Raw genomic sequence first — 222,981 nt, 5'->3', positions numbered from 1 at the left:
GTGAGGTCATGGGTCCGGCGGGCAGGGAAGTGCAGATGTTGCCGCCCACTGTGGACATGTTCCACACCTTGAAGGACGCGACGAAGGAGTCGCAGCACGGCTGGAACAGGTCCAGGCCCGGCCAGGCCCGGCCTGCGGTTTCGGCTGATCCGGGAAGGCTGTACAGCCGGGCGACCGTGCAGGTGGCGGCGAGGTCGATGCCGTCGGCGGTGACGGTGACCGGTTCCCAGCCTGCCTGCCCGAGGTCGAGGAGGCGCCGCAGCGGCCGCGGCCCGAAGGCGAGGCTGCCGTAGGAGAAGAGGACCGTTCCGCCGGCGAGCCAGGCGTCGCCGTCGCGCCATTGTGCGGGGTCGGTGGTGGGGACCACCGCCTCGATGGTGTTCATGTCCATGCGATCTCCTGGGGAGTGTGGTGTGTGGGCACCGGCCGGGTAGTTATTGGTATTGGCGGGTGCGGTTGATGGATGGGACCGGACATGTCGCGAAGCGGGATGCACTTGGAAGCACCGTTCCGGGCGGCGACCAGTTCCGCGGTGATGGACACCGCTACTTCGGCGGGGGTGACGGCGCCGAGGTCCAGACCGATGGGTGAATGCAGTTGGGCGATCCGTTCCGGGCGGACGCCGGCGGCGAGGAGTTCGTCCACCCGCTGCAGGTGGCTCCGCCGGGACCCCATGGCGCCGACGTAGGCAAGGTCCAGGGCCAGGGCCGCTTCGAGGAGCGGGATGTCGAACTTGGGGTCATGGGTGAGGACGGCCGCGACGGTGCGGCTGTCCAGGCGCCCGGCGGCGGCCTCCGCGGCGAGGTAGCGGTGCGGCCAGTCCCGGACCACCTGGTCCGCGGCGGCGAACCGCGGCTGGTTCGCGAAAGCCGGGCGGGCATCGACGAGCGTCACGTGGTAGCCGAGCAACTTGGCGGCGGGCACCAGGGCGGCACCGAAGTCGTTGGCGCCAAATACGAGCATGCGTGGCGGGGCGAGGCGGGATTCCACCAGGACCGCCGGGCCGGCTTCCAGGCCCGCGTCCGCCTGGTCCGGAGGGCAGGTTCCAAGCCCGACCAGGCCCGCTCCCCCGCGGCGCACCAGCGCCTGGACCTGCCGGAGCGGCTCACCGGACAGGAAACTTCCCAGCTCCGCCGCTCCCGCTGCTGCGTTCGCCGGATCGGACAGCACGACGGCGGCAGGCACCGGGGTGCCCAGCGTCCGGACCAGCGCCACGGGTTCGTCCGGCGTGAGGCCGGCGAGCTGCAGCAGGGCGGTGCGGAGGGAATGGGCCGGGCGTCCGGGGACTTCGGCGTGGACCGGCTCAATGTGGATGTCCAGCTGTCCGCCGCAGGTGAGGCCGGCGGCGAACGCGTCCGCGGAACTGAAGCCGAAGGACTTCCGGCGCGTGCCGCCGTCGTCCATGGCTTCCTGGGCGAGCGCTACGACGGCGCCCTCAACGCAGCCGCCGGAGAGGCTGCCCAGCACCTCGCCGGTTGCGGCGACGAGCATGGACGTTCCGACGGGGCGGGGCACCGAGCCCGAGGCAGCCACGATGGTGGCAACCGCGAACTGCCGGCCTGCGAGCCGCTGTGCCCAGGCACCGGCCGAGGGGATCAGGTCAAGCATGGCGGCACTCCTTCTTCCGCGCGGCGGTGGTGTCCATTGTCGTTCCTGTCAGGTGGTTCGGAAAGCATGTGGTTCGGAAAGCATGTTGGGTGGTGCGTTGCCGGCCCGGACACCCGTGTCCCTTTTAAGGAGCGCGGATGCCCGGGGCCGGTATGCGGGACTACCCGCCGAGCAGCAGGTTGATGGGCCCGCGGGCGAAGTACACCAGGAACCCGGCGCTGACCGCCCACATCAGCGGGTGGATCTTCTTTGCCTTGCCTGAGGCAGCGCCAATGATGGCCCAGCTGACGAAGCCCACCCCGATGCCGTTGGCGATCGAATAGCTCAGCGGCATCGTCACGATGGTGAGGAAGGCCGGCAGCGCCACGGTGAACTTGGTGAACTTGATTTCGCGGATCTGCGCCATCATCATTGCGCCCACCACCACCAGGGCGGCAGCGGCGACTTCCAACGGAACCACGCTGGTCAGCGGCGTGAGGAACATCGAGCCGAGGAAGAGCACACCGGTGACCACGGAGGCCAGGCCGGTGCGGGCGCCTTCGCCGATCCCGGCCGCGGAGTCGATGTACACGGTGTTGGAGGAACCGGAGGTGGCACCGCCGGCGACGGCGCCGAAACCTTCCACGATGAAGGCCGACTTGAGCCGCGGGAATGTCCCGTCCTTGTGCGCGACGCCGGCGCTCTTGGCCAGGCCGGTCATGGTGCCCATGGCGTCGAAGAAGTTGGTGAACACCAGCGTGAAGACCAGCATGGTGGCAGCGAGTCCGCCGATCCGGGCGAACGAGCCGAAGAGGTCGAACTGGCCCACGAGCCCCAGGTCCGGCGCCGAAACCAGTTGGCCGGACAGGACCGGGGTGTTCAGGTGCCAGCCGCCGGGGTTGGTGGCGCTGGCGGGGCCGATCTTGAAGACGGCTTCGACGATGGCGGCCAGCACGGTGGTGCCGACGATGCCGATGAGGAGGCCGCCCTGGACCTTGCGCGCCACCAGGATGCCCATGCTGAGCAGGCCGATGACGAACACCAGCGTGGGCAGCGAAGTGATGGAGCCGCCGTCGCCCAGCTGGACGGGAGGCCCGCCGGCCGTGGGGCGGACGAAGCCGGAGTCCACGAAACCGATGAAGGCGATGAACAGGCCGATGCCCACGGTGATGGCGGCCTTAAGTTCCTTGGGGACGGCGCGGAAGATCGCGGTGCGGGCACCGGTGACGCCGAAGAGGACGATCAGGATGCCGTTGATCACCACCAGGCCCATGGCCTCGGCCCAGGTGACCTCCTGGATGACCGAGACCGCCAGGAAGGAGTTGATGCCCAGGCCTGCGGCCAGGCCGAACGGAAGGTTGGCGATGAGGCCGAAGAGGATGGTCATGACGCCGGCGGTGAGGCCGGTGACGGCGCCCACCTGGGCGGCGGTGAGCCAGCCTCCGGCGACGTCGGTGGGGGCGTTGTCCGCGCTGAATCCGCCCAGGATCAGGGGGTTCAGGATGACGATGTATGCCATGGTGAAGAAGGTGACCAGGCCGCCGCGGAATTCACGGGCCAGCGTTGAGCCGCGCCGGCTGATGTGGAAGAAGCGGTCAAGGAGGTTCTCCGGCGCCGGCGCGATGCTTCCTTGCCGTCCCCGCCCGGTTGCCGTCTGCGTGTCGCGTGCCGCTGCGGGCTCTGCGCTGTTGTTCCCGTTGGGGAAGAGCGCAGCCTGCTTTTCAGCGGAATTGTCCAGGATTGTCATGTCAGCCACCGGGCCCTAGTAGTCGATCCTGGTTTCGAGCGTGTTCCAGGTGTTAAAGGGCTCCAGTGGTGCCGGGGCCTGGGGGTCGCCCAGCTCCAGCTTGGAGACCGGCATCAGGGAGTCCCTGTCCTGGTTGTCGAAGTATTCGTAGAAGACGGCGTCGTCGAACCCAACGGACGCGGCGTCGTGCCGGTCGGCGGCGTAGACAACGCGTTCCACGCGGGCCCAGAGGGCGGAGGCCAGGCACATGGGGCATGGCTCGCAGCTGGTGTAGAGGACCGCGCCGCTGAGGTCGAAGGTGCCGAGCTCGCGGCAGGCGGTGCGGATCGCGGTGACTTCCGCGTGGGCGGTGGGATCGTTGTCCGCGGTAACGCGGTTGACGCCGTCGAACGTTTTGCCGTCCGCGGTGACGATCATGGCGCCGAAGGGCCCGCCGCTGTTGAGGACGTTGGCCGTTGCCAGCCGGATGGATCTGGCCAGGAACTGCTCGGCCGTGACGGTGGTACTCATGATGCGACTTCCTTTTGCCGGGAAGCCTGTTTGCCGTTGTGCAGGACCAGTAAAACCAGGTGCGAACGGTTACCAGGCTTCAGCATGTGCTGTGAAGGTTAAGTTGCGCCTGGTAGATAGCTTCCCGGAGTCCGGGTGCCCGCCTTTGGCAGAATCGAGATTAGCACCGGATTGTGGTCCGCGCCATAGTTTTCTGGAAACTTAATTTCGCGATGTGAAATCCGTGTTTCGTGGTGCTAACTCCTGCGGTCACATTCGGCGGCGTTGACCGCAGCCCGCCGGTTCCCTACGCTGAACGCACCCGCACCGCCCGCCTCACGCAGGCTGGCGCCGGGCACCTGGATCAGCAGACAGGGCCTCACTGAGCTGGATTTACCCCCCTTACTTGGCTCAGACAAGGACACCTCCCATGACGCACACCGCTCCCGCCGCTTCCCGACTGTGGATCAGGAATCCGCTGGCCGCCTTTACCGCGAATGGCCTTGATGCTTCGGGCGGGATTGTGGTCAGCAAGGGCGTGATCACCGAGGTCCTCGCCGCCGGACAGCAGCCCTCCGGGCCCTGCACCGAAACGTTCGACGCCGGCAGCCACGTCCTGCTGCCCGGACTGATCAACACGCACCACCACTTCTACCAAACCCTGACGCGCGCCTGGGGGCCGGTGGCCAACGTCCCGCTGTTCCCTTGGCTGCAGAACCTGTACCCCGTATGGGCCCGGCTCACCCCGAAGGACCTTGAACTCGCCACTACCGTGGCGCTGGCCGAACTGCTGCTCTCCGGCTGCACCACTGCCGCCGACCACCACTACCTCTTCCCCGCCGGCCTCGAGGACGCCATCGACATCGAGGTGGAGGCCGTGCGCCGGCTGGGCATGCGCGCCACCCTCACGCGCGGGTCCATGACGCTGGGAACGGACGACGGCGGCCTGCCGCCGCAGTCAACCGTTCAGGCACCGGAAGCGGTGCTGGCGGACAGCGAACGGCTGATCGGGCAGTACCACGAGCGCGGCGATGATGCCGTGATCCAGATTGGACTGGCCCCCTGCTCGCCGTTCTCCGTGACCAAGGAGATCATGGCCGAAAGCGCAGGCCTCGCAGAACGGCTGGACGTGCGGCTCCACACCCACCTGGCCGAAACCCTGGACGAGGAGGAGTTCTGCCGGGAAATGTTCGGGCTGCGGACTGTCGACTACCTCGACAGCGTGGGCTGGCTGACGGACCGCACCTGGCTGGGGCACGGCATCCACTTCAGCGACGAAGAGATCACCCGCCTCGGCGCGGCGCGGACCGCCGTCGCGCATTGCCCCACCTCCAACATGCGGCTGGCCTCGGGCACCGCGCGGGTGCTGGAACTGGAGGACGCGGGAGTCCCGGTGGGGCTGGGAGTGGACGGTTCGGCGTCGAACGATGCCTCCAACATGATCCTCGAAGCCCGGCAGGCCCTGTACCTGCAGCGGCTGCGGTACGGCGCGGATGTGCCGGTGGAGCGGGCGCTCGGCTGGGCCACCCGCGGCTCGGCAGCGGTCCTGGGGCGCTCGGGGCTGGGCCAGCTGGCGCCTGGCATGCAGGCGGACCTTGCACTGTTCAAACTCGACGATCTGCGCTTCTCCGGCAGCCACGACCCCATCGCCGCCCTGCTCCTCTGTGCAGCGGACCGGGCAGACCGGGTGATGGTGGGCGGACAGTGGCGCGTGGTGGACGGGCAGATTCCGGGACTGGACATCGCGGGGCTGATCGCTGAGCACTCGGCGGCGGCAAAGAGGCTGGTCAACGGCTGACAGGCAGCAGGCCCGCTGCTAGCGTGGCGGCATGACTCCGTCAAAGACGCCGGCCGAGATCCTGGACCTCGATGGTGAGGAGGTCCGGATCTCGAGCCCGGACAAAGTGGTGTTCCCGGAACCCGGGCTGACCAAGCTTGACCTGGTGCGCTACTACGTTGCCGTGGCGGACGGCGCCCTGCGCGGTGCGGGCGGCCGGCCGATGGTGCTCAAGCGTTTCCCGAAGGGCATTAATGAGGAACCGTTCTTCCAGAAGCGCGTTCCGGAGAACCACCCTCCGTACATCGACACCACCACCCTGCACTATGCCTCAGGCACATCAGCCGAGGAAGCCGTCATCCGGAACGCCGCCGGGCTGGCATGGGTGGTAAACCTCGGCTGCCTGGACCTGAATCCCCATCCCGTGCGGGCCGAGGACCTGGAGCACCCGGACGAGCTGCGGGTGGACCTGGACCCGATGCCGGGCGTGGACTGGGCGCAGATCGTGGATGTCGCCTACGTGGCTCAGGAGGTCCTGGATGACGTGAACCTGGTGGGTTGGCCGAAAACCAGCGGGTCCCGCGGCCTGCACATCCTGGTGCGGATTGCGCCGCACTGGTCCTACAAGGAAGTCCGCCTGGCCGCGGAGACCCTGGCCCGGGAGGTGGAGAACCGGGCTCCGGGCCTGGCCACCGCGCGCTGGTGGAAGGAGGAACGCGGCGAGAGCGTGTTCGTCGACTTTAACCAGAACGCGAAAGACCGCACCGTCGCTTCTGCCTACTCAGTGCGCGCCCTCCCGGATGCGCGGGTTTCCACGCCGCTGTCGTGGGACGAGGTCCGCACCGTCCGGCCTGAACGGTTCACGGTCCCCACGGTGCTGGAGCGGTTCGCCGGGATCGGCGACCCACATGCGGGCATTGATGAAGCGGCGGGTTCCCTGGACGGGCTGCTGGCCCTGGCGAAGGAACTGGGCCCGGCCGAGAAGGCACCACGCGGCGCGAACGGCACCGGACGCCGTCAGCCGGTGATGCCGCTGATTGAAGTGGCACGCACCAGGACCAAGCCGGAGGCACTCGCCGCGCTGGAGGAATGGAAGTCGGGGCACGCCGCCGTCGTGAAATCCCTGCAGCCCGCGGATGTCCTGGTGGACGGGATGCGCGGGTCCAGTTCGCTGTGGTACCGCGTCCGGGTCAACCTGCAGCACGTTCCCGAGGCGGAGCGTCCCGCCCAGGAAGAGCTGGTCGCGGATTACGACCCCTGGGCCGGCAAGGAGTGGCCGGGCCGCCCGGGAGCTTAGCGCCGCTGGCGGCCGAAGCCGGGAAGGGCCGAGATCCAGCGGGAGAACCTGCCCGGTTCGTGCCCGCGGTCCTCAGGAACATAGAAATCCGGGTCCGTTCCGCCGCCGAGGGGGAGGTAGAACTCCTGGACGGCCGGAGCCGCCGTGTTCGCCGGTGCAACCTGCTGTGTGTCCTGCTGGTACATCTGATCCTCCTCGAATATCTCGATAAGTTCCGTCTTGCGGAAATCAATTTTTGCTATACGAAAAGACTAGGATTGCTTTGGCGTGGCGTCAATAGGGGTTCACGGGACTGGAGGTCCCCGTGGTCACAAACTGATTTTTGAAGTTGTGATGTACACCACCGGCTTGCGGGGGTACGCTGGAAGGCAACTCGTGGCGCAGGTCACGTAACCTGGGAGCAGCAGGCAGGGTCGTAATGAGCTGGCATCAATGGATGCCGGCTCTTTTTTGTTGGGTCGGCTCCACCGGAAACGCGCTCGAAATGCGCGCTTAATTTCAGTGATGGAACCTTGGTTCCACTTACCGGAGATTGGGAAAAGACCATGAGCAGCAAGATCATCCTCGGCGAAAACCAGTACGGCAAGGCCGAAGTCCGCGTCGTCAAGATCACCCGGGACACCAACCGCCACGAGATCGAGGACCTGAACGTCACCTCGCAGCTGCGCGGCGACTTCACCGCGGCCCACCTCGAGGGCGACAACGCCCATGTGGTGGCCACGGACACCCAGAAGAACACCATTTACGCCTTCGCCCGCGACGGCATCGGCTCCCCCGAAGCATTCCTGCTGCGCCTGGGCGAGCACTTCACCTCCAGCTTCGACTGGGTCACCGGCGGCCGCTGGGAAGCCGAGTCCTACGCCTGGAACCGGATCCAGGCCCACGGCAGCGAACACGACCACTCGTTCGTCCGCAACGGCCAGGAAGTCCGCACCGCCGTCCTGGTCCGCGACGGCGCCGACACCCACCTCATTTCGGGGCTGAAGGACCTGACCGTCCTGAAGTCCACGCAGTCCGGGTTCGTGGGCTACCCTCGCGACCGCTACACCACGCTGCCGGAAACCACGGACCGGATCCTCGCCACGGACGTTTCCGCCCGCTGGCGCTTCAAGTCCGGCACCGACTTCAGCGCGCTGGACTTCAACAAGAGCTACGACGACGTCAAGGGGCTCCTGCTCGAAGGCTTCACCGAAAAGTACTCCCACGCCCTGCAGCAGACCCTGTTCGACATGGGCACCAAGGTCCTGGAGGCGCACAGCGAGATCGACGAGATCAAGTTCTCCATGCCCAACAAGCACCACTTCCTGGTGGACCTCACGCCGTTCGGCCTGGACAACCCGAACGAGGTCTTCTACGCCGCTGACCGCCCCTACGGCCTGATCGAGGCCACCGTCCAGCGCGACGACGCCACCGCGGCGCCCGCAGCCTGGTCCGGTATCGCCGGCTTCTGCTAGACCCCGCCTTGGTTTCGACGGGCTCAACCGCCGGTGGTTGAGCCCGTCGAAACCATCCAGGATCTCGAGCTCTACCCGTTAGCCAGACCCAGTTAGCCAGACGATGACGTCTGCCATGAACCCAGAAAGTCTGCCATGAACACCAAGAAGAAACTCGCCGCGGCGGCCGCCGGAAAAGGCGCCCAGCAGGCCCGCCCGGAGGACCAGCGGCTCTCCATCGGAAGCACGTTCGCTTACGGCTTCCAGCACGTCCTCACCATGTACGGCGGAATCATCGCACCGCCCCTGATCATCGGCGCGGCGGCGGGCATGAGCTCGCAGGACATCGGCCTGCTGATCGCGGCGTGCCTGTTCGTCGGCGGCCTGGCCACCATCCTGCAAACCGTCGGCATCCCCTTCTTCGGTTCACAGCTTCCGCTGGTCCAGGGCGTCTCCTTCGCAGGTGTGTCCACCATGGTCGCGATCGTCCACGGGGGCGGCGGAATCCAGGCGGTGTTCGGCTCGGTCATCGCCGCCTCCCTGATAGGCCTGCTGATCACCCCGCTGTTTTCGAAGATCATCCGGTTCTTCCCGCCCGTTGTCACCGGTACTGTCATCACCACCATCGGCCTGACACTCATGCCCGTCGCAGCCAACTGGGCGATGGGCGGCAACAGCAAGGCCGAAAACTACGGCAGCATGGCCAACATCGGCCTCGCCGCCGCCACCATGGCCATCGTCCTGCTCCTGAGCAAGGTGGGCAGCGCCGCCATTTCCCGGCTCTCGATCCTGCTGGCCATGGTCCTGGGTACCGTCATCGCCTTCGTCTTCGGCATGGCCGACTTTTCCAAAGTGGGCCAGGGCGAGATCGTCGCCTTCCCCACGCCGTTCGCCTTTGGTCCACCCACGTTCGAGATCGCGGCCATCATTTCCATGCTGATCGTCATCCTGGTCACGCTGACCGAAACCTCCGCGGATATCATCGCCGTCGGCGAGATCGTGGGAACCAAGGTGGACTCGAAGCGCATCGGCGACGGCCTCCGTGCCGACATGCTCTCCAGCGCCATCTCCCCCCTGTTCAACTCCTTCACCCAAAGCGCCTTCGCCCAGAACGTCGGCCTGGTCGCCATCACGGGCGTGAAGAGCCGCTTCGTGGTCAGCGCCGGCGGCCTGATCCTGGTGATCCTCGGCCTGCTGCCCGTCCTGGGCCGCGTGGTCGCAGCGGTGCCGACGCCCGTCCTGGGCGGCGCCGGCGTCGTCCTCTTTGGAACGGTGGCCGCCAGCGGCATCCGCACCCTGTCCAAGGTGGAGTACAAGAACAACATGAACCTGATCATCGTGGCGGCGTCCATCGGGTTCGGCATGATTCCCATCGCCGCCCCGGCGTTCTACGACCAGTTCCCGTCCTGGTTCGGCACCATCTTCCACTCCGGCATCAGCTCTGCCGCTGTAATGGCCATCCTGCTGAACCTGCTGTTCAACCACCTCCGCGCCGGCAATTCGGACAACCAGTCCGTCTTCGTCGCCGGCACCGAGCGAGTGGTCCAGGAGCAGGACATCAAGTGCCTGATGGACGGCGACCGCTTCGAGGGCGGCAAGCTCATCGACTGCGACGGCAAGGAAGTTCGGGTCGAGTCCTCCGCCAAGGCGTCCGAGCACTAAAGCCAAACCACGGCGGCCCGCACCTTTTCGCGAAAGGTGCGGGCCGCCGTCGTTCCTGACCCCAGACCGGAGGGGGTTAGGCGCGGTTCAGCTCTGCGGAGATGGCCTGGGCGGCCTCACGCAGGACCGGCACCGCCTTGTCGGCAAAGTGCTCGTCCACCCGGGACACCGGGCCGGAAACGGAGATTGCGGTCGGCGTCGGAGCGTTGGGCACGGCCATGGCGAAGCAGCGGACGCCGAGTTCCTGCTCCTCCTCGTCAATGGAGTAGCCACGCTCGCGGATGAGCTTGAGGTCGGCCAGGAGCTCCTCCACGTCGCCGATGCTCTTGGGGGTGGGCGTGGGCATTCCCGCACGGGACACGATGCCGCGGACGGTATCGTCGTCGAGCTGGGCCAGGATGGCCTTTCCGACGCCGGTAGCGTGCGTATGGGCGCGGCGGCCCACCTCGGTGAACATGCGCATGGAGTGCAGGGACGGCACCTGCGCCACGTAGATCACCATGTCCGAGTCCAGCACGGCCATGTTGGAGGTCTCCCCCAGCCGGTCCACCAGGGTCTTCAACTGCGGCCGCGCCAGGGCGCCGAGCTGCTTGTTGGCCCCCTCGCCCAGCCGGATCAGCCGGGGACCGAGGGCATACCTGCGGTTGGGCAACTGGCGGATGTAGCCCAGTGCCACCAGGGTGCGCAGGAGCCGGTGGATTGTCGGGAGCGGAAGGTCCGTTGACGAAGACAGCTCACTGAGGGTGACATCGCCGCCCGCGTCAGTGATCAGCTCCAAGAGTTCGAAGACGCGTTCAACGGACTGCACGCCTCCAGCGGCTTTTTCAGCCATGTACCAGTCTCCTGTGACTCGGATTCCGACAAGTCTTATCCGCATCGTGAAAAGAATTGCCCTTGTGCTCTCAAGATACCGCACCGAACCTTCCGGCGCGACGGACGGCCAAGGGCTTGTGTTTCCACAAAGTAGATAATAATATCCATAATACGAAAACATTCGGATTTGAGCAGCAGCACCGACCCGGCCTACCAGGAGGACATTCAATGGCGAACCCCAGCCCCGGAAACTCGATCACCCTGCGCGTTGAAGCACCGTCCAGCTTCAGCGCCACCAGCGAGCTGGCAGCAGCCGTCGGCGCAGCCGGCGCCGCCATCACCGCCCTGGACGTGAGCGAATCGCACCACGAGACCCTCGTGGTCGACGTCACCTGCAACACCACCGACGACGCGCACGCCGCGCGCGTCAAGGACGCCCTGAACGCCCTCGAGGGCGTCACCGTCCAGCACGTCTCCGACCGCACCTTCCTCATGCACCTGGGCGGCAAGCTCGAGGTCGTCCCCAAGGTGGCCCTGCGCAACCGCGACGACCTCTCCCGCGCCTACACGCCCGGCGTCGCACGCGTCTGCCTGGCCATCGCCGAGGACCCGGCCGCAGCGCGCAACCTGACCGTCAAGCGGAACACCATCGCCGTCCTCACCGACGGTTCGGCCGTCCTGGGCCTGGGCAACATCGGCCCCGCCGCCGCCCTTCCCGTCATGGAAGGCAAGGCCGCCCTCTTCAAGCAGTTCGCCAACGTGGACGCCTGGCCGGTCTGCCTGGACACCCAGGACACCGAAGAGATCATCCGGATCGCCAAGGCCATGGCCCCCGTTTACGGCGGCATCAACCTGGAGGACATCGCCGCACCGCGCTGCTTCGAGATCGAAAACCGGCTCCGCGAAGAGCTGGACATCCCGGTCTTCCACGATGACCAGCACGGCACCGCCATCGTCACCCTGGCTGCCTTGGTCAACGCCCTGCGCGTGGTGGACAAGAAGCTGTCCGAGGTCCGGATCGTCGTCTCGGGCGTCGGCGCCGCCGGCTCGGCAATAATCCAGCTCCTCAAGGCCCAGGGCGCGCAGCACATCATCGCTGCCGGACGCTCCGGGGCAATCCACGCGGGTGAAAAGTACGACGACGAGCACCGCACCTGGATTGCCGCGAACACCAACCAGGACGGTTTCTCCGGCAGCCTGCATGACGCCCTCAAGGGAGCCGACGTGTTCATCGGCGTCAGTGCCCCGCACGTGATCGGCGAGGAGCAGGTCGCCTCGATGGCGGAGGACGCCATTGTGTTCGCCATGGCCAACCCCACGCCGGAAATCGATCCCGTTGTCGCATCCAGGCACGCCGCCGTCGTGGCCACCGGCCGCAGCGACTTCCCCAACCAGATCAACAACGTGCTGGCATTCCCCGGTTTCTTCCGCGGCCTGCTGGACGCCGGAGCATCCGACATCACGCCGGAGATGCTGGTGGCCGCCGCCGAGGCGATCGCCAACCGGGTGGCTGACGACGAGCTAAATGCCAGCTACATTATCCCCAGCGTCTTCGATCCCCATGTGGCCTCCGACGTGGCTGCAGCGGTGGCCGCGGCCGCGCGCAATGCCGACGTGGCAACCGCTGCCGAAGGTACCGGGGTTCCCGTCGCCGCCCTGGCCAACGCCTGACCGCACGACTTCCAGCCAAAGGAAAGGACCAGAAATGGCCATCACCGTCACAGATCCCCGGCCGATCAACCGCGCCGAGGAGATCCTCACCCCCAAGGCGCTGGCGTTCGTGGAGGAGCTTCACAACCGCTTTGCCGGTACCCGCAACGAACTCCTGAAGGCCCGCATCGAAAAGCGGCAGCGCGTCGCCGAAACCGGCAAGCTGGACTTCCTGCCTGAGACCAGGGACGTACGCGAGGGCGACTGGAAGGTTGCCCCCGCACCTGCTGCCCTGCAGGACCGCCGCGTTGAAATGACCGGCCCGGCTTCCCCGGCGAAGATGGCCATCAACGCCCTCAACTCGGGCGCCAAGGTGTGGCTCGCCGACCTCGAGGATGCCAGCACCCCCACCTGGGCCAACGTCATCGACGCCCTCCTCAACCTGCGCGACGCCGCCCAGGGCACCCTCAGCTACACCTCCGACGAAGGCAAGGAGTACCGCCTCCGCACCGACGCGCCGCTCGCCGTCGTGGTGGCCCGCCCCCGCGGGTGGCACATGCAGGAGAAGCACCTGCTGATCAACGGCGAACCGGCCGTGGGTGCGCTGGTGGACTTCGGCCTGCACTTCTTCCACATCGCCAAACAGCTCGTCCTCAACGGCCAGGGCCCGTACTACTACCTGCCCAAGATGGAGAGCCACCTCGAGGCGCGGCTGTGGAACGACATCTTTGTCTTCGCCCAGGACTACCTCGGCCTGCACCAGGGCACCATCCGCGCCACTGTCCTGATCGAGACCATCCCGGCCGCGTTCGAGATGGACGAAATCCTGTACGAGCTCCGTGACCACGCCTCCGGCCTGAACGCCGGCCGCTGGGACTACCTGTTCAGCATCATCAAGTACTTCCGCGACGCCGGCGAGGAATTTGTCCTGCCGGACCGCGCCTCCGTGGTGATGACCGCCCCCTTTATGCGCGCCTACACCGAACTGCTGGTGAAGACCTGCCACAAGCGCGGCGCCTTTGCCATGGGCGGCATGGCCGCCGTTATCCCGAACCGCCGCCACCCCGAGGTCACCGCGGCCGCCTTCGAGAAGGTCCGGGCGGACAAGACCCGCGAGGCCAACGACGGCTTTGACGGTTCCTGGGTCGCGCACCCGGACCTCGTACCCACCTGCCGCGAGGTGTTCGATGCCGTGCTCGGCGACAAGCCGAACCAGGTGGACAAACAGCGCCCGGAAGTTTCCGTCACGGCAGAGCAGCTCCTCGATGTCACCTCCGCTGAAGGCCAGGTCACGGAAGCCGGCCTGCGCCTGAACCTGTATGTGGCCATCGCCTACACGGCCGTCTGGCTCTCCGGAAACGGTGCCGTGGCCATCCACAACCTGATGGAGGATGCCGCCACCGCTGAGATCTCCCGGTCCCAGGTGTGGCAGCAGATCCGCAACAAGTCCATCCTGGCCGACACCGGCAACACCGTGACCAAGGAACTGGTGGAGCGGATCCTCGGCGAGGAATCCGAGCGGCTCCGCACCGAGTTCGGCGACGAAGCGTTCCGCCGCTATTACCAGCCCGCCAGCGAACTGATTGCCGACATCTGCCTCTCGGACGACTACACGGACTTCCTCACCACCCCTGCATACGAACTGGTGGGCTGAGGAATGGCCGCAGCACCCAGGCCCTCGCTCTCCGCGGGGGACCTCGCGCAGATCGATGGGCAGCTGGCCGCCACGGACCGGCTGCTGGAGCAGAACTACCCCGGCGACGACGGCTCCCGCCAGCCCGTGCACACGGTGTACGTGCCCGCGGACCGCTTCACGGCGTCGTTCGCTGCCGGCTGGGGCGCCGAAGCGGTGGCGACGGCGGACGCGCACGGCGGGTTCGAACGGCTGGGCGCACTGCTTGGCCAGGACGCCGGCCTCGCCGGGGCCGTCGCCTCGCGCGTCGCCTCGAAGCTCTCGACCGAACCGATCGAGGACCTGCGCCTCGACTTCGAGGACGGCTTCGGGGACAGGGGCGACGACGCCGAGGACGCCGCCGCGGTTGCTGCCGCATCCGCGGTGGCACAGGCGGTCGCGGCCGGGTCCGCTCCCCCGTTCATCGGGATCCGGTTCAAGTGCTTCGAAGCCGCAACACGTGCCCGCGGCCTGCGGACCCTGGACCTGTTCGTCTCCGGCCTCGCCGCGGCGGGTGAACTGCCGGACGGCCTGGTCCTGACCCTGCCCAAGGTCACCACGGTGGCGCAGGTGCAGGCCATGGAGTACGCAGTCTCCCGGCTCGAGGAAGTCCACTCCCTGCCCGCCGGCCGGCTCCGCTTCGAGGTGCAGGTGGAAACCCCGCAGCTGATCCTCGGCCCGGACGGCACGTCGCCGGTGGCCCAGCTGCCGCACGCCGTGCCCGGCAGGATCAGTGGATTGCACTACGGCACGTACGACTACTCGGCGTCGCTGCAGATCTCCGCTGAATACCAGTCCATGGAGCACCCGGTGGCTGACTTCGCCAAGGAAGTCATGCAGCTGGCCGTGGCCGGGACCGGCATCCGGCTCTCCGACGGGTCCACCAACATCATTCCGGTGGGCGACAACGTGGAGAACGCCTGGCAGCTGCACGGCCGGCTGGTCCGGCGGTCACTGGAGCGCGGCTACTACCAGGGCTGGGACCTGCACCCGGCCCAGCTGCCCAGCCGGTTCGCCGCCACCTACGCCTTCTACCGTGAGGGCCTGCCAGCCGCAGCCGCCCGCCTGCGCAACTATGTGGAACGCACCGAGGGCGGTGTCATGGACGAGCCCGCCACCGCCCGGGCCCTGGCCGCGTTCGTGCTCCGGGGTGTCCAGTGCGGCGCCGTGGGAGCCGAGGAAGTCCAGGCGCTTGCCGGCGTCGGAATTCCGCAGCTCACCGCGCTGGCCCACCCGCGGCTCGCCACCACTTCCAACTCCTAAGCAAAGGATCTTCCATGGGCAAGTACTACTACCCGCAGGGCGGGCTGCCGCCGCAGACCCACCTCACCACCGAGCGCGCCATTGTCACCGAGGCGTACACGGTCATCCCCAAGGGCGTGCTGACGGACATCGTCACCTCCAACCTGCCGGGCTTCGCCAACACCCGCTCGTGGATCATCGCCCGTCCCATCTCGGGCTTCGCCACCACGTTCTCGCAGCTGATCGTGGAGATCGGTCCGGGCGGCGGGGCACCCCGCGCCGAATTCGAGGAAGGTGTGGAAGGCGTCGTCTTCGTCACCAAGGGCACCGTCAACCTCACCCTGGACGGCGAGCTGCACAAGCTGGAGGAGGGCGGCTACGCCTACCTCGCCGCCGGCGCGCAGTGGGGGCTGGAGAACGTCTCCGACGACATCGTCTCCTTCCACTGGATCCGCAAGGCGTACGAACGCCTCGAAGGGTACGAGGCCAAGTCCTTCGTCACCAACGAAAAGGACGTGGAGCCGACGTCGATGCCGGACACCAACGACGTCTGGAAGACCACCCGGTTCACGGACTCAAGCGACCTGGCCCACGACATGCAGGTAAACATCGTGACGTTCCAACCCGGCGGCGTCATCCCGTTCCCGGAAACCCACGTCATGGAGCACGGCCTGTACGTCCTGGAGGGCAAGGCCATGTACCTGCTGAACAACGACTGGGTGGAGGTGGAGGCTGGTGACTTTATGTGGCTGCGCGCCTTCTGCCCGCAGGCCTGCTATGCCGGTGGCCCGGGCGAGTTCCGGTACCTGCTCTACAAGGACATGAACCGGCAGGTGCGCCTCACCTAAAGCGCCCACCCCACCCAACCAGATAGCGCCAGCTGTCGTTTTGGATCCTCGAAACGACAGTTGGCGCTACCTTGTTGGGGGGAGAATTTGTTCTATGGGTACATGGCGGTACCGCGGCGGAATGCGGGTCGCGGCCGCCCTGGCCGCGGTCCTGCTCGCGTCCGGCTGCATCGGGAACCCCGATCCGCCGGACCAGGACAAGCCCGCGGCGTTCGCCCAGCTCGAGGCCTTCAGCGCCCGGATGCTTGAGGAAGGTGCGCCCGCGGTCCTGATCGAGGTCAAGTATGGCGGCCGGACCTGGACGCACGCGGCAGGCGTCCGCAGCCTTGACAGCAAAGAGCCCGCCGCCGTGTCGGACCCCATCCATGCGGGGACCATCACCGAGTCCCTGGCGGCGGTTTCGGTCCTTAAGCTCGTGGAGGAAGGCCGGATCAGCCTGGACGGGCAGGTCACTTCATACCTGCCCGATGTCGCAAGGATATTGCACCCGCCCGGCCCGGTGACGGTCCGCCAGCTTTTGTCCCATGAATCCGGGGTACCCGATTTCACGCTTCCGCTGCTTGCCTCCGGGCCGTGGGAGCAGGCCACCGGCCAACGGCTGGACCTGGAACGGCAGCTTGCCCTGGCGGGGTCGGTGCCGTGGCGCGGGCGGCTGGCGCAGGTGTTCGACTACTCGCGCACCGACTACTCGGTGCTTGCCCTGCTGGTGGAGCGGCTGCGCGGCAGGCCTTTCCGGGAGGTCCTTGCCTCGGATGTCACCCGCCCGTTGGGCCTGGCGGCAACAAGGCTCGACGGCGGCACCCCGCCCCGGTCCATGCTCCACGGGTACGTGACGGTCAACGGCGAGCGCATGGACGTTACGCAGCGGCCCTGGCTTGCGGACAATGCGTCCGCGGGGGCGGTGTCGACGGTCCAGGAAATCAACACCTTCTACGCGGCCCTGCTGCAGGGGAAGCTCCTGGCGCCGGAGACGGTCCAACAGATGCAGGCCGGCTACCAGCTCTTCTACGGATACGCCCTCCGCCGGTGGAACAACACCTGCAACAACCGCTTCTACTACGGGCTCCCGGGGGACACGGACGGTTACGGGACGGTGGCGGCTACCAGCGAGGACGGCCGGAAGCAGCTGGCGATGACAGTCGCCTACCCGCCCGCGCCACCCACGCTGGAAGCCAACCCGCTGATACTTGAGATTCAGGACGCCGCCCTGGCCGCCCTGAACAGCCTGTGCTGACCAGGCCGGCGGGCACTTGCTCAGGTGCCGGGGTTGAGGACCACCTTGATGCAGCCGTCTTCCTTCTTCTGGAACTTCTCGTAAAGGGCGGGCGCCCCTTCCAGGCCTGAACGGTGGGTGACCAGGTCCATCACACCCAGCGGATCGGCGTCGTCCTCCACCAGCGGCAGGAGGTCGTCGGTCCAGCGCCGCACATTGCACTGGCCCATCCGCACCTGGATCTGCTTGTCGAACAGGGTGAGCATCGGCATCGGGCTGGCCTGGCCGCCATACACGCCGCTCAGGGACAGCGTCCCGCCGCGGCGCACGGCGTCGATGGCCGTGTGGAGGGCGGCCAGGCGGTCCACGCCCGCGGTTTCCATGGCCTTTTGCGCCAGCTTGTCCGGCAGGAGTCCGAGCGCCTGGTGGGCGAAACCGGCCACCGGCGAACCATGGGCTTCCATACCGACGGCGTCCACCACCGCGTCAGGTCCGCGGCCGGCGGTCCGCTCCCGAAGTTCGTCGCCGATCGCCTTGGTGTAGTCGAGCGTTTCGACGCCATGCCGCTCCGCCATCGCCCGGCGTTCGGGAACCGGGTCCACGCCGATGACAGTGAAGCCGCGCTGCACGCCGATACGGGCGGTGAACTGGCCTACGGGCCCCAGTCCGAAGACGGCGAGGGTGCCGCCGGGCTGGACGTCGGCGTACTCCACGGCCTGCCAGGCGGTGGGCAGGATGTCGGAGAGGAAGAGGTAGCGCTCGTCGGGCAGTTCGGTTCCGACTTTGACGGGGCCGTAGTCGGCATGGGGTACGCGCAGGTATTCGGCCTGTCCTCCCGGGACGGAGCCGTACAGCTCGGAGTAGCCAAAGAGGGCAGCCCCGGAGCCCTTTTCCTTGACCTGCGTGGTTTCGCACTGGGACTGCAGGCCCATACTGCACATGTAGCAGTGGCCGCACGAGATGTTGAACGGCACCACCACACGGTCGCCGGGCCGGAGGTTGGTGACGGCGCTGCCCACTTCTTCGACGATGCCCATTGGCTCATGGCCGATCACGTCACCCTTGTGCATGTAGGGACCGAGGACCTCGTACAGGTGCAGGTCGGAACCGCAGATCGCCGTCGAGGTGATGCGCACGATGGCATCGGTGGGCTCCTGGATCACGGGGTCCGGCACTTCCTCCACGCTTACGGAGCGCTTTCCTTGCCAGGTCAGTGCTTTCACGGTTTCCCTTTCTCTCGGATGCTCCTGAGGGCGGAATGCCCGTCCCTTGACGCTACCGAATCCGCGGCCAAAAAGTAAGCATGCTGATCAAATACTTGTGGTCCGGCCCGGGGGCTTCTAGCGTAGGAGGGGCCAGTGGCGCGTCACGCGCACTGCACTATGCCGACGGAACACCACGCCGAGCGAAAGAGGAGCAACATGTCGCTGTACCAGCCTGAACCGGTCGAGATTTCCACCCGCATGCGGCCCGGCGAATGGACGGAAGCCAGCCTTGAGGAACTCGTCAACAGTTACCGCACGAGGATTGTCGAAATGGGCGCCAGCGCGGCGGACATCGTCACGGACGTGGAGCGGAACGACGACGGCTCCGTGAAGGTCGCGGTGTCCTGGGCCAAGCCCGCAGATGCAGGGGATGAGGACACTGTTGCCGGCGGGCAAACGCTCTGACAGCGGGTTCGGGACCTACCCGGCCGGCTGAAGCAGCTTGCCGACGGCGCTTGAGGCCAGGTTTTGCAGGAGGTCCCGCGGGCCCTCGTAAACCTCCACGGCCCCCGCGTCGCGGAGCTCGGCGGCGCTGACGCCGCCGCACGTCACACCCACGGCAGGGATGCCCAGCGCCGCCGCGGCCATCATGTCCCACACGGCGTCGCCGACGAAAACGGCGTCTCCCGCATCAACGCCAATGGCTTCAAGGGCGGCCACCAGGATGTCCGGCGCCGGCTTGCTCTCCTCCGCGTCATTGGCGCTGGTGGCTCCGTCAATGGAGACTTCGGAATCCAGGATGGACTTCATGACCTGGAGATCCTTCTTTCGGGCGGAGGACGCGAGCGCGACGGCGAGTCCGGCGTCATGGCACGCCGCGAGCAGTTCGCGGGCGCCGTCGAACGCGCGCAGCCCGGGCCAGTGGGAGGCATACAGCGCGCCGTGGCTCGCCATGACCTCCTTGTCTTCGGCCTTGTCCCGGCCGGGGGGCAGGAGGCTGTCCACCAGCCTGTCCCCGCCCATGCCCACAAAGTGGTGGATGGAGGCCATCGGGATGTCGTAGCCGAACTGCCGGAAGGCTCCCCACCAGGAAATGGTGTGGATGTAGGACGAATCGATCAGCGTTCCGTCAACATCAAAGAGCACCCCCCGGCGGCGCCCGCCAGGGGGTGGTGCGGAGCGGGATGCCTCGGCCATCAGCCGACCGCTGCCCGCTTGGATTCCGGGGCCCGCTGCCGCCGGACGGCTTCCTCCTTGGGTGTGCTGACCGGCCGCACGCGGTCCCTGATGACCGTCCCGGCGCCGTCGCGGCTTTTATCCCGGATCAGGCCCGTGCCGGCGATTTCCCGCGCCATCGCCACGCCGGCCACCGCAGCCCTTTTGGTGGGGAAAGTGACCGAGATAGCCATCAGGTTCCCGGCGCCATCCATCATCCGGACCCTGTAGCCGCCGTCGGGCGCGTCCACGAGCTCAAAATACCCGGCCATACAAATCACTCCTCCGTCAGTCACGGCGCTGTGCTCTTTTGGAGCACCCCATGAGGTGTTAGTAAGTATACTTATCTATTCTGCGATGGAGAAGTTCAGTCCCTTTTCCGCGCCGCCTCAGCGCAGATCCGCCGCTTCCGGCGGAATGGGGGTGTCACTTCGCCGAACCGTATCCTGATGCAGCTCCAAAGCGCTAGTCACAAGCGCGAAATGGCTGAAGGCCTGCGGAGTGTTGCCCAGCTGGCGGCCGGCCTTGACCGCCCATTCCTCGCTCAGCAGGCCCACGTCGTTGCGCAGGTCCAGCAGCCGTTCGAACAGCTGGCGGGACTCTTCGTGCCGTCCCGCGCCCAGGAGGGCCTCCACCAGCCAGAAGGAGCAGGCAAGGAAGACGCCCTCGTCGCCCGGCAGCCCGTCGTCGCTCTCCGCCGGCCGGTAGCGCAGCACAAATCCGTCCTCGGTCAGCTCGCGCTGGACGGCCTCGATGGTTCCGATCACCCGGGGGTCGTCCGGCGGCAGGAAGCCCACACGCGGAATCAGCAGCAGGCTGGCGTCCAGTTCCGGCCTGCCGTAGGACTGAACGAAAGTGTTCCGTGCGGCGTCGAAGCCGTTGTCCATAACATCCCGGTGGATGGTGTCCCGCAGGATTTCCCAGCGCTCAACCGGCCCGGGCAGCCCCGATTCGCGGACTCCCTTCACCATTCGGTCCGCCGCCACCCAGGCCATGACCTTGGAATGGGTGAAGTGCCGGCGCGGCCCGCGCATTTCCCACAGGCCGTTGTCCGGCTGGTCCCAGATGGTCTCAAGGTGTTCCATCAGGGCGCACTGGACGTCCCAGGCCTCGTCCGTGTGCTTGAGCAGCGAGTTCCGGGTCAGGGCAAGGCAGTCAAGGACCTCGCCCCAGACGTCCAGCTGCAGCTGTTCCGCGGCGCCGTTGCCTATCCGGACGGGCGACGAGTTCTCGTACCCCTTCAGCCACGGCAGTTCCATTTCGGGCAGGCGCCGTTCGCCGTGGATCCCGTACATGATTTGCAGGTCCGCGGGGTCGCCGGCCACCGCCCGGAGCAGCCAGTCCCGCCAGGCTGCGGCCTCGGCCGTGTACCCGGCGGCCAGGAGGGCCTGCAGCGTCATCGTGGCATCCCGCAGCCAGCAATACCTGTAATCCCAGTTGCGCGGCCCGCCCAGCTGCTCGGGCAGCGATGTGGTGACGGCGGCCACGATGCCGCCCGTGGGCGCGTACGTGAGGGCTTTCAGGGTCACCAGGGAGCGCACCACCGCTTCCTGGTACTTGCCCTTGACTGTGCATTGCGAGGCCCAGCCGCGCCAGAAGGCATAGGTGGAATCGAGGACCTTCTCCGCGTCCACCGTGTGGGGCCTGCCCACATGGCTGGGGGCCCAGGTCAGGACGAACGGCACCCGCTCGCCGGCACTGATGGTGAAGTCGCTGACCGTGTGCATGTTCTCCCCGCGCAAGGGGGCGGGGGTGACGAAGTAGACGGCATCCGGGCCGGCAATGGCGTGCAGCCCGTGTTTGTCGTGCCGCACCCATGGAATGATGTGGCCGTAGTCGAACCTCATGGTCAGTTCGCCGTGCATCCGCACTGTGCCCCTGACACCCTCGACAATGCGCACGATGTCCGCCACGGCGTCGCGGGGCGGCATGAAGTCGATGACCCGTACCGTCCCGTCCGCGGTTTCCCATTCGGTCTCAAGGATCAGGCTGCCGTCACGGTAGCGGCGCCGGGTGCAGGCCCCGGCACCCTCTGGCGCCAGGAGCCAGCGTCCGGCGTCGGGGGTGTCAAGCAGCGCGCTGAAGCACGCGGGTGAATCGAAGCGGGGCAGGCAGAGCCAATCGATGGAGCCTTCGTTGCTGACCAGGGCCCCGGTTTGCAGGTCCCCCACCACCGCGTAATCCTCAATGCGCGCCATGACCTAACCCTGCCACAGCGGCCGGACAGTGGTGGGCACAATTCGGTGTAGCCTGCAGGAATGGCGGTCCATATCGGCACTTCGGGGTGGAGCTACGACCACTGGGAAAACGTCCTCTACCCGCCAAAGCTGCCCGTGAAGGACAGGCTGCAGCACTACGTTGCGCGGTTCGACACGGTGGAGCTCAACGCCAGCTTCTACCGCTGGCCGCGGGACACCACGTTTGCCGGCTGGAACCGGCGCCTGCCCGCCGGTTTCACCATGTCCGTGAAGGCTCCCCGCGGCCTCACCCACGCACGGAAGCTGTACTCTCCGGAGGTGTGGCTGGAACGGATCACCCGCTGCTGGCACGAGCTGGGTGACAAGCGGGCAGTCCTCCTGGTCCAGCTGCCGCCCCAGATGGAGCGGGATGATGCCCGGCTGGACTATTTCCTTGCGTCGGTGCCGCCCTGGATCCGGGTCGCGGTGGAATTCCGGCACCCCACCTGGGAGGACCCCGAGGTGTTCGCGTTGCTGGAGCGGCACCAGGCGGCGTACTGCATCATGAGCGGCGCCAACCTTCCGTGCATCCTGCGCACCACCGCACCGTTCGCTTACGTGCGGCTGCACGGGCCGGACCACCAGCACCTTTACGCCGGCTCCTACTCCGATGCGGACCTGCACTGGTGGGCCGACAGGATCCGCGGGTGGGCAGGCGGGGGCCTGGACGTGTACGCGTATTTCAATAACGACGGCGGCGGCAACGCAGTGCGGAACGCCGGGACCCTGCAGGCGATCCTGGGGATGTAGGGCACCGGGACTGCGTCACCTTCCAGCGCGGGGCGCCGCCGCCTCCGCGCCGGGCCCCGCGCTGTGGCAGAGTGGACCCATGGACAGTGCTCCGCAGAACGCGCCCTGGAACGCAGCAGGCTCTCCCGCAGGAGACCGGGACAACACGACCGGCCTGGCCGGGAACCAGGTGTTCCGGCTTGCCCACAGGCTTTCCGATGCCTTCAACGACGTGCGCATCAGGCTGGCCAAGCGGTGGAAATTCGTGCCGCAGACCATCGCCTACCAGGGCTACGGATCCACCAACCAGGTCCGGGTGCTGGGCCGGGTGCTGATGACCCAGAAGCCGCTGCCGGGCAGCAAGGCCGAGGCGGAAGCGAAGAACGGCACCCAGAACGTCCGCGGGTGGCGCGCGTTCACCGGCGTCCCGCTGCAGTTCGTCGATGTCACGATCACCATCGGCGACGTCGTGACCCATGTCCGGGCAGACCGGGGCGGGCTGATCGATACCGAGGTGGACGTCCGGCTGTCCCCCGGCTGGCACACCGCCGTGCTGCAGGCGGAAGGCACCGACCCCGTCGAAGCGCTCATCCAGGTGATTGCCCCGGACGTGAAGTTCGGCATCGTGTCCGATATCGATGACACCGTCATGGTCACTGCACTTCCCCGCCCGTTCCTGGCACTCTGGAACACCTTCGTCCTGAGCGAGCGCGCCCGCATGGCTACCCCCGGGATGGCGGTGCTGTTGGACCGGCTGACCATCGAATACCCCGATGCGCCGGTCATCTACCTCTCCACCGGCCCCTGGAACGCGGCACCGACCCTCGCCCGCTTCCTGGGACGCAACATGTACCCGAAGGGTGCGCTGCTGCTCACCGACTGGGGCCTCACCCAGGACCGCTGGTTCCGCAGCGGCCAGGACCACAAGCACCGCAACCTGGAGCGGCTCAGCCAGGAGTTCCCCGATATGCGGTGGCTCCTGATCGGCGACAACGGCCAGCATGACGAGGCCATCTATTCCGCGTTCGCCGCCGAAAATCCGGACAAGGTTGCGGCGATCGCCATCCGCCAGCTGTCCATCAGCGAATCCGTGTTCGCCGGCGGCCACTCGGAAGACGGCGACCACACCACCTCCAAGGTGCCATGGATCTACTCCCCCGACGGAGCCGGGATGGCCAAGCAGCTGTCCATGCTGGGCATGCTCTGAACGGGCGGCGCTTCAGGCCACCTGCAGCCTGAACTCCCGGATGGTAATGCCGGAAAACGTCGCCGGCCCGCCGTCCGTATAGAACGATATGCCGGTGTCGCCGTCGGCGAAGTGCACCTGCTGGGACAGCACCGTGTGGCCGGCGTTGACGAACACCTCAACGCTCTGCATGTCCACGAAGATCCGAAGGTGCACCGATCTCGCGGCGGCGTCGATGGGTGCCGCTGCACGCGTATAGGGAACCAGCGAATACCCGGCCAGGTCAGACGGGGCACGGTCGACGTACAGGTCGGCACCGTACTTGCCGATATTTGTGTGCCGGCTGCCGTCCGGGGAGCGGCCCACCGAAACTCCTACGTTGGCGGCGGAGTTCCAGGAAATGTCGAGCTCGAGTTCGTAGGCCCTGCCGTTCCACGGCAGGACTGCGGTGCCGTCCACTGTCCGGTCCGGAAACACCGTAGTGGCGGTGGCGTATCCGGCGAGCGCGGCGACCGGACTGCTGAGCAGGCTGTACCACCCTTCCGGCTGGCGCTGGAGCCGCAGCTCGCGCACCACCGAGTTCTGTCCGTTGTACCCGTCGGTGGCATCCGTGGGGACGTCCCGCGCGGCATACTTCCAGTTGTTCATCCAGCCGATCGCGTAGCGCCTGGTGTCCGGCGCCTCCGCCGCAGGCCAGGACACCGCGCCATACCAGTCCCAGCCCCAGTCCAGCCACTGCGGGTTGTCAACGTCGTCAGCCAGGAACTGCTCCCCGTCCCACGTCCCCGTCCAGTAGGCGTAGGTCATGGGCAGTCCGATGCTGTACGCATCCATGCTGGCACCCAGCACCCAGTGCCAGGTGCCGTCGTCGGCCTTCATCTGGAACAGGTCGGGGCACTCTATCCCGCCGAGGGCGTGGTTGGGGAAGTCGAAGTTCCGCTTAAGCTGCCAGTCACGCAGGTTGCCGGATGTATAGAACGCGGCATAGCGGGCACGGCCGATAACGCACACCCACTCGCCGCGGGCGGCATCCCAGTGGATTTTCGGGTCGCGGAACCATTCCGCGTTGTCGATTTCCGCCTGGGTCGTGGCGTTCCGGCCGTCGGTATTGACGATCACCGGTTCGGGCAGCGCCGTGAAGGTGTAGCCGCCGTCGGTTGACCAATACAGGTATTGCTCCTGGTACTTTCGGATGCCGTCTGTGGGTTGGGTGGCAAGCACAATGATGGCACCGGCGCCAAAGCCGGCCGTGTTGGCGGTGTCCACCACCGCGGAGCCGGACCAGACCGGAAAGTCCGGTTGCAGCGGCAGCGCGTCCCCATGGTGGGTGAAGTGCACGCCGTCGGCGGTGGTGGCGTGGTCCCACCCGCCCTGGCCGTTGTTTTGCGTGGAGTGCAGGTAGTACAGGTGGTAGGCGCCGTTGACAAAGACCGGCCGCTGGGGGTCGCACAGCCAGCCGGAGGGCGGTGTCATGTGGAACCTGGCCCGCTGGGAGGCCAGGGCAGTGGCGGGAACGGCCAGGGCGCCGCCGGCAACCAGGGCGAGCGCCCCTGCTCCGGTACCCTGCAGGATCCGGCGGCGGGAGATGGCATGAGTCATCGTTGACTTCCTCTCGGGGGAGTGCGCTGATCAAGCGCTTTAGCAGGAGAACTTACCTCCGGGCGTTTTCCCCGGTCAAGGGGTTCAGGAAAGTAATCGGCGTCACAATCCTGCAAACAGGGCACCGGAAAAATTCTTTTGCTAAAACGCTTGATCAACACACCTCCCAGGCGCTACCTTCATGGTGATCAAACGCTTTAGCAGAAATGGACATCACCGCCGATGAGCTATCCAGTCTTTTTCCAGCCCAACGATGCGTGGGTCGGGGACCTTATCCCGTTCCAGAAGGACGGCGAATTCCGGCTCTTCTACCTTCACGAAGTCCGGGCCGACCCCAAGCCCGGGACGTCCTGGAACCTCGTCACAACCAAGGACCTCATCCAGTTCCAGGACCACGGAGTGGCCCTCCCGCACGGGACCGCGGATGAACCGGACTTCAACTGCTACACCGGCAGCGTCGTGACGGACGAATCCGGCATCCACCACCTCTTTTACACCGGCCAGAACCCGGCCAACACGGGCAGCGACGGCCTTCCGCTGCAGCTGGTGATGCATGCCACCAGCACGGACGGCATGGCCACCTGGGTCAAGCACCCGGAGCTCACGTTCGGCGCGCCGGTGGGGTACGAATCCGCGGATTGGCGGGACCCCTTCGTCTTCCGGGATGAGGCCGCAGGCGTCTGGCGGATGCTTCTGGCGGCCCGGCATTCGGACGGGCCGGAGCGCCGCCGCGGCGTCATCGCCCAGTGCACCTCCACGGACCTGATGGCCTGGGACTATGCGGACCCGTTCTGGGATCCCCGCCGCTACATCACCCACGAATGCCCGGACGTCTTCGAGTGGGGCGGCTGGTGGTACATGGTCTACTCGGAGTTCTCCGAAACCTTCACCACCAGGTACCGCATGGCGAAAAGCCCTGCCGGCCCATGGACCGTCCCGCCGCGGGACAGCATCGACGGACGCGCCTTCTACGCCTCCAAGACGGCAGAACGCGACGGCCGCCGCTTCTTCTTCGGCTGGATTGCCAGCAAGGAGGGAAATTCCGACGACGGCGCCTGGCAGTGGGCGGGCACCATGGCGGTTTTGGAGGCGCGGCAGAATCCCGACGGGACGTTGGCGTTTGGCTTCGCCGACGAACTGGTGGACAGCTTCTGGGACGGCGTGCCGCTGGAACTGCACAGGCAACCGGTTCAGGGCCAGCTGCCGCTCCGGCTGGAGGCCCCCGACGGGTACACCGCCGTGGTCACGGATCACGACCTGCCCACGCAGTTCTATGCCAGGGCAGTGCTGGACATCCAGGCGGACACCACGGAATGCGGCCTGCTGCTGCGCTCCGGCCGGGACGGCGACCGTTCCTACGTCCTCCGCCTTGAACCGAAGCGCGGACGCCTGGTTTTCGACCGCTGGCCGCGCGCGGCCACCGGCGACGCCCAGTGGCACGTCTCGGGCGACGTGCCCTACGCGATCGAGCTCGAACGCCCCTGCGCGCTCCCGCCCGGTGCGCACACCTTGGAAGTAGTGGTGGACGGCGACCTGTGCGTCGCCGTCGTCGACCGGCAGGTTGCCCTCAGCACCAGGATCTATGACTTCCCCACCGGGGCACTTGGTGTGTTCGCCGGCGAAGGCTCCATCACCGTCACCGCACTCGACATACGCAAGCGCACCGACAACTGAATACCCCCGTTCCCGCATCAGACCTGTTCCAGTCAAAGGAGATTGACCAATGAAGAACCTGCTCCGCACCGCAGCCGCAGCGGCCGTTGCCGCCCTTGCGCTGACCGCCTGTGGCGGCGGCAGCTCCTCCGGCCCCGCCAACGTCAGCCCCACCGGCGAGATCAAGCCGCGTGAAATATCGTGGCTGCTGTCCCGCCCGGCGGACGGCGCCGTCATCAACATCATGAAGAAGCTCGCCGACGACTACGCCAAGGACCACCCCGGCTTCGAACTGAACCTGATCACTACCCCTGACCGGCCGTCCTACATCCAGAAACTGGAGACCCTCGCCGCGGCCAACAAGCTGCCCGAACTGTTCGACACCGACGCGACGCCGTTCGCGCATCAGCTGGCCAAGCAGGGAAAGATGGTGGACGCCGGGAAGCTCCTGGAATCGTTGGGCGTGTACGACAACTACCGCCCGGGCGCCCTGGACTACCAGCGTTTTGATGACGGATCGCTGTACATGATCCCGTTCCAGTTCGAGCTGGAGTTCATCTGGTACAACAAGGCGCTGCTGGAAAAGGCCGGAGTCAGTGTGCCGAAATCACTCGATGACATCCCCGCCATGTGCACGGCCCTGCGCCAGGCCGGAATCACACCCATCGCCATCGACGGGCAGGACCAGTGGCCGCTGGAGCGCTACGTCGCGTACCAGCCGTTCCGCGAAGCCGGACCGGACTTCGTGCAGAAACTGAAGAAGGGCGAAGCGAAGTTCAGCGACGCGGCCGGCCAGAAGACCGTCACCTGGATGGCCGAACTGGGGAAGGCCAAGTGCTTCCAGGACGGCTTCTCGGCGCAGGGCTATTCGGACGCGCAAAACCAGTTCACCTCCGGCCAGGCCGCCATGTACAACATCGGCACCTGGGAGCTGCCCAGCCTGGCCACGGACAAACTCAACCCGGCCGTCCGGGACGATATCGACTTCTTTACCCTGCCCACCACCGCCGGGTCCGTGACAGCGGCAAACGAGTTTGTGTCCCCCTCAGGCATCGGCATGGCCGTGAACGCCAAGACGTACGACCCCCTGGTGAGCGACTTCCTGAAATTCGCACTGGAGAAGTACCCCGCCGAGTACGCCGCAACGGGCGCGCTCTCCCCCACCACCGACGTCGAAACCACCGTCCCGGCCAACGCCACCCCGCTGTACCGCAAGGCCCTGGACCAGGCCAAGGACCTTGGCAGCAGGCAGGCCATGCCGTGGGACACGCAGCTGGACCCAACCACCAATGGCAGGCTGCAGCAGGAGCTGGTCCTGCTGGTGCAGGGCGAGGTCACGCCTCAGCAGTTCACCGAAACCATGGACAGCACCATCGCCCAAAACGCCCCGAAGTTCTTCAAGTAGGCACTGCTCCTACACATAACCACTGCGGCGGGGGACCCGACCGGTCCCCCGCCCGAAAGGCCCAGCCATGCAATCCAACAGGATGCTCCCCAACAGGTCACGGACCTCGGTCCTGGTCTTCCTGCTCCCGCCCCTGCTGCTCTACGGTGCAGCCGTGCTCTTCCCCATCCTTCAGTCGCTGTTCCTGAGCTTCTTCAGCTGGAACGGCATCACGGACATGGAGTTCGTGGGGCTGGAGAACTACGTCCGGATGCTCAGCGGCGACGATATCTTCTGGCGGGCGTTCGGCAACGCGCTCATCTACCTGGCCATCTGCCTGGTCCTGCAGCTCGGCGGGGCCCTGGTGGTTGCCAGCCTCCTGACCTCGCTGCGCCGCGGCCGCGAACTCATCAAGACCCTCTACCTGCTGCCCGCCGTCATCTCCACCGTGGCCATCGCGTTCCTCTTCGTCCGGATCTACTCCCTGGAACCGGTCGGCCTGCTCAACCAGCTGTTCCACTGGATCGGCCTCGGCAGCCTGGAGCGGCCCTGGCTCTCGGACGTCAACACGGTCCTGGCCGCCGTCTCCGCCCCCGAAGGCTGGCGCTTCACCGGACTCTACATGCTGATCATTTACGCGGCACTGCTCGCGGTGCCCAAGGAGCTTGAAGAAGCTGCCGTCCTGGACGGGGCTTCCCGGTGGACGCTCTTCACCAAAATCCGCTTCCCCTACATCCGCCCCGTATGGATCACCACCACCATCATGGCCACCACCTACGGGCTGCGCGGCTTCGACATCCCCTACCTGATGACCAACGGCGGCCCGGGACAGTCCTCCGAACTGCTCACCACGTACATGTACAAGACGGCATTCACCAGCACGGACTTCGGCTACGCCAGCACCATCTCGGTGTTCATCGTGATCGAATGCCTGGTTGCCGTCGGCCTCATCCTGTTCCTGCTCAAGCGGAAGGCAGACTCATGATCACCCAGGCAGCCCCGCCCACGCCGCCCGCCGCCGTCGTACCTCCACGGCAGGCGGAAAAACGCCGCAGGCGCCGGCCGGACCTGTTCCGCACCCTGTCCCGCGTGCTGATCATGCTCATCGTGATCGTCCAGGTCTACCCGCTCGCGTGGCTGTTCCTGACCAGCCTCCGCAGCGAACACGACTTCGCCACCGGAGACCCCTTCGCCCTGCCAACCTCGCTCACCTGGGAAAACTACGCCCGGGCGTTCGAAACCGGAGACCTGGGCCGGAACATCCTGAACAGCTTCGTGGTGACCATGGGCGCCAACGTCCTCATCGTCCTGCTGGGCATGATGGCCGCCTATGCCATCCAGGTGCTGGGCTTCCGGTTCAGCAGGCTGGTCCGCGGGCTGTTCCTGATCGGCATCATCGTCCCGGTCCAGATCGCCCTGGTGCCCCTGTTCATCGACTACTCGGCGGTGAACCTGCTCGACACCTACCAGTCGATGATCATCCCGCTGGCCGGCTTCTCCCTGCCGATGTCCATCTACCTCTTCTCCTCGTTCTACGAATACATCCCCAAGGAAACCTACGAGGCGGCGTCCCTGGACGGTGCCGGCCCCTACCGCATCTTCGGGCTGATCACCATGCCGCTGTCCCTGAACACCGTGGTCACGGTGGTGCTGGTCAACAGCATCTTCATCTGGAACGACTTCATCTTCGCCAACACGTTCGTCCTGTCCGAGGACCTGAAGACCATTCCCTTGGGCCTGCAGAACTATATCGGCGCCATGGGCAAGGTTGACTGGACGGCAACCTTCGCCGCCGTGTGCGTCACCATCACCCCGCTGCTGCTGGTGTTCCTGGTGCTGAACAAGGCCATGATCCAGGGCCTGGAGAGCGGGGCGACGAAGGGATGACGGCCCAGGCGGATGGTTATACTCCTGAAGGAGGGCAGATGAGTTCAATGGAGAAAAGTGCGGGCGGGCGTGCCCGGCGGCCGGCTGAGCGCGCCAACCCCGTCACCCTCCGCGACGTCGCCGAGGCAGCCGGGGTTTCCACCGCCACCGTGTCGCTGGTGGTCAACAAGAAGAAGGACGCCAGGATCGGCGAGGAAACCCGCCGCCGCGTCAACGACGCCATCCGGGCGCTCGGGTACCGCCCCAATGCGATGGCCAAGACCCTGGTCAGCGGGACCTCCCGGTTCATCGGACTGGTGGCGGACGGGGTGGCCACCACCCCCTTCGCGGGCCAGATCATCCACGGCGCCCAGGACGAGGCATGGAAGCACGGCTACGCGCTCCTGATCGCCAACACCGAGGGCAACCGGGAACTCGAACAGGATGCCATCGGCATGATGCTGGAATACAAGGTCCGCGGCATCCTCTACTCCACCTGGTTCCACCGGCAGACGCAGGTCCCGGCCTCCCTGCGGGAAGCGGACTTTGTCCTGGTCAACTGCTTCTCCGACGAGCCGGACACCCGCGCTGTTGTTCCGGATGAGGTCCAGGGCGGCCGGTCCGCCACAGAGATCCTGCTGCGGCACGGCCACACCCGCATCGCCTTCATCAACGCCACCATCCCGGCGCCGGCCAAGGACGGCCGGCTCCTGGGATACCGGGAAGCGCTGGAGGCTGCCGGGATTCCCTTCGACCCGGAACTTGTCCTGGAGGCCTATCCGGACCAGGAAGGGGGATACGGCGCCACCGCGGAACTCCTCAAACGGCACACCACGGCCGTCTACTGCTACAACGACCGCATGGCGATGGGCCTCTACGACGGCCTGCGCGAGCATGGGCTTTCCATCCCGGACGACATCGCGGTGGTGGGGTTCGACAACCAGGAGGTTATCGCCGCGCACCTGCGCCCTCCGCTGTCGACGGTGTCCCTGCCGCACTACGAACTGGGCGCGGCGGGGGTTCGGATGCTGCTGGGGCTGGACGCCGCCCCGGACGGGGCGGCCACGAAGATCCACTGCCCCAGCGTCGAACGCGCCTCGGTCCGGGCGACGGCCCGTGCGTGGCCTGAGTACACCTAGCCCCGGACTTCCTGCCCTTCGGCACCCAGCGGGGCCACGCCGTCGTCGGCCGTTTCCGTGTCAAAGTCCTCGGAGACGGCCTGCGCGATGGTCGCCTCCGCCGCCAGGGCCAGGTCCCGCTCCTCGATGAGCTCCTGCAGCCAGAAGTAGGACGCCTTCGGTGTCCGTTCGAGCGTTTCGAAGTCCACGTGCAGAAGCCCGAAGGGCTGGTGGTACCCGGCGGACCACTCGAAATTGTCCAGCAGGGACCACACGTAGTAGCCGCGCAGGTCCACGGACTCGGCCTCGCCGCCCGGCGCCGTAGCCCGCAGTGCCGTTTCCAGGTGGTCCGACAGGTACTTCAGCCGGCGCTCATCCGGGATGAACCTGGTATTGGTGGACTTGTCCCGGACGATGATGTCCTCAAAGCTGGCTCCGCCCTCGGTGAGGATTACCGGGGGAAGGTTCGGGTACCGCTCCGCCATCTCCTTCAGTGCCACGGCCATGTACTCGGGCTTGACCGGCCAGCCGTAGGAGGTGATGTCCGCTTCCGGCCATGTCTCAACGTGGAACGGGGTCCCGCCGCTTCCGGCGGCACTGAGGTCGCTGCCCATGGCTTCGGCCATGCTGGCCGGCACGGCGCCCCCGCCCGGTCCGGCGGCCACCTTGGTGGGCATGTAGTAGTTGAGCCCGTAGAAGTCCAGCGGCTGGGAGATGATCTCCATGTCCTCCTCGGGGTGATCGAAGGAGCTGAAGAACTTGGCGGCCCGGATCAGGTCCGGATACTTTCCGGTGAGGACCGGGTCCGCGTAGAGCCGGTTCTGTCCCAGGTCCATCAACCCGGCGCTGATCCGGTCCAGCGGGTTGGCGGAGTTCGGCACCATTGGCGAGTAGACGTTGGTCATGCCGATTTCGCCGGGCACCCGTGCCGCCCGCAGGGCCTGCACGGCCAGGCCGTGGCCCAGGAGCTGGTGGTGGACCGTGGGGAAGGCCCCCAGGGCAAGCTCCTTGCCGGGCGAGTGGAGCCCGAACGCGTAGCCGTTGGCGCTGACGGTGGCCGGTTCGTTGATGGTGACCCACCGGGCCACCCGGTCACCGAATGCCTCGGCCAGGACCGCGGCGTACTCCCCCAGCCGGTACGCGGTATCGCGGTTCATCCAGCCGTCAGCCCTGTCCAGCTCCAGCGGGGTGTCCCAGTGGTAAATGGTGGCCATGGGCGAGATCCCGCTCGCCAGCAGTTCGTCGAGGAGCCGGTCGTAGAAGGCCAGGCCTGCCCTGTTGGCGGGGCCGCGGCCGGTGGGCTGGATCCGGGGCCAGGCAAACGAAAACCGGTAGGAGTCCACGCCCAGCTGCTTCATCAGGGCAACGTCCTGGGGCATGCGGTGGTAGTGGTCGCAGGCCGTGACGGGACTGTGGTTGTCCACGATGGCCCCGGGCCTGGCCGCGAACTCATCCCAGCCGGCGCGCCCGCGCCCGTCCTCATCAAGTGCGCCTTCAATCTGGAAGGCTGCGGTGGCCACACCCAGCGTGAACCCCGGCGGGATAAGTGCTGCGAGTTCCTTCGCGGTGATGTGCATGGGCGCGCCTTCTTGTCACGGTGGTCAGTACGTCTCAGGATGGCATACCGTAAGCCTGCTGACGAGCAGGACCGCTGCGGCGCTATTGCGAGCCGAACAGGAACTCCTTGGCGTGTGCCACCGCCTTCCGGAAAGCATCGTTGCGCAGGGTAACCAGATGTTCCGATTCGCCGTCGCCTGGTTCCAGGTACCCCGTGTAGCCGGGCCGGAGGACCCAAATGTCACCCGCCGGCGGAAGGTAGAACACGCCGAAGGACCTCTGCTGCTTCTCATCCGCCGTCCACACGGGCACCACGGCAAGGGCAGCGCCGGTGGCGGGGTTGATCCACTGCGCCCGCGGCAGCGGCTCCTCATGGGCTTCCGGGTCCAGGAAGGGTGCCGTCCCGGCGCCCCACCGCTGCTCGAAACGCTCGTGGAATGCCGGAATCAGGTGTGAATCGTAGCGCCGCCATTCGCTCATGCGGTTTTCCGCCTCCTCGCGGTCAGTCGTGCCGGTTCCTGGCCCACGGCCCGCTCTCCCAGCGCACGGGGGTGACCCGGATGGTGTCTCCGGACGGCGTCCCGCGCGGGCGCACCTTCCGGACCGGTATCACAATGGGAGCGGCCGCGGCCTGCTGTTTGTCGTAGTCCGCGCGGCGCTGCGGGTCGCGCAGGACCTGGTAGGCCTGCATGATGCGCAGCAACTCCCCTTCAGGAGCGGCGCCGCCGTCCACATCGGGGTGGTGGCTGCGCATCAGGGACCGGTACGCGCGGGAAATTTCCTGCCGGCTGGCGTCCGGCCGGACGTGCAGGGTGCCGTAGTAGTCAGGTGTCTCTGCCATGGTGGCCTCCGCCCCTTCCGACGGCGGCGGCGGCCCGCCGCGGGCACGTGCCGCCGCCGTCGCAGGGAACACTCCGGGGGCTAGGTTGAGATTTCCTGCCGCTTGCCCTGCTGGGTTTCGATCTCGATCTTGCGCGGCTTGGCCTGCTCCGCCACGGGAATCCGCAGCGTCAGGACACCCTGGTCGTAGCTGGCCTTGATGTTGTCCGTGTCCAGGGTGTCGCCCAGGATCAGCTGGCGGCTGAAGACGCCGCGCGGCCGCTCGGAGGCCAAGAGTTCGACGTTCGGCTGCGTGGGGTCCTGGCGCTCGGCCCGGACCGTCAGGACGTTGCGTTCAACATTCAGGTCCAGGGAGTCGACCTTGACGCCCGGAAGGTCGAAAGCCACTACGAACTCGCCGTCTTCCTGCCAGGCGTCCATCGGCATGGCTGCCGGGCGGGCGGCAGTTCCAAAGACCTGCTGCGTGAGCCGGTCCAGCTCACGGAACGGGTCCGTACGCATCAACATCATTTCCCACTCCTTAGCTTTCCAGGTGTTGGATCTGTGCTATCCATCCGCCGATCTATGGTGGTGAATATAGATTTTTTATAGCACCCGTGGGAAACTGAGGCAATACCGGCATCCCGGGATTTTTAGGCATCGAGGACTGTGGAGGCGACATGGCGGAACCAGGACCGGGGCGGGCACCCCGCCCCGCCGGCGGACGGGCGCTCTATGCCATCTCCGTGGCGGCCAAGCTGGCCGGCACCGGGCAGCAGAACATCCGGCTGTACGAAACCAAGGGACTGCTCACCCCCTCCCGGACGGCAGGCGGCACCCGGCAGTACAGCGACGACGACATTGCCGTGCTGCTGCGGATCGGTGAACTCCTCGAGCAGGGACTCAACCTCGCCGGCGTCGCCAAGGTGCTGGAGCTGGAGGCAGCGAACGTAAAACTCCACCGGGCCCTGAAGCGGGCACGGTCCCGGCCCCCGGGGTAGACGGAAGGCTACTCCCGCGGCGCCTCTGCCTTGGACAGCTCGCCCGTGATCCGTTCCCCCGGAATACGGGCGGTCCGCCAGGTATCCACGGCGATGACCCCGCCCAGGATGACCAGCGAGAGGGATACGGAAGCCAGCGCGTCACTGAGCCAGTGGTATCCCAGATACAGGCGGCTCACGGCCGCCAGCAGGATCCCCACCCCGGCCGCGACGAAGCCCCAGACGGCGGCGCGCGTATCCTTGCGCCGCGAGTAGATCAGGAAGGCACCCACCAGGAGGAAGTCGCAGGCGCCAAGGACGTGTCCGGAGGGGAACGAGAAGGTGTGGTCAATGCCGAACAGCATCTGGTCCACGGGCGGCCGCGAGCGCCGGACGATCTGCAGGATGATCTGCGAGATGATGACCCCGCTGATCATTGCGGAGGCCAGCAGGATGGGGCGCCAGGCATGCTTTGCCGCGAGGCTCCATGCCACAACCACCACCAGGACAATGATCGGAAGCGCGATGGGGCCGAACACCACGGCCAGGAAGATCATGATGGCGGTGAGGGTTCCGGACCTCAAACCGAGGAGCCAGTCACGGACCGGACCGTCGGCGGCCGAGAGCCCGTCGGCCTGCACCACGCTGACCAGCGTGGCGATGAACAAGGCCACCCCGGCCACCGCCAGGATCACCGCGTAGCGGTAAAGCGCGCGCCTGTCTGCGGGCTCCAGGTAGCGTTCCTCCACAACGAACTTGTCGTGGAAATACCGCCATTTGCCGGCGTGCTTGCCCTGTTTGCCCGTTCCAGACCCTGACGATCCGTGCTGTCCCACTGCCATGCCTGTCCTTCGGTCCGCGAGTTGCCTAGGGTGAAGATTATCCCGCTTTGCGATGTTTGGGGCCGCGGCCGGACGAATCTTCCCGACCGAGGCCCCGGCGGAGCGGGGCTCGTCGTACCCCGGCAGTAGCCTGACTGTATGGGCGTGATGAACGAGCTGATTGATGCAGCCGGCGTAGAGACCCTCGCCAGGATCCTGGCGGAGACGGCACCGGGGGTCGCATGGGAGTGGACAGCCGGGAGCGCTCCCTTGCTCGACGGGCTTAGTCTGCGCGCGCGCACGGACCTCCTGGCCACCGCCCTCGCAGCCGACGTCCGCGCCAGCCCCTCTTCCGGTTATCCGACGGCGGCGGCCGCCTTCCGTGCGGCCCTGGACATTCCGGAATTCACGGGGTGGGTCCTCTGGCCGGTGTCCGAGGCGGCGGTGACGCTTGCCCTGGAATCGGGAACGGTTGCGGACTTCGACGATTGCCTGGGCCTGCTGGCCGCGCTGACGCCCCGGCTCACCGGCGAGTTCGCGGTCCGCCGCCTGCTCGGGCGGGATCCGGACCGGGCACTGCGCACGGTCCTGGACTGGTCGGCCAGCCCGGATGAACATGTGCGGCGGCTCGCCAGTGAGGGCACCCGCCCGTACTTGCCCTGGGCAGTCCGGGTGCCGGCGCTCACGCAACAGCCCCACGCCACCGTCCCCATCCTTGAAGCCCTCTACCGGGATCCGTCCGAATACGTGCGCCGTTCGGTGGCGAACCACCTCAACGATCTTGCCCGGCATGCCCCCGGCACGGTGGTTGACACCGCGCGCCGCTGGCTCGCCGAACCCGACGCCAACACCGGCCGGGTGGTCCGGCACGGCCTGCGCACCCTGATCAAAAAGGGGGACCCGGAGGCCCTGGCGCTGCTCGGTTTCACCCCGGCACAGGTGGCCGTCAGCGGACCGCACCTTGACCGCGACGTCCTTACGCTCCCGGGCGAACTGGCCTTTACTTTCGAAGTGTCCAATACAGGGACGGAGGATGTCCGCCTGGCGGTGGACTACCTGGTCCATTACCGCAAGGCGGACGGCCGCCAGTCCGCCAAGGTCTTCAAGATCTCAACCCTGGCCCTTGCCCCTGGCGAAAGCAGGAGACTGTCCAAACGCCACGCCTTCCGGCAGATGACCACCCGGGTGCACTATCCGGGCGTCCATGCCCTCGAACTGCAGATCAACGGCGCCGCCCACGGCCGGAAGGAGTTCCTGCTCGAATTGCCATAGCCAGGGCTGGCGCAGGCCGCCCTAGAAGGAGCCGGTGGTGAACTGCCAGGTGCGGGTGGCCAGCTGGTTGCCCGCAAGGTCCCGTACCGCGGTCCCGCCACCGGTCACGGTGACGGTGTACTTGGTCTTCGCGGCCAGGGCCTGCTGCGGGTCGAGGATCCACTGGTTGGTGGTGCCGTTCCGGAACACGGAGGCCGGGACCACGGCGCCCGTGGCGGAGTTCCTGACCGTGAACGTTGCCCCGTTGACGCCCTGGACCGCCTCGCTGAACGTGACGCTGATGTTGTTGCTGCGCCGCACCAGGGACGCGTTGCTGCCGGGGGTGGTGCCGGTAACCACGGGGGCAGGGCCGGTCAGGAAGGACCAGCTGGTGGAAGCCAGCGGGGTGCCTGCGGTATCGCGGATGGCTGAGGTTCCGCCCGTGAGCGTTGCCGTGTAGGTGGTGTCGGCGGCCAGGCTGGCGGACGGGTCGAGCGTGGCGGTCCGGGTGGTCGCGTTGTAAGTGACGGTTGCGGGGACAGTGCCGCCTGCCGCGTTCTTGAGGACGAAGGTGGCGGACGTAACGCCCTGGACGGCAGCGCTGAACGTTGCGGTCACGTTGGTTCCGACCGGCACGGATGTGGCGTTTGCTCCCGGGGACACGGCCGTAACAGTGGGGGCAGGTGCCGGAGCGGGTGCAGGGGCTGAAGCCGCGGCGGCGGAGTAGAGCAGCCGGTTGGGGGTGCCGCCGGTAGCGCCGGTGATGGCTCCTGTGGTGGCGGCGCCCACAAGGGAGCCTGCCACCTGGGCAGGGGTGAGGGCGGGGTTTTGGGACAGCAGCACCGCGGCGGCACCGGCCGCGTGCGGCGCGGCCATCGACGTACCGGACATGGACGCCGTTGCCGTTGGGGAAGTGTAGTACGTGGAGGTGATGCCGACTCCGGGCGCGTAGAGGTCCACGCAGGAGCCGTAATTGGAAAAGGACGCCTGCCGGTCGGCCGAATCGCTGGCAGCAACCGTGACGGCGCCAGGCACCCGGGCGGGGGAACTGCCGCATGCATCAACGGCGGAATTGCCGGCGGCAACCACCGCGGAGACGCCGTCGTTCATCACGGCCTGGATGGCCGTGTCCACGGCCGAACTGGCGGGACCGCCCAGGCTGAGGTTGGCAACCGCGGGCACCCCCGCGGGATGGTGGGCCGCGATCCAGTCCAGCCCGGCCACAACGTCGGAGTTGTAGCCGGAACCTTTGCAGTCGAGCACGCGGACGGGCACGACGGTGGCTGCCTTGGCAACGCCGTAGGTGGCTCCCGCGACGGTTCCGGCGACGTGCGTGCCATGGCCGTTGCAGTCGCTGGAGCCCAGGCCGTCCGCCACGGCGGTCCAGCCCGCGGCCACCCTGCCGCCGAAGTCGGTGTGGGAGGCCAGGACACCGGTGTCCACAACGTAGGCGGTCACGCCGGCGCCGGCGGCGGTCCAGGAATAGGAGCCGGACAGCGGCAGGGCGCGCTGGTCCACCCGGTCCAGGCCCCACGGTGCGGGCTGCTGGGTGGCGGAAAGAGTGACGGGGGCGTCAGCCTCGACGGACACCACGCGCCCGGACCGGGCGAGCGCGTCTGCCTGGGCGGGACTTGCGGTGATCACGGCTCCGCGGAGGGCATGCTTGAACGAACGGCCGACGCCGAGTCCCTGCCCGCGCAGGTTGGCCGCCTCCGCGTCGACGTCGGCGCCGGCGGCGAACTGGACGATGTAGCGGCCGGCTGCTTCCGGCTCCGCCTTAGGGGCTGCCGCGGCGGGCACGGCGGTGGAAAGGGCGACGGCGGAGACCAATGCTGCGGCGGCGGGCAGCGCAAAAAGTGGGGAGCGAATTTTGGGGTCCTTGGGATCGCAGTTGGCGGTGCGGGGCGGGGAGAACCACCGCTGATACCAAAAGAATAGGAGCCCGGAACGCTGCGCCGGCCGGTCTTTGCAGGATCCTGCGCCAACCCTTGGGGATTCCTGCGAAGTGCGCTTTTTAGGGGTTTTCGGGCCGGTGCCGCGCCAGCTGTGTTGGGGTTCAAAGCCCAGCAGGCGCCGCGCCTTGTCGATGGACAGCATGGTCTCGTGCTCGCCCAGTTCCTTGGTCACCTTGACCGCCGGAAACACTTCCGCTGCCAGGCTGGCGCTGGAGCGCCCCATGACGGTGTCCGCGTTGGCGATGATGAACGCCTCGAATCCCGGCCGGCCGTTTTCCAGTGCCCTGGCCACGGCCTGTGCCCCGTCCCTGCCGTCGATGTAGCCCCAGAGGTTCCACTTCCGCAGCGTCGCATCGGCGTCGAAGGAGGGGAACCGGGCGTAGTCCTCCTCGTCCATGACGTTGGAGAACCGCAGCCCCACGATGCTCAATTCCGGATCCCAGCGCGTCAGTTCCGCGGCCATCTGCTCCTCCAGGTGCTTGACCAGGGAGTAGGTGCTTTCCGGCCGGGCGGGATATTCCTCGTCAACGGGAATGTAGGGCGGGTCGACGTCGAACGGCAGGCCCAGCACCGTCTCGCTGGAGGCGTAGACCACCTTCTTGATGCCCGCGCGGCGGGCGGCCTGGAAGACGTTGTAGGTGGAAAGCATGTTGTTTTCAAAGGTCGCCGCGTCCGGAAGGATGCCCGGGGCGGGAATGGCACCCAGGTGCACCACGGCGTCGAAACCGCTGTGCCTGTCATCCACCCCCAGCAGTGCGTCAACCACCTGGCCATAGTCGCGCAGGTCCACCACAAGGAGTCCCGGGCTGCGGGCGCCGGCCCGGTCCAGGTTCAGGACCTGGTGACCGTCGGCAGTGAGCCGCCGGACCACGTGCCGCCCGAGTTTTCCGCTTCCGCCGGTGACTGCAATTCGCATCAGGATGTCCTTCCGTAGGGGAACGCCGGTCAGGCGCGGGGTGCGGCCAGGAATTTCTCGACGGCGGCGATCGCCGCGGCGGTGATCTCCCGCGGGTCTCCGCTGCCGTTCACGGAGAGCAGGATCCCGCGGCCGGCGTACACCGAGACTACTTCATGCGTCTCACGGTGATAGAGGTCCAGGCGGCGCCGGAACACGTCCGCGGTGTCATCTGTCCTCCCCTGCTCCCCGGCGCGGCGGCGCATCCGCTGTTCCAGTTCCGCGTCGGGTGCCCGGAGTTCGATGACGGCGTCCAGGACGTGGCCCTGGGCGGCGAGCATGTTGTCCAGTTCGACCACCTGCGGCGCGGTGCGGGGATAGCCGTCGAGCAGGAAGCCCCGCCTCACGTCCGGATCGAGGAGCCGGTCTTTCACCATCGCGTTGGTGAGGTGATCCGGAACGAAGTCGCCGCCGTCGAGGTACCGTGCCGCCTGGCTGCCGAGTTCCGTCTCCTGGCTGACGTTGCGCCGGAAGATGTCTCCGGTGGACACCGCCGGGACGCCGAAGTGGCTGGCCAGGTGTTCGGCCTGCGTCCCCTTGCCTGAACCCGGCGGACCGATGATGAGCAGTCTGGTCATGTCCTGTGTCCCTCCGGCGGGCGGCCGCTGGTTTTCCCGGCCTGCCATCGCAGCGCCGGTGCCTGCTTCATTCTGCCGCCGGAGCCCTGCAGGGCGCCAGAGGGCAGGGCTCCGGCGCGCGCCAATATGACGTTCTGCCCTCCATGGGCGTGTATATACTCGTGGTTATCGGTTTAGCAGCAGGCCGTTGGAAAGTTCGTCGATCCAGCGACCGTCACCGGTTCCCCGCCCCCTTGGCGGGACGGTTGTGTTGCCGGCTCGTTTTGACCTGAGCGAATGGCACCAGAAAATCGTGGCCAGCGAGTCAACAGCAAAAACCGATACATCCATTACCGAGCACCTGCATGAACTCGTGCTCAACAGCGCCGACGTTGAGGATTTCCTCAACGAACTGGCGCAGGTGTCTGCACGCAACCTTTCCGAGCCCGGCGACGAAATGCTGTGCGCCATCACCCTGCTCCGGCAGCGCAAAGCAGCTACGGTAGCCAGCAGCAGCCCGGAGGCAGAGGCCCTGGGCCGCCTTGAGCACCAGTACGCCGAGACCCCCAGCCTTGCCGCATCCACGGACCAGGAAACCGTCCACGTTCCGGATATCGAAGCGGACGGCCGCTGGCCCGAGTACTCCGCTGCCCTGGCCGCCCACGGAGTCCGCTCGGTGTTGGCGCTGCCCTTTGAACTGGAAGGCGAAACGAAGGCCGCTTTGCTGCTGTACTCATGCAAACCCAACCGGTTCGACGGCCGGATCCTCGAATTCGCCGAGGATTTCGTCAGCCAGACCTCGCTGGCGCTGCGCCTGGCCGTCCGGTTCGCCCACTACAGCGAAACGGCCGCGAACCTGCGCGCGACACTGGAGTCACGGACCGTCATCGACATGGCGGTAGGCATCATCATGGCGCAGAACAGGTGCAGCCAGCAGGACGCCTTCGAGATCCTGAAAACAGCATCAAGCACCCGCAATTCCAAGCTCCATGACGTGGCGTCCGCCGTCGTTAATTCCCTGGGCCAGGGACCCGCCCGCACACATTACGACGGGTAGGAAACTCTCCGGCAAAACAGCCCGGGCACAGGTAGAATGGGGCCAACTTTTGGCCGGGGGGCATTTAGATGGATAAGAAGCGTGTCTGCCTTGTGGTGGAAGACGACAGCGACATCCGCGGACTCATCACCGTGGTCCTGGCGCGGGCGGGGTTCGAGGTGAAGGCTGTCTCCACCGGTGCCGACGGCATCGCCGCCGCGGGCGACCCTGACATCGCGCTGGTCACTTTGGATCTGGGCCTGCCGGACATGGACGGGCACGACGTGGCCCGCGCCATCCGCGCCCGGAGCAAAGCGCCCCTGCTGTTCCTGACGGCCAGGTCCGAGGAGGACGACCTCCTGGCCGGGATGGCGTCAGGCGCCGCAGCCTACCTCACCAAGCCCTTCCATCCGAAGGAACTCCGCGAGGTGGCGATGCAACTGTCCCCCGCCGGTGTTTCACAGGCTCCTCACATATCCGGCAAATCCTTCTGCTAATTTGCCTGCCTAGAAATGAGGCATGACTCCTCAGCAGCAGAAACACCGTAAGCCCGGACGCGTCAGGCGCGCCGTCATTGCGGGGGCGGTCGCCCTCACCCTCTCCGCCGGCGGCGCCACCGCCTGGGCGCTGGACAGGTTCGTTGTCCAGCACGTGGAGATTTCCGACGTCTCCGCCTACCAGGCCAGCCAGTCCGGGACCGGCCAGGCGGCTACGACGGCGGACACCACGTCCGCCGGGTCAGTCACCACGGCCACGTCCTACACGTCCGACACTTCCAGCATCAACATCTCCACGATGACCACCGGCAGCGGCGACAGCACCGTCACCTACTACGTCGCCGACGTCGTCCTCGAGGACGCGACAACCCTCCAGTCCGCCTTCGCCAACGACAGCTTCGGGGAGAACATCACCGAAACCACCTCCGCCATCGCAGAGGCGAACAACGCCCTCTTCGCCATCAATGGCGACTACTACGGGTTCCGCGACACCGGCATCGTGATCCGCAATGGCGTGGTGTTCCGCGACGAAGGCGCCCGCCAAGGCCTGGCCTTCTACCGCGACGGCACGGTCAAGGTCTATAACGAAACCACCACCACCGCGGAGCAACTGGTCGCCGACGGCGTTTGGAACACCCTGTCCTTCGGCCCGTCCCTGCTGGACAACGGTGGGATCGCGGACGGCATCGAGGACGTCGAGGTGGACACCAACTTCGGCAACCACTCCATCCAGGGCGAACAGCCCCGCACCGCCGTAGGGGTCATCGACGAAAACCACCTGGTGTTCGTCGTGGTGGACGGCCGCAGCCCCGGCTACAGCGCCGGTGTCACCATGACCGGCCTGGCCGAAATCATGCAGGGCCTGGGCGCGACCACCGCCTACAACATCGACGGCGGCGGTTCCTCCACCATGTACTTCAACGGGGACCTGGTGAACAACCCGCTTGGCCAGAACAAGGAGCGCGGCACCTCCGACATCCTCTACATCGCCGGGTAGGGCCGGTCATGGTCATCCTGATCCCGGCCTATGAGCCGGACCGGCAGCTCCCCGCCCTCCTCCGGTGCATCCGTGCCGCCGAGCCGTTCGCCGCCGTCGTGGTGGTTGATGACGGCAGCGGCCCCGCCTACAAGGACATGTTCGACGACGCCAGGGCGCTCGGGTGCCACGTCATCAGTTACGCCCGCAACCAGGGGAAGGGGTTCGCCCTCAAAGCCGGATTCGGCTTCATCGCGGACAACATGCCGGGGCACGACGTGGTGTGCGCGGACAGCGACGGCCAGCACCGGATGGAAGACATCCTCCGGGTCGCGGACACCGTCCAGGAGAACAACCACGAACCGCGGGGCTCCGCCACCATGGTGCTGGGCAGCCGCAGCTTCACGGGCACCGTTCCGATGCGGAGCCGGTTCGGCAACGCAGCAACCAAAACGCTCTTCACCCTTGCCACCGGCGAGCGCATCCCGGACACCCAGACCGGCCTCCGCGGCTACCCCGCCGCCATGCTGCCGTGGCTGCGTTCGGTCCGCGGCGATCGCTACGAATACGAGCTGAACGTCCTGCTCGAGGCCAGGCACGCGGGCTACTCCATCCAGTCCGTGGAGATCGCCACCGTCTACCTGGACCACAACTCCGGCTCGCACTTCCGCCCGCTGGCGGATTCGGTCCGGATCTACGCCCCGCTGGTGAAGTTCCTGGCATCGTCCTTCACGGCGTTCCTCGTGGACACCATGGTGTTCCTGCTGCTCACGGTCATCATCGACTCGCTGCTCCTGGCCGTGCTGGGCGCCCGGGCCGTGAGCTCGGCCGTCAACTTCCTGGTCAACCGACATCTGGTCTTCAAACACGGGAAGCAGAGGCCCGCAAAAGCCACGGGGGTGCGCTACTTCAGCCTCGTGGCGGTGCTGCTGGGCGCCAACTTCGGGCTCATCCGGGCGCTGGAAGCTGTGTCAGTTCCCGCGCTTCCGGCCAAAATCCTGGCCGAGATCACCCTGCTCGCCGTCAGCTTCGCGGTGCAGCAGCGCTATCTTTTCACCGCGCACAAGGCCCGGAACAGGGCGGAATCAACTCCGCGCGAAGCGTGCGCCGGCACTCATATATCCGGCTAGGTCCTGTCACAGCACCCGCACAGCTTGGGCCCGGAAAGTAAACACCAGTCCACCGAAAACACCCCGGAGATACCCCATGAATTCACTAATCTTTATCCTCGCCGACCTCGCCGCCATCAGCGTCCTCACCTTCGCCCTGTACCTGCGCCGGCACCGCCGCCGCGACCTGGTGGTCTCCTACCTCGGTATGAACGTGGGCGTCCTGGCAGTGGCAACGGCGCTGTCCGGCTCGGCCGCAGGGCTCGGACTGGGCCTGGGCCTCTTCGGTGTCCTGTCCATCATCCGGCTCCGGTCCACCGAGCTGGCACAGCACGAGGTGGCCTACTACTTCTCCGCCCTGGCTCTTGGCCTGATCGCCGGCCTCGGCATCGAGCCCCTCTGGCTGACCGGTTCGCTGATGGCACTGATCCTGCTGGTGATGTTCGTCGGCGACCACCCCCGCGTCCTGCCGGCGCACCGCCACCAGACCGTGGTCCTGGACCGCGCCATCGCCGAAGACGGCGAACTCTACGCCCGGCTCGAGGAAGTCCTGCACGGCAAGGTCCACTCGGCCACCATTTCCGAACTCGACCTGGTCAACGACAAGACCATCGTCGACGTCCGCTACGCCTACTCCCCCGCAGCCTTCCCCGCGGCACCGGCAGCACCGGCAGCCCAGGAAGCGCCGGCCAGCCTTTCTGCCATCACGACGGCGGCACCCGCCTCCGCCTTCAACGTTCCGGCAGGTGCGGCATGAGCGTCACGGCAAGTGCTGCCGTCGGAATCCTCCACCTGCTGCCCCCCGTGGGACTCGACGAACTCAACGCCGAAGCCGCGCTGCAAACCCGCGTTGACCGCAAATACGTGGTCCCCACCGCACTGGCCCGCCAACTGCTGGCCACGTTCAGTGCCGGCATGCGGGTCCTGGAGATGGACGGATCCCGGAGTTTCGCCTATGACTCCGTCTACTTCGACACTGCCAACCTGGACAGCTACCTGCTGGCCGCCCATGGCCGCCGCCGCCGGTACAAGATCCGCACCCGGACCTACGTGGACAGCGCGGTGAGCTTCCTGGAGGTCAAGACCGAGGGCGCCCGTGAGGCAACCGTCAAGGAACGGATTCCCTACCGCATCGAGGACCGTGCCCGGCTCACCGCCGAGGGCCTGGACTACGTCCGGGAAACCCTTACCGCCGCGGTGGGCTCGGTGCCGGCCGGCCCGCTCGAACCCGTCATCGAAACCCGGTACCACCGCACCACCCTTTACCTGCCGGAATCCGGCAGCCGGGCCACCATCGACACGGACGTGACCTGGCAGCGCCCGTCGCACCGCCCCTGGGTCCTGGACGACGCCGTCATCCTCGAAACCAAGTCAGGCTCCACGGCAGGGCCCCTTGACCGGCACCTCTGGGCGCACGGCGTCCGGCCCTCCCGGATCTCCAAATTCGCCACCGGCATGGCTGCCCTTAGCCCCGACCTCCCCGCCAACCGTTGGACCCGCACTCTGCGCCGCAGCCTCGCCCTGCTGCCCGCCGCCTAACAAACTCCCACCAAAGGACACTCCTCATGAAAAACCTCCGCACCTGCCTCTCCGTCGCCGCGATGGCCGCCGCCTTCGGCCTGGCCGGCTGCTCCGTCGCCGGCACCGCCTCCACCGGTGTTTCCGCCATCAGCGGCACCGGCACCACGTCCACCACTGCAACCGGCACCGCCCAGGCCGTCTCCCTCGACACCCTCGCGACGGATACGCACTACGACGCCGACGACCTCACCTGGGACGCCGCCAGTGAAGTAGCCGTGACCCTGGCGGACGGCGCCAGCACGGTGGCCTCCGGCTCGTCGTCGGACGCCGTAACGGTGGACGGCAACACGGTCACCGTCAGCGCCGCCGGCACCTACCGGCTCAGCGGCTCGCTGTCCGACGGGCAGGTGGTGGTGGCGGCCGGCGAGGAGGACCTGGTCCGGATCATCCTCGACGGCGCCTCCGTGACCAGTTCCACGGGCTCGCCGTTCGTGGTCCAGAGCGCTGACGAGGCCATCGTGTACCTCGAGGACGGCACCAGCAACACCCTCACGGATGCCGCCACCTACACAGACCAGGGCACGGATGCCCCCAACGCCGCCCTTTACTCCATGGCCGACCTCACCATCGCCGGCAGCGGATCGCTGTCCGTTGACGGCAAGTACAACGATGGCATCAGCTCCAAGGACGGCCTCGTCCTGGCCGCCGGCACCGTCACCGTGGACGCCGCGGACGACGGCGTCGTGGGCAAGGACTACGCGGTGCTGCTGGACGGCGCCTACCAGGTCAGCGCCGCAGGCGACGGCTTCAAGTCCGACAACGACACCGATGAGGGCCGCGGCTGGGTGCTCATCAACGGGGGCACCCTCAACGTGTCCGCGGGTGATGACGGCATCAAGGCCTACAACACCCTCACCATCGCCGCCGGCACCACCACCGTGGAGGAATCCGAGGAAGGACTCGAGGCCCAGCACATCGTCATGCAGGGCGGCACCGCCACGGTGACGGCGAACGACGACGGCGTAAACGCCTCCGGCGGCAGCAGCACCACCGCGTCCGGCAGCGGAGCCGGTGGCATGGGCGGCGGCAGCATGGAGGTGGGCGACTACACCGTGGAGGTCAGCGGCGGCCTGCTGACCATCAACGCCCAGGGCGACGGTCTGGACTCCAACGGCAACGCCGGCATTTCCGGCGGCACCGTGGTGGTGAACGGGCCCACAAACAACGGCAACGGGGCCTTGGACGTCAACGGAGAACTGGCCGTGACGGGCGGTACCGTGGCCGCCGCCGGCAGCGCGGGCATGGTGGTCACGCCGGGTGAATCGTCCACCCAGTCCGGCGTCCAGGTGACGCTCGGTTCCAGCGTTCCGGCAGGGACGGTCATCCAGGTGGCAGATTCCTCCGGCAACGTCGTCGCGGCGTTCGTGACCACCAAGGGTACCGCCTCCCTGGTGTTCTCCTCCGCGGTGATCACCGCCGGAGAGGAGTACAAGGTCTACACCGGCGGCACCGCCACCGTAAGCGCTGGTATCGGCGAAGGGTCTCTGGACGGCGCCACCGAGGTGGGCACCGTTACTGCCGGCGAGTACACGGCCGAGCAGGGCCCGGGCGGCGGTGGCGGCGGCCCCCGCTGGTAAACCCTCTCTCACTTCCTGCAGGAAAACCCCAAAGCGCCCGCTCACTTCCGGCGGCGGCGGACCTCCGTCGCCGCCGGAAGTGTTTGCGTCCTACTTCCGCAGGAAGCCGAGCAGCGCCTCGTTGACCTCCGCCGCGTGCGTCCAAAGAAGTCCGTGGGGGGCACCGTCGATCTCGACGTATTCGGCTGACGGCAGGGCCTTGGCGAACAGCCGGCCGGACGAATCGATGGGGACGATGTTGTCCGCGGTGCCGTGCAGGATCAAAGCGGGTACGTCGATCTTGGGGATGTCCGCCCGGAAGTCGGTGAGCCAGGTGGGCTGGGCGTCCACGGAAGCCGTGGCCCCGGAACTGACGGCCGTGTTCCAGCTGTGGGTGACGAACTCCTGGCTGAGCCGCGAAGTGCCCAGGAACGTGTCCGTGTTGTAGAAGTTCTTGAAGAACTCCGTGAAGAACGCGTACCGGTCCGCCGTGACCGCTTCGGTCAGCCCGTCGAAGACCTCCTGGGGGACGCCGTCCGGGTTGTCGTCCGTCTTGAGCAGGAATGGTTCCAGCGAGGCCAGGAACGCGGCGCGGGACACGCGGGCTGAGCCGTACGTGGACAGGTACCGGGCAATTTCGCCCGTTCCCATCGAGAAGCCCACCAGTGCCACGTCATTCAGGTCCAGTGTGGTCAGCACGGTGTTGAGGTCGGCCGCGAAGGTGTCGTAGTCGTAGCCTTCGGTGGTCTTGCTTGACTTGCCGAAGCCCCGGCGGTCGTAGGTGATCACCCGGTAGCCGGCGTCCAGGAGTGCCACCGCCTGCTTTTCCCAGGATGCACCGTCCAGGGGGTAGCCGTGGATCAGAACGACCGGCTGGCCTGAGCCGTGGTCCTCGTAGTAGAGCTCGATGTTCGTGCTGTTTTCAGTTCCTACGGTAATGAAAGCCATGTGCGGGCGGATTCCTTTCGAGACTGATGGAGCGGGCGGGCGGATGCCCCGGCCGCGCACTCCCTACTCTAGGGCTGCGGTCACATTTGGGTGCGCCGGTAGCGACGACGGCGGCAGTCACCATAGTGCGCCCGCCGGTCCAACTGTGACACTATATGCGCATGAATGCAGATAACAGGACTTGCTCGCTGGGGACTGACAGCCAGTACGTCGAGCTGGCGGTGGAGGTGTTCTCGATGCTTGCCGATGCCACCCGCGTGCGCATCATCCTGGCCCTCCGCGACGGCGAAATGGCCGTCGGCGCCCTGGCTGGGGCGGTGGGCAAATCCCCGGCCGCGGTTTCCCAGCACCTGGCGAAGATGCGGTTGGCCAGGATGGTCTCCACCCGCCAGGACGGTACCCGGGTCCTGTACAGGCTGGAGAACGAACATGCCCGGCAGCTGGTGGCGGACGCCATCTTCCAGGCCGAGCACGCCTTGGGCGGCCAGCCCGCGCACCACCGCAGGGACGGGGAGAAGCAGTGAGCAGCCACCAGCGACTTGACCAGCACCACCACGGGCACGCGGAGGACCACGGGCACCATCATCACGGAGACCACGGCCACGACCATGGGCATCATCACCACGGCGGCCTCAAAGGCTGGCTGATGGAACTCTTCGTGCCGCACACCCACGACGCCGCCGACTCCATCGATGACGCCATGGAAGCCAGTACCGAGGGCATCCGCGCGCTGAAGATCAGCCTCTTCGTCCTGCTGGCCACCACGGTGCTCCAGTTTGCGGTGGTGCTGTTCAGCGGCTCCGTTGCTTTGCTGGCCGATACCATCCACAACTTTTCCGATGCCCTCACGGCAGTGCCCCTGTGGGTCGCGTTCATCCTCGGCCGCAAGGCCGCCACCCGCCGGTACACGTACGGGTTTGGCCGGGCAGAAGACCTGGCCGGCCTGTTCATCGTGGCCGTCGTGGCGCTTTCCGCGATCGTGGCGGGCTGGCAGTCGGTAGACCGGCTGATCCACCCGCAGCCCCTGCACAACCTCGGCTGGGTGATGGCGGCCGGACTGATCGGGTTCGCCGGGAACGAGGCAGTGGCCATCTACCGCATCCGGGTGGGACGGAAGATCGGCTCCGCAGCCCTGGTGGCAGACGGCGTGCACGCCCGGACGGACGGGTTTACCTCGCTGGCTGTCGTGCTGGGCGCGGCGGGCGTGATGCTCGGGTTCCCGCTGGCGGACCCGATCGTGGGGCTCCTGATTTCCGCGGCCATCATGGTGCTGCTGTGGGGCACCATCCGCAGCATCGGCCGCCGCCTGATGGACGGCATCGAACCCGGCCTCGCTGCCCGCGCACACGCAGCATTAGAGGGAACGGACGGCGTCCTTGCTGTTGAGCGGCTGCAGCTGCGCTGGCATGGCCACCGGCTGCAGGGCACCGCGACGGTGCTGGTGGAAGACGGCGCGCTTTCCGCAGTGGACGGCATCCTCCGGCAGGCGGAGCACCGGCTGCGGCACACCCTGCCGAAGCTGGACGACATGGTCCTGTCGCCCAGCCCGCGGCAGTAACCCGGATCAGGCTCTGGCAGCCTTGCCCGGCAGTGCCAGCTTGAAGACTTTGGCCCAGGAGGATCCCACCTGCTTGATGAGCGGGCCGGTGGTGTACTTCAGGCCGTAGCGCTGGCAGATCTCGCGGACCCGCGGAGCCACTTCCGCGTAGCGGTTGGACGGCAGGTCCGGGAAGAGGTGGTGTTCAATCTGGTGCGAGAGGTTGCCGGTCATGATGTGCATGAACTTCGAGCCGGAAATGTTGGCGGAGCCGATCATCTGCCGGACGTACCAGTCGCCACGGGTTTCACCGTCCACCATGTCCTCGGTGAAGGTGTCAGTGCCTTCCGGGAAGTGGCCGCAGAAGATGACGGCATGTGCCCAGACGTTGCGGATGGCGTTCGCGGCGAGGGTTCCGTAGAGGGCCTGCTTTCCGGAGCCGGTGAGCATGGCCAGGGCGGGGGTGGCGGCGTAGTCCTTGGTGAACTGGGTGACCACCTTTTTTCCCAGCGCCTTGAGGTCCTTGAGGAGGGCCTCCTTGGACTTCCTGCCCTCTTTGTAGTCCACGAGTTCGAGGTCGTAGATGGCGATGCCCCACTCGAACACCGGCGCGAGGATCGCGTTGTAAAGCGGGTTGCCCAGCGCCTTCGGCGTCCACGGCTGGTCCTCGTCCATGCGCAGGAGGTTGTATCCGACGTCGTTGTCCTTGCCCACCACGTTGGTCCAGCGGTGGTGCAGGTCGTTGTGGGTGTGCTGCCAGGAACGGGAGGGGGTGACGAAGTCCCATTCCCAGGTGGTGGAGTGGATGTCCGGATCCCGCATCCAGTCCCACTGGCCGTGCAGGATGTTGTGGCCGAGCTCCATGTTTTCCAGGATCTTGGCCAGGCTCAGGAGCGTGGTGCCGGTGACCCAGGCGGCCTTGTTCCTGCCAACCAGCAGGGCGGCCCTGCCGGAGATCTCCAGGCCGCGCTGGATCTTGATCATCCGCCGGATGTAGGCGGCGTCTTCCGCTCCGCGCTTGGCCAGGATCTCGTCACGGATCGCATCCAGTTCCCGGCCGAGCTCCGCCACTTGTTCGTCGCTCAGGTGGGCTGCCGCGGGCGGGCGGACAGCCGGGCTGCCCGACTCGGCAAGCTTGCCCGGACGCATCCGGGATCCGCCGGCAGCAGTGCCGGTGGCCGCGGGAGTGGCTTTGCTGGGTGTGGCTACAGACATACCGTGAAGCTCCTCAGAGTTCTAGGTTGACGGGTCCGGCGGCTGCCGAAACGCACGTTTGGATCAGTTGGCCGGGTTCGCCGTGGACTTCCCCGGTGCGGAGGTCGCGGACCTGGCCGGCGCGGAGCGGGGTGAGGCAACTGTGGCAGATCCCCATCCGGCAGCCGCTGGGCATCAGCACCCCTGCATCCTCGCCGACGTCCAGCAGGGGGGTGTCGCCATCGGCGTCCACCTCACGGTCGGACGTCTCGAAGGTGACCAGGCCGCCGTCGTGCCCGACGCCGCCGGCGAAGGTCGTATTGAACCGTTCGATCATCAGGTTGCCGGCACTGCCGGCGACCGCAACCTCGGAGCCGGGTGCCGCCGTCGTCAGCGCCGCGCGTTTCCACAGCGCCTCGGCATCGTCCAGGAAGCTGTCCGGCCCGCACGCGTAGGCCGCGCGCTCCCTCCAGTCGGGGCAGATCTCGTCCAGCTGGGCCGTGTTGGTGAGGTCCATCCGGCCTTGCTCGCCAGTGAACCAGTGGGCGAGGCGGAAGTTGGGGAACTGGTCGGCGAGCTCGGCGAGTTCCTCACGGAACAGGCTGTCACCGGGGGTGCGGGCCGAGTGGACAAGCACGACGTCGGCATCCGGGCGACGCGGAACAAGCGTGCGGATCATGGACATCACCGGGGTGATGCCGCTGCCCGCCGTCACCATCAGCAGGGGCCGCGGGTGCTCCGGGAGCACGAAGTCGCCCTGCGGAGGTGCCAGGAAAAGGACGTCGCCGGGGCGGGTGGTCCGCACCAGCGTGCCGGAGACGGCGCCGACGTCGGTGACCGTAATGGCCGGGTCCTTGCCCGCGGGGGCGCTCAGCGAGTAGGAACGCCAGTGCCGCACGCCGTTGAGTTCGACGCCGATGCGCGCCCACTGGCCGGCGAGATGGGAATGCCAGCCGCGGCCTGGGCGGAAGAAAATGGTGGCTGACTGCGCTGTTTCCTGGACCACGCGCGTCACGACACCACGCAACTGCCGGGCCGAGTACACGGGGTTGAACAGTGCGAGGATGTCTTCCGGCGCCAAGGGAGTGGTGAGCACAGAGGCCGCTTGGGCCAGCTGTCGTAGCCGGATCATGCGTTCAAGCCTAGGGCGGCGCGAGCCATATTTCTCTCTCTCCGTCATATGACCGTCCCGCAGTCACTACAAGGTGGCGCTAAGCCCCCAAGCCGCACTTTAAGAGTAACGGCTGCCGTGGACGGATCGTTCCCCCGCATTACAGTAAGCATGCTTATTGTAATGCGGTACCGGGTTGCGGAGCACGGAAATGACGGGGGCCGGCGGAGAAATTACGGCACGTCAGGCCAGGGCGGGCCTCCAGCCCAGGGCCGGGGCGATGTGGCGGGCCACGTTGCCCAGGAGCTTGGCGTTGAAGTCCACGCCAAGCTGGTTGGGAACGGTCAGCAGGAGGGTGTCTGCGGCCTGGACAGCTGCGTCCGCTGCCAGCTCCCCGGCCAGCCGGTCCGGTTCACCCACGTAGCTCTTGCCGAACCTCGCGGTGAGCCCGTCAATGACTCCCACCTGGTCCCGGCTGTCACGCAGGGCACTGCCGGCGAAGTAGCGCCGGTCCTCGTCGTCCACGATGGGAAGGACGCTGCGGCTGACCGAAATCCGGGGAGTCCGGGCGTGCCCGGCAGCGGACCAGGCGTCGCGGAACAGCTGGATCTGTTCGGCCTGCAGTTCGTGGAACGGGACGCCGGTGTCCTCGGTCAGCAGGGTGGAACTCATCAGGTTCATGCCGACTTCCGCGGCCCAGACGGCGGTCTTGCGGGTGCCGGCGCCCCACCAGATGCGGTCGGCAAGGCCGGGCGACTGTGGCTGGACGGGAAGCAGGCCGGTGGTCCCGGCGTACCGGGGATCAGCCTCGGCGACGCCCGCGCCGCTGATGGCTTTCCGGAACAGGGCCGTATGCCGGCGGGCCATGGCAGCGTCGTCCTCCCCCGGCCCGGGCACGTAGCCGAATGCCGAGGCGCCCTGGCGGGCGGGTTCGGGTGAACCGCGGCTGATGCCGAGCTGCAGCCTGCCTCCGCTGATCAGGTCCGCTGCTGCTGCCTCCTCCGCCATGTACAGCGGGTTTTCGTAACGCATGTCGATGACGCCGGTGCCGAGCTCAATCCGGCTGGTGCGGGCAGCGATGGCGGACAGCAGCGGGAAGGGGGACGCCTGCTGGCGCGCAAAGTGGTGGACACGGAAGAACGCCCCGTCCACGCCCAGCTCCTCGGCGGCGACGGCAAGTTCGATGCCCTGGAGCAGCGCCTCGCCGGCGGTCCTTGTGCGCGAGCCCTGGCCGGGACCCCAGTGGCCGAATGAGAGAAATCCGATGCGCTCCATACCTGCCCCAACCCGGAGGGCGCCTGCAGCATTCCCGGCTGGCATGATTGCTGCGTGGACACTCCCGGCGAAACACTGACCATCGGCAAGACCGTCCTGCTGTTTGCCCTGGCGGCCGCAGCGGAAATCGGCGGGGCATGGCTCGTGTGGCAGTCCGTGCGTGAGGGCAAGGACTGGTGGTGGGCCGGGCTGGGGGTCATCGCCCTGGGCGCATACGGGTTCGTGGCGACCCTCCAACCGGACGCGCATTTCGGCCGTATCCTCGCAGCGTACGGCGGCGTGTTCGTGGCCGGGTCCCTGGTGTGGGGCATGGTCTTCGACGGCTTCCGGCCGGACCGCTGGGACGTGGCCGGCTCGCTCATTTGCCTGCTGGGCGTTGCGGTGATTATGTTCGCGCCACGCAGCGGCGGCTAAACGGCGGCGGCTGACGAGCCTAGACTGGCTGCGTGCCCAACAGAGAACAAGCGCCCAAGGAACCCGTGCCGCCGTCGCGCGGGAGGATCGCCGAACGGCTGCTGCCCGGCGGGGAAGAACCGGACCCCCGGTTCACGCTGGCCAATGAACGGACCTTCCTGGCGTGGATCCGCACCTCGCTGGCCCTGCTGGCCGGCGGCATCGCTATCGAGGCGTTCACCTCCGACCTGTTCCTGGAACCGGTCCGCAAGGGCCTGGCCGTGGTCCTGTTGCTGCTCGGCATGCTGCTCAGTGCCGGGGCCGCCGTGCGGTGGCTCCGTGTGGAACGCAGCATGCGGCACGGGGCGCCGCTCCCGCTGCCGCTGATTGTGCCCCTGCTGGCCGGGGCAGGCGCCCTCGCCGCCGCCGTCGTGCTCGTCTTTATCCTCTGGCGCTGACGCATGGCCAGAAGCCGCCGCCCTGCTCCCGCCCACGGCGATCCCGGCCTGCAACCTGAGCGGACCAGCCTGGCGTGGGGCCGTACCATGATGGCACTGGTGACGGTGAGCGCCATCTTCCTCCGCTGGCTGCCGGTCCACGGGCTGCCCATCCTGCTGCTTTTCGGCGTGTCCGCGGCGGCGGCGCTCACCATCTACCTCACCCAGCGCCGGCGCTACGGCACCAGGGCCCGGGGCATCCATGAGGAGCAAGTCGACGCCGACGTCGGCGCCGTGCTCTGGACCGCCTTTGCCGGCGTGGCGCTGGGCGGTCTGGGGGTCGGCGTCGTCCTGGCCGGGTAGCCGTCAGAACCGGCTAGTCGTCAGAACCGGCTAGTCGTCAGAACCGCTGGTCGTCAAAACCGCTAGTCGTCAGAACATGGGCAGGAGGAAACCGGCCAGCAGCGCCACTGTTCCCACGGCGGTCAGGCACCGGCCCAGCACCGCGGCAGTCCTGCCCGCCGCCTCCGGCTCAGCCGTCCGCCACTGGGTGGGACGCTTGGGGTGGTAGTAGATGGGGAGGGTATCGCCCACGGCCATGTCCTTGATGTCGTGGGGGGACATTGGAGCGTTGTGGACCTGATTTTTCCGGTCGAACCAGCGGAATCCCATGCCCGTCGTGTCCGAATACACCACGGCCTCGGCCACCGCCCACGGGTGCACGAAGCGGCGGAGGTAGCCCGTGTAGAACAGCAGGCCCAGCCCGACGGGCAGGCACATCCAGGTCAGCATTTCCAGGATTGGACCTGCCATTTCGAGCGCAGTGGGCATGCTTCAGATGGTACCGCGCGGGGGGTGGTGGCATCGTTACCGACTCCGTAGGCTGGGGGCACCGGACAGGCGGCACTGCAGTTAGGGGAAGTCATGAACGACCAGGATATTTTGGCACGCATCCAGGCCCTGGTGGAGGAAGAACATTCCCTCCGTGAGGGCTCGGCGGACGGCCAGGCTCCGGACCAGGCGCGCCTGAAGCAGGTGGAGGAAAGTTTGGACCAGTGCTGGGACCTGCTCCGCCAGCGCAGGGCCAAGTCCGAATCCGGGGAGGACCCCAACGAGGCCGAAGCCCGGCCCGTCAGCGAGGTGGAGGGCTACAAGCAATAACTGCCCCGCTATGTAACGCGCCTGTGGTCCTTCCGTAATGCAGGTGGAGCCGCAAGCGCTCTTTGTTCCACAGGCATGATGGGTAGTAACAGATTGGAGTTTGCCCATGCGCCTTGCAGTAGCCCAAATCATCAGCAGCGCCGACCCCGCAGCGAACCTTGGACTGATCAGGGACTACGCCGCGCAGGCCAAGGAGGCCGGCGCCGAACTGGTGGTGTTCCCGGAAGCGGCAATGCGGGCCTTCGGCCACTCCCTTAAAGGTGTGGCCGAGCCGCTGGACGGGCCCTGGGCGGAAGAGGTGCGGGGCATTGCCCGTGAACTGGGCCTGGTTATCGTGGCCGGGATGTTCACGCCGGGGAAGGATGGCCGGGTCCGCAACACGCTCCTGGTGACCGGGCCGGGCCTGGACACGTCCTATGACAAGGTGCACCTGTTCGACGCCTTTGGTTTCACCGAGTCGAAGACCGTGGATCCGGGAGGGCAGCCCGTCACTTTCGAGGTTAACGGCACGGTCTTCGGACTGGCCACGTGCTACGACGTCCGCTTCCCGGCATTGTTCACAGCCAACGCCCGCGCCGGAGCGCAGGTGAATATTGTGTGCGCGTCCTGGGGCGCAGGCGAAGGCAAGGCTGAACAGTGGGACCTGCTCGTCCGTGCCCGGGCGCTGGACAGCACGACCTTCGTGGTGGCCTGCGGCCAGGGCGACCCGGAAACCACCGGCGCGGGCCCCGCCGGTGCCGCGCCCACCGGCATCGGCCACAGTGCCGTCATCTCCCCCCTGGGATCCGCACTGGTGGCGCTGGACGGCAAGCCCGGCCTCGCCGTCGTCGACATCGACCCTGCGGTTGTGGAGGATGTCCGGGCCAAACTGCCCGTACTGGCCAATGCGCGGGAGTTCTAGGCCCCACCCGGGCAATACCGGCGACGGCGGGCGGCACTTTCGTGCCGGCCGCCGTCGCATTTTTTCAGGCCTTCGGGCGTGAGGCGGCGTTCACAGGCAGGAAACCTCTGCGGAAAGTGCGTCCGACGGCGGATCCTCACCTTCCCCGCCGCGGACTTGCCTGCGGACAAGCGGAATTATCGTCGGCCTGCCGGGCAGGGAAATCGGCGGTGAAGGGCCCCGTTAACACGCCCGAAACACAGCTGACACGTGAACTTCACGCCGTCGCGGATTGTGTAACCTCGCGGCAACTTTCAGGCGCGGAAACCGAAACACGGGCAACCAAAGATAGTCTGCGGGGGAATTGCCGGGGCGGTCGTCGCCCCCATGGAAGCTCACATGCGAAGGGACCCGCCAGTGGAGATCACTGCCCAACACGTCTGGCTGATGATTTCAGCCGCGATGGTACTGCTGATGACGCCCGGACTAGGCCTCTTCTACGGCGGCATGACGCGGGCCAAGGCAGCCCTCAACATGATCATGATGAGCTTCATATCGGCCGGAGCCGTCGGCGTCGTCTGGGTCCTGTGGGGTTATTCCATGACCACGGGTGAGGGCTTCCTGGGCATTTTCGGCAATCCCTTCACCAGCTTTGGGCTGCAGGACCTGATGGGCTCCCCCGACCTCATCAAGGCGGGCTACAGTGCCACCTTCGCCATCATCACCGTGGCACTGATCAGCGGCGCCATCGCAGACCGCGCCAAGTTTGGCGCCTGGGCAGTGTTTGTCCCCGTCTGGGTCACCGTGGTCTACTGCCCGCTCGCCTACATGATCTGGGGCGGCGGACTGCTGAGCGCAGGCGGGGCACTGACTTCCGTCTTCGGCCAGGTCATCGACTTCGCCGGCGGCGCGGTGGTGGAAATCAGCTCCGGAACAGCCGCACTGGTCCTGGCCCTTATCGTCGGCCAGCGGCACGGCTTCGCCAAGGACCCCAACCACCGGCCGCACAACGTTCCCTTCATCATGCTCGGCGCGGCGATCCTTTGGTTCGGCTGGTTCGGTTTCAACGGCGGCGCCGCCACTACCGCGGAGCAGGCGGGCCTCATCTGGATCAACACCCTGGCCGCCCCCGCGGCCGCCATGCTGAGCTGGCTGGTCACCGAGAAGATCCGCCATGGCCACCCCACCTCCCTCGGCGCGGCGTCGGGCGTTGTGGCAGGCCTCGTGGCGATCACCCCTTCGTGCGCCAACATCAGCCCGGTGGCCGCAATCGGCCTGGGCCTGGTGGCAGGCGCTGCCTGCGCCGTCTTCGTTGACCTCAAGTACCGGTTTGGACTGGATGATTCCCTCGACGTGGTGGGCGTCCACCTGGGTGCCGGCCTGATCGGCACCCTGTCCCTCGGATTCATCGCCCTTCCTGTCGACGGCCAGGGCGGCGGACTGTTCTACGGCGGCGGCGCGCAGCAGCTCATCGCCCAGACCGCGGCCGTGGTTGTCACCCTGCTGCTCTCCGGGCTGGGCACGCTGGTTATTGGCCGTGCGATCAACAAGACCATCGGGTTCAGGGTCAGCCACGAGGCCGAGACCGCCGGTGTTGACCTGTCCGAGCATGCCGAAAGCGCCTACGCCTTCAGCGAGCTGGGTTCCGCCTTCAACCCTCTGCGTACCGCGGCTGCCCACATGACGGCTGCAGCGCACGCTCCCGCGCCCGCCCACGTTCCCGCCGTGCCCGGTCCTGCCGCCGTGCCCGGTCCTGCCGCTGCCGGGGTGGCCGCGTCCGCCCAGGGCTCGCCGGAGCCGCACGCCAAGGAAGATTCCTTCGCCTAGCCGCCCCGGCTCCGGCGCCCGCCGTCAGTCAGCAAGGATCTTGTACAGCGCCCGGCGGGTCTCATCCAGCTTTTCGATGGCCGCTGCGCGCTGTTCCTCCGTCACGCCGCTTCGGAACTGGTGGATGACGCCCATCAGCTTCCCGATGCTCTGGTGGAAGTCCCGGTCCGAGCTGTCGGGATTGACGTTCCAGGCGTTCTCCATCTCCTCCGCGTGCTCGGCGACGTATGCCCTGCCTGCTTCAGTGAGTGCAAACTCGGTGCCGCGGCCTTCGCTCAGCGCGGCAATCAGGTCCTCGTCCACCAACTGCTGGAGGGTGGGGTAGATCGAACCGGGACTGGGGCGCCACGCACCTTCGGTCCTTTCGGCGATCGTCTTGATCAACCCGTAACCATTCGACGGCGCCTCCGCCAGTAGGGAGAGGATGGCCGCCCGCACATCGCCGCGGTTGGCCCGCCGGGATCCCCGTCCGGGTCCAGGGCCGAACCCGGGGCCGAACCCGGGACCAAACCCCGGTCCAAAGCCGGGGCCAAACCCGGGACCGCGGTGTCCGTGGGGGCCGCGGCGGCCGCGCCCGCGTTCGAACCTGCCCCTGGCAAACTCCGGGCCAGGGAATCTTTCATCATGAATGCCTTTCATGGTGGCATCCTCCTTATATTTGTTCTCTTACGCTGAACTCCTCAGCGATAGTTAACGATATGTCGTTAACTATCGCTGGTCAAGGGAAGAACGTGACCAAATCCTGACCCTGCAGGCTCTGGAGGACCTCCGGGGCGCGTCGTATTCTTTTCACACCTCCAAGCTGCCGAGGGCTGAAATATGGCGAAGAAAAGGAAGCGCAGGCGCGGCTTCGGCGCCAGCGCAGGACGGCTTTTGGGTTTCCTGGCCGCAAGCATCACGTGCGGCATCCTGGCCGCCGGCCTCGTGGTTCCGGCCGTGGCTGCAGCGGGTATGGGAGTCAAAAACTCCATTGGCTTCTTCGAGGGCCTGCCCGAAGAACTGACGGTCCAGCCGCCGTCGCAATCCACGAAAGTCCTGACGTCGGACGGGCAGCCCATCGCCACGTTCTACGCCGAGAACCGCGTGCGGATTCCCCTTGACCAGATGTCGCCCTACATCAAGGATGCGGTCATCTCGATCGAGGACAGCAGGTTCTACCAGCACGCCGGCGTCGACCCGCAGGGCATCGTCCGCGCGCTGGTCTCCAACCTGACCAGAGGCGAGCAGCAGGGCGCCTCGACCATCACCCAGCAGTACGTCACCAACGTCATCAACGAGGCCCGGCTCTCGCAGGACCGTCCGGACGAAGTGATCCTCAGCGGACAGAAGGACATCGGCGACAAGCTGCGCGAGATGAAACTGGCCCTTGAACTCGAAAAGAAGTTCAGCAAGGACGAAATCCTTGAGGGCTACCTGAACATCGTGTTCTTCAACAGCGACGCCTACGGTGTGGAAGCCGCCGCGAAGTATTTCTTCAGCACCACGGCCAAAGACCTCACGCTGCCGCAGGCGGCACTGCTGGCGGGCCTCGTGAACAGCCCCACGTTCTACAACCCGGCGATCAACCCGGACAATTCCATCACCCGCCGCAACCAGGTGCTGGGCGAGATGCTCCGCCTGAAGAAGATCACGCAGGCCGAGCATGACCAGGCTGTGGCGACCCCGATCGAGCTGAAGATCAACCCGGAACGGCAAGGCTGCGCGAACGCCACCATGGCGCCCTACTTCTGCGACTACATCTCCCACCTCATCCTGAACAACCCCGCCTACGGTCCGAACCAGGTGGAACGTGAACGGCGGCTGTACCGCGGCGGGCTCACCATCGTCACCACCCTGGACAGCAGGCTGCAGGCCGCCGCGCAGGAGCAGGTGAACGGCACAGCCGGCCCGAATCCTGATAAGTGGGGAGCTTCACTGGTGACGGTGCAGCCCGGAACCGGCAAGATCCTGGCGATGGCCCAGAACACGGTGTTCCTCCCGGAGCCCGGCAAGTTCGATACCCAGCTGAATTTCAATGTTGACGCGAAGGACCCCCAGGGGAACAGCCTGAACGGCGCCGGCGGGTTCCAGACCGGGTCCACCATGAAACCGTTCACCTTTGCCGAGTGGCTGAACGAGGGCAAGCCGCTGACCGCCGAGGTGGATGCTTCGCGGCGGGTCTACCCGCTGGGCTTCCCGTGGCGTTCCAGCTGCGGGAAGGTCCTGGGCGCCTACAGCACCGCCCAGAACAACCCTGAACTTGGCGCGGCGGACGACCTGCAGAACGCGGAGGAGGGCTTCTACCGGAAGATGCCCATCAACTACGGCCTCTACAACTCGATCAACACGGCGACGTTCGCTTCCGCCACGCAACTGGATTTCTGCGGCATCCAAAAGATGGTCGACGCCGTGGGGCTGCACAGCGGGCATGACGGCTCGCCGATCAACATGCACCAGCTGGGCAACCTGCTGGGCGCCACCAACGTGGCTCCGCTCCACATGGCCAACGCATTCGCGACCTTCGCCAACGACGGCCGATACTGCAGCCCGATTGCCATCGTGGAGGTTACTGATCCCAACGGTGGAAAGCTTCCGGCGCAGCCTGTCGAGTGCCGCGATGCTGTGAAGCCGGACGTGGCGCGGGGCGTTAACAACGTCCTGCAGGATGTCCTGGTGCGCGGCTCGGGTTTCTGGATCAATCCCAAGGTCCACGACAAATGGCCGACCGCGGCAAAGACGGGTACGTCCAACAACAACGGCGCCACCTGGATTGTCGGCTACACCAGCGGGCTGGCTACGGCGTCCTTCTTTGGGGATGCCCTGGAGAGCCAGAAACGGGCCGGCCAAAACGTCACCATCAACGGGACCTTCTACCCCCGCCTGGACGGATACATGATTGCCGGTCCGCAGTGGGCAAACTACATGGTGAAAGTGGCGCCGCTGTACCCGACCGCCCCGTTCCCCGGGCCTCCCCCGTCGATGATCGGTCCGAGCCCGACTCCGAAGCCATAGCTGCCGTTGAGCTGGGCCCGCGGAAAAGTCAGGGTACCGCGCACAGACGCCGCGACTACCCGGGCGAGGGTCCTGCCCGGCCCAACACCTGGACAGAGGGCTTTACCTGCCGCCTCCTGCCACCTGGCTTTGTCGTTGCCGGCGCTGAGCCTCCCAGCGGCAGCGCATAAATGGGAGCTCGGGACTTTGGTGTTCCTGGCATGAGTGTCCCCGGGAGGGGTGGTGCGGTGGATTGGTAGGTGTGGCCGGTTGGGGTTTGGAGCTGCACGGTGTGCCGGGCTCCAGGTACTGTGACGGGTTTGGCTGACCAGCCGGGGGTTTCCTTGGCGTGGTTGCAGGCTTCGCAGAGGCCCTGGCCATTACCTGCGGTGGTGGGCCCGCCGCTAAACCACGAGATGATGTGGTCGTCATGCCGGATGGGCGCGTCGCAGTACGGGGTCCGGCAGACATCGTCCCGCACCTGGAGGAAGCGGCGCAGCCCGGGCGGGAAGAACCTGGCCTTCGAATCCATCGCCACCAAATCACCGGTCACGGGTGCTGTGTAAAGCCGGCGGACCCAGGTGCTGAGTCCTTCGCCGCCTGCCCGCCCGTTCACCGGCGAAAGCCCGTTCACTTCCGGAAGGCGGCCCATGGCGGCCCGTCGGGCCCATTCGGCGGGGACGGTTCCGTAGCCGGTGAGCCTGGCGGGTTCGCTGTCGCGCTGGAGCAGGGTGCGGTCGGTCATGACGAGTTGGATCTCGATGCTGCTGACCCCGCCCGCAACACCGGTGGTGCGTTCGACGAGGGTGTCGGCCATGATCTGACCCTTGGACCGCTCGTCCCCGCTGGAGCGCAACGAGTCGGCTTCCTGGGTGAGGGCGGCGTAGGCTGCCACACCCTGGGCGACGGGAAGCAAAGCGGTCAGGTAGGCCATCGTGTCCGGCGCAGGACGTATCGTCACGGTCCGCTCGGTCACAGCATGGCTCGCCCGCTTCGCCACCGACCGCGGGTCGCGCCGGTACGCGGCCGCCTTGACCGCGGAAATGATGGTCCGGTCGCCGGCGCCGTCGAAGGTTCCGGTGTCAGCGGCGAGTTCCTCATCTACCGCCGCCCGGTCTTCCACCGACAAGCACGCCGTCTCCCTCACCAGAAGAGTCGTCCGCCACTCGTTCAACCGCCCGGTCCGGAACGCCGCGAACGTGTGCGGCATCCCGGTCAACGCCCTGGCCAGGCCCAGCAGCCTGCCGCCGCGCGCCGGGGATTCCCGCCGCGCCAACGCCACCTGCGCACCCACTCCGGCTCCCTGTTCCTCTGCCGGGACACCGGCAGCAGCCTGCTCCCGCCGCTGCTGCACATCAAAAGCCACACTGATCTCCGCCTGCCGCGCGGCCACAAATGACTTCAGATCCTCCAGCTGCCGGAGCTGGTCAATCATCCCCGCACCATCAGCCGCCATCCGCACCGTGGCAAGAACCCTCAACGCATCCGCAACAGACGGACCGCCGGAACGAGGCACCTCACGGTGCCCCAGCCCCACTGCCGCCGCCTCAAACGCCTCCATAAACAAAGTCTTCCAGCACCCACCGACATTCCTGAGGACCCAAAACCCCTATGTGGAAAACCCCGGCGAAGAGTGGATCCGGAGGGCAGCCTTAACGGACGCACGGACAGAGCATCCCGCATCCGCCAATTTCCCGTGCACAATAAACGGCGTGGAGAACCTTGAAACCGAGCGGCTGATACTCCGGCGCTGGGAGCCGGCCGATGCCGGTTTTGTGCTGGACCTGTACTCCCGCTGGGAGGTCCAGCGCTATATCGGAAACCCGCCCCGGGTCATGACCGAACTCCACGAGGCCGAGGAACGCATCAGCACGTGGCGGAGCATGCACCACCCCGTCCATGCGATCTGGGCTGTGCAGTTGAAGCCCAGGCCCGCGGACCACAAAAACCTGGCCGGAAACCTGCTGCTGAAAGACATACCGGCCTCGGGCGGCCCGCTGCCACTTCAACCCTCCGGCGACACCGAAATCGGCTGGCATTTCCACCCCGACTTCTGGGGCCACGGCTACGCGACGGAGGCCGCGGCAGCAGTCCTCGCCTACGCGTTCAGGAAGGGCCTGCAGAAAGTGGTGGCCGTGACAGCGCCGGCCAACACCGCTTCGCAACAGGTGTGCACCAGGATCGGGCTGGTCCACAAAGGGCAAACCGGGCGCTACTACAACACCCTCTGCGAACTCTTTGAGCTGGAAAAGGGAAGCCAAGGCGGGACGACGACGGCAGGCAGCGGGCGCCGTCGTGCGCTGCCAGGGAAAGGGGCGGCTTAGCCCGGCCCCTTCCAAAGCCGCTGCCACCACGAGCGGGGCGGCTTAGGTTCCACCGGCTCCTCGACCGCGGCCCGGGAGGCGCGGCGCTGCCGCCAGCGCTCCACTTCGGCGTCGACGTCGCGGGTTTTGGTAATGACCGGCGGACCGCCCTGCAGCTGCCGGCGGGCGTCAATGACCCGCCGGTTGAAGTCCTGCAGCAGGTCGCGGACCTGTTGCTCGGTGTACTGCGCGTCGATGGTTTCGTCCAGTTGCGCGTCCTCGGTGCGGAGCAGGATGGCGGGCGGTCCCAATCCGTGGATGTTTTCCCGCTGGAGCAGGCCCTTGACCCACCAGTCGGGATCATACGATTCGCCCAGGCCGGGGATCGGTTTGCCGGCGTACTTGAGGTTGTCGAACTTGCCCTGGGCCATGGCGTCCCGCACCAGGTAGTCGGCCCGGGCGGCGTCGCTCACCTTGCGGCGCTTTTCCCGCTCCTGCGCCTCCAGGGCGTCCAGGGCAGCTTCCTCCTCGGCGCTGATGCCGGCGCCCCGGTAGGACCGGAGTTCCGCGGCACGTTCCAGCCGTTTCCGGAATTCCCCGCTTCCACCACCCATCGCTGCCACCGCCTTACCTGGGATTACCGCCCTCCTCAAGTTTAAGCTGGCAGGTAGTGCCCATCGAAGAGGGGATCGCCATGGAAGCCACCGGACCGGCGGAACGCACCGAAACCTTCAGCTGGACCGATCCTCGCGTCGGCCTGGAGCACCTGCCCCGGATGTCCGGGCTGGAATACCTCTCCGGCATGCGGGACGGCAGCATCCCGCGCCCGCCCATGGCCGCGCTGATGAACCTTCGTCTGGTGGACGTGCAGCACGGAAGCGTGAAGTTCGAATGCCTGCCCGCCGAGGCGCACTACAACCCGCTGGGTGTGGTGCACGGCGGCCTGGCCTGCACGCTGCTGGACACCGTGGTGGGGTGCGCCGCCCACAGCACGCTCGCACCCGGATTCGGCTACACCTCCATCGACCTCTCGGTGAGCTACCTCCGCCCCATCACGCTCCGGCACAAGCTCCTGCGCGCCGAGGGAACGGTGGTGAAGTCCGGCCAGCGGGTCATCTTCTCCGAGGGGCGGGTCTCCGGCCCCGACGGTGAGCTGCTGGCCACCGCCACCAGTTCCCTGCTGGTTTTCGCTGCCGGGGTGCCCCCGCAGGGCCCGCCTCCCGGGGCCGCAACTAAGGAATAGCGTACGACGGCGGGACGCCCCGCCGTCGTACGCTTCCGTCAGGCGTTGGCGTGCTCGGCGAGGATGCCGTCAATCTGTCCGACGGCCTCCTTGAGGCCCTCTTCCATGCCCATCTGGATCATCTGCTCCAACTGTTCTTCCGACTCGAAGGCGGACAGCATGGTCATGCGGGTGCGCTCCCCCACCTGCTCCAGCGTCACCGTGGCGTGGCTGACGCCGTGTTCAGCGGTGGGGTTGCCGTCACTGTCCGCGAATCCGTCGTTGAATTCCAGCTGCCGCGGAGCATCGATGGCGGTGAACTCCCACCAGCCATGGAACTTTTCCCCCTCCGGGCTTGTCATGTAGTAGTTCGCCTTGCCGCCCGGCACGAAGTCATGCTGGTGGAAAGTGGCGGGATAGGTGGGCGGGCCCCACCAGCGCTCCAGCTGCCGCGGATCCTCGAAGAGCTGCCAGACGCGTTCGACGCCGGCGTCGAATTCTGCGACGAGGGTGAGGGTCAAGGCCTCGGGGTTCTTATCCGTACTGATGACTGTCATGGCAATGCCTTCCTAACCTTCAGCGAGAATGTCGGCCATCCGGGCGGCGCGCTGCCGCCAGATTTGTTCGTATTCGTCGAGCAGCCGCCGGGCTTTCTGCAGGCCTTCATGGTTGCCCCGCACGATCTGCTCCCTTCCGCGTTTCTCCTTGGTTACCAGGGAGGCACGCTCCAACACCGCAACATGCTTCTGGACTGCGGCGAAACTCATGGCGTAGAGCGCCGCGAGGCCGGAGACCGAGTATTCACCGACCGTCACGCGCCGGACGATGTCCCGGCGGGTGGTATCGGCGAACGCCTGGAAAAGGCGGTCAAGTTCGGTTTCGCGGAGCTGATCTACAACCATTTGGTTGTACGATATGCCTGCCGGGCTGCACTGTCAATGGGTCAGCGTGCCGGTTCTGCCGGGTTCAGCCCCTGGGCCGGTAGGTTGATGCACATGAGCATCTTCCTTGCCGGCGCGGGGCCGGATCCCGAGGCCTTTCCCGGCGTGTTCGACCGCTTTGCCCATGAGGTGTCCCGGGCGGCCCGCGCCGGGCAGGCACGCATCGCCGTCGTTGTCCACGACCGGGGCGGCAACCCTGCAGGCCGCCTGCCCGGGTATGTGGAGCCCCTGCGGGCGCGGCTTCCGTTCGAGGCGGTGGAGGTGCTGCTGGGCCCGGGCCAGGCCGTGGACCCGGATAAGTTCGACGGCGTCCATGGGGTGGTTGTGGGCGGCGGACTGACGCCGGCCTACTACGATGGCCTCGTCGGCGCAGCGGAGCGGATCTTCCGTCACGTTGCGGATGGCGCGGCCTACCTGGGATTCTCGGCCGGGGCGATGGTGGCGCCGGGACGGGCCCTGGTCGGCGGCTACCGGGTGGACGGCGTCGAGGTGTGCGGCGAAGAGTGTTCCGAGGACCTGGACGCCCTGGACATCCGGGACGGCCTGGGCCTGGCCCCCTTCACCGTGGACGTGCACGCGGCGCAGGCCGGAACCCTGGGCAGGGCGATCGGCGCCGTCACCGCCGGCCTGGCTGCCAGGGCTGTTGCCATCGACGAGAACACGGCCGTCATCCTCCCCGCCATCGGCTCGGAGGACTACGAGGTCATCGGAAGCGGCAACTGCTGGGACATCAGGCGGAACAGCGGCAGCGTTCCGGGCCAGCCGGAAACGGCTCCGCCAGGAGGGGCGGCCGTCGTCTCTGTCCGGAGGCCACGTCCCTAGCCGTCGAAGTGTGTCTGGATCCGGTCCCCGGACAGCTGCTCGATCAGTTCGCTGGCGACGTCGCGCAGCTTGCGGTTGCGGTTGCTGGAGACTTTGGTGAGGATCTCCATCGCCTCGGCCTGGGTGCAGCGATTCTGCGCCATAATGACACCGCAGGCCAGGTTGATGGCCGTCCGGCTCTCCAAGGCCGCCTCCAGGTCATCGGCCCGGTTTTGCGCGCTGTTGATCCGTACGGACAGGTGCAGGGTGTTGTGGGCCACGGCCGTGAACCCCACAGCTTTCTCATATACGTCCGGGGTGAAAGCACCCGGCTTGGTGGCGAAGAAGTTGAGCGCGGCACGCGCGTCCCCGCTGATCTCCAGCGGCAGGCCCAGCGAGCTGTGCACACCCATCTCCTCCAGTGCGCGGTTGTACCGCGGCCAGCGCTGGTCGCTGACGGCGTCGTCTATCATGACCGCTTTCATCTCGCGCATGGCCCTGATGCAGGGTCCGTCGCCGAGGGCCTGCTCTACACGGTCCAGGTCCAGCGCACGCTGGCTGCTGCCGGCAACGGTCGCAGGCCGGCGACGCAGCCTGAGGGTGACGGCGCACTCGATGGTGTCATTTGCAGCCGCGGAAACCGCCGCCGCGGCCATGCCCGACAGGCCGGAGAGGAATTCCACCGCATTTTCTGCGCCAACAAGGATTTCCTGGAGCTGTTGCACGGACTCGTGATCGGCAGAACTCGACATGGCCCCATTTTACTGTCCGGGCGCAACCCGCCCCGGGGCGTAGAATTCAACATGTCTGCGCGGGACAGCACAGCAGCGGCAGCAGCACAGGGAGTCGTTTCACTCCTCGCCGTGCCGCTGGACTTGGCCGGCAGCGCGCGCGCCGTCCTGAACCTGTACTCCGGGCGCAGCAACGGCTTTTCCAGTGAGGACATCGTGTTCGCCGAGGCCTTCGGAGCCCAGGCCGCCAGCTCCGTGCGCCTGGCACTTCGTATTACCGAACTCAGCGAAGCCCGGCATGACCTGGCGGCCGCTGTGGTTACGCGCGTCTCCGGCGGCAGGAGATCAGCGGCGAGGCGGTGGGACTGGTCGAGGGCCGTGCGCCGTGGGCATGGGAACACCGTTGACCCCGGAACCCGCCTTGCCAAGGCTCCAATAGCCACGGAATTCCGATGTTCTCGAGTCAAAGCCCAGGCCGGCCAGGCAGCGGCGCAGTTTCCTTACCATTCCGGCCTCGGCGCCCACCCAGGCGTATCCGGGCTCCGCGGCGGACCGGCCGGCTGACGCAACGATCTCCCGTTCGAGCAGGAGGCCGCGTGCCACCGTTCCGCGGTCCAGCCAGGTGACGTGGACGCCGTCGGGCGCAGCAAGGGGGAAGGTGTCCGCGGCGTCGGGTACTTCCAGGAAGGCGTGCCCGGTGATGGACGGCGGAAGGGATTCGAGGATCGCACCCACGGCCGGGACGGCCGTCTCGTCCCCGGCCAGGAGGACATGGGTGGAGCTCCCCGGGTTCCAGTTGATGCCGGCTTCCGGCAGCCGGGTGGCGGCCGTGATTGCCGTGGCATCAGGTCCCACCAGCCAGGCCGGCCGCCCCGGGGCGGCATTCCGGGCCCATGCGGAGCCTGGACCGGGCCGGCTCTCCAGGCAGTCGTGCAGGACGAAATCAATGTCCAGTTCAGCGCCTCCGGACAGTTTCCGGAGCGAGCGGACCGTATAGCTGCGGATATGCCCGCGGCCGGGCTGGTCCTGCTTCAGCCAGTCCTGGTACCACCCGGCATCCAGGACGCCGCGCGCCGTGCCGGGAAGGATGGGCGGGCAGCCGGGGTTCGGCAGGAGCATTTTGATCCGGAGGTCCAGCGTGGGGCCAGGGACCCCGAACTCCTCGAGTGCGGGACCGGTTAACGTGATGCGGCGGAAGTGCGGGCTCAGGTCCCGCACTTCCGCCACCACTGCCTCGAACACCCGGACCGGGTGCCGGGAAACCGCCGATGAAGCAGCCATCAGGGGCATTACGGCAGCTGCGGATCCACACCGTAGTGCTTGGCCAGATCGGTGATCACGGCATGGGCACCCTGGATGCTGACCGAGGCGAGGAAGGTGGAGTCGTCAACGTTGATGACCTCGCCCTGGAGCCGCTGCCACAGCGGGTTGGACTGGAAGGTTTCCTGCTGGGCCCGGGCCTTGTCGCCTTCGGCTCCGGCGGGCGTGAAGGCACTGACCATCACCAGCCCGGCGTCGCCCTGCAGGATCTGCTCGGCGGACAGCGGCACGAAGATTTCCTTTTCGCTGTCCGGCTGGTCCTTGGGCCGCGGGATGTTCATGTCCGCCATGATCTCGCCAATAAAGGAGTTGGAGGAGTACAGACGGGCAGTATCGCCGCCGGTGAAGCGGATGAGGGAGTAGGTGGCGTCCGGCTTCTTTGCCAGGATTTCCGCACCCACCTTGGCGGCACGGTCCTCGTAGGCCTTGACCAGCTCTTCAGCCTTGGCCTTCTTGCCGAGGGCTTCCCCGAGGAAAACGACGTTTTCCTTCCAAGTTGGTCCCGTGCTTACCGAGAAGATGGTGGGCGCGATCTTGGACAGCTGCGAGTAGAGCGCCTCGTGGCGGACCTTGGCCGAGACGATCAGGTCCGGCTGGAGTTCCAGGATCTTTTCGAGGTTGGGCTCGGCCAGTGTCCCGACGTTGACGGAATCCTTGGTGGCTTCGGCAACGTCACCCAGGTAAGGGGCGAAGGGTGCTTTAGGGTCCTGCCGGTACTGGACGTAGCCAACCAGGTCGGCCTCAAGCAGCAGGGCTGCGTCAATGTAGCTGGGGTCCAGGGCAACAACGCGCTTGGGGGCCGAGTCAATCGTGGTCGAACCCATGGTGTGTTCCATGGTCAGCGGGAAGCCGGCGCTTTCGGCCGGAGCGGAGGTGGCGCTGCTGGTGCTGGCGGCAGGTGCGCCACAGGCGGCGGTGGCCAGAAGCACCAGGCCGGCGGCGGCAGCGGTGAGCTGCCGGGTGATGCGAATTTTCACGGGGATGCCTTCGGAAAAGATTGCGGGGATGCGACGCATTAGGTAAGGCTTACCTGCGTCTGCCGTAGACTGTAGCAGGATTTGGGGGATTAGCTCACAAACCAGTGACGTAATAGAAGGTCCCATGTGAAAACGCTCTTCGCCGCATCTGAAGCGGACGCCTCCCGCAGGACGCCGCCGGCCGCAACGGGTGTCACTCCGCAGCGGAAGGCACCGCGAAACCGGAAGGCATGGCTTGCCGTTTCTGCCCTGGCCCTGGCGGCGGCCTGCATCCTCAGCATCTGCATCGGCGGCCAGCCGTCCTCCCTGCAGGAGGTCTGGCATGCGGTCTTCACCCCCACGGGCAACGTCATGGACGTCACCATCAACGAGCTGCGCTGGCCCCGCACAGTGCTGGGAGTCTGCGCCGGCATCTGCCTGGGGCTTGCCGGCACCCTGGTCCAGGGACACACCCGCAATCCGGTGGCGGATCCCGGGCTACTTGGCATCAATCAGGGCGCAGCGCTGGCGATTGTGGCTGCCACGGCCCTGGCCGGCGACCTTCCCGCACTGACGCAGGCCCTGCTGGCTTTTGCCGGAGCGCTGGCAGCCAGCGTCCTGGTGTTCATGATCGGTTCCGCAGCCCGGTACGGGTCCACACCGGTGACCCTGGTACTGGCCGGGGCTGCCGTCACCGCCCTCTGCTCCGGCCTGGTGGCCGGCATCGTCCTGCTCAACGACCAGGCCCTGGATACGCTGCGGTTCTGGCAGGTGGGGTCGCTGGCCGGGCGGACCGGGGTCCTTCAACTGGTCTGGCCGTTCATCATTGCCGGCGTGGTCCTGGCCCTGCTCAACATCCGTGCCCTCAACGCCCTGGCGCTGGGCTCCGACACGGCCGTGTCCCTGGGCATCCCGGTCCTGCGGGCACGTGCCATGGGGATCACCGCCGTCACGCTCCTGGCAGGAACGGCGGTAACACTGGCGGGGCCCATCGCATTCGCAGGCCTGCTGGTTCCCCATATCGCCCGCGCCATCACAGGCCCGGACTACCGCTGGCTGGTGCCGTTGTCGCTCTTCACAGGTGCAACCGTGGTGCTGCTCGCGGACACCGCGGGCCGCCTGGTTGCCCGGCCCGGGGAACTTTCGGTCGCCGTTGTCCTGGCCGTGGCGGGGGCGCCTTTCTTCATCTACCTGGCCCGGCGCCGGAGGCTGGCAACGCTGTGACCACACTCAAGAACGCTCCGCGCCCGGCGACCACGTCCCCCGGTACAGGAATCAAAGCTTTCCGGGCCGGCCCCGTCTCCGTCCGTTTCAACTCCCGGGTACTGATGGTGGCGGCCCTGCTGGCCCTGGCCACAGTGGCAGCCATGGCCCTGCACGTGGCCTTCGGCGGCACGCCGCTGGCCTACCCGGACGTGGTGCGGGCCCTGCTCGGGGACGAATCGAACCCCCGGACGCACCTTGCCGTCACCGAGTTCCGGGCACCGCGCATGGTGGCCGCCGTCGTCGTCGGCGCTTGCCTTGCCGCCGCGGGCGCCATCACCCAGACCGTGGCCCGGAACCCGCTCGCCAGCCCCGACCTGCTGGGGGTAACGGCCGGCGCATCACTGGGCGCAGTGAGCGTACTGGTAGTGGCCGGCGGCGGCCACGCCGGACTCAGCGGGCTCGCCGCCACGGTTGGCATGCCTGCAGCCGCGTTCGCCGCGGGCATCGTCAGCGGAGTTGCTGTTTACCTGCTGTCCTACCGGCGCGGACTGGACAGCTACCGGCTGGTGCTGGCGGGCCTCGGCATCTCCGGCCTTGCCGCAAGCCTCACCACCTGGATCCTGACCCTGGGCGATGTGACCAGCGCCGCCCAGGCGCTGACCTGGATGATGGGCTCACTGAACGGCAAGGAGTGGGAAACCGTCCAGCCCCTGGCGGTCAGCGGCACCGTCCTGCTCCTGGCCGCAATGCTGGGCGGCAGGTGGCTGCTGCTGACCAGCCTGGGCGAGGACACCGCCGTCGGACTGGGCACGCGGATCGGTGTGGTGCGCCTGGTTGTCCTTTCGATCGCGGTCCTGCTCGCATCCGTGGCCACCGTGGCGGCGGGTCCGGTGGCCTTTGTTGCCCTGGCCAGCCCGCGGATCGCCCGGGCCCTGGCGGGAACGGTCATTCCATCCGTCGGTGTTTCCGCCCTGGTGGGAGCGATTTTCGTCCTGTTGGCGGATACCTTGTCCGCAAATGCCCTGGCCGCTCCCCTGCCGGTCGGTGTGGCCACGGCCGTCGTGGGGGCACCCTTCCTGATCCACCTGATCCTCAAATACCAGCGGAGGCTGAGTTGAACACGTCCATCCGGCAGCATGACGGCCTCCGCGCCCAGGACCTCAGCCTTGGCTACGAGGGCGCCGACATCATCAGGGGCCTTTCGCTCGCTATCCCCAACGCCCGGGTGACCTCCATCATCGGCCCCAACGGCTGCGGCAAGTCCACCCTCCTCAGGGGGCTGGGGCGGCTGCTCGCCCCGCGGGCCGGCGAAGTCTTCCTCGACGGAACCCCGCTGCGGCAGCATTCCACCCGGCACGTTGCCACCCGGATCAGCGTGCTGCCGCAAACACCCACCGCACCTTCGGGACTTACGGTGGCGGACCTCGTGTCCCGGGGCCGGCACCCCCGGCAAAAGTGGTACCAGCAGTTCTCTGCCGCCGATGAATCAGCGGTTGAGTCCGCATTGGCCGCCACCGACATCCTGGACCTGGCGGATACACCCCTGGATGACCTCTCCGGCGGACAGCGGCAGCGGGCGTGGATTTCGATGACCCTGGCACAGGAAACCGGGATCCTGCTGCTGGACGAGCCGACCACGTACCTGGACCTGGCACACCAGGTGGACGTGCTTGAACTCATCCGCCGGCTGAACCGGGAGCACCAACGGACCGTGGTGATGGTGCTGCACGACATTTCGCTCGCGGCGCGCTACTCGGACCACATCATCGCAATGAAGGACGGCGCGATCGCCGCCCAGGGCAGCCCGGCGGACGTCATCACCCCGGAACGCCTGCTGGATGTGTTCGGCCTGGACGCCCACGTCGTAGCGGAGCCCACGGAGGGCAGGCCGCACGTCATTCCGCTGGGAACGGTGTCGGCCCCCGCCCACGCCTGACCGGCAGCAACCAGGTAGCAGTAGATGTCGTTTTGGCCCCCCAAAACGACATCTACTGCTACCCAGTTGGGAGGGGACGTGATGAGATTCACTTGCAATAAAGGGCATTTTGGTTGAGAGGCCTCTTTCAGTTTGGGCACCATGGAAGGGCAGGGCTGAAGCACTTCGGCCCTTTCCATCCTGGTGACGCAATGAGGCCCACCGGCGTGCCCTTCCGGGCGGCCGACGCCTCAGGGCGCGAGCAGGCCGTTTTGCCGGCTTCAGCCGGACCGATGCAAGGAAGTACGAAACAATGACGTTTGACGCTGCCGAATCCGTGACCCACAAGATCTGGGACCGTTCGTCCGTGCACCACACCCTGGACGCCCTGGTGGAGGATCTCTCCGTCCGCCACAACACCGGCAATATCGCCGTCACCTCCAGCGGACCCAACACCTTCACCCTCAGCGTTAACCCGTCCTAGGTCCCGTCGCCCTGGTGCGATTGATCACACCAGGGCTTATGTGATTGCCAAATTACCCTCCGCCCGGCAACATGGGAGGAAGGGAATGCGCTTTCCCAATTGCTCTTGCCCTCGCCGAGGAGGGCACGGCCTGGACGACCGGGCCGCCAGACCGCAAGAAATGGAAGTTGAATAATGACGTTCGATGCCACTCATTCCGTAACCCTGAAGATCTGGGACAAGGCTGCCGTCCACCACACGCTGGACGCGGCCATCAGCGATCTTTCCGCCCGGCACAACACCACCACCTGCCGTGTCGCGGTGACCGCCAGCGGCCCCAACACCTTCACGCTCAGCCTTCGCGGCGAGGAAAACTCCCTGGCCAGCGCCTAGCTGTCCGGCACGCCGAAGAAGCGGACGACGGCGGGACCTCCCGCCGTCGTCCGCTGTCCTTTAATGCTGCGGCCCTTTTCCACACCCCGTACTTTGCCGTGGTGTCCTGTGAGGGCTGACGGCATACTGGACGGGTGAGAGGTCGCAATTGGCGGTACTCCGGGCAGCCGCGCGGACCGCAGGACGTGTGGACCGAATGGACGGCCGCTGACGAGGCCGGGGAAACGGCGCGGGCGGTGGAGCTGGCCGCCGAAATGCTGAGGGTGGCGCCCAACTCCTTCTACGCCTGGTTCCACGCAGGACTGCTCTCGAAGGCGCTGCACCAGTGGACTGACAGCCTGGAACGCAATGCCCGCGCCGTTGAACTGTTCACGGCCGTGGAGGCCGCGGATTTCGAAGGCGTCAATCCGGCCGCGTGGAATATGGGCATCGCCGCAACAGCCCTGGGCGACTGGAGCACCGCCCGGCGGGCGTGGGCAACCTACGGCATCGAAGGCCTGGGGACGGGTTTCGAGCCGATCGACACGGACTTCGGCCCGGCACCCATCCGGCTCAATCCGGACCAGCCGAGCATCCCGCACCAGGTACTGCCGTCCCTCGGAACCACAGAAGTGATCTGGTGCTGGCGGCGGAGCCCGGCCCACGCCGTCATTGCCAACGTTCCGCTCCCGGAGTCGGGCCACCGCTTCAGGGACGTTGTCCTGCACGACGGCGAACCCAGAGGGTTCCGGCGCGTTGGCCAGCGGGAACTGGCGGTGTTTGACCAGCTTGGCCGGCTGGAGGATTCGGGCTTTCCCACCTGGGAGGCGCAGGTCGCCGGCGCCACCGCGGAGGAACTCGAAGAACTCACCGACCTCCTGGAAGGCAAGGGCCTGGGCGCCGACGACTGGTCGGGCATGCGCCTGCTCTGCGCGGAATGCTCGCGAGGTACACCGGATAAGGGGCACCACCATGACCCGGCACCCACCGGGGTGGCCTTGCTGGGACTGGCCGGCTCCGAAGCCGTTCTCACGGGAATCCTGGACGCCTGGCTCGACCGCCGGCCAGCGGTGGAGCTGGAACTGACGCTGCTCTGGTGACCGGCGGGTCCTCGTCCCGGGTCCTGGCGGCAAGTAGACTTTTTGGCATCCATCGCAAAGCGCCACCAAAGCATAGGGACGTGATGAGGCAGCAATCCCCGGCGCAAGCCGAACTCCATGGGGCGGAGACCGGAAAGCCCGCCCGCATCCCACTGGCGGTAATCCCGGCAGCCCTCGTCTCGGCGTCGGGCTTCCTGCTGTTCGCCCGGGAGGACCGGCTGTCCGGCTTCCTGCTCCTGGCCGCGGCCCTGGTCCTCGCGGGAATCGTCAGCCGCCGGCTCCTGGTGGACCTGGCCCTGATCGGGGTGGGACTGACGGCCATGAGCCTGGTACCCATCACCACGGACATCAGCACTGAGCACATGGCTGTGATGGGAACGGCCATGATCCTGGCGGTAGGCATCCCCTACACGGTTTCCCGGTTCATCACCAGGGACCATGCCATCCGCTTTCCCATCAGGACGGGCCAGCGGTGGACACGCGCGGAAAAGTGGTACCTGCCGGCGGTCCTGGTGATCGGCTACGCGCTGATGCCGGTGTACATGATCCGCACCGGCGTCTACAACAACTGGCCCGCCGTCAGCGACGTGGACGGCATCGCCCGTCTCTTCCTGGGCACCAACGTGCTCGGCATCTGGGATGAACTGTTTTTCATCTGCACCACCTTCGCCCTGCTCCGCCGGCACCTTCCGGACTGGCAGGCCAACCTGCTGCAGGCGGTGCTGTTCACCTCGTTCCTGTGGGAGCTCGGCTTCCACGCGTGGGCGCCGTTCTTCATCTTCCCGTTCGCCCTGCTCCAGGCGCGGCTGTTCACGGTGACCAGGTCCCTGTCCTACATCGTCAGCGTCCACCTCCTGTTCGACTTCGTCCTGTTCCTTGTGCTCATCCACGCGCACAACCGGGAGTGGATCGACATCTTCCTGTACTGACACACTTCCTGTGATGGCACACTTCCTGTACTGGCCCGCCTCACACCCTCACACGCGTTAGGTAAACTGCACCCAACAGTAGTTTTGCCATCAGAGGGATGCAGCATGAATCGCAAGGCCACCGCACTGGACGTCGCCAAGCTTGCCGGGGTTTCGCGCAGCGCCGTTTCCCTGGTGCTCAACGGGCGCGGTGACGGCAACGTCGCGCTGGAAAGCCAGCAGCGCATCCGGGAGGCGGCCGCAGCGCTCAACTACAGTCCCAACAAAATTGCGCTGAGCCTGCGGAACCAGCAGTCGCGGGTCATCGGCATCGTCTCGGACCAGGTGGTCACCAGCCCGTTCGACGGAAACATCATCGCCGGCGCTGACGCGGTTGCCAGGGAACACGGGTTCGTCACGGTTGTGATGGACACCGAACTCGATGAGTCCCGGGACGAAGGAGCCGTGGAGACCCTCCTGGACCGCCAGGTGGACGGGCTGATGTACGTCACCGTGGGCCTGCGTCCGCTGCACGTCCCCGCAAACATGGAGCGGGTTCCCTCCATCCTGGCCAACTGTTTTGATGACCGCCCCGAGGCGGGGGTGCCCGCGGTCATCCCCGATGAGGTCCGGGGCGGGCGTGAAGCCGCCGAACACGTGATGTCCCTCGGCCACCGGGACATCGCCTTCCTCGCCGGCGACTCCCTCACACCGGCGGCCCCGCGCCGCATCGAAGGCTACCGCGACGCTTTCGTCCGGGCCGGCATGCCGGTCAATGAAGCACGCATCCTGCAGGTGGGCTGGGACATCGACGCCGGGTTCCACGGCACCATGAAGCTCCTTGAAGGAGTGGAAGCATCACAACGGCCTACGGCAATCCTGTGCGCCAACGACCGCCTGGCCATCGGCGTCGTGCTGGCCTGCTACCGGCTGGGACTCAGCGTTCCGCAGGATGTGTCCGTGATGGGTTACGACGACGAGTTCCGCATCGCGAAGGCCATGGTGCCGGCGCTGAGCACCATGGCCCTCCCGCTGCGCGAGATGGGTGCCGCCGCCATGACCTCGCTGCTGCGGGACGTGGTTGAGCAGCGGACAGGCCAGGCAGGCGCCGCCCAGGATGCCGCGACGGATGCTGCACAGGAGGCCGGTCCGGACCGGGCCGGCAGCAGCACCATGGAAACCATGGTGCCCTGCCGTCTGGTACTGCGGGATTCCACCGGCCCGGTACCGGCCGGGCGCTGACGTCGTTACCGCGGCCGGCCCAGCTCCCACACCTCGGCCGTGGCACCGGCGGGAACGGTCAACTGCCACCGCTCCCCCGGCGCCGGGTAGGCACGGAGGGTGCTGGCGACGGATCCCGTCCGGTACACCTCCACCACGGAAGCATCCACAAAGATCCGCAATTCTTCCCCTGCCCGCAGTGGTCCGGTGAAGACGGTCTGCTGCCCGCCGTCACCCACCAGCAGGAGTTCGACGCCGGTGTCCCCGGCGCCCGCGGCAGCTGCACCGGGGGCGCCGGTAACCAAAGCGCCGGTGACCAGGGCCTCGGCGAACGGCGGCAGTTCCACGCTGCCTTCCCCGCTCCGGGCCACCAGGTCCCCGCGGTACGCGTCAATCTCGGGGGCAGGCCTCACCGCGAGTTCCCCGCCAACGACAGAGAGCTCGCGGGGGAAGGTAAGGACACCGGCCCAGCCCGCGGCATCGATCTCATCCTGGCTGCGGCCCCGCCGGCCGTCACGCCCGGGTCCTTCGTTGGCCCATCCCCAGAGCAGCGCCCGGTCTTCGAGTGCCACGATCTGGGGTGCGTAGAAGTCCCGGCCGAGGTCCGATTTTCCCCCGCTGCGCGGCACAAACACCGGCAGTCCGCTGGCCGTGTCCTCCGTGAGCGAGCCCACCAGATGGCCTACGCCGTTGGCGTGTTCATGCGCGTCGCCGGAGAGCCACAGCGAGAACATCGCCACCCATGTATCCGCGCCGGAGCTGTCCGGAACCCGTACCAGCTGCGGGCACTCCCAGATCTCCGCCGGTGTGAACCGCCCGGCCACGGGATTCTCGGAGGTGAGCCAAACGCCCTGGTATGTCCACTCGGACAGGTCCTCGACCGTGTACAGCAGGAGCGCGGCATGCCCGTTGGCCAGCCCCGCCCCCTGCATGGCGTAGCGCTTGCCGTTGAAGTGGAAGATGAAGGGGTCCCGGACGGCCGTGACGTCACCGCCGGGCATCCTGGCCGCAACATGGCCCGTCTGGTCCCAGTGCACCAGGTCCTCTGAACCGCGTGCGATGACCACCTCGGAGTGGCCCCCGTCGCCACGGACGCCTGAATACGCCGCGGTGGGGACGCCGCCGTCGTCCGTGACCACGCCGGTCCAGCAGCCGTACTCATCAGGGCCGCCCGGCTGCGGGCGGAGCGCCACGGGGTGTTCCTCCCAGCGGACCAGGTCCGCCGAACTCACGTGGCCCCAGGTGATCCGGTGGTGCCGGGCGGAGTCCGGATTGTACTGGAAGAAGACATGGTAGCGGCCGTTGATGCAGCTGACACCGTTGGGATCGTTGATCCAGCCCTGTGCGGGGCGGGGATGGAACCGCGGGAAGGCGGCATCGGGATGGGCGGCGGCGACATCGTCGAAGGAGATGGCGGCGAGGTCCGGGGTGGGCATGTGGCGCCTTTCGGGTGTGACGGGTGAAGGGTTATTTGCCGGTGCCGGCGGTGAGGCCGGCCTGGAGTGCGCGCTGGCCGAACATAAAGACCACCAGCGCCGGGATCATGGACAGGACCACTCCGGCCAGGACCACCGAAATGCTGCCGGTGCCCAGGTTGCCCTGGAGCGAGACGAGTCCCAGCGGCAGGGTGAAGTTCTGTTCGGAGATGGTCAGGATGAGCGGCCGGAAGAACTCGTTCCAGTGGAAGTTGAACGCGAGGATTCCCACGATCGCCATGCCTGGCATGGCCAGCGGCGCGTAAACCGACCGGAAGGTCCGCCATGGTGAGGCGCCGTCGATGGAGGCGGCTTCCGCGAGCTCGGTGGGAAGACCCAGGAAGTACTGCCGCATCAGGAAGGTGCCGAACGCCGTCGGGATGGCCGGCAGGATCAGCGCGAGCAGGGTATCGGACAGGCCCATCCCGCGGATCAGCATAAATACCGGAACGATCGTGACCTGCACGGGGACCATCATGGTGGCCAGGACGATGGAGAACAATGCGCCGCGGCCGCGGAATTTCAGGTGCGCGAAGGCGTACCCGGCCAGGGCTGCTGAAACCATCTGGCCCACCGCGATCAGGCCCGTGACCAGGGCGGAGTTCAGCACCAGCAGGAAGATGTCCAGCTGCTGGAACACCTGCCCGTAGGAGGTGAAGTCCGGGTTCCAGGGGATAAACGACGGCGGCAGCTTGAAGGATTCCGACGGCGATCGCAGCGACGTGGAAAGCGTCCACAGCACTGGCCCTAGCGTCAGGGTTGCGGCGATGAGCAGCAGGACGATCCGGATGACGGCGTTCCAGCTGAACCTGCGGCGGTTGGTGCGCACTTCCGGAAGGCCCTCTGAGAGCCGGGGCGCGGGCCCGGATGCCAGGCCGTGCTCTGTTGTGGTGGTCATGGCTGGCCTTACTGGTAGAAGACGAATCGTTTGCTGAGCCGGAACTGCGCGGCCGTGATGCCCATGATGATCAGGGTGAGGAGGACGCCGATCGCGGACGCCTGCCCGAATTCGAGCCGCTGGAAGGCAGATTCGAAAATCACCATGACGGCGGTACGGGTGGAGTCGCCGGGGCCGCCGCGGGTGAGGACATACGGCTGGTCGAAGACCTGGAGCGCGCTGATGATGGCCATCACGGATGCCACCAGGGTGGTGGGGCTGAGCAGGGGCAGGGTGACATGGACGTGTTTGCGCCAGCCGGTGGCACCGTCCAGCGATGCGGCCTCATACGTTTCCACGGGGATGGAGGCGAGCCCGCCAATGAACAGCAGGAACGAGAAACCGAAGTTCTGCCAGACATAGACGAGGATCACGACGGCGGCGGACCCGCCGGGGGTGGTCAGCCACGGGACCGCGGGGATGCCCACCAGGGACAGCAGCCAGTTGACCACGCCGAACTGTTCGTTGAAGAGGTAGCGCATGAAGATGGACACCGAGGCCGCCGAGAGGATCAGCGGGAAGAAGAAGGCGGAGCGGAAGAATACGCGCAGCCAGGCCGGCATCTTCTCCTGGACCATGACGGCCAGGGCCAAAGCCAGGCCCAGCTGCAGGGCCACGGCCACCACCACGAACACGATCGTGTTCAGGAAGGAGACCCGGACGGTGGGGTCCTGGGCCACCTCGGCGAAGTTGTCGAAGCCCACGAAAGTGGGGGCCGAAATGATGTCCCAGCGGAAGAAGGCCAGGACCACGGAGGCCACGATGGGGATCAGCGTGAACAGGCCCATGCCCAGGACAGTGGGCGCCAGGAATACCCAGGCGAGCCAGCGCTGGCTGTGGCGGCTGGCGGCGCCGCCCTGCCGGGCCCGGGCATGATCCCGCCTGTCTGGCCGGGTTGCCTGCCGGGGCTTTTCCCGCGGCGGGATGGTGGTGCTCATGGCTGCCTCCTCAAGGCAATTTCAAGGTCGCGCTGCATCGATGCAAGGGCCCGCTTGAGCTGCTGTTCGTCACCGCTGACGGCGAGTGAGACGTTTTTCATCAGGGCTGTTTCGACCGCCGCCTGCTGCGGCGGTGCCGGGATGGGGCCGGTGGTGGGGAACCTGTCCAGGGTGTCGTAGAAGACCTTCCAGTGCGCAGGTCCCTTGCCGGCGTACAGCGACTCGTTCACCATGGACCGGCGCGCGGGTGTGGTGGCGGGGTTCGGAAAGATCAGTTCCATGGCCTCGCGGCTGGAGCTGAACTTGATCCACTCCCACGCGGCGTCCTTGTCCTTGGCGGTCTTCATCATGGCGTAGCCGGCGGTGCCGAACTGGTGCCGCTGGGTCTTCCAGCGGGGGAAGAACTGGACGTCGAAGCCGTTCTCCCCCATGCCGGCCTCGTGCAGGCCCTGCACCCAGTACCCGCCGGCGGGTGTGGTGCCGATCCGGTTGGAGGCGAACAGGCCCACCAGGGAGTTGCCGCCGCCTTCCTCCGGCCGGACGCCGAGGCCGTCCCTGACCAGGCCGCGGAGGTAATCGAAGGACTCGAAGACGCGGTCGTCATTGGCGTTGGGTTCCAGCCACTGGTATCCGCCGGAGCGAAGGCTGCGCGACGGGTCGCTGGCGTAGAAGCCGTCCCAAAGCCAGTCGCCGCCGCTGGACCTGGTCTCCTTGAGGAAGCTGGTGTCGTTGGCATACAGCCAGGGCACCACGCCGCCGAAGAGCCGGTTGGTCCAGTAGTACGGCGTGAAGTCGGACGGGCGGGCCTTCTTCATTGCGGCCAGGCCGGCCCGGAAGTCCAGGTGCGTCCAGTCGTCCGCCGGCCGGCCCAGCCCCGCCTCTGCGAATGCGGCGGTGTTGTAGTACATATTGGCTGCGTTCCAGTCCATGGGGAGCTGGTAGAGGCTGCCCTTGTACATGAACGCTTCCACCAGGCTGGGGTGGACGTCGCTGAAGAATTCAGCCATGTCCGCGGCGTCCCGGCGGATGTACTCGTCCAGCGGGTGGGCGAGCTTCTCGGCGAACAGTTGGGCGCCTTCCGTGGCCACGTAGACCACGTCCGGCGGGGTGCCGGCGGCAACCATGGTGAGGATCTTGGTGAAGAAGTCCTTCCAGTCCACGGCCTGGATGGCCTGGACCTTCACCTTGATCTCCGGGTGGATGCGGCTAAAGGCGTCGATGGCACGCTGGCGGGCGGCGGCGTCCGCGGCGGTGCCCAGGATGGCGATGCTGAGGCTGTTGTCCCCGCGGCCGGGGATGTCCGTCCCGGAGAGCCGCGGCCACGACGCCACGGATGCTCCGATGATTCCAGCGCCCAGGGCACCCAGGGCTGTGCGGCGGGTGATTTGCCGCAGGTGCCCGTCGATGGGTCCGGTCATGTCTAATTCCTTCCTAACACGTGTTAGGTACTCTAGACCCCGCACCTAACACGTGTCAAGCGTCACATTTGGGGATGGGTTCCCGCCCGCGTACGCTTACTTAGGCTCACCTAAGAAGAAGGACCCCCATTGCCCAGCGCACTTCCCCGCCGGAACCCGGCGTGACCACCGGAATCTTCCGCGACCCCTGGGGCGTCCCGCACCTCCGGGCCGGGTCGCCCAATGAGCTTGCGAGGCTTCAGGGATTCAACACGGCGGCTGACCGGTCCTGGCAGATCGAGGTGGAGCGCTGGCGCTCCGAAGGCCGCACCGCGGAACACCTGGGCGCCGACGGGCTGCTATGGGACAGGTTTGCCCGCCAGGCCCGGATCGACGACACCGCCCGCCGCTGCTTCGATAACCTGGACGAGGAAACGCAGCGCTGGGTCACCTCCTACGTGGACGGCGTCAACCAGGCACTCGCCGATGGCCGCCGCGATGCGCAGGAGTTCCGCGACACGGTCACCGCGCCCGCCGGATGGCAGCCGTGGACGCCGCTGGGCGTGTTCCTGGTCCACCACATCCTTTTCAGCACCTTCCCAAACAAGCTCTGGCGCGACCACGTGGCCCACACGCTGGGACCGGACGCTGTGTCCCTGTTCAGCATTGAAGCCCCGGTATGGTCGGGCAGCAACGCCTGGGCTGTGTCCGGCGGGCTGGCCGCCGGCGGCGCGCCGCTGATTGCCGGCGACCCGCACCGCCTGCTGGAGCTGCCCGGCGTCTACCAGCAGGTGCGGCTTGCGTGCCCGGAGTTCGATGTGGTCGGGCTCGCCTTCCCGGGCGTCCCCGGCCTGCCGCACTTCGGCCATGCCGGCGATGCCGCGTGGGCCGTCACCAACGCGATGGCGGACTACCAGGACCTCTATCGTGAGCAGCTGCGGCGCGACGGCGGGGAGCTCCGGGCCCTCGGCCCGGACGGCTGGGAAGCCGTCCTTGCGGACCATGATGAGGAGATCCTGGTCCGCGGGGCATCCCCGGAGCGCGTTGCCGTCATCGAAACCGCACGTGGACCGGTCATCACCACGGGGTACGACGGCGGCACGCTGAGTCTGCGGACACCGTCACGGTCGAGCGGGCGGCTGGGTTTCGAGGCCCTCCTGCCGCTGCTGCGCAGCCGCACGGCAGCCGACGTGCAGGCCGCGTTCGCCGCCTGGGTGGAACCCGTCAACTGTGTGCTGGCCGCCGATTCAGCCGGGGACGTCCGCCAGCTCGTGGCCGGTGCAGTACCGGAACGGAACCATGAAAACCGGGTCCGTCCGGCGCCGGCTGATTCACCTGCCCATCAATGGACGGGCGGCTGGGTGCGGCTGCCGGCGTCCTCCGTGCAAAGTATGGCCGTGAATGCCAACGACCGCGCGTCCGGTGGGGACGACCTGACCGGCCTGGAATTTGCGCCGGCCCACCGGGCGCGCCGGATCCGGCAGCTGCTGGAGGAAGCGGGAAGCGGCCTGGACGCACACACCATGCAGCGCATCCATATGGACAGCAGGCTCGGACCGTGGCCGGCCCTGCGCGCAGTCCTGGAACGCTGCGGACACCCGGACCGTCCCCTGTCGGCGGCGGCCCTGGAGCTCCGTGGCAGCCTGCTCGGCTGGGACGGCGAGATGGCGGCGGGCAGCATGGAAGCGGGGTCTTTCGCCGCATGGCGCTCCGCTTTCGTCCGGTCCCTGGCCTCCGCTCCCCTGCTGGCCCCGCTGGCGCGGCCCTCCGGCCACTCCCCGCTGTTCAGTCCCTGGCTGAACCCTGTATCCAGGGTCGGGTTCGCGCTGGACACCATCGTGGCCCGGGGCGGCGAAGCAGGCCTGGATGTGGCAGCCGCCGCCGCGGAGGCGCTCGAGGTGGCGGCAGCATCGCCGTCGTCCGCTGCCTGGGGTCGACGGCACACCGTCCTGCCCCTGCACGCCCTTGCCGACTATCCGGCCTCGGGCGTGGCGGCTCCGGCAGTCCCGCCAACCGCGCTGTCCGGTGATACGAACTGCGTGCTGTCAACCGAAAGCCTGCCGGGTGTCACGGACGCGTCGTTCAGGGGGCCGGTGGCCCGGTACGTGTGGGATCTCTCCGACCGGACGCAAAGCCGCTGGATCGTGCCGTTTGGCGCGTCCGGCAACCCCTCCGACAAAAACTTCCTCAGCCAGCTGCCGTTGTGGGCCGCCGGCGAACTCATCCCCGTCGTGACCGACTGGGACCAGCTGACCAAGGAGAACCCATGACCACCGCAATTTCGACTCCCCGGGACGCCGTCTACGAGGAGGAGCTGGCGGGCATCGGCCGGCTGCGGCTGCTGCGCCTCCTGCCGGCGGAGGACGCGGGACTGATCCACGGCTGGGTGAAGGAGGAACGCGCGCGGTTCTGGGGCATGAACGGCTGGAGCCGGGAACAGGTCCGCGAGGTGTACGAATTCCTGGACAGCCTGGACACCCACCACGGGTACCTGATGACGGTGGCCGGGGAGCCCGCCGGCATCTTCCAGACGTACGAGCCCCTGCAGGATCCCGTGGGCGAGGCCTATCCTGCCCGGGAGGAAGACGCCGGCATGCACCTGCTCCTGGCCCCGGCCGCGAACCCGGTGCCCAACTTCACTCCCACCCTGCTGGCTGCCCTGGTCCGGTTCCTGCTGGCAGACCCCGCCAAGGACCGTGTGGTGGCCGAGCCGGATGCACGCAACAGCAAGGCCATCAACCGGTTCCTCGGCTTCGGATTCGAGGCCGGGCCGAAGGTCCAGCTGGCCGACAAGGAAGCACAGCTGGTCTTCCTCAGCCGCGAAAAGTTCGAACCGGCCGCCGGATAGGGCTGAGCCTGTAGCGGCGGCCTACTCCTCGCCGGTGTCCTGCGCTTCCAGGTACTTCGCCATGGCCTCGCAGGCCTGGTTCCATCGCGTGTTCAGGGCGTGCCGGCTCAATGGTGAGAACATGCCGTCCAGCACCTTTTCCACTGCGTCGTATGCGGCGTCCCGGGCTCTTTCCTGCGCCGCCGGGGTGTAGTAGTTCATGCCCGTAATTCGTTGAGCCTCCGCATGTGGATGGCCTTGCTTCCCCAGCCGGCCGGCCGAAGCGAGGTGATCATGCTCAAAGCACGACGGCGGGCAGGCACCTTCCGGAGCCTGCCCGCCGTCGCGCGGTTGCCTGGTTAGAGGGTGGCGGTGTCGATTACGAAGCGGTAGCGGACATCCGAGGCAAGGACACGTTCGTAGGCATCGTTGATTTTCTCGGCCGGAATGACCTCGATTTCGGCACCAATGCCGTGCCCGGCGCAGAAGTCCAGCATCTCCTGGGTTTCAGGGATGCCGCCGATCATGGAGCCGGCGAAGGACCGGCGGCCGCCGATCAGGGCGAAGGCGTTGACGGGCAGCGGCTCGGCGGGGGCGCCGACGTTGACCAGGGCGCCGTCGACGGTGAGCAGCTGCAGGTAGGAGCTGATGTCGATCGAGGCGCTGACCGTGTTGATGATCAGGTCGAAGTGGCCGGCCAGCTGTTCGAAGGTGCCGGGGTCGCTCGTGGCGTAGTAGCCGGTTGCGCCCAGGCGCAGCCCGTCTTCCTGCTTCTTCAGCGACTGGGACAGCACGGTGACCTCGGCGCCCATGGCGGCGGCTTGCTTGACGGCCATGTGGCCGAGCCCGCCGAGGCCGACGACGGCAACCTTCTTGCCGGGGCCGGCGCCCCAGCGGCGCAGCGGCGAGTAGGTGGTGATGCCGGCGCAGAGCAGCGGAGCGGCGACGTCCAGTTCGAGGCCGTCGGGGATGCTGACCACAAAGTGCTCGGTGACCACAACGTGCGTGGAGTAGCCGCCCTGGGTGATAGTCCCGTCGCGGTCCACCGCGCCGTAGGTGCCCACCATGCCCTTGAGGCAGTACTGCTCGTCGCCCTTGAGGCAGTTGGCGCACTCGCGGCAGGAGTTGACCATGCAGCCGACTCCGACGCGGTCGCCCACCTTGTGCCTGGTCACCTCGGAACCGACTTCGGTGACGATGCCGGCGATCTCGTGGCCGGGCACCAGCGGGTACTGCTGCGGTCCCCAGTCGCCGCGGACGGTGTGGATGTCGGAGTGGCAGATGCCCGCGTACTTGATCTCGATCAGGACGTCGTGCGGGCCCACTTCGCGGCGTTCGATGGTGGTGGAGATAAGGTCCTCGGTTGCGGACGGGGATGCATAAGCCTTGACGGTGGTCATGGTTCTCCTGTGGATCTCTTGTGGGGTCAGTAAAAATGCTACCGGGAGGTAAACCAGGTTAAACCGGCATCCATGCCCCCAGCGGTGGCCCTGTTGTAACTGGTTCTGGCAGTCCTACCCTTGGCTCTTGCGATCCGTCGTAACGTGTCCTTTATGGATAACCGAGCCGAGGTACGGCAGTTCCTCTCAACCCGCCGCGGACGCATCACCCCCGAACAGGCCGGGCTGGAGCCGTACGGGGGAAGGCGCCGGGTGCCGGGGCTACGGCGCGAAGAAGTGGCCCGGCTGGCGGGCGTGAGCGTGGACTACTACACACGGCTGGAACGCGGGAACCTGGCCGGCGTCTCGGACAGCGTCCTGGACGCCATCGCGCGGGCTTTGGAACTGGACCGTGCAGAACACGACCATCTTTACGACCTTGCCCGGGCGGCCAACCCGTCCGGCCGGAAGCGCACCGCTGCCCCCATCCCGACGCGTGTGCGGCCCGAGCTCCAGTACCTCCTGGACACGATCACGGGCGCGCCCGCGTTCATCGGGAACAACCGGATGGACATCGTCGCCGCAAACACCCTGGGCTACGCCCTGTATTCGGACATGTACCGCAGCCCGGTCCGCCCGGCCAACCACTCCCGCTTTATCTTCCTGGATCCCCGGGCGCATAACTTCTACACGGAGTGGGACCGGGCGGCGAACACGAACGTGGCCATCCTGCGCCGCGAAGCGGGCCGGAACCCCCACGACAAGGGCATCGCCGAACTGATCGGGGAGCTGTCCATGCGCAGTGATGACTTCCGCACCCTCTGGGCCGCCCACAACGTGCGCCGGCACTATGCCGGCACGAAGATCTTCAGGCACCCCGTGGTGGGGCTCCTTGAACTGAACTACCAGGTCCTCGGCCTGGAAGAGGACCCCGGGCATTCCCTCACCGTCTATCCCCCGACGCCCGGCAGTCCTACGGAGGAATCGCTGAAGCTGCTTGCCTCGTGGGCGGCCACCGAGAACATTGTGGAGCTGGCCCTGGCCGGCGTGCGGAGCTGAACCGGGCTGTAGGCGTATCAGCCCCTGGCTATGTCACTGCCGGCCTAGGGGGACTTCGAGGATCCGGTCGTCACCCGCTCGCGGATTTCCGCGGCCGTCGGTGTTGTTGGTCAGGAACCACAGACGCCCGTCCGGGGAGACTGTGACGTCCCGGATCCGGCCGTACTCTCGGCTGTAGTGCTCCGTCGAGGTCGAGGGGTCGGCTACGGGCACGGAGCGGAGGACTTGACCGCGGAGGTTGGCGACAAACAGAGTGCCGCCGGCGTGGGCCATCCCGCTGGGACTGGCCGCGGAGGGCTGCCATTGCTGCACCGGGTCCACAAACCCTTCCCGCCCGGCGATCCCTTCCACCGGGGGCCAGCCGTAATTGGCCCCCGCTTCGATGATGTTGAGCTCATCCCAGGTGTTCTGCCCGAATTCGGTGGCGAACATCGTCCCGTCGTCCGCCCAGGCCAGGCCCTGCGGATTGCGGTGGCCATAGCTGTACACGAAGGACCCCGGGAAAGGATTGTCCGCGGGCACACCGCCGTCGGGGGTCATGCGGAGGATCTTCCCGGCCAGGGATTCCCGGTCCTGCGCGCTGTCCCGCCGGCTGGCGTCCCCGGCGGTGATGTAGAGCATGCCGTCGGGACCAAAGGCGATCCTGCCGCCGTCGTGGATGCTGGCCGACGGGATGCGCTCAAGGAGCGTGGCGGGCTGCCCCAGGGACAGGGACCCGGGCGCTCCGCTGACTTCGAACCGCTGGACCCGGTTGCCCTCCGACGCCGTGGAGTAGACGTAGAGGTCACCATCGGCTCCGACGGCAAGGCCGAGCAACCCCGATTCTCCCCTCGCGGCCACACCCCCAACTGTTCCGATGGGCCGAGCGGAGCCGTCCGCCGCGAGTTCCAGGATCCGCCCGCTGTTCCGTTCGCTGACCAGCGGCGTGCCGTTCCGGAAAACCACCGACCATGGGGCGTCCAGGTCCGCGGCGACCTGTCGGGGTGTGCCGGCGATAGTGGCGGGAGCCGGCTGCACAGGTGCGGTCGAAGGCCCTGTCGTTGTCACTCCAGACGGGATTGGGGCGGACGTACCCGGTGCACGGGACGGCGTCGGGGAGGGGTCCGGGCCCGCCGTGCAGCCCGCGAGCAGGACGGACACGCCAAGCACAACTGCCACGAGACCTGGTTTACGCATGTACTTCCCCCTCCGCCGTTGTGCCTGCCAACATTTTCCCGCAGTTCCAGTCACATTAACTCCCGTTGCGGTTCGTGGCGCCGGGTTGCCTGGTTTGACCCCCTGATGCGGCAATATTGAGCGCCGTTTCGTCGCGTTGAGCCTCCGTTTCGTGGTGCTGGCCAAGCCCTTGAAGGGCGTGCTTAGGTAGTTCCCACGGTCCCGGCCAGGCCGCGTCAACCACCCCACCAGCACCGACAGCAGACAGGAGGACCTGATGCCGAACCCATCCAGCCACACGCAAGGCAGCACCATGCGGGGTCCGCACTGTGGCGGCTTCCCAATGTCCCCGCCCCGCCGAATGGCAGCAACACGGCGCTAGCTTCGGCAGCAGCTCCGCAGGTTTCCCAGCCGTGGGTCCCGGCGCGTCGGGCCACATTCGCCCGACGCCGGCACTCACCCTTTTCTTCACTTTTCAGCTTCCCGGGCCATCGGCCCAGCTTTGCCCTGCCCGGATTCCCCAACTTTCCCTTCGAAAGGCCAGCATGTCCTTCGCAGCATCCTCCCCCTCCCGGCAGCCTTCAGGCCGGACTTTCTCGCGGCGCAACGCCCTCGGCGCACTCCTGGCGATACCCGCCGTCGGACTCCTGACGGCATGCGGCGGCACTGCCACCGCGGGCAACCCGCAGGCCAGCCAGGCGTCATTCGCGCCATTGGGAACAGCCCTTCCCGCCGGCACCACCATCACGGTCGGCGACCCCACCGTCCGGGTGGCACTGCAACTGTCCGGACTGATCAAGGAACTCGACGGCATCAACGTGGAGTTCGCCAATATCTCCGGCGGCCCGCAAACCACCGAGGCTTTCCGCGCCAACGCCCTGGACGTCGGATCCGTCGCGGACATCCCGCCCATCCACGCCACCTGGACCGGCCTGGACGTCCGCATCATCGCCAGCGCCTACCGGCAGGACGCGGTCAACCATCCGATTTACGAGCTCGGCATCGCACCGGGGGCCGGCATCTCAAAGCTCGAGGAGCTGCGCGGCAAGAAGATCGCGTACAGCCCCGGCCAGGCGCAGGGCGCCCTGGTGCTGCGGATCCTGGAGAAGGCAGGGCTCAAGCAGGAGGATGTCAAGCTCATCGAACTGCCCAGCACCGGCGACGCCTACTCCTCGGCACTGTCCAGCAAGCAGGTGGACGCCGCGCCGCTGGGCGGCGTGCAGATCAAGCGCTACCTCGCCAAGTACAAGGCCGACGGCGGCACCACCCTCCGGCACGGCCTGCGCGATGACCCGGGGCACCTTTACTCCCCCACCAGCGTCCTCGCCGACCCCGCCAAGGCCGCCGCCCTGGCCAAGTACGTCGAGGTCTGGGGCAAGGCCCAGCGCTGGATCGAGGACCATCCCGGGGAATGGCTCGAGGGCTACTACGTCAAGGACCAGGGCCTCTCCCGGGAGGACGGCCAGTACCTGATTGACGCCGCCGGCAAGCGGGACATTCCCACCTCCTGGACCGAGGCCATCGAACGGCACCAGCAGACGATCGACCTGCTGTCCCGCGAACAGAAGAAGCCGCAACTGACAGCGGCCAACCTGTACGACAAGCGGTTCGAGGCGATCGCCGGCACGTCCTTCGCCGCGGCCGCCAACGGAGGCACCGCATGAGCGCCGTGCTGGAGCGTCCCGCCGTCGAACCCCACCTGGACCCTGGACTCGCGGGACGCGAGGACATCCGGCCAACAGGCAGGAGGCTTGGGCCCGGACGACGACGGCAGCTCGCCTGTCTGCTCGGCCCCGGTGCGCTGCTGGCCCTCTGGACCATCACGTCCGCGACAGGGCTCCTTGACCCGCGGATCTTGTCCGAGCCTTGGACCGTGGTGGCCACCGCCGGAGAACTGATCGCCGACGGCCGGCTGCAGGAAAACCTGGCTATTTCCGCCCAGCGCGCCGGCCTCGGACTGTTCTTCGGCATCGTCGTGGGCGCCGTCCTGGCCCTCCTGTCCGGGTTGAGCCGGATCGGGGAGGCGCTGATTGACGGGCCGGTCCAGATCAAGCGCGCCATCCCCGGCCTCGCCCTGATCCCGCTGCTGATCCTGTGGTTCGGGATTGACGAGACCATGAAGGTCCTCACCATCACCCTGGGCGTGTTCGTCCCGATCTACCTGCAGACCCACGCCGGGCTGCGCGGCATCGACCTGCGCTACGTCGAGCTCGCGCAGACTGTCGGCCTGACCCGCGCCGGGTTCATCCGCATGGTGGTCCTCCCCGGCGCCCTGCCGGGGTTCTTCCTGGGCCTCCGCTTCGCCGTCACCGGCGCCTGGGTGTCGCTCGTGGTGGTGGAGCAGATCAATGCCACCAGCGGCATCGGCTACATGATGGAGCTCGCGCGCACCTACGGCCAAACCAACATCATCGTCCTCGGCCTGGCTGTCTACGGCGTCCTTGGCCTCCTTTCCGACGGCATTGTCCGCTTCATCGAACGAAAGGCCCTCTCATGGCAGCGCACCCTGGCGGGCTGACCGCCGTCGCCCACCGTCCGCTCACCGCGTCTTCTCCGGACGCCGTCTCGGTCCGGGACCTGATCCGCAGCTTCGGGCCCAAAGGCGTCCTGAACGGGGTGGACCTGGACATCGCGCCCGGCGAGTTCGTGGCGCTGCTGGGCCCCAGCGGCTGCGGCAAGTCCACGCTGCTGCGCGCCCTCGCCGGGCTCGACCACGACGTCCGCGGCAGCGGCGTGATCAACGTTCCGGAGCGGGTGTCCGTGGTGTTCCAGGACTCCCGGCTCCTGCCGTGGGACACGGTGCTGGGCAACGTCACCCTAGGCCTTCGGGAGCGCGACGCCGAGACCCGGGCGCGCAAGGCCCTCGCCGAGGTGGGGCTCGCCGGCCGCGAAAAAGCGTGGCCGCACCAGCTGTCCGGCGGCGAACAGCAGCGCGTGGCGCTGGCCCGGTCCCTGGTCCGTGAGCCGCAGCTGCTGCTGGCCGACGAGCCGTTCGGAGCCCTCGATGCCCTGACCCGGATCAAAATGCACGGACTGCTCCAGGACCTCGTGGCCGCGCACCGGCCCGCCGTCCTGCTGGTCACGCACGACGTGGACGAGGCCATCGCCCTGGCGGACCGGATCGTGGTCCTGGACCACGGCCGCATCTCGACCATCCGTACGGTTGCCCCGGACATCGGGTCCTCCGCCGATGCCACAGGCCACGAGGCCCTCCGCCGCGACCTGCTCACCGACCTCGGTGTCGGCGCCGGTAGCTGACCCCCTTGCCGGTGGTTGAGCCTGTCGAAACCCCGGTTGCTAAGCCCATCGAAATTCCACATACCTGACTTAAGGACAACCCATGTCTTCTGAAAATCAGCCCCGGCGCCAGCTCCACCTCAACGCGTTCCTGATGAGCACCGGCCACCACGAAGCCTCGTGGCGGCTGCCCGAAAGCGATCCACAGGCCAGCACCGACGTCGAGCACTACAAGAAACTGGCCCGCACCGCCGAGCGCGGCAAGCTCGACTCGATCTTCTTCGCCGACTCCCCCGTCCTGTTCGGCGAGGTGGGCCGCCGGCCGGCCGGCAAGCTGGAGCCCACCATCCTGTTGACGGCCATAGCCGGCGCCACCGAACACATCGGGCTGATCGCCACGGCGTCCACCACGTACAACGAGCCGTTCAACCTGGCCCGCCGCTTCGCCTCGGTGGACTGGGCCAGCGGCGGCCGCGCCGGCTGGAACGTCGTGACCACGGCAGGCCCGGATGCTGCCCGGAACTTCGGCGTTGACGATCAGCCCGCCCACGCCGTGCGGTACGAGCGTGCCGGTGAGTTCATCGAGGTGGCCCGGAAACTGTGGGACAGCTGGCAGGACGACGCCGTGCTCGCTGACAAGGAAGAGGGCGTCTGGGGCGACGCGGACAAGATCCGGACCGTGGACCACGAGGGCAAGCACTTCAGGGTCCGCGGCCCGCTCAACGTGCCCCGTTCACAGCAGGGCCACCCGCTGATTGTCCAGGCCGGCTCCTCCGAGGACGGAAAGGACCTCGCTGCCAAGTACGCCGACGCCGTGTTCACCGCCCACCAGACCCTCGTTGACGCACAGGAGTTCTACCGCGACCTCAAAGCCCGCACCGCCACCGCCGGACGGGACCCGGAAACCATCAAGATTTTGCCGGGCATCGTCCCCGTCATCGGCAGCACCGTCGGGGAAGCCCGGGAACTGGAGCGTGAACTGGACCGGCTGATCAAGCCCGAGTACGCCCGGATCCAGCTGGCCAAGACCCTGCGCGTCGACCCGGAGGACCTGCCGCTGGACCGCCAACTGCCGGACAACCTGCCCAGCGAGGACGAGATCGAGGGAGCCAAAAGCCGCTACACACTGATTGTTCAGCTCGCCCGGCGCGAGCATCTCACGGTGCGCCAGCTCATCGGCCGGCTGGGCGGCGGCCGCGGGCACCGAACATTCACGGGCACGCCTGTGCAGGTGGCGGACACCATCCAGGAATGGTTCGACGGCGGCGCGGCGGACGGCTTCAACATCATGCCGCCGGTGCTCCCGTCCGGGCTGGAGACCTTCGTGGACCAGGTGGTGCCCATCCTGCAGGAACGCGGGCTGTTCCGCACCGGGTACACCGGCCGGACGCTGCGTGAACACTACGGACTTGCCCGCCCGAAGAACCAGTACGCCGGGGCAGAGGCTCCGGAGCTGGCGTCCATCGGTGCCGCCTTCTGACTCCTTAGGTGGGAGAAGCGGACGACGGCGGGACCCACCCGCCGTCGTCCGCTTTCTGTTTAAGAAACCGGCGCTTCCGGACGCCGGCCCGAATCTTCCCTAGACTGGCAAGTGGACCGTCAGCACCCCAAGCGAAGGAGCCCCCATGAGTGGAGTAGTAGTTGTAGGCGTGGATGCCAGCGCATCTGCACGGAAAGCTGCGGAAGTGGCACTTGGCCTGGCAGAGTCGCTGGGAGCGTCACTGCACGTGGTGACGGCCTTCGAGTCGGAGAACGCCGAAACATTCGGTGTGGGGTCGGACAGGGTGACGGTCTACAGCGGAGACAGCGCCGAGCATGTGGCCCAGTCCCTGGCGGCGTCGAAGCCGGGCGTGCAGGTCACGCACTTCGCCGCGCGCGGCAAGCCCGCCGATTCCCTGATCAAGGAAGCCATCCGCCTGGATGCCCGGCTGATCGTGGTGGGCAACCGCCGGATGCGCGGCATCGGCCGGCTGCTGGGCAGCGTGGCCAACAGCGTGGCGCACAACGCCCCCTGCGACGTCTACATCGCCAACACCTACGACGACTAAGCCCCTCCCCGCCGCCATATACTCCAATCATGTCGATCATGAACTTTGACCGGACCATCCGCGGCCAGCAGACCGCTCCCAACCGTCGCGGGGGCGGGCTGTGAGCGGCGGCCTGGTTGCCCTCCTGGACGACGTCGCCGCCCTGGCCCGCATCGCGGCCGCCTCGGTGGACGACGTCGCCGCCGGCGCCGCGAAGGCGAGCGCCAAGGCCGCGGGCGTGGTGATTGACGACGCCGCAGTGACGCCGCAGTACGTGTCCGGCGCGGACCCGTCCCGCGAACTGCCCATGATCAAGAAGATCTTCTGGGGTTCGCTGCGGAACAAGCTCCTGATTATCCTCCCGGCGCTGCTGCTCATCAGCGCGTTCGCCCCCTGGACCATCCCGTTCATCCTTATGCTCGGCGGCACGTACCTCTGCTACGAGGGCGCCGAAAAGGTCTGGCACAAACTCCGCGGGCACCACACCGCGGAGGAAGATACTCCCGCCGTGGAACGGGGCCCCCAGGCGGAGTCCAAGGTGGTCAAGGGCGCCATCACCACCGACTTCATCCTGTCCTGCGAGATCATGGTCATCTCGATGAACGAGGTGGCCACCGAAAACATCTGGGTCCGCGCCCTCATCCTCGTGGTGGTGGCAATCCTGATCACAGTGGCCGTGTACGGCGCCGTGGGCCTGATCGTCAAGATGGACGACATCGGCGTGCACCTTGCCGCCAAGGACTCCGCCCGCTCCAAGCGCCTGGGCGGGCTGCTCGTCCGCGGCATGCCGGCCGTCCTTGGCGCGATCACCCTCATCGGAACCATCGCGATGTTGTGGGTGGGCGGGCACATCATGCTGCAGGGCGCCTACGACCTCGGCTGGCATGGACCGTACGACCTCGTCCATGCGCTCGAGCATCCCTTCGTGGACATCGCCGTCGTGGGCGGCTTCCTGGCCTGGCTGGTGAACACCCTCTGCTCCGCCGTCGTCGGAATCATCTGGGGCCTCATCGTCATGGCGGTCATCGGACCGGTCATGAAGGTCCTGCCGTTCGGCAAGAAGAAGGGCGGCCACGAAGAGGGCGACGCCCGAGCCGCAGCCGCCGGGCACAAGCCGACCGAAAACCACTGACGCAGGAAAGGAAAGCGGACGACGCCGGGACCTCCCGCCGTCGTCCGCTTCCTTTTTGCCCGGTCAGGGCAGCGCGCTACGCACGGCTCCCTGACGCTGGTCCGGCCCTTTCTGGATTTCCTTGCGGATCTCCTTGTCCAGCTCGGCCAGGCAGTAGTCCTTGAACCAGTGCCGGATGTTCCGCGGCAGTCTGGGGTAGGCGACGGCCAGGACTCGGAAGGTGCGGTCGAAGCGGCGCTGCCGGCGCGGATTCCACGGCAGCCCGAAGTCCTGCCGCAGCTGCTCCGGCAGGAGCCCTGCGGTGAGGAAGCGTGCGGGCGGGATGATGGCGCGGTACCAGAGTGCGGTGTGCTTGGGGTAGAGCAGGCCGTGGGCCACGCGAACGCCGGCGGCCTCCGCGCGCAGGGTGGTGTAGCGCCCGTCCCAGTAGCGTTTGAAGGCTGCGCGGTCCTCGGGCCACATGCCCGGCCGGAGCTGCAGGACGGTGCCGATCCGGGCGTAATCCTGGTACATCGCATCGGCGGACTCGTCGTCCAGCGGCCCGTAGATCTTTTCGATGATGGTGACGGCAGTGTCGTACAGCGTTGCCACAACCCACAGCTGCAGCCCGGGGTCGAAGGCGTTGTAACCGGGCGAGGCTTCGGTGTCCTGCCGGCGGACGGGAACGTGGGCGCGGTTCACCTTGCGCCGGACGGCGTTGAGCTGTTCGTCGTTGCCGTAGACCACCGCGTACACGTACGTCAGCGTGCCTTTGAGCCTGTTAACCGGGCGGCCCACGAACGTGCTGTGCTCGTCCACGCCCCGGCCCACGGCGGGGTCGGCGAGCTGCAGCAGGAGGGCCCGCCCCGCGCCGGCGAGGAGGATGCCTTCCGCGCCGTAGTCGGCCATTCCGCGGATCATCTCAACAGGGTACCGGAGCAGGGTTAAACGGACGACGGCGGGAGCCTCCCGCCGTCGTCCGTTTCCGCTGGCCAGGCCTACTTCAGGACGCCTTCGCGCACCTTCGCGGGCTCGAACCGGGCGCCGGCGCCCGGGAACGCGGGCACCTGGATCCGGCCGTGGGTGTGGACCTCGTCCACGGTGGCCTTGGTGTGCCGGGCGATCTCTTCCATCGTGGTCACCCACATCCCGTCTAGGCCCTTTACCCGCTCGATCAGCTGCTCCAGGGCCACCGCCTTGGAGGGGCGGCCGGAGATGAACGGGTGGTTGGTCAGGACGAAGCAGCTGCCTTGGGAGTGGTGAGCCTGCGCTTCGAGCGTCCACATTTCCAGCACCTTGGCCGGGGATTCGATGACGCCGCTGCCGGTCACGCCCGGGTAGAAGGCGTACTGCTCCCAGTCGTCCAGGGTCCAGTCCACCGGGATTTCCACGATGTCACGCGGGTCGTCGGCGGCGACGGCGAAGCGGTAGGGGGCGTCGCCGTCGAGCAGGCTCGAATCGTAGAGGAAGCCGCGGTCGGCCAGGAGGCCGGGTGAGTGCCAGTTCAGCTCCCACCAGGGTGCCCGGTACCCGACGGGCCGGACCCCGGCGACCTTGGCCAGGGCTTCCAGGCCGCGGTCGAGGTAGCTTGCCTCCGTGACGGCGTCGATGCCCTGCATCGGCTCGTGCAGGTAGCCGTGGTGCGCCACCTCGTGCCCGCCGTCCACGATCTGCCGCACAATGTCCGGGTACGATTCGGCCGTAAAGCCCGGGATGAAGAACGTGGCCCGGATGTCCTGGCGTTCCAGGATTTTCAGGAGCCGGGGCACTGCGACCTTGGGTCCGTAGGACTGGTGGGTCATCAGCGACATCCGCCGCGTGCTGGTGGGGTCGTGGGCGATGGTGCAGGATTCGGCGTCGACGTCGAAGGTGAAGGACGCGGCGGCCCTGCAGCCTTCGGGCCAGGTGATGGGGTGCAGGAGGTCCGCGATGGCGGGCTGGTTCACGATGGGATCCTTTCGGCGGGCGCAGGCTGCGCCCGCCTGGAGAGGGTTGGCGGTCAGGTCAGAGGACCGGGATGACGGCGGTGCTGCCGGGCTTTTCGGCTGCGGGCTCAGCCTCGGCGTTCTTTCCCGTGACGTACTTGGTGTGGGCCCGGGGGCCGAGGATGGCGTACACGCCGGCGCTGGTCAGGCCGCCTGCCAGCCAGGACAGGTCCCAGCCGCCCAAGGCCACGGCGATGGGGCCCTGCATGACGGGGATCAGGCCGTACATGAACAGCCAGGTGGCGAAGATGCCGGCCAGGAGGGAGGTGACGCCCGCCCAGTTGACACCGGGGAGCCGGGAGGTGCCGACGCCGTCGAACAAACGCTGCGGGTCACCGGGCCAGCGCTTCTCCAGCCAGAAGTAGTGCACCAGCATGACCCCGCCCCAGGCGGCCACCCAGGCCACCAGGCCGATCAGCCAGGCGTCGAGGACGGCGGCGAAGTCTTCCTGGAAGATGAAGAAGACGACGGCGGCGAGCGAGAAGACGCCGACGAACAGGTTGAGCTTGCGGCGGTTGATGGTGATGTCCAGCGCCTGGGTGGCGACGGAAAAGGTGTAGATGTTCAGGATGTTGGTGGCGATGGGGCCGTGCAGGACCATGAGCAGCACCGGCAGGGCGAGGACGCCGAAGTTCTGGACGATGAGCTTGCCGGGGTCCACTTCACCGCTGTTCGTGGCGAGGCTGGCGCCGAGGATGCCGAGCCACACCACCGGGATGAACTGGCCCAGGACCGAGGCCAGGTAGACCTTCTTCTTGGGGACCGAGGTGCTGACGAAGCGGGAATAGTCGGCCGCGTACGTGAACCAGGTGATGCCCCAGCCGATGCCGATGGCCGTCATCACGGCGCTCATGGCGGCGATCCGCTCCGAACCTTCCAGGATGGCTCCGGCGGGACCGGCGTAGCCCCAGTCGATCTCCATGCCGAACCAGGCGACGGCGGACATGACGGCCAGGATGATGATGGTGGGCGGTACGGTCCACTTTTCGAATGCGGCGATGGCCTTGTAGCCGAACCAGGCGATGGCTACCTGCGCGGCCATGATGCCGGTGGCGACGCCGATCTTCCAACCGTAGTTGTGCGCTTCCGGGTCCACCCAGCCGAGGGTTCCGAAGAGCGCCATCACCAGGTCCAGGATGATCCAGGTGTTGACGGCGCACCAGCCGATGACCAGCAGCGCCTGGATGGCGGCGGGGAGGTAGTTGCCGCGCCGGCCGAACGCTGCCCGGGCCAGGACCATGCCGGTGGCGCCGGTTTTCTGGCCGAGGAGGACGAAGCAGCCGAAGAGCAGCATGCCGATCAGGTTGCCCAGGACCAGGACTGTAACGGTGTCCGCGAAGCCCAGGCCCAGGTGGATGCCGAGTGCCCCGAGCACCCAGTTGATGGGCGCCAGGTTGGCACCTGCCCAGATCCAGAACTGGCCGGACACCTTGCGGGTGCGGGCGGATTCTGGGATGGGCTGGAGCCAGGCTTCGTGGTCGTCCGCACTTGCAGGGGCGCTGTTGTGGTTCGCATCAGCGGCGCGCCGTTGCGCTGCTGGAGAAAGCTTGTCTTGCATGGGGGCCTCCGTGAGGTGGATTTGTACTCAAAAGGCTATGTGGCCCCCATCACAAGGAACAAGATACTATCCGTCTAACAGATTGCGCTACGACCGTACGGAATGTCATGTCAGTGTTCCTCGGCGAAATACTCGCCCACCCCGCCCTTGCCGCGGCCGATCCCATTGTCCATCCCTTGGGTGTGGACACGGATTCGCAGCCGGTGCGCTGGGTCCACTCCAGTGAAGTGCTGGACATCGCTCCCCTGCTCCGTGGCGGTGAGCTGCTGCTCTGCGGCGGCATCACGCTGGCCTCCGCCACCCCCGAGAAGCGGGAGGAGTATGTCCGCGCCCTGGCGCAGCGCGGCATTGCGGCGCTGGCCATCGAGACCGGGGGTGTCCTGCCGGAGATCCCGGCCGACCTGCTCGCCAAGGCCGAGAAGTACGGCCTGCCGGTGGTGGAGCTCCGGCGGGTGGTGCCGTTCGTCGGGGTCATGCAGGCCATCAACTCCATTCTGGTCAGCGAGTCGGTGGGCCACCTGCAGCAGGCGGACAACGCCACGCGGGCCATGGCCGCCGAACTGGCGCACGGCGCCTCGCTGGACAAGATCCTTGGGGTGCTCGCCGGCATCACCGGCGCCGCGGTCGCGCTCACCTCCCCCTGGGGAGTTGCCCTGGGGAGCGCGGCGCCGGACGGCAGCGCGGTTGCGGACGGCCTCTCTTCAACCGGCACGGACGGCGACGGCGGCTCCGGACCGGGCGAAGCGGCGGGCACTGCCGGGGCTGCCGGCGCAACGGTCATCAGCGTGGACATCCCAGTCCGCGGCGTCCTGATGGCACGGCTGGAAGTGCACCTGAAGGAGGGCGCAGACGCGGGGCTGGCGCACGTGGCCGGGGAACGCGCCGTCGACATCCTTGGCCTGGCGCTGCTGCAGCACACGCCCCCGGGCCTGCATGCCCTGGCCGGGGCGGAACTGATGCGCGCGGTGCTCACCGCGGCACCGGCGTGGCGGCTTGAGCAGCTCGCGCCGGGTGCCGGCATCCCTGCCGACTCCCCCGCCGTGGTGGCGGCAATCCACGCCGCGTCGCCGCAAAAGCTGCGCGGCGCCGTCGAAACGTTCCTGAACTCCCGCCGCATTCCCAGCGCCGCCTACCTGGACAACGCGGAGCTGGTCGTGATGATCGGGCTGCCCGCCGCCGGAACCGTCAGTGAGCGGCGGAAGCTCCTGGAGTCCCTGCGCGGGCTGGAAGGCGACGACGACGCCACCATCGCCGTCGGGCCGCTGGCCGCCGGGGTGGCGGACTCCGTGTGGTCCCTGGCGCAGGCGCGCCGCGCCCTCGACGTGCGCCAGATCCGGCGTCGCAACGCATCCGCACGGCGCAGGCATCCCGACCATGGCCTGGTGGTCCTTGATGCGGAGGACACCGCGGTGGAGAGCCTCGCGCTGTCTGGTATTGACGCCTCCGTGCGGGAGGCGTTTGTAAACCATCAACTGCGTGCGGTGCTGGAGCATGACGAGCAGCGGCAGTCCCAGCTGCTGGAAACCCTGACGGTGTGGCTGGATTCCGGGTGCAACACGGCCCAGTCGGCACGGGAACTCCATCTGGAGCGGCAGTCGATGCACCACAGGCTGCAGCGGATTTTCGACCTCTGCGGCGGCGACCCGCGGGGCACCGGCCGGCTGGCCGCCCTGCACCTCGCAGTGCGGATGGCCGGCCTGCCCTAGGGGGCCGTACTACTCCACCGTGACCATCACCGACTGCCAGCCGGAAGCTCCATCGGGCACGGGATCGGCGCGCTGCTCCGTCTGGACCTGCCCCGTGCCGTCGGTAGCCCGGACCTTGATGTAGTGCGGTCCGGGGGTGGCGTCCCATTCGTAGGACCATTGCCGCCAGGTGATGGTGGAAGCCTCGGTGGAAAGGGTGGCTTCATTCCACTCACCGTTGTCGATCTGGATCTCCACTTTGGTGATGCCGCGTGTCTGGGCCCATGCCGTTCCGCCCACGGCGACCTTCCCGGCGGGTACTTTCGCGAACGACCTGGGCACCTCCACCCGTGCCATGGTTTTGATGGGACCACGCTCGGACCAGCCGCGGTCGGTCCAATACGCCTTTTTGTCGGCAAAGCGGGTGACTTCCAGGTCCACCACCCATTTGGTGGCGGAGACGAACCCGTAGAGCCCGGGAACCAGCATCCGGACCGGGTAGCCGTGCTCCAGTGGGAGCGGCTCCCCGTTCATGCCGATGGCAAGCATGGCGTCGCGGCCGTCCTGCAGGACTTCAAGCGGGGTGGAGGCGCTGAAGCCGTCGATCGAGGTGGACAGGACCATGTCCGCGCCGTCTTTCGGTTTGGCACGGGCGAGGACGTCCCGGATGGGGAGGCCCAGCCATTTGGCGTTCCCGGCAAGGTTGCCGCCTACCGGGTTGGAAACGCACGTCAGCGTGACATGCGACTCAATCAGGTCGGCGTCGAGCAGGTCCTGGAACGTAAGTACCACTTCCTGCTCCACCAGCCCGTGGACCCGAAGTTCCCAGTCGTCGGCGTTGATTTCCGGGACGCTCAAGGCCGTATCGATCCGGTAGAACTCGTTGTTGGGCGTCAGCCACGGGGTAACTCCGGGCACGACGGACTGGACGCCTGCGGGCACTGCGGCCGCAGGCTTTGCCGGTGACGGAAGGCGGAGGGCCTGGCGTGCCTGCGCCACATCGTTGCGCGCCACACTCAGCAGCCGCCCGCCGCTGGCGGCGATACCGGCGGCCACCGCGGTGATGCCGGCGGCAGTAAAGAATTCACGGCGCCCAGTCGCCGCCGGCTGCGCCTTCATCCCCCACAGCGGTTTCATCAGCCGGTGCAGGACCGCAAGCCCGGCGATGGTTCCTGCGGCGGAAGGGATGGCGTCCACGCCGCTTACGCCGGAACGGGTGACGACGCAGGCAACGATCACGGCGCCCATGAACAGGACGCCCAGGACGCCCAGCACCCACTTCCGGTAGGCGACCACGCCAAGGACGCAGGCAAGGATCGCGATGGTGAGGCCCATGCCAACGAACAGGGCAGCCTTGTCGTTGGTGCCGAAGGTGGCGATGGCGAAGTCCTTCAGCCATGGGGGCGTGAAGTCGATGAAGGTGGACCCCAGGGCGAACAACGGAGTTGCCCTGGGGGTGAAGAACGCTCCAATCAGCTCTGCAACGGCAAGAACGACGGCGGCTGAGACCACGCCGGCCAATGCGGCCAAGGGGCGGGGCCCTGCAGTCCGGTTTCCGAGCTTTGTCATGGTGATCCTTAAAAAGCCCGGGCCTGGGCTCGGTACTGTACCGTGCCCAGACCCTGGATTGCCTTGGTCCGGTTATCGGCTACTTGGGCATGAGGACGGAGTCGACCAGGTAGACGGTTGCGTTCTTGGTCTTGACCCCGCCGCAGATCACGTTGGCGTCGTCGACCTTGAGGTTGTCGCCGCTGCCGGTGACAGTGACGGATCCGCCCTGCACGGTGGCGTGGGTGCCGGCGATCTGGTCCGGAGTGATCTGACCGGGTACCACGTGGTAGGTCAGGATCTTGCTGAGCAGGGCATCGTCGGTCTTGAGGGTTTCGATCGTTGCCGGGTCGATCTTTTTGAAGGCGTCGTCCACGGGTGCGAAGACGGTGAATTCACTGCCGTTGAGGGTATCGACGAGGTTGACCTTGGGGTTGAGCTGGCCGGACACGGCGGCGGTAAGCGTGGTCAGGATGGGGTTGTTCGACGCTGCGACAGCTACGGGATCCAGGGCCATACCTTCAACTGAGCCCGCGCCGGTGGGGACCTGTTCGGCGTAGCCGGCACAGCCGGGGCCAACAAGGTTTGCGGCCGGGTCCATGGTGTCGGCTGACGGGCTGGCTGACGGCGACGCCATGCTGGAGCTGGGAGCTGATGCCATCGGCTCCGAAGATGCGGTGGATCCGGAGGTGCTGCCCGACCCGCCGCAGGCAGTCAGGCTGAGCAGGGCGGCCGCTGCAACGCCTGCCACGGTGAAGGTTGTGCGCTTGGTGGTCTGCATTTGGGTTCTCCTTGAGTAGTTGGGCATCCTGCGCAGGTTCTTCGAGACCTGGCCGCGTCCGGCGTCTCAATGGCTATTCGGCTGCAGCCGGATAGTGGATGGGTTGGAACCTGGGAATTTTCGTGGGCCCAAGTGTGCAGGCAGTCAGTGGCCGGCAATATGGACCCCCGGGCCGGGCAGCTGTCCATAGGTCCTTGGACCTCTTCCGGCCCTCCCCTGCGTGCAGGGTACTTACTTGGCGGGGCGTCCGCCGAGGCGAATGGTGACCTGCGCGGCGGCCGCCAGGCACGCCTCGCCCAGGACCTTCAGTTGTTCGCGGGACACGCGGAAGCGCGGGGCGGAGATGAGCACGACGGCGGCAACGTCGCCGCGGTGGTCCAGAACGGGGGCGGCGACGCCCACCTCGTCCAGTGACGATTCGCCGTAGTTTTCGGCCCACCCGCGGCAGGCCACGTCCCGCAGCCTGGCTTCGTACGCTTCCAGGCCGGCCTGGTCCAGGCCGGGGTAGCTGATGGATCCGCTGCGCAGCAGTTCCCGGGCGCGCTCAGCGGGCTGGGCAGCCAGGAAGACCTGCACCGAGGCGCTGACGGCGTCGCGGTAGCGGGCGCCCAGGGGTGTGGTGTGTTTGATCTGCTGGGGGCTGGCGATCTGCTCGACGCAGATGGCCTCGTTGGTGCGCCACAGCATGAGGGCGCTGGTTTCGCCGGTCTGTTCGGTGAGCTGGCGCAGGACGGGGTAGGCAACTCGGCGTTCGTCCATTTCAGCCAGCAGCGGCCCGGCGACGGCGATCAGGCCAAGGCCCAGGCGGAAACGGCGCGTTTCCGGGTCGCGTTCCACCAGGTCTTCCTGCTCGAGCGTGGCCAGGATGCGGGACACACTGCTCTTGTGCATACCCACCCGGCCGGCGATCTCCGTGACTCCCAGCAGGGGTTCCTCCGCGGTGAAGGTGCGCAGGACGGCAATCGCGTTGACGACGACGGACGCGCCTTTCGCGTCCGGCGCACCGTTCGCTCCGGTGCCGTTCGCGCCGGTGCCGTTGGCGGCGTCGTTCACGGCTGCGCCGGTGGTGTCTTTTGCTGCTGGTGGAGTCATGGTAGCCATCATCTTTCCTTATCTTCGGCACAGACGCCGAAAGCGGCGCCACGCGAAACGCGGCGCCGCTTCCTGCCCGGGTGGCGCCTATGCGCCGATGATGTTGTGTTCCGGGCCGAACGGGAACTTGGTGATGTTCTCCACCGAGTCCTCGCCGATGACCAGGATGTCGTGCTCACGGTAGCCGCCGGCGCCGGGCTGGCCGTCGGCGACGGTGATCATCGGTTCCATGGAGACCACCATGCCCGGTTCCAGGACAGTGTCGATGTCCTCGCGGAGCTCCAGTCCGGCTTCGCGGCCGTAGTAGTGGCTGAGGACGCCGAAGGAGTGCCCGTAACCGAAGGTGCGGTTGGCCAGCAGTCCGTGGCTGATGTAGATCTCGTTCAGTTCGGCGGCGATGTCCTTGCAGACGGCGCCGGGCTTGATGAGTTCCAGGCCGCGCTTGTGGACCTCGACGTTGATGTTCCACAGTTCCAGGGAGCGCTCGTCCGGCTGGCCCAGGAAGAGGGTGCGTTCCAGGGCGGTGTAGTAGCCGGAGGTCATGGGGAAGCAGTTGAGCGAGAGGATGTCGCCCTGCTGCAGTTTGCGGGTGGTGGCCCAGTTGTGGGCGCCGTCGGTGTTGATGCCGGACTGGAACCAGACCCAGGTGTCGCGGACTTCGCGGTGCGGGAAGGTCCGGGCGATCTCGTGCACCATGGCTTCGGTGCCGGCCAGGGCCACTTCGTATTCGGTGATGCCCTCGCGGATCGCGGCGCGGATGGCCTCGCCGCCGAGGTCACCGATGCGGGCGCCGTGCTTGATGACTTCGATCTCTTCGGCGGACTTGATCATACGCTGGCGCATGGCGTCCTGGGAGACGTCCAGGAGCTGGGCGCCGGGGAAGGCGGCGGCGATCTTTTCGCGGGTCAGGCCGGGCAGGAAGTCGTCCTCGACGCCGAGCCGGGATGCCTTCACGCCGCGCTGGCGCAGTGCCTCCTGCAGGCCGAAGTAGAAGTTGTCGCGGCGCCAGTCGGTGTAGACGATGTTCTCGCCGTAGGAGGTGCGCCACGGCATTCCGGCGTCGATGTTGGCGGTGACGGTGACCGAGTCGTCGGCGGTGACGACCAGTGCGTAGTTGCGGCCAAAGGTTGTGTAGAGGAAGTCGGAGTAGTACTTGATGCCGTGGTAGCTGGTCAGGATGACCGCGTCCAGGTCCTTTGCGGCCATGATCTGCCGCAGGCCGCCAAGGCGGCGCTCGAACTCGGCGTCGGAGAACGTCAGCTTCTCCTTCTGCCCGTTGTGCAGGACTTTCAGCCGCTCGAGTTCGGCGACGGAGGAGGCGGTTTCGATGGTGCTGGTCATTGGGTAATGCCTTTCGGTTAGTGCGGTTCTTGAGGAAGGAAGTCGAGGCTATTCATGGCGCAGGGGTGCCTTGCCGGTCTCCCTGGAGAGGGACACGGCCACGAGGGAAACCAGGGCGGCAAGCGCGAGGTACCAGGCCGGCGCCAAGTCGTTGGCTGTGATTCCGATGAGCAGGGTGGCCACAAATGGTGCGGTGCCGCCAAACAGAGCGTTGGAGAGGTTGAAGCTCACGGCGAAGCCGCTGTAGCGGACCCTTGTGGGGAACATTTCCGCAAGGAAGCTGGGCAGCGTGCCGTCATTGAGGGCCAGCATGGCGCCCAGAAGGATCTGGACCAGGACGATGACCAGGAAGTTCCCGGTGCCCAGGAGTGCGAACGCGGGCACGGTCAGCAGGATGAAGGTCACGGATGCGGCGATCAGCACCTTCTTCCGGCCGTACCGGTCCGAGAGCATGCCGGTCAGGAAGATGAAGCCGATATAGGTGGCCAAGGCGACAGTTGTGGCCAGGAAGGACTCTGTTTCGCCCAGGCCAAGCTCAGAGGAGAGGTACGTGGGCATGTAGCTGAGGATCACGTAGAAGCCGACGGCGTTGAGCAGCACGGCCCCCACGGCCTGGAGCAGTTGCCGCCAGTGGTTCCGGAAGAGGCTGGAGACCGGTGCCTTGTCCGCGTGGTCCTCCGCTTCCAGTTCGCGGAACACCGGGGTGTCTTCGAGCTTTGTGCGGATGTACCTGCCGATCAGGCCCATGGGCGCAGCCAGAAGGAACGGCAGGCGCCAGCCCCAGCTGTGCAGCGCGTCTGCACTGAGCAGGCCTGTCAGCAGGGCGGCCATCAGGGAGCCGAGGAGCAGGCCGGCGGCGGTGCTCGCCGGGACGACGGCGGCGTACAGGCCCCGCCGGTTGGCGGGTGCATACTCCACCAGGAACGCGGATGCTCCCGCGTACTCTCCTGAGGCGGAGAAGCCCTGCACCACCCTGATCATCAGGAGCAGGATGGGGGCCCAGATGCCGATGGTGTCGTAGCCCGGGATGAGGGCGATGCAGAACGTCGCTGCGGACATGATGAGGATTGAAAGCGAGAGTGCCGTCCGCCGCCCCACCTTGTCACCGATGTGCCCCCAGATGAATCCGCCGAGCGGGCGCACCAGGAACGAAATGGCAAAGAGGGCAAACGTGAGCAGGAGGCCGGTCTGCGGGTCGGACTCCGGAAAGAAGACGGTGGCAATCGTGACGGCCAGGTAGCCGTAGACGGCGTAATCGAACCATTCCACGAAGTTGCCGATGAAGCTCGCCGCGATCACCCTGCGGCGCGTGTCCCTGTCGGCACCATTGCCGGCGGGGACTGGAGTGTGGCCGCTCATCGTCGTGCGGCCGGCGTGGGTCTTGTCATGGGTGCCATGCTTTTCCACGCCCGGGCCTCCCACAAGGGCGGGAGAAGGTGTTTCGTGATTCATGTAATCCACCAATGTCGGTGAGTTGCTTTTATAGCAACTCCGTTGCACTCAACAGTACGAGTGATGCGCAGCACAGTCAACGGTTATTTTTCCCATGGATGAGAACAAGCGAAGAAGTACGCCGGACGGTTCCGCCGTTGCGCGGCGCTACGAACGGAAGGTCAAGCGCTAGCTGCTGTTGCACCAATCGATCGAGTGTTGCGCCTTTAGCTTTCGTTGGCGCACCCCGCCACTACAGAAACAAAGAAGGACGACGGCGGGTGCGTCCCGCCGTCGTCCTTCTACGTGGCCAGCCCTATCAGCCAGCCCTATTGGTCAGCTGTCAGCTGTGATGTCCTGCTGAGGATCCCCGTCGTCCGGATGGACCTTGTGCCGGGCTTCCTCCAGGTGTTGTTCCAGTTTTTCCTCCGCGTCGCGGCGGCGCTGTCCGACCGTGCGCATCTGCCCGGTTGTCAACGCTGTGTGCGCATGCAGATGCGAGCCTGGCTCATGCGGGCCGCCGCCCGTGTTCTCCTGCATAGTCACATCGTCCCACCTCCCGAAGGTGCGGGGAAGGCGCTTTCGCGTCCCGTGATCTAGGTTGAGGCATCCCTTTCGATTTCCTCCGCGAGTTCGTCCACGTCTTCCGGACGCATGTCGATGCCCTCTTCCTCAAGGCGCTCCTCGAGGACGTGGCTGACGTCGTCCTGGACGTGGCCGAGGTGGATCTCGTGGCGGATCTCGTCGGCGATGCTTTCCGGCGTCTCGGTGTGCTCTGCCCCCGGGGCGCTGTCGGCGCCGGGAAGGCCTGTGGCATCTGCTGAGTCAGTCATGCCTTCTGGTTACCCCCGGCCTGGGACCTGTAAACAGGGTGCGGGCCACCTGGACCATTGGTATTGCCCGTCATGGGCCATGCGCCCAACACGGCCAGCGCACTGGTCCAGGTTGTTACCTGCCGTTTCAGGCCCGCACCATAACTAACTGTAGGCGCGCAGCGCCTCCAGCCAACCAAAAGGGCTACAGCGATGATGGGCGGGTTTTTCTCCCCAGCCTGTAACCCGCCCAGAAGGCCAGGACGAGCAAACCGATGATTGCGATGCCAAGGCCAATCTGCGCTCCCACGCTAAGGAACGCCAGGCCGGGACCGTTGAAGGGCTGGTTGCTGAGCGGCGCGTAGGCGAACCAGCCGATGTAGTTGTTCCTGTTGAGCCATGCAATGAAGAACCCTGCAAGCGTCACCGCAACGCCCAATAGGGGCACGACGGCGGCAGGGACTGTGCGGCGCCCGGACGGCAGGCTTTCCTCAGGTGTGTTGTTCTCCCCCATGCACGCGAGTCTAGCCCTGTATAGGAGAGAACCCTTTTCCGGCGCCATCGGCCCGGTCTAGGCTGGGCGGATGTTGACCATCGGCACCATCGTCCTCGGCGTTAACGACGTCGCCCGCGCCACCGGCTTCTGGCATGCAGCCTTGGGGTATGTCCCGCGGGAACCCGGCGACGACACGTGGGTGACCCTCGTGCCGGCGTCGGGATCCGGAGCGCAACTGTCCCTCATGCTGAGCGGGACGCCGACCCAGGAACACCCGCGCATCCACCTGGACCTGTACGCCGATGACCAGGCCGCGGAGGTGGAGCGCCTGGTCTCGCTCGGCGCGAAACACGTCGACTGGGACTTGTACCCGGAGGATCCCGACTTCATCGTCCTCGAGGATCCGGACGGGAACAGGTTCTGCGTCATCGACAGGAGCGCGCCGCATACCTGGTGAACGCCGCGGACAAAGTCCCGTACCGGCACCAGGGGATTTCGGACGGCGACACGGTGCGGATCGGGCGGATGGTCCTCAAAGCCGTGGCCACTCCGGGGCACACCCACCACCACCTGTCCTACATCATTACCGACGGCGACCGCCAGGCCGTGTTCTCGGGTGGCAGCCTGCTTTACGGCTCGGTGGGCCGCACGGACCTTGTCAGCGATGACGACACGCTGCCGCTCACCCACCACCAGTACGCGTCCGTGCGGCGGCTGGTGAACGAAGCGCACCAGGACGCGGGCCTCTACCCCACCCACGGCTTCGGCTCGTTCTGCTCCTCCGGACCGGCCAGCCGGACTGGGTCCTCCACCATCGGTGAGCAGCTGACCGGAAACCATGCGCTGACCGACCCCGACGAGGACCATTTCGTCCAGGAACTGATCCACAACCTCACGGCCCGCCCCTCCTACTACGCGCACATGGCACCGATCAACATGGCCGGACCGACGCCGCCCCACCTGGACCTCCCCGGGTCCTTGGACGGGGATGAGCTCGCGTCGCGGCTGCAGCGGGGTGAGTGGGTGGTGGACCTGCGGAACCGTGTCGCTTTTGCCGGCAGCCACCTTCGCGGCAGCGTCAGCTTCGAGTATGGCGACGGTTCACACTTCACCGCTTACCTGGGCTGGGTCCTGCCATGGGACGAACAGCTGACGCTTGTGGGGGAACGCCAGGACATCGAGAACGCCATCCGGGACTTGTCCCGGATCGGCATCGACAACCCGGGCGCTGCGGTCGGCTCCGGCCCCGGGGACCTGGCACCCCGGGCACCGGTCGCCTCGTATCCCAGTGTTGGCTGGGAGGACGTGCTGCACAAACCATCCGAGGACCCCGTCCTCGATGTCCGCCGTCGGGACGAATTCGACACATCCCACATCCGGGAGGCGGTGAACATCCCCATTCACGAACTGCTGGGGCGGATGGACGAGGTCCCCGCCGGACGGCTGTGGGTGCACTGCGCTTCCGGGTACCGTTCAGCCGTGGCGGCAAGCCTCCTGCAGCGCGCCGGCCGCGATGTCGTCCACATCGACGCGACCTTCAGGGAGCTGGAAAGGTCGGGCCTGGCGATGGCCTGAAGCGCAAAGGCGAGCGGACGACGGCGGGAGGTCCCGCCGTCGTCCGCGTTCTGTTGCGTGCCTGCATCATGGTGCTAAGTGTGCTTACCATGTGGGTTCGACCTGTCCAATCGACGGCCGGAGAACTCCGGGGGAAGAGGTAACCATGGCGACGATTTTGGAAGTGCAGCCGCAGGGGGCAGGTGAAGCATGGGTTCCGTAGTGATTTTTGCCCCGTCACCTGTCCTGACCGTCACCGTTGAGGACGTAAACGGCAGCGCGGACATCCATCTGCACGCCGGCGGCCAGGGCGTCTGGCAGGCCCGCATGCTGAAGGTGCTCGGCGCCGATGTGACCATGTGTGCCGTGTTCTCGGGTGAGACCGGCGGGGTCCTGAAGCACCTGATCGCCGATGAAGGCGTCACTGTGCTGCCGGTTTCTGGTGAAGGCAGCAGCGGGGCCTACGTGCATGACCGGCGCAGCGGCGAACGCGATGTGGTGGCGGAATCGGCCGGCCACCGGCTCACCCGCCACGAACTCGATGAGCTTTACGGGCTGACGCTGCAGGCCGGAATGAAGGCGGGCACCGTGATCCTCAGCGGCACCGGCCGGCAGGACTCAGTGCCGCCGGACATGTACCGCAGGCTCACCTCCGACCTCCGCACCGCCGGATGCACGGTCATCGCGGACCTCGTCGGCGAGCGGCTGAACGGGATACTGCAGGGCGGGCCGTCGGTGGTGAAGATGTCCGACTCTGAGGTGGTGGACAGCGGCCGGGCCGAGGCTGCGGAGACGGACCAGCTCATTGAGGCAATGCACATCCTCAACAAGGAGGGCGCGTCGGCGGTCATCATCACGCGGGCGCATGAGCCGTCCCTGTTCCTCAGCGACGGCGAACTCAGCGAGATCCACGTGCCGCAGTTCGAAACGGTGGAAACCAGCGGCGCGGGCGACTCGCTTACCGCCGGGGTCGCCGCGGTTCTGGCCGACGGCGGCACCCTCCACGAGGCCGTCGTCCTGGGTACGGCGGCTGGCGCGCACAACGTGACCCGCCACGGGCTCGGCTCGGGTGAGGCATCGGTCATCCACGAGGTGGCCAAGCTGGTCCGCGTTGTTCAGGTGGAGGATGCCGGCGAGGCTGATGCGGCGCGGCAGGTAAGCCCGGAGGAACTTGCAAGGGAGGTTAGGACGGCATGAGCACACGGATCCTCATCACCAACGACGACGGCATCGGCTCGCCCGGCCTGCACGCCTTGGCAGCCGCCGCAGTGCGTGCCGGCCATGAGGTTGTGGTCGCCGCGCCGGCCAGCGAGGCCAGCGGCAGCAGTTCCTCCATCACCGCCATGGAGGAGGACGGCCGCATATCCGTGGAGGAGCGCGGGCTGGAGGGCCTGGACGGTGTGAAAGCGTTCGCAGTCCAGGGCGCCCCCGCGTTTATCTCGATGATTGCCACCCACGGTGCGTTCGGTCCCGCCCCGGACATCGTCCTCTCGGGGGTGAACCGTGGAGCGAACGTGGGCCGGGCCATCCTGCATTCCGGAACGGTGGGAGCGGCGCTGACGGCAGGGGTGAACGACGGCCGCGGCCTGGCCGTCTCCTTGGACACCGGCCTCAATCCGGAGGATCTCCACTGGGACACCGCCGCGCAGCTGGCAACCGACCTGCTGCCGTTCCTGCTGGAACAGGACGCGGGCTGCGTGTTGAACCTGAACGTCCCGAACAGCGCCGGACCTGGGCTGCCCGAGCTCCGCACGGCCACGCTGACCCGCTTCGGCATCGTCCAGACAACCCTGGCCGAAAGGGGCGAGCAGCATGTACGGCTGGCCATCGCGGACAGCACCGAGACGCCCGATCCGGGCAGCGACGCCGCGCTGCTGGCCGCGGGGTTCGCCACGGTGACAGCCATCCAGCCCGTCACCGGGACCGCGTTGCCCGCACTGGACGGCGTCTCCCCCGCCGCGGCAGGGGCGCCGGGCGGAAGGGCCTAAAAACCGCACGGACGACGGCGGGACGTCCCGCCGTCGTCCGTTTCCTGTAGTGCCGCCTGGCTGCCGCTTGGTGGCGCTAGACAGGACGGGTTACAGCGTGGCGGCTTCTTCCTCCGCGATCCTGATCAGGCGGAGCTCGTCTTCCACGGCGCGGGCCGGCCAATAGTCCTTGGCCAGCTCGTCGGCCCAGACCCGGTCCGCGTCCGGGAATTGCTTGCCGAACAGCCCCGCCGCCTGCAGAAGGGCGATCAGGGCAAGGATCCGTGCGTTCGGCATCCTGCCGGCGGGCTTCACCGTGTCCGCCGTTCCGCTGTCCTGCACTGGAGCCTGGGCGCCCTCGGACGCAGTGTTTTCCGGGACTGTGCCTTCGGGGACTGTGCCTTCGGGGACGGTGCTTTCGGGGACGGCGGTTTCGGGGACCTTGGCGTCGTCCGGCGCGTCGGTGAGGACGGCGTGGATCTTCTTAAGCAGCGCCTCCTCGGGGGCGTGGTCCTTCTCCGGGTACCGCACTGCCCGGAACCGCCCCAGGCGCTTTTCGCCGACGTGTTCCAGGATGCCCAGTGCCACCATCCCCTCGTAGATGCGGAGCACCTCGGGCCGGCCCTCCAGTGCCGACACCCACCACTGCGGGGTGTGCGGCCGGGACTTGCCGCGGATGAGGTCGAGCTCGCGCTGGAGGTCGGTCTGCGGGGTGGCGCCGGTGGTTTTGACGTGCTTGCCCTGCAGTCCGATGGCGCCGAGCAGGTCGAGTTCGGCGAGGACGGCTCCTGCCACGGTGGTCCGGAGCGCGAAAACGGGCACTTCTGGCTTGCCGTCCTTGTCGTTTGTGGCCAGCAGCAGGAAGGCCTGCGGAAGGCTCAGGTCCACGGTTTTCGGTACGTCCGCGTTCATAGCAATATGGTGCGCCCGTCCCGTGCCGGCCACAAGGTGGACCGTCGACGGCGGCCGCCTCCCGCCGTCGTGCGTTCTCTTTGTGTGCTGGCCGCATGCCTCACCGGGGGTGGCGCTGACCGGCGGCCGGGGCCACACTTAGCCATGGACTGTTCCTCGCTACCGGCAACCCGCGGCATTGTGGCAGTGGTAGGCGCGACCGGAAGGCAGGGCTCGGCCGTGGTCCGGCACCTGCTCCGGGACGGGTGGGAGGTACGTGCCCTGACGAGGAAGCCTGGCGGCTCGGCAGCCCTGAACCTTCGGGACCTGGGCGCGGAGATCCACCGCGTCGACACCGGGGACGCAGCCAGTCTCCGGCCCGCGTTCCGCGGAGTTCACGGCGTGTTCAACGTGCAGAATCCTATGACCAGCAGTCTCGACGCCGAGGTGCGGCAGGGCAGGAACGTGGCCGAGGCCGCTGCAGAAGCTGGCGTGGGACATGTCGTTTATGGCGCGGCCGGCGTCGGTGACTACCGGACGGGGGTCGGTTCGTGGGATTCGAAGCTCGTTGTGGCGGAGCGCTTCCGCCAACTGGGCGTGCCGCTGACCGTGCTGCGGCCCATGGCCTTTATGGAGCTGATGACGGACAAGGGCTATTACCCGCAGTTTTCCACCTGGCATCTGATGCCTAAGCTCATGGGACCGTCGCGGCCGGTAGGCTGGTTAAGCGTGGACGACCTGGGTGCGATTGCCGCGCGAGCCTTTGTGCAGCAGGATCGGTGGCGGGGCAAGGTGCTCAACCTGGCCTCCGACGTGCAGTCCATCGACCAGTGCCGCGCGCTTGTAAAGGAGCGGACCGGCCGCATGCCGCGGGGCTTCCCGATGCCGGTCCGGTTGTTCGAGCGATTTGTGGGGAGTGACCTCACAACCATGTGGCGCTGGCTGCACGATAACGAGTTCGACATGTCCACGGCGACCACGCGCGAAATCCTTCCGGAGGCTGTCTCCGTCAGGCAGTGGCTGGCCGGGACAGTAGCCCGGCCCAAGCGCTAACGGACGCTGGCGGCCGCCTCCCGCCGTCGTCCTCTTGCGTGTCGCAACGGGAAGGGCCGGTGCGCTCCCGCCCGGCTGGCACACTGGCTCAATGAACCAAGCGCTCCCGCCCTCGCGGCGGCCCGGGATCCGTGCCGCGATGTTCGTTGACTTCGACAATGTTTTCACGGGACTGCAGGCCCTGGATCCCCAGGCCGCTAGGCGCTTCGCCGAAGACCCGAAGCACTGGGCGGACGCTTTGTCGGCAGGCGGGTCCGGGGAGGCGGCGCGCCGCTTCCTGATCCGCAACTGCTACCTCAACCCGATGGTGTATTCGAAGTACCGGACATACTGGACACGGGCCGGTTTCCGGGTGATCGACTGCCCGTCGCTGACGCAGCAGGGAAAGAGCAGCACGGACATCAACCTGGTGCTCGATTCGATGGACGCGCTGTCCGGAAGCGTGGGCATCGAGGAGTTCTTCATCGCCTCGGCCGATGCGGACTTCACGTCCCTGATCCAGCGGTTCCGGGCCGCGGACAGAATGACCACGGTGATCGCCGCCGGCGCGGTGGCCTTCGCCTACCGGGAAATGGCGGACCACGTCGTCGAGTCCCACGACTTCGTTGCCATCCTCAACGGGACCACCGCTGAACCCGTCCACGCGGTGGCGTCAGCGAAGCAGCCCCCGGCTGCCGCCGCCACGAAGGCGAAGGCCAAGACCAGTCCCCCCGCGGTCCGCGAAGTGCTGGACTTCGTCCGCAGCGCACCCGGGCCCGTTGTCGGTGCGATGGTGGCCCACCGTGCGCTCGCGGCGGATCCCTCCCTCAAAACAGACTGGGGCGGCTTCGGCAAGTTCGGCACGTGGGTCTCCCAGATCGGCAGGGACGTGGAGTATTCACCGGCGCAGGGCGGCTGGGTGTGGGACGCACGGCGGTTCTCCAGCGAGGACCTTCCCGCGCCCGCGGAGAAGCAGCCCGGGGTGGAGGAACGGGTCACCCGGGTGACGGACGTGCCGGCGCTGTCGGCCGGACAGTTCAACCAGATCTTTAGGGCCATGGCGGTGCGGCTGCGGGAACATCCGGCGAACCGCACTGAGCTGTCCCGGCAGATTCGGGATGATTGCGTCAGCGCCGGTGAGCCGGTGTCCCGCAATGCCGTCAGTTTTGTCCTGCAGGGCCTGGATTACGTCAATCACCAGCTCACCGACAAGGCGACGCCGGTGGGGCTGGCATCGGCCTGGACCGGTTATGTGGAGGAATTGTGCAGGGTGGCGCTGCTGGAGTTCGACGCCGATGAGCAGCTGGCGGTGCGGCGCTGGGCCAGCGGCGGGATGCTGGCCAAGTAGCAGCACAGGAAGGACGACGGCGGCGGCCCGGGACGTTGGGCCCTACGCCGGGCGGCCCGGATTTGGCACAGTTGTGTGGGTATAGTCCTGCCATTGTGAGGAGGCCAGCGATGACCAATATCTACATCCCCTATGGAACCACCGAAGGCCAGACGGCGAAGATCGCCGAGTTCATTGCGGACGTGGTCCGGGCGCATGGCCATGACGCGAAGGCGGTGGACATCAAGGATGCCGGGGAGGCCATCCCCGACGGATACGACGCCGTCCTGGTGGGCGCGTCCGTCCATATGGGCAAGCACGAGGGCTATGTCCGGGACTTTGTCCAAAAGAACAGGCCCACGCTGGAACGGCTTCCGTCGGCGCTGTTTTCCGTCAGCATGGCCGCCCACGACGATCCGGAAACCGCCGAAGGCTTCGTGGAGAAGTTCGAGGAGGAAGCGGGCTGGCGGCCGTCGCAGGTAGGGCTGTTCAGCGGTGCTCTGCTGTACACGCAGTACGGGTTCATCAAACGGCTGGTCATGAAGAAGATCGCCAGCGACAAAGGCTCCACGGACACGGACACGTCCCGCGACTACGTGTACACGGAGTGGGACGGCGTGAAGCGGTTTGCCGAGGATTTCCTGGCGCGGCTTTAGCAGCCGCGCGCCAAGGTGAGCGTACGACGGCGGGAGGTCGCCACCGTCGTCCGGGCACAAAATGTCGTACCCCCGTTAGACGATATTCCTATGGTAAGCAGCGCTGGAACGGGGACGGGGATGGAGGCTATTTGTGCCACCGTTGCTGCTCTTGCCGCCCTGGAAGCCGAGGACGCCGCCCTCACATCCGCGGCTGCTTCCGGGACGTCTGGTGCAGTGGCTGGGGACGGCGTGGATGTACTTCAGCGGGCGTATGAGATCCGGCTTGAACGCCTGGGCGTGACAAAGAAGTTGCAGGCCCAGCTTTCGGCGCTTCAGGCCCGGGACGCGTCCGGGGCCTTGGACCTGCAGCACGCGATGACACCGCCGGATGCGCCCCTGCACGAGCGGACCTACACCGAGATGTCGACCATCGAGGAGATCGCCGGGATCCTGACCATCAGTTCCGGGGCGGCGTCCGCGTTCGTGAATCAGTCCCGGCAGGTCTGTGCGCTGCCGCGGGTGGTGGATGCCCTGTCGGCCGGGGCCCTGTCCTGGCAGCAGGCCCGGATCTTCGCCGACGAAACCGAGGCCCTGGACCACCCCGCTGCGGCCGCTTTGGTGGAGCATTTCCTCGACCCCGAGGCACCCAACCCCGCCCGCGGCTGCCCCGCCACGGAGCTGGTGCCCGCCCGGCTGCGGGCGAAAGTTCGGGGCTGGCGGGAACGCCACCACCCCGAATCCATAGAAAAACGCCACCGCAAGTCCGCGGCGGACCGGCGGGTTGAATGCACCCCGGACCGGGACGGGATGGCCTGGATCTCCGCCTACCTGCCAGCAGACCAGGCACTGGCCATCAACAACGGCCTAACCGCAACCGCCAGGACGCTGCAGGGACCCAACGAAAACCGCACCCTCACCCAGCTCAAAACCGACATCTTCGCTGCAAGACTCCTCACCAACCGGACAGCCACCGCCCCCGACCCCGGCGGCACGGGCCAGGATGCCGGCAGCACCCCGACCCATGAACTGGACGATGTGATCGGGCTGGCCACACTCGGAGGCCCACATGACAGTGACCGTCCGGGCCTGGCTGAACCGGTCTTGAGTGGAACCTCCACGGACCCTGGCAGAAACCAAGATCTGGGCAAGGTCCCCACGCCCCGCGCCGAGGTCCTCGTGACCGTCCCGTTCTTCGCGCTCCTTGGCCTCACGGACGAACCAGCCGAACTCGACGGCTACGGACCCATCCCCGCCTCCATGGCCCGGCAACTCCTCGCCGGCGGGGCCGAATCCTTCCGCCGCGTCCTGCTCGACCCAAGGGACGGAACACCCCTGGAGATCGGCCGCACCAGCTACCGGCTCGCCAAAGCCATGAAAAAGGCGCTGCAGCTGCGGGACGGCAAATGCGTCTTTCCCGGCTGCAACAACAACACCCTCGACAACGACACCGACCACCTCACAGCCTGGCAGCACGGCGGAACCACCGGCATCAGCAACCTCGCACAACTCTGCCCAAGGCACCACCGGTTGAAACACAACAGTGGCTGGACACCGACAGCAGCGACCAGGGACGAACCACCCGGCTGGACCTCACCCACCGGCCGCCACTACCAAGCCGAACAACCCGACCGCGAACCACCACAATGGCCACCGGGGGTCCTCCCGCCGGGAGTCAGCCTGAGGAAAACCAGTCCGTCAAAGAGCAGCCAACCGGATCCCAGCCCGCTCGAAAAGGTGCTTCTCCAGCTGTTGTCGGGATAACCGGGACGCCAGCAGTCTCCCCGGACCGCGGTAATCCTTTGCACGGCCAAAAGCTGCTGCTCCGCGCCGCCACATCAGCCGACCCCGCTGCCGCGCTCCCCGCGCAACCCGGTAGATTTGGGGGCGATGATTTCGATTGACCGGGACGACCCCGCACGCGCCGATGTTCACCAGCTCCTGCGCGAGCACCTGGCGGACATGTTCGCCACCTCGCCGGCCGAAAGCGTCCATGCGCTGGACCACTCCGCGCTGTCCGCCCCGTCCATCACCTTCTGGACGGCCCGCGAAAACGGAGACCTGCTGGGATGCGGTGCACTGAAGCTTCTGGACTCCGCCTCGGGCCCGGCTACTGACGGCGAGATCAAGTCCATGCGCACCACGGCAGCGGCCCGGGGACGCGGTGTGGCAACTCTGCTGCTCGGGCACATCCTCGACGACGCCCGGACCCGAAACCTCGAGCGCGTCTACCTGGAGACAGGCACCGAGGACTACTTCGCTCCTGCCCGGCGCCTGTACGCCCGGAACGGCTTCACCGAATGCGCACCGTTCGCCGACTACGTCCTGGACCCCAACAGCGTCTTTATGGAGCTGCGGCTGTAGCGGCTGTCCCAACCACCGCGCGAAGGAAGCGGACGACGGCGGGTGCGCACCCGCCGTCGTCCGCTTCCTGTCCAGTTGGCGCGCTTCAGCCGAACCGGCTCTGCGATCAGGCCGGTTCGCCCCATTCCTAGACTTCGCCGCGCCAGCCGCCGGTTTCGGTGCCGCGCGATTCGATGAAGGCCTTGAACTTCCGCATGTCGGCCTTGACCTGCATCTCGTCGATTTTCAGTGCCGCACCGGCCTTTTCGGTGACACCTTCCGGCGACCACTCGAAGTGGACCCTGACCTTTGTGTGGTTGGCGTCCACGGGGGTGAACCGAATGATGCCGGCGTGCGACTTGCCGTCGGTGGCACGCCACGCGATCCGGTCGTCAGGCTCCTGGTCGACGATTTCGGTGTCGAACTCCCGCTTGACGCCGCCCACGTTGGTCACCCAGTGGTTGGTGGTGTCGGTCAGTTGGGTTATCGATTCCACTCCGGACATGAACTGCGGAAAGGATTCGAACTGGGTCCACTGGTTGTACGCGGTCCGCACCGGCACATCGACTTCGACGGTCTCTTCAACGTGTTCCATCTGCTTCCTCCTTATGGCGGGCGGCAGCAACAGCGGACCGGCAGCAATGGCCATTCTGCCGGTGAGGCAGCCGCCACCCCTGCACGATAAATCCGGCGGCTGCCGGTGTCCAGACCCTTGGAAATACGGAAGCGGACGACGGCGGGTGGGCGCCCGCCGTCGTCCGTTTGCCTTGCTACCTGAGCCCGGCCTCCGATTCTTCGAGAAGAGCAAACTCTTCCTCGGGCGCGCCAGCCACAAGATGATGACGGCTGTAAAGCATGAAGTAAAGCAGGCCGATGACAAAGATTCCGGCCGTGATTGCTGCAGCTTGAACGTCGACGAAGAAGGTGGCCACAACGGCGAGGACCGCGAGGATCAGGCCCACGCTCGTCGTCAATATCCCGCCCGGCGTCCGGTAAGGGCGGTGCAGGTCAGGTTCCCGCTTGCGGAGCACTATGTGGGAGAGGTTGAGCAACACGTATGACATCGCTGCCCCAAAGACGGCTATGTTGATGAGTTTGTCTCCGTCGGCGACGGCTGCGGCCAGGACGAAGCCGATGGCGCCAGGAACGATCAGCGCCCATGTGGGTGTTTTTCGGGAGTTTGTACGGCTCAGCCACGTGGGAAGGTAGCCTGCGCGGGACAACGCAAACAATTGGCGGGAATAGGCATAGACGATGGAGAAGAAGCTGGCCACAAGTCCGGCAAGCCCCGCGTAATTGACGAAAGCAGCCAGCTCGTCATTGCCTACAGCGCGCAGAGCGTCGGGAAGCGGGCTGGTGGAAGTGCTCATGAGCGCACTCCCGGCGCCCCCGGGAGCCAAAATCAGGACGGACAGCCCGCTCAGCGTAAGCACAGCCATCGCGACGATAATGGCCCTCGGCATGTCGCGCTGCGGGTTGTCAGCCTCCTCAGCCGCGAGCGGCACCCCCTCCACAGCCAGGAAGAACCAAATCGCAAAGACCAGCGCCGCAATGATGCCGCCGAAGCCGTTGGGCAGGAATACGCTCGCACCGGCAGCATCGCCAGCCGGAATATCGAACAGGTTGGCCGCGTCGAAGTGCGGCAGCATCCCCACGGCGAACGCGACCAACGCCACCACTGCGACAGCTGTGATCGCGAACATCGCTTTCAGGGCTTCGCCTGTGCCCACCAAGTGGATGCCGATGAATATAACGAAACAGGCCAGGTATACCGGCCAACCGTTCGTGATCCCGAAAAGCCCGAGGCTCTCCACGTAGCCCCCAATGAACACGGCAATGGCAGCAGGCGCCATCGAATACTCAATGAGTATCGCGAGTCCGGTGGCAAAACCGCCCAATTTGCCCAGCGCGCGGCGGGCGAACCCATAGCCGGCACCGGCAACGGGAAGCGCTGACGACATCTCGGCAAGGCCGAAGACCATACAGCCGTACATGATGCCCATCAGGATGAAGGCGACCAGCAGGCCGCCCCAGCCGCCCGCTTCAAGGCCGAAGTTCCAGCCCGAGAAGTCGCCTGAAATGACGTAAGAGATGCCCAGGCCGGCAAGCAGCAGCCAGCCGGCTGCTCCCCGGCGGAGGCTTCGCTGTTCAAAATAGGTCCTGTCGACGGCGCGTTGTTCCGCTGCCACGGAGATTTTAGTCATGGGATTCTCCAGAAAAGGTGGGAATGAGGTCTGAGCGTGCAAGAAATGCAGTGCGGTGGCCCGGGTGCCCCGCGCGGCGGAACTGCTTAATCGAAAAGCCAGGTCGGTGAAGTGAGATAGCGTTCGGCGACGGCTACCGTGCCGGGAATCTGGGCGGCCCAGAGTTCTGGGGGCAGGGCGTCGGCGCGATGGGTGGTGGTCCAGCCGAGCATGGTCAGCCTGCGGATCATGCTCAAGGCTGCGGCGTGAACCAGGTCTGTGGCTGAAAGGGGGCGGACGGTACGGTAGCCGGCCACCCAGCTCTTCGCCAGGTCCGGCGCGTAGGGCTCGTGCTCTATGAAGGACAGCGCCGAGGCAAAGTCGTAGAGGAGCCAGGAAAAGCCACAATCGTCGAAGTCGATAACGGTAAGTGCGCCGTCGTCGATCATGATGTTGGAGGGCCGCAGGTCTGCGTGGACCAGCCCCCAGCTGTCGCCGGATACCGGCAGGCTGTCCAGTGCTGTGACCGCCTCGTACTCCGCGCGTGCCAGTATTGCGGCCTGTTCCTGGGTGAGGTTCGCGCCCCGCCAGTCACCCCACCTGCTCGTTTCGCCGAGCATGTCACTCAACTGCCAGGAAAAGCGGGTGAAATCGGCAGGCAGTGGCCAGCGCTTCACCTGCTGGTGGAGCCGCGCCGTCGTGGCACCAATTTCCGCATAATAAGGCCGGGGGTCGGCAAAGTCCTCGAGGATTACTCCGGCCACAAAAGCGAACGCGACGCAGTGCCATTCGGAACCGCCCGCGTCCGTGAAGGTATTCAGGAGGTTCCCTCCGGCGGTGGGTACGACGTCGGGCACCCGCACTTCCGCCTCTTCCGCCAGGCGCCGCACCCAGGTCAGCTCACCCGCGATCTGCCGGGCATCACCAACGTGGCCCGGACGGTGAACGCGCAGGACCGAGACGGGGACGCCGTCCACTGAGACACGGAAAGTGGCGTTTTCCGAAACGGCGATCAGCGTGATGGCGGTTCGGGCGGGGTCGAGGCCCCAGGCGGAAGTTACTGCTTCGGCAATCCAGTCGGGCGCCGGTTCCCCGCGGCGAAGGTTGTTGAAAACGGCAAGCGGGGAAGTATCTGTCATGGTGTTCATGGATGCTCCTCGGAGGGCGAGGAGGGTTGGGCTCCGGTAGCGAGTATGGCACGGGCTTTCGGCTGGAACCGCCTCCGGCAGAAGGAATTTACGGGCTCGAAACAAACCCAGGACTCGGAAACAAACCGTTCAAATTACGCCCGCCATTCGTAACGCCGGATTCACTTCCGGACGTCTTCCGCCGCTTGCAGCCGGACACACTTGAAGTACTGAATTTGAACCGAGGGTTGGGCCCGCCGGACCAAGTCGAAATATCCAGAACAGCAAGGAACCCACCATGGCCATCCGTTCCACCATCATGGACACCAACAGCTTCCGCGCAGAGCACGCCGGGGAGCTGGATCCCCAAACGCGCCGCCTCACGGAGCGCCGGGACAACGTGCTGGGCGCCTCCTACCGGCTTTTCTACCGGAATCCTGTACACCTGGTCCGGGGCGAAGGGCAGTACCTATGGGATGCCGCCGGCCGGAAGTACCTTGACGCCTACAACAACGTGGCAAGCCTGGGGCACTGCCACCCCGCCGTCACCGCCGCCGTGACCGTCCAGATGCAGCAGCTGAACACGCACACCAGGTACCTGCACGAGAACATCCTGAACTATACGGACGACCTCCTCTCCACAATGCCGGCCGAGTTAAACAAGGCCATGTACATGTGCACCGGTTCAGAAGCGAACGACCTCGCCCTTCGGGTGGCCAAGGCGTACAGCGGCGGCGAAGGGATCATTGCCACCACGGAGGCGTATCACGGCACGTCCGAGCTGACTTCGGGAGTATCGCCGGCTCTGGGTACCGGACAGCCATTGGCACCCACCACACGGCTTGTGCCTGCACCCGACGCCTTCCGTTTGGGTGCAGAGGCGGGTCCCGGCGGCGCGGACCTTGGTTCGTGGTTCGCCAACCGGATTCGTGCCGCCATCGCTGACATGGAGGCGAACGGCATCCGCTTTGCCGGCTTCATTGCCGACTCGATCTTTTCCTCTGACGGCGTCCTGCCCGGCCCGGCCGGCTACCTTCGCGAGGCAGCCGAGGTCATCCATCGTGCCGGTGGCATCATCATCGCGGACGAGGTGCAACCGGGCTTTGGCCGCACCGGCGAGGCGTTCTGGGGCTTCCAGCGCCACGGCATCGTGCCCGACGTCGTCACCCTCGGCAAGCCGATGGGCAACGGGATTCCAGTGTCCGGGCTGGTGGCCAAGGCCGATGTCCTGGCCGCGTTCAGCGACACCATTCCCTACTTCAACACCTTCGGTGGCAACCCCGTCTCCATGGCCGCCGCACAGGCTGTGCTGTCCACCATCCGTGCAGAAGGACTGCAGGAGCACAGCCGTGTTGTTGGTGCGTCATTGCTGGACACCCTGTCTGGCCTTGCTGACACCCACGAAAGCGTGGGCGACGTGCGCGGCGCGGGCCTGTTCATTGGTTTCGAACTCGTGAAGGACCGCGGCACCCGTGAGCCGGACCGGGACCTTGCGCTTGCTGTACTGGAGCAACTGCGGGAACGGGGTGTGCTGACGTCAGTGGCAGGACCGCACGGGAACGTCCTGAAGCTGCGTCCGCCGCTGGCCTTCCAGCACAGCGACATTGACTGGCTGGTGGCTGCCCTGGACGATTCACTGACCGTGCTGGGCGCATAGTCCGTAGATTGGAACCATGGCAACAGGAACGGGCGACGAACCGCAGGCACTGACCCCGGCGGGCGCCGCCCACGCCGCCCTCGCCCGTTACGCCAGCACCGAGAGGTTCAACCCCGGCGAATTGATGGGAAGCGAAAGGGCCCTCGCGGAACGCCTGGGCGTGGGCCGGAGCGTGCTGAGGCAGGCGATCGAGCGGATGGAAGCAGAGGGCACAGTCCGCCGGGTGCTTGGCCGTTCAGGGGGCGTGTTCTTCAATGACGGGCGGATCCAGCGGCACCTGAACACCGTTGAGGGTGTCCCGCAGATGGTGCTGCACCAGGGGCGCACCATCTCCACACAGGTCCTGCGCACGGAGATGGGCCTGCCCCAGCCGGATGAGCGGAGGAACCTTCGCCTCAATGGCGGGGACGCTGTACTGCGCATCCAGAGGCTGCGCCTCGTGGACGACGTGTCGTGGTCCCTGGACCTGTCCGTGCTCCCCGCCGCCCGGTTCCCCGGCCTGCTCAACCACCCGCTGACGGGTTCGCTGTACCACCTCCTGACCGCCGAGTACGGACTTGAACTCGACCGTGCCGACGAAACGGTGGAGGCCGTCCCCGCCACCGACGATCAAGCGGAGGTCCTGCAGGTCCCTGCCGGCTCGGCACTTCTGGAAATCCGCAGGCTGTCATGGGATGTGCAGGGCGCGCCCGTGGAGTACGCGCACGACTTCTTCCGCGCGGACCGTACCCGTGTGCACATGCAGAAGTACGGGACCAACTGGAAGAGAACCGTGCGGCTGGGACGCGGGTGAAGCGGCTGCCTGGCTCCTGCGAAAGGAAAGCGGACGACGGCGGGTGGGCACCCGCCGTCGTCCAATTGCCTTGGTGCCTCCAAGCCGAAGGGGAACCTTTCCCCGCTCCGCACGTCCGTGCCCTCGGCGCTGTTGCCGGCTACGGTGAACCGCACGTAGTTGGTGGCGTTGGCCGAGCCGTCAACGGTTACGCGCTGCAGGGTGTCCGCGGCGGGCTGGCCGTAGATGTTCAGCCAGGGTGAGCCCTCGGCGAGGGGCTGGTTCTCGGCGAAGACGTGGCTGTCGCCGTTGATGAGGTAGACCGGGGCGTCGAAGTTGTTGGTTTCCTCGACGATGGCCTGCACGATTTCGCTGAAGCCGGACATGATGGCCGGGTTGGCGGTGGCGGCGGCGAGCAGCGAGGGGTCGAACATGTCGGCCTGGGTCATCAGGACCACGGCACGGTCGTTGCGGCGTTCGGCGTCGTCGAAGGTCTCGCGGATCTGAGCCAGGACGGCGTCCGTGCGGTGCTCCACCTCGGCCAGCTGCTCCGGCGTGGCGGCAGTTTCGCCCAAGCCCGTCCAGGGCTGGAGGGAGTTGTTGCTGCCCTGGATGTTCAACACGGAGAAGGCGATCCGGTTCTGGGTGAAGCGGACGTTCTCGGGGAGGCCGAGGTCCTCCTGCGTCTTGACGGGCATCGTGGCGCCGAGGGTCTTGCCGGGCTCGTTGAAGAAGACCTCGCGCAGCTTGTCCAGGCGTTCCAGCGGGTTGTAGGCGCCGTTGTTGGTGCGGTGGCAGTCCACCCATTCGTTGTCGCCCGGGGTGAAAACCAACGGGTGGGTGAAGGTGTCGAAGTCGGCGCGGATGTCCGCGAAGTACTCGTCGGAGCAGACCGAGGAACCGTTCTTGATATCGCCCACGTGTGCTACAAACTTCAGCGCACTGTCGGCGTTGATGTCCTGGATGCGGGAGGGGAATTTGGCGATCTCGGCCTGGCCGTAGGGGATGTCGCCCATGACGCCGAAGGTGAAGGCGTCGCCGGTGTTCTCTGCGGCGGCGGCAGGCTGGGCGGCGAGGAGGCCGAGCGCCAGGGTGAGCGCCGCCGTCGTCGCTTTTATGGTCTTTGAAGCCATGGGGATGCTCCTGTTTCTGCTGGGGTGTCAGGCGGTGCGGGCGGTGAGGAACCGCTGCAGGCCGGCGAGGTCGTCGGTGTTGATGTGGTCCACACCGGCGTCGGCGAGTTCGGTCCAGATCGCGTCGCGGGCGGCGCCCGGCTGGTCCGGGGTGGCCCAGAAGCGGACACGGTAGCCGTTGGCATGGGCGGTGGCGACGTAGGCGTGGAGCTTGGCGCGCTCAATCTCGGGCATGGGGCCGACGCCCCGCCAGGTGAAGAGTTTGGTCCAGTTGTCGCTGACCAGCGGCATGAGGGCGGCGGGCTTGCCGGTGGTGAGGTCTGCTGAGCGGCCATCGTAGAAGCTGAAGCGCTTGTCCTGGGCCTGCATGGTGGCGAGCGGGCGGTTGCCGCTGATGACCGCTGTGACCGGGCCGGTCTTGACGGTGCCGTTGGTGTAGCGGCTCATGATGTCACGGTGCTCGGCGAGTTCCTGTTCGATGGCGGCGTAGGTGGCCTCGCCTTCGCTCTTAATGTCGATCAGGAGCTGCAGGCTGCCGTCCCAGTGCGGGTAGACGCCGTGGCCCTGCTGGCTGCGGACCAGGTCCTGCAGCGGATCGAGATAGAGGCTTTCGAGGGTGACGCCGGGCTTCACGTCCTCCAGGTCGTGGGCCACGAGCAGTTCGCCGTCCACCAGCCACACGTCGGCCTCGACACTGGTGAAGCCGTGCTCGAGTGCGTCGAACAGCGGGCGCTCGTGCTCGTAGTCGTTGTGCGCGTGCGCCTGGGCCAGCGGCTGGCCGACGACGACGGGAGCGGGCTTGGTTGCCTCGGCCTGGGCGGGTGCCACCGCGGTTCCCGCCACGGAGGCGAGGAGGGCGACGGCGGCGAGGGTGCTTTTCACGAACAAGGAAGTACTCCTGGTACATCGGGGGTTTTTCGCACCGGCTGGGGTGTGCCGGGCGGAAGGGTGCGTGAAAAGACTGCCGGGCGCGGGGAAACAGGTGGGGGCCTACCGGTTGCTCCCGGGTTAAGCGGAAGCGACCGGGCCATTTTCTCCGGGTGCGGGCAGTCCCTGAATTTTCCTGACTCTCCTTTCTGCGCTGCCTCCGGAAACACCCGCTACATGGGAAGCAGCGAAGCCGGGTGCTGTTCGCACCCGGCTTCGCTCCTCAAGGCCCAGCTAACGTGCAGCGACCCTGGCTGCCTCCTCGACGTCCTTGGGTGCCGTGAGATCCATCGCGTGCAGCGGCACTACTTTGGATTTGGTGATGTAGCGGTGTCCCAGCCATAGACCGATGAAGACCGGCAACCCGATGTAGGAGGAAAGCACCTCCGCTGACCGCCCCGCAAGCACGGCCTCGTAATTCTGTCCCGCGATGACCAGGATGAGCAGGGCGAAGGCCAGCAGCGGGCCAATGGGGAACAGCGATGCTTTGTAGGGCAGGTCGCTGACCTTGTTTCCCTGTGCCAGGAAGCCGCGCCTGAACCGGTAATGGGAGACCGCAATTCCCGCCCATACAATGAAGCCGCACAGGCCCGACATGTTCAGCAGCCAGGAGTAGGCTGCACCCTGCCCGACGACCGCGGAGAGGAAGCCGAAGAGGCCTACGGCCGCCGTCGCGAGCAGCGCCGGGACCGGCACGCCACGCCCGTTGGTGCGGCCGAAGATCTTCGGCGCCATGCCGTCGTGGGCCATGGCGTAAAGCATTCGGGTGGAGGCGTACAGCCCGGAGTTGCCCGCGGACAGGATGGCGGTCAGGATCACTGCGTTCATCAAAGCCGCCGCGAAGGCGATTCCAGCGCGGGAGAAAACCAGGGTGAATGGCGACGAGGCAATTTCGGACTCGCCGGAGGCCAGCAGGCTCGGATCGGTGAATGGGATGAGGCAACCGATGATGAAGATGGCGCCAATGTAGAAAAGCATGATGCGCCAGAAAACAGTGCGGATAGCCTTCGGCACCTCGCGGCGGGGGTTCTTGGCTTCGCCGGCCGCGACTCCTACGAGTTCGGTGCCCTGGAAGGAGAACCCGGCAACCATGAAGACCGAGATGATTGAGACCCACCCTCCGTGGAACACGTCATCGCGGTTTTCCCAGTTGCTCAGTCCCGGAGAGTTGTCCCCGAGAATGCCGAATATCATCAGCACGCCGGCGATCAGGAAGAGCACCACTGCACTGACCTTGATCAGGGAGAGCCAGAACTCGGACTCGCCAAAGGACTTGGCGGAGAGGGCGTTGAGGCCGGTCAGCACCAGCAGGAAGATCCCGGCCCATACCCATCCCGGGACCCCCGGGAACCAGAAGTCCATGATGATTCCAGCCGCCACCAGCTCTGCCGCTACCGTAATGGCCCAGTTGAACCAATAGTTCCAGCCGATCGCGAAGCCGAATGACGGCGAAACGAATCGGGTGGCAAAGGACTGGAACGAACCGGCAACCGGGATTTTGGCCGACATCTCGCCCAATGACTGCATCAACAGGAATACCATCAGCCCGACCAACGCGTAACCGACCAGCGCACCGCCGGGGCCCGCCTGGGAAATGGTGCTGCCGGAGGCCACGAACAGACCGGTGCCGATCGCCCCGCCGATGGCGATCATCTGCAGATGCCGGGTATTCAGCCCCCGCTTCAGTTCGTTTCCGGATTCGGCGGAACTGCGATCTGTGGCTAACGCCAGGGACGGCCCAGTTGCGCCGGGCTCAATGTCCTCAAGGGTTTCGTTCGGCGCTGTCATGCAGCACCACCGCCGCAAATGGTCGCGGGCCGGGTCGGGTTCCCGGCGTCAAGAGCAGCTCGACCGGTGCAGGCTTCGGCGGCTGCCCTGTCGAGCAGACGCACCAGCGCATCCTCGCGCGGTGCTGCCTGCGTAGTGGTGGACCCCGACCCAAGAATCAGTGCTGACCCGGTGCAGAGACCGGTGACAGGGGTGTCGGTTGCAATAGCCCGATCACTTAATTGCGTGCGGGAGCCATGTCCCATGGTGCCTCCGAAAAGGTAGCTGCGGTGAATGTGGGCCTTCCAAGCGCCCAGGCCGGGAAGGACGGTGATCAAGCTAACACAGGGAAAGAAGGCCCCCTCTGGCTCGTCGAATGTTGCATGCCCAACGGGCCGAGTCCTTATGCATGGGCACTGGCTACCCCTTTTAGGACAAGAATTGCTGATGTGACTGCATCCGTTGCCCAAGCGGTTCTTTTGATCTGCTACAGCAACTCGACGGCCTTGTTGTCATTGGCGGCATTGCCTGGCAGGCAAATCACCCCCAGACCGACGCTCGGCTTACCCATGTGACAGGGAATAAGGTGAGCAGCAACAGGATTCCTTTTGCTCCAGGCATTATTGCTCCACTTGTTCTTACGCCCTGCTAGCTTCTTCTGAAGTCGCACGAGCCGAAGGAACGAGCATGTTTGTAATCGCACAGCCTGAAGAGGCAACCACCATCGAATCAATCGCCTGGGTCATCGGGAAGAGCCCTGTAACGGTCAAGGGCGGGGCGCGCGCATGAGCCAGGAACTTTCGGGTCGTACAGTCGTCGTCGCCGGGTCCACAAGCGCCGCAGGCGTCGCTGTAGTCCATGCCCTCTCGCTGGCAGGGGCACGCGTCGCCGCCGTAGATATCCTTGAGGATCGTGTGCAGGAGCTCGCGGCCGCGTGCAACAACGTCACCGGCTATGCCTGCAACCTCGCCGACCGGCAAGCCGTTGAGGACCTGGCGGCCAGTGTCCGGAACGATCTGGGGACCGCGGACGGCCTTATCCATCTTGTAGGAGGGTGGCGGGGCGGTACTGGAATCACGGGACAGACGGATGAGGACTGGGACTTCCTGCATACCAGCGTCCTCACCACGCTGCGGAACACCAGCCGCGCTTTTTACGACGACGTCGCAGCCTCCCCTGTGGGGCGCCTGGCCGTCGTTTCCGCACAGTCCGCGTCGTCACCGACAGCGGGCGGCGCCGCCTATGCCGCCGTCAAGTCCGCTGCCGAGGCCTGGACTCTTGCCGTAGCGGACGGATTCCGGCACCTGCAGGGAGGACATGAAAGCCCGCATACCGCACAGCACTCGGCCGCGCTGGTTTTCGTCGTCAAGGCCTTGGTTGATGACCGGATGCGTGCAGCACAGCCGGAACGGAAATTTCCGGGCTATACCGACGTCAATGTCCTTGCCGACGCCGTACGGCAGATCTTCGGCCGGGAAGCCGGACAGATCAACGGGCAGCGCTTGCCCCTCCCGGCCGGCAACCTCGCGGGGGCACCGGCCTGAGCGTACGCCGGCCCTGCGCTCCGGCGTCGTAACGCAGGACGCCCGTGAACCTAAACCTCCGCCGCGGGTGCCGCGAACTGGGCCTCATACAGCCGCGCGTACGCCCCACCAGCGGCCAGCAGTGAAGCGTGCGTCCCCTGCTCCACGATCCGCCCTGCCTCCATCACCAGGATGAGGTCGGCGTCGCGGATCGTGGACAGGCGGTGCGCAATCACAAAGGAAGTCCGGTCGCTCCTCAAAGCACTCATCGCCTTCTGCACCAGCACCTCCGTCCTGGTATCCACTGAGGACGTCGCCTCGTCCAGGATCAGCACCGAAGGCCGCGCCAGGAACGCCCGCGCGATCGTCAGCAGCTGCTTCTCCCCCGCGGACACGTTGGACCCCTCATCGTCCAGCACCGTGTCGTACCCGTCGGGCAAGGACCGCACAAACCGGTCAACGTACGTCGCCTGGGCCGCCTCCAGAATTTCGTCCTCAGAAGCAGAAGGCCGCCCGTAGGCGATGTTGTCCCGGATCGTCCCGCCGAACAGCCACGTATCCTGCAGCACCATCCCCATCCGCGAGCGCAGCTCGCGCCGCGGCACCGTGGTGACGTCCACGCCGTCGAGCGTTATCCGCCCCGACTCGATCTCATAGAACCGCATCATCAGGTTCACCAGCGTGGTCTTGCCCGCTCCGGTGGGCCCCACTATGGCCACCGTCTGCCCCGGCTCCGCCACCAAGGACAAAGAAGAAATCAGCGGCTTGTCCGGCGAATACGAGAACGACACATCCTCGAACACGAGCCGCCCCCGCCCGAACACCGGCCCGGCAGAAGCAGGAGGTTCAACAGACTCCTCGGACGTATCCAGCAGCTCGAACACCCGCTCCGCAGAGGCCACCCCGGACTGCAGCACGTTCGCCATCGACCCCAGCTGCGCCAGCGGCATGGTGAACTGCCGCGAGTACTGGATAAACGCCTGGACATCGCCCAGCTGCATCGCCCCCGACGCCACCTGCAGCCCGCCCACCACGGCGATCCCCACGTACACCAGGTTCCCGATGAACGTCATCGCCGGCATGATCAGCCCGGAAATGAACTGCGCCCCGAAACTGGCCGAGTACAGCTCCGCGTTCTTTTCCCGGAACCGCTCCCCCACCTCCTGCTGCCGGCCGAACACCTTCACCAGCGCATGCCCGGTGTAGGTCTCCTCGATCTGCCCGTTCAGCTCCCCCGTGTGCTTCCACTGCGCCACAAACAGCTTCTGCGAACGTTTGGCGATCAGCGCCGTCAGCACCAGCGTCAGCGGAATGGTCACCAGCGCGATCAGCGCCAGCGTGGGCGACAGGACCACCATCATCACCAGCACACCCACCACCGTGAGCACCGACGTCACCGCCTGGGAGATGGTCTGCTGCAGGCTCTGCGAGATGTTGTCCACGTCGTTGGTGACCCGGCTCAGCAGCTCACCGCGCTGGATCGAGTCGAAGTACCGCAGCGGCAGCCGGTGGATCTTCGCCTCGATCTCCTCGCGCAACCCGAACACCGTCCGCTGCACCACCCCGTTCAGCACATACGCCTGCACCCACATAAACGCCGACGCCAGCACATACAGCACCAGCACCCACGTCAGCACGTTCCCCAGCGCCACGAAGTCGATCCCCCGCCCCGGCACCAGGTCCATTGCACTGAGCATGTCAGCCCGCTGCCCCTCCCCCGACGCCCGCAGCTGCGCGATCACCTGCTCCTTGGTCACCCCGGCGGGCAGCTCCCGGGACACCACCCCGGCGAAAATCAGGTTGGTGCCCTCACCCAGCAGCCGCGGCCCGATTACGGAAAGCGCCACCCCGGCCACTGCAGTTACGAACACCAGCAGCAGCCACGCCCGCTCCGGCCGCAGCGTCCCGATCAGGCGCCTGGCCGACGGCCAGAAGTTCATCGCCTTTTCCGCGGGCACGTTCATTCCGGCGAACGGCCCGCCACGCCCCGGTCCGCCTGCCGGCCGCGGAATGCGTACGACGGCGGGACTTGCGGTTGGGGATGCGGGTGCGGCTTTGGTGCCGGGTGCGGGAGTGGCTTCCGGGCTCATACCGTCTCCTCCGCCGCCAGTTGGGACGAGACGATCTCGCGGTACGTCTCCGACGTCTCCAGCAGCTCACTGTGCGTTCCGCGCCCCACGATCCTGCCGTCGTCGAGCACCAAAATTTGGTCCGCATCCACGATGCTGGACACCCGCTGGGCGATGACCACCAGTGTGGCACCGGCAGTGCTGCGCTTTAGCGCCTGCCGCAGCCGGGCGTCCGTGCCGGTGTCCAGGGAGGAGAACGAGTCGTCGAAGATGTACAGCTCGGGCCGTTTCACCAGGGCCCGGGCTATGGCCAGCCGCTGCCGCTGCCCGCCGGAAACGTTAGTGCCGCCTTGGCTGATGGGCGCGTCCAGGCCGCCTTCCATCTCCGCCACGAAATCCCGGGCCTGGGCGATCCGCAGCGCGTCCCACAGCTCGTCCTCGGTGGCGTCCGGCTTACCGTAGAGCAGGTTGCTCCGCACCGTGCCGCTGAACAGGTAGGGCCGCTGCGGCACCAGGCCGATGTGCCCCCAGAGCAGGTCCGGGTGCAGCTCGCGGACGTCCACGCCATTCATCCGCACGGACCCGGAGGTGGCGTCGAAGAGCCGTGGCATCAGGTTCACCAGGGTGGTCTTGCCGGAGCCGGTACTGCCGATGATCGCCGTCGTCTGCCCCGCCCTGGCCGTGAAACTGATGTTGGACAGGACCGGTTTGTCGGCACCCGGGTACGCGAAACCGACGTCGCGCATCTCCAACCCGCCGCGGCGTCGGCCGTCCTGCGTCGCCGTCGTAACTACCGGATGAAGCGGCGGCCGGACGCTCGACTCCGTCCGCAGCACCTCCGCAATCCGGTCCCCGGAGACGGCGGCGCGCGGGATCATTACGGCCATGAACGTGGCCATCATGACGGACATCAGGATCTGCAGCAGGTAGCTCAGGAACGCGATCAGGGTGCCCACCTGCATGGACCCGTCCTCGATCCGGAACGCCCCGAACCAGATCACGGCCACGGACGAGACGTTCAGCACCAGCATGACCAGCGGAAACGCGAGGGCCATCAGCCGGCCGGCGCGCAGGGCGGTGTCCGTGACGTCCTCGTTGGCATGGGCAAACCGCCTGCTCTCGATGTCCTCACGGACGAACGCGCGGACCACCCGGATACCGGTGAGCTGCTCGCGCAGGACCCGGTTCACAGTGTCGATCCGCTTCTGCATCTTCTGGAACAGCGGCACCATCCGGACGGTGAGCAGGCCGACGAGGACCAGCAGCACCGGGACGGCGACGGCGATCAGCCAGGACAGCTGGGCGTCCTGCCGGACCGCCATGATCACCCCGCCGATGCTGAGCATGGGCGCGGTGACCAGCATGGTGGCGGACATCAGTACCAGCTGCTGGACCTGCTGGACGTCGTTGGTGGAGCGGGTGATCAGGCTGGGCGCGCCGAACCTGGTGACCTCCTGCTCGGAGAACTCCCCCACCCTGGTGAAGATCGCGCCGCGCAGGTCCCGGCCCACACCCATCGCCGCTTTCGCCGCGAAGTACACGGCAACCACCGCGCAGACGATCTGCAGCAGGGTGATCCCCAGCATCACGCCGCCCACACTGAGGATGTAGCCGATGTCCCCGGTGGCCACGCCATGGTCGATGATGTCCGCGTTCAAAGTGGGCAGGTACAGGGAGGCCATGGACTGGGCCAGCTGGAAAACCACGACGGCGGCGAGCAGTGTCCGGTGTGGCCGGACGTATTCAACAAGCAGTTTCCAGAGCATGGCGGCTCCCCTACCTGACGCAGTGTCCACAAAACTGTGGTGCGGAGGTCAGTTTACGTCCGCAGGCTGCGATTCAAGCGTGGGAGGGGAACCGAAATCTGCGGGTTCTCCGACAGCGTACTCGGGCGCTCCAGGTGGGACGCCCCGGCCTGATTGGCCCCAGGGCATGAATCGGCCGGAGTGCGCAAAGCGCACCCCGGCCGACCCCCCAAGCTAGGCCTTGTAGCCGGCAGGCGGTGTGAGTACCCCGCGCTCGATGAGTTTCTCGATATTGGCCGCCCGGGTCGAATCTTCCCGGGCCAGCCAGTCCTCGCTGGGCGGTGCGTCCAGGTACTGGTTCTTCGGGTAGATCGGGTTGTCGTAGATAACCCGGTACTGCTCTGTACGAAGATCCTTGAACTGGTTGTACAGGCCGTTCGACACGCGGGCCCGGCGGAGCGCCTCGATGTCGATCGTGGTGCAGACGAACGAGTCACCCGACGTCCAGCCCTGCTGCTTGGTCAGGACCTGGCCCCGCGGACCGACGATCATGGACTGACCGCCAAACAGGTCCTGCATGCTGCCGTCCTCACGGACTTCAGGTCCGAGGTTGGGAGCGACAACGTACGCCGAGTTGAACATGGCGTGCGCCCGGTTCTGCAGTTCCCACATGCCGTTCTGCACGGCCGGCTCGATCAGGGTGCCGCGGATAATGATCTCGGCGCCGTTCATCGCGAGCCCGCGCGCCACCTCGGGGTAGACACCCTCGTGGCAGATGGCGTACCCGATGTTGCCGATCTCGGTCTTCGCCACAGGGAAGATGGCGTCCATTGCGTTGCCATCGCCCTTCTTTTCAATCCACTCGTCCCACACGTCGTGCGGGTTCATGTTGCCTAGCATGCCGCCCTCGTAGGCATCACTGGTGGCCTTGTAGCGCTTGTAGATGATGTCACCCTGCGGATCGATGATGAAGGCGACGTTGAAGTGGCGGTCAGGGAAGTCGTCATCCTTCACCATGTACAGCTCGGCGGCGATGTAGGTGTTGAGTTCCACGGCCTTCTTTGCCAGCTCGTCCGTCTCCGGTCCGGGGATCGTCACGGCAAAGTGGCGCTCCCGTTCGCGGTTACCAGGCGTGTTGGCGATCATGCCCTGGATTGCCATTTCGGGAAGGACAACCAGCTTGACTGGAGAACCCTCCCAGCGACCGACCATCACGGCGGTGTCGATGAATTCATTGATGCGCTTGACGTTGGCGACGCCGTCGCCGGGATTCTTCACATTGATTGTCCGCGGCGAAACCGCAACGACGACAAATGGATCGACCATTGTTTTTTCTCTTTTCTCTTCTTTGAGTACCTGAGTTAGCGCTAACTCACGGTATTCGGATTTTGCGGAAAATTGCAAGACCCGGGATGGTTGATTTTGAAAATCGGGGCAGGAGGCCCCTGGCCCCGCGGCTTGGGTTCAGCCGCGGGTACACGGGTGCGGGCAGGCGCGGGTGCGGTCAGCGCCTGCTGCGCGGCGGTGCTGTGGTGTCGCGGAGGATGAGGAGCGGTTCCAGCAGGGGGATGTCCCCCTCCGCCTCCTCTTTGATCATCGCGAGGATGCGGCCCACAGCAATATGGCCGATGGCCTCGAAATCGAGCTTCACGGTCGTCAACGCCGGCCGGAAGAATGGTGCTTCCTTGACGTCGTCGAATCCCACCACACTGACGTCGTCCGGCACGTTGCGTCCGGCGTCGTCCATGGCTTTGATCACTCCGAGCGCGAAAGGATCGTTGGCGGCAAAAACCGCCGTGACGTCCTTCCTTGCGGCAAGTTCACATCCCACGCGGTATCCCTCCGCGGCAGACCAGTCCGTTGTTGCGAGGGGCGCCGGAACGACGCGTCCAGCCGCCCCCAGTTCCTCCGCCCAGCCCTGCACCCGGGACGACGTTGCCATCCATCCGGGCGGGCCCTGAACGTGCCACACCGTTTCGTGCCCGAGGTCCAGCAAGTGGCGGACCACCATCCGGGCCCCCCGCACTTCGTCAACGGACACGCTTGTCGGGCTCGGATGCGATACTTGCTGGAAGGTCACCACGGGGACGCCGATGTCGAGGTCCTCGAGCACCGTGATCGCATCCAGGAGGGGCGCGAGCACGATCACGCCGTCAACCGTGTCCGAATTGATGGATTCGAACGCCGCCCGGATATCCCGACGTTCGAGACTGGCCAGCGTGACTAAACGCGTGGCATAGCCGTGTTGCCGGGCTTCCTCGGAAATACCGTACAGGGCCACCGTTGGGCCCAGGACCGAGAGTTCGAAGCTGACAACACCGATGGTCATGGTCCGGTTGCTGGCGAGCGCGGCGGCTGCGGGATTCCGGCGGTACCGGAGTTGCGCAATCGCGTGCTCGACGCGCTGGCGGATGTCAGGATCAACATTGGTGGCTCCCCTGACAACCCGTGACACGGTCTGCTGGGAGACCCCGGCGAGCCGGGCAACGTCGGACATCCGGGGAGCCTTTGACCTGGAGGCCAACCGCTCCCCGCGCCCGTTGGTGACTCGGGCTTCTGAGGGCGCGGGATTCGTGGACATCACTCCATTATCCCCGGCTACCCTCAACGAGGTCCGGAACGCACCGCTGCCCGGCGCGCCAGCTGTCACGGACGCCGGTACCGCAGGACTTCGGGATGCTGGTCGTACGGCCATTCGGCCCCCTCCACCATATACTTGCGGGTGGTGTAGCTGCCGTCCATGGTTGAGGCAAGCGAAGGAGGCCCGTCGAAGCCGATGACCCCCCAACCGACGCGGTTCTCGTTGCCGCCGTATACCGGGTCACCGTAGAAACCCTGGCGGGTGTTGAGCACCAGCAGCGGGAAGAACTCCAGGAAGTCCTCGTTGACCGGCTGGTTTCCCGCCGGCGCACCCCCCAGGCCGGCCTCGGAGTGCTCCAGTGAGAAAGCATGCGGCTTGGCCGCACCCGAGAGTGTCTCAAGCACCGCGTCCTGGTCCTCTTCCGTAAGTTGGAGGAATTCGACGTCGGCACGCTCTTTCGCGAGCCGATCCAGCTCCAGGACGCCCTCGCGGTAAAACTCCCGGCGCTGGTTGATGCGCTCCTGCCATGCTGCTTCCTCGCGGCCCTCCATCCGGAGGAACCCGTTGCCGTCCGCCGCCGGGAAGATAAACTGCGTTCCCGCAAGCATCCGGTCAATGAAGCGGACCACCTTGGCCTCACGCGCACCCGGGTGGTGGTCGGTGGGGATAATCCGTGCGGACGCCGCTTCAATCGTGTTCCACTCGTGCTCGGTGAAGAAGACCGGCCCGTCGACGTCCCGCGGTGAGATGGGCACGGTCGCCCATTCAGCCTGTCCCATGTGACATGTGTCCTTTCGTGTCCTGTGTGAAGTGTGAATCAGTTTTCGGACCAGCCATGGCGGTCCACCTGGAGGATGCGGTCAGAACACCGCCAGGCATTCGCCATGATCGTCAGTGCCGGGTTGATACCGGTCGCCGTCGGGAAGAAACTGGCGTCGAAAACGTACAGGTTCGGTACCTCGTGGGAGCGGCACCAGCGGTCAACGACGGAGGTCGCCGGATCGTTGCCCATACGGGCGGTTCCCAGTTCGTGCGAGGTGTTGCCCGTGATCCGTTCCATGTTGACCGGAATCACCTTCTTCGCCCCTGCGGCTTCCAGGATTTCCCCGTTCTTGGCGACCTGCCAGCGTTCCTGGGCGAAGTCATTTGAGTGGGGCGTATGGGTGATCCGGGCTACCGGCAGGCCCCAGGCGTCCTTGACGTTCGGATCAAGGTCCACCCTGTTGTCCTCCACCGGCAGGTCGTGCAGGAGGACACCGATTTTCATGCTGTGGTTGAAGAACTCGCGGTCGGCGTCCTTTGCCGCCTGGCCCCAGGTAGGCCGGCCCGGGAAGCTCCAGTTCACCGGGTGGCCGATCATAGACGGGAAAATCAGTGACCCCAGGATGTGGCCCCGGCTCTCGTCCGTCTCGTAGAAGTCGAACGAACACAGGCTCATGTAGTGGCCGGCCCACCCGTAGAGCGGATCGCTGACCTCACGGTCGAACAGGCCCACCGAGAACGAGTACTGATGGAAGGTCGCGTTCTTGCCCACCATACCGCTGCCGTTGCCGAGGCCGTCCGGGAAGAGCCCTGACTTTGACATGAGCAGCAGGCGGGGGGTTTCGATGCCGCCCCCACAGACAATCACGGCTTTCGCATGCTGGACGAACTCGTCGCCGTCCTCGTCCTGGTAGCGGACACCGGTGGCGCGTCCGTCCTTGCCGACGAGTATCTCGCTGACGTAGGAGTCGGAGCGAAGGTCGTAGCGTCCGGTCGCAATCGCGTCCGGGATGAAGCTGATCAGCGTGGATGATTTGCCACTTCCCGGGTCCGGGTACTGCTGCCAGAAACCGTTCTCACTGAACGGCTGACGCCCCCGGTAGGGTTCGGTCACCATGCCCTGCGGCATCGGGAATGTGCCATGGCCCAGCTTGGACATCGCGGTGGCAAAGGTCCGGCCGATTTGGCTCAGAGGCGACGGCTTGGTGGGGTAGCCGCGGCTGCGCCACGCTTCCCACTTGTTCGCCCCGGCGAGACCCGACGTGCCGAACTCCCACTCGACGCGTGTGTAGTACGGCTCCAGTTCGTCATAGGAGATGGGCCAGTCCACCAGGCTTGCGCCCGGAACATCGCCGTGCAGGCTGCGCAGCTTGAAATCGCTCTCGGCCATTCGCGGAACCATGCCACCCCAGTGGGTGGTGCCTCCGCCGACGACCTGAGGCGTTGCGGAGAAGTTGGTGATTTCGGCCTCGACTTTGTCATTTGGGCGGTAGGTCCGCGGCTTGATCTTCGGATCCTGCCAGATGAAATTCCGGTTGAGGAACTTGAGCTCGTCTCCCGAGGCGTGCTCGGGCTTCAGCCACGGCCCACGCTCGAGGCCCACCACCTTCAGGCCGGCCTCCGACAGCACCTTCGCCGCGGTTGCCCCGCCCGCGCCTGCGCCGACGATGACGACATCAACCGGCTCAGGCTGCTTCTTCCTGGTCATTGCTTGTTTCCTTTCGTAAATTCGCTGCTTCGCGCCCTGGCGGTCAGACCGTCACGGCTTCAATGCCGTTGCGGCCCTCGCGGGCAAGGGGCAGGAGCTGGTCCCAGAGTTCCTCGGGGATGTCATGGTTGAGCAGCCGGAGGGTTTCCTCGACCCGGCTGGGCTGGGACATTCCGACGATCGTGGACGCAACACGGTCATCCCGTACCGAGAACTGCAGGGCAGCTGCGGCGAGCGGGACGCCGTGCTGCCCGCACAGTTCTTCCATGCGCAGGACCCTGTCGATCGTCGCCTGGTCCACCGGGGCGTAGCAGTACCGCGGGACGGCCTTGGGTCCTTTGACGAGCATCCCGCCGCCGAACGGGGCGGCGTTGACGAAGGCGACTCCGCGGCGGGCCGCGTCCTCCAGGAGCGGCTCTGCGGTCTGTTCAACGAGGGTGTAGCGGTTGTGGCTGATGACGGCATCGAATGCGTCCGTCGCAAGGTACTGCAGCTCCAGATCGATTGGGCCCCCCGCGACGCCCAGGTACTGGATAACACCCTGATCCCGGAGTTCGGTGAGGGCTTCCAGCGGGCCTCCCTTGGCTACCCCCTCCTCGAAAGAGATCTTCTCGGGGTCGTGCAGGTAGACGAGCTGGAGTTTATCGAGCCCGAGTCGCTCAAGGCTCTCCTCTACTGACCGGCGGACGCGGTCCCCCGAGAAGTCGGTGCTGCCGGGAAGCGGATCGACCTTGGTGGCGACGACGTATCCCTCGGGGATGCCGCCGCGCTCGGCGATGGCCCGGCCGATCCGTTCTTCACTTGCACCGCCGCCGTATTCATTCGACGTGTCGATGAACGTGAAGGGTCCGTCAAAGACGCGGTGGATGGTGGCGACGGCGGTATCTTCATCGACCTCGTAACCGTACTGGGCGGGAAAGCTGCCGAGCGCACTGGTACCGACACAGATCTCAGAGACGGCCAGGCCGGTGCGGCCGAAGGGGCGAATGGACATGATTCCTGCTTTCTGAAGCTGAAGGGTTGACGATGGGTAGACGGTTAAGCGGTCTGGGTGCGCCGGAAATGTTTCGAGAAGAACGCGGAGATCCTCTGGACACCGCCTGCGCTGGAGAGGAAGACGGCCAGGATGATCACGCCGCCCTTGATGACCAGCTGCGGCTCCGAGGAGATCCCAACGAGGTTCATGATGTTGATGATGGTGGTCAGGATGAACACGCCGATCACCGCGTTCAGGGGATCGCCCTTGCCGCCCATGAGGGAGGCGCCGCCCACCACAACGGCTGCGATGGCGTCGAGTTCGTAACCTACGCCGATGAGGGAGCTTCCCTGCCTCAACTGTGCTGCGGCGACAAGGCCTGCCAGGCCGGCGAGCACGCCGGAGATTGTGTACGTGATGATCAGGTTCCGTGCCACCGGCAGGCCCGAGAGCCGTGAGGCTTCAGGGTTGCCGCCGATTGCATAGAGCGAGCGGCCGAAGGTGGTGTATTTGGCCACGAGCGCGGCAACCAGGGCAACGATGATGAAGATCAGGACCGGGTTGCGGATGCCGAGGAAGCTGCCGCGGGAGAAAGCCTCAATGATCCACTGGTCCTTGATTTCGATCAGGCTTGTTGACTGGATGATGTAGCTGAAGCCCTTTACGGCGCTCATCATGGCGAGCGTCGCAATGAACGGGGGAATGTTCAACCAGACGATGAGGACGCCGTTGATCAGTCCGGCGGCAGCGCAGCAGGCAAGCACGAACACGACTGACGCACCGGCGGGCATTCCGGACTGCAAGGTCAGTGCCGTGATTACCGTGGACATAGCCAGGATCGACCCCACGGAGAGGTCGATGCCGCCCGTCAGGATGACGAAGTATTGGCCGATGGCCAGCACGACGACGATCGAGGCGGCTGTGATCACATTTTCAGCGTTGCGGAACGTGAGGAAGTCGTCGGAGACGTAATAGCCCACAGCGATGATCGCAAGGAGCACAAGGATGAGGTAGCTCTTCGGCAGGGCGCGGAGGGCGCTGCCCCGCAGGCGGGAGCCGATGCTGGCGGATGGGGAGGTGGAGGGGGCGCCGCTTGTTTGGGGCAGGGGCGACAGGGTCCGGGACATGGTTGTTCTCCTGAATAGAAACTGGTCGAGGGGGCCGTCAGGCGAAGCGCTCAAGGATGGCGTTGCCTGAGGGATCGATGTCGTCATGGTCGAGTTCGGCGACGACTTGGCCGCGCGCCATTACGAGGACGCGGTCGCACATCATCGCCTCCGTGATCTCAGAGCTCGCCACCACCACCGTTCCTCCGGCCTGGGCGAACTCACGGATGAGCTCGTACATGTCTTCCTTCGCCCCGACATCCACGCCGCGGGTGGGTTCGTCGCACACGAGGATTCGTGACTGGCGGACAAGCCAGCGGGCCAGGATGGCCTTTTGCTGGGTTCCGCCGCTCAGCGTCTTGAGTGGCTGGTGCACCCCGGATACCTTCATGCCAAGCCGGGCCACCATGTCCGTAGCCACGCCGCGCTCCCGGCGGGACTGGATCACGCTCAGCCGGCTGAATTGCGGCAGGCTGGCCAGCGTGATGTTGCCGGCGACGCCCATGTCCGGGATAAAGCCCGCTGCCTTGCGGTCCTGCGGCAGCAGCCCGATCCCGCGACGGATCGCGTCGCGGGGGGCACGGAAGTCCACTGCTTTCCCATCGACGCGGATCTCCCCGGAAGTCCGCTTCCGCGCACCTGCGATGAGGCCGGCCAGTTCTGACTGGCCGCTGCCGATGAGTCCCGAGATGCCGAGGACCTCGCCTTCACGCAGCTCGAACGATACTTTGTCCACGTACCCCTGCTCGGAGAGGTCGCGGGCGGAAAGGATGACCCGCTCCCGGGGTCCGGCGCCCAGGCTGGGCGAGCGTTCCCCGCGGAGGGCTGCATCAGCAATGGACCCTTCGAGGCTCTTCCCGACCATTGCCGTGACGACGTCGGCAGGCTTGGAGTTTGCTGTCTTCAGATCCGCGGCGTTCACGCCGTCGCGCAGCACTGTCACTGCGTCGCAGAGCGAGAAGAGCTCGTCCATGCGGTGTGAAATGTACAGCAGTGTCACGCCCTGGTCGGACAGCGAGCGGAGAACGGTGAACAGCCGCTCGACATCGGGCAGGGGCAACGTGGAGGTGGGTTCGTCCAGGAGCAGGACCCGGGCGTCCTTGTGCAAGGCCTTGGCCAACTCGACCGCCTGTTGCTCTGCGGTGGAGTAACTTGCTACGGGGCGGCGCACATCGAGGTCGAAGCCCACCCGGTCGAGTGCGGTCCGGGCTTCGGACTGCATACGCTGCCAGTCGACAGAGGCCCCCGCCCGTTTGGGCAGTTGGCCGAGGAAAATATTCTCAGCAACCGAGAGGGACGGCACGAGCGAGAGTTCCTGGTAGATGGTGTGGATCCCGGCGCGCTGGGCGTCCATGGGGTCACGGAAGCGCTGAAGCTCGCCGCCGAGGCGGATGTTTCCGCCGTCCGGGGATTCCGCTCCGGAGAGGATTTTCACGAGCGTCGACTTGCCTGCGCCGTTCTGCCCGGCAAGTGCATGGATGGATCCGCGGGCGACGCTGAAGCTTACGCCCTTCAGCGCCTGCACGCCGGGATAGGACTTGGTGACGCCATCGAGCCGCAGCTCCGAAGCGCCGTCGTGGATGTCTCGTGCCGTCTCCGCCGCTGCGGTGGAAGGCGAGACCGGATTATGGGCGAGCATCATGCTCCTTATATAGGGCTCTGGGTGGATCGGCCGGCCACAGGGCGGCGCCGGTCAGGGAGCTCAGTCTTTTGCACGGACGTAGGTGTCCGTGGGGACGTAGTATTCCGGCGCCTCGGCGGGCGTGATCACCGTCGTGTCGATGTAGTTGGTCTTGTCCGGGCACTGCGACTGGTCGCCATTGAAGGCAGCCAGTGCCATCTGCACTGCGGCCTCGCCCTGGTCCCACGGCTGGTTGGAAGCATCAGCCTGCAACGGGCCCTTCGGGTCTTCGACCATTTCCTTGATTGCTCCCATGCCGCCGTCGTAGCTGGCCATGAGGATCCCGTCACCCCAGAGACCGGCCTGCTGCAGGCCCTGGACAATGCCGCCGTGCATGACGTCGCTCATGCTGTAGATGACCTTGAGGTCCCGGTTTGCGGTGGCAACGTCCCGGATCGGGGCGAGCGCTTTGTCGGGCTTCCATTCCCCGTACTTCGTATCGAGCTTTACGGTGGTGACTCCCGGGTGCTTGTCCATGACGCGGTTCCAGCCCGTCATAAAACCGTTGAACCGGAGGTCGCTCAGCACGTCTCCCGGAAAGCCGCCGATACCCACGAGCTTGATTTCGCCCTTGTCGCCGTACTTCTCGAGGGCTTTCTGAGCTGCGGCTTCGCCGGCGAGAGAGCCGGTGTGCTCCTGATCCTCAGCCACGTAGCAGAACATGTCCGGGACCAGGGACTTGTCCAGGCTTGAGTTGACGGTGACGACCGGTATACCGGCATCCTTCAGGGCTTGAACCGAGGGTCCGACGCCAAGTGGGTCGTTGGGGTTCATGATCACCACGTCCACGCCCTTTGTGATGAGGGTCTGAACGTCAGCGTTCTGCCGGACGGTATCACCATTTGCATCAAGCAACTCGAGGCGCGCCCCGATCTTGCCCGCTTCAGCCTGGCCGCCCTCGACAAGGGTCTTCCACCAGTCACTGCCGCTGATGCCGCGCTGGCTCCAGCCGATGACCAGCCCCTTACCGCTTGCCTTCTCCTCCGCGTTGTCCGCACTGGCGCTGCCCTTGCAGCCAGCCAGCCCAAACATGGCGACCGTCAGCACAGAAGCGCACAGAGCTGCCTTGCCGAGTTTTTTGTTCCGACGAATTCCAGTTGCAGTTCTCCGCATGAACAACACTCCCTTGTGTTCGTGATCACCCCACCTTTGGGGCTGTGAGCTAACTTACACGCTGAGTTAGCGCACTATCAAGAGGTTTAGAAAAATCTGTTGAAGATGTGGCTCTTGGTAGTTTTGAGGCGAAAATGCCCGAAAGCTGGCGCTTTTTAACCGGCGTACGTCAGAAGCAGCCTTGATAAGGCTGCTGATTTATCGCTAACTTGGATGGCCTGTTTCCCCTCCAGGGAGAAGATATTGCGCAAGAGCCCAACGGCCGGAGGGCGCCTTCGTAGGAAGTCCGGGGACCACGACGCACTCCGCTCGGCGACGTCGACGAACGCGGCACTCCTGCGGCGGGAAGACCTCGGACGGATCGCGGAAGGGGCCTGTGCGGACTTGGTGATACTGGACGGCAATCCCTTCGACGAGCCGTCAGTGCTTTGGGATGAGAGCCGGACGCGGACGGTTATCAAGGCGGGGCGCATTGTCTCTGGAGAGCCGGCAGGTCAGGCGGCGTTGGAGGAATCCCTTAGCGGCTCCCGCGCGTAAAAGCATTTCACCACGCAGGGCAGGAGCGCTTGGCGGCTCTCCTACCCTGGGTGGTCAGAACATGCTTCGTGTATCCGGTTCGATGGCCCACGCGAGGCGGTGCAGCATGCTGGCCAGGGCGGCCCCGGCGGACGTCCCACTTGGACAGCTGCGGCTTGCGCGGCTTGACCCTCCGGGGGGCGTGCGGCAGTGCACTTGTTGCAGTGTCGTCTTTTCCGGCCAGGAAGAGCGCTACGAAGCTTGATCCGTCCATGAAGAAGTGTCCCGAAGTTAGAAGGCGTCCACGCCAGCGTGGGACGCAGAAATGCGAAAAAGTGGAGAAGCGGCAGAGGTGCCAGGGTCCGCTTCTGATTATCGGGCACTCCGCAAACCCCGGGAAATCGGGCGAACCATTGTTACGTTCATCGAGCCGCGGAGCTATGGCGCCGCCGCCGGTATCCACACCAGCCCAGTTTTAGGGCACCTGCGACGCCGGGAACCCCCGGTTCTAAGGGGTTCCCGCCGTATAAGTGGGCCCGTGTGGGCAGTCGTCAGCCGGCGTAGGGGTCGGCGATGCCGATGTATTGGGTGGTGGTGTATTCGGCGATGCCTTCACTGCCGCCTTCGCGTCCGAGGCCGGACTGTTTGACGCCACCGAAGGGTGCTGCGGCGTTGGAGATGACGCCGGCGTTGAACCCGACCATGCCGAACTCGATCTGCTCGGCCACCCGCAGGAGCCGGTTGAAATCCTTGCTGTAGAGGTAGGACGCGAGCCCGTACTCCGAAGCGTTGGCCAGTTTGATGGCTTGGTCTTCGGTGCTGAAGGTGGTGACGGGGGCGACGGGTCCGAAGATTTCCTGTCCCAGGATCGCCGCGTCATTGGGGACGTCGGCGAGGACGGTGGGCTGGTAGAAGTACCCCGGCCCGTCCACCGGCGCACCGCCGGTGACGGCCACCGCCCCGGCGTCCACGGCGGCGGCCACGAGAGCGTGCACATCGTCCCGGGCACCGCCGTCAATGAGGGGCCCGACCTTAGTCGCAGGATCGGTGCCCCGGCCGGTGGTGAGGGCGCCCATCGCGGCAGCGAACTTCCGGGTGAACTCCCGCGCGACGGATTCATGGACGAGGAACCGGTTGGCCGCGGTGCAGGCCTCGCCCATGTTCCGCATCTTGGCCGCCATCGCCCCCTCAACCGCGGCGTCAACGTCGGCGTCCTCGAACACGATGAACGGTGCGTTCCCGCCCAGCTCCATCGAGGTGCGCAGGACGTTCTGCGCGGCATCGGCCATCAGGCGTTTCCCCACCGGGGTGGACCCGGTGAACGAGACCTTCCGCAACCGGGAATCCTTCAGCAACGGCCCGGACACACCCGACGCCGAAGCGGAGGAGACAACGTTCAGGACCCCGGCGGGCAGGCCCGCATCCATCATGGTCTGCGCAAAGTACTGAGCCGTCAGCGGGGTCAGCTTCGCGGGCTTCAGCACCATGGTGCAGCCGGCCGCGACGGCGGGGGCGACCTTGCGGGTGGCCATCGCGAGCGGGAAATTCCAGGGCGTGATCAGCAGGCACGGCCCAACCGGCTTGTGCTGGACCAGGATCTTGTTCTGCCCCTCAGGAGAAGTCAGGTAGCGGCCGTAGTCGCGGACGGTCTCCTCCGAGAACCAGCGCAGGAACTCCGCCCCGTAGGTGACCTCACCCCTGGCCTCGGCCAGCGGCTTGCCCATCTCCAGAGTCATCAACAGGGCAAAATCTTCGGCCCGCTCGGTGACCAGGTCAAAAGCCCGGCGAAGGATCTCCGCCCGCACCCGCGGTGCAGTCCGTGCCCAGGACGCCTGGGCGGCGTCAGCCGCATCCAGCGCGGCGAGCGCGTCCTCGCTCGTGGCCGAGGCGAGGGTGGCGAGGACCTGCCCGGAGGCGGGATCGTGCACATCGAACGTGCCGCCGTCGGACGCGTCCACCCACTCGCCATTGATCAGCAGGCCGGTGGGGACGGAGGCGATAAGCGCGGCTTCGCGCTCAGATGTAATGTCAGGGGACATCTCAGAAATCGTCATGGTGCTCCTAAAGAGTCTGTGGGCCCGTGGTTGAGCGCGTCGAAAAGCGGTTTCGACAAGCTCAACCATCCGGGTTGGGGGTTAGTAGGCTTTGACGCGCTGTTCGACGACGAGGTGGATGAGGGCGAACACCTTGTCCTCGTCGATGGCCCGGAGTGCCGCGTCGATCGCGGCCGGAACGTCAGCGTCGCGTTCGACTTTGATACCGAAGCCGCCGAAGGCCTGGGCCATCAGCGCGAACTCCGGGTTCTTCAACTGCGTCCCGGAGACCCGCTGCGGGTAGTGGCGTTCCTGGTGCGTGCGGATGGTGCCGTACTCCTGGTTGTCCATCACGATCACCAAGGGCGTGGCACCGTACTGCGCGGCGGTTGCCAGTTCCTGGCCGTTCATAAGGAATTCGCCATCACCGGCGATGGTCACTACGCGCCGGCCGGGGTACTCCAAAGAAGCGGCGACGGCGGAGGGGACGGAGTAGCCCATGGATCCGTTGCGGGCGCTGATCATGGACGCGTAGCGCTGCGTGGGGAAATAGCGGTGGGCCCAGTTGGTGTGCTCGCCCGCGCCGAGGGTGACCATCGCGTCCTCGGGCAGGGTGGGCACGAGGTTGGCCATCAGGGTATCCATGCGTGCAGGGCCGTCCGACGGCGACGCGGCCGGGAGTGCGGCGAAGGCAACCTGTTCGCCGCGCATCCGAGCCGTCCAGGCCTTCCATTCTTCCTTGACGGGAAGCTCAATCTTGGCCAGGTCGCGGACGAAAACGTCGGGCTTGGCCACGATCTGGTAGGAGACGGGGCCGGACCGGCCCCGCAGGGACGGGTCGATGGTGACCAGGAAGTTCTTCTTGCTCCAGTCCTGGCGGCAGAGGAAACCGTCCGTGATGACATCACCCGGGACGGTGCCCACGAAGACCAGCAAGTCCGTTTCTTCCAGCAGGTCATAGGTAGGCCGGGGTCGGCCGTAACCGATCGGGCCCACGTAAGAGGGTGAGTTGAACGGCACGGTACCTTCGGTGCGCCACTCGGCCGCAGCGGGGATGTGGTGCTTTTCCAGCCAGGCTGTCAGTTTGTCGGCGCCCTCCTGGGTCCAGTCGTTCCCGCCCGTAACGAACAATGGCTTGGTCGACGCGGCAAGGGCCGCCGCCAGGGCGTCCGAGTCCGTTGCCGTCATGCCTCCGGTGGCCACGGGAATCGGGGGATGGAGTTCGGCCGGAATCTGCTGCCGGATGACATCCTCCGGCAGGCCGACGACAACGGGGCCGGGACGGCCGTTCATGGCCGCAAACAATGCTTCGGCGACGATTTCGGAAGCGCGTTCGGCGTGGTCCAGGACCATCACGCGCTTGGCGCCCGTATCGAACCACGCCTTGATGTCGAACTCCTGGAAAGCCTCCCGGTCCCGGTGGGCGAACGGAATCAGCCCCACGAACAGCACCATCGGAGTGGAATCCTGCCAGGCCGTGTGCAGCCCGACGTGGGCATTCGCAGCTCCAGGCCCTCGCGTGACCATGGCGATTCCGGGCAGCTGGTTCATCTTGCCGTCGGCTTCGGCCATGTACGTGGCGCCGCCCTCGTGCCGGCAGACGATGGTCTCGATGCTCGAACCGTGAAGGCCGTCCAGGACATCGAGGAAGCTCTCCCCCGGGACAACGTGGGCCCGCCGGATGCCGTGCGACACCAGGGTATCCACGATGACGTGGCCTGCGGACTTCAATTCCTGGCCGGCGACCTTGGACGGGCCTTCGGCTTTCAGTGCCAGCGTCACTTCACCACCGCCATGGCAGCGCGGGTGCCGGCGGCACTGGGGCGGTGGGACAAGGAAAGGGGGTTGGCCACTGGCGACTCCATCGTCAAGCGAAACGTACTATTACACAGAATGAAATAGTCTTACGACTGCTGAAATGCTGGCAGAAGCAGGAGTGCTTGTCAACGAACCTTTGGCGTTGTTACGAGGGCAAGGAAACCGCCAGGGAAAGGCAGCGCCCTAGTACACCGAGCCCTCCAGCAGCTCGGAAAGCCGGCCGGCAGCCCGCTTCAGTTCAGGGACGCACGCCTTGAGCGAGTCTTCAGTTGCCACTTCTATGGGACTGGTCAGCGAAATGGATTCAGTCGGCTTGCCGCCCCGGTTCGGTACCGCGACGGCGACCGACAGGACGCCGTTCGCGCGCTCGTCCGCGGAGTAGGAGTACCCGGCACCGTCCTCCGGGAGCCGGGAGCGCAGCTCCTCCAACGTGAAGGTGCTGTTTTCATGGCCGGCTGCGATAGCTGCCGCCACAATTTGTTCCAGCACCTCCTCAGGCTCCGAGGCGATCAGGATCTTGCCTGCCGCACCCGCCGTCAGCGGCAGACGTTTACCCAGGGGAAGGTCGTAGCGGAGGGGCGCCTTGCCGTCAAGCCTTGCCAGGACGAGCCGTTCGAAGCCCAGTCTGGTGTACAGCGACGCCGTGAGCCCGGTCTGCGAGGCGAGCTGCTGCAGGACGGGGCGGGAGGCAACCACGAGCGGGTCATTCTCCAGAAAGCTCTTCGCGGCCGGAAGCACAGCGGGCCCGATCCGGTACGACTTGTCCGTTTGGCTCACCATGCCGAAGTCCTGAAGCACCCGCAGGATGCGCAGCGTGGTGGGGAGACTCATCCCGCAGGCCCGCGCCAGGTCGCTGAGCCGCTGGGGCCGCTCTGCACGCTGCAGTTCCGCGAACACCTCCATTGCCCTGGAGAGGGAGCGCATGTTCGTTGCTTTCGCGCCGTCCTCGGCGGAGGCCTCAGCCTTTTTAGTGATTGCCATTCTTTCATTCTATGTAACATCCTTGCGCTTGACATCACATGTGGTTGCTGTCACTATTTTTCTAGCTGGAATAAGCTTTCACTCTATGTAAGAAACCTTGAAGGAAACCATGACAACGGAGTCAGTAATGACGAAGCGCTCAGCCCGGGTCGCTCCCTCAGTCCTCGTCGGGATCGGCGCGTTTGCCGCCGTCGGCGTCTACGTTCTGGTCGACTCCCTCGGCCTGGGCCTGTGGACGTCGCTGGGCCCCGGCCCGGGAATGTTCCCCTTCGCGATGGGCGTGCTGCTCGTCTCGATGTCAGCCGTGTGGTTGCTGCAGGAACTGCGCAACCCCAGTGAGTCACCACGGGGTGTGGACCGGCGCCTGGTGATCGAGGTTGTGGTCAGCCTCGTAATCCTCGCGGCAGTCATGGACCTGATCGGCTTCCAGCTGAGTATGTTCCTGTTCCTCATGTACCACCTGAAGGTCCGGGGCCGCAGGACCTGGATTTCCTCGCTCATCATCGCTGTGGCCGGAAGCTTCGGGGCGTTCTACGCCTTCAACTACGGCCTGAACGTCGCGCTGCCGGTGTCTGCCTTCCCCCTGCTGAACACGATCGGACTCTAGACGTGGATATTTTCAACGACCTGATTGGCGGTTTTGCCGCCGCCATGACCTGGCAGAACCTTCTGTTCGCCTTCCTCGGCTGCCTTTTGGGCACCGTCATCGGCGTCCTGCCCGGCATTGGACCCGTCGCGGGCGTGGCCCTCCTGATTCCGCTGACACTGAACATGGACGCCACCGGCGCCATCATCATGCTGTGTGCCATCTTCTACGGCACCGCCTACGGGGGAACCATCACCAGCGTCCTGCTGAACACTCCCGGTGAGGCTGCCTCGGCCATCACCACCATCGACGGCTATGCGATGACCAAGATCGGCAAGGCCGGCGCGGCCTTGACCATTGCCGCCGTCGGATCGTTTGTGGGCGGAACCGTGGCAACCATCGGCCTGGTGGCTGCCGCCAAACCCCTCGGGGAACTGGGCCTGCTGGTCGGACCGCCGGAATTCTTCGCACTCATGGTGGTTGGCATCTCCCTGCTCGTCGCCCTCGCGGGAAAGTCCATGGTCAAGGCGGTCATCTCGGGGGCCCTGGGCCTGCTGATCTCCATGGTGGGCATTGACCCCGTCGCCGGGGCCCCGCGTTTCACGTTCGGCATGGACCGCCTCCTGGACGGCGTCAGCTTTGTCGCCGTGATCGTGGGTGTCTTCGGCCTGTCCGAACTCCTGTCCTACCGTAAGGGCGACCAGCCCGCGACGGTGCATGCACCCAACCTGCGCTCACTGCTTCCCACCGGCAAGGAGTGGCGGCGCAGTGCCCCCGCCATGGCCCGCGGCACCGGCATTGGCTTCGGACTGGGCCTCATCCCCGGCATGACCGGTTCCGTGTCGTCCCTGCTCGCCTACGGCGCGGAAAAGAAGTTCTCCCGCCACCGCAACGAACTCGGCAAGGGTGCCATCGAAGGCGTGGCCGGTCCCGAGACAGCCAACAACTCCCACGCGAACGCCGCCCTGATCCCGCTGTTCACCCTGGGCATCCCCGCATCACCGACCATCGCCGTGCTCATGGGCGCCTTCCTGCAGCAGGGCCTCACGCCGGGACCCACCCTCTTCACCGAGAACTCCGAAATCGCCTGGGCCATCATCGCCAGCCTCTTCATCGGGAACCTGATCCTGCTCGTGCTGAACGTTCCGCTGGTGGGTCTTTGGACCTCCATCCTCCGCGTTCCGTCGACGATCCTGACAGCCCTGATTTTGCTCTTTATGGTGATCGGCGCCTACACGATCAACTTCACCGTCTTCGATGTCTTCGTGATGATCGGCTTCGGCCTGCTTGGCCTGGCCCTGCGGCACCTTGACATCCCGTTGGCCCCGATGGTGCTGACCCTGGTCCTGGGCCCCCTCATGGAACGCTCCCTCCGGGAGTCCCTCGAAATCTCCCAGGGCGACTTCAGCATCTTCGCCAGCCGCCCGATCTCCGCTGTCCTGATCGGGCTGGGACTCCTGATCGTTTTCAGCCCGCTGCTCAAGCTGCGTAAGCCGAAGGCCCTGAACGAAGACCCGGAAACCTAAACCCCTACCCATAATCCCCATCGCCGGCTGAACAATCCCCGTTGGCCGGCATTCACTTCAAAGGAGAAGAACCTTGTCACGCAAACGCATTGCCGCAGCTGTCACAGTCGCATCCCTGATCGCCCTGACCGGCTGCGGCGCCAACGCCGGATCCTCCAACACCGCCGGTGCGAGCGACTTTCCTAAAAAGGGCAAGTCCATAGAGCTCGTCGTTGCCTTCGCCTCCGGCGGAGCAGTGGACACGGCCGCCCGGCTGATCCAGCCGGTCCTGGAAAAGGAACTCGGCACCAATGTTGAGGTCGTCAACAAGCCGGGCGCCGGCGGCCAGATCGGCTACACCCAGCTGACCAGCAGCAAGCCCGACGGCTACACCATCGGCGCCACCGGTTCCCCGTCCGTCGTCGTGTCCCCCCTGGACCCCAGCCGCGGAGCAAAGTACACCCGCGAAAGCTTCCAGCCCCTGGGCCGGCAGGTCATCGACCCCGCGGTCATCGCCGTCCAGCCCGACAGCCCCTACCAGACGCTGAAGGACCTCCTGGACGCCGCCAAGGCCAACCCGAAGTCCATGACCGCCAGCACCACCGGCCTGCAGACCGGCGAGCACTTCGCCCTGGCCCAGATCCAGGAAGCTACCGGCTCCGAATTCGCGCCGGTCCACTTCTCCGAGGGCGCGTCACAGGCCACCACCGCTTTCCTTGGAAAGCACGTCGACGTCCTTGTGGCCAACGTCAGCGACGTCAATGACCTGACCAAGCAGGGCAAGGCACGCGTGCTCGGCGTTATGTCCGAAGAACGTGCTCCCTCCCTGCCTGACGTTCCCACGTTCAAGGAATCCGGCTATGACCTGATTGCCGGCACCGCACGTGGCTACTCTGCACCCGCCGGCCTGCCCGATGCCGTCGCCGACAAGCTGGAAGCGGCACTCCAGAAGGCGATCGAGGACCCCTCCGTCGTCAAGAAGATGGAAGACCTCGGCCTGCAGACCAGCTACCTCAACGGCGACGACTACAAGCAGTTCTGGGCAGGCCAGGAAGAGGACTTCAAGAAGGTCCTGCCGCTGGTCCAGAAAAAAGACTGAATTTCCCGACACAACCAGAACGGAAACACCCCTCATGACAACTCCAGTCCTTGAAGATACCGGCGCCGACTTTCCCCGCCCTTCCCGGAACGTCATCGAACGGCTCGGCAAACTGCCGGCAGCCAACATCGGCGACGCCATGGACAGGCTGGGCGTGGCGGATTCCGCCATCCAGGCGGTCTGGCCCGGCGCCCGCCTCGCCGGCCCGGCCTTCACGGTCTGGACCCGTCCGGGGGACAACAAGGGCATCCACCAGGCCCTGAAGCTCGCCCGCCCCGGCGACGTCATCGTCGTCGCCGGCGGCGGGGACGAATCCCGTGCCTTGCTGGGTGAACTTATCGGCGAACGCGCCATCAGCGCCGGAATCGCCGGCTTCGCGCTCGACGGCGCTGCAAGGGACGCCGAAACGCTCGGCGAAATCGGAATGCCGGTCTTCGCCCGCGCCACCAGCCCCGCCGGCCCCTACAAGGACGGTCCCTTCCGCCTCAGCACGGCCGTCGCGTTCGGCGGAGTACCCGTCCTGCCCGGCGACGTCATCGTCGGCGACTCGGACGGCGTTGTCGTTGTCCCCCGCGAGCTTGCAGAAAAGGTGGCTGATGCGGCTGAAGCCGTGTTCGCCGACGAAACCAACCGCCGGGCCGCAATCATCGCGGACCGCCACTAACCAGGAAGACCTAAGATCCATGACTGCGTGCACCGTCATCGGCCTCGGCGAAGCCGGAGCAACCTACGCCACGGCCCTCGTCGCCGCCGGCCACGACGTAACGGGGTTTGATCCCGTCGCCCCCACCACCCCCGCCGGGGTAACCCGGGCCGCAACGGCAGCCGAGGCCTGCGCCGGAGCCGACATTGTCCTCGTGATGACCGGCGCGGCCGCGGCACGGGCAGTGGCCCAGGAGTGCCTGCCCGTGCTGCCGGACGGCAGCTGCTACGCCGACTTCACCTCCTCCTCACCCCAGGTGATGCGGGAACTGGGACAGTTGCCCAGCAAAGCCAGCTTCGCCGACGTCGCCATCCTCGGCCCCGTCCCTATCCAAGGCGCCAAGACCCCGCTGATGGTGAGCGGTCCCGGCGCCCAGGCGGTTGCCGACCTGCTGGCTCCGATCGGCGCAGCAGTTGAGATTGCCGACGGCGGGCCGGGGGCGGCAATGGCGCACAAGCTCCTCCGCAGTGTCCTGATGAAGGGACTGGCCTCGGTGGTGGTGGAAGCCGTGACCGCCGGCCGGGCGGCCGGACTCGAGGACTGGATCCGCGGCCAGATTGCCCGCCAACTCGCCGGCGACGGGCAGGCCGTGATCGACAGGTTCCTCGTCGGCACCGCCAAGCACGCGCAGCGGCGGTCCAAGGAGATGGAAGACACTGCCATCTACCTGACCTCGGACCTGGGCGTCCCCGCAGAGATGACCACCGCGTCCGCCGCAGCCCTCACCCGGATCGCCGCGGCACCGGCAGAAGCCTTGCGCTGACCCCTGCGTCAGGCACAATCAGGACAGGATCAACGATGAACCCGTCACCAGCACAACACACCCTTTCAGGAGCGGCAGCATGACCGGCATCTGGGCACTCGGCGCCTACCTCGCCGTCATCCTGCTATGGACCACAGTGGCCAAACGAAGCGTCGGCGAAGCCATGATCCTCGGCTTCCTCACGGTGCTCCCCTTCACCGGTGCCGCCGCTGCCGGAACCGGCTGGGAAGCGCTCTACGATGCGGTTACCGATGAAATCGTCTACGCCACCATGGCCTTCGTTTTCATGGGCTACCTCCTGGACCGGACCGGTGTGCTGGACCGGCTCATCGACCTGCTCAACTCCCTGATCGGCGGCGTCAAGGGTGGCCCCGCATGGGTCTCCACCGTGGCGTCCGCCGGTCTGGGCGGGGTGGTCCACAACCAGGCGGCCATCGCTGCCACCGTGGGCTCCGTGACCATCCCCTGGATGGAAAAATCCAAGCTGGACAAGCCAGCGGCGGCCACCCTGGTGGCCGGAAACGCTGGCATGGGCATCACCTTCCCGTTCAGCGCCTCCATGTTCGTCCTGGTCGGCTCCGCGACCGTGGGCCCGCTGCTCAACGTCAACGACCTCGTCCTTCCGCTGCTCTTCGGCGGGCTGTGGTGCTTCCTGCACCGGCTGATCGTCACCTGGCTGCTGATCCGCAAGAGCGGCATGGCTCCGCTGGACGCCGCACACCGGCTTACCGTCCAGTCGGCCTTCGGCCGGGGCTGGGCGACCCTGCTGCTGTTCGTCGTCGTCGCCATCCCCCTGGTTATCACAACCGGCGCCATCGCCGAGGCCCTCTCGGACTGGACCGGCGCCGACATCACCAAGGCCGTCAGCGTCATCGTCTGGATCCCGGTGGTCCTCATCATCACCGGGGCCCTGCTCGGCTGGAAGCTGCTCCCCCGCGGCGGCCGGGCCTGGTGGTTGCTGCTGCAGGACTCCGCACCCCGGTTCGGCGTCGTTGGCGTGACCGTGGTCTTCGCCTTCGCCGGAGCCAACGCCTTGGCCGCCACCGGCCTCCCCCAGCAGATGACCACGCTGCTGAACCAGATGAACCTGCCCCTGTGGCTGCTCGCGATCCTGATCGGGCTGATCGTCATCGCCGTCGCGGCGCCGTTGTCCGCGACGGCGACGATGGCCGCCGTCGGAACTGTCGGCGTCGCAACCCTCGTCGCTGCCGGTGTGCCGGCAACCACCGCCGCCGTCGCCGTCCTGGTCTTTTCCTCCTGCGAAGCCGCCGTCCCGCCCGGCGGGGCGCCCCTTTACGTCGCGTGCGGCATTGCGGACGTGAATCCCATCAAAACCTTTGCGCGCCTGCTCACCCATTACGCGCTGCCGCTGCTGGGCATCGGCGTGCTGATCATCCTCGGCGTCCTGCCAATCTAAGGAGCCACCATGTACTCGATCCGGCGGGCTGTCGAAGCCCTCTTCGTTATCACCCTCGCAGCGTCCCTGCTTGGAGGAATCGTGTTCGTTGCAGGCCAGGCCCTCGCGTTGGTTGCGGGTCAGGGCGCCTGGCTCGGATTCTTCAACAACACCGTCAAAACCCCGATGTGCATCGCAGCGTCCATCTGCGCGGTAGCCGGCTTCCTCCTCAGCTACCGGAAGCACCAGAACCAGGACCAGCCCCAGGAAGCCTCCACCCGATGACGACGCTCAGCTACCCTTCATTCGCGGAACTGCTCCAGCGGGACGGCGCACTGGCGGGCACCTCCTGGGGGCTGTTTCCGGAGCCGGAGCGGGGAACGCCGTCGTTCATCACGGAAGACTCAGTCCTCCAGGCACGGAACTGCATCCGGACCGGGACGGTGTTCGGGCTCGACTACCCGGCGGACGCCTTCGACCCCGGCATGTCGTTGAAGCGCGGCGCACCCAAGCACACCATCTACTCCTCGCACCCGGCCCACCGCGACGACTACCTGGACGGCTACTACCTCCAGGGATCCACGCAGATCGACGGGCTCCGGCACCGCAGGGCGGACGACGTGGGCTTCTACAACGGAACCCCCGATGGCCTGGTGACGGAAGGCACCCGCGAGCTCGGCATCCAGGATTGGGCCGAGCAGCCCATTGTGGGCCGGGGCGTCCTGGTTGACCTGGCCGGCCACCGGGCCACCGGGGGTGACCCTATTGACCACGAGGCCGGCGAACCGCTGGGTCTTGACCTGATCCGGGCCGCGCTCGAAGCCCAGTCCGTGCAGCTCCGCCGGGGCGACATCCTCATGCTCCACACCGGCTGGTGCGAGTGGTTCCTTGCCCTGCCGCCCGAGGACAAGCAAAAGATGCGGGACAGCAGGCGGGCCACCGGCGTCGCCCAGTCGGAGGAATTCACCGCCTGGGCCTGGGACCACCAGTTCGCCGTAGTGGCGGCGGACAACTTCGCGTTCGAATGCCTGCCCCCGGTGGCCGCCAGCCCCTACCGTTCCTCCGCGCCGAATGACCACGGCATGATGCACCAGCAGCTCCTCGCCAAGCTCGGCCTCCCCCTGGGCGAGCTGTGGAAACTCGGCCCGCTCGCGCGGCACCTGAGAGCCGCCGGGGTCTGGGACGCGTTCCTCAGCATCAAGCCCCTGAACATCACCGGAGCCACCGGCTCGCCCGCCAACGCCACGGCAATCACCTGAACCAGGAGCCCCGGTTCCCGCTGGAAGCATTGGCTCCTAAGCTCGTAGGACGGGACTCAAACGCGCGGAAACCAGGAAGGGGCCAGGTCATGGCGGACGAGGCAGCTCACGAGACGGTCGCAAGGGTGCATACGGAGCACGAGGAGACCTTCAGGGCACACCACGAACGCCTCGCCGCCCAGTCCTGGTACGACGTCGACCCCCGCCTGGCGCTGCTGCTGGCCCCGCTCTCAGCCGATCCGGACGCCACCATCGAGCTCACCGTCGTCGCGGACGGCACCGTCATCTCCGGCTCGGCGGTGTCCGAGGCAGCCTGGGCCCGGCGGCAGCACGACCAGATCCGGCCCGGCAGCCCTGCCCTTGCGGACGCCCTCGATGCCCTGCAGGAGGAAACGGACGAACAGCGGCGGGAGCACTCGGCGCACACCGGCGCCAACCCGCCCCGCAAAGCCCATGACCGGTACGTCCATTTCCTTGGCCCGCTGCTGCTCTCCGGCGGGGAGCACGTGCACCTGCAGGCCACCCGGGTGGACCTGCGGAAGGTCTCCGCGTGGAGTATCGGTCGGCTGGCCGCGGACCAGGAACTGTAGCCCCTGGCGAAGAGCTTTACTGACAGGAGACTGACATGGCGGAGACGGCCCTGCCCGGAACACAGCTGGATGCACTACTGGCCGAACTCGCGGCGCTCGACGACCCCCGCGCCCGTGAGGTGAATGAGAAAAACGGTGACGACTACGGGGTGAACCTCGGCCAGCTGCGGGCGATCGCCAAACGGCTGAAGACGCAGCAGGAGCTGGCGCTGCAGCTGTGGGCAACCGGTGACACGGCGGCGAAGCTGCTGGCGCTCCTGGTCTGCCGTCCCAAGGCGCTCGGGCGGGACCTGTTGGATGCGATGCTGCGGGAGGCCCGGGCCCCGAAGGTGCAGGACTGGCTGGTGAACTACGTGGTGAAGAAGAGTCCGCACGCTGAGGACCTGCGCGTGGCCTGGATCGCCGATCCCGACCCGGTGGTTGCCGGCGCAGGCTGGGCCTTGACGAGCGACAGAGTGGTCAAACAGCCGGACGGCCTGGACCTGCCGGGGCTGCTGGACATCATCGAGGCGGAGATGAAGGACGCTCCTGGCCGGCTGCAGTGGGCGATGAACACCTGCCTTGCCCAGATCGGCATCACCCACCCCGCCTACCGGGCACGTGCACTGGAGATCGGCGAGCGCCTCGAGGTGCTCAAGGACTACCCGACCCCGCCGGGCTGCACGTCCCCATTTGCGCCGTCGTGGATTAACGAAATGGTGAGCCGGCAGGGCGGCTAAGGAGCCGAAGGTTATCAGGAGTAGTGAGGTGAAGCCCCCGCGCGAGTCTCGCTCCAGCACGGGGGCTTCTGTGTTTCCAACTTGGGGGAACTGGAAACAGTAGAAATCTACCGGCCGGTAGGTATGGCAGATTTCAAAAACCGCTTACTTTCGGGAATCTTGAGCGAACCTTGAGGGGTAAGCGGCTAGCTTCCGGATTCGTCTGTAGCGTCCGGATCCTCTTCGGGTTCGAAAGTGTTGGGTTCGCCGTCGGCCGCGATGCCGATGCCGTCCCCGCCTTGGGGGATCCCGCCGTCGCCTCTTGTTGCGGCGACCTCCTGCGGCTCGTCCTCAGGCAGTGAATCGGGTGAATTGATGGTCATGGCTCCTCCTTCATTGGCCGGGCCTCCACGCTAACAGCCCCTGCACTGAAAGGCGCCGGACTCCGGGCCGTTATTTTTGCCCGCGCTTCGGGCTACTGGGTCATCCGGTAGCCCACGCCGCGCACAGTCTCCACCCAGCGAGGGTTCCGGGAACTGTCCCCCAACCGCTTGCGCAGGTTGCCAAGGTGCACCTCCACCGCACGCTCTTCGCCGCTGCTGACGTATGAGTTGGTGCTGTACGGCTCGTTGCGGAGCCGGCGGACCAGGTCTGCTTTCGTCTGGACAGCCCTGCCGTTCTCCATCAGGACCAGAAGGATGTCGAATTGCGTTCGCGTCAGATCGACTGGCACACCGTTGATGGCAGCCTGCCGGGAGCTCTCGTGCAGGGTGAGGCCCTTATGGGCGAAGTCGCAGCAGCCCGGCGCCGCCCACTGCCCGGCCTGGTCCTCGCCGTCCGCGGTGTGGCACGAACCCGGCCCGCCGGCGTCGTCCGTTGTCGGTTGCTGTTCCTGAAGCACGCTCTTGCCCGCAGGTGACAGTGCGACTGCGGGCAGAGAACCGAGCGTCCGGGGCCTGCGGAGCATCGCGCCGACCCGTGCCCGCAACTCGCGGGGCCGGAACGGCTTGGTGAGGTAATCATCAGCACCGGCCTCAAAACCCATCAGGGCATCGGCCTCGTCAACGCGGCCGGTCACAATGATCAGGTAGGCATCGCTGAACATCCTGATCCGCCGGGCGGCTTCAATCCCGTCGAAATCCGGAAGCCCGACGTCCATGGTCACGATGTCCGGATTATGGATCCGGACCGCCTCCACGCCTTCAAAGCCGGACGAGGTTGAGTGCACAGCGAAGCCGGACTGCTGCAGCACCTCCGCCAGGGCAGCCCGTACATCGTCATCGTCCTCGACCACCACGGCAACGCCGCGCTCAACCATCGCTTCCCCCACTCTGAAACTTCTTACCGCCTGCCGCCCGGGCTGCCGCCCGCCGCGCAACAAAAGGCGCACGGTCCCTGGCCGCCGGAAAGAAACCGGTGCCGGCAACTCAAGCTTTTACACGGTGTGTTCGGAGACGAAAGCCAATCGGATGGTCTGCGATATTGCGCATCAACGCGTCAAGAGGAGATTACCCGGGAATTAAGCCCAATAGCCACTCTTTGGTTTTGCTTGCGTTTTTGTTGAGCTTGATTGATTTTTGCACTTTTACTGAGGAATACGGCCGGGAAAATCCCGACTCCGGCTATTGCCTTTTCTGCGGCGCCTGCCTGATGATCAACCTGTGCTCAACGGGAGCGCAAATTGCTCGCTGGGAGCAACCGATAAGGGGCGTTGCATGACGTGTTTTCGCTTTTCTGACCTCCATTCCCTCCGCTGGGGGAAGCCGCTGGCCATGGTCGCGGCACTCACCCTTGCCGTACTCGCCAGCGTGGCCCCCGCCCAAGCCGCGGACACCACCCCGCTCAACCCGGACCCCGGACCGGCCGGCAACTTCAGCTGGAAGGGCTTTAACTGGGAGAAGCGCTTTTGGGGCGGTGCCCCGCAGTACAACAGGCTGTTCGCGGCCGCCAACGTCGGCGACCCGGATGCCAACGGCCACGTCACCATGTCCCTCACGAACCCCACGGGCGAAGCTCCGGTGGGGGCCGAATTCCAGTCCACCCGCCAGGGTTTTGGCTACGGAACCTACAGCACCACGGTGGAAAAGGACCTCACCACCCTGCAGAAGGAAGTGGTCTGGGGCTGCCTCTTCACGTACGACCCGTTGGCGGAGCCCGGCTACAACGAGATCGATCTTTGCGAAGCGTCAGCATGGGGCGGCGGTGCGGCCTACGGCGAATCCTGGCCCGTCACCCAGGGGCACGGCTACTGGTTCGATGCCACCAAACCTCCGGGCGAGGGCAACAACACCACCGTCTTTAACGTGACTAACAGCCCGATCAACACCCACCGCATGGTGTGGGAACCCGGACGGATCACCTTCGAGACCTTTGCGGGCGAGGGCTACGGCGGAACACTCCTGAAACGGACGGTCCTCGAAGGCGCCACCGTTCCCGTTCCGGCCAAGGAGCAGGTCCACTTCAACCTCTGGGTTACCGGCGGAGGCGGCGGCGACCCGGCCCACGTCAGACCGGAGAACGTGGTGATCCGCGACTTCTCCTTCGTGCCGGCTGCTACCCCGGCACCGGCGGAACCGGTGCCGGCCATCCAACTCGCTGCTTCCACCAGCAAGGCCAAGTCCATCAGCTCCACCACATTAAAGTGGTCCGGCGCCACGGGAAGCACAGTGACGTTGTGGATCAGCGGTACCCGGAAGGTCATCTCCAACACCGGGAGCTACGTCAACACTGTCAAAGGCAGCAGCACCACCAATTACAAGATCTGCGACTCAGCCGGCTGTTCCAACCTGGTCAGCGTGGTGACATGAGGTTCCCTCAACTGCCCGGGGCACGCATCCCGGCTTTGTCCGCAAGACCGAACCTTGAAGGTAGGGTTCCGCGGACAAGGCCAGGACCAGCGCAGGTTGAGCGCCGGACCAGCGCAGGGCCAGCGCCCGGGCGCCCGGGGCCGGATGATTAGGACTTGGCGCCGCGGACCGGAACGATCCGCTTAATGGCCAGGCCCAGGGCGAGGAGGGCAAAGGCGGCAAGCGCCACCCAAAACAGGTCGCCCGCGCCCGTCATGGCGAGGGTTCCGGAACCGGCTCCGGCTGCGGCGGGAACTGCTGGGTTGTTGTACATGGGTTACCAGGCTTTCTTCTTGTTGAAAACTGCATCTGTATACGCCTTCGCATGGACCACCTGCAGGAACAGGTCGATCACCAGCTCGTACATGGTGGCTGCGGCGAGCATGTACCGCCATCCCCGCAGCCGGACCGTCACTACACGCTCGATCACGAAGACACCGGTCACGGCAAGCCAGAACGGCTGGATGTGCAGTCCTTCCCCCGTGGCCAGTGCAAACGCCACCGTGCTGACATAGGCGAGGGTCACGGCTACGCCGATTACCGACAGGAACTGCCGTCCCCAGTAGGGCCTGGTGACCCGGGTCCACCCGTACTGCACGCAGTTCTCCACGGCACCCCGCTTCCACCGCAACCGCTGCGCCCACAGCTCACGCCAGGTGGGCATTACCTCGGTGACGAGGGTGCAGTCCGCCGGTGATTTGATCCGGTACTTCAAGGTGAGCAGTGCAAACGACAGTTCGTTGTCCTCGGTGAGGACGGAAGTGTCGTACACCCCGCCCCTGCCGTTGCCTGGCGGCAGCGTGCCGTCCAGCCGGGCCGCTACCACATCCCGGAGCGTCCGCGCGCGGAACAGCGCAGCGGTCCCGGTGACCACCAGGCACCTGCCGTGCAGCCGCCGCACATCCCGGGCGTACCGGGCGTATTCGTTGCGCTGCAGGTGCCCCACGAACCCACCGCCCCGGCCGCCCCGGAAAACACCGCCGACGGCACCCAGCCGGGTATCCGCCGCCAGGTGGCCCACGGCGCGCTCGATGAAATCGCGTGACAGTTGGGAGTCTGCGTCCTGCACCAGGAACATGTCCTCGGGTTCCGCCTGCGGCAGCAGTTCCGCCAGGACGAAATTCAGGGCACCCGCCTTTTTGTCCGTATTGCCTGCTGTGTGGACCACCTCTGCTCCATTAGCGGCCGCGATATGGTCCGTGCTATCGGTGCAGTTGTCCGCAACAACAATTACCCGGTCCGGGATGACCGTTTGTCCCCGGAGCGACACCAAGGTTTCGCCTATTCCCGCTTCTTCATTATGGGCTGGAATTATGACTGTAATCACTTTTACGCCGCTATTGGAAGGCTGCAAGATCGGCCTATTACTAGCAAATGCGATGCGTGGCACATTTCGTCCCCAATTTCCCAAAAACCAAAGATGAGCGGTTTTGAGTCTTCCAACAGGAACGCAAAGAATCGGCACAGAAGCGGCAAATAAGATGCAGCCTTCGGTCAAGTTCGACGCACAAACACAAGGCGCCCTATTGAGCTTTGAGCGCAGGCCGCGGGCCATTCAGGAACAGTCACACCTGTCGGCGCAAAAGCACCAACACGTTCAACGCCTTAATGCAGGCTCCACAGGCCCGGAAGGGCCAGAGCCGGCGTCAGGCCCAGTCAGAGGAGAAATCCAGCGGCGGCCACCAGCGCAGGCGGGAATGGACCGCGAACCGGCGCCCGCTGACCTCGGTGGGGCGGAGCCGGATCAGGTGTTCCTTGGGCCCGGGCATCCAGGGTTCGCGGTCCGGGTCGGCCAGTTCAATGGGGGCTTCGCCCTGGGGGACGGGTTCGGGGATCCCCTTGGCCACCACGCTCCACACCTCGGTGCTGTAGGTACTGAGCCCGTCCGTCTCGAAGGCCACGGCGGCACCGGACAGCAGGGACCGGAGTTTGGTGCCGGGCGCGGTCCGGAACAGCAGGCTCCGGTCCACGGGGACAAAATTCACGGGGAAGATCTCGGGCACGGCCCCGTTGATAACAGCCAGCCGGCCGATGTAGGCGGATTCCAGGTATCTCCAGCATTCATCCTCGGTGAGGACGTCGACTTGTGGCTGTGGGGTTCCCATGGCCGCGAGTCTAGGCGGGGCAGCAGGCGCCAACAAGGGCCTTTGTTCCCGGCTTACCCGCCGACGTGATGGATGGTAAAGGCCGCCAGGAACCCCACGGACGCGGTGAGTCCGGTCAGGTTGTGGTGCTCCTCGAAGGCTTCGGGAATCATGGTGTCGGCCAGCATAGCCAGGATCCCGCCGGCGGCGATTGCGGTGATGAAGGCAACCAGGCTGCCGGGCGCGCTCTCCAGCGCCACATACCCGAGCAGCGAGGCGGCACCGCAGAGCACGGCGATCCCGCCCCACAGGCCAAAGACGTAGCCCGCGCTACGGCCGGCCTTCTTCATCCCGGCCGTCCCGGACAGGCCCTCGGGAACGTTGGAGATGAACACCGCCGCCATCATGGCCGGACTCACCGCCCCGCCGGCCAGCATCCCAACGCCCAGAACCACCGATTCCGGCACGCCGTCCAGCAACGCACCGACGGCGATGGCCGTGCCGCTGCCCGGGTCCTCCTTTTCGGACGGCTGCTGGTTGCCTGACCGTTTGCGGTGTTTGGCTCCGGCCCTGGCCAACAGCATGTTCGCCCCCACGTACACCACGGCACCGGCCAGGAAGCCGCCGACGGTGGGCCACAGTCCGCCGCCTTCAACGGCCTCGTTGACGAGTTCGAAGGCGAGCGCCGAGATCAGGACGCCGGCGCCAAAGGACATGATCGAGGACACCAGTTTGGACGGCAGGGACCACCGCCAGGACAGCGCCGCCCCCAGCACCAGCGCAGCGCCCGCAACCGTGCCCCACAACAGTGCCTGCAGCCATAAGGGCATCTTTTTCCCGCTTTCCGGCCTCCCCAGCGGAAGCCTGTCCCGGTACGCGTACCCTTCATCGCCCCCGCTAAAGCAGCGGGACCCGGCACCGCTGGGCCCCCGCGCGCAGAATTGATGTGATCTTGACGTAAACCTTGCCGTCCCCTGAAGTTGCGGGTCCACGCTGAAGGCATCGGACCAACCAGCTTGTGGGGAGCAGGAAGTCATGAAAAACGAGACAGCTTATGACGACGACGTCATCACCGTGGGAGGCGTGCTGACGGACCAGCATCCGCTCGACTTCCACACCTTGGGGCTGGCCGGCTGCATCGACCGGCTTACCGGGCCCCTCCGCCAGCGGGGAACCGCGGTCCGTTGGGATACTCCGCACTGGGGTATCGAAATTCCGGCGGACTGCGCGTCCCTCCTGTACCAATCGGCGCGGGAGGCCCTCAGCAACGCCTACAAATATTCCGGCGCGTCCCGGCTCACCGTCCAGCTCGCCGCCGTGGACCACGGCATCCGGCTGGTAGTGGCCGACGACGGCACGGGCTTTGACAGCCGGCGCGCCACCTGCGGGCGGCACCACGGCTATGGGCTCCGGCTCATGGCGGTCGCCGTCCGGGAGGCGGGCGGTTGCGTGGACATCGATTCCAGCCCCGGCCACGGAACCAGCGTGACCGTCACCCTGCCGCTGGACTGAGACCGCTCCTTCAAGACTCGGAGGCCCGCCGTGCTGGGACGGCGGGCCTCCGTACATGCCCTGCTGGCCGGCGGCGTCAGCGGGTCAGCTTGGCGTCGTCCACTTCGAGGTCGCCAATGTGGCCCGGGGCGTTGGCTGCCAGGACGCGGGCCACGAAGGCCGAGTATTCGTCCATGTAGTGCCGGAGGAACTTCGCGGTTCCCTCGTTCTTGACCTCGCCATCCTCACCGAACACCGCGGCGTCGTAGTGGATGTAGGCCTCCGGCGCGTTCAGCTGCGGGGCATCCAGGAAGCTCAGGACACTGCGGAACGAGGACTGCATCACCGCGGTGCCGATGCTGCCCACCGAAGCGCCGATGATGCCCGTGGGTTTACGGGCGAACGAGTTGGACCCCCACGGCCGGGAACCCCAGTCGATGGCGTTCTTGAGCGCACCCGGGATTGAGCGGTTGTACTCCGGCGACACAAACAGGATGCCGTCCGACCCCTCGATGGCCTCCTTGAGGGCGCGGGCCGCGGGCGGGAAGTCGGCGTCGTAGTCGTAGCTGTACAGCGGGAGGTCCTTGATGGGAATTTCCGTGAATTCCAGGTCATCCGGCGCGAGTTTGATCAACGCCTTGGAGAGGACCCGGTTGATCGAGCCTGTTGCCAGGCTCCCCACGAAGTACCCGATCTTGAACGGTGCCATGAGTGTTCCTTCCAAAGGCCGGTCAGCGCCGGCCGTCCATGTTCTTCCGGAAAAGGTGCCGCCGCTCCCGTGCGGGGCCGGCGGCAGTGGTGCTCACTGCACCACCCAGTCCAGCACAGAACCCCGCCCGCGGCCAGAGTTTCAGGACCCCGGCAGGAAGCCTTGACAGGGCAGAGCCGGGAGCGCTGAATGATCAGTACCGCCGTCCCCGAAGCGCGGACCACCAGAGGAGCAAGCAGCGATGACCGACAATCCATTGCGCAACGAGCGGGTCCACCCCGAGTCTCCCGCCGAGGGCGATCCCGACGCCGACCCCACCGACGACATCAGGGCCCATTCGCAGGACCCGGCGGAGGGGGCTGACGTGCCGGACGAGCCGTCGCCCACGCAGGCGTCCTGATCCGTTTGGCATCCGGGCTTCCCCGGCCGGCCACCATTGCCGTCATCCAAAATTTCGCGCTTATCGGCGACCACCTCCGCTGACCCGCTCTGGAAACGTGCGCGCCCAAAAGGTATGTTGGTAAGCATGCTGATGATTTTTACAAATTCATCAGTTCCGGTCACAACAGCGAAGGAGACGTTATGAGCACGAAGGTGGAAAAACGCATTCTGGTGAACGTACCGGTGAGCACGGCCTACAACCAGTGGACCCAGTTCGAGGAATTCCCGCACTTCATGGGCGGCGTCAAGAGCGTCACGCAGCTGACTGACGACCGGCTGGAATGGGTGGCCGAGATCGGCGGCGTCCGCCGGCAGTGGGAAGCGAAGATTTTGGAACAGGTCCCGGACCGCCGCGTTGCCTGGGCAGCCACCGAAGGCGCCACGAACGCAGGCGCTGTGGACTTCGAGGACGTCGGCGGCGGCCAGACCTCCATCCGCCTGACGCTTGAGTACGAGCCCGAAGGCCTGGTTGAGAAGGTCGGCGACAAGCTCAACGTCGTGGACCGGCAGGCCGAAGCCGACCTCCAGCGGTTCAAGGAATTCATCGAGGATGAAGGCTATGCCAGCGGCGCCTGGCGCGGCACGGTCAACCCCGGCGCCACCATGGGCACGCCCGGCGTTGAGGACGCAGGCGCCTCGCGCGGCGACTCCGGCAAGGCTGGAATTTCCGGAAAGGTCGCGGCAGGACTCGGCGTGGCAGCAGCTGCCGGCGCAGCAGCAGCCATGGCGGCAGGCGGCAAGAAGGACGAGACCGTCGCTGCTGCCGATGAGACTGTTACACCCGCCGCCACAGCCGAACCCGCCACCGTTACTCCGCTGACAACGGACACTACGGCAACCGACACCACCATGGGTACGGCGGCAACGGCCGGCACGACGGCGGCAGCCGGCTCCACCGGTTCGGTCGCCGACCTGGGTGATGACAGGATCGGACACGCCTTCGACCAGACGAACGGCCTGGTGGACACCACCGGCGAGTCGGACGAAACGCTGGAAGGCGAGAACCTGAGCGCGGGCGAGCGCCGCGAGGATGACCGCCGTCCCGACGGCGGCCTGCCGCCCGTCGGCGGGAACCTCGGCCAGCACTAGGCCGGGCTCAGCACGAAAAAGCGCCGTCCGCCTCTCCCCCCAGGCGGAAGGAGCTTTTTCGTGCCCTGCATGGTTATCCACCTCCCGGCGCCATGTCCGGCGGGAGGGCGTCGGGCTACTTTGAGCGGGCCACGGCTTCAAGCAGCGGCAGGGTCCGGGCAGGCATAACCTCCACCAGGGACATCGCCGTGCTGGTGCGTACGACGCCGGCAATCGCCAGCATCGCATTGGTCACCCGGTGCAGGTCGGCCGGATCCTTCGCGGCAACCTTGGCGAGCAAATCGGCGTCGCCGGTGGTGGCGTGCATTTCGATGATTTCCGGGACGGTCCGCAACGCCGCGGTTGCCTCCTCGCTGACGGACTGGCTGATGGAGATGGAGATGAAGGCGACCAGCGGCAGACCGAGCGCCTCGGTCCGGACCCTCTGGCTGAAGGGGGCCAGGCTGCCGTCGTTGACCAGGCGCCGCAGCCTTGCGTGGATGGTGTTCCGTGCCACGCCGAGCGTCCGGGACAGGGACAGGACGGTGGCCTGCGGGTCCTGGTCGAGTGTGAGGAGGATCTCAGCGTCGAGGGCGTCGATACGGTGCATACTGAGCATTTTGCCACTGCGAATCCACATTATGCCCGGATCTGTCCTGCCGGATTCTGCTGTGTTGCGCATACGCGCAGGACTGTCCCACGATGCTTTTATGACCAGCACCCTTCCTGAAGCCTCCGCACCTGCGCTTCGTGCCGCCGTCGCGGACCTCCCCGCATATGTGGCGGGCAGGAGCGCCGAGTCGGAACTGACCGCCGCCCTGGCCTCTAACGAGAGCCACTTCGCTCCCCTGCCGTCCGTTGTGGACGTGGTTGCCGCGGAGGCCGGCCGGATCCACCGGTATCCGAACATGGCTGTGGTGGATGCCCGCGAAGCGATCGCGCGCCACCATGGCGTGTCCGCCGACGAGATCGCGGCAGGTCCGGGAAGCTCCGGGGTGCTGCAGCAGATCATCTCGGCCGTCTGCGACCACGGTGACGAGGTGGTGTTCGCCTGGCGCTCCTTCGAGGCGTATCCCATCCTTGTGAATGTCGCCGGGGCAACGCCCGTCCGCGTCCCGCTGCTGGACAACGAACAGCACGACCTCCCGGCAATGGCGGCCGCCGTCGGCGGGCGCACCCGGATGGTGATCCTCTGCTCCCCCAACAACCCCACGGGCGTGTCCATCGAACCGGACGAGCTGGACGAGTTCCTTCGCGCCGTCCCGCCGCAGGTGCTGGTGGTCCTGGATGAGGCCTACATCGAATACCACCGCGGCCCGGGCGTGGACTCGCTGGAGTTCTACCGGCGTTACCCCAACCTGTGCATCCTCCGGACTTTTTCCAAGGCGTACGGCCTGGCCGGCCTGCGGATCGGCTACGCCATCGCCCGGCCCGCCATTGCGGACGGCCTGCGCCGTACCGCGATTCCATTCGGGGTGAACCGGATGGCCCAGGCAGCGGCAATCGCGTCACTGACAGCCGAAGACGAAATCCGGGCCCGCACCAGTGCGGTGGCGGCGGAACGCACCCGGGTCATCGCCGCGCTTCGCGATTCCGGCTGGAACGTGCCGGACAGCCAGGCGAACTTCTACTGGCTGCGCGCCTCCGACGAACTGCGCGGGCAGCTGCTGGATGCCTTGTCCGCGGCCGACATCCTGGCCCGCGGCTATGTGAACGACGGCGTCCGGATCAGCCTGGCTGACAAAAAAACAAACGACCGCGTGCTGGCGGTCCTGTCGGACCGCGGGCGGTTTGCAGCCCAGTGAGTATCTCCACCCTTCCCACCCCGGCCACGGCTGGCACAGGCACAGGTACCGGCACAGGCACAGGGCAAGGATTGACGACGGCGGCACCCGCCGCGCCGCCGTCGGCCGTCCGCCATTCCCTGCTTGAGGATGTCCTGGGGATCCTCACCGGCACCTTCGCCGCGTCCCTCGGCCTGTACCTGCTCAAGTCCAGCGAGGCCGTGACCGGCGGGACAGCAGGCCTGGCGCTGCTGCTGAGTTACACCCTGCCGCTGCCGTTCGGCGTGATCTTCTTCGGTGTGAACCTGCCCTTCTTCGGCCTGGCCGTGTGGAAAAAGGGGTGGAACTTCGCCCTGCGGACCGGTCTTGCCATTGCGTTGGTGTCCGCCATGGCCAGCCTGCACCCCTGGGCGCTGGGCCCGCTGGACATCGACCCCGTCTACGGTGTGCTGGGCGGAAACCTGTTGGCCGGCGTCGGGCTGCTCATTCTGTTCCGGCACAAGTCGAGCCTGGGCGGCTTCAGCATCCTCGCGCTGCTGTTGCAGGAGAAGCTGAAATGGCGTGCCGGGTACGTGCAGATGGTGCTGGACGTGGCTATTGTGCTGGCCGCACTGGTCCTCGTTTCGCCCTGGATGGTGCTCCTGTCCGCTGTGGGCGCCACCTTGCTGAACCTGATCCTCGCGCTGAACCACCGCCCCGGCCGGTACCTCGGAAAGTAGCGGCACCCAAGCGGTCAAAGGTCAGTCGTGCCCGGAGGTCCGGGCCGGGACCAGGACCACTTCATGCAGGTCCGCTGCCGGTTCGTCGAACTTGGCGTTCACGGCTGCCAGCGTGTTCCCGAACAGCGCCGCCGTCGTTGGAACCTGGAAGTTGTCGTTCACGATGACTTCTTCCAGCGTTCCTGAGGAGAGGTCGTTGGAGAGATGGAAACGGCTGATCTGGTTGGCGAAATTCTGCACGGCCCACAGGGTCTTGCCGCGGACCAGGATGCCGTCGGCGTTGGGCACGCTCACGCCTTCAATCAGGGCGCTGGCGCCGGTTTCGGGATCGACTGTGTAGAGCGAGGCGTTCCCGGAGTGCGCAACAATCAGGACCCGTCCGTTCTTTGCCGCCGCGATGCCGTTGAGGTTGAAAGCATCCTCAGCGTCCGCAGCAGGACCGGTCAAAGTCAGGGTCTCCACCCACCCCTTCGTGCCGTCCCGGCTCACAGTCAGCTTGTAGAGTTCTGCAGCCGCAGAGTTGGTGAACCAGGCCCCGTCCGGGGTAAGGGTGACGTCGTTAATGAAGCCTGGCCCAAGGGCAAAAGCACCCGCAGGCTCCCCGGTCCTGGTGTCGTAGACGAAGGCTTTACCCGTTGTCCCGCCGGCCACGAACAGCAGGCCACTGCCGGCGTCAAATTTCATTCCCGCCGCCAGCCGTCCCTTGGGCGCGTCGATAAACAGAGTCGCTGTCCCGTCGCGGATGTCGCCCTTATAAATGTCCCCGGTTTCGAGCTCCCCGGCGTAGAAAGTAGTCCCGCGGCCTGCCGCGATGCCTTCGGCGGAGGTGGCGCCGTCGAGCGTTATGACGCCTGCTCTGGACCACTCCCCTGCGGAGGCCGGAAGCGCGGTGGGAAGAATCAGGGCCATCAAAGCGATGAGCCCGGTAACTGCACGGCGTTGTACTGTTCGGCGCATTTTGCTTCCTCGATTGGGCTGGTGCGCGGGGCCGATCTGCGGCAGCTCCGCACGATGGTACGGCCAGTTTAGGTACCGGCGGGAAGACGCGCCAAGGCATCTGCGCCCCCATTCTGCTTACAATCGGAAGGTCAATCACCTACTGAGGGATCCATGAAGAAATTCGCCACAGTCCTGTTCGCCGCCGGCCTCGTTGCATCGGCAACGGCCTGCTCCGCCTCCCACCAGCTGACCACCGCTGAAACCTGCGAGCGGATCCAGGCAGTGGTTTCGAGCCCTGCCAACAACGCCGGCAAGACGGGCATGAACCGCCTGGCCAACCAGATCCGGCCCATCCACGCCGTCGCCTCGGATGACCTGAAGCCCGCGCTGGCGTCCATCCTCGAGTACACGGACGAGCAGGCCAAGGAAACCCCGGACGAGGCCAAGCTCGCCGATCTCCAGGCCGGCTACGAAAAAGCCGGCAGCACCTACAGCCAGTTCTGCAGCTAGGAAAAGCCGTCAGCCGGGACCCGGCCGCCTGTGTTACAGGCCGGCCGGGTCCGTGTTGGCGCCGCAAAGGATCACGGCAACCCGCTCGTCCGGGCCCGGGACGTAGGCGCCGCTGGTGAGGGCGGCATAGGCGGCCGCGGCACCGTGCTCCACCACCATCCGGTAGTCGTTCCAGAGCGCCGAGCGGGCGGCAACAATGTCGGCGTCCGCCACCAGGACGCTTGCGACGCCGGTGCGGAGCGCGACCGAGAAGCCGATGTCGCCGATGCGGCGGGCCCCCAGCGAGTCCGCGGCCACCCCGGAGACCGGCACGTCCACGGGTTTTCCCGCCACGAGGGCGTTGTGGAGTGTGGGGGCGTTCTCAGGTTCCACAGCCACAACGTTGGCGTGTCCCTCGACGGCTGCGGCGATTCCCGCCATGAGCCCGCCGCCGCCCACCGCCACCAGGACGGTGTCCACTCCAGGCACCTGCGCCAGCAGTTCCGTGCCCACCGTTCCTGCGCCGGCGGCAATCTCAGGCTGGTCGTAGGCATGGCAGTACACGGCGCCGGTCTCCTGCGCATGGGCCACCGCAGCCTGGTACGCGACGGCGTATTCGGCGCCGCCCTGCACCACGTCCGCGCCAATGGCTTTCAACTTCCGGACTTTGACCTCCGGGGCTGCGGCGGGAACGAACACCGTGGCGGGTACGCCAAGCTGCGCCGCGGCGTAGGCATTGGCCAGCCCGGCATTGCCGCCGGAGGCGACCACCACGCCCACATCAGGGTTCAGTTCGCCGCGTTCCTTGCTGGCCAGGATCCGGTTCAGCGCACCCCGGGCCTTGAATGTCCCGGTATGTTGCATGAACTCGCATTTGAACCAGATTTCACCGGGAAAGGCGCCCCGGTCAGCCGCGACAACGGGGGTGAGCCGGGTGAGCCCGGCGGTACGGCGTGCTGCCTGGTCTACATCGTCGCGGGTGATCACCTCAGAGTTCGTCGTCCCAGGTTCCGGGCTCCTCGAGTGCTTCCTCCGGTTTGTCCTGCTGGCCAGGCTCGCCGCTTCCGACATACGAGGCAGGCACGGTTCCGCCGGCATGGGCCTGCTGTTCCTCGCGGATGTTGGCGGCGTTGGGAAGCTCCGGGTGCTGCCCGCTTTGCGGTGCCTCTTTGGCCGCGGTCCCGTTGTCCTTGGCTTCGTCCGGGTCACCCGGGCCGCGAAGGTCCGCAGCGTTCAGTGGCTCGTCATTCGATGTGGTCATGGTCCTGCCTTTCACCGTGTGGAGCTGGCTCTTGCGGCACCAGGCCTGGAACCGGCGCCGGTTCCAGCCTACGGTCTGCACGCAAGGGTGCAGCGGCCGGCGGGCCCGAACCTGTGAAAAGGTGCCATTTTCCTGTGAATCGCCGCCCGGCCGGAGTTTCCGGGAATGGCAGGGCGTTTAACCCCTTGGCGGAAGGAGCCACGTGATCATTGTCCTGACCGGTATCGACGGTTCCGGAAAGTCGACGGCGGCCCGCGCCCTCATTTCCATGGTGCAGGCGCGGGGCGGCAACGCGCTGCTCCTGAACAACCACGCCGGCCGGCGCAGCATGTCCGTCCTGGCCGCCCGGCTGGGTATCCGGATTCCGGACCGCCTCGCTGACGCGGTCGAAACCACCTTCCGGGTGTGGAACGTCCTCATCTCGCATCTGCGGGCCGGCCGCTTCGACGGACTGGTGGTGATGGACCGGCATCTGTACTGCCAGCTCGCGCTCCGCACCACCAGGGGCTTGCCTCGCGGACGCTTCCTCCCATGGCTGCTGGCGGTTCTTCCCGCCCCGGATGTTGTGGTGCACCTTGACGTGGATCCCGGTGTGGCCCATCGGCGCATTGCTGCCCGCGGAACGGATGAAGAGAGCTTCGAGGACCTCGCGGCGTTCTGCGAGGCCTACCGGCAACTGCCGGAGTACTCAGGCTTTGTGAAGGTGGATGCGTCCGCTCCGACGCCGGAACTTGCCGTACGGCTGGACCGGCTGGTTCTGGAGCAGGAGGAGGGCCGGGTGTTTCCCCCGGCCAGCGCCTGACACTTCCCGCATCTGTACTGCAGCTACACACGAAGGTGGGCAGGACCAGCCGGTCCTGCCCACCTAGGCTGCGTCGGTTACCGCGAGGCTGTCGGCGAAGCCGTCGACGTGGCGCTGTCGTCCGTTGCGTCGGGCGAAGCAGTATCGTCCGGCGAGGCTGTACTCGTGGACGTTGCCCTGGATGTGGACGTGGAAGTGGAGGTCGGGCTGGAAGTGGCGCTGCCGCCGCCGTCGGCCTGCTCCAGTACCTCGTTGATCAGGTCCTCAAGCTCCTTCTGGTCCGTGTCCCCAAGCTCGGCGCCGCTCTTGGTGGCCACCACCAGCAGGCGTCCCTCGGCGGCGGACACCTGCATCAGCTTCTGCTGGTTTTCCCCGCTTCGGGTGCTGAGCGTGGCGAATGTTTCCTCTGCGTCGGTGTCGGCCTGGAGTTCCTCGCTGGTGACCTCATACTCCTGCCCCAGGGCCGAAACCTTGAAGGTGTCGCACTGGCCCATCTTGCCCTTGATCTCCGTCAGGACCTGCTCCGCATCCTCCCCTTCGCCACTGGACTGGGCGGACAGCGTGCGCGGCTGGTTGCCCTCCGAGATGGCGACGGCCACCTCGCCGTTCTCCACCGTGTCCAGCAGGCCGGCGGTGGCGATGTCCTTGCAGTCCTCCGGGTCCACGCTGGCGGTGCTCAGCAGCAGGTTGGCGATGTTCCCGCCCTGGTCCACCTGCTCCTTTGAGTACAGCTTGAGTTCGTTGCCGTCGGCGTCGCTCTTGCCGGAGATCAGCTCACGCAACTCATCTTCCGTGTACACCTTGTCGGTTTCGGTGGCGGTAGGCGACGCCGTTCCCGTGGGCGAAGGGGTCGCGGCACCGCCGCCACCCCCAGTGCAGCCGGCCAGTGCCAGCATCGCCGCGGCCATCATTCCAAGCGCAGGTACTTTTCGCATCAGGTAAACCCTTTCGAAATAGAAAGCATGCTTAGTGTTTACTAGCGTAGAGGGTTCCGGCTGATGACGGAAATAGCGGCGGCATAACTTTTCGGCAATACGGCTGCGGGCAGGCCGGCCTCCGCCTGTGCAATAATCCGTCAGTAGTGGTCCTATCCGGACCGCTCCAGGAGCAGGAGGGCCGAATGACCGCCAAACAGGGGAGCACCGCCGAGGCGGCGGTCGCGGCCATCAACAATTCGCAAGTCCCCAAGCATGAGCAACTCCGGCTCATCATCCTCAAGCTCGCCAAGGAAGAGCTCGAGCCGGGCGCGCGGCTTCCCAGCGAGCGGTCGCTGATGGATGCGTATGGCGTGAGCCGGATCACGGTTCGCGCCGCGATCGGCCGCCTGGTCAACGAGGGGCACCTCGTCCGGGTTCCGGCGAAGGGGACCTTCGTGGCGGATTCGCCAGTGCAGTCCACCCTCCACCTGGCGTCATTCACGCAGGAAATGGAAGCCATGGGGCACGTTCCCAGCACCGTGGTGCTGGTTGCGGAAAAGGTTACGGCCCCCGAGGACACGGCGGAGGCGCTAAGCCTTGCCGCCGGCTCGGAGGCCATCCATTTAAAGCGGCTCCGGCTGGCGGACGGGCGGCCTGTCAGCGTTGATGACGCCTGGTACAACCCGGCGCACGCGGGGGGCCTGCTCGACATCGACCTGACAGGCTCCGTCTACAAGGCACTGGCAGCACAGTTCGGCCACCAGATCGACCGGGCACGGCAAAGCGTCCGGTCCGAGGGCGCCCCCGCCGATGTGGGGGCGCTCCTCGGAACCGGGACGGGGGCACCCGTGCTGGCATTCGACCGGGTGTCCTACTCCGGGCACCTGGCAATCGAGCACTCGCGCTCCTGGTACCGCTCAGACCGGTACTCCCTCAACATGGAAGTCCGGTTGTAGGCCGCCCTTCAGTCGAGCGAGAACAGTCCGTCGCCGGCGGCCACCATGCCGGCGGCCTCCACGGATGCCGTGTCCGGCTTGGAATCGAGTACCACGACGGGACTCACCATCGAGTAGCCGGCGGCAAGGGCTGCGGTGGGGTCCACATGCATGATGGGCTCGCCGGCGTCCACGGTGTCGCCCTGGGCGACGAGCAGCTTGAAGCCCTCGCCCTTGAGCTTGACGGTGTCGATTCCGACGTGGGTCAGCACGCCGCGCCCGGAGCGCCCGACCACGACAAAGGCGTGCGGCAGGAGCTTGACCACTTTCCCCGAAACGGGCGAGACGACGTCGAACGCCTCGCCCGCGGGAGGCTCAACAGCCGCGCCCGAACCAACCATTTGGCCGGCGAAGACCGGGTCCGGGACATCGGAAAGCGGGACGACAGCGCCGGCGAGCGGGGCCAGGACCGTCAGGGGCTCCGCCATTAGAGGAGGTCCTCGATGTCTTCGGCAAGTGAGTCAGCCTCCGGCCCCACGATCACCTGCACGGCGGTACCGGCAGCGAGCACACCATGAGCTCCGGCGGCCTTCAGTGAGGCTTCGTTCACGAGTGATCCGTCCCTAACCTCAGTGCGGAGGCGGGTGATGCAGGCTTCCACCTCAACGATGTTGGCGGCCCCGCCCAGGCCTTCGATGATCTTTTCTGCTTTGGACATGGCTGCCCTTTCTGACTCTGCCCGGAGGCACTCCTTACAAACACCGGCGCCGGCGGCCCGGATGTGGCCAATTGCGCTTCTTCATCCCCTGGCGGTCCGGCCCGTCGGCTTTCCAGCCGGCCTTGACAGCTTCCCGTGGGATGAATCACACTGAACTGGTCATAACCAGACAGTACCGGCTGGAACCTTATCTCCACAAGCCCCCCACCCGCTCTCCGCAAAGGTGCAACCATGTCAACATCCGAGACCGCAGCCCTGGCTCCAGAGAAGAAGCCGAACAGGGCCTTTGCCACCCTCCAGCGGCTTGGCCGCTGCCTGATGCTTCCCATCGCCGTCCTTCCCGCGGCGGGCCTGCTGCTGCGTATCGGCCAGCCGGACCTGCTGGGTGCCATCCCCGGCTTCGAAGGCGGCGCCGCCGTCATTTCCGCCGCCGGCAACGCCGTCTTTACGTGGCTTCCACTGATCTTCGCCGTCGGTATTGCCATCGGCTGGGCCAAGAAGGCCGACGGTTCCACCGCTCTGGCAGCAGTGGTGGGCTACATGGTGATCGACGGCGTCTTCAAAGCCATGTCGCCACTGGTGCTGGCGGGACAGGTCGATCCTGCCGGCAAGCAGGCACTGATCAACTACGGCGTGCTGGCCGGCATCGTGGTGGGCCTGCTGTCCGCCGCGCTGTGGCAGCGGTTTTACCGCACCAAGCTTCCGGACTTCCTGGGCTTCTTCAGCGGCCGCCGCCTGGTGCCCATCCTGACGTCCGTCACCAGCCTGGTTGCCGGCGTGGTCCTCGCCCTGGTCTACCCGCTCTTCAACGCAGGCCTCTCCGCCGCAGGCCAGGCAGTGGCAGGAAACCCTGAACTTGGTGGCGGCATCTACGGCTTCGCCAACCGCATGCTCCTGCCTGCGGGCCTGCACCACATCCTCAACTCCGGACTGTGGTTCCTCATCGGCGACTACACGGACGCCTCCGGCCAGCTGGTTCGCGGCGACCTCAACCGCTTCTTTGCCGGCGACCCCACCGCGGGCATTTTCATGACCGGGTTCTTCCCCATCATGATGTTCGGCCTTCCCGCCGCCGCCCTCGCGATCTGGCGCCACGCGAAGCCGTCCCAGAAGAAGGTCGTTGGTGGCATCATGCTCTCCACCGCGCTCACCGCGTTCTTCACCGGCATCACCGAACCTCTGGAGTACGCCTTCATGTTCGTCGCCTTCCCGCTGTACATCGTCCACGCGGCCCTGACCGGCACCTCCATGGCCCTGGTCAACGCCCTGGACATCCATCACGGCTTCACCTTCTCGGCCGGGCTGATCGACTTCGTCCTCAACTTCGGAAAGTCGCAGAACGGCTGGCTGCTGATTCCCATCGGGCTCGGCTACGCGGTGGTCTACTACTTCCTCTTCTCCTTCGTCATCAAGCGCTGGAACCTGCGCACCCCCGGCCGTGAAGACGACGAGGTCACGGTGGAGACCGAGCCCGCCAAGTAGGCGCCGCCGTCGTTCCTTCCGTTAGCCGCCCACCCAAACCGAAAGCAACCCTTTATGGAAATCATCATCCTTCCCACCCCTGCCGATGTGTCACGCGTTGCCGCTGACGCCATCGAGGAGCAGGTCCGCCGCGGCCCGTCCGTCCTGGGACTGGCCACAGGGTCCACTCCCCTGGGCACGTACCGGGAGCTGATCAACCGGCACCGGAGCGGGGGGCTGAGCTTCGCCGACGCGCAGGCCTTCCTGCTCGACGAGTACGTGGGCCTGCCCGCCGCGCACCCGCAGTCCTACCACTCGGTCATCCGCAGGGAATTCACAGATGCAGTGGACTTCGCCGACGGCGCCGTGGCCGGCCTGGACGGGATGGCGGAGGACCCGGAAGCCGAGGCCGCGGAATACGAGGCGCGGATCGCTGCCGCGGGCGGTGTGGACATCCAGCTCCTGGGCATCGGCACGGACGGGCACGTCGGTTTCAACGAACCCATGTCCTCACTGTCGTCCCGGACGCGGATCAAGACGCTCACGCAACAAACCAGGCTGGACAACGCCCGCTTCTTCGATTCCCCCGGTGACGTTCCGGACCACGTTTTGACGCAGGGCCTGGGCACCATCAGGGAAGCCCGCCATCTGCTGCTGCTCGCCATGGGCGAGGCCAAGGCAGAGGCGGTCGCAGCCGCCGTCGAAGGGCCCGTCGCTGCGGTCTGCCCCGCCTCGGCGCTCCAGTTCCACCCGCACGTTTCCGTCCTGCTGGATGAGGCAGCCGCTTCCCGCCTGGCCCACCGCGAGTACTACACGGACACCTTTGGGCGGAAGCCGGCGTGGCAGGGGCTGTGACGGTGGCCCCGCGGGCCACCGGTGCTCCCGTGCTCGAGCTGGCCGTTGAAAATGCCGACGGCGTGCGGCTGGCCGCCGCCGTGGGCGCGGCACGCGTGGAACTGTGCGCCGCGCTGGCGGAGACGGAAGGCATCACGCCGAGCATCGGCATGATTGGGCAGGCCTGCCAAGCCGGAGTCCCCGTTCATGTGCTGGTCCGCCCGCGGCCCGGCAGCTTCACCTGTTCGGCGGACGAGCTGGACGTGATGGAACGCGACGTCGTCGCGGCCCTGGGTGCCGGCGCCGCGGGCGTGGTGGTGGGCGTGCTCGCGGCCGACGGCGGACCTGACGTTGCTGCCCTGCGCCGGCTTTCCGCCGTGGCCAGGACGCACAAACCTTCCGCCGAGGTAACTTTCCACCGGGCCTTCGATGCCGCGCTTTCGTCCGGTGCTGACCCTGCCGGGTCACTGTCCCGGCTGGAGCAGGCGGGTGTCGACCGGGTGCTGACCAGCGGCGGCAGCGCTGACTGCACCGCTGGCCTGGCCTTGCTGGGACGGCTGGTGGAGCTGGGACGCAGGCACGCCCCCTCGGTACAGATCATGGCCGGCGGCGGGGTGACCCTGGAACTGGTACCGTCGCTTCTCGAAAGCGGGGTGCATGCGGTGCATACGTCGGCGAGGCCGCGGCAGGGTCACCCGGGAACCCGCCGGGCTGCCGGTCCCGACCCGGCACTGGCCGCCCACATCGCGGCCGCACTTCAGACGGAAGGCCTGCAACCATGAGCGGCGGGCTGGCCCTTCGCGGCCGGGTGGTTACCGGGAGCATGGACGTCGCCGACGGCGTTGTGGCGGTCGACGGCGGCCTGGTCACCTACGCCGGGCCGGCGTCGGGCTTCCAGGGCGGGGCGGGGCCTGCGAATCCCGGCCGCATCCTGCTCCCCGGCCTCGTGGACCTGCACTGCCACGGCGCCTTGGGCACCGACTTTTCCGAGGGGTCCGTCGACGGCTCACGCGCAGCAGCCCAATACCTCCACAGCCGCGGAACCACCACACTGCTGGCCAGCCTGGTTACCGCAACCCCCGCGCACCTGGTCCGGAATCTTTCAGCGCTGCGCCCGTTGGCCGGGGAGGGCGTGATAGCCGGTTCCCACCTTGAGGGGCCTTTCCTCGCGGGCGGGCAGTGCGGTGCGCACAACCCGGCGCTGCTGCTGGACCCCGACGCCGGGCTCATGGGCGAACTGCTCGATGCGGCCGGCTCATCACTGGTTTCCATGACGCTGGCGGCCGAACTGCCCGGTGCCGCCGGGATCGTGGATCTGCTGGCGGCTGCCGGGGTTATTCCGTCCCTGGGGCACACGGCCGCGGATGCGTCCACAGCAGCATCCTTCCTGGAACGCGCCGCTGCCGGGCTTGGCCGCGCATCGAACCCGGCCGGACGGCGCCGGCCGACGGTCACCCACCTGTTCAACGCCATGCCCAGCCTGCACCACCGCTCGCCCGGGCCTGTCTCGGCCAGCCTAAGTGCTTCCCGGGCAGGGAACGCGGTGGTGGAACTCATCGCCGACGGCGTCCATCTGGCAGCCGAGACCATCAAGCTGGTGTTCGACCTGGTGGGGGCCGGGAACATCGCACTGGTAACCGATTCGATGGCGGCCACGGGCCTGCGGGACGGACAGTACAAGCTCGGGTCGCTGGCCGTCACTGTCGACCAGGGGGTGGCCCGGGTGGACAGCACCGGTGCCATCGCCGGCGGCACGGCAACGTTGCTGGACGTCGTCCGGACTACGGTGGCGGCCGGGGTTCCGCTTCAGGACGCCGTCGCCGCCGCAAGCTCCGTGCCCGCATCGGTCCTGGGACTGTCGTCGCAGGCAGGCGACCTTCGGGACGGAATGCCGGCAGACGTCGTCGTCATCGACTCTGGACTGAGCCTCGAAGGAGTGCTGCGCCGGGGTGAATGGGTGACCGCGCTGGAACCGTCCCCCTAGCCCAACCCGCCCGTCCGTGTCCCTGCCGGTATCCCGCGTGCAGCCCTACCTCCAGAGGTAAGTCGCCCTGAGCCCACCCCTGGCCTGGCTCAACCTCTTGCGCTGGCTGGTCCGCCGATCGGCCAGGGCATGAAGCCTCGGAACGACGTCGATGGCAAGGGGACGCCCATGCCCGGGCGCCAGGATGCGCGGTCCCAGGTTCGCGAGCACCTCGATGGAATCCATGGCTTTCTTCCAGTTCCATGTGGTGTACCGGGGCGGACCGGCAAGGGAGGGCCGCCCCAGCAGGAGGCCAGGGAGCGAGTTCAGGTTGACCGTCAGCACGGCGTCGCCCGTGATCAGGACCCTGTCACTGGAACGCCAGAACGCCACATGCCCGGGCGTGTGGCCCGGAGTGTGGACAAAGGCCCACCCCGGCAGACCCGGTACCTCGCGGCCGGGAGGGAGCGGCCGGATGACATCCGAGATATCACCGCCGGCCTCTATCCTCCTGCGAGTCCGGGCGGGCAGCAGATGCAGGAAGGGAACGACAATCCACCGGTCCAGCGGCATCGAAAACTCGCGCCGGTATTTTCCGGCAGCCATCGGGAGTTCGTCCGGGTGGACGTACACCGGCACCTGCCAGATCCGGGCAAGGCTACCGGCGGCACCGGAGTGGTCCGGGTGGAGGTGGGTCAGCAGGATGGCGCCGGGCACCTCGTTGGGGCCCAGCAGCCGTTCCATCGCCCGCTGCACGGATTCTGCCGTCCCCGCCCAACCGGCGTCGACAAGTACCCGTGCCTGACCTGACCGGACAAGATACATGTTCGAGGCAAAGGCTCCCGCACCGGAGGTGAGGAGGACCACGCCCGGGGCAACTTCCCTGGCCTGGGTGACGCGCATCAGTGCCTGTGCCTAGGTCCGGGCCTTTGCATGATGCCAGTTTTGCGCCACTTATGACCGGATAACAGGGGCGAAAGGCCCTCTGCTAGTCCGCACCCGGCAGGCACACCTCCACGAGTCCGCCAGTCACCCGCGTTTCGAACGTCGGCTGGCGGGAGGTGGCAGGGCCCGCCTGTACCTCGCCGGTGCGCAGCGAAAACGTGCTCCGGTGCCAGGGACAGACGACGCACGGACCGGCACCATCGCCGCCGTCCTTGAGCTTGCCCTCGTGCAGTGGCCCGGAGAGGTGGCTGCACACGTCCGACAACACATTGACCCGCTCCCCCTCCCGGAAGACGAGCAGGGGCAGTCCGGCAACGTCGCGTTTGATGAGTTCGCCGTCGGGCAGGTCGGACAGCTGCGCCATGGGATGCCAGCCGGCCGGGAAGCGGTGCGGTATCTCCTCGCTGTGGTTGACACCGGCCGCCTGCCGGTACGTGAGGTGCCCGCCCAGGAACCCGCCGCCGGTGACAGTGGCCAGCCCCAGGTAGGCGAGCACTTTCCCGGAGGCGTGCCGGCCCCGGGCGCGCTGCACCAGCGAGGCAAGGTAGAAACTTGTCGCCGTGATGTTGGCGGCAGCGTGTACCAGGCCCACCCTTTGCTGCTGGGGGTGGAGCTGGGACCAGTCAGTGAACCCGGCAACAGCGGACGGCACGACGCTGGCGGCGCCCACCCCTACCAGCACTTTGGCCGCCTGTTCCGTGCCGGGCACAACATCCAGGACTGCGGCGGAGACCCAGGCCCCCATGGGCACCTGGACGGCCAGGGGGTGCACCGGGTGGCCGATGGGTACGCCGTGCAGGATGTCCCTGGCCCACCGCGGCCGGATTGCCTTCTTCACGACCTTCCGGACGCTCTTGGCAACCGGATCAAGCCATTCGGCGTCCTCAAGGCGGGCAACAAGCTCAAGTGCAGGCAGCGGCTTCATGCGTCTTCCTTACCCTGTATTCCGGAATACATTCGGTCCGGAGAGCCTAGCCGCTGGGCCCCGGGCGCAACAGGGCAACCCGGCAACAGCAATAAAAAGCCTCCCCCGGATGTCGTAGCGCTGTGGTTGGATGGTGTCCTCATGGGGGACGGAGGCGGGACATGGAAGTCTGGACGGGGAACCCTTATCCGCTGGGCGCCACGTATGACGGCAGCGGCACCAACTTCGCGCTGTTCAGCGAGGCCGCGAGCGCTGTGCACCTGTGCTTGTTCGACGACGACGGCACCGAACAGCGCATCAGGCTGGACGCCGTGGATGGCTTTGTCTGGCATTGCTACCTGCCGCATGTCCTGCCCGGCCAGCTTTATGGCTATCGGGTGGACGGGCCGTACGATCCCGCCCGGGGCCTGAGGTGCAATCCCAACAAACTGCTGATGGACCCCTACGCCAAGGCCATGAGCGGCGGGATCACCTGGGGGCAGCCCATGTTCTCCTACAACTTCGGCGATCCCCTCTCCTTCAACCAGGACGACTCCGCACCCAACACCATGCGGTCCGTGGTGATCAGCCCGTTCTTCGACTGGCAGCATGACCGCCCGCCAAAGATCCCCTACAACGACACACTGGTTTACGAGGCGCACGTCAAAGGCCTCACCATGACCCACCCGGAGGTGCCGGAAAAGGAGCGCGGCACGTACGCCGGCGTCGCCCACCCCGCAGTGATCGAACACCTGCAGAAGCTGGGGGTCACGGCCATCGAACTGCTGCCGGTGCACCAGTTCGTGCAGGACAGCGTGCTGCATGACAAAGGCCTGCGGAACTACTGGGGCTACAACACCATCGGTTTCCTGGCACCGCACGCCAGCTACAGCTCCAGCAACCGGCCCGGGCAGCAGGTACAGGAATTCAAGGCGATGGTCCGCTCGCTGCACGCCGCGGGCATCGAGGTGATCCTCGACGTCGTCTACAACCACACGGCGGAGGGGAACCACATGGGCCCCACCCTGTCCTTCAAGGGCATCGACAACCAGGCGTACTACCGGCTGGTAGAGCACGAAAAGCAGCACTACCTGGACTACACGGGCACCGGCAACACTATCAACGTCCGGCACCCGCACGCCCTGCAGCTGCTGATGGATTCCCTGCGGTACTGGGTGCTGGACATGCACGTGGACGGCTTCCGGTTCGACCTCGCATCGGCACTGGCGCGGGAGTTCTACGAGGTCGACCGGCTCTCCAGCTTCTTCGACCTCGTGCAGCAGGACCCGGTGGTGTCGCAGGTGAAACTGATCGCCGAGCCGTGGGACGTGGGTCCCGGCGGTTACCAGGTGGGCAACTTCCCTCCCCTGTGGACGGAGTGGAACGGCAAGTACCGTGACGCTGTCAGGGACTTTTGGCGTGGGGCGCCTGCCACCCTGGGCGAATTCGCGTCGCGGCTCGCCGGTTCCTCGGACCTTTACGAAAGCTCGGGACGCCGGCCGGTCGCATCGATCAACTTCGTCACGGCCCACGACGGCTTCACCCTGCGCGACCTGGTCTCGTACAACTCCAAGCACAACGAGGCCAACGGGGAGAACAACAACGACGGCGAATCCCACAACCGCTCCTGGAACTGCGGGGCCGAGGGCCCTACGGACGACCCCGGCATCCTGGCCCTGCGTGCCCGGCAGCAGCGGAACTTCCTGGCCACCCTCCTCCTCTCCCAGGGCGTACCCATGGTGGCGCACGGCGACGAGCTGGGACGGACCCAAATGGGAAACAACAACGCCTACTGCCAGGATTCACCCCTGTCCTGGATCAACTGGGACGCAGCGGACCAGCCCCTGAACGGGTTCCTTGCCGCCGTCAGCGCGCTGCGCCGCGAACACCCGACATTCCGCCGCAACAGGTTCTTCGAGGGCCGGCCCGTCCGGCGGACGCTGGGCGAGCCCCTGCCGGACATCGTGTGGCTCAACACGGACGGGTCGGAAATGGTCCCCGAGGACTGGGGCAATCCGCTTGCCCGGGCGCTGGGGGTGTTCTACAACGGCGAAGCCGTGGGGAAAGACCACCGCGGCAGGATCATCCGGGACCACAATTTCCTGCTCTTCTGCAATTCGGGGGACGGGCCGGTGGACTTCACCCTGCCCGGCACAGAATATTCACCCAAGTGGGAGCAACTGGTCGACACCGCCGGTGAACACGCGGACCAGGGCATCCTGGCGGCGGGCGGCACGGTCCGGCTGGCCGCCAAATCCCTGCTGGTGCTTCGGGCCTATGCCACCCCGGCGGAAGAACCGGACCATTCCGTGGCCGCCTCGCTGGCGCTGGTCAAGGCTCCCGAATCGGTTCGGGTGCCAGCCCCCACCCAGGTGCGGCCGGGCAAACGCTAGGCGTCCGGCGGCGGCGGGTACCGCCGTCGGACGCCCGTTTCAGTCCGCGGCACCCAGGGTGCCGCCATGCACGACGGCGCCACTGGCCGTCGTGTCCTCGTTCAGCATCCAGCCCACGCGCTTGACCGTCCGCAGCATCACCACGCTCTCCACCAGCTCAATGCCTGGAACCTTCTGCTGCAGCGCCAGCTCGGCGTTCATGACGTCCGCCAGCGACTGCAGCCACATGATGATCAGGAAGTTGGTGGGCCCCGTGGTTGACGCGCTCAGGCGGACGTTGCTGATGGTGCGGAACGCCGCGGCCGCCTCCTCGTGGCGCCCCGCCGGAACGTTGGCGAACCACTGGCAGGTCACCGGAAACGAGGAGTATCCCTGGGCCAGTTCACAACGGAAAAGCAGCAGTCCGCTGGCAAGGACGCGGTTGAGCTGGCGCTGCACCGTGGCGGGGTGCCGCCCCAGGTCCCTGGCAATCTCCGCCGCCGTCGCCCGCCCGTCCCTTGCCAGGTATGGCAGCAGGTCAAGGTGGCTCGGCGGGAGCGGGGCTGCCCCTGCACGCTGCGTGCTGCCGCCGGGCATTGCTGCCTGTCCCACGGTGCGGAGTGTTGCCAGCTGGGTTTTGTCCAGGATGTTCAGCCGCCATTCGTCGGCACTGGTGTGAAGCCGGGTGCAGAGTGCGGTCTGGTATTTCGTCAACCCTTCGATGGCTTTCAGCCGCGACACCACGTTGGCGCTGAATTCCTCAAGGGACTTGGTGATGACCGTCAGCATGAGGTCCCGGTTGCTCGCCGCTTCCTCCACCGTGACGATTTCCGGGATTGCCGCCAACTGTGCGGTCACACTGTCCCTCAGGTTCATGTCGCAGTCCACGGCCACGAAGGCGAGCAGCATCTGGCGCGGATCGCCCGCGAGGTGCGCCGTCACCCAGGCCGAACCAACGGCCCTCAAGCGTTCCCAACGGGAGGCCAGGGTGGTGGCGTGCACGCCAAGGACCTTCGCCGCGTCCGCCCAGCCCAGCCGGGGATGCGCCTGAAGGACCTGGATGAGTGCCAGGTCTTCCTCGCTGAGTTCCATAAACCTCTCCTCCGCGTGCATGATTCCTGCTTGAGGCCAGGTGGAACAGCATATTTCCTGCGCTTCCGGCGAGTGTGAACCATGCCACTCCAGAATAATCCCCAAGCCTGACCGTACAAGTTTGAGGAGAACAAGTGCCCATTACCGATGATGCCCGCGACCTGCAGGAGGACCTCGTCCGCCTCCGACACGACCTGCACCGGCAACCGGAAATCGGCCTGCACCTTCCACGCACCCAGGAGCGTGTCCTGCGGGCGCTTGACGGCCTGCCCTACGAGATCACCCTGGGCAAGGAAACGACGTCGGTCACCGCGGTCCTGCGCGGCGGCGCCGGTCCCGGGGACGGCAATGAAGGCCGCGGCGGGGAAAGCAGCACCGGAACCGGCACCGTACGGCCGGCCGTCCTGCTCCGGGCCGACATGGACGGGTTGCCCGTCCAGGAAAAGACCGGCGTGGACTACACATCGAGGACCGACGGCGCCATGCACGCCTGCGGCCACGACCTGCACACCTCCATGCTTGCCGGAGCCGCCACGCTCCTGGCAGAGAAGCGGCACCTGCTCGCCGGCGACGTCGTGCTCATGTTCCAGCCCGGCGAGGAAGGCTGCGACGGTGCCGGCTACATGCTCCGCGAAGGTGTGCTGGACGCCGCCGGCCCGCGCGTCCAGGCCGCCTACGGGATGCACGTGTTCTCGTCGCTGGAGCCGCACGGCACGTTCTGCACCAAACCCGGCGTGATGCTCAGCGCCTCCGACGGACTCGAGGTCACCGTCCTGGGCGCCGGCGGCCACGGCTCCGCTCCGCACGCGGCGAAGGACCCGGTGACGGTGGCGGCGGAGATGGTGACCGCCCTGCAGGTGATGGTCACCCGGCAGTTCAACATGTTCGATCCCGTTGTACTGTCCGTCGGCGTGCTGCACGCCGGGACCAAACGCAACGTCATTCCGGAATCGGCACGGATCGAGGCGACAGTCCGGACATTCTCCGAAGCCTCCCGGCTGAAGATGATGGAGGCGGTGCCGCGCCTGCTGCAGGGCATCGCCGCCGCGCACGGCGTCGAGGTCCACGTCGATTACCAGCCGGAATACCCCCTCACCATCACCAACGAAGACGAAACCCACACCGCCGAGAAAGTAATCACGGAGCTGTTCGGCGAGCGCCGGCTGTCCCGCTGGGCCACCCCGCTCAGCGGATCCGAGGACTTCTCCCGGGTGCTGGCGGAGGTGCCCGGCACCTTCGTGGGCCTCAGCGCCGTCGCCCCGGGCAGCGACCCGTCCACCTCACCCTTCAACCACTCCCCCTACGCAACGTTCGACGACGGCGTGCTGGCTGACGGGGCCGCACTGTACGCGGAGCTGGCCATCTCACGGCTGGCCGCCTTGTCCGCCACTGCCTAACCACAACCTCCTGACTACACCGCCTGACCACAACCGCCCGACCGCCGGGCAGCAGCGCCGCTACCCGGCACCTCCCCTTCACCTCAACCACCAGGAAGCAACCATGTCCATTGCAGCAACAAAGCAGCAGACTGAACGGGTGTCCACCGCAAAGACAATTGTCGGCACCGGCATCGGCAATGCCGTTGAATGGTACGACTGGGCCATCTACGCCACGTTCACGCCGTTCATTGCCAGCCAGCTGTTCAGCAAGGCCGACCCGGCGTCGGCCGTGCTGTCCACCCTGGCGATCTTCGCCGTCGGCTTCGTTGCCCGGCCCTTCGGCGGTTTCCTCTTCGGGTGGATCGGCGACAGGGTGGGCCGGAAGACCTCGATGACCCTCGCCGTCGGCCTCGCCTCGCTGGGCAGCCTGATGATCGGCATCGCGCCGACGTTCGCCAGCGTCGGGGCGTGGGCCTCGCTGATGCTGCTGGTGGCCCGGCTCATCCAGGGCCTTGCGCACGGTGGCGAGCTGCCGTCGTCGCAAACCTACCTGTCCGAGATGGCACCCCGGGAACACCGCGGGTTCTGGGCAACGCTGATCTACACCTCAGGCACCGTAGGCATCCTGTTCGGCACCCTGCTCGGCGCGGTGCTGAACATGGCGCTGACCGCCGAGGCGATGAACGCGTGGGGCTGGCGCATCCCGTTCCTGCTGGGTGCCGCGATGGGCCTGTACGCCCTGATCATGCGGGCACGGCTGCATGAAACCGACGCGTTCGAGGGCGAATCCGCTTCCGAGAAGCGCGCCCCGATCTGGCCGCAGGTTGTCCGCTACCGGAAGCAGGCGCTGCAGGTGATCGGGCTGACCGTAGGCCTGACTGTGATCTACTACATCTGGGGCGTGGTGGCGCCGAGCTACGCCACCACCGCACTGAAGATCGACCGCGGCGAGGCGCTGTGGGCCGGCGTCGTCGCGAACATCGTTTTCATCGCCGCCCTGCCGGTGTGGGGCAAGCTCTCCGACCGGATCGGGCGGAAGAAGGTTCTGTGGGCCGGTGCCATCGGCTCCGCCGTCTTCCACTTCCCCATGACATGGCTGCTGAAGGACTCCGCCTGGCAGCTGGCCGTGTCCATGTCCGTCATGCTGGTCTTCATCGCCGCGTGCGCGGCCATTGTCCCTGCGGTGTACGCCGAGCTGTTCCCGACGTCGATCCGCACCGTGGGCGTCGGGGTCCCGTATTCGATCTGCGTGGCTGCCTTTGGGGGCACCGCCCCGTACCTCCAGCAGTGGCTGGGTACCTCACTGGGCGCACCCCAGGTGTTCAACATCTACGCGGTGGTGTTGCTGGCGATCAGTGCGGCATTCGTCTTCACCATTCCGGAAACGCGGGGCAAGGATCTCACCCACTGAACATCCGGCGGCAGGGGGTTCAGCGCACCCTCCCACCATGTTCAAATGGGAGGGTTGAACCGGCTGCCCGAGTCCGACCACGGCCTCGGCCATAGGGAAGGAAGCACATGACGGACCCCCAGGACCATCCCCCTGTCCCCACCCCGGGAAGCGCCCAGGGGCTGGACCAAAAGGTGGAGGGCGGCTGCCCGGTCGCCCACGACAGCGTGACCTCGCATGGCAGCGAGAGTGAAAACCCGGCGATTGACTCGCCGCAGCCCAAGGGCCACCGTCCCCGCACCGTTGCGGACTGGTGGCCGAACCAGCTGGACCTGTCCGTGCTGCACGCACACCACCCGGCAGGCAATCCGCTGGGACCCGGCTTCAAGTACTCCGAGGAATTCCAGAAGCTCGACGTCGACGCGCTCAAGCAGGACATCATCGAAGTCCTGACCACGTCGCAGGACTGGTGGCCGGCGGACTTCGGGCATTATGGCGGCCTGATGATCCGCCTGAGCTGGCACGCCGCCGGCACCTACCGCGTCCACGACGGCCGCGGCGGTGCAGGGGACGGCAGCCAGCGGTTCGCGCCGCTGAACAGCTGGCCCGACAACGCCAACCTCGACAAGGCGCGGCGGCTGCTGTGGCCGGTGAAGCAGAAGTACGGCCAGAAGCTTTCCTGGGCCGACCTCCTGGTCCTCGCCGGCAACGTCGCCCTGGAGTCGATGGGGTTCAAGACCTTCGGCTTCGCCTTTGGCCGCGAGGACGTGTGGGAGCCCGAGGAGATCTTCTGGGGACCGGAGGACACCTGGCTCGGCGACGAGCGCTACATAGGCGAAGGCCAGATGGCGGAAGACGTAGGCTCCACCGAAATGGGCCTCATCTACGTCAACCCCGAGGGCCCCATGGGCAACCCGGACCCGGTGAAGGCTGCAGCCTTCATCCGGGAAACGTTCAAGCGGATGGCCATGAACGACGAGGAAACATTCGCCCTGATCGCCGGCGGACACACCTTCGGCAAAACGCACGGCGCTGCCGAGGCCGACACCCATGTCGGCCCGGAACCCGAGGGCGCCAACCTGGAAGCCCAGGGACTGGGCTGGCTCAGCACCTACGGTTCCGGCAAGGGCGCGGACACGATCACCTCCGGCCTGGAAGTGACCTGGACCGACCGGCCGACCCAGTGGAGCAACCGCTTCCTGGAAATCCTGTTCGGCTACGAGTGGGAACTCGTCAAGAGCCCGGCCGGCGCGCACCAGTGGGTGGCCAAGGATGCGGAAAGCATCATCCCGGATGCCCACGATCCGAACAAAAAACACCGGCCGACCATGCTCACCACGGACCTGTCCCTCCGCTTTGACCCCGTCTACGAGAAAATCGGACGGCGTTTCCTGGAGAACCCGGACGAGTTCGCGCTGGCGTTCGCCAAGGCCTGGTACAAGCTGCTGCACCGCGACATGGGCCCGGTGGGCCCTCACATGCTGGGACCGTGGGTGCCGGAGCCGCAAATCTGGCAGGACCCCGTGCCTGCAGTGGACCACGAACTGGTCAGCGAGCAGGACATCGCTTCCCTCAAGGCGCAGCTCCTCGATTCAGGCCTGTCGGTCTCGCAACTAGCTGCAACGGCATGGGCGTCGGCCGCCACGTTCCGCAAGACGGACAAGCGGGGCGGGGCCAACGGGGCACGGATCCGGCTGGAACCCCAGCGCGGCTGGGAGGCCAACGAACCCGAACAGCTGTCTGCTGCCCTGCAGGCGATTGAGGGCGTGCAGCAGAAGTTCAACTCCGCCCAAAGCGGGGGCAAGAAGGTTTCGCTGGCCGACCTGATTGTCCTCGGCGGCTGCGCTGCGGTGGAGAAGGCAGCGGCCGACGCCGGGTTCCCGGTCACCGTGCCGTTCCGACCGGGCCGCACCGACGCCACCCAGGAGCAGACCGACGTCGAATCCGTGCAGTACCTGCAGCCGCGCGCCGACGGGTTCCGCAACTATGTCCGTCCCGGCGGGAAGCTCCAGCCGGAGACCCTGCTGCTGGACAAGGCCTACATGCTGGACCTTTCCGCGCCGGAGATGACGGCCCTGGTGGGCGGCATGCGCGCACTGGGCACCAATGTCGGAGGCAGCAAGCACGGTGTCCTCACCGACCGTCCGCAGGTCCTGACGAACGACTTCTTCGTCAACCTCCTGTCCCCGGGCACCAAGTGGAAGGCGTCCGAAAACGAGCAGGACGTCTATGAAATCAGCGACGTCAGCACCGGCGAGCTGAAGTGGACCGCCACCCCGGTGGACCTGGTCTTTGGCTCCAACTCCCAGCTCCGCGCGCTGTCCGAGGTCTACGCCAGCGAGGACGGCCGGGAGAAGTTCGTCAACGACTTCGTGGCCGCATGGACCAAGGTCATGGAGCTCGACCGCTTCGACCTGCGCTAGGAGTCACCCCGAGGTAAGGCCGGCTGCATTGCAGCCGGCCTTTTCTCTTGCCCCCACACTTGACGCTCATCACCTCCCTTCCCTACACTTTTCATAAAGCAGAATCTAAATTCCACAAAGCGGAAACGAATGATAGGCCGATACGGTTCCAAGCCGAACGCACGGGAAGATAGATCAAAGCCCCTCCCTCGGAAGGACCTACGATGACGTACACAGTGAACTGCTCCATCCTCCTCACGGAGCTGCCCCTGCTTGAGCGCCCCGCGGCCGCCAAGGCAGCAGGCTTCGACGCCGTCGAGTTCTGGTGGCCCTTCGAAACCTCCGTCCCCTCCGACGCCGACGTCACCAGGTTCGAGAACGCCATCACGGACGCCGGCGTGCAGCTCACCGGCTTGAACTTCAACGCCGGCAACATGCCCGGCGGCGACCGCGGCCTGGTCTCCTGGACGGGACGCGAGTCCGAATTCAAGGACAACATCGACGTCGTCGCCGGCATCGGCGGGCGCCTCGGCTGCAAGGCATTCAACGCCCTCTATGGCAACCGGCAGGACGGGTTCACCCCCGAAGAGCAGGATGAACTCGCCGTCAAGAACCTTGCGGCAGCAGCTGAAGGCGTGGCCCGGATCGGCGGCACCGTCCTCCTCGAACCGGTGAGCGGCGCACCCAAGTACCCGCTCCTCACCGCCGATGACGCACTGAAGGTCATCGCCCGCACCAAGGCGGAGGCCGGCGTCGGGAACATCAAGCTCCTCGCGGACTTCTACCACCTGGCCGTCAACGGCGACGACGTCGAATCCGTCATCGAAAACCACGCCAAGGACTTCGGCCACATCCAGATCGCCGACAATCCCGGCCGCGGCGCCCCGGGCACAGGCACCCTCCCGCTCGGCGAATGGATCGCCCGCAGCCGCGACCTCGGCTACCAGGGCTACATCGGCCTCGAGTACAAGGAGCCGCAGGAGACGGCCTTCAGCTGGGCCATCCGCGAGCACGCCGCCAAGTAGCCCATACCCGCCCAACTGACTCGCAGTAGTTGTCGTTATGGGCCTCCAAAACGACAACAAATGCGAGTCAGTTGGGACACCACGAACAGACTTTCCAGAAAGAGAACCATCATGAGCAACGTTGCAGTCATCGGCCTCGGAATCATGGGCCTGCCCATGGCCATCAACCTGGTCAAGGCCGGCCACACCGTCACCGGCTTCAACCGCAGCCAGGACAAGATCGACAAGCTCGTCTCCGAAGGCGGCAAGGGCGCCACGAGCATCGCTGACGCAGTGAAGGATGCCGACGTCGTCATCACCATGGTGCCGGACTCCCCCGACGTCGAAGGCGTCGTCACCGGCAAGGACGGCGTCTTCGCCAACGCCAGGCAGGGCACCCTGTGGATCGATGCCTCCAGCATCCGGCCCGACGTCGCCAAGCGCCTCGCGGACGAAGCCCGCGACGCCGGCATCCGTCCCCTTGACGCCCCGGTCTCCGGCGGCGAACAGGGCGCCATCGACGCTGTCCTGTCCATCATGGTCGGCGGCGAAAAAGCAGACTTCGACGCCGCCCAGGACGTCCTGAACGCCGTCGGCAAGACCATCGTCCACGTCGGCCCCTCCGGCTCCGGCCAGACCGTCAAGGCAGCAAACCAGCTGATCGTCGCCGTCAACATCGAGGTCCTTGGCGAGGCCATCGCCTTCCTTGAGGCCTACGGCGTGGACACCGACGCCGCCCTCAAGGTCCTCGGCGGCGGCCTGGCCGGCTCCAAGGTCCTGGACCAGAAGGGCCAGAAGATGCTCGACCGCAACTTCGACCCCGGCTTCCGCCTCGCCCTGCACCACAAGGACCTGGGCATCGTCACCTCCGCCGCCCGCGAAGCCAACGTCAGCATCCCGCTCGGCGCCGTCGTCGCCCAGCTCGTCGCCGCCACCGTCAACCAGGGCGACGGCGCACTGGACCACTCCGGACTCTTCAAGCAGGTCCTCCAGCTCAGCGGCAGGAAGTAAGAGCAGCCCCGCCAAAACGGGGCACTTCGACACGGACACGCCGGCCGCCGTCGTCCATTACGACGGCGGCCCTCCCCAAAGTGCCCCGCGATCGCCGGGCCTTCCCTCAGCACACCCAAAAAACACCCAGACTTCGCCCCAAAGGGGCAAAACAAGGAGCACCCCATGAGCAAGATGCGTACCGTTGATGCAGCGGTGGCCATCCTGGAAAAGGAAGGCGCCATCGAGGCGTTCGGCCTGCCAGGCGCCGCCATCAACCCCTTCTACTCCGCAATGCGCGCCCACGGCGGCATCCGCCACACGCTGGCCCGCCATGTTGAAGGCGCCAGCCACATGGCCGACGGCTACTCCCGTGCCAAGGACGGCAACATCGGCATCTGCATCGGCACCTCCGGCCCCGCCGGGACCGACATGATCACCGGCCTCTACGCAGCCTGGGCGGACTCGATCCCCATGCTCTGCATCACCGGCCAGGCCCCCGTGGCCAAGCTGCACAAGGAAGACTTCCAGGCCGTGGACATTGAGTCCATCGCCAAGCCGGTCACCAAGTTCGCCATGACCATCCTGGAGCCCGGCCAGGTTCCCGGCGCGTTCCAGAAGGCCTTCCAGGTGATGCGCTCCGGCCGTCCTGGCCCCGTGCTGCTGGACCTGCCCATCGACGTGCAGCTGGCTGAGATCGAGTTCGACATCGACGCCTACGAGCCCCTGCCGGTCGAGAAGCCCAAGGCCTCCCGCAAGCAGCTGGAAAAGGCCCTGGACATGCTCCTTGCCGCCAAGCACCCGCTGATCGTGGCCGGCGGCGGCATCATCAACGCCGGCGCCTCCGCCCAGCTGGTGGAACTGGCCGAGACCCTGAACGTGCCGGTGATCCCCACCCTGATGGGCTGGGGCACCATCCCGGACGACCACCAGCTGATGGCCGGCATGGTGGGCCTGCAGACCTCGCACCGCTACGGCAACGAGAACTACCTCCAGAGCGACTTCGTGATCGGCATCGGCAACCGCTGGGCCAACCGCCACACCGGCGGCCTGGAGACCTACACCGCCGGCCGCAAGTTCGTGCACATCGACATCGAGCCCACGCAGATCGGCCGCGTGTTCTCGCCGGACCTGGGCATCGCGTCCGACGCCGGTGCGGCGCTGGCCGGTCTGGTTGAGCTCGCCAAGGAGCGGGCTGCTGCCGGGTCCCTGCCGGACTACAGCGCCTGGGTTGCCGAGTGCCAGGACCGCAAGGCCACCCTGCACCGCAAGACCCACTTCGAGAACATCCCCATCAAGCCGCAGCGCGTGTACGAGGAGATGAACAAGTCCTTCGGCCGCGACACCACCTACGTGTCCACCATCGGCCTGTCGCAGATCGCCGGCGCCCAGATGCTGCACGTGTTCGGCCCGCGCAAGTGGATCAACGCCGGCCAGGCAGGTCCGCTGGGCTGGACCGCCCCGGCCGCGCTCGGCGTCGCACGGTCCAACCCGGACGAAACCGTGGTGGCCCTTTCCGGCGACTACGACTTCCAGTTCATGATCGAGGAATTGGCCGTGGGCGCGCAGTTCAACCTGCCCTACATCCACGTGGTGGTGAACAACTCCTACCTGGGCCTGATCCGCCAGTCCCAGCGCGGCTTCAACATGGAACAGAACGTGTCCCTGGCGTTCGAGAACATCAACAGCGCGCACCTGTCCGAGGACACCCGCGGCTATGGCGTGGACCACCTGAAGGTGGCCGAGGGCCTGGGCTGCAAGGCCGTTCGCGTGGAGGACCCCAACGACCTCGCCGCCGCCTTCGACAAGGCCAAGGCCCTGATGGGCGAGTTCCAGGTTCCCGTGGTGGTGGAAGTGATCCTGGAAAAGGTCACCAACATCTCCATGGGCGTGGAAATCAACGCCGTAAACGAGTTCGAGGAACTGGCCGAGACCGCCGCCGACGCCCCCACCGCCATCCTGGCCCTGCAGGGCTAAACCATGCGGATCGTCATTGCCCCGGACAAGTTCAAGGGATCGCTGTCCGCCCTGGAGGTGTGCAGCCACCTGGAAAAGGGCCTGCAGCGGGCTGCCGGCAACAACCTTGAGGTTGTCCGGATTCCGGTTGCCGACGGCGGCGAGGGCACCCTCGACGCCGCCGTCGGCTCCGGCTTCACCCGCCGCACGGCAACGGTGAGCGGCCCCACCGGGCAGCCGGTCGAGGCGGACTTCGCGGTCCGGGGCCACGAAGCCGTCATCGAGATGGCCACGGCGTCCGGGCTCGCCCTGCTGCCGAACGTCCGGAAGGGAGGCCGGCCGGACCCGGCCGATGCCACCACCGCTACCAGCCTCGGCACCGGCCAGCTGATCCGGGCGGCGCTGGACGCGGGCTGCCGCCGCATCGTGCTGGGCGTTGGGGGCAGCGCGAATACCGACGGCGGCGCGGGGCTCCTGCAGGGGCTCGGCGCCAGGTTCCTCGACGCCAGGAACAACGAACTTCCACCGGGCGGCGCTGCGCTGGCAAACCTGCACAGCATCGACTTCACCCATTTCGAACCCCGCTTGGTGGACACACGCTTTATGCTGGCATCCGACGTCGACAACCCGCTACTGGGCGCCCAGGGCGCCGCGGCGGTTTTCGGCCCGCAGAAGGGTGCCACGCCACAGGATGTCGACATGCTCGACGCCGCCCTGGCCAGGTTTGTCGAAGTCCTGGCCAGGGAAATCGGATTCCGCGCCGTCAAGGCTGCCGAGGCTCCCGGAGCCGGGGCGGCCGGCGGCGTGGGCTACGCCGCCATCGCGGCACTGGCCGCAACGCGGAGGCCAGGCATCGACGTCGTCCTCGAATTCACTGGATTGGCCGAACGCCTTGCCGGGGCCGACCTGGTGATCACCGGCGAAGGCAGCCTGGATGAACAAAGCCTGCTGGGCAAAACGCCCCTGGGCGTCGCCCGGGCCGCGGCAGGACAGGGCGTTCCGGTCATCGCCGTGTGCGGCCGGACCACCCTGGAGGCCGGACAGGCCGCAACTGCAGGATTCGAAGACGTTTACGCTTTGACCGAACTCGAAACAGATGTAAACAGGTGCATAGCAGAGGCAGGACAGCTTCTGGAGCAACTGGGCACCCAGATCAGTGGAACGCTGGCGGCCGGCAGGCTTGCCCGCACCCCAAGCACAAAGGAGGACCTCCGTGTCTGAAGAACGTTTTGACCTGGTCATCCGGGGCCAGCGCATCCTGACCACCGCCGGCATCGCGCCGCGCGAAGTAGGCGTCCGCGGCGGAAAGATCGTCGCCATCGAGCCGCTGGGCAACAGCCTGGCCGGCGACGAGGTCATCGAACTGGCCGACGACGAAACCTTGCTCCCCGGCCTGGTGGACACCCACGTCCACGTCAACGAGCCCGGCCGCACCGAGTGGGAAGGCTTCGCCTCCGCCACCCGTGCAGCCGCGGCCGGCGGTGTCACCACCATCATCGACATGCCGCTGAACTCCGTCCCGCCCACCACCACCGTGGCCAACCTGAAGCTCAAGCGCGAGGTTGCCGAGGACCAGGCCTTCATCGATGTCGGGTTCTGGGGCGGCGCCATCCCCGGCAACAAGGCTGACCTGCGCCCGCTGCACGACGACGGCGTGTTCGGCTTCAAGTGCTTCCTGCTGCACTCCGGCGTGGACGAGTTCCCGCACCTGGACGCGGACGAGATGGAGGAGGACATGGCCGAGCTGAAGTCCTTCGACTCGCTCATGATCGTCCACGCTGAGGACTCGCACGCCATCGACCGGGCACCCCACCCGGGCGGCGACCACTACGAAACGTTCCTGGCCTCCCGCCCCCGCGGCGCCGAGAACAAGGCCATCGCCGAGGTCATCGAACGGGCCCGCTGGACCGGTGCGCGGGCGCACATCCTGCACCTGTCGTCGTCGGACGCACTGCCCATGATCGCCTCGGCCAAGCGCGACGGCGTCAAGCTCACCGTGGAGACGTGCCCGCACTACCTCACCCTGATGGCTGAGGAAATCCCTGACGGCGCCACCGCCTACAAGTGCTGCCCGCCCATCCGCGAGGCTTCCAACCGCGAGCTGCTGTGGCAGGGCCTGCTGGATGGCACCATCGACTGCATCGTCTCGGACCATTCACCCTCCACCCTGGACCTGAAGGACCTGGAGAACGGCGACTTCGCCGTGGCCTGGGGCGGCGTCTCGTCCCTGCAGCTGGGCCTGTCCCTGATCTGGAGCGAGGCACGGCACCGCGGCATCCCGCTGGAACAGGTGGTTTCCTGGATGGCGGAGAAGCCGGCCAACCTGGCCCGCCTCACCAACAAGGGACAGCTGGCCCTGGGCTACGACGCCGACTTTGCCGTGTTCGCCCCGGACGAGGCGTTTGTGGTGGACGTGTCCAAGCTCAAGCACAAGAACCCCATCACCCCGTACGACGGCAAGACCCTGTCCGGTGTGGTCCGCAAGACCTTCCTGCGCGGCGCCGTGGTGGACGGCCAGACCCCCACGGGCAAGCTGATCCGCCGCGGCGGCGTCTAGGGACCGCCATGGCAGTGGAAGCCCACCATCCGCGGACGGCGTTCCCTGCGGGAATGTCCTCCCGCCCGCGCATGGCCCCGCCCCACGCTGCCGTCCGTCCTGCCGCCACCAAGGCCGCAGCCCGCGGGCTGGCCGTCTGGGTTGTCCCCACGGAAGGAACCAGCCCCGAAATCCTCGCCCGGGCCGCCGAACTCGTGCTCGCCCGGGCACTGCAGACTGCTCCGGAGGCGGAAGTCCACTGGCCTGCCGCCGGAGCCCCCAACGTGGGGTCCTCCCCCGGCGTGCCTGGAACCGCAGCCGACTCCTCTCCGGTTCCTGCCGCCGCGGAGGACCCCCGCGAAAGCCAGGACGACGGCGGCGGCAGGCTGCCGCCGTCGGCCGGCCCCGTCAGCACCGTCGCCGTGGACCTTGCCGCCGATGCCGTCCTGCTGGACGGCAGGCCGGTGTCGCTCACCGGCGTCGAGTTCAAGGTGCTGCGCTACCTGGTGACCCACCTGTCCCGCACCGTGGGCCGGGAGGAGCTGCAGGAGTTCCTTGAGGCCCTGCAGTTTCCCGGCGCCACAGCCCGGTCCATCGACGTATATGTGGGCCGGATCCGGCGGAAGCTCGGCAACGCCCGGCACGCGGTCGCCACCGTCCGCGGCGGCGGCTACCAGTTCATTCCCGGCCCGCATGCCACCGTGCGCGGGCCGGCCGAATACTCCATCTAAACCAAACCAAGGAGCAGTATGACCACCGAGGCCACTACGGCGCCCCGCACCCCGGCACTTGAAAGCACCGCGCCCTTCCCCGCCCGCCTCCAGCCCGGCGCCCCTGCCCCGGACTTCACCCTGCACGACGCCTCCGGAAACCCCGTCTCGCTGGAGTCCTTCCGGGGCCGGAACGTGATTGTCTACTTCTACCCCAAGGCAGCCACCCCCGGCTGCACCACCGAGGCCTGCGATTTCCGCGACAACCTGGCATCACTTCAGGGCAAGGGCTACGAGGTCCTCGGCATCTCGCCTGACGCCCGCGACGCCCTGGCCGGGTTCACGGCCGACTTCTCCCTGACGTTCCCGCTGCTGTCCGACCCGGACCACGCGGCCGCACTGGCCTACGGCGCCTGGGGCGAGAAACTGGTCAACGGCGAAATCATCGAGGGCGTGCTCCGCTCCACCATCGTGGTGGGACCGGACGGCACGGTCACACTGGCGCAGTACCAGGTGGACGCCCAGGGCCACGTGGCTGCACTGCGTGAGGAACTCGGGCTGTAACGCCTGCTCACTCGCGTCCCTGTATGACGCGGTCCGGGCTGATCTTTACGCACCGTTCTCTAGCGTGGAAAGGGCTGCCGGCGTTACAGACCGGAGTGCCGCCGCCGCACGTCCCGTACACGGCCTCACCGCCGGGGAACTGGCTGGTGAAACCCGGACTTTCCGGACTTTCGGCCAGGACCGAATTGAGTCTCTGCCGGACCACGTTCAGCCTGCCGTATGAGTAAGCCCAGAAGGGGTGGGGGAATACCTGGTGTGACGGCCGAGTTGTTGGTGATAGCGGAAACCCGCTTCACTTGATGTTGGCCATTATTGACCGAACCTTCCAAAGGAACACCATGAGCCCCACCCTGACCAACAGGTTGCTGCCCGGAATCGAGGCCCCTGAGTTCACCCTCAAGGACGCCCAGGGCCGCGAGACCGCCTTGGCCGACTACCGTGGCAAGAACGTCATCGTGTACTTCTACCCCAAGGCAGCCACACCCGGCTGCACCACCGAGGCCTGCGACTTCCGCGACAGCCTGGCTTCCCTGCAGGACAAGGGCTACGAGGTCGTTGGCATCTCCCCTGACGAGCCGGAGGCCCTTGCAAGCTTCAGCGGCGACTTCTCCCTGACCTTCCCGCTGCTCTCCGATCCGGACCACGCGGTCGCCCTGGCCTACGGCGCCTGGGGCGAGAAGCTTGTGGACGGCGAGATCGTCGAGGCCATTGTCCGCTCCACCGTGGTGGTGGACCCGGAGGGCAAGGTCACCCTGGCGCACTACCAGGTCAAGGCCGACGGTCACGTCGCGGCCCTGAAGGAAGAGCTGGGCCTCTAGAACCCTCCACCACTTGTGGCGGCATTTTCTGAAACGCCCCTGCACCTGATGCACGTTTTCCCGGACGCTCCCGCGCTTTCACCGTGCGGGAGCTCCGGCGTTTAACGGCTCGGGCACCGGTGGCTATGTCAGCCGGCCAAGAAGCTAACTAGCATGGCTGCATGACTAAACCCCTTGGGGAGGCCCTGCCGGAAACGTACTACCTGGGCAGGCCGGAGGGCAGGATCGCGTACGACACCCAGGGCGAAGGCCACCTCGTCCTCCTCGTTCCCGGCATGGGGGACCTGCGGTCAACGTATCGGTTCCTGGCGCCGGCACTGGCCGCGGCGGGATACCAGGTTGTCACAGTCGACCTTCGGGGCCATGGAGACAGCGACAGCACGTTTGCAACCTACGGAGACATTCCCACTGCCAGCGACCTTGCAGCCCTGCTGCAGGAACTGGGGAAGCCAGCCGTCCTCGTCGGGAACTCCATGGCAGCAGGAGCGGCAGTAATCGTCGCTGCCAGCCATCCTGGCCTCGTTGACGGCTTGGTCCTGGTGGGGCCGTTCGTCCGCCAGCCGGGGTCCGGGAACACTGTCTCCCGGGCCTTTATGCGGCTTCTTTTAGCGCCTGCCTGGGCCGCTGTTGTGTGGCACGCCTACATGCCGAGGTTGTATGCGGGAAAGCTTCCCCCCGATTTTGCCGCCTACAGGCGGAAGGTAACCGCCAGCATCAGGCGACGCGGATACACCCGTGCATTCAGCCTGACCACCCGGACCGATCACGTCCGTGCAGGGGAAAGCCTGGACCGAATCCACGTCCCCACGCTGGTGGTGATGGGCCGGAAGGATCCGGACTTCAAGGACCCCCAGGCCGAATGTGAATGGATCGCCAGGAAACTGGACGGGCGGGCAGTGATGATCGACGACGCCGGCCACTACCCGCAGTCGCAGCAGCCGGAAGTGGTTGCTTCTGCGGTGCTGGACTTCCTTCGCCAACTCCGAAAAGCGCGACCGGGAGGAGCGGGCTGATGGGCAATGACGGCTGGGGGCGCGGACTGATTCCGGCGGGACCACAACATGGCTCTTGAGGTACGGCCCGCCACCAGTTTTGAGGACGTCCGCACCTTGGTGGGACCCAAGCGGCCGGACGCCAACGTGTGCTGGTGCCTGAGCTACCGCATCCCGTCCAAGCAGAACCAGGCCCTCCACGGGACCGAGCGCGGTGCGTTCGTGAAGGAACTGGTCGGCCAGGATCCCCCGCCAGGGGTTTTGGCGTACGACGGCGGCGAACCGGTCGGGTGGGCAGGGGTCCACCCGCGCGCCGACACCAGTTTTGCGACGAACCGGAAGATCCCGCACGTCGACGACCTGGACGTGTGGTCCGTCTGGTGCATCCGGGTGCGGCCCGGCCACCGGGGCAAGGGGATCTCGCACGCCCTCCTGGCCGGCGCCGTCGACTTTGCCCGCTCCTACGGGGCCCCGGCCATCGAGGGCTATCCGGTGGACAACAGCGGCTCGAAGGTGGACCTCACCATGGCCTACGTGGGCACCCGCAAGCTCTTCGAGGACGCCGGGTTCACAAAAGCCGCGGACACCGGTTCTGTCCTGAACGGGTTCCCGCGGGTCCTGATGCGGCTGGACCTGGGCAGCTAGGGTTTCTTCCACCATTTACCGGGCCAGTCCTCGTCAATGGCCCACAGCGCCAGAAGCAGCGCGTCAACGGTCATAAGTCCCGCTATAAGGTATGCCCAACCGGTAAACCAGTGCACTGCAATCTCCTGACTGTCTCCCCCAGCCACTCGATTGCTCCTAAGTGTGACACCTAAACTGCTGCTGCGGAACGCCCCAAATCCACAGACTTGAAGAGCGCTTCCAGCCTGTTGTGCGCCTCGGTCTCCAGCTTCAGCCGGCGTGTCAGCCGCTCCACCCGGTCAGACATGGCGGCACCCACGGGGAGGCGGTCTCCGGGCCAGCTGGAGACCTCGCGGGATTCCGCAAGGGCGGCGGACAGCGCCTTGGCCGCGGCGCGCACCTTCCGGGAGTGGAGGTACAGCCGCAGCAGTGCCCTCGCCTTGGCCGCACCCGCTGAGAGGACCTCCCGCGGCAGGACGGGCTCGGGGCCTGCAGGAGGGGTCTTTGCCGGTTCTGCTGCCGCAGGTGGGGCCACGGATGGGCCTGGCCCGGCAGCAGCCGGGCCGGCAAGCTCCGGTGGCCGGTAAGTGATTTTCATTTTTCCCATGGACTGCTCCATCGTCCGCAAGCCGTCCAGCTTCGGGGGGCGCCGTCGGCCATGCCCGGAAGCTGCTGCCGTTCTTCGAGTGTCCCCGGGTTCCCTCAACGTCCGGGCAAGCGGATCACAAAATTTGCGCAAGATCGCCCGTGGATGTGCACCCGCCGGTGACCAGGAAGACACGAAGGGGCCCAGCAGGTGCCCAGGGGCGGGAAGACAGGGCAGTGAAGCCCCGAGACATGCCGCGTCGCGCTTAATACTGTAGAAGTAGAGCTATGGTCTCAACCTCCGAAAGCCGACGTGCCGTTGTCATCGAGGATGACCCCGACATCCGGGGGCTGCTGGTCCGCGTCCTGACAAAGCAGGGCTTCGAGGTTTCCCAGGTGGGGGCCGGGCTGCCCGGTGTGGAGGAGGTCCGCCGCCTCCAACCTGACCTGGTCACGCTGGACCTGAACCTGCCGGACCTGGACGGCCTGGAGGTCTGCAAGCTGCTTCGGAAATTTTCGGACGCCTTCATCGTGATGCTGACCGCCCGCGCCGACGAACTGGACAAATTGACCGGCCTGGATAACGGCGCCGATGAATACATCAGCAAACCGTTCAGCCCGCGTGAACTCCAGTCCCGGATCAACGCCCTGTTCCGGCGCCGCCCCAGCGCAGCCGCCGAGACCGCCGCGCGCGACGAACTGCAGCGGGCCACGGAAGTCCAGCAGAGCCTGCTGCCCAAGGAGGACATCCGGGTGGAAGGCTACGACGTGGCCGGGTTGTTCCGTCCGTCCCGAAGCGTGGGCGGCGACTTCTATGACTGGTACCAGACCCCGGGCGGGCTCCACCTGACCTTCGCCGACGCCATGGGCAAGGGCATGGGCGCAGCCCTGATAGCGGCCACCGTCCGCGCCGTTATGCGCTCCACCGGGCACCGCCAGGACCTGGACGGCGCCTTCGCTTCGGCCAGCAAAGCCATCGCCACGGACCTGGACTCCTCCAACTCCTTCGTGACGCTCTTCCACGCCCGTTTGGACGCGGCGTCGGGGAAGGTCAGCTACGTCGACGCCGGACACGGGCTTGCGCTGCATGTCCAGGCAGGCGGCGCGGCAGCGCGCCTGCCCTCCGCGGGTCCGCCGGTAGGCGCCTGGGCGGGGACGGACTGGCCCCAATCCACTTTTGAGCTCGCACCGGGAGATTCCCTGGTGGTCGTCAGCGACGGTGTCCTGGACGTCTTCGAATCCGTCGGGGACTTCACCGAGGCCGTCCGCAACGCCACCCAGGGCCACCGGTCCGCACATGCCGCCAGCAGTGCCATCATGGCCCTCGCCCCCGCAGAGACCGCCGAAGACGACGTCACCGTGGTGGTTGTCCGCCGGCTCCCCGAGGAGATCGCTGCATGACCCGCTTTTGGACCCGCCTGGTGGTGGTGCTGACAGTCATCACCGGCATCAACTACATCACGTGGCGCTGGCTGGCATCCCTCAACTGGGACGCCTGGTGGATCGCCCTCCCGCTGGTCATCGCCGAGACCTACAGCCTCATCGACGTCATGCTTTTCGGCATGACCGTCTGGCGCCTCAAGATCCGCAAGGGCGCCCCGACGCCCCCTGCGGACGCCACGGTGGACGTCTTCATCACCACCTACAACGAAGACCTCGACATGGTGATGACCACCGCGCTGGCGGCGCAGAAGATCCGGCACCCGCACAGCACCTGGATCCTTGACGACGGCGCCCGGGCCGAACTCAAGGCCCTCGCCGAACAGCACGGACTGGGCTACGTCACCCGCAGCGAGGACTGGACTAAGGACCTTCCCCGGCACGCCAAGGCCGGCAACCTGAACAACGCCCTTATGCAGACCGACGGCGAATTCCTCCTGATCCTGGACGCGGACCAGATCCCCGAGCCGGACATCCTGGAAAAGACCCTCGGCTACTTCAACAACCGCCGCGTGGCCCTGGTGCAGACACCCCAGTACTTCAGCAACGTCCCCGCCGACGACCCGCTGGGCAGCCAGGCTCCCCTGTTCTACGGCCCCATCCAGCAGGGCAAGGACGGCTGGAACGCCGCGTTCTTCTGCGGTTCCAACGCCATCCTGCGCCGCGAGGCGCTGATGCAGCTCGGCCTCGTGGGCTACGTCAAGGAAACCGAAAAGAGCATCCGGCGCGCGCTGGCCGCCTCCCAGACCGCCATCAGGAAGGCACGCAAGTCCCCCGACATGGACACGCCCCTGGTGGCCGAGGTCCTGGACGAGGTTGAGGCGGCCACCCGCGAGGCACAGAAAGAGCTCGACGCCGGCCGGCCGCTCAGCGAAATCACCTACCGGGTCCGGCGCCGCGTCGACGCCGCCGTCCAGACGCTTGTCATGGCCGACGTCGAGGCGCTTCAGTCCGACCTCGAGGAGATCGCCGCGATGGAACTCGCCCACGTGGGTGAGGCCGGGGTTCCTGTGGTTGCCGATGACGCGGTGCACCGGATGTCCCGGCGCGACTGGTCGCCGCTGGGCGCCCTCGAATCGGTCCAGGCCGTCCTCGACGCCCTCTCGATTGAGCGGAACGACGAAGCCCAGCCGGTGATGCCGCTGGCCACGATCTCGGTTACCGAGGACATGGCCACCGCGATGCGGATGCACGCCATGGGCTGGCAGAGCGTCTACCACCACGAGGTCCTCGCCTACGGGCTTGCGCCGGAGGATCTCAAGACCATGCTTACGCAGCGGCTCCGCTGGGCCCAGGGCACCATCCAGGTCCTCCTCCGGGAAAACCCGCTGGTGCAGAAGGGCCTCAAGATCGGCCAGCGCCTGATGTACTTCGCCACCATGTGGACCTACCTGAGCGGGTACGCGGCCGTCATCTACTTCGCCGCCCCCATCATCTACCTGCTGCTGGGCATCCTGCCGGTCACCAGCCTGAGCTGGGACTTCTTCATCCGGTTCATCCCGTTCATGGTGGTCAACCAGATCCTCTTCGCCGTCGCCGGCCGCGGAATTCCCACCTGGCGCGGGCAGCAGTACAGCCTGGCGCTGTTCCCCACCTGGATCAAGGCATGTTCGACGGCGGCACGGAACGTCTGGTTCGGCCGTCCCCTCGGCTTCGCCGTCACCCCCAAAGCGCGCCAAAGCGGCGGACCCAGCTGGAGCCTCATCCAGCCCCAGATCGTGGTGTCCATCCTGCTGGCGCTGGCCGCCGTCGTCGGCATCATCCGCCTGGCGACGGGCCTGGCCGAACCGCTGGGCACCCTGGTTAACGTCGCCTGGGTCATCTTCGACCTGGTGGTCATGAGCATCCTGGTCCGCGCGGTGCTCTACAAAGGCTACCAACCGGCCGCAGACGCCGGCAGTCCCATAAATACAGAAAGTGAGTCCTGATGGAATTCAGCTACGAAGTGCGAGATTCTTACGCCGAGGTCATGGCGGACGGACGGCTGAACATGGTGTCCGCTCCCCGGCTGCGCGAATATGTCACCGATGTGATCGCCGGCGGGTCGAACCGGATCGTGGTGAACCTGGAGAAGACCGCGTTTATGGACTCCTCGGGCCTGGGTGCGTTGATCGGCTGCCTTAAGGCCGCCCGGCAGGCAGGCGGCGACCTCCGCATCGCTGCCGTCCAGCCGCAGGTCAAAATGGTCCTGCAGCTCACCAGCATGGACAAGGTGCTGACCGCGTACAGTTCACCGGAGGAGGCATTCAGCAATGACTGACGCCCTGGCCACGCGCAGCTTCCGCGGCCCTGCCGCCGAGGACTCCATCGAATCGGTCCACAATGACCTGGACAGCCTGTGGCTCGACGTCCCGTTCGTCAACGACGTGGACCAGATGACCTTCACGACGGCGGTCATCGAGTCGGCGTCCAACATCGTCCAGCACGCGGAGCCCGCTGCCGGGGAGCCGGTGGAGCTGGGCGTGGACATCACCGTGCAACCCACGCTGCTGCGGGCCCGGGTTAGCGCCTACAACGCCAAGCCGCCCTACGGTCCCATGGAACCGGTGCCTGCCAGCGAGGACGCGGAGTCCGGGCGGGGCCTGGCATTGATCGAGGCCCTGGTCACCACTGTCACGTTCGAGCGCCAGGACGGGACCAACACCTGGGTCCTCACCCGGACTTCGTCCCAAGGCTAATGCTCTGCCCTAAGGCTCGGCGGGGAACAGCACGGACACGGTGGTACCGCCGCCCGCGGTGTCTGAAATGGACAGCTCGCCGCCGTGGGCATGGGCGATGCGCCGGCATGTTGCCAGCCCCAGCCCGGTACCTGGTCCGTCGCCGGGGCGGTTGAGCCGGCCCAAGGGTTCCATGGCGCGCGGCCGGTCAGCGGGAAGGATGCCCTTGCCGTTGTCCGCCACGCTGACGGTCACGCCGCGGGGGCAGGCTTCCGCCGTGACGGCAACTTCGAGGGGACGCCCGGGCGACGGGTAGTTGAGGGAGTTGGCCAGCAGGTTCTGGACCAGGGTGCGCAGCTGGCCCCGGTCGGCGTACAGCTCCGCGTCCTCGCACAGGATGCCGCTGCCCAGCCCCAGGTCCACGCCGAGGTCCTGGGCGGCTTCCGCGGTGACGGCAAGGAGGGAGACCCGCTCGCGGTGCAGGGCGCCGTTCGCCCGGGAGTATTCCAACACGTCGTCGAGCGTCACCAGCATGCGCCGGCCGCCGCTGGCGATCAGGGCGAAGTACTCTTCGGCCGCGTGTCCCGGGGGAATCTGCGGGTCGTCCTCGGCCAGTTCCACGTAGCCCAGGATGGTGGTCAGCGGGGTCCGGAGGTCGTGGCTGACCCGCCCTGCAAACTCGGCCAGCATGGCGTTGCTTCGTTCGAGCTCCTCCATGGCGGTGTTGAGCTGCAGGGTGCGGTGCTGCAGTTCCAGCAGCTCCACCACCTGCTCCGCCAGGTCTTCCAGCAGGCCGATCTGTTCCTGGGTGGGAAGCTCGGCCTTGTCGGAGAAGACACACAGCGAACCAAGCACAAGTCCGCCAGAGGTCTGCAGCGGAACGGATGCGTAAAAGCGGACATCGGCGATTTCGCCTGTCACAAAGGGATTGGCCGCAAACCGGGGATCACGTGAGGCGTCCTGCACGACGGTGGTGCCCCGGCTCAGGAAGACAGTGGCGCACATGGAGTCTTCGCGCGAGCAGACCCCGGGTTCAATGCCAGAGGCCGCAATCTGTACCTGCTGGTTGGAGGTGATGATGTTGACCACGCTGTACGGCACCCCGCAGATGGACGCCGCGAGGCGCACCAGGCCGTCCAAGGTTTTTTGCGCGCGTACATCCAGCAGCGTCGGCGCCGTGCCGGGAACCGGCAACAGTCCGTATTCGCCCAGGCCATGGTCACGCCCGGCGTCCTGTTCGGTCAGCATTTGCATAGCCGCCCCGTCCATATTCTTTTCTTCCCCAGCAGTATTGAGACCGGCCAGTGGCCTATCCGTGATGATACCGGCTGTGTTGTAGTCTCTTGACACCACCGGCGCTCCTACAGCAAGATTCTTACGTATGCTGAAATAACAGTTCCATGATGCGGAAGCTCTGCACCCGCTGGTGTGGAGTGCCGGGCAGTCCGGCGTCCGCATAGCCGTCACCATGGATGCCAGCATTGTCACAAGGAACAAGCCGCATGAAGCTTGCCGAATTCAACACCGCGGATCCGGTCCTCGCCGCTGCCACCCTGCGGCCCTGCATCGACGTGGCCAGGTGGGTGGACACTGTCACCGCGGCCCGGCCGTTCGACAGCAAGGACGCCCTCCTCGCGTTCGCCTCCGGGGCCGCCAACCCCTTCACACCCGCCGAAGTCGAGGCTGCCATGGCCCACCATCCCCGGATTGGGGAACGGCCGACGGCGGCAACGGCCGAGGCGTCCATGTCCAGGTCCGAGCAGGCCGACGTCGACCCGTCCGACGCCGGGGTCAGGGAGGCACTGGCCAGGGGGAACCGGGACTACGAGGAAAAGTTCGGCCGGGTGTTCCTGATCCGCGCAGCGGGACGGACCGCCCCGGAAATCCTGCAGGCCCTGAACGAGCGCCTCGAACACTCCCCCGCCGAAGAAGACACCATTGTGGCCCAGCAACTGCGCGAAATCGCCGTACTGCGGCTGGAAGGACTGATCACCGAATGAGCGTCTCGCACGTCACCACCCACATCCTGGACACCGGTGCCGGGCGCCCGGCCGCGGGGGTCGCCGTCGTACTTTCACGGAACGACGGCGGCACTTGGCGGGAGCTCGCGGCTTCCACCACCGACGCGGACGGCAGGGCGAAGGACCTTGGCCCCGAGGAGCTCGCACCGGGCCACTACAAACTGAACTTTGCCACCGGCAAGTACTATGCCGGCCTGCAGACGGCAACGTTCTTTCCCGAGGTGGACCTGGTGTTCGAAGTGACCGGCCCGGAGCACTACCACGTCCCGCTCCTGCTCAGCCCGTTTGCCTACTCCACGTACCGCGGCAGCTGACCCTGCGGGTGGTCACGCGTCAACGGTGTTAACGCAATGTCACGGCGGTCACAGTTCCCGGCATAGGATCAGGAAGTATGGCTCCTAAAAATGACCCGGAATCCGATAACGACGCCGAGGGCGGCCAGAGCGGCGGCGTCCAGTCGGTGGAACGCGCCCTGACGGTCCTCGAAATCCTGGCACGGGACGGGCACGCCGGCGTCAGCGAAATCGCCGAAGAGATGGGCATCCACAAGTCCACGGTCTCCCGCCTGATGGGCTCCCTGGTAAGCCGCCAGATGGTGCACCAGAACAGCGAACGGGGCAAGTACCAGCTGGGCTTCGGCATCCTGAGGCTTGCCAGTTCCATCCCCGGCAGGCTGAGCCTGGTGCACGAGGCACGGCCGGTCCTGGAAAGCCTGGCCGAAGAGTTCAAGGAAACCGTCAACCTCGCCGTCCTGCGCTCCAACTACGCAGTGAACGTGGACCAGGCGATGGGCCCTTCCACGCTTGCCACGTACGACTGGGTGGGCAGCCTGACCCCGCTGCACGCGACGTCCAGCGGAAAAGTCCTCCTGGCCGCACTGGAGGCCGACGACCGCGACCGGATCCTCAAGGAGACCGGCCTGGAACCCCGCACGGCCCGGACCATCACCAGCCGGAAGGAACTGGACGCCCAACTGCTCGAGGTTGGCGCCAAAGGCTACGCAGTGGTGCGCGAGGAGTTCGAAATCGGCCTGAATGCCGTGGCTGTCCCCGTCTACAACCACCAGGGCAACGTGATCGGCGCGGTCAGCATCTCCGGGCCGGCGTTCCGCTTCGACCCCGAGAAAATCCCCGGCCTGCTGGAATCGCTTAAGGAAGCGGGCCTGCAGGTCAGCGCCAACATGGGGTACACCCGGCGCTAGGGCGACTGCCCGAACAAAAAGCACCCCGGCCGGGTTGTCCCGGGCGGGGTGCTTTCGTTGTTGTGGATTTAGGCGCCGGCTGCCGTCGTGGCCGGTTCGTTGCGTTCAACGGTGACGGCCCGCTCCTCCAGCGGCGGGGTGTCGGGGGTCAGGCCCAGCGCGGCGATCCCGGACAGCGGGACGTCACCGACCTTGGCATCGACCCATTCGTGGAACGCCGCAATGTGGTGCTCGGACGGGACCAGCACACCGCCGTTGGCGTAGTTCTTCGACGCCATGCCCGGCTGGCACCGTTCACACGCGTCGAAGTCCTGCATGTTGACGCGGTGGAACAGCTCGACCGAGGCGGATACGTCCTTGCCGCTTTCGACGACGGACGGCAGGTACAGCCAGTCACACTCGACGATCGTGTGGTCCGCCGCGAGCGGGAACATGCGGTGGATGATCACGTGGTCCGGGACCAGGTTGACGAACACCGTGGGCTTGATCGTGATGGCGTAGTAACGGCGGTCCTGGTCCTCGCCGACGCCCGGGATGACGTCCAGGCCCTCGGACCCGTCCACGGTGAAGCCCTTGATGTCCTCACCGAACTCGGCACCGTGGCCCACGAAGTACTGGGCTGCCAGGCCGTCGGCGAACTCCGGCAGCACCTCGGTCAGTTCCGGATGGATGGTGGCGCAGTGGTAGCACTCCATGAAGTTCTCAATGATGAGCTTCCAGTTGGCCTTCACGTCATACTTGATCCGCCGGCCCAGGCTCAGGTTGGCCACGTCGTAGCCCTCGATGGCCTTCAGGTCGCCGAGGCGCTCCTCGATGGCGCCCATGACGTCCTCTTCGAACGACGGCGGCTCTTCGGCGAGGCATACCCAGACATAGCCGAGGTACTCGCGGACATGGACCTTCGACAACCCGTACTCGTCACGGTCGATGTCGGGCATCTTCGTCAGGTTCGGTGCGGCAATGAGCTTGCCCTCAAAGTCGTAGGTCCAGGCGTGGTACGGGCACTGGAACGAGCGGGCAGCTTCGCCCTGCTCCTCCATGCACAGCTTCACGCCACGGTGGCGGCAGATGTTGTAGAAGGCGCGGATCCGGCCCTTGCGGGTGCGGCTGATCAGGACGCTTTCGCGGCCGATCTGGACCGTCCGCCAGGCCCCGGCCTTGTCCAGGTCGGAGGAACGGATGGCGCAGAACCACATCTGCTCAAAAATCCGCTCCTGCTCCGCCCGGAACACCGCCTCGTCCACATACGTTGCCCCCGACAACGTCGGAATCAAACTCGGCGCACTCACTTCAACAGACAAAAAATCCTCCTCAAAAACCCCATGCGCCAGTGCATGGGAATGCTTGTAGTCAAAAAAGATCCATTCACCGCGGCAGCGGTGCCAGGAAGCTGCCGCGGTGTCAGGAAGCTGCCGCCAGCAGCGGTGCCGGCCCCGCGGCAGGGGCTCCGAGGCTGCGGCGCCACTTGGTGAACAGCCGTGGCTGGTTCATGCCAAGGACCGCCACAGGCGTGTCACCCTTGTAGTAGACGGCGAGGAAGCTGTGTTCCTCAGGATCTCCGGACTCGAAAACCAGCCTGTCGTGGCCTGCAGAGTGCCCGGCGAACTGGATCTTCACACCGTGCTGCTCGGACCAGAAGTAGGGCGGCTTGACGGGCTGCTGCGGAGCATCGGCGTCAAGCAAAGCCTGGACCGCGAAGGCGGGGCGCTCCAGTGCACCTGTCCAGTGCTCCACCCGGCGGTGCTCGCCCAGGGTGAGTTCGAACCAGTTCGCGCAGTCTCCGACGGCGACGATGCCCGGCGCGGTGGTGCGCCCCATGGCGTCGCACAGCACGCCGTTGCGCAGTTCGACGCCGGAGCCCTCCAGCCACTCGACGTTGGGCTGGGCTCCGATTCCCACAAGGACGACGTCGGCAGGGAGGTTGCGCCCGTCAGCGAGCCGGACGGCAGTGACATGGCCGTCTTCGATGGCGAAGGATTCGATTTCCGCACCGCAGATCAGGTTGACTTTCCTGGCGGTGTGGAGCTTTGCCACCGTGGCGCCCATGTCCTCGCCCAGCTGCGGGGCGAAGGGAACCCGGGCGTAGTCGACCATGGTGACGTCCATGCCGCGCAAAGCAGCCACTGAGGCGGCCTCGGCGCCGATGAACCCGGCGCCGATGATAACCATTCGCCTGCCGGCGACAATCCGCGGCGCCAGGCCTTCGGCGTCGGCGATGGTTCGGAGGTAGGAGACGTTGTCCAGGCCTTCGAGCGCCGGCAGTTTGCGGCTGCGGGCGCCTGTGGCGATGACGATCCCGTCAGCGGTGATCTGCCGGCCGTCCGAGAGCGTGATGGTGCGGCTGCCGGCATCCAGGGCGACCGCGCTGACGCCGAGGATCCATTCCGCCTCAAGTCCGTCGTCGGCTGTTTCCAGGAGGAGGTCCTCGGCGGTGATGGCACCGAGAAGGAAGTCTTTGGACAAAGGGGGCCGGTCGTACGGACGGTGCTGTTCATCGCCAATGATGACCAGTCGTCCGCCGAAGCCCTGAGCGCGGGCAGCCCGGGCGGCCGAAAGGCCGGCCAGCGAGGCTCCCACAATCGCAAGGATCTGCATATTTTCTTTTCCAATCGCTTATTACGCAACAAGAATCACAATATGCAACAGCGTGGTCCATGCCCCGGAGTGTGTCAAGGGTTACATGCTCATGAGACGAAAAACCTTGACTTTTAGGTGTGGCCTACGCCACTCTGTTGCTTACCGCGCAAGCTGTTGTTTGTTGCGGAACACCTCCCCACTGGGGCTTCCGGGCCTCGCATAAACGAATAGAACCTGACCTAAAGAGGTGCACTATGCACATAGCCTGCTTGTTCAGTGATCTTGCCCCGGGGGAGGCAGTTTGGCTGGACAGCGCTCCGCCCATTGCCGCTTTCGAAATGAAGGACGGCTAGCTCTTCGCTGTCGAGGACTCCTGCACGGAACCATCCCGGCAGTACCCCTCGTCGACACAACCATCATGGCCATCGGCCCGGTGTGAAGCCCCAACCTTCCGCCCAAAGCCACGCAAGCGGCCGTGCATAAGAAGCAAGCACATTAATCGCCGAGCAAAAGGACCCGCTCTTGGCACTGAACAGTGAACTAACGTCCCCTAAACCCTCCGAGCCAGCCGCGGACAACGATCCGCTGGCAGCTCCCGATCCCAAGGCAACCGAAAACGCGGACACTGCGCTGGACGCTGCCCTTGAAACGGAAACGACCATCGCTCCGGACACGGAAGAATATGAGCAGATCCTCGAGGAACTGCGCCAGACCAAAACCGAACAGGCCGTTACCGAACGCCGCAACCGCAAGCTCATCCTGGACAAGACCACCTTCGGAATCACGGGCGCCATCGCCGTCGCCTTCGTGATCTGGGGTTTCCTTGGCAAGGACAGCCTCTCCAGCACCTCCAAGGAAGCCCTCGATTGGGTGATGGAGTACACCGGCTGGCTCTTTATGGTCCTTGCCTCCCTTTTTGTTGTCTTCGTCCTGTGGCTTGCCCTTGGCAAGTTTGGAAACATCCCGCTGGGCAAGGACGGCGAAAAGCCGGAATTCCGCACCGTCTCGTGGGTCGCCATGATGTTCGCGGCGGGCATGGGCATCGGGCTGATGTTCTACGGCGTCGCCGAACCCCTGTACCACTTCATTTCGCCGCCGCCGGGCACGGTTGACGGCCGCACGCCGGAAGCCATCCAGACGGCGATGGCAACGTCCATCTTCCACTGGACCCTGCACCCCTGGGCCATGTACGCCGTCGTGGGCATCGCAATGGCCTACGGCACGTACCGGCTGGGCCGCAAGCAGCTGATTTCAGCCGCCTTCACATCCCTGTTCGGCATCCGGACCGTCGAAGGACCGGTCGGGAAGTTCATCAACATCCTCGCCATCTTCGCCACCCTCTTCGGAACGGCCGCCTCGCTGGGCCTCGGCGCCCTGCAGATCGGCAGCGGCCTGACATCCAACGGCTGGGTGGGTGAGCTTGGCACCCCCGTACTGGTGGCCATCGTCGCCGTCCTGACCGCCTGCTTCGTCGCTTCCGCGGTGTCCGGCATCAGCCGCGGCATCCAGTGGCTCTCCAACATCAACATGGTGCTCGCCGTCGTCCTGGCCGTGATCGTTTTCATCGCAGGCCCCACGCTGTTCATCCTCAACCTGATCCCGGCCGCCGTCGGCGACTATGCCCGGGACCTGGCCACCATGTCCTCGCGGACCGAAGCCGTGGGTGACGAGGCACTGCGGGCCTGGATGTCCGGCTGGACCATCTTCTACTGGGCCTGGTGGATCTCCTGGACGCCCTTCGTAGGCATGTTCATCGCCCGCATCAGCCGCGGCCGCACCATCCGCCAGTTTGTCACCGGCGTCCTGCTTGTCCCCAGCATCGTCAGCGTGATCTGGTTCGGCATCTTCGGCGGCACCGCCTTCAACATCCAGCAGGAAGCCGACAAAGCGAACCAGCCCGGCCTGATGACCGTGACTGACGGTGTCGCGTCCATCGATTTCGACGGTGCCTTGTTCAATCTGGTGAAGAACCTCTCCATGCCGGAGTGGCTCACGGCAGCCGTGATTGTCCTGGCCATGGTGCTGGTGGCCATCTTCTTCATCACGGGCGCCGACTCCGCGTCGCTGATCATGTCCTCCCTCAGCTCCAACGGATCCTCGGAGCCCAAGCGCGGACTGGTGATCTTCTGGGGTTCGCTGACGGGCGCCGTTGCGGCCGTGATGCTCCTGGCTGGCGGTGATGAGCCCTCCGAGGCGTTGTCAGGCCTGCAGCGCATCACCATCGTTGCGGCCCTCCCCTTCGTCGTCGTCATGCTGCTGCTCTGCTTCGCGCTGGCCAAGGACCTGCGGCGGGATCCCCTGTCGCTGCGCCGCCGCCTCGCCACCTCGGTGGTTGAGCGGGCCATCAAGACAGGCGTGGAGCAGCACGGCGGAGTCCAGTTCGACCTGGTAACCCGGCACGATTGCGCGGAGAGCTGCCCCGATCCGGAGGCCTGCCCCGCAGGTAATTCCACGAAGGGCTCGACGGCAGTCAGCACGGACCGGAAGTAAGCACAAACCGGAAGTAAGCACGACCGGAAACTGCACGCAAAGAAATCCGGCCCCGGTGGGAAACCACCGGGGCCGGATTTTGTTGTGCGGGAAAAGGCCCTGGGCCGTCAAGAGGAGGCCCGCCCAGCGGCCGGAACAGCATCGGCTGTCCAGGTGCCAGCCTGGGAGGCTGCAACAGGGCGTCCGACGGCGGCAAGCACCTCTCGCAAGACAGGGTCCGGGGCGAGGCAGTCGCAGTCCCTCGGCGAGGCAGTCGCCGAGGGACTGCGTCGGCGTCGGTGAGGACGCTGATCCGGCAGGGGATGTTCCCTGCTTGCCTCGCTCGAAAACGAGGGCGGCCCCACCTGTACAGGTGGGGCCGCCGGCCGTTCCCGATGGAAAAAGGGTTAGCTGATGGCAGCCTGGAGTTCCTTGGCGGCCAGGGCCGGGTCTGCAGCACCGTAGATGGCACCGCCCGCCACGGCAACATCGGCACCGGCGGCCTGGACGGCTGCAATGGTACCGGCATTCACGCCACCGGCGACGGAGAAGGGCACCTGCGCCTCTTCACCTGCGCGGAGGAGGCCGTTCAGGTCGAAGCCGGGCTTGGCCTGCTCGTCCAGGCCGGCGTGCATCTCTACGAACTTGGCGCCCAGGGCGCGGACTTCCTTGGCACGGGTGGCCTTGTCGGCGATACCGATCAGGTCGACAACAACGGCCTTGTTGTGTGCCTTGGCCGCCTTGACGGCCCCGGCGATCGTGGAGTCGTCAGCGCTGCCAAGCACGGTCACAAGGTCGGCGCCGGCCTTGAAGGCGATCTCGGCTTCCAGCTCGCCTGCGTCCATGGTCTTCATGTCGGCGAAAACGAGCTTGTCCGGGTGGGCCTGCTTGATGGCGGTGATGGCGGAAAGTCCTTCGGCCTTGATCAGCGGGGTGCCCAGCTCGATGATGTCAACGTACTCGGCGACCTTGCCGGCCAGCTCGAGGGCGTCCTCGGTGGTGAGGAGGTCGATGGCTACCTGGAGTTTCATTGGTTCTGCTTTCTGTAGGGGTTTGCCCGGATGTAATGCGGACAGGTTTATTCGAGGTTGGCGTGCCGCAGCCACAGCTGTTCAGCCGGCACGTCAGCGGTGTCCCACAGGGACTGGAACAGGGACTCGGTGGCCACGAAGAGCACTTGCTCGAACAAGCTGCCCGAGTACTGGCGCGAGACGCCGGAGCCGTGGTCGGTCTTCTGCTGGGCAGGAACGACGACGACGGCGTCTGCCAGGTTTGCCAGCGGTGATCCGGGGTTCGCGGTGAAGGCCGCGATCCGTGCCTGTGCCTTGGCTGCGGTCTCTGCAGCCTTGACCACACCGGACGTTGTCCCCGAGCCGGAGGCGACCAGGAGCAGGTCGCCTTCGCGGATTGCGGGCGTGGTGGTGTCACCGGCCACATGCACGTTCAGGCCGAGGTGCATCAGCCTCATCGCAGCCATCCTCAGCACCAGGCCGCTGCGGCCGGCGCCGGCCACGAAGATCCGGTCGGCGCGCCCCAGCAGTGTTGAGACGGCGGCCAGCTGCTCTTCGCTGATGGCTGTCGCGGTGCCCGTGACCTCCTCCAGGACGAGGGAGACATTGCCGGCGATTGCTTCCGGGGTTGCCTCCAAGCCTGGCTCGGTCATGACGGTCGAATTCACTAGTCCTCCTCTTGCGTGGGCCTGGAATCCATCGTCCTGTCATTTCGGGGTAGGCGGAACGCTAATTCCGGATGGTTCCAACTACCCTTTCGGGTAGTCCCCTGCCCGGCTCGTCCCTTACGCTTGCTGCATGACTGAGTCTTCGACGGCGATAGCTCTTGCCGTCCTGCCCGAACCGGCGGCGCATCAGCGGTCCGAACAATGGCCGCTCCTTCATGCCATTGCCCGGATCGCTGATGCGCCGCTGAACCGCATCGCCGAGCGGCTGCGGGAAGCGGTCCTCCCCTACGCCGCCGGCGACGCCCTGGTGATCTTCACCGAGGAGTGCACGGGGCGGCCCCAAAAGAAGGCCGGGGACGAGGAGGTCGTCGCCAAGGTCACCATCGCTGAACTGCAGCAGTTGCGGGATTCACTCGCCGGCGATGCGGCGTGGACGGGAACTGCCCATGTAGCGGGCAGGGAACGGGAAGTCCTTGCGCTGACCTACCCGCCCAGCAACGCGCTGCTGGTCATCACGTACACGGACGGACGGGGCGGCACTGCGGGTGAAGCCCTGCGCATGGTGCGGTATCTCTGGGAACTCACCGCCCGGCGCATCCAGGAGAAGGTCAATGACGCCGCCCCCTCCTACCTCGTGGAGTCCCGGGCAGCGTCCGCCGAGCGGCTGAGGGTTACCAGCGAGCTGGTCGATCTGCATTCCACCACCCTGGAAACCTTGCTCGCGGCCGCGCGGTCTTCCACCCTTGACGATGCGGCGGCACGGTCATCCGTCACCGACGTGGCGGCGCGGGCGCTGGTTGAGCTTCGCACGCATAGCGACAGGACAACGGACCTGGTTGAGGAACCGGTGGCATCCGCGTTCGAGCGGCTGCGGGACGACCTGCGTCCGCTTACGAGGTTCAGCGGCATTGACGTGCAGTTCATCGAGCCGCCCCTGAACGGCAGGGCGCTGCCGGGTGAGGTGGCGATTGCGGCGAGGGCCATTGTGCGGGGGTTGCTGCTGGCCGTGATGGAACAGCCGGAGGTCCGTCGGGTCCGTACGCAGTGGGACTGCGACGGCGAAAACCTGCTGATCAACGTTCGGGATGACGGCAACGGCGGGCTGCCCACTGAAGCGCCCGCCATGGGCCGGCTGCAGCGCCAGGTGCAGGCACTTTCGGGCCGCATGGAGATTGACCTGATGCAGGGATGGGGAGCGGATATCTCGGTGACCCTGCCGCTGGATCCCCCGGCGACGCCGGGGGACGTCTCAGGGTGGAACCTGGCCAGCCGGGAACTGGAGGTCCTTCAGCTGCTGGCAGCCGGCCAGCGCAACCGGAACATTGCCGCGGCCCTCAATATCAGCGAGAACACCGTGAAGTTCCATGTGCGCAACCTGTTCCGGAAGCTCCAGGTGACTTCACGGAGCGAAGCGATCGCCCTGGCGCACAGCCGCGGACTGAGGTAGCGGGCGGGAACCCCGGCAATCGGGATGGCTAGAGCCAAACCTGGTAGCCGGTGCCTTTGTCGAAGAGGCGGCGGGTGTCCGCGCCGGCACCGGCAAGCCACAGCACAGAATCGTCCTCGGCTGCCTGTTCGACGAGGCCGCGGGCGACATATTCCCCCTGCAGCCAGACCTCTACAGTGTGGCCGGGAAGCTTCGCCCAGTCGGGACGCAGCCCGAGCTCGTTGTCCTTCTTGGCCTCGACGGGTGCTGCGACTGGGTTCACTTCTTTCCTCCGGAATCGTTGATCGACATTGATACGGCCTGAAACCGCAGACTGATATGTGTTTGATATATCAGTTCATGAGGAAAGTATGTTCCACGTCACATAAAGTGTCAATGCGTGCCCGCCGGAGATCAGGCCCTCCAGTCGCGGGCACTGACTAAGCGCTGAAGAGCGCCTCCCGCACGGCGTGTTCGAAACCGCTGACGTGGGCGCGGGCCAGCTCTGCAGCCTTGTCCTCGTCGCCGTCGATGATGGCCCGCAGCAGGTTCACGTGCTCGTGGACATGCAGGGACAGGTCCGGCAGTCGGTCCATCACCATGCACCAGATGCGGGTGGCCAGATTGTCGTAGCGGATCAGGATGTCTTCCAGGTGCGGGTTACCGGCGGCCGCATACATCCCCTGATGGACCCTGGCGTCCAACTGAAGCGTCTCAACGATCGTCGCACCCTGCACGTTGAAAGCTTGCACTTCGTCCAGTATGTCGTGCAGATGCTTCCTGACAGCTTCGGAAGCCACCCGGGCGGCCCGAGCGGCAGCAAGGGGTTCCAGCTGTGCGCGGATCTCAGAGATATAGGAAAGGTCGGTGACATCCACCCTCGTCGCGAAAGTGCCGCGGCGGGGATATGTCACAACAAGCCGGTCCAACTCCAGCCGCTTCAGGGCCTCCCGGATGGGGGTTCGTCCCACTCCCAGGGCCTTGGCCAGCGCGTCGTCATTCAAGAGCTCACCCGGCTTGATGTCGAGCAACAGCAGCCTGTCGCGGATGCTCTCGTAGGCCACGTCAGCGAGCGACTTCCTGGCGGCATCGTCGGAGACTGCCAAAGTTTCGAACGCCACCGCAGAACCTCTTTCTTCGCATCGGAAAAAACTGTTGACCTCACTCAGGGACCAGTATACGCTGATCTCCAACCTAATATATCAGTCCGATGTTCAGGAATATATCTAAAGGAGGAGGGCGACATGACCCTTGTGGAGACGGCCTCATCAACGGCCACGCTGCCGAAGCTCGTCGAGGAGCAGGAGCAGACCCAGAAATTCGTACTCACCCTGTCATGCGTCGAGCGCGCCGGCATTGTCCAGGCCGTCACGACGTTCTTGTTCGACCGCGGCTTCAACATCGACGAACACCAGCAGTTCGACGACAGCCTCCGCGAGACGCTGCACCTGCGCACCGCGTTCTCCGGTTCCCCGGCCTACACCCCGGACCAGCTCGAAGAAGAGTTCCGTCCGATCGCAGACCGGTTCAACATGAAGTTCAGCTTCCACGACCAGACCCAGCAGCGCGTCCTGGTCATGGTGTCCAAGTTCGGGCACTGCCTGAACGACCTCATCTTCCGCTGGCGCGGCGGCAGCCTGGGCGCCGAGCTGGTCCTGGTTGTTTCCAACCACGAGACCCACCGCGCCATGGCCGAGGCTGCAGGCCTGCCTTTCATCCACATTCCGGTCACCCCGGACACCAAGGCGGACGCCGAGCGCCGCCTGCTGGAGCTCGTGGAGGAATACGACGTCGACCTGGTCGTCCTTGCCCGGTACATGCAGGTGCTCTCCAACGACCTCTGCCGTTCCCTCGAAGGCCGTGCGATCAACATCCACCACTCCTTCCTCCCCGGCTTCAAGGGCGCCAAGCCCTACCACCAGGCCCACGCACGCGGCGTGAAGCTCATCGGCGCCACCGCCCACTACGTCACTGCCGACCTGGACGAGGGACCGATCATTGAGCAGGAAGTCATCCGCGTGGACCACAGCTACGGCCCCAGCGCCCTCTCCACCGTTGGCCAGGATGCCGAAGCCCTCGCCCTGTCCCGCGCCGTCCGCTGGCACTGCCAGCACCGCGTCCTGCTGGACGAAACCAGCACCGTGGTTTTCCGCTAACCGGTACCGCGACACCAGCAGCACATCAACAAGATTCAGCAGGAGAACCATATGGAATCGACGCCACGTATTGTCATCATCGGGGCCGGCATCGTCGGAACCAACCTGGCCGACGAACTCGTCACCAGGGGCTGGAACAACATCACGGTCCTGGACCAGGGCCCGCTCAACATGCCGGGCGGCTCCACGTCCCACGCCCCCGGCCTGGTTTTCCAGACCAACCCGTCCAAGTCCATGGCGCTTTTCGCCAAATACACGGTGGAAAAGCTGCTGTCCCTGACCGAGGACGGCGTCAGCTGCTTCAACCAGGTGGGCGGGCTTGAAGTCGCCACCACCGAAACCCGCCTCGCGGACCTGAAGCGCAAGCTCGGCTACGCACAGGCGTGGGGCATCGAGGGCTCCATCCTCTCCCCGGCCGAATGCAAGGAGCTCTACCCGCTCATCAACGAAGAGGACATCCTCGGCGGCCTCCACGTTCCCAGCGACGGCCTGGCCAACGCCGCCCGCGCGGTCCAGCTGCTGATCAAGCGCACCGAGGCCGCCGGCGTGAAGTACATCGGCAACACCGAAGTCACCGGCATTGAGCAGTCCGGCCGCCGGGTCACCGGGGTCCAGACGCCCGACGGCGTGATCCCGGCAGACATCGTCGTCTCCTGCGCCGGCTTCTGGGGCGCCAAGGTCGGCGAGTTGATCGGCATGTCCGTGCCGCTGCTTCCCCTGGCCCACCAGTACGTCAAGACCACCCCGGTTCCGGCCCAGAAGGGCAAGAACGAACTGCCCAACGGCGCACAGCTGCCTATCCTCCGCCACCAGGACCAGGACCTCTACTACCGCGAGCACGGCGACCGCTACGGCATCGGCTCCTACGCCCACAAACCCATGCCCGTTGACCTGGACGAGCTCGGCAGCTTCAAGCCGAACGAGATCAGCGAGCACAACATGCCCTCGCGCCTCGACTTCACCCTCGAGGACTTCCTCCCGGCCTGGGAAGCCACCAAGCAGATCCTGCCCGCCCTGCGCGAAAGCGAGATCGAGGACGGCTTCAACGGCATCTTCTCCTTCACCCCGGACGGCGGCTCGCTGGTCGGCGAGTCCAAGGAACTGGACGGCTTCTTCGTGGCCGAGGCCGTCTGGGTTACCCACTCAGCCGGCATCGCCCGCGCCGTGGCCGAGCTCCTGGTGGAGGGCAAGTCCTCGATCGACCTGGGCGACTGCGACATCCACCGCTTCGAGGAAGTCCAGCTGACTCCGGAGTACGTGAGCGAAACGTCCCAGCAGAACTTCGTGGAGATCTACGACGTGCTGCACCCGCTCCAGCCCAAGCTGTCCCCGCGCAACCTGCGCGTCAGCCCGTTCCACGCCCGGCACAAGCAGCTGGGTGGATACTTCCTGGAAGGCGGCGGCTGGGAACGCCCCTACTGGTTCGAGGCCAACGCCGAACTCCTCAAGGAAATGCCGGCAGACTGGCAGCCGCCGGCACGCGACGCCTGGTCCGGCATGTTCAGCTCGCCCATCGCTGCGGCCGAAGCATGGAAGACGCGTACCGCCGTCGCCATGTACGACATGACGCCGCTAAAGCGCCTTGAGGTCTCCGGACCGGGCGCCCTCAAGCTGCTGCAGGAACTGACTACTGCGGACCTCAACAAGAAGCCCGGGGCCGTCACCTACACGCTCCTGCTGGACCAGGCCGGCGGTGTCCGAAGCGACATCACCGTGGCCCGCCTGAGCGAGGACACCTTCCAGCTCGGCGCCAACGGCAACATCGACACCGCCTACTTCGAGCGGGCCGCCCGGCACCAGACCGAAAGCGGCACTGCCAGCGACTGGGTCCAGGTGCGCGACACCACCGGCGGCACCTGCTGCATCGGCCTGTGGGGCCCGCTGGCCCGTGAAGTGGTCGGCGCGGTCAGCAGCGACGACTTCTCCAACGATGGCCTGAAGTACTTCCGGTCCAAGCAGGTTGTTATCGGCGGCGTCCCGGTCACCGCCATGCGGCTGTCCTACGTTGGTGAGCTCGGCTGGGAACTGTACACCAGCGCGGACAACGGCCAGCGCCTTTGGGACGCACTGTGGAAGGCCGGCCAGCCTCACGGCATCATCGCCGCAGGCCGCGCGGCATTCAGCTCGCTCCGCCTGGAGAAGGGCTACCGCTCCTGGGGCACCGACATGACCACCGAGCACGATCCGTTCGAGGCCGGCCTGGGCTTTGCCGTCAAGATGGCCAAGGAGAACTTCGTGGGCAAGGCCGCCCTGGAAGGACGCACCGAGGAAAGCTCCGCACGCCGCCTTCGCTGCCTGACGGTCGACGACGGCCGCAGCATCGTGCTGGGCAAGGAACCTGTGTTCTACAAGGGCCAGGCCGTTGGTTACGTGACCAGCGCGGCTTACGGCTACACCGTGGCCAAGCCCATCGCCTACGCCTACCTTCCCAGTGAAGTATCGGTCGGCGATTCGGTCGAAATCGAGTACTTCGGACGCCGCATCGACGCCACCGTCACCCAGGATCCGCTGTACGACCCCACGATGACCAGGCTCCGCGGCTAGTTTCCGCAGCCATCCCCAAGGGCGGCGGCCCGGACTTCCCCTCGCAACGGGTCCGGGCCGCCTCCCGTATACGGCCATCTACAGCTCCAGTCCCAGGAACGGACACATGATCAGCTCAGAAACAATCGACAGCTACATCACGCGGCTGGCGTCCCGGCAGCCCACCCCCGGCGGCGGCGCGGCAGCAGCACTCCATGCAGCACAGGGCGCAGCCCTCGTGGCCATGGTGGCGCGCTACACCACCGGCGCCAAGTACGAACAGCACGCCGCCCTGGTGCAGCGTGTCACTTCCGCCGCTGACGGCCTCGCCGCGGAGGCCCTTCGCCTGGCGGACGCCGATGAACATGCCTTCCAGGCCGTCATTGACTCCTACAAGCTCCCCTCGGACACCGAGGAACTCAAAGCCGCCAAGGCCGCCACCATCCAGGCGGCACTCGCCAATGCGGCACAGACCCCCGCGGACCTCATCAGCGTGGCCGGTGCTGTGGTTGACCTGGCCACCGAACTCTTCGACGTGGCCAACCCGAACGTCATCAGCGACGTCGCGGCAGCAGCGGATGCTGCCCGCGCAGCCGCTACCACCGCCCGCGTGAACATCGACATCAACGTGGTGGCCATCAAGGACCAGGACGCCCGGTCGGCGCTGGCCCTGCAGACGGACGGCCTCGAGGACAAAGTCGTCCTGGCAGCCGACAACCTGGTGGCCCGCGTGCGTGAAAGGATCCTTAGTTGAGCACTGCATCGCTTTCCGGAAAGCCGCTTGCCGGCATCATCCGGCAAAGAGTCGTCGACGGGGTCCGCAGCCTCGAGCAGGAGGGCGTGCGTCCCGTCCTGGCGGTTGTGATGGCCACCGACGACGAATCGACCCGCTGGTACGTCCGCTCCATTGAACGCGCCGCGGAATCCGCCGGCATTGGCTGCCGCATCATCGACCTTGGCCACGACGCCACCGAACAGGTGCTGGCCAGCGTCCTGCGGGACCTCAGCGCTGAGCCGTCCGTGACCGGCATCATTTTGCAGACGCCGCTGCCGGCAGGAGTCCGCACCGACGCCCTGGTGGGGCTCATCGCACCGGAAAAGGACATCGACGGCGCCAACCCCCTCAGCCTGGGCCGCCTTGCCGTGGGGCAGCCGGCCTTCGCCCCCGCAACGGCGCGCGCCGTCGTCGAAATCCTCGACCACTATGAAGTGCCGGTGGCCGGCCGGGACGTTGTGGTGGTTGGCCGGTCAGCTGTGGTGGGCAAGCCGCTGTCGCTCCTTCTCCTGGAGCGCGACGCGGCCATCACCGTGTGCCACTCGCGGTCGGGCCCGCTGGAGCGGTACACCAGGGACGCGGATATTGTTGTGGTCGCCGCCGGACGGACCGGGTTGCTTAACGGCAGCCACATCTCGGAGAAAGCGACCGTGATCGACGTCGGTACCAACGTCCTGCCCGACGGCTCGCTGGTGGGCGACGTGGACGCAAGCGTCGACGGCGTTGCTGCCGCCCTGACGCCCGTCCCGGGCGGCGTTGGCTCGGTGACGACTGCGCTGCTGCTGCTCCACACCACCGAGGCGGCGCGGACGCAGTCACCCATCCTGATTCCCGAAAAAGTCTAGACACGGTACCGGGAATTCACGTAGTATGTAACTGATATATCTTTGATCGTCACTCATAGATATCAGCATCTCCGTTGCCCGTGACTGGTGCTCCGATGGCCTGAAACCTGGGGAGGTATTCCTCATCGGAGCACCGTTCCCGGGCAACGGGGATGCGGCGACACCGCCCACCGCCCGGCACCTGCTGCCGGGCCGATTTATGCACGTTAGGGGCCTCAATGATCGCCAGCGAGCTCAGCGTCGATGCTCCGGCAGCCTGGACACCACAAGCCGGCGCCCATGCGCCCGCCTGGTCCGAGGCCCGGCAACTGGCCTTCGATTCAGCCAGCCCCCTCCCTCCCGTCACCGTTGCCCTGCACGAAGCGGCCGGACGGATTCTGACTTCGCCCGTGACCGCCATGCAGGACCTTCCCCACTACGCCTCCGCTGCCATGGACGGATGGGCGTTGAACGGCAGGGGACCGTGGCTGCTGGTCGACCCTGGCCAGCCCCTTCCATCCGGCCGGGCCAGCGTCATCGCCACCGGCGGCCTGGTGCCCCGCGGCGCCCAAGCCGTGCTCCGGAAGGAAAGCGGCGTCGTCGGGCACGACAGCAAAGGCCGCCAGGCACTCACGCTGCGGCAGGACGCCAAGCCGGGTGAGCCCCGGACAGGCCAGCACATCCGTCCCGCGGGCACCGAAGCACTCGCCGGTGAGACCCTTATCCCGGCCGGCACCCTCCTGAACCCCGCTCACATTGCCCTGGCGGCCGTTGCAGGCTACGACCAGCTGGAAGTCCAGGCCAGGCCACTGGTATCCGTGATCCTGACCGGAGCCGAGGTGGTAACGGCCGGGGTTCCCGCCCCGGGCCAGGTCAGGGACACTTTCGGCCCGCAGTTGGGTACGGTCATCTCCTCGCTTGGCGGCACTGCCGGCACCTTCCGCCGGATCGGCGACTCGTTCGACGCCTGGCTCGAGGCACTCGGCGACGCCGGCCTGCCGGGCGCCAGGGCCGAGGTTGTGATTACCACCGGCGGCACCGGCAAATCCGGAACAGACCACTTCCGTGACGCCGTGGACGCACTCGGCGGCACGATCCTGCTGGACGGCATCGCCATGCGTCCCGGGCACCCCGCCGTCCTGGCCGTACTCGCCGACGGCCGCTTCATCGTCGGACTTCCGGGCAATCCCCTGGCTGCCATGATGGCGCTGGCCTCCATTGGCGTGCCGTTGCTCTCGGCACTGGCCAACCAGCCATTGCAGGAGCTTGAGTACGTCCGCTCGGGCAGCGACGTCGAGCCGGACGGCGGGTGCGGTGCAGACAGCGCGGGTGCGCCTGCTGCCGCAGCCAAGGCCGGGAATGGCAGGACCCGCCTGATCCCCTGCCGGTTCCTGTCCGGACTGGCATTCCCGGTGGGGCGCACCGGCCCTGGCATGATGCGCGGGCTGGCGTGGGCGGACGCCGTCATGGTTGTGCCTCCCGAGGGTGTGGATTCAGGCCAGCCCGTCGCCGTCCTGCCCCTGCCCTGGACGCAGGCCGTCCACTCTTCCGCCACCCCGGGAGGGAGCACTCCATGGCCCGCATGATCCAGCGCCGCAAGATCCACCGCTTTACCCTGGACGGCTCCGGCACCGAGTATCCTGTCCGCTTCAAGGAGGACATCCTCGCTGCCGAGGAACCGCTGGAAATCCGCCTGGGCGGGCGCTCCTTCGCCGTGACCATGAGGACGCCCGGGGACGATTTCGACCTCGTAGCCGGGTTCCTCGTGTCCGAAGGCGTCATCCGTTCCGCCTCCGAACTGGTTTCGCTGCGTTTTTGCGCCGGAGGACCCGATGAGGAGCAGACTTTCAACGTGGTGGACGCCCAGCTGCGCCCCGACGTCCCCCTGCCGGACACCATGCGGCATGTCTATACCTCCAGTTCCTGCGGCATCTGCGGCACCGAATCCATCGAGGCCGTCCGCAAGACCCTGCACTTCGATCCCTCCCGGGACGGCCTGCGGGTCCCGGTGGACGTTGTGGCCGGGCTGCCGGAGCGCCTGCGCGAGGCGCAGGCGGTGTTCGACAAAACCGGCGGCGTGCATGCCGCGGGCCTGTTCCGCGTTGACCGCGGCGAACCCGAACTGCTCTGCCTGCGGGAGGACGTCGGCCGCCACAATGCGGTGGACAAGGTTGTGGGCTGGGCCCTCCGCCAGGGAATGCTGCCGTTGCGCGGCACCGTCCTGCAGGTGTCCGGCCGGGCGTCCTTCGAGCTGGTGCAGAAGGCGGCGCTGGCCGGCATCCCGGTCCTTTCCGCGGTGAGTGCGCCGTCAAGCCTGGCGGTGGACCTTGCCGCCGAAGCCGGCGTGACCCTGGTGGGCTTCAGCAGGGGCCACAGCCTCAACGTCTACGCCGGTCGTGAGCGGCTCGAGCGTCCCCGCGCTGCCGCCGCAAAGGAAGACTGCGCCGCGCTTTGAGAGGCTTCCTCCGCCCCCGGCTTTTTCGACCGTCCCTCGTAAGTATCAAAGTAATAGGAGAACAATTGTCTGCCATTTCAACGACCGCTGTTTCAACGACGCAGTCTGGTGCGCCGGTCACGTCTGATTCGCATTCGAAGTCGGTTGGTGCCGATGGTGCCATCATCCTGACTGACCACTACCTGGTCGAAAAGCTGGCCCAGTTCAACCGTGAGCGGGTCCCGGAGCGTGTGGTGCACGCCAAGGGCGGCGGGGCGTTCGGCACGTTCAAGACCACCGAGGACATCTCCAAGTACACCAAGGCCGCGTTCCTGCAGCCCGGTGTCGAGACCGAGATGCTGATCCGGTTCTCCTCGGTCGCCGGTGAGAACGGCTCCCCGGACACCTGGCGCGACCCGCGCGGGTTCGCCGTGAAGTTCTACACCACCGAGGGCAACTACGACCTCGTAGGCAACAACACCCCGGTGTTCTTCATCCGCGACGGGATCAAGTTCCCCGACTTCATCCACTCCCAGAAGCGCCTGCCCGGCTCCCACCTGCGCGACGCCGACATGCAGTGGGACTTCTGGACCCTGTCCCCCGAATCCGCCCACCAGGTCACCTGGCTGATGGGCGACCGCGGCCTGCCCGCGTCCTGGCGCGAAATGCAGGGCTACGGCTCGCACACCTACCAGTGGATCAACGCCGAGGGCGAGCGGTTCTGGGTCAAGTACCACTTCCACTCCAACCAGGGCGTCAAGAACCTCACCGGCGACGAAGCCGAAGCCCTCGCCGGCTCCGACGCCGACTTCTAC

General features: G+C 66.5%; 215 protein-coding genes and 2 pseudogenes (1 of these 217 only partly in view). 122 read left to right on the top strand and 95 right to left on the bottom strand.

The genetic code is table 11. From position 1 onward, the window contains the following. From ACYQ1Z_RS04095 to ACYQ1Z_RS04080, 4 genes are all read right to left on the bottom strand, one after another. Positions 1–391 carry the 5' end (the start) of an FAD binding domain-containing protein gene (locus tag ACYQ1Z_RS04095; RefSeq protein ID WP_459791217.1) on the bottom strand. It extends 539 nt beyond the left edge of the window, so 391 of the gene's 930 nt are visible here — the first part of the coding sequence; the start codon lies at positions 389–391; its stop codon lies beyond the left edge, outside the window. Further along, positions 382–1,608, bottom strand: a complete 1,227-nt coding sequence (locus ACYQ1Z_RS04090; RefSeq protein WP_459791216.1) for an XdhC family protein — start codon at positions 1,606–1,608, stop codon at positions 382–384. The genes ACYQ1Z_RS04095 and ACYQ1Z_RS04090 overlap by 10 nt, the downstream gene beginning before the upstream one ends. Positions 1,609–1,768: 160 nt before the next feature. Next, positions 1,769–3,343, bottom strand: a complete 1,575-nt coding sequence (locus tag ACYQ1Z_RS04085) for an NCS2 family permease (protein WP_459791215.1) — start codon at positions 3,341–3,343, stop codon at positions 1,769–1,771. 6 nt (positions 3,344–3,349) lie between these two features. Further along, positions 3,350–3,844: a nucleoside deaminase gene (locus ACYQ1Z_RS04080; protein WP_459791214.1), complete on the bottom strand. Its 495-nt coding sequence runs from the start codon at positions 3,842–3,844 to the stop codon at positions 3,350–3,352. 409 nt (positions 3,845–4,253) lie between these two features. Between ACYQ1Z_RS04080 and ACYQ1Z_RS04075 the strand changes: the two genes are divergently transcribed. Then, entirely contained in the window at positions 4,254–5,621 is a 1,368-nt protein-coding gene (locus tag ACYQ1Z_RS04075) for an 8-oxoguanine deaminase (protein WP_459791213.1), read from the top strand. Positions 5,622–5,652: 31 nt separating this feature from the next. Then, positions 5,653–6,897 carry a non-homologous end-joining DNA ligase gene (gene ligD, locus ACYQ1Z_RS04070; protein WP_459791212.1) on the top strand — a complete coding sequence of 415 codons (1,245 nt, stop codon included), beginning with the start codon at positions 5,653–5,655 and terminating at the stop codon, positions 6,895–6,897. Here the strand turns inward: ligD and ACYQ1Z_RS04065 are convergent. Continuing rightward, a complete protein-coding gene (locus tag ACYQ1Z_RS04065) occupies positions 6,894–7,082 on the bottom strand; it encodes a hypothetical protein (RefSeq protein WP_459791211.1) in 189 nt (62 codons plus the stop codon). The two genes, ligD and ACYQ1Z_RS04065, sit on opposite strands and share 4 nt — an antisense overlap. A gap of 360 nt (positions 7,083–7,442) precedes the next feature. Here ACYQ1Z_RS04065 and pucL point away from each other — a divergent pair, with 360 nt between their 5' ends. Together pucL and ACYQ1Z_RS04055 are read left to right on the top strand one after the other, a co-directional pair. Continuing rightward, positions 7,443–8,351: a factor-independent urate hydroxylase gene (pucL, locus tag ACYQ1Z_RS04060; protein ID WP_459791210.1), complete on the top strand. Its 909-nt coding sequence runs from the start codon at positions 7,443–7,445 to the stop codon at positions 8,349–8,351. A 135-nt stretch (positions 8,352–8,486) separates the two neighbouring features. Beyond that, positions 8,487–9,992 (top strand): nucleobase:cation symporter-2 family protein, encoded by a 1,506-nt coding sequence (locus ACYQ1Z_RS04055; RefSeq protein WP_459791209.1) that lies wholly within the window; start codon positions 8,487–8,489, stop codon positions 9,990–9,992. Positions 9,993–10,068: 76 nt separating this feature from the next. Here the strand turns inward: ACYQ1Z_RS04055 and ACYQ1Z_RS04050 are convergent, their stop codons facing one another. Then, entirely contained in the window at positions 10,069–10,824 is a 756-nt protein-coding gene (locus ACYQ1Z_RS04050) for an IclR family transcriptional regulator (RefSeq protein WP_459791208.1), read from the bottom strand. A 209-nt stretch (positions 10,825–11,033) separates the two neighbouring features. On the opposite strand from ACYQ1Z_RS04050, the gene ACYQ1Z_RS04045 reads away from it, so the two are divergent. The 5 genes from ACYQ1Z_RS04045 to ACYQ1Z_RS04025 all read left to right on the top strand — a co-directional run bounded on the left by ACYQ1Z_RS04045 (position 11,034) and on the right by ACYQ1Z_RS04025 (position 17,451). Further along, a complete protein-coding gene (locus ACYQ1Z_RS04045) occupies positions 11,034–12,476 on the top strand; it encodes a malic enzyme-like NAD(P)-binding protein (RefSeq protein WP_459791207.1) in 1,443 nt (480 codons plus the stop codon). A gap of 34 nt (positions 12,477–12,510) precedes the next feature. After that, positions 12,511–14,109: a malate synthase A gene (gene aceB / locus ACYQ1Z_RS04040; protein WP_459791206.1), complete on the top strand. Its 1,599-nt coding sequence runs from the start codon at positions 12,511–12,513 to the stop codon at positions 14,107–14,109. A gap of 3 nt (positions 14,110–14,112) precedes the next feature. Beyond that, positions 14,113–15,390: a DUF6986 family protein gene (locus tag ACYQ1Z_RS04035; protein WP_459791205.1), complete on the top strand. Its 1,278-nt coding sequence runs from the start codon at positions 14,113–14,115 to the stop codon at positions 15,388–15,390. A 14-nt stretch (positions 15,391–15,404) separates the two neighbouring features. Next, positions 15,405–16,217: a bifunctional allantoicase/(S)-ureidoglycine aminohydrolase gene (locus ACYQ1Z_RS04030; protein WP_459791204.1), complete on the top strand. Its 813-nt coding sequence runs from the start codon at positions 15,405–15,407 to the stop codon at positions 16,215–16,217. A gap of 94 nt (positions 16,218–16,311) precedes the next feature. Continuing rightward, complete coding sequence (locus ACYQ1Z_RS04025; protein WP_459791203.1) at positions 16,312–17,451, top strand: serine hydrolase domain-containing protein; 1,140 nt, start codon at positions 16,312–16,314, stop codon at positions 17,449–17,451. A gap of 20 nt (positions 17,452–17,471) precedes the next feature. Here the strand turns inward: ACYQ1Z_RS04025 and ACYQ1Z_RS04020 are convergent, their stop codons facing one another. Then, positions 17,472–18,653 (bottom strand): zinc-dependent alcohol dehydrogenase, encoded by a 1,182-nt coding sequence (locus ACYQ1Z_RS04020; protein ID WP_459791202.1) that lies wholly within the window; start codon positions 18,651–18,653, stop codon positions 17,472–17,474. A 198-nt stretch (positions 18,654–18,851) separates the two neighbouring features. On the opposite strand from ACYQ1Z_RS04020, the gene ACYQ1Z_RS04015 reads away from it, so the two are divergent. After that, on the top strand, positions 18,852–19,100 hold the full coding sequence (locus ACYQ1Z_RS04015) for a hypothetical protein (protein WP_459791201.1): 249 nt from the start codon (positions 18,852–18,854) through the stop codon (positions 19,098–19,100). Positions 19,101–19,115: 15 nt separating this feature from the next. On the opposite strand, the gene ACYQ1Z_RS04010 is transcribed toward ACYQ1Z_RS04015, so the two are convergent. The 3 genes from ACYQ1Z_RS04010 to ACYQ1Z_RS04000 form a co-directional block, all read right to left on the bottom strand. Then, on the bottom strand, positions 19,116–19,832 hold the full coding sequence (locus ACYQ1Z_RS04010; protein WP_459791200.1) for an HAD family hydrolase: 717 nt from the start codon (positions 19,830–19,832) through the stop codon (positions 19,116–19,118). Then, positions 19,832–20,122, bottom strand: a complete 291-nt coding sequence (locus ACYQ1Z_RS04005; RefSeq protein ID WP_459791238.1) for a hypothetical protein — start codon at positions 20,120–20,122, stop codon at positions 19,832–19,834. The genes ACYQ1Z_RS04010 and ACYQ1Z_RS04005 overlap by 1 nt, the downstream gene beginning before the upstream one ends. A gap of 117 nt (positions 20,123–20,239) precedes the next feature. Beyond that, complete coding sequence (locus ACYQ1Z_RS04000; protein WP_459791199.1) at positions 20,240–22,048, bottom strand: glycoside hydrolase family 15 protein; 1,809 nt, start codon at positions 22,046–22,048, stop codon at positions 20,240–20,242. Positions 22,049–22,108: 60 nt separating this feature from the next. On the opposite strand from ACYQ1Z_RS04000, the gene ACYQ1Z_RS03995 reads away from it, so the two are divergent. Then, positions 22,109–22,837: a DUF72 domain-containing protein gene (locus ACYQ1Z_RS03995; protein ID WP_459791198.1), complete on the top strand. Its 729-nt coding sequence runs from the start codon at positions 22,109–22,111 to the stop codon at positions 22,835–22,837. 79 nt (positions 22,838–22,916) lie between these two features. Beyond that, positions 22,917–24,023 carry an App1 family protein gene (locus tag ACYQ1Z_RS03990; protein WP_459791197.1) on the top strand — a complete coding sequence of 369 codons (1,107 nt, stop codon included), beginning with the start codon at positions 22,917–22,919 and terminating at the stop codon, positions 24,021–24,023. Between the two features lie 12 nt (positions 24,024–24,035). On the opposite strand, the gene ACYQ1Z_RS03985 is transcribed toward ACYQ1Z_RS03990, so the two are convergent. Then, a complete protein-coding gene (locus ACYQ1Z_RS03985; protein WP_459791196.1) occupies positions 24,036–25,601 on the bottom strand; it encodes a glycoside hydrolase family 32 protein in 1,566 nt (521 codons plus the stop codon). Between the two features lie 222 nt (positions 25,602–25,823). Here ACYQ1Z_RS03985 and ACYQ1Z_RS03980 point away from each other — a divergent pair, with 222 nt between their 5' ends. From ACYQ1Z_RS03980 to ACYQ1Z_RS03960, 5 genes are all read left to right on the top strand, one after another. Next, on the top strand, positions 25,824–27,275 hold the full coding sequence (locus tag ACYQ1Z_RS03980) for a glycoside hydrolase (RefSeq protein ID WP_459791195.1): 1,452 nt from the start codon (positions 25,824–25,826) through the stop codon (positions 27,273–27,275). Between the two features lie 49 nt (positions 27,276–27,324). Beyond that, positions 27,325–28,659: an ABC transporter substrate-binding protein gene (locus ACYQ1Z_RS03975; RefSeq protein ID WP_459791194.1), complete on the top strand. Its 1,335-nt coding sequence runs from the start codon at positions 27,325–27,327 to the stop codon at positions 28,657–28,659. Positions 28,660–28,741: 82 nt separating this feature from the next. Next, a complete protein-coding gene (locus ACYQ1Z_RS03970) occupies positions 28,742–29,623 on the top strand; it encodes a carbohydrate ABC transporter permease (protein WP_459791237.1) in 882 nt (293 codons plus the stop codon). Next, positions 29,620–30,525: a carbohydrate ABC transporter permease gene (locus ACYQ1Z_RS03965; protein ID WP_459791193.1), complete on the top strand. Its 906-nt coding sequence runs from the start codon at positions 29,620–29,622 to the stop codon at positions 30,523–30,525. Before ACYQ1Z_RS03970 ends, ACYQ1Z_RS03965 begins: the two co-directional genes overlap by 4 nt. A 38-nt stretch (positions 30,526–30,563) precedes the next feature. Continuing rightward, complete coding sequence (locus ACYQ1Z_RS03960) at positions 30,564–31,643, top strand: LacI family DNA-binding transcriptional regulator (RefSeq protein ID WP_459791192.1); 1,080 nt, start codon at positions 30,564–30,566, stop codon at positions 31,641–31,643. Here ACYQ1Z_RS03960 and ACYQ1Z_RS03955 read toward each other — a convergent pair. From ACYQ1Z_RS03955 to ACYQ1Z_RS03940, 4 genes are all read right to left on the bottom strand, one after another. Continuing rightward, complete coding sequence (locus ACYQ1Z_RS03955; protein WP_459791191.1) at positions 31,640–33,199, bottom strand: glycoside hydrolase family 1 protein; 1,560 nt, start codon at positions 33,197–33,199, stop codon at positions 31,640–31,642. The genes ACYQ1Z_RS03960 and ACYQ1Z_RS03955 overlap by 4 nt on opposite strands. Positions 33,200–33,281: 82 nt before the next feature. Then, positions 33,282–33,659, bottom strand: coding sequence for a hypothetical protein (locus tag ACYQ1Z_RS03950; RefSeq protein WP_459791190.1), 378 nt, complete (start codon positions 33,657–33,659; stop codon positions 33,282–33,284). 22 nt (positions 33,660–33,681) lie between these two features. Then, positions 33,682–34,020: a DnaJ domain-containing protein gene (locus tag ACYQ1Z_RS03945; protein WP_459791189.1), complete on the bottom strand. Its 339-nt coding sequence runs from the start codon at positions 34,018–34,020 to the stop codon at positions 33,682–33,684. A gap of 80 nt (positions 34,021–34,100) precedes the next feature. Further along, entirely contained in the window at positions 34,101–34,526 is a 426-nt protein-coding gene (locus tag ACYQ1Z_RS03940) for an Hsp20/alpha crystallin family protein (protein WP_459791236.1), read from the bottom strand. Between the two features lie 152 nt (positions 34,527–34,678). Between ACYQ1Z_RS03940 and ACYQ1Z_RS03935 the strand changes: the two genes are divergently transcribed. Further along, a complete protein-coding gene (locus ACYQ1Z_RS03935) occupies positions 34,679–34,999 on the top strand; it encodes a MerR family transcriptional regulator (protein WP_459791188.1) in 321 nt (106 codons plus the stop codon). 8 nt (positions 35,000–35,007) lie between these two features. Here the strand turns inward: ACYQ1Z_RS03935 and ACYQ1Z_RS03930 are convergent, their stop codons facing one another. After that, positions 35,008–35,820, bottom strand: a complete 813-nt coding sequence (locus ACYQ1Z_RS03930) for a phosphatase PAP2 family protein (protein ID WP_459791187.1) — start codon at positions 35,818–35,820, stop codon at positions 35,008–35,010. A 138-nt stretch (positions 35,821–35,958) separates the two neighbouring features. Here ACYQ1Z_RS03930 and ACYQ1Z_RS03925 point away from each other — a divergent pair, with 138 nt between their 5' ends. Then, the gene (locus ACYQ1Z_RS03925; RefSeq protein WP_459791186.1) at positions 35,959–37,071 is read left to right on the top strand and encodes a DNA alkylation repair protein; all 1,113 of its coding nucleotides are present in this window, start codon (positions 35,959–35,961) and stop codon (positions 37,069–37,071) included. Between the two features lie 21 nt (positions 37,072–37,092). Here ACYQ1Z_RS03925 and ACYQ1Z_RS03920 read toward each other — a convergent pair whose 3' ends face one another. The 4 genes and pseudogenes from ACYQ1Z_RS03920 to ACYQ1Z_RS03905 all read right to left on the bottom strand — a co-directional run bounded on the left by ACYQ1Z_RS03920 (position 37,093) and on the right by ACYQ1Z_RS03905 (position 40,538). Continuing rightward, positions 37,093–37,839, bottom strand: coding sequence for an Ig-like domain-containing domain (locus ACYQ1Z_RS03920; RefSeq protein ID WP_459791235.1), 747 nt, complete (start codon positions 37,837–37,839; stop codon positions 37,093–37,095). Continuing rightward, a pseudogene (locus tag ACYQ1Z_RS03915) lies at positions 37,828–38,502 on the bottom strand (S8 family peptidase); the annotation flags it as partial. The pseudogene ACYQ1Z_RS03915 and the gene ACYQ1Z_RS03920, both read right to left, overlap by 12 nt. A 585-nt stretch (positions 38,503–39,087) precedes the next feature. Beyond that, positions 39,088–39,921: pseudogene (locus ACYQ1Z_RS03910) on the bottom strand (NAD-dependent epimerase/dehydratase family protein); the annotation flags it as partial. 29 nt (positions 39,922–39,950) lie between these two features. After that, positions 39,951–40,538, bottom strand: coding sequence for an adenylate kinase (locus ACYQ1Z_RS03905; RefSeq protein WP_459791185.1), 588 nt, complete (start codon positions 40,536–40,538; stop codon positions 39,951–39,953). A gap of 292 nt (positions 40,539–40,830) precedes the next feature. On the opposite strand from ACYQ1Z_RS03905, the gene ACYQ1Z_RS03900 reads away from it, so the two are divergent. The 7 genes from ACYQ1Z_RS03900 to ACYQ1Z_RS03870 all read left to right on the top strand — a co-directional run bounded on the left by ACYQ1Z_RS03900 (position 40,831) and on the right by ACYQ1Z_RS03870 (position 47,293). Then, complete coding sequence (locus ACYQ1Z_RS03900) at positions 40,831–41,574, top strand: GAF and ANTAR domain-containing protein (RefSeq protein WP_459791234.1); 744 nt, start codon at positions 40,831–40,833, stop codon at positions 41,572–41,574. Between the two features lie 68 nt (positions 41,575–41,642). Beyond that, positions 41,643–42,050 carry a response regulator transcription factor gene (locus ACYQ1Z_RS03895; RefSeq protein WP_459791184.1) on the top strand — a complete coding sequence of 136 codons (408 nt, stop codon included), beginning with the start codon at positions 41,643–41,645 and terminating at the stop codon, positions 42,048–42,050. Between the two features lie 22 nt (positions 42,051–42,072). After that, positions 42,073–43,047 carry a phosphodiester glycosidase family protein gene (locus ACYQ1Z_RS03890; RefSeq protein WP_459791183.1) on the top strand — a complete coding sequence of 325 codons (975 nt, stop codon included), beginning with the start codon at positions 42,073–42,075 and terminating at the stop codon, positions 43,045–43,047. Positions 43,048–43,055: 8 nt separating this feature from the next. Further along, positions 43,056–44,156, top strand: a complete 1,101-nt coding sequence (locus ACYQ1Z_RS03885) for a GtrA family protein (protein WP_459791182.1) — start codon at positions 43,056–43,058, stop codon at positions 44,154–44,156. Positions 44,157–44,232: 76 nt separating this feature from the next. Further along, a complete protein-coding gene (locus ACYQ1Z_RS03880) occupies positions 44,233–44,892 on the top strand; it encodes a DUF4956 domain-containing protein (RefSeq protein ID WP_459791181.1) in 660 nt (219 codons plus the stop codon). Continuing rightward, entirely contained in the window at positions 44,889–45,674 is a 786-nt protein-coding gene (locus tag ACYQ1Z_RS03875; RefSeq protein ID WP_459791180.1) for a polyphosphate polymerase domain-containing protein, read from the top strand. Before ACYQ1Z_RS03880 ends, ACYQ1Z_RS03875 begins: the two co-directional genes overlap by 4 nt. A gap of 26 nt (positions 45,675–45,700) precedes the next feature. Continuing rightward, on the top strand, positions 45,701–47,293 hold the full coding sequence (locus ACYQ1Z_RS03870; RefSeq protein ID WP_459791179.1) for a carbohydrate-binding domain-containing protein: 1,593 nt from the start codon (positions 45,701–45,703) through the stop codon (positions 47,291–47,293). Between the two features lie 90 nt (positions 47,294–47,383). On the opposite strand, the gene ACYQ1Z_RS03865 is transcribed toward ACYQ1Z_RS03870, so the two are convergent. Next, positions 47,384–48,220 carry an alpha/beta fold hydrolase gene (locus tag ACYQ1Z_RS03865; protein WP_459791178.1) on the bottom strand — a complete coding sequence of 279 codons (837 nt, stop codon included), beginning with the start codon at positions 48,218–48,220 and terminating at the stop codon, positions 47,384–47,386. A gap of 161 nt (positions 48,221–48,381) precedes the next feature. Between ACYQ1Z_RS03865 and ACYQ1Z_RS03860 the strand changes: the two genes are divergently transcribed. Together ACYQ1Z_RS03860 and ACYQ1Z_RS03855 are read left to right on the top strand one after the other, a co-directional pair. Further along, a complete protein-coding gene (locus ACYQ1Z_RS03860; protein WP_459791177.1) occupies positions 48,382–48,744 on the top strand; it encodes an ArsR/SmtB family transcription factor in 363 nt (120 codons plus the stop codon). A gap of 122 nt (positions 48,745–48,866) precedes the next feature. Continuing rightward, entirely contained in the window at positions 48,867–49,778 is a 912-nt protein-coding gene (locus ACYQ1Z_RS03855; protein ID WP_459791233.1) for a cation diffusion facilitator family transporter, read from the top strand. 6 nt (positions 49,779–49,784) lie between these two features. Here the strand turns inward: ACYQ1Z_RS03855 and ACYQ1Z_RS03850 are convergent, their stop codons facing one another. The 3 genes from ACYQ1Z_RS03850 to ACYQ1Z_RS03840 form a co-directional block, all read right to left on the bottom strand. Continuing rightward, on the bottom strand, positions 49,785–50,972 hold the full coding sequence (locus tag ACYQ1Z_RS03850) for a fatty acid desaturase family protein (RefSeq protein ID WP_459791176.1): 1,188 nt from the start codon (positions 50,970–50,972) through the stop codon (positions 49,785–49,787). Between the two features lie 13 nt (positions 50,973–50,985). Then, on the bottom strand, positions 50,986–52,083 hold the full coding sequence (locus tag ACYQ1Z_RS03845; protein WP_459791175.1) for a ferredoxin reductase: 1,098 nt from the start codon (positions 52,081–52,083) through the stop codon (positions 50,986–50,988). 222 nt (positions 52,084–52,305) lie between these two features. Next, positions 52,306–53,337 carry an LLM class flavin-dependent oxidoreductase gene (locus ACYQ1Z_RS03840; RefSeq protein ID WP_459791232.1) on the bottom strand — a complete coding sequence of 344 codons (1,032 nt, stop codon included), beginning with the start codon at positions 53,335–53,337 and terminating at the stop codon, positions 52,306–52,308. Between the two features lie 75 nt (positions 53,338–53,412). On the opposite strand from ACYQ1Z_RS03840, the gene ACYQ1Z_RS03835 reads away from it, so the two are divergent. The 3 genes from ACYQ1Z_RS03835 to ACYQ1Z_RS03825 are packed head-to-tail and all read left to right on the top strand — an operon-like array spanning position 53,413 to position 54,530. Beyond that, complete coding sequence (locus ACYQ1Z_RS03835; protein WP_459791231.1) at positions 53,413–53,751, top strand: YnfA family protein; 339 nt, start codon at positions 53,413–53,415, stop codon at positions 53,749–53,751. Between the two features lie 32 nt (positions 53,752–53,783). After that, a complete protein-coding gene (locus ACYQ1Z_RS03830; RefSeq protein WP_459791174.1) occupies positions 53,784–54,188 on the top strand; it encodes a YidH family protein in 405 nt (134 codons plus the stop codon). A gap of 3 nt (positions 54,189–54,191) precedes the next feature. Further along, positions 54,192–54,530 carry a DUF202 domain-containing protein gene (locus ACYQ1Z_RS03825; RefSeq protein ID WP_459791173.1) on the top strand — a complete coding sequence of 113 codons (339 nt, stop codon included), beginning with the start codon at positions 54,192–54,194 and terminating at the stop codon, positions 54,528–54,530. A gap of 69 nt (positions 54,531–54,599) precedes the next feature. Here the strand turns inward: ACYQ1Z_RS03825 and ACYQ1Z_RS03820 are convergent, their stop codons facing one another. Beyond that, positions 54,600–54,998: a hypothetical protein gene (locus ACYQ1Z_RS03820; RefSeq protein WP_459791172.1), complete on the bottom strand. Its 399-nt coding sequence runs from the start codon at positions 54,996–54,998 to the stop codon at positions 54,600–54,602. A 93-nt stretch (positions 54,999–55,091) separates the two neighbouring features. On the opposite strand from ACYQ1Z_RS03820, the gene ACYQ1Z_RS03815 reads away from it, so the two are divergent. The 3 genes from ACYQ1Z_RS03815 to ACYQ1Z_RS03805 all read left to right on the top strand — a co-directional run bounded on the left by ACYQ1Z_RS03815 (position 55,092) and on the right by ACYQ1Z_RS03805 (position 58,035). Continuing rightward, positions 55,092–55,328: a DUF2630 family protein gene (locus tag ACYQ1Z_RS03815; protein WP_459791171.1), complete on the top strand. Its 237-nt coding sequence runs from the start codon at positions 55,092–55,094 to the stop codon at positions 55,326–55,328. Between the two features lie 106 nt (positions 55,329–55,434). Continuing rightward, positions 55,435–56,229, top strand: a complete 795-nt coding sequence (locus tag ACYQ1Z_RS03810) for a carbon-nitrogen hydrolase family protein (protein ID WP_459791170.1) — start codon at positions 55,435–55,437, stop codon at positions 56,227–56,229. Positions 56,230–56,625: 396 nt separating this feature from the next. After that, positions 56,626–58,035: an ammonium transporter gene (locus ACYQ1Z_RS03805; RefSeq protein WP_459791169.1), complete on the top strand. Its 1,410-nt coding sequence runs from the start codon at positions 56,626–56,628 to the stop codon at positions 58,033–58,035. A gap of 24 nt (positions 58,036–58,059) precedes the next feature. Here the strand turns inward: ACYQ1Z_RS03805 and ACYQ1Z_RS03800 are convergent, their stop codons facing one another. Next, positions 58,060–58,674: a PadR family transcriptional regulator gene (locus ACYQ1Z_RS03800; protein ID WP_459791168.1), complete on the bottom strand. Its 615-nt coding sequence runs from the start codon at positions 58,672–58,674 to the stop codon at positions 58,060–58,062. Positions 58,675–58,854: 180 nt separating this feature from the next. Between ACYQ1Z_RS03800 and ACYQ1Z_RS03795 the strand changes: the two genes are divergently transcribed. Continuing rightward, a complete protein-coding gene (locus ACYQ1Z_RS03795; protein WP_459791167.1) occupies positions 58,855–61,026 on the top strand; it encodes a transglycosylase domain-containing protein in 2,172 nt (723 codons plus the stop codon). Between the two features lie 55 nt (positions 61,027–61,081). Here ACYQ1Z_RS03795 and ACYQ1Z_RS03790 read toward each other — a convergent pair whose 3' ends face one another. Further along, positions 61,082–62,566, bottom strand: coding sequence for an HNH endonuclease (locus ACYQ1Z_RS03790; protein ID WP_459791166.1), 1,485 nt, complete (start codon positions 62,564–62,566; stop codon positions 61,082–61,084). Between the two features lie 151 nt (positions 62,567–62,717). Here ACYQ1Z_RS03790 and ACYQ1Z_RS03785 point away from each other — a divergent pair, with 151 nt between their 5' ends. Beyond that, positions 62,718–63,329 carry a GNAT family N-acetyltransferase gene (locus ACYQ1Z_RS03785; RefSeq protein WP_459791165.1) on the top strand — a complete coding sequence of 204 codons (612 nt, stop codon included), beginning with the start codon at positions 62,718–62,720 and terminating at the stop codon, positions 63,327–63,329. Here the strand turns inward: ACYQ1Z_RS03785 and ACYQ1Z_RS03780 are convergent. Beyond that, the gene (locus ACYQ1Z_RS03780) at positions 63,326–63,922 is read right to left on the bottom strand and encodes a DnaJ family domain-containing protein (RefSeq protein ID WP_459791230.1); all 597 of its coding nucleotides are present in this window, start codon (positions 63,920–63,922) and stop codon (positions 63,326–63,328) included. The two genes, ACYQ1Z_RS03785 and ACYQ1Z_RS03780, sit on opposite strands and share 4 nt — an antisense overlap. 56 nt (positions 63,923–63,978) lie before the next feature. Here ACYQ1Z_RS03780 and ACYQ1Z_RS03775 point away from each other — a divergent pair, with 56 nt between their 5' ends. Further along, on the top strand, positions 63,979–64,551 hold the full coding sequence (locus ACYQ1Z_RS03775) for a PaaI family thioesterase (protein ID WP_459791164.1): 573 nt from the start codon (positions 63,979–63,981) through the stop codon (positions 64,549–64,551). 38 nt (positions 64,552–64,589) lie between these two features. On the opposite strand, the gene ACYQ1Z_RS03770 is transcribed toward ACYQ1Z_RS03775, so the two are convergent. Together ACYQ1Z_RS03770 and ACYQ1Z_RS03765 are read right to left on the bottom strand one after the other, a co-directional pair. Further along, complete coding sequence (locus ACYQ1Z_RS03770; protein WP_459791163.1) at positions 64,590–65,087, bottom strand: SRPBCC family protein; 498 nt, start codon at positions 65,085–65,087, stop codon at positions 64,590–64,592. A 12-nt stretch (positions 65,088–65,099) separates the two neighbouring features. Then, positions 65,100–65,432: an ArsR/SmtB family transcription factor gene (locus ACYQ1Z_RS03765; protein ID WP_459791162.1), complete on the bottom strand. Its 333-nt coding sequence runs from the start codon at positions 65,430–65,432 to the stop codon at positions 65,100–65,102. 93 nt (positions 65,433–65,525) lie between these two features. On the opposite strand from ACYQ1Z_RS03765, the gene ACYQ1Z_RS03760 reads away from it, so the two are divergent. Next, positions 65,526–66,293 (top strand): type 1 glutamine amidotransferase family protein, encoded by a 768-nt coding sequence (locus ACYQ1Z_RS03760; RefSeq protein ID WP_459791161.1) that lies wholly within the window; start codon positions 65,526–65,528, stop codon positions 66,291–66,293. On the opposite strand, the gene ACYQ1Z_RS03755 is transcribed toward ACYQ1Z_RS03760, so the two are convergent. From ACYQ1Z_RS03755 to ACYQ1Z_RS03745, 3 genes are all read right to left on the bottom strand, one after another. Continuing rightward, positions 66,290–67,024 (bottom strand): GAF and ANTAR domain-containing protein, encoded by a 735-nt coding sequence (locus ACYQ1Z_RS03755; protein ID WP_459791160.1) that lies wholly within the window; start codon positions 67,022–67,024, stop codon positions 66,290–66,292. The two genes, ACYQ1Z_RS03760 and ACYQ1Z_RS03755, sit on opposite strands and share 4 nt — an antisense overlap. A gap of 324 nt (positions 67,025–67,348) precedes the next feature. Next, positions 67,349–68,284, bottom strand: coding sequence for a siderophore-interacting protein (locus tag ACYQ1Z_RS03750; RefSeq protein ID WP_459791159.1), 936 nt, complete (start codon positions 68,282–68,284; stop codon positions 67,349–67,351). Positions 68,285–68,292: 8 nt separating this feature from the next. Next, complete coding sequence (locus ACYQ1Z_RS03745; RefSeq protein ID WP_459791158.1) at positions 68,293–69,300, bottom strand: ABC transporter substrate-binding protein; 1,008 nt, start codon at positions 69,298–69,300, stop codon at positions 68,293–68,295. 126 nt (positions 69,301–69,426) lie between these two features. Here ACYQ1Z_RS03745 and ACYQ1Z_RS03740 point away from each other — a divergent pair, with 126 nt between their 5' ends. The 8 genes from ACYQ1Z_RS03740 (at position 69,427) to ACYQ1Z_RS03705 (ending at position 76,485) form a co-directional block, all read left to right on the top strand. Continuing rightward, entirely contained in the window at positions 69,427–70,503 is a 1,077-nt protein-coding gene (locus tag ACYQ1Z_RS03740) for a FecCD family ABC transporter permease (protein WP_459791157.1), read from the top strand. After that, positions 70,500–71,603 carry a FecCD family ABC transporter permease gene (locus tag ACYQ1Z_RS03735; RefSeq protein WP_459791156.1) on the top strand — a complete coding sequence of 368 codons (1,104 nt, stop codon included), beginning with the start codon at positions 70,500–70,502 and terminating at the stop codon, positions 71,601–71,603. Before ACYQ1Z_RS03740 ends, ACYQ1Z_RS03735 begins: the two co-directional genes overlap by 4 nt. Then, on the top strand, positions 71,600–72,421 hold the full coding sequence (locus tag ACYQ1Z_RS03730; RefSeq protein ID WP_459791155.1) for an ABC transporter ATP-binding protein: 822 nt from the start codon (positions 71,600–71,602) through the stop codon (positions 72,419–72,421). Before ACYQ1Z_RS03735 ends, ACYQ1Z_RS03730 begins: the two co-directional genes overlap by 4 nt. Before the next feature lie 292 nt (positions 72,422–72,713). Beyond that, positions 72,714–72,884 (top strand): hypothetical protein, encoded by a 171-nt coding sequence (locus ACYQ1Z_RS03725; protein ID WP_459791154.1) that lies wholly within the window; start codon positions 72,714–72,716, stop codon positions 72,882–72,884. Between the two features lie 174 nt (positions 72,885–73,058). Beyond that, positions 73,059–73,256, top strand: coding sequence for a hypothetical protein (locus ACYQ1Z_RS03720; protein WP_459791153.1), 198 nt, complete (start codon positions 73,059–73,061; stop codon positions 73,254–73,256). 134 nt (positions 73,257–73,390) lie between these two features. After that, the gene (locus tag ACYQ1Z_RS03715; protein ID WP_459791152.1) at positions 73,391–74,335 is read left to right on the top strand and encodes a tetratricopeptide repeat protein; all 945 of its coding nucleotides are present in this window, start codon (positions 73,391–73,393) and stop codon (positions 74,333–74,335) included. An 83-nt stretch (positions 74,336–74,418) separates the two neighbouring features. Beyond that, positions 74,419–75,264, top strand: a complete 846-nt coding sequence (locus ACYQ1Z_RS03710) for a CPBP family glutamic-type intramembrane protease (protein WP_459791151.1) — start codon at positions 74,419–74,421, stop codon at positions 75,262–75,264. A 105-nt stretch (positions 75,265–75,369) separates the two neighbouring features. Next, the gene (locus ACYQ1Z_RS03705; protein ID WP_459791150.1) at positions 75,370–76,485 is read left to right on the top strand and encodes a LacI family DNA-binding transcriptional regulator; all 1,116 of its coding nucleotides are present in this window, start codon (positions 75,370–75,372) and stop codon (positions 76,483–76,485) included. A gap of 5 nt (positions 76,486–76,490) precedes the next feature. On the opposite strand, the gene ACYQ1Z_RS03700 is transcribed toward ACYQ1Z_RS03705, so the two are convergent. From ACYQ1Z_RS03700 to ACYQ1Z_RS03685, 4 genes are read right to left on the bottom strand one after another with little or no spacing between them, the layout of a single operon-like run. Continuing rightward, a complete protein-coding gene (locus tag ACYQ1Z_RS03700) occupies positions 76,491–77,900 on the bottom strand; it encodes a glycoside hydrolase family 32 protein (RefSeq protein WP_459791149.1) in 1,410 nt (469 codons plus the stop codon). Positions 77,901–77,931: 31 nt separating this feature from the next. Beyond that, complete coding sequence (locus tag ACYQ1Z_RS03695) at positions 77,932–78,837, bottom strand: carbohydrate ABC transporter permease (RefSeq protein ID WP_459791148.1); 906 nt, start codon at positions 78,835–78,837, stop codon at positions 77,932–77,934. Between the two features lie 8 nt (positions 78,838–78,845). Further along, positions 78,846–79,814, bottom strand: coding sequence for a carbohydrate ABC transporter permease (locus ACYQ1Z_RS03690; RefSeq protein ID WP_459791147.1), 969 nt, complete (start codon positions 79,812–79,814; stop codon positions 78,846–78,848). Continuing rightward, on the bottom strand, positions 79,811–81,232 hold the full coding sequence (locus ACYQ1Z_RS03685) for an extracellular solute-binding protein (RefSeq protein ID WP_459791146.1): 1,422 nt from the start codon (positions 81,230–81,232) through the stop codon (positions 79,811–79,813). The genes ACYQ1Z_RS03690 and ACYQ1Z_RS03685 overlap by 4 nt, the downstream gene beginning before the upstream one ends. Before the next feature lie 161 nt (positions 81,233–81,393). On the opposite strand from ACYQ1Z_RS03685, the gene ACYQ1Z_RS03680 reads away from it, so the two are divergent. After that, positions 81,394–83,481, top strand: a complete 2,088-nt coding sequence (locus ACYQ1Z_RS03680) for a penicillin acylase family protein (RefSeq protein ID WP_459791145.1) — start codon at positions 81,394–81,396, stop codon at positions 83,479–83,481. Then, positions 83,478–84,059, top strand: a complete 582-nt coding sequence (locus ACYQ1Z_RS03675; RefSeq protein ID WP_459791144.1) for a GNAT family N-acetyltransferase — start codon at positions 83,478–83,480, stop codon at positions 84,057–84,059. The genes ACYQ1Z_RS03680 and ACYQ1Z_RS03675 overlap by 4 nt, the downstream gene beginning before the upstream one ends. Before the next feature lie 21 nt (positions 84,060–84,080). Here ACYQ1Z_RS03675 and ACYQ1Z_RS03670 read toward each other — a convergent pair whose 3' ends face one another. Both ACYQ1Z_RS03670 and ACYQ1Z_RS03665 read right to left on the bottom strand, forming a co-directional pair. Further along, positions 84,081–84,260, bottom strand: a complete 180-nt coding sequence (locus ACYQ1Z_RS03670) for a hypothetical protein (protein WP_459791143.1) — start codon at positions 84,258–84,260, stop codon at positions 84,081–84,083. Positions 84,261–84,397: 137 nt separating this feature from the next. Further along, positions 84,398–85,438 (bottom strand): NAD(P)-dependent alcohol dehydrogenase, encoded by a 1,041-nt coding sequence (locus ACYQ1Z_RS03665; RefSeq protein ID WP_459791142.1) that lies wholly within the window; start codon positions 85,436–85,438, stop codon positions 84,398–84,400. A gap of 153 nt (positions 85,439–85,591) precedes the next feature. On the opposite strand from ACYQ1Z_RS03665, the gene ACYQ1Z_RS03660 reads away from it, so the two are divergent. Beyond that, the gene (locus tag ACYQ1Z_RS03660; protein WP_459791141.1) at positions 85,592–86,476 is read left to right on the top strand and encodes a helix-turn-helix transcriptional regulator; all 885 of its coding nucleotides are present in this window, start codon (positions 85,592–85,594) and stop codon (positions 86,474–86,476) included. A gap of 33 nt (positions 86,477–86,509) precedes the next feature. Here ACYQ1Z_RS03660 and ACYQ1Z_RS03655 read toward each other — a convergent pair whose 3' ends face one another. Beyond that, positions 86,510–87,652 (bottom strand): PQQ-dependent sugar dehydrogenase, encoded by a 1,143-nt coding sequence (locus ACYQ1Z_RS03655; RefSeq protein WP_459791140.1) that lies wholly within the window; start codon positions 87,650–87,652, stop codon positions 86,510–86,512. A gap of 524 nt (positions 87,653–88,176) precedes the next feature. Here ACYQ1Z_RS03655 and ACYQ1Z_RS03650 point away from each other — a divergent pair. The 6 genes from ACYQ1Z_RS03650 (at position 88,177) to ACYQ1Z_RS03625 (ending at position 94,027) form a co-directional block, all read left to right on the top strand. Then, a complete protein-coding gene (locus tag ACYQ1Z_RS03650; RefSeq protein WP_459791139.1) occupies positions 88,177–89,295 on the top strand; it encodes an ABC transporter substrate-binding protein in 1,119 nt (372 codons plus the stop codon). Next, positions 89,292–90,149, top strand: a complete 858-nt coding sequence (locus ACYQ1Z_RS03645) for an ABC transporter permease (RefSeq protein WP_459791138.1) — start codon at positions 89,292–89,294, stop codon at positions 90,147–90,149. Before ACYQ1Z_RS03650 ends, ACYQ1Z_RS03645 begins: the two co-directional genes overlap by 4 nt. Further along, entirely contained in the window at positions 90,125–90,889 is a 765-nt protein-coding gene (locus tag ACYQ1Z_RS03640; protein ID WP_459791137.1) for an ABC transporter ATP-binding protein, read from the top strand. The genes ACYQ1Z_RS03645 and ACYQ1Z_RS03640 overlap by 25 nt, the downstream gene beginning before the upstream one ends. 82 nt (positions 90,890–90,971) lie before the next feature. Beyond that, the gene (locus ACYQ1Z_RS03635) at positions 90,972–92,348 is read left to right on the top strand and encodes an LLM class flavin-dependent oxidoreductase (protein WP_459791136.1); all 1,377 of its coding nucleotides are present in this window, start codon (positions 90,972–90,974) and stop codon (positions 92,346–92,348) included. Positions 92,349–92,493: 145 nt separating this feature from the next. Beyond that, positions 92,494–92,916 carry a universal stress protein gene (locus ACYQ1Z_RS03630; protein WP_459791135.1) on the top strand — a complete coding sequence of 141 codons (423 nt, stop codon included), beginning with the start codon at positions 92,494–92,496 and terminating at the stop codon, positions 92,914–92,916. A gap of 100 nt (positions 92,917–93,016) precedes the next feature. Further along, positions 93,017–94,027 (top strand): DUF808 domain-containing protein, encoded by a 1,011-nt coding sequence (locus tag ACYQ1Z_RS03625; RefSeq protein WP_459791134.1) that lies wholly within the window; start codon positions 93,017–93,019, stop codon positions 94,025–94,027. A 63-nt stretch (positions 94,028–94,090) separates the two neighbouring features. Here ACYQ1Z_RS03625 and ACYQ1Z_RS03620 read toward each other — a convergent pair whose 3' ends face one another. The 3 genes from ACYQ1Z_RS03620 to ACYQ1Z_RS03610 all read right to left on the bottom strand — a co-directional run bounded on the left by ACYQ1Z_RS03620 (position 94,091) and on the right by ACYQ1Z_RS03610 (position 97,549). Beyond that, a complete protein-coding gene (locus ACYQ1Z_RS03620) occupies positions 94,091–94,927 on the bottom strand; it encodes an oxygenase MpaB family protein (protein ID WP_459791133.1) in 837 nt (278 codons plus the stop codon). Positions 94,928–95,004: 77 nt separating this feature from the next. Then, positions 95,005–95,952, bottom strand: a complete 948-nt coding sequence (locus tag ACYQ1Z_RS03615; protein ID WP_459791132.1) for a polysaccharide deacetylase family protein — start codon at positions 95,950–95,952, stop codon at positions 95,005–95,007. 58 nt (positions 95,953–96,010) lie between these two features. Next, positions 96,011–97,549: a purine-cytosine permease family protein gene (locus tag ACYQ1Z_RS03610; RefSeq protein WP_459791131.1), complete on the bottom strand. Its 1,539-nt coding sequence runs from the start codon at positions 97,547–97,549 to the stop codon at positions 96,011–96,013. Positions 97,550–97,656: 107 nt separating this feature from the next. Between ACYQ1Z_RS03610 and ACYQ1Z_RS03605 the strand changes: the two genes are divergently transcribed. Continuing rightward, positions 97,657–99,255, top strand: coding sequence for a PucR family transcriptional regulator (locus tag ACYQ1Z_RS03605; RefSeq protein WP_459791130.1), 1,599 nt, complete (start codon positions 97,657–97,659; stop codon positions 99,253–99,255). Between the two features lie 9 nt (positions 99,256–99,264). Here the strand turns inward: ACYQ1Z_RS03605 and ACYQ1Z_RS03600 are convergent, their stop codons facing one another. The 8 genes from ACYQ1Z_RS03600 to ACYQ1Z_RS03565 all read right to left on the bottom strand — a co-directional run bounded on the left by ACYQ1Z_RS03600 (position 99,265) and on the right by ACYQ1Z_RS03565 (position 106,753). Next, positions 99,265–100,803, bottom strand: a complete 1,539-nt coding sequence (locus ACYQ1Z_RS03600) for a molybdopterin-dependent oxidoreductase (RefSeq protein WP_459791129.1) — start codon at positions 100,801–100,803, stop codon at positions 99,265–99,267. Positions 100,804–100,882: 79 nt separating this feature from the next. After that, positions 100,883–101,563: a fasciclin domain-containing protein gene (locus ACYQ1Z_RS03595; protein ID WP_459791128.1), complete on the bottom strand. Its 681-nt coding sequence runs from the start codon at positions 101,561–101,563 to the stop codon at positions 100,883–100,885. A 231-nt stretch (positions 101,564–101,794) separates the two neighbouring features. Then, positions 101,795–102,667 (bottom strand): IclR family transcriptional regulator, encoded by an 873-nt coding sequence (locus ACYQ1Z_RS03590; RefSeq protein WP_459791127.1) that lies wholly within the window; start codon positions 102,665–102,667, stop codon positions 101,795–101,797. A gap of 75 nt (positions 102,668–102,742) precedes the next feature. Further along, positions 102,743–103,996 (bottom strand): M24 family metallopeptidase, encoded by a 1,254-nt coding sequence (locus ACYQ1Z_RS03585; RefSeq protein WP_459791126.1) that lies wholly within the window; start codon positions 103,994–103,996, stop codon positions 102,743–102,745. 48 nt (positions 103,997–104,044) lie between these two features. Continuing rightward, a complete protein-coding gene (locus ACYQ1Z_RS03580; RefSeq protein WP_459791229.1) occupies positions 104,045–105,355 on the bottom strand; it encodes an MFS transporter in 1,311 nt (436 codons plus the stop codon). Between the two features lie 408 nt (positions 105,356–105,763). Next, a complete protein-coding gene (locus ACYQ1Z_RS03575; protein WP_459791125.1) occupies positions 105,764–105,967 on the bottom strand; it encodes a hypothetical protein in 204 nt (67 codons plus the stop codon). A 56-nt stretch (positions 105,968–106,023) separates the two neighbouring features. Next, positions 106,024–106,260, bottom strand: a complete 237-nt coding sequence (locus ACYQ1Z_RS03570; RefSeq protein ID WP_459791124.1) for a hypothetical protein — start codon at positions 106,258–106,260, stop codon at positions 106,024–106,026. A gap of 184 nt (positions 106,261–106,444) precedes the next feature. Further along, on the bottom strand, positions 106,445–106,753 hold the full coding sequence (locus ACYQ1Z_RS03565; protein WP_459791123.1) for a hypothetical protein: 309 nt from the start codon (positions 106,751–106,753) through the stop codon (positions 106,445–106,447). Positions 106,754–106,823: 70 nt separating this feature from the next. On the opposite strand from ACYQ1Z_RS03565, the gene ACYQ1Z_RS03560 reads away from it, so the two are divergent. The 4 genes from ACYQ1Z_RS03560 (at position 106,824) to surE (ending at position 110,277) form a co-directional block, all read left to right on the top strand. Then, entirely contained in the window at positions 106,824–107,192 is a 369-nt protein-coding gene (locus ACYQ1Z_RS03560; protein ID WP_459791122.1) for a VOC family protein, read from the top strand. After that, entirely contained in the window at positions 107,093–108,310 is a 1,218-nt protein-coding gene (locus ACYQ1Z_RS03555; protein ID WP_459791228.1) for a rhodanese-like domain-containing protein, read from the top strand. The genes ACYQ1Z_RS03560 and ACYQ1Z_RS03555 overlap by 100 nt, the downstream gene beginning before the upstream one ends. A 189-nt stretch (positions 108,311–108,499) precedes the next feature. Beyond that, positions 108,500–109,486, top strand: coding sequence for a PfkB family carbohydrate kinase (locus ACYQ1Z_RS03550; RefSeq protein WP_459791121.1), 987 nt, complete (start codon positions 108,500–108,502; stop codon positions 109,484–109,486). Then, on the top strand, positions 109,483–110,277 hold the full coding sequence (surE, locus tag ACYQ1Z_RS03545) for a 5'/3'-nucleotidase SurE (protein WP_459791120.1): 795 nt from the start codon (positions 109,483–109,485) through the stop codon (positions 110,275–110,277). Before ACYQ1Z_RS03550 ends, surE begins: the two co-directional genes overlap by 4 nt. Before the next feature lie 90 nt (positions 110,278–110,367). Here surE and ACYQ1Z_RS03540 read toward each other — a convergent pair whose 3' ends face one another. After that, a complete protein-coding gene (locus tag ACYQ1Z_RS03540) occupies positions 110,368–111,168 on the bottom strand; it encodes a GOLPH3/VPS74 family protein (RefSeq protein ID WP_459791119.1) in 801 nt (266 codons plus the stop codon). 186 nt (positions 111,169–111,354) lie between these two features. Here ACYQ1Z_RS03540 and ACYQ1Z_RS03535 point away from each other — a divergent pair, with 186 nt between their 5' ends. From ACYQ1Z_RS03535 to ACYQ1Z_RS03515, 5 genes are all read left to right on the top strand, one after another. Further along, complete coding sequence (locus ACYQ1Z_RS03535) at positions 111,355–112,200, top strand: NmrA family NAD(P)-binding protein (RefSeq protein ID WP_459791118.1); 846 nt, start codon at positions 111,355–111,357, stop codon at positions 112,198–112,200. A gap of 91 nt (positions 112,201–112,291) precedes the next feature. Further along, positions 112,292–113,527 (top strand): NYN domain-containing protein, encoded by a 1,236-nt coding sequence (locus ACYQ1Z_RS03530; RefSeq protein WP_459791117.1) that lies wholly within the window; start codon positions 112,292–112,294, stop codon positions 113,525–113,527. A 110-nt stretch (positions 113,528–113,637) separates the two neighbouring features. Then, a complete protein-coding gene (locus tag ACYQ1Z_RS03525) occupies positions 113,638–114,162 on the top strand; it encodes a flavodoxin domain-containing protein (protein WP_459791116.1) in 525 nt (174 codons plus the stop codon). A 90-nt stretch (positions 114,163–114,252) separates the two neighbouring features. Beyond that, positions 114,253–115,905 (top strand): HNH endonuclease signature motif containing protein, encoded by a 1,653-nt coding sequence (locus ACYQ1Z_RS03520; protein WP_459791115.1) that lies wholly within the window; start codon positions 114,253–114,255, stop codon positions 115,903–115,905. A 126-nt stretch (positions 115,906–116,031) separates the two neighbouring features. Then, a complete protein-coding gene (locus ACYQ1Z_RS03515; protein WP_459791114.1) occupies positions 116,032–116,505 on the top strand; it encodes a GNAT family N-acetyltransferase in 474 nt (157 codons plus the stop codon). 127 nt (positions 116,506–116,632) lie between these two features. Here ACYQ1Z_RS03515 and ACYQ1Z_RS03510 read toward each other — a convergent pair whose 3' ends face one another. The 3 genes from ACYQ1Z_RS03510 to ACYQ1Z_RS03500 all read right to left on the bottom strand — a co-directional run bounded on the left by ACYQ1Z_RS03510 (position 116,633) and on the right by ACYQ1Z_RS03500 (position 119,815). Further along, entirely contained in the window at positions 116,633–117,079 is a 447-nt protein-coding gene (locus ACYQ1Z_RS03510) for an SRPBCC family protein (RefSeq protein ID WP_459791113.1), read from the bottom strand. A 175-nt stretch (positions 117,080–117,254) separates the two neighbouring features. Then, on the bottom strand, positions 117,255–118,688 hold the full coding sequence (gene eat, locus ACYQ1Z_RS03505; protein WP_459791112.1) for an ethanolamine permease: 1,434 nt from the start codon (positions 118,686–118,688) through the stop codon (positions 117,255–117,257). Positions 118,689–118,774: 86 nt separating this feature from the next. Then, positions 118,775–119,815, bottom strand: coding sequence for a phosphotransferase enzyme family protein (locus ACYQ1Z_RS03500; protein WP_459791111.1), 1,041 nt, complete (start codon positions 119,813–119,815; stop codon positions 118,775–118,777). Between the two features lie 277 nt (positions 119,816–120,092). Here ACYQ1Z_RS03500 and ACYQ1Z_RS03495 point away from each other — a divergent pair, with 277 nt between their 5' ends. After that, a complete protein-coding gene (locus ACYQ1Z_RS03495; protein WP_459791110.1) occupies positions 120,093–121,451 on the top strand; it encodes an aspartate aminotransferase family protein in 1,359 nt (452 codons plus the stop codon). A gap of 16 nt (positions 121,452–121,467) precedes the next feature. Then, entirely contained in the window at positions 121,468–122,244 is a 777-nt protein-coding gene (locus ACYQ1Z_RS03490) for a GntR family transcriptional regulator (protein WP_459791109.1), read from the top strand. A 1,139-nt stretch (positions 122,245–123,383) separates the two neighbouring features. On the opposite strand, the gene ACYQ1Z_RS03485 is transcribed toward ACYQ1Z_RS03490, so the two are convergent. Together ACYQ1Z_RS03485 and ACYQ1Z_RS03480 are read right to left on the bottom strand one after the other, a co-directional pair. Next, entirely contained in the window at positions 123,384–124,244 is an 861-nt protein-coding gene (locus tag ACYQ1Z_RS03485) for a phosphatidylinositol-specific phospholipase C/glycerophosphodiester phosphodiesterase family protein (protein ID WP_459791108.1), read from the bottom strand. 273 nt (positions 124,245–124,517) lie between these two features. Further along, positions 124,518–126,071: an amino acid permease gene (locus ACYQ1Z_RS03480; protein WP_459791107.1), complete on the bottom strand. Its 1,554-nt coding sequence runs from the start codon at positions 126,069–126,071 to the stop codon at positions 124,518–124,520. A gap of 764 nt (positions 126,072–126,835) precedes the next feature. Between ACYQ1Z_RS03480 and ACYQ1Z_RS03475 the strand changes: the two genes are divergently transcribed. Then, a complete protein-coding gene (locus ACYQ1Z_RS03475) occupies positions 126,836–127,594 on the top strand; it encodes an SDR family NAD(P)-dependent oxidoreductase (protein ID WP_459791106.1) in 759 nt (252 codons plus the stop codon). A 50-nt stretch (positions 127,595–127,644) separates the two neighbouring features. Here the strand turns inward: ACYQ1Z_RS03475 and ACYQ1Z_RS03470 are convergent, their stop codons facing one another. The 10 genes from ACYQ1Z_RS03470 to ACYQ1Z_RS03425 all read right to left on the bottom strand — a co-directional run bounded on the left by ACYQ1Z_RS03470 (position 127,645) and on the right by ACYQ1Z_RS03425 (position 141,314). Further along, the gene (locus ACYQ1Z_RS03470; RefSeq protein WP_459791105.1) at positions 127,645–129,663 is read right to left on the bottom strand and encodes an ABC transporter ATP-binding protein; all 2,019 of its coding nucleotides are present in this window, start codon (positions 129,661–129,663) and stop codon (positions 127,645–127,647) included. Next, positions 129,660–131,408, bottom strand: a complete 1,749-nt coding sequence (locus ACYQ1Z_RS03465) for an ABC transporter ATP-binding protein (RefSeq protein ID WP_459791104.1) — start codon at positions 131,406–131,408, stop codon at positions 129,660–129,662. Before ACYQ1Z_RS03465 ends, ACYQ1Z_RS03470 begins: the two co-directional genes overlap by 4 nt. A 213-nt stretch (positions 131,409–131,621) precedes the next feature. Further along, positions 131,622–132,713: a nitrilase-related carbon-nitrogen hydrolase gene (locus tag ACYQ1Z_RS03460; protein ID WP_459791103.1), complete on the bottom strand. Its 1,092-nt coding sequence runs from the start codon at positions 132,711–132,713 to the stop codon at positions 131,622–131,624. A 178-nt stretch (positions 132,714–132,891) separates the two neighbouring features. Next, on the bottom strand, positions 132,892–133,884 hold the full coding sequence (locus tag ACYQ1Z_RS03455) for a LacI family DNA-binding transcriptional regulator (RefSeq protein ID WP_459791227.1): 993 nt from the start codon (positions 133,882–133,884) through the stop codon (positions 132,892–132,894). Positions 133,885–134,033: 149 nt separating this feature from the next. Then, positions 134,034–134,747 carry a gluconate 2-dehydrogenase subunit 3 family protein gene (locus tag ACYQ1Z_RS03450; RefSeq protein ID WP_459791102.1) on the bottom strand — a complete coding sequence of 238 codons (714 nt, stop codon included), beginning with the start codon at positions 134,745–134,747 and terminating at the stop codon, positions 134,034–134,036. 38 nt (positions 134,748–134,785) lie between these two features. Continuing rightward, positions 134,786–136,438: a GMC family oxidoreductase gene (locus ACYQ1Z_RS03445; RefSeq protein ID WP_459791101.1), complete on the bottom strand. Its 1,653-nt coding sequence runs from the start codon at positions 136,436–136,438 to the stop codon at positions 134,786–134,788. A 43-nt stretch (positions 136,439–136,481) separates the two neighbouring features. After that, positions 136,482–137,432, bottom strand: a complete 951-nt coding sequence (locus ACYQ1Z_RS03440) for an aldo/keto reductase (protein WP_459791100.1) — start codon at positions 137,430–137,432, stop codon at positions 136,482–136,484. Positions 137,433–137,476: 44 nt separating this feature from the next. After that, positions 137,477–138,541: an ABC transporter permease gene (locus ACYQ1Z_RS03435; RefSeq protein ID WP_459791099.1), complete on the bottom strand. Its 1,065-nt coding sequence runs from the start codon at positions 138,539–138,541 to the stop codon at positions 137,477–137,479. Between the two features lie 37 nt (positions 138,542–138,578). Further along, positions 138,579–140,159: a sugar ABC transporter ATP-binding protein gene (locus tag ACYQ1Z_RS03430; RefSeq protein ID WP_459791098.1), complete on the bottom strand. Its 1,581-nt coding sequence runs from the start codon at positions 140,157–140,159 to the stop codon at positions 138,579–138,581. A gap of 63 nt (positions 140,160–140,222) precedes the next feature. Beyond that, entirely contained in the window at positions 140,223–141,314 is a 1,092-nt protein-coding gene (locus ACYQ1Z_RS03425) for a sugar ABC transporter substrate-binding protein (RefSeq protein ID WP_459791097.1), read from the bottom strand. 213 nt (positions 141,315–141,527) lie between these two features. Between ACYQ1Z_RS03425 and ACYQ1Z_RS03420 the strand changes: the two genes are divergently transcribed. Then, positions 141,528–141,851 (top strand): amidohydrolase family protein, encoded by a 324-nt coding sequence (locus tag ACYQ1Z_RS03420; protein WP_459791096.1) that lies wholly within the window; start codon positions 141,528–141,530, stop codon positions 141,849–141,851. Between the two features lie 530 nt (positions 141,852–142,381). On the opposite strand, the gene ACYQ1Z_RS03415 is transcribed toward ACYQ1Z_RS03420, so the two are convergent. From ACYQ1Z_RS03415 to ACYQ1Z_RS03405, 3 genes are all read right to left on the bottom strand, one after another. Beyond that, entirely contained in the window at positions 142,382–143,884 is a 1,503-nt protein-coding gene (locus tag ACYQ1Z_RS03415) for an NAD-dependent succinate-semialdehyde dehydrogenase (RefSeq protein ID WP_459791095.1), read from the bottom strand. An 81-nt stretch (positions 143,885–143,965) separates the two neighbouring features. Continuing rightward, positions 143,966–145,645, bottom strand: a complete 1,680-nt coding sequence (locus ACYQ1Z_RS03410) for a thiamine pyrophosphate-dependent enzyme (RefSeq protein ID WP_459791094.1) — start codon at positions 145,643–145,645, stop codon at positions 143,966–143,968. Between the two features lie 219 nt (positions 145,646–145,864). After that, the gene (locus ACYQ1Z_RS03405) at positions 145,865–146,662 is read right to left on the bottom strand and encodes an IclR family transcriptional regulator (protein WP_459791093.1); all 798 of its coding nucleotides are present in this window, start codon (positions 146,660–146,662) and stop codon (positions 145,865–145,867) included. A 109-nt stretch (positions 146,663–146,771) separates the two neighbouring features. Between ACYQ1Z_RS03405 and ACYQ1Z_RS03400 the strand changes: the two genes are divergently transcribed. The 10 genes from ACYQ1Z_RS03400 (at position 146,772) to ACYQ1Z_RS03355 (ending at position 155,282) form a co-directional block, all read left to right on the top strand. Then, the gene (locus ACYQ1Z_RS03400; protein ID WP_459791092.1) at positions 146,772–147,269 is read left to right on the top strand and encodes a tripartite tricarboxylate transporter TctB family protein; all 498 of its coding nucleotides are present in this window, start codon (positions 146,772–146,774) and stop codon (positions 147,267–147,269) included. A gap of 44 nt (positions 147,270–147,313) precedes the next feature. Then, the gene (locus ACYQ1Z_RS03395; protein WP_459791226.1) at positions 147,314–148,774 is read left to right on the top strand and encodes a tripartite tricarboxylate transporter permease; all 1,461 of its coding nucleotides are present in this window, start codon (positions 147,314–147,316) and stop codon (positions 148,772–148,774) included. A 73-nt stretch (positions 148,775–148,847) separates the two neighbouring features. After that, positions 148,848–149,852, top strand: coding sequence for a tripartite tricarboxylate transporter substrate binding protein (locus tag ACYQ1Z_RS03390; protein ID WP_459791091.1), 1,005 nt, complete (start codon positions 148,848–148,850; stop codon positions 149,850–149,852). Positions 149,853–149,886: 34 nt separating this feature from the next. Further along, positions 149,887–150,516 (top strand): RraA family protein, encoded by a 630-nt coding sequence (locus ACYQ1Z_RS03385; RefSeq protein WP_459791090.1) that lies wholly within the window; start codon positions 149,887–149,889, stop codon positions 150,514–150,516. 19 nt (positions 150,517–150,535) lie between these two features. Then, positions 150,536–151,318, top strand: coding sequence for an NAD(P)-dependent oxidoreductase (locus ACYQ1Z_RS03380; protein WP_459791089.1), 783 nt, complete (start codon positions 150,536–150,538; stop codon positions 151,316–151,318). 79 nt (positions 151,319–151,397) lie between these two features. Next, positions 151,398–152,735, top strand: a complete 1,338-nt coding sequence (locus ACYQ1Z_RS03375; protein WP_459791088.1) for a TRAP transporter large permease subunit — start codon at positions 151,398–151,400, stop codon at positions 152,733–152,735. 9 nt (positions 152,736–152,744) lie between these two features. Then, complete coding sequence (locus tag ACYQ1Z_RS03370) at positions 152,745–152,999, top strand: hypothetical protein (protein ID WP_459791087.1); 255 nt, start codon at positions 152,745–152,747, stop codon at positions 152,997–152,999. Further along, entirely contained in the window at positions 152,996–153,973 is a 978-nt protein-coding gene (locus tag ACYQ1Z_RS03365; RefSeq protein WP_459791086.1) for a cyclase family protein, read from the top strand. The genes ACYQ1Z_RS03370 and ACYQ1Z_RS03365 overlap by 4 nt, the downstream gene beginning before the upstream one ends. 89 nt (positions 153,974–154,062) lie before the next feature. Continuing rightward, entirely contained in the window at positions 154,063–154,563 is a 501-nt protein-coding gene (locus ACYQ1Z_RS03360) for a hypothetical protein (RefSeq protein WP_459791085.1), read from the top strand. A 35-nt stretch (positions 154,564–154,598) separates the two neighbouring features. Continuing rightward, complete coding sequence (locus ACYQ1Z_RS03355; protein WP_459791084.1) at positions 154,599–155,282, top strand: DNA alkylation repair protein; 684 nt, start codon at positions 154,599–154,601, stop codon at positions 155,280–155,282. 185 nt (positions 155,283–155,467) lie between these two features. On the opposite strand, the gene ACYQ1Z_RS03350 is transcribed toward ACYQ1Z_RS03355, so the two are convergent. Continuing rightward, on the bottom strand, positions 155,468–155,644 hold the full coding sequence (locus tag ACYQ1Z_RS03350) for a hypothetical protein (RefSeq protein ID WP_459791083.1): 177 nt from the start codon (positions 155,642–155,644) through the stop codon (positions 155,468–155,470). 92 nt (positions 155,645–155,736) lie between these two features. Then, positions 155,737–156,579, bottom strand: a complete 843-nt coding sequence (locus ACYQ1Z_RS03345; protein ID WP_459791225.1) for a response regulator transcription factor — start codon at positions 156,577–156,579, stop codon at positions 155,737–155,739. Positions 156,580–156,976: 397 nt separating this feature from the next. Between ACYQ1Z_RS03345 and ACYQ1Z_RS03340 the strand changes: the two genes are divergently transcribed. Beyond that, positions 156,977–158,068: a LamG domain-containing protein gene (locus tag ACYQ1Z_RS03340; protein ID WP_459791082.1), complete on the top strand. Its 1,092-nt coding sequence runs from the start codon at positions 156,977–156,979 to the stop codon at positions 158,066–158,068. A 148-nt stretch (positions 158,069–158,216) separates the two neighbouring features. Here the strand turns inward: ACYQ1Z_RS03340 and ACYQ1Z_RS03335 are convergent, their stop codons facing one another. The 4 genes from ACYQ1Z_RS03335 to ACYQ1Z_RS03320 all read right to left on the bottom strand — a co-directional run bounded on the left by ACYQ1Z_RS03335 (position 158,217) and on the right by ACYQ1Z_RS03320 (position 161,021). After that, positions 158,217–158,381 (bottom strand): hypothetical protein, encoded by a 165-nt coding sequence (locus tag ACYQ1Z_RS03335; RefSeq protein WP_459791080.1) that lies wholly within the window; start codon positions 158,379–158,381, stop codon positions 158,217–158,219. Positions 158,382–158,384: 3 nt separating this feature from the next. Beyond that, a complete protein-coding gene (locus tag ACYQ1Z_RS03330) occupies positions 158,385–159,434 on the bottom strand; it encodes a glycosyltransferase family 2 protein (RefSeq protein ID WP_459791079.1) in 1,050 nt (349 codons plus the stop codon). A gap of 319 nt (positions 159,435–159,753) precedes the next feature. Then, complete coding sequence (locus tag ACYQ1Z_RS03325; protein WP_459791078.1) at positions 159,754–160,212, bottom strand: pyridoxamine 5'-phosphate oxidase family protein; 459 nt, start codon at positions 160,210–160,212, stop codon at positions 159,754–159,756. 53 nt (positions 160,213–160,265) lie between these two features. Beyond that, the gene (locus ACYQ1Z_RS03320) at positions 160,266–161,021 is read right to left on the bottom strand and encodes a ZIP family metal transporter (RefSeq protein WP_459791076.1); all 756 of its coding nucleotides are present in this window, start codon (positions 161,019–161,021) and stop codon (positions 160,266–160,268) included. Positions 161,022–161,226: 205 nt separating this feature from the next. Here ACYQ1Z_RS03320 and ACYQ1Z_RS03315 point away from each other — a divergent pair, with 205 nt between their 5' ends. Beyond that, positions 161,227–161,703 carry a sensor histidine kinase gene (locus ACYQ1Z_RS03315; protein ID WP_459791075.1) on the top strand — a complete coding sequence of 159 codons (477 nt, stop codon included), beginning with the start codon at positions 161,227–161,229 and terminating at the stop codon, positions 161,701–161,703. Between the two features lie 76 nt (positions 161,704–161,779). On the opposite strand, the gene ACYQ1Z_RS03310 is transcribed toward ACYQ1Z_RS03315, so the two are convergent. Further along, a complete protein-coding gene (locus tag ACYQ1Z_RS03310) occupies positions 161,780–162,391 on the bottom strand; it encodes an NADPH-dependent FMN reductase (protein WP_459791074.1) in 612 nt (203 codons plus the stop codon). 241 nt (positions 162,392–162,632) lie between these two features. Here ACYQ1Z_RS03310 and ACYQ1Z_RS03305 point away from each other — a divergent pair, with 241 nt between their 5' ends. Both ACYQ1Z_RS03305 and ACYQ1Z_RS03300 read left to right on the top strand, forming a co-directional pair. Continuing rightward, positions 162,633–162,791 carry a hypothetical protein gene (locus tag ACYQ1Z_RS03305; protein WP_459791073.1) on the top strand — a complete coding sequence of 53 codons (159 nt, stop codon included), beginning with the start codon at positions 162,633–162,635 and terminating at the stop codon, positions 162,789–162,791. 182 nt (positions 162,792–162,973) lie between these two features. Beyond that, positions 162,974–163,921: an SRPBCC family protein gene (locus tag ACYQ1Z_RS03300; RefSeq protein ID WP_459791071.1), complete on the top strand. Its 948-nt coding sequence runs from the start codon at positions 162,974–162,976 to the stop codon at positions 163,919–163,921. Positions 163,922–164,036: 115 nt separating this feature from the next. On the opposite strand, the gene ACYQ1Z_RS03295 is transcribed toward ACYQ1Z_RS03300, so the two are convergent. Further along, the gene (locus ACYQ1Z_RS03295) at positions 164,037–164,519 is read right to left on the bottom strand and encodes an Lrp/AsnC family transcriptional regulator (RefSeq protein ID WP_459791070.1); all 483 of its coding nucleotides are present in this window, start codon (positions 164,517–164,519) and stop codon (positions 164,037–164,039) included. Positions 164,520–164,610: 91 nt separating this feature from the next. Between ACYQ1Z_RS03295 and ACYQ1Z_RS03290 the strand changes: the two genes are divergently transcribed. Together ACYQ1Z_RS03290 and ACYQ1Z_RS03285 are read left to right on the top strand one after the other, a co-directional pair. Next, complete coding sequence (locus tag ACYQ1Z_RS03290) at positions 164,611–165,705, top strand: histidinol-phosphate transaminase (RefSeq protein ID WP_459791069.1); 1,095 nt, start codon at positions 164,611–164,613, stop codon at positions 165,703–165,705. A 71-nt stretch (positions 165,706–165,776) separates the two neighbouring features. After that, positions 165,777–166,403, top strand: a complete 627-nt coding sequence (locus ACYQ1Z_RS03285; RefSeq protein WP_459791224.1) for a YitT family protein — start codon at positions 165,777–165,779, stop codon at positions 166,401–166,403. A gap of 21 nt (positions 166,404–166,424) precedes the next feature. Here ACYQ1Z_RS03285 and ACYQ1Z_RS03280 read toward each other — a convergent pair whose 3' ends face one another. Further along, positions 166,425–167,360, bottom strand: coding sequence for an NHL repeat-containing protein (locus ACYQ1Z_RS03280; RefSeq protein WP_459791067.1), 936 nt, complete (start codon positions 167,358–167,360; stop codon positions 166,425–166,427). A gap of 153 nt (positions 167,361–167,513) precedes the next feature. Here ACYQ1Z_RS03280 and ACYQ1Z_RS03275 point away from each other — a divergent pair, with 153 nt between their 5' ends. Next, complete coding sequence (locus tag ACYQ1Z_RS03275; RefSeq protein WP_459791066.1) at positions 167,514–167,852, top strand: hypothetical protein; 339 nt, start codon at positions 167,514–167,516, stop codon at positions 167,850–167,852. 33 nt (positions 167,853–167,885) lie between these two features. Here the strand turns inward: ACYQ1Z_RS03275 and ACYQ1Z_RS03270 are convergent, their stop codons facing one another. Together ACYQ1Z_RS03270 and ACYQ1Z_RS03265 are read right to left on the bottom strand one after the other, a co-directional pair. Beyond that, positions 167,886–168,818 (bottom strand): threonine/serine dehydratase, encoded by a 933-nt coding sequence (locus ACYQ1Z_RS03270; protein WP_459791065.1) that lies wholly within the window; start codon positions 168,816–168,818, stop codon positions 167,886–167,888. A 1-nt stretch (position 168,819) separates the two neighbouring features. Next, positions 168,820–169,092, bottom strand: coding sequence for a hypothetical protein (locus ACYQ1Z_RS03265; protein ID WP_459791063.1), 273 nt, complete (start codon positions 169,090–169,092; stop codon positions 168,820–168,822). Positions 169,093–169,294: 202 nt separating this feature from the next. Here ACYQ1Z_RS03265 and ACYQ1Z_RS03260 point away from each other — a divergent pair, with 202 nt between their 5' ends. Then, complete coding sequence (locus ACYQ1Z_RS03260) at positions 169,295–169,894, top strand: dTMP kinase (protein WP_459791062.1); 600 nt, start codon at positions 169,295–169,297, stop codon at positions 169,892–169,894. Between the two features lie 77 nt (positions 169,895–169,971). Here the strand turns inward: ACYQ1Z_RS03260 and ACYQ1Z_RS03255 are convergent, their stop codons facing one another. Further along, complete coding sequence (locus tag ACYQ1Z_RS03255; protein WP_459791060.1) at positions 169,972–170,829, bottom strand: hypothetical protein; 858 nt, start codon at positions 170,827–170,829, stop codon at positions 169,972–169,974. 185 nt (positions 170,830–171,014) lie between these two features. On the opposite strand from ACYQ1Z_RS03255, the gene ACYQ1Z_RS03250 reads away from it, so the two are divergent. Continuing rightward, the gene (locus tag ACYQ1Z_RS03250) at positions 171,015–171,767 is read left to right on the top strand and encodes a GntR family transcriptional regulator (protein WP_459791058.1); all 753 of its coding nucleotides are present in this window, start codon (positions 171,015–171,017) and stop codon (positions 171,765–171,767) included. 8 nt (positions 171,768–171,775) lie between these two features. On the opposite strand, the gene ACYQ1Z_RS03245 is transcribed toward ACYQ1Z_RS03250, so the two are convergent. Together ACYQ1Z_RS03245 and ACYQ1Z_RS03240 are read right to left on the bottom strand one after the other, a co-directional pair. Beyond that, positions 171,776–172,234, bottom strand: a complete 459-nt coding sequence (locus ACYQ1Z_RS03245; protein ID WP_459791056.1) for a PTS sugar transporter subunit IIA — start codon at positions 172,232–172,234, stop codon at positions 171,776–171,778. Further along, positions 172,234–172,464, bottom strand: coding sequence for a glucose PTS transporter subunit EIIB (locus ACYQ1Z_RS03240; RefSeq protein WP_459791055.1), 231 nt, complete (start codon positions 172,462–172,464; stop codon positions 172,234–172,236). Before ACYQ1Z_RS03240 ends, ACYQ1Z_RS03245 begins: the two co-directional genes overlap by 1 nt. Positions 172,465–172,695: 231 nt before the next feature. Here ACYQ1Z_RS03240 and ACYQ1Z_RS03235 point away from each other — a divergent pair, with 231 nt between their 5' ends. From ACYQ1Z_RS03235 to ACYQ1Z_RS03220, 4 genes are read left to right on the top strand one after another with little or no spacing between them, the layout of a single operon-like run. Beyond that, on the top strand, positions 172,696–173,946 hold the full coding sequence (locus ACYQ1Z_RS03235) for a PTS transporter subunit EIIC (protein ID WP_459791054.1): 1,251 nt from the start codon (positions 172,696–172,698) through the stop codon (positions 173,944–173,946). Positions 173,947–174,000: 54 nt separating this feature from the next. After that, entirely contained in the window at positions 174,001–174,780 is a 780-nt protein-coding gene (nagB, locus tag ACYQ1Z_RS03230) for a glucosamine-6-phosphate deaminase (RefSeq protein ID WP_459791052.1), read from the top strand. Continuing rightward, positions 174,765–175,541: a copper homeostasis protein CutC gene (locus tag ACYQ1Z_RS03225; RefSeq protein ID WP_459791050.1), complete on the top strand. Its 777-nt coding sequence runs from the start codon at positions 174,765–174,767 to the stop codon at positions 175,539–175,541. The genes nagB and ACYQ1Z_RS03225 overlap by 16 nt, the downstream gene beginning before the upstream one ends. Next, entirely contained in the window at positions 175,538–176,743 is a 1,206-nt protein-coding gene (locus tag ACYQ1Z_RS03220; protein WP_459791049.1) for an N-acetylglucosamine-6-phosphate deacetylase, read from the top strand. The genes ACYQ1Z_RS03225 and ACYQ1Z_RS03220 overlap by 4 nt, the downstream gene beginning before the upstream one ends. 45 nt (positions 176,744–176,788) lie before the next feature. On the opposite strand, the gene ACYQ1Z_RS03215 is transcribed toward ACYQ1Z_RS03220, so the two are convergent. Both ACYQ1Z_RS03215 and ACYQ1Z_RS03210 read right to left on the bottom strand, forming a co-directional pair. Beyond that, positions 176,789–177,625, bottom strand: coding sequence for an MBL fold metallo-hydrolase (locus ACYQ1Z_RS03215; protein WP_459791047.1), 837 nt, complete (start codon positions 177,623–177,625; stop codon positions 176,789–176,791). An 85-nt stretch (positions 177,626–177,710) separates the two neighbouring features. Beyond that, positions 177,711–178,592 (bottom strand): Rieske (2Fe-2S) protein, encoded by an 882-nt coding sequence (locus tag ACYQ1Z_RS03210; RefSeq protein ID WP_459791046.1) that lies wholly within the window; start codon positions 178,590–178,592, stop codon positions 177,711–177,713. A gap of 161 nt (positions 178,593–178,753) precedes the next feature. Here ACYQ1Z_RS03210 and glgX point away from each other — a divergent pair, with 161 nt between their 5' ends. Then, positions 178,754–180,964 (top strand): glycogen debranching protein GlgX, encoded by a 2,211-nt coding sequence (glgX, locus tag ACYQ1Z_RS03205; RefSeq protein ID WP_459791045.1) that lies wholly within the window; start codon positions 178,754–178,756, stop codon positions 180,962–180,964. Positions 180,965–181,003: 39 nt separating this feature from the next. Here the strand turns inward: glgX and ACYQ1Z_RS03200 are convergent, their stop codons facing one another. Beyond that, positions 181,004–182,035: an Lrp/AsnC family transcriptional regulator gene (locus tag ACYQ1Z_RS03200; RefSeq protein WP_459791044.1), complete on the bottom strand. Its 1,032-nt coding sequence runs from the start codon at positions 182,033–182,035 to the stop codon at positions 181,004–181,006. 134 nt (positions 182,036–182,169) lie between these two features. Here ACYQ1Z_RS03200 and ACYQ1Z_RS03195 point away from each other — a divergent pair, with 134 nt between their 5' ends. From ACYQ1Z_RS03195 to ACYQ1Z_RS03135, 13 genes are all read left to right on the top strand, one after another. Then, positions 182,170–183,432, top strand: a complete 1,263-nt coding sequence (locus ACYQ1Z_RS03195; protein ID WP_459791042.1) for a M20 metallopeptidase family protein — start codon at positions 182,170–182,172, stop codon at positions 183,430–183,432. A gap of 103 nt (positions 183,433–183,535) precedes the next feature. Continuing rightward, positions 183,536–184,825 carry an MFS transporter gene (locus ACYQ1Z_RS03190; protein WP_459791041.1) on the top strand — a complete coding sequence of 430 codons (1,290 nt, stop codon included), beginning with the start codon at positions 183,536–183,538 and terminating at the stop codon, positions 184,823–184,825. Positions 184,826–184,932: 107 nt separating this feature from the next. Continuing rightward, a complete protein-coding gene (katG, locus tag ACYQ1Z_RS03185; RefSeq protein ID WP_459791040.1) occupies positions 184,933–187,227 on the top strand; it encodes a catalase/peroxidase HPI in 2,295 nt (764 codons plus the stop codon). 203 nt (positions 187,228–187,430) lie between these two features. Then, positions 187,431–188,231 carry a hydroxypyruvate isomerase family protein gene (locus ACYQ1Z_RS03180; RefSeq protein ID WP_459791039.1) on the top strand — a complete coding sequence of 267 codons (801 nt, stop codon included), beginning with the start codon at positions 187,431–187,433 and terminating at the stop codon, positions 188,229–188,231. Between the two features lie 60 nt (positions 188,232–188,291). Next, the gene (locus ACYQ1Z_RS03175; RefSeq protein ID WP_459791037.1) at positions 188,292–189,221 is read left to right on the top strand and encodes a 2-hydroxy-3-oxopropionate reductase; all 930 of its coding nucleotides are present in this window, start codon (positions 188,292–188,294) and stop codon (positions 189,219–189,221) included. Positions 189,222–189,386: 165 nt separating this feature from the next. Next, a complete protein-coding gene (gcl, locus tag ACYQ1Z_RS03170; protein WP_459791036.1) occupies positions 189,387–191,177 on the top strand; it encodes a glyoxylate carboligase in 1,791 nt (596 codons plus the stop codon). A 3-nt stretch (positions 191,178–191,180) separates the two neighbouring features. Continuing rightward, positions 191,181–192,377: a glycerate kinase gene (locus ACYQ1Z_RS03165; protein ID WP_459791035.1), complete on the top strand. Its 1,197-nt coding sequence runs from the start codon at positions 191,181–191,183 to the stop codon at positions 192,375–192,377. Continuing rightward, entirely contained in the window at positions 192,370–193,713 is a 1,344-nt protein-coding gene (allB, locus tag ACYQ1Z_RS03160) for an allantoinase AllB (protein ID WP_459791033.1), read from the top strand. The genes ACYQ1Z_RS03165 and allB overlap by 8 nt, the downstream gene beginning before the upstream one ends. Before the next feature lie 8 nt (positions 193,714–193,721). After that, a complete protein-coding gene (locus ACYQ1Z_RS03155) occupies positions 193,722–194,423 on the top strand; it encodes a winged helix-turn-helix domain-containing protein (protein ID WP_459791031.1) in 702 nt (233 codons plus the stop codon). Positions 194,424–194,441: 18 nt separating this feature from the next. Then, positions 194,442–194,966 carry a peroxiredoxin gene (locus tag ACYQ1Z_RS03150; RefSeq protein WP_459791029.1) on the top strand — a complete coding sequence of 175 codons (525 nt, stop codon included), beginning with the start codon at positions 194,442–194,444 and terminating at the stop codon, positions 194,964–194,966. Between the two features lie 338 nt (positions 194,967–195,304). Further along, entirely contained in the window at positions 195,305–195,784 is a 480-nt protein-coding gene (gene bcp / locus ACYQ1Z_RS03145) for a thioredoxin-dependent thiol peroxidase (protein ID WP_459791027.1), read from the top strand. A 161-nt stretch (positions 195,785–195,945) separates the two neighbouring features. Next, positions 195,946–196,797, top strand: coding sequence for an alpha/beta fold hydrolase (locus ACYQ1Z_RS03140; protein ID WP_459791026.1), 852 nt, complete (start codon positions 195,946–195,948; stop codon positions 196,795–196,797). A gap of 48 nt (positions 196,798–196,845) precedes the next feature. Then, complete coding sequence (locus tag ACYQ1Z_RS03135; protein ID WP_459791024.1) at positions 196,846–197,421, top strand: GNAT family N-acetyltransferase; 576 nt, start codon at positions 196,846–196,848, stop codon at positions 197,419–197,421. 169 nt (positions 197,422–197,590) lie between these two features. Here the strand turns inward: ACYQ1Z_RS03135 and ACYQ1Z_RS03130 are convergent, their stop codons facing one another. Next, the gene (locus ACYQ1Z_RS03130; protein ID WP_459791023.1) at positions 197,591–198,007 is read right to left on the bottom strand and encodes a hypothetical protein; all 417 of its coding nucleotides are present in this window, start codon (positions 198,005–198,007) and stop codon (positions 197,591–197,593) included. Positions 198,008–198,273: 266 nt separating this feature from the next. On the opposite strand from ACYQ1Z_RS03130, the gene ACYQ1Z_RS03125 reads away from it, so the two are divergent. Genes ACYQ1Z_RS03125 through ACYQ1Z_RS03110 form a run of 4 tightly spaced genes read left to right on the top strand, consistent with a single transcriptional unit; the run spans position 198,274 to position 202,103 of the window. Then, positions 198,274–199,386 carry a PP2C family protein-serine/threonine phosphatase gene (locus ACYQ1Z_RS03125; protein WP_459791022.1) on the top strand — a complete coding sequence of 371 codons (1,113 nt, stop codon included), beginning with the start codon at positions 198,274–198,276 and terminating at the stop codon, positions 199,384–199,386. After that, entirely contained in the window at positions 199,383–201,353 is a 1,971-nt protein-coding gene (locus ACYQ1Z_RS03120; protein WP_459791021.1) for a glycosyltransferase family 2 protein, read from the top strand. Before ACYQ1Z_RS03125 ends, ACYQ1Z_RS03120 begins: the two co-directional genes overlap by 4 nt. Then, a complete protein-coding gene (locus ACYQ1Z_RS03115) occupies positions 201,353–201,685 on the top strand; it encodes an STAS domain-containing protein (protein WP_459791019.1) in 333 nt (110 codons plus the stop codon). Before ACYQ1Z_RS03120 ends, ACYQ1Z_RS03115 begins: the two co-directional genes overlap by 1 nt. Then, positions 201,678–202,103: an ATP-binding protein gene (locus ACYQ1Z_RS03110; RefSeq protein WP_459791018.1), complete on the top strand. Its 426-nt coding sequence runs from the start codon at positions 201,678–201,680 to the stop codon at positions 202,101–202,103. The genes ACYQ1Z_RS03115 and ACYQ1Z_RS03110 overlap by 8 nt, the downstream gene beginning before the upstream one ends. Positions 202,104–202,112: 9 nt before the next feature. Here ACYQ1Z_RS03110 and ACYQ1Z_RS03105 read toward each other — a convergent pair whose 3' ends face one another. Then, a complete protein-coding gene (locus ACYQ1Z_RS03105; protein ID WP_459791016.1) occupies positions 202,113–203,336 on the bottom strand; it encodes a GAF domain-containing sensor histidine kinase in 1,224 nt (407 codons plus the stop codon). A gap of 248 nt (positions 203,337–203,584) precedes the next feature. Here ACYQ1Z_RS03105 and uraD point away from each other — a divergent pair, with 248 nt between their 5' ends. The 3 genes from uraD to ACYQ1Z_RS03090 all read left to right on the top strand — a co-directional run bounded on the left by uraD (position 203,585) and on the right by ACYQ1Z_RS03090 (position 205,304). Continuing rightward, the gene (gene uraD / locus ACYQ1Z_RS03100; RefSeq protein ID WP_459791014.1) at positions 203,585–204,082 is read left to right on the top strand and encodes a 2-oxo-4-hydroxy-4-carboxy-5-ureidoimidazoline decarboxylase; all 498 of its coding nucleotides are present in this window, start codon (positions 203,585–203,587) and stop codon (positions 204,080–204,082) included. After that, entirely contained in the window at positions 204,079–204,417 is a 339-nt protein-coding gene (uraH, locus tag ACYQ1Z_RS03095; RefSeq protein WP_459791012.1) for a hydroxyisourate hydrolase, read from the top strand. Before uraD ends, uraH begins: the two co-directional genes overlap by 4 nt. A gap of 77 nt (positions 204,418–204,494) precedes the next feature. Further along, entirely contained in the window at positions 204,495–205,304 is an 810-nt protein-coding gene (locus ACYQ1Z_RS03090; RefSeq protein ID WP_459791010.1) for an IclR family transcriptional regulator, read from the top strand. 68 nt (positions 205,305–205,372) lie between these two features. Here ACYQ1Z_RS03090 and ACYQ1Z_RS03085 read toward each other — a convergent pair whose 3' ends face one another. Together ACYQ1Z_RS03085 and ACYQ1Z_RS03080 are read right to left on the bottom strand one after the other, a co-directional pair. Continuing rightward, entirely contained in the window at positions 205,373–206,605 is a 1,233-nt protein-coding gene (locus ACYQ1Z_RS03085) for an aromatic ring-hydroxylating oxygenase subunit alpha (RefSeq protein ID WP_459791008.1), read from the bottom strand. Positions 206,606–206,705: 100 nt separating this feature from the next. Continuing rightward, entirely contained in the window at positions 206,706–207,899 is a 1,194-nt protein-coding gene (locus tag ACYQ1Z_RS03080; protein ID WP_459791006.1) for an NAD(P)/FAD-dependent oxidoreductase, read from the bottom strand. Between the two features lie 504 nt (positions 207,900–208,403). On the opposite strand from ACYQ1Z_RS03080, the gene ACYQ1Z_RS03075 reads away from it, so the two are divergent. Beyond that, complete coding sequence (locus ACYQ1Z_RS03075) at positions 208,404–210,371, top strand: BCCT family transporter (protein ID WP_459791004.1); 1,968 nt, start codon at positions 208,404–208,406, stop codon at positions 210,369–210,371. Between the two features lie 386 nt (positions 210,372–210,757). On the opposite strand, the gene hxlA is transcribed toward ACYQ1Z_RS03075, so the two are convergent. Together hxlA and hxlB are read right to left on the bottom strand one after the other, a co-directional pair. Then, positions 210,758–211,381, bottom strand: coding sequence for a 3-hexulose-6-phosphate synthase (hxlA, locus tag ACYQ1Z_RS03070; RefSeq protein WP_459791002.1), 624 nt, complete (start codon positions 211,379–211,381; stop codon positions 210,758–210,760). Between the two features lie 47 nt (positions 211,382–211,428). Next, positions 211,429–212,013 carry a 6-phospho-3-hexuloisomerase gene (gene hxlB, locus ACYQ1Z_RS03065; RefSeq protein WP_459791223.1) on the bottom strand — a complete coding sequence of 195 codons (585 nt, stop codon included), beginning with the start codon at positions 212,011–212,013 and terminating at the stop codon, positions 211,429–211,431. Positions 212,014–212,158: 145 nt separating this feature from the next. Here hxlB and ACYQ1Z_RS03060 point away from each other — a divergent pair, with 145 nt between their 5' ends. Then, on the top strand, positions 212,159–213,475 hold the full coding sequence (locus tag ACYQ1Z_RS03060) for a response regulator transcription factor (protein WP_459791001.1): 1,317 nt from the start codon (positions 212,159–212,161) through the stop codon (positions 213,473–213,475). A gap of 28 nt (positions 213,476–213,503) precedes the next feature. Here the strand turns inward: ACYQ1Z_RS03060 and ACYQ1Z_RS03055 are convergent, their stop codons facing one another. Next, positions 213,504–213,737 carry a hypothetical protein gene (locus ACYQ1Z_RS03055; RefSeq protein WP_459791000.1) on the bottom strand — a complete coding sequence of 78 codons (234 nt, stop codon included), beginning with the start codon at positions 213,735–213,737 and terminating at the stop codon, positions 213,504–213,506. A gap of 157 nt (positions 213,738–213,894) precedes the next feature. Continuing rightward, positions 213,895–214,575, bottom strand: a complete 681-nt coding sequence (locus ACYQ1Z_RS03050; protein WP_459790998.1) for a GntR family transcriptional regulator — start codon at positions 214,573–214,575, stop codon at positions 213,895–213,897. 123 nt (positions 214,576–214,698) lie between these two features. Here ACYQ1Z_RS03050 and purU point away from each other — a divergent pair, with 123 nt between their 5' ends. From purU to ACYQ1Z_RS03015, 7 genes are all read left to right on the top strand, one after another. Continuing rightward, the gene (purU, locus tag ACYQ1Z_RS03045; RefSeq protein WP_459790996.1) at positions 214,699–215,610 is read left to right on the top strand and encodes a formyltetrahydrofolate deformylase; all 912 of its coding nucleotides are present in this window, start codon (positions 214,699–214,701) and stop codon (positions 215,608–215,610) included. A gap of 51 nt (positions 215,611–215,661) precedes the next feature. Beyond that, positions 215,662–218,154, top strand: coding sequence for a GcvT family protein (locus ACYQ1Z_RS03040; protein ID WP_459790995.1), 2,493 nt, complete (start codon positions 215,662–215,664; stop codon positions 218,152–218,154). A gap of 106 nt (positions 218,155–218,260) precedes the next feature. After that, complete coding sequence (locus tag ACYQ1Z_RS03035; RefSeq protein ID WP_459790993.1) at positions 218,261–218,887, top strand: cyclodeaminase/cyclohydrolase family protein; 627 nt, start codon at positions 218,261–218,263, stop codon at positions 218,885–218,887. Continuing rightward, a complete protein-coding gene (locus ACYQ1Z_RS03030; protein WP_459790991.1) occupies positions 218,884–219,753 on the top strand; it encodes a bifunctional 5,10-methylenetetrahydrofolate dehydrogenase/5,10-methenyltetrahydrofolate cyclohydrolase in 870 nt (289 codons plus the stop codon). Before ACYQ1Z_RS03035 ends, ACYQ1Z_RS03030 begins: the two co-directional genes overlap by 4 nt. A 218-nt stretch (positions 219,754–219,971) precedes the next feature. Next, on the top strand, positions 219,972–221,318 hold the full coding sequence (locus tag ACYQ1Z_RS03025; RefSeq protein WP_459790989.1) for a molybdopterin molybdotransferase MoeA: 1,347 nt from the start codon (positions 219,972–219,974) through the stop codon (positions 221,316–221,318). Next, the gene (gene fdhD / locus ACYQ1Z_RS03020; RefSeq protein ID WP_459790987.1) at positions 221,306–222,187 is read left to right on the top strand and encodes a formate dehydrogenase accessory sulfurtransferase FdhD; all 882 of its coding nucleotides are present in this window, start codon (positions 221,306–221,308) and stop codon (positions 222,185–222,187) included. The genes ACYQ1Z_RS03025 and fdhD overlap by 13 nt, the downstream gene beginning before the upstream one ends. A gap of 65 nt (positions 222,188–222,252) precedes the next feature. Next, positions 222,253–222,981 (top strand): catalase (locus tag ACYQ1Z_RS03015; protein ID WP_459790986.1); only part of this gene is annotated, 729 nt, incomplete at its 3' end.

It is taken from the genome of Arthrobacter sp. AD-310, from assembly GCF_054656615.1.
This window is presented reverse-complemented; position numbering and strand designations above follow the sequence as displayed.

Excerpts from the sequence above, each read along its gene's own strand:
- hxlA (WP_459791002.1), bottom strand. The coding sequence starts at position 211,381 with ATGAAACTCCAGGTAGCCATCGACCTCCTCACCACCGAGGACGCCCTC.
- ACYQ1Z_RS03350 (WP_459791083.1), bottom strand. The coding sequence starts at position 155,644 with ATGACCATCAATTCACCCGATTCACTGCCTGAGGACGAGCCGCAGGAG.
- eat (WP_459791112.1), bottom strand. The coding sequence starts at position 118,688 with ATGACTAAAATCTCCGTGGCAGCGGAACAACGCGCCGTCGACAGGACC.
- ACYQ1Z_RS03310 (WP_459791074.1), bottom strand. The coding sequence starts at position 162,391 with ATGGCACCGTTCAAGATCGGGTACTTCGTGGGGAGCCTGGCAACAGGC.
- ACYQ1Z_RS03455 (WP_459791227.1), bottom strand. The coding sequence starts at position 133,884 with ATGTCCGACGTTGCCCGGCTCGCCGGGGTCTCCCAGCAGACCGTGTCA.
- ACYQ1Z_RS03245 (WP_459791056.1), bottom strand. The coding sequence starts at position 172,234 with ATGGCGGAGCCCCTGACGGTCCTGGCCCCGCTCGCCGGCGCTGTCGTC.
- ACYQ1Z_RS03320 (WP_459791076.1), bottom strand. The coding sequence starts at position 161,021 with ATGCCCTTATGGCTGCAGGCACTGTTGTGGGGCACGGTTGCGGGCGCT.
- ACYQ1Z_RS04035 (WP_459791205.1), top strand. The coding sequence starts at position 14,113 with ATGGCCGCAGCACCCAGGCCCTCGCTCTCCGCGGGGGACCTCGCGCAG.
- ACYQ1Z_RS03995 (WP_459791198.1), top strand. The coding sequence starts at position 22,109 with ATGGCGGTCCATATCGGCACTTCGGGGTGGAGCTACGACCACTGGGAA.
- ACYQ1Z_RS03370 (WP_459791087.1), top strand. The coding sequence starts at position 152,745 with ATGTACTCGATCCGGCGGGCTGTCGAAGCCCTCTTCGTTATCACCCTC.
- ACYQ1Z_RS03300 (WP_459791071.1), top strand. The coding sequence starts at position 162,974 with ATGAGCACGAAGGTGGAAAAACGCATTCTGGTGAACGTACCGGTGAGC.
- ACYQ1Z_RS03530 (WP_459791117.1), top strand. The coding sequence starts at position 112,292 with ATGAACCAAGCGCTCCCGCCCTCGCGGCGGCCCGGGATCCGTGCCGCG.
- ACYQ1Z_RS03255 (WP_459791060.1), bottom strand. The coding sequence starts at position 170,829 with ATGCGAAAAGTACCTGCGCTTGGAATGATGGCCGCGGCGATGCTGGCA.
- ACYQ1Z_RS03795 (WP_459791167.1), top strand. The coding sequence starts at position 58,855 with ATGGCGAAGAAAAGGAAGCGCAGGCGCGGCTTCGGCGCCAGCGCAGGA.
- glgX (WP_459791045.1), top strand. The coding sequence starts at position 178,754 with ATGGAAGTCTGGACGGGGAACCCTTATCCGCTGGGCGCCACGTATGAC.
- fdhD (WP_459790987.1), top strand. The coding sequence starts at position 221,306 with ATGGCCCGCATGATCCAGCGCCGCAAGATCCACCGCTTTACCCTGGAC.
- ACYQ1Z_RS03155 (WP_459791031.1), top strand. The coding sequence starts at position 193,722 with ATGGCAGTGGAAGCCCACCATCCGCGGACGGCGTTCCCTGCGGGAATG.
- ACYQ1Z_RS03935 (WP_459791188.1), top strand. The coding sequence starts at position 34,679 with ATGGCGGAACCAGGACCGGGGCGGGCACCCCGCCCCGCCGGCGGACGG.
- ACYQ1Z_RS04045 (WP_459791207.1), top strand. The coding sequence starts at position 11,034 with ATGGCGAACCCCAGCCCCGGAAACTCGATCACCCTGCGCGTTGAAGCA.
- ACYQ1Z_RS04090 (WP_459791216.1), bottom strand. The coding sequence starts at position 1,608 with ATGCTTGACCTGATCCCCTCGGCCGGTGCCTGGGCACAGCGGCTCGCA.
- ACYQ1Z_RS03175 (WP_459791037.1), top strand. The coding sequence starts at position 188,292 with ATGCGAGTCAGTTGGGACACCACGAACAGACTTTCCAGAAAGAGAACC.
- ACYQ1Z_RS03895 (WP_459791184.1), top strand. The coding sequence starts at position 41,643 with ATGGATAAGAAGCGTGTCTGCCTTGTGGTGGAAGACGACAGCGACATC.
- ACYQ1Z_RS03470 (WP_459791105.1), bottom strand. The coding sequence starts at position 129,663 with ATGAGCCCGGAAGCCACTCCCGCACCCGGCACCAAAGCCGCACCCGCA.
- ACYQ1Z_RS03345 (WP_459791225.1), bottom strand. The coding sequence starts at position 156,579 with ATGGTTGAGCGCGGCGTTGCCGTGGTGGTCGAGGACGATGACGATGTA.
- ACYQ1Z_RS03125 (WP_459791022.1), top strand. The coding sequence starts at position 198,274 with ATGGTCTCAACCTCCGAAAGCCGACGTGCCGTTGTCATCGAGGATGAC.
- ACYQ1Z_RS03605 (WP_459791130.1), top strand. The coding sequence starts at position 97,657 with ATGTCAGTGTTCCTCGGCGAAATACTCGCCCACCCCGCCCTTGCCGCG.
- ACYQ1Z_RS03180 (WP_459791039.1), top strand. The coding sequence starts at position 187,431 with ATGACGTACACAGTGAACTGCTCCATCCTCCTCACGGAGCTGCCCCTG.
- ACYQ1Z_RS03820 (WP_459791172.1), bottom strand. The coding sequence starts at position 54,998 with ATGCCCACTGCGCTCGAAATGGCAGGTCCAATCCTGGAAATGCTGACC.
- ACYQ1Z_RS03595 (WP_459791128.1), bottom strand. The coding sequence starts at position 101,563 with ATGCAGACCACCAAGCGCACAACCTTCACCGTGGCAGGCGTTGCAGCG.
- ACYQ1Z_RS03110 (WP_459791018.1), top strand. The coding sequence starts at position 201,678 with ATGACTGACGCCCTGGCCACGCGCAGCTTCCGCGGCCCTGCCGCCGAG.
- ACYQ1Z_RS03810 (WP_459791170.1), top strand. The coding sequence starts at position 55,435 with ATGCGCCTTGCAGTAGCCCAAATCATCAGCAGCGCCGACCCCGCAGCG.
- ACYQ1Z_RS03760 (WP_459791161.1), top strand. The coding sequence starts at position 65,526 with ATGAGCATCTTCCTTGCCGGCGCGGGGCCGGATCCCGAGGCCTTTCCC.
- ACYQ1Z_RS03720 (WP_459791153.1), top strand. The coding sequence starts at position 73,059 with ATGACGTTCGATGCCACTCATTCCGTAACCCTGAAGATCTGGGACAAG.
- ACYQ1Z_RS03815 (WP_459791171.1), top strand. The coding sequence starts at position 55,092 with ATGAACGACCAGGATATTTTGGCACGCATCCAGGCCCTGGTGGAGGAA.
- ACYQ1Z_RS04065 (WP_459791211.1), bottom strand. The coding sequence starts at position 7,082 with ATGTACCAGCAGGACACACAGCAGGTTGCACCGGCGAACACGGCGGCT.
- ACYQ1Z_RS03025 (WP_459790989.1), top strand. The coding sequence starts at position 219,972 with ATGATCGCCAGCGAGCTCAGCGTCGATGCTCCGGCAGCCTGGACACCA.
- ACYQ1Z_RS03865 (WP_459791178.1), bottom strand. The coding sequence starts at position 48,220 with ATGGCTTTCATTACCGTAGGAACTGAAAACAGCACGAACATCGAGCTC.
- ACYQ1Z_RS03640 (WP_459791137.1), top strand. The coding sequence starts at position 90,125 with ATGGCAGCGCACCCTGGCGGGCTGACCGCCGTCGCCCACCGTCCGCTC.
- ACYQ1Z_RS03770 (WP_459791163.1), bottom strand. The coding sequence starts at position 65,087 with ATGACAGTCATCAGTACGGATAAGAACCCCGAGGCCTTGACCCTCACC.
- ACYQ1Z_RS03840 (WP_459791232.1), bottom strand. The coding sequence starts at position 53,337 with ATGGAGCGCATCGGATTTCTCTCATTCGGCCACTGGGGTCCCGGCCAG.
- ACYQ1Z_RS03790 (WP_459791166.1), bottom strand. The coding sequence starts at position 62,566 with ATGGAGGCGTTTGAGGCGGCGGCAGTGGGGCTGGGGCACCGTGAGGTG.
- ACYQ1Z_RS03305 (WP_459791073.1), top strand. The coding sequence starts at position 162,633 with ATGACCGACAATCCATTGCGCAACGAGCGGGTCCACCCCGAGTCTCCC.
- ACYQ1Z_RS03580 (WP_459791229.1), bottom strand. The coding sequence starts at position 105,355 with ATGAGCGGCCACACTCCAGTCCCCGCCGGCAATGGTGCCGACAGGGAC.
- ACYQ1Z_RS03465 (WP_459791104.1), bottom strand. The coding sequence starts at position 131,408 with ATGCTCTGGAAACTGCTTGTTGAATACGTCCGGCCACACCGGACACTG.
- ACYQ1Z_RS03120 (WP_459791021.1), top strand. The coding sequence starts at position 199,383 with ATGACCCGCTTTTGGACCCGCCTGGTGGTGGTGCTGACAGTCATCACC.
- ACYQ1Z_RS03750 (WP_459791159.1), bottom strand. The coding sequence starts at position 68,284 with ATGGCTGCTTCATCGGCGGTTTCCCGGCACCCGGTCCGGGTGTTCGAG.
- ACYQ1Z_RS03480 (WP_459791107.1), bottom strand. The coding sequence starts at position 126,071 with ATGACAGCGCCGAACGAAACCCTTGAGGACATTGAGCCCGGCGCAACT.
- ACYQ1Z_RS04050 (WP_459791208.1), bottom strand. The coding sequence starts at position 10,824 with ATGGCTGAAAAAGCCGCTGGAGGCGTGCAGTCCGTTGAACGCGTCTTC.
- ACYQ1Z_RS03140 (WP_459791026.1), top strand. The coding sequence starts at position 195,946 with ATGACTAAACCCCTTGGGGAGGCCCTGCCGGAAACGTACTACCTGGGC.
- ACYQ1Z_RS03665 (WP_459791142.1), bottom strand. The coding sequence starts at position 85,438 with ATGACCACCGTCAAGGCTTATGCATCCCCGTCCGCAACCGAGGACCTT.
- purU (WP_459790996.1), top strand. The coding sequence starts at position 214,699 with ATGACCCTTGTGGAGACGGCCTCATCAACGGCCACGCTGCCGAAGCTC.
- ACYQ1Z_RS03325 (WP_459791078.1), bottom strand. The coding sequence starts at position 160,212 with ATGGGAACCCCACAGCCACAAGTCGACGTCCTCACCGAGGATGAATGC.
- ACYQ1Z_RS03135 (WP_459791024.1), top strand. The coding sequence starts at position 196,846 with ATGGCTCTTGAGGTACGGCCCGCCACCAGTTTTGAGGACGTCCGCACC.
- ACYQ1Z_RS03425 (WP_459791097.1), bottom strand. The coding sequence starts at position 141,314 with ATGCGGAGAACTGCAACTGGAATTCGTCGGAACAAAAAACTCGGCAAG.
- ACYQ1Z_RS03845 (WP_459791175.1), bottom strand. The coding sequence starts at position 52,083 with ATGATCCGGCTACGACAGCTGGCCCAAGCGGCCTCTGTGCTCACCACT.
- ACYQ1Z_RS03335 (WP_459791080.1), bottom strand. The coding sequence starts at position 158,381 with ATGTACAACAACCCAGCAGTTCCCGCCGCAGCCGGAGCCGGTTCCGGA.
- ACYQ1Z_RS03525 (WP_459791116.1), top strand. The coding sequence starts at position 113,638 with ATGACCAATATCTACATCCCCTATGGAACCACCGAAGGCCAGACGGCG.
- ACYQ1Z_RS03420 (WP_459791096.1), top strand. The coding sequence starts at position 141,528 with ATGGCCTGTTTCCCCTCCAGGGAGAAGATATTGCGCAAGAGCCCAACG.
- ACYQ1Z_RS03280 (WP_459791067.1), bottom strand. The coding sequence starts at position 167,360 with ATGCGCCGAACAGTACAACGCCGTGCAGTTACCGGGCTCATCGCTTTG.
- ACYQ1Z_RS03590 (WP_459791127.1), bottom strand. The coding sequence starts at position 102,667 with ATGATGGCTACCATGACTCCACCAGCAGCAAAAGACACCACCGGCGCA.
- ACYQ1Z_RS03360 (WP_459791085.1), top strand. The coding sequence starts at position 154,063 with ATGGCGGACGAGGCAGCTCACGAGACGGTCGCAAGGGTGCATACGGAG.
- ACYQ1Z_RS03850 (WP_459791176.1), bottom strand. The coding sequence starts at position 50,972 with ATGTCTGTAGCCACACCCAGCAAAGCCACTCCCGCGGCCACCGGCACT.
- ACYQ1Z_RS04015 (WP_459791201.1), top strand. The coding sequence starts at position 18,852 with ATGTCGCTGTACCAGCCTGAACCGGTCGAGATTTCCACCCGCATGCGG.
- surE (WP_459791120.1), top strand. The coding sequence starts at position 109,483 with ATGAGCACACGGATCCTCATCACCAACGACGACGGCATCGGCTCGCCC.
- ACYQ1Z_RS03780 (WP_459791230.1), bottom strand. The coding sequence starts at position 63,922 with ATGGGTGGTGGAAGCGGGGAATTCCGGAAACGGCTGGAACGTGCCGCG.
- ACYQ1Z_RS04080 (WP_459791214.1), bottom strand. The coding sequence starts at position 3,844 with ATGAGTACCACCGTCACGGCCGAGCAGTTCCTGGCCAGATCCATCCGG.
- ACYQ1Z_RS03645 (WP_459791138.1), top strand. The coding sequence starts at position 89,292 with ATGAGCGCCGTGCTGGAGCGTCCCGCCGTCGAACCCCACCTGGACCCT.
- ACYQ1Z_RS03060 (WP_459791001.1), top strand. The coding sequence starts at position 212,159 with ATGACTGAGTCTTCGACGGCGATAGCTCTTGCCGTCCTGCCCGAACCG.
- ACYQ1Z_RS03515 (WP_459791114.1), top strand. The coding sequence starts at position 116,032 with ATGATTTCGATTGACCGGGACGACCCCGCACGCGCCGATGTTCACCAG.
- ACYQ1Z_RS03500 (WP_459791111.1), bottom strand. The coding sequence starts at position 119,815 with ATGAACACCATGACAGATACTTCCCCGCTTGCCGTTTTCAACAACCTT.
- ACYQ1Z_RS03925 (WP_459791186.1), top strand. The coding sequence starts at position 35,959 with ATGGGCGTGATGAACGAGCTGATTGATGCAGCCGGCGTAGAGACCCTC.
- ACYQ1Z_RS03405 (WP_459791093.1), bottom strand. The coding sequence starts at position 146,662 with ATGGCAATCACTAAAAAGGCTGAGGCCTCCGCCGAGGACGGCGCGAAA.
- ACYQ1Z_RS03475 (WP_459791106.1), top strand. The coding sequence starts at position 126,836 with ATGAGCCAGGAACTTTCGGGTCGTACAGTCGTCGTCGCCGGGTCCACA.
- ACYQ1Z_RS03210 (WP_459791046.1), bottom strand. The coding sequence starts at position 178,592 with ATGAAGCCGCTGCCTGCACTTGAGCTTGTTGCCCGCCTTGAGGACGCC.
- ACYQ1Z_RS03240 (WP_459791055.1), bottom strand. The coding sequence starts at position 172,464 with ATGTCCAAAGCAGAAAAGATCATCGAAGGCCTGGGCGGGGCCGCCAAC.
- ACYQ1Z_RS03660 (WP_459791141.1), top strand. The coding sequence starts at position 85,592 with ATGGATAACCGAGCCGAGGTACGGCAGTTCCTCTCAACCCGCCGCGGA.
- ACYQ1Z_RS03355 (WP_459791084.1), top strand. The coding sequence starts at position 154,599 with ATGGCGGAGACGGCCCTGCCCGGAACACAGCTGGATGCACTACTGGCC.
- ACYQ1Z_RS04005 (WP_459791238.1), bottom strand. The coding sequence starts at position 20,122 with ATGGCCGGGTATTTTGAGCTCGTGGACGCGCCCGACGGCGGCTACAGG.
- ACYQ1Z_RS03200 (WP_459791044.1), bottom strand. The coding sequence starts at position 182,035 with ATGGAACTCAGCGAGGAAGACCTGGCACTCATCCAGGTCCTTCAGGCG.
- ACYQ1Z_RS03380 (WP_459791089.1), top strand. The coding sequence starts at position 150,536 with ATGACTGCGTGCACCGTCATCGGCCTCGGCGAAGCCGGAGCAACCTAC.
- nagB (WP_459791052.1), top strand. The coding sequence starts at position 174,001 with ATGGAAATCATCATCCTTCCCACCCCTGCCGATGTGTCACGCGTTGCC.
- ACYQ1Z_RS03570 (WP_459791124.1), bottom strand. The coding sequence starts at position 106,260 with ATGACTGACTCAGCAGATGCCACAGGCCTTCCCGGCGCCGACAGCGCC.
- ACYQ1Z_RS04075 (WP_459791213.1), top strand. The coding sequence starts at position 4,254 with ATGACGCACACCGCTCCCGCCGCTTCCCGACTGTGGATCAGGAATCCG.
- ACYQ1Z_RS03765 (WP_459791162.1), bottom strand. The coding sequence starts at position 65,432 with ATGGTTGTAGATCAGCTCCGCGAAACCGAACTTGACCGCCTTTTCCAG.
- ACYQ1Z_RS03395 (WP_459791226.1), top strand. The coding sequence starts at position 147,314 with ATGACCTGGCAGAACCTTCTGTTCGCCTTCCTCGGCTGCCTTTTGGGC.
- ACYQ1Z_RS03150 (WP_459791029.1), top strand. The coding sequence starts at position 194,442 with ATGACCACCGAGGCCACTACGGCGCCCCGCACCCCGGCACTTGAAAGC.
- ACYQ1Z_RS03445 (WP_459791101.1), bottom strand. The coding sequence starts at position 136,438 with ATGACCAGGAAGAAGCAGCCTGAGCCGGTTGATGTCGTCATCGTCGGC.
- ACYQ1Z_RS03800 (WP_459791168.1), bottom strand. The coding sequence starts at position 58,674 with ATGAAAGGCATTCATGATGAAAGATTCCCTGGCCCGGAGTTTGCCAGG.
- ACYQ1Z_RS03635 (WP_459791136.1), top strand. The coding sequence starts at position 90,972 with ATGTCTTCTGAAAATCAGCCCCGGCGCCAGCTCCACCTCAACGCGTTC.
- ACYQ1Z_RS03600 (WP_459791129.1), bottom strand. The coding sequence starts at position 100,803 with ATGACAAAGCTCGGAAACCGGACTGCAGGGCCCCGCCCCTTGGCCGCA.
- ACYQ1Z_RS03520 (WP_459791115.1), top strand. The coding sequence starts at position 114,253 with ATGGTAAGCAGCGCTGGAACGGGGACGGGGATGGAGGCTATTTGTGCC.
- ACYQ1Z_RS03870 (WP_459791179.1), top strand. The coding sequence starts at position 45,701 with ATGAAAAACCTCCGCACCTGCCTCTCCGTCGCCGCGATGGCCGCCGCC.
- ACYQ1Z_RS03950 (WP_459791190.1), bottom strand. The coding sequence starts at position 33,659 with ATGAGCGAATGGCGGCGCTACGATTCACACCTGATTCCGGCATTCCAC.
- aceB (WP_459791206.1), top strand. The coding sequence starts at position 12,511 with ATGGCCATCACCGTCACAGATCCCCGGCCGATCAACCGCGCCGAGGAG.
- ACYQ1Z_RS03960 (WP_459791192.1), top strand. The coding sequence starts at position 30,564 with ATGAGTTCAATGGAGAAAAGTGCGGGCGGGCGTGCCCGGCGGCCGGCT.
- ACYQ1Z_RS03860 (WP_459791177.1), top strand. The coding sequence starts at position 48,382 with ATGAATGCAGATAACAGGACTTGCTCGCTGGGGACTGACAGCCAGTAC.
- ACYQ1Z_RS03560 (WP_459791122.1), top strand. The coding sequence starts at position 106,824 with ATGTTGACCATCGGCACCATCGTCCTCGGCGTTAACGACGTCGCCCGC.
- ACYQ1Z_RS03930 (WP_459791187.1), bottom strand. The coding sequence starts at position 35,820 with ATGGCAGTGGGACAGCACGGATCGTCAGGGTCTGGAACGGGCAAACAG.
- ACYQ1Z_RS03435 (WP_459791099.1), bottom strand. The coding sequence starts at position 138,541 with ATGTCCCGGACCCTGTCGCCCCTGCCCCAAACAAGCGGCGCCCCCTCC.
- ACYQ1Z_RS03710 (WP_459791151.1), top strand. The coding sequence starts at position 74,419 with ATGAGGCAGCAATCCCCGGCGCAAGCCGAACTCCATGGGGCGGAGACC.
- ACYQ1Z_RS03115 (WP_459791019.1), top strand. The coding sequence starts at position 201,353 with ATGGAATTCAGCTACGAAGTGCGAGATTCTTACGCCGAGGTCATGGCG.
- ACYQ1Z_RS03970 (WP_459791237.1), top strand. The coding sequence starts at position 28,742 with ATGCTCCCCAACAGGTCACGGACCTCGGTCCTGGTCTTCCTGCTCCCG.
- ACYQ1Z_RS03275 (WP_459791066.1), top strand. The coding sequence starts at position 167,514 with ATGAAGAAATTCGCCACAGTCCTGTTCGCCGCCGGCCTCGTTGCATCG.
- ACYQ1Z_RS03565 (WP_459791123.1), bottom strand. The coding sequence starts at position 106,753 with ATGGGGGAGAACAACACACCTGAGGAAAGCCTGCCGTCCGGGCGCCGC.
- ACYQ1Z_RS03080 (WP_459791006.1), bottom strand. The coding sequence starts at position 207,899 with ATGCAGATCCTTGCGATTGTGGGAGCCTCGCTGGCCGGCCTTTCGGCC.
- ACYQ1Z_RS03250 (WP_459791058.1), top strand. The coding sequence starts at position 171,015 with ATGACCGCCAAACAGGGGAGCACCGCCGAGGCGGCGGTCGCGGCCATC.
- ACYQ1Z_RS03685 (WP_459791146.1), bottom strand. The coding sequence starts at position 81,232 with ATGACCGGACCCATCGACGGGCACCTGCGGCAAATCACCCGCCGCACA.
- ACYQ1Z_RS03890 (WP_459791183.1), top strand. The coding sequence starts at position 42,073 with ATGACTCCTCAGCAGCAGAAACACCGTAAGCCCGGACGCGTCAGGCGC.
- bcp (WP_459791027.1), top strand. The coding sequence starts at position 195,305 with ATGAGCCCCACCCTGACCAACAGGTTGCTGCCCGGAATCGAGGCCCCT.
- ACYQ1Z_RS03040 (WP_459790995.1), top strand. The coding sequence starts at position 215,662 with ATGGAATCGACGCCACGTATTGTCATCATCGGGGCCGGCATCGTCGGA.
- ACYQ1Z_RS03965 (WP_459791193.1), top strand. The coding sequence starts at position 29,620 with ATGATCACCCAGGCAGCCCCGCCCACGCCGCCCGCCGCCGTCGTACCT.
- katG (WP_459791040.1), top strand. The coding sequence starts at position 184,933 with ATGACGGACCCCCAGGACCATCCCCCTGTCCCCACCCCGGGAAGCGCC.
- ACYQ1Z_RS03510 (WP_459791113.1), bottom strand. The coding sequence starts at position 117,079 with ATGGAACACGTTGAAGAGACCGTCGAAGTCGATGTGCCGGTGCGGACC.
- ACYQ1Z_RS03630 (WP_459791135.1), top strand. The coding sequence starts at position 92,494 with ATGAGTGGAGTAGTAGTTGTAGGCGTGGATGCCAGCGCATCTGCACGG.
- ACYQ1Z_RS03985 (WP_459791196.1), bottom strand. The coding sequence starts at position 25,601 with ATGACTCATGCCATCTCCCGCCGCCGGATCCTGCAGGGTACCGGAGCA.
- hxlB (WP_459791223.1), bottom strand. The coding sequence starts at position 212,013 with ATGACCGAGCCAGGCTTGGAGGCAACCCCGGAAGCAATCGCCGGCAAT.
- ACYQ1Z_RS03315 (WP_459791075.1), top strand. The coding sequence starts at position 161,227 with ATGAAAAACGAGACAGCTTATGACGACGACGTCATCACCGTGGGAGGC.
- ACYQ1Z_RS03690 (WP_459791147.1), bottom strand. The coding sequence starts at position 79,814 with ATGAGCACCACCATCCCGCCGCGGGAAAAGCCCCGGCAGGCAACCCGG.
- ACYQ1Z_RS03130 (WP_459791023.1), bottom strand. The coding sequence starts at position 198,007 with ATGGGAAAAATGAAAATCACTTACCGGCCACCGGAGCTTGCCGGCCCG.
- ACYQ1Z_RS03705 (WP_459791150.1), top strand. The coding sequence starts at position 75,370 with ATGAATCGCAAGGCCACCGCACTGGACGTCGCCAAGCTTGCCGGGGTT.
- ACYQ1Z_RS03655 (WP_459791140.1), bottom strand. The coding sequence starts at position 87,652 with ATGCGTAAACCAGGTCTCGTGGCAGTTGTGCTTGGCGTGTCCGTCCTG.
- ACYQ1Z_RS03825 (WP_459791173.1), top strand. The coding sequence starts at position 54,192 with ATGGCCAGAAGCCGCCGCCCTGCTCCCGCCCACGGCGATCCCGGCCTG.
- ACYQ1Z_RS04000 (WP_459791199.1), bottom strand. The coding sequence starts at position 22,048 with ATGGCGCGCATTGAGGATTACGCGGTGGTGGGGGACCTGCAAACCGGG.
- ACYQ1Z_RS03400 (WP_459791092.1), top strand. The coding sequence starts at position 146,772 with ATGACAACGGAGTCAGTAATGACGAAGCGCTCAGCCCGGGTCGCTCCC.
- ACYQ1Z_RS03385 (WP_459791090.1), top strand. The coding sequence starts at position 149,887 with ATGACAACTCCAGTCCTTGAAGATACCGGCGCCGACTTTCCCCGCCCT.
- ACYQ1Z_RS03540 (WP_459791119.1), bottom strand. The coding sequence starts at position 111,168 with ATGAACGCGGACGTACCGAAAACCGTGGACCTGAGCCTTCCGCAGGCC.
- ACYQ1Z_RS03550 (WP_459791121.1), top strand. The coding sequence starts at position 108,500 with ATGGGTTCCGTAGTGATTTTTGCCCCGTCACCTGTCCTGACCGTCACC.
- ACYQ1Z_RS03875 (WP_459791180.1), top strand. The coding sequence starts at position 44,889 with ATGAGCGTCACGGCAAGTGCTGCCGTCGGAATCCTCCACCTGCTGCCC.
- ACYQ1Z_RS04010 (WP_459791200.1), bottom strand. The coding sequence starts at position 19,832 with ATGGCCGAGGCATCCCGCTCCGCACCACCCCCTGGCGGGCGCCGCCGG.
- ACYQ1Z_RS03290 (WP_459791069.1), top strand. The coding sequence starts at position 164,611 with ATGACCAGCACCCTTCCTGAAGCCTCCGCACCTGCGCTTCGTGCCGCC.
- ACYQ1Z_RS03955 (WP_459791191.1), bottom strand. The coding sequence starts at position 33,199 with ATGCACATCACCGCGAAGGAACTCGCAGCACTTATCCCGCCGGGGTTC.
- ACYQ1Z_RS03585 (WP_459791126.1), bottom strand. The coding sequence starts at position 103,996 with ATGACCAGCACCATCGAAACCGCCTCCTCCGTCGCCGAACTCGAGCGG.
- ligD (WP_459791212.1), top strand. The coding sequence starts at position 5,653 with ATGACTCCGTCAAAGACGCCGGCCGAGATCCTGGACCTCGATGGTGAG.
- ACYQ1Z_RS03220 (WP_459791049.1), top strand. The coding sequence starts at position 175,538 with ATGAGCGGCGGGCTGGCCCTTCGCGGCCGGGTGGTTACCGGGAGCATG.
- gcl (WP_459791036.1), top strand. The coding sequence starts at position 189,387 with ATGAGCAAGATGCGTACCGTTGATGCAGCGGTGGCCATCCTGGAAAAG.
- ACYQ1Z_RS04030 (WP_459791204.1), top strand. The coding sequence starts at position 15,405 with ATGGGCAAGTACTACTACCCGCAGGGCGGGCTGCCGCCGCAGACCCAC.
- ACYQ1Z_RS03885 (WP_459791182.1), top strand. The coding sequence starts at position 43,056 with ATGGTCATCCTGATCCCGGCCTATGAGCCGGACCGGCAGCTCCCCGCC.
- ACYQ1Z_RS03940 (WP_459791236.1), bottom strand. The coding sequence starts at position 34,526 with ATGTTGATGCGTACGGACCCGTTCCGTGAGCTGGACCGGCTCACGCAG.
- ACYQ1Z_RS03755 (WP_459791160.1), bottom strand. The coding sequence starts at position 67,024 with ATGTCGAGTTCTGCCGATCACGAGTCCGTGCAACAGCTCCAGGAAATC.
- ACYQ1Z_RS03945 (WP_459791189.1), bottom strand. The coding sequence starts at position 34,020 with ATGGCAGAGACACCTGACTACTACGGCACCCTGCACGTCCGGCCGGAC.
- ACYQ1Z_RS03035 (WP_459790993.1), top strand. The coding sequence starts at position 218,261 with ATGATCAGCTCAGAAACAATCGACAGCTACATCACGCGGCTGGCGTCC.
- ACYQ1Z_RS03650 (WP_459791139.1), top strand. The coding sequence starts at position 88,177 with ATGTCCTTCGCAGCATCCTCCCCCTCCCGGCAGCCTTCAGGCCGGACT.
- ACYQ1Z_RS03340 (WP_459791082.1), top strand. The coding sequence starts at position 156,977 with ATGACGTGTTTTCGCTTTTCTGACCTCCATTCCCTCCGCTGGGGGAAG.
- ACYQ1Z_RS03415 (WP_459791095.1), bottom strand. The coding sequence starts at position 143,884 with ATGACGATTTCTGAGATGTCCCCTGACATTACATCTGAGCGCGAAGCC.
- ACYQ1Z_RS03090 (WP_459791010.1), top strand. The coding sequence starts at position 204,495 with ATGGCTCCTAAAAATGACCCGGAATCCGATAACGACGCCGAGGGCGGC.
- ACYQ1Z_RS03365 (WP_459791086.1), top strand. The coding sequence starts at position 152,996 with ATGACGACGCTCAGCTACCCTTCATTCGCGGAACTGCTCCAGCGGGAC.
- ACYQ1Z_RS03105 (WP_459791016.1), bottom strand. The coding sequence starts at position 203,336 with ATGCAAATGCTGACCGAACAGGACGCCGGGCGTGACCATGGCCTGGGC.
- ACYQ1Z_RS03695 (WP_459791148.1), bottom strand. The coding sequence starts at position 78,837 with ATGACCACCACAACAGAGCACGGCCTGGCATCCGGGCCCGCGCCCCGG.
- ACYQ1Z_RS03980 (WP_459791195.1), top strand. The coding sequence starts at position 25,824 with ATGAGCTATCCAGTCTTTTTCCAGCCCAACGATGCGTGGGTCGGGGAC.
- ACYQ1Z_RS03375 (WP_459791088.1), top strand. The coding sequence starts at position 151,398 with ATGACCGGCATCTGGGCACTCGGCGCCTACCTCGCCGTCATCCTGCTA.
- pucL (WP_459791210.1), top strand. The coding sequence starts at position 7,443 with ATGAGCAGCAAGATCATCCTCGGCGAAAACCAGTACGGCAAGGCCGAA.
- ACYQ1Z_RS04025 (WP_459791203.1), top strand. The coding sequence starts at position 16,312 with ATGGGTACATGGCGGTACCGCGGCGGAATGCGGGTCGCGGCCGCCCTG.
- ACYQ1Z_RS03165 (WP_459791035.1), top strand. The coding sequence starts at position 191,181 with ATGCGGATCGTCATTGCCCCGGACAAGTTCAAGGGATCGCTGTCCGCC.
- ACYQ1Z_RS04055 (WP_459791209.1), top strand. The coding sequence starts at position 8,487 with ATGAACACCAAGAAGAAACTCGCCGCGGCGGCCGCCGGAAAAGGCGCC.
- ACYQ1Z_RS03295 (WP_459791070.1), bottom strand. The coding sequence starts at position 164,519 with ATGCTCAGTATGCACCGTATCGACGCCCTCGACGCTGAGATCCTCCTC.
- ACYQ1Z_RS03215 (WP_459791047.1), bottom strand. The coding sequence starts at position 177,625 with ATGCGCGTCACCCAGGCCAGGGAAGTTGCCCCGGGCGTGGTCCTCCTC.
- ACYQ1Z_RS03880 (WP_459791181.1), top strand. The coding sequence starts at position 44,233 with ATGAATTCACTAATCTTTATCCTCGCCGACCTCGCCGCCATCAGCGTC.
- ACYQ1Z_RS03620 (WP_459791133.1), bottom strand. The coding sequence starts at position 94,927 with ATGATCCGCGGAATGGCCGACTACGGCGCGGAAGGCATCCTCCTCGCC.
- ACYQ1Z_RS03975 (WP_459791194.1), top strand. The coding sequence starts at position 27,325 with ATGAAGAACCTGCTCCGCACCGCAGCCGCAGCGGCCGTTGCCGCCCTT.
- uraH (WP_459791012.1), top strand. The coding sequence starts at position 204,079 with ATGAGCGTCTCGCACGTCACCACCCACATCCTGGACACCGGTGCCGGG.
- ACYQ1Z_RS03990 (WP_459791197.1), top strand. The coding sequence starts at position 22,917 with ATGGACAGTGCTCCGCAGAACGCGCCCTGGAACGCAGCAGGCTCTCCC.
- ACYQ1Z_RS03440 (WP_459791100.1), bottom strand. The coding sequence starts at position 137,432 with ATGTCCATTCGCCCCTTCGGCCGCACCGGCCTGGCCGTCTCTGAGATC.
- ACYQ1Z_RS03610 (WP_459791131.1), bottom strand. The coding sequence starts at position 97,549 with ATGCAAGACAAGCTTTCTCCAGCAGCGCAACGGCGCGCCGCTGATGCG.
- ACYQ1Z_RS03855 (WP_459791233.1), top strand. The coding sequence starts at position 48,867 with ATGGAACTCTTCGTGCCGCACACCCACGACGCCGCCGACTCCATCGAT.
- ACYQ1Z_RS03460 (WP_459791103.1), bottom strand. The coding sequence starts at position 132,713 with ATGGTCGATCCATTTGTCGTCGTTGCGGTTTCGCCGCGGACAATCAAT.
- ACYQ1Z_RS03700 (WP_459791149.1), bottom strand. The coding sequence starts at position 77,900 with ATGCCCACCCCGGACCTCGCCGCCATCTCCTTCGACGATGTCGCCGCC.
- ACYQ1Z_RS03450 (WP_459791102.1), bottom strand. The coding sequence starts at position 134,747 with ATGGGACAGGCTGAATGGGCGACCGTGCCCATCTCACCGCGGGACGTC.
- uraD (WP_459791014.1), top strand. The coding sequence starts at position 203,585 with ATGAAGCTTGCCGAATTCAACACCGCGGATCCGGTCCTCGCCGCTGCC.
- ACYQ1Z_RS03235 (WP_459791054.1), top strand. The coding sequence starts at position 172,696 with ATGTCAACATCCGAGACCGCAGCCCTGGCTCCAGAGAAGAAGCCGAAC.
- ACYQ1Z_RS03905 (WP_459791185.1), bottom strand. The coding sequence starts at position 40,538 with ATGACCAGACTGCTCATCATCGGTCCGCCGGGTTCAGGCAAGGGGACG.
- ACYQ1Z_RS03670 (WP_459791143.1), bottom strand. The coding sequence starts at position 84,260 with ATGAACTACTACACCCCGGCGGCGCAGGAAAGAGCCCGGGACGCCGCA.
- ACYQ1Z_RS03430 (WP_459791098.1), bottom strand. The coding sequence starts at position 140,159 with ATGCTCGCCCATAATCCGGTCTCGCCTTCCACCGCAGCGGCGGAGACG.
- ACYQ1Z_RS03490 (WP_459791109.1), top strand. The coding sequence starts at position 121,468 with ATGGCAACAGGAACGGGCGACGAACCGCAGGCACTGACCCCGGCGGGC.
- ACYQ1Z_RS03190 (WP_459791041.1), top strand. The coding sequence starts at position 183,536 with ATGTCCATTGCAGCAACAAAGCAGCAGACTGAACGGGTGTCCACCGCA.
- ACYQ1Z_RS03265 (WP_459791063.1), bottom strand. The coding sequence starts at position 169,092 with ATGACCACATCGAATGACGAGCCACTGAACGCTGCGGACCTTCGCGGC.
- ACYQ1Z_RS03675 (WP_459791144.1), top strand. The coding sequence starts at position 83,478 with ATGACCACCGCAATTTCGACTCCCCGGGACGCCGTCTACGAGGAGGAG.
- ACYQ1Z_RS03575 (WP_459791125.1), bottom strand. The coding sequence starts at position 105,967 with ATGCAGGAGAACACGGGCGGCGGCCCGCATGAGCCAGGCTCGCATCTG.
- ACYQ1Z_RS03495 (WP_459791110.1), top strand. The coding sequence starts at position 120,093 with ATGGCCATCCGTTCCACCATCATGGACACCAACAGCTTCCGCGCAGAG.
- ACYQ1Z_RS03725 (WP_459791154.1), top strand. The coding sequence starts at position 72,714 with ATGACGTTTGACGCTGCCGAATCCGTGACCCACAAGATCTGGGACCGT.